The sequence below is a fragment of the Agrobacterium tumefaciens genome (assembly GCF_005221385.1).
GTDB lineage: Bacteria > Pseudomonadota > Alphaproteobacteria > Rhizobiales > Rhizobiaceae > Agrobacterium > Agrobacterium tomkonis.
On the sequence record NZ_CP039904.1, the window covers coordinates 1042501 to 1270246 of the forward strand.

Genomic DNA, 227746 nt, shown 5'->3' on the forward strand with positions numbered 1-227746 from the left:
CTTTCGAATACATAGGGGTAAGAAGCGAACGCAGGGAACTGAAACATCTAAGTACCTGCAGGAAAGGACATCAACCGAGACTCCGCAAGTAGTGGCGAGCGAACGCGGACCAGGCCAGTGGCAATGATGAATAAAGCGGAACGATCTGGAAAGGTCGGCCATAGAGGGTGATAGCCCCTTACGCGTAGAACAGTCATTGTCCTTGAGTAGGGCGGGACACGTGAAATCCTGTCTGAACATGGGGAGACCACTCTCCAAGCCTAAGTACTCGTGCATGACCGATAGCGAACAAGTACCGTGAGGGAAAGGTGAAAAGCACCCCGACGAGGGGAGTGAAATAGAACCTGAAACCGGATGCCTACAAACAGTCGGAGCCCGCAAGGGTGACGGCGTACCTTTTGTATAATGGGTCAACGACTTAGTGTAACTAGCAAGCTTAAGCCGGTAGGTGTAGGCGCAGCGAAAGCGAGTCTGAATAGGGCGATTGAGTTAGTTGCATTAGACCCGAAACCGAGTGATCTAGCCATGAGCAGGCTGAAGGTTGGGTAACACCAACTGGAGGGCCGAACCCGTATCTGTTGCAATAGATTGGGATGACTTGTGGCTAGGGGTGAAAGGCCAATCAAACTCGGAAATAGCTGGTTCTCCGCGAAATCTATTTAGGTAGAGCGTCGACCGAATACCCTCGGGGGTAGAGCACTGGATGGGCTATGGGGACTCACCGTCTTACTGATCCTAACCAAACTCCGAATACCGAGGAGTACTAGTCGGCAGACACACGGCGGGTGCTAACGTCCGTCGTGAAAAGGGCAACAACCCTGACCTCCAGCTAAGGTCCCCAAGTCATGGCTAAGTGGGAAAGGATGTGAGGATCCCAAAACAACCAGGATGTTGGCTTAGAAGCAGCCATCATTTAAAGAAAGCGTAACAGCTCACTGGTCTAAATAAGGGTCTTTGCGCCGAAAATGTAACGGGGCTAAAGCCATGCACCGAAGCTGAGGATATGCCGTAAGGCATGTGGTAGCGGAGCGTTCCGTAAGTCTGTGAAGGCGGACCCGTGAGGGCTGCTGGAGATATCGGAAGTGCGAATGTTGACATGAGTAACGATAAAGGGAGTGAGAGACTCCCTCGCCGAAAGACCAAGGGTTCCTGCTTAAAGTTAATCTGAGCAGGGTTAGCCGGCCCCTAAGACGAGGCGGACACGCGTAGTCGATGGGAACCACGTTAATATTCGTGGGCCTGGTGGTAGTGACGGATCTCGTGTGTTGTACATTCTTATTGGATTGAATGTGCGGCGAAGAGGTTCCAGGAAATAGCTCCACCGTATAGACCGTACCCGAAACCGACACAGGTGGTCAGGTAGAGTATACCAAGGCGCTTGAGAGAACTATGTTGAAGGAACTCGGCAAATTGCACGCGTAACTTCGGAAGAAGCGTGACCCCATTTTAGGCAACTATGATGGGGTGGCACAGACCAGGGGGTAGCGACTGTTTATCAAAAACACAGGGCTCTGCGAAGTAGCAATACGACGTATAGGGTCTGACGCCTGCCCGGTGCTGGAAGGTTAAAGGGAGGGGTGCAAGCTCTGAACTGAAGCCCCAGTAAACGGCGGCCGTAACTATAACGGTCCTAAGGTAGCGAAATTCCTTGTCGGGTAAGTTCCGACCTGCACGAATGGCGTAACGACTTCCCCGCTGTCTCCAACATAGACTCAGTGAAATTGAATTCCCCGTGAAGATGCGGGGTTCCTGCGGTCAGACGGAAAGACCCCGTGCACCTTTACTATAGCTTTACACTGGCATTCGCCAAGGCATGTGTAGGATAGGTGGTAGGCTTTGAAGCAGGGACGCCAGTTCTTGTGGAGCCATCCTTGAAATACCACCCTTATCTTCGTGGATGTCTAACCGCGGTCCGTTATCCGGATCCGGGACAGTGTATGGTGGGTAGTTTGACTGGGGCGGTCGCCTCCGAAAGAGTAACGGAGGCGCGCGATGGTGGGCTCAGACCGGTCGGAAATCGGTCGTCGAGTGCAATGGCATAAGCCCGCCTGACTGCGAGACTGACAAGTCGAGCAGAGACGAAAGTCGGTCATAGTGATCCGGTGGTCCCGTGTGGAAGGGCCATCGCTCAACGGATAAAAGGTACGCCGGGGATAACAGGCTGATGACCCCCAAGAGTCCATATCGACGGGGTTGTTTGGCACCTCGATGTCGACTCATCGCATCCTGGGGCTGGAGCAGGTCCCAAGGGTATGGCTGTTCGCCATTTAAAGCGGTACGTGAGTTGGGTTCAGAACGTCGTGAGACAGTTCGGTCCCTATCTGCCGTGGGTGTAGGAATATTGACAGGATCTGTCCCTAGTACGAGAGGACCGGGATGGACGTATCTCTGGTGGATCTGTTGTCCTGCCAAGGGCATAGCAGAGTAGCTATATACGGAATGGATAACCGCTGAAGGCATCTAAGCGGGAAACCAACCTGAAAACGAGTGTTCCCTATCAGAGCCGTGGAAGACGACCACGTTGATAGGACGGGTGTGGAAGCATGGCAACATGTGAAGCTTACCGTTACTAATAGCTCGATCGACTTCTTCGTTCCCATTGTTCATGTTCATCAAACAAAGTTCGATGACATCATTCTTCTGTCCTGACGCCCGAAGGGCTCCGGACGGGCCGCGCCAAAAGGCGCGACGGACTAGCGTCCTGTATGGCTGCCACGCTCGATCTCGAGCAAGGCAGGCAAACGGACCAGTCACGGAAAGACGTGTAATTAAGATAAAAAGTGGCAATGCCACCCAGCTTCTCGAAACAACACTCATGTGAAAACATGATCAATGTTGCGTTTTGCCGACCTGGTGGTTATCGCGGGGCGGCTGCACCCGTTCCCATTCCGAACACGGCCGTGAAACGCCCCAGCGCCAATGGTACTCCGTCTCAAGACGCGGGAGAGTAGGTCGCTGCCAGGTCTGCAAAACGCAACATCAAATCTTCTCAAATCAAACTTCGGCCCAGCCGATACAAGAGGGCCGCTAATAGCGGCCTTTTGTCGTTCCGGGACTTAAAACATAAGGCAAACGCCTCGTGCGTCCCTTACAGGAGACAAATCGCCTTCGGCAATTTGCTCCGGCAGTAGGCATCACAGCTTCCCTGTGATGCAGTCGCGATAAATCCCATAGGGATTTACACTGGTAACGCGGGGTGGAGCAGCCCGGTAGCTCGTCAGGCTCATAACCTGAAGGCCGCAGGTTCAAATCCTGCCCCCGCAACCAAAATCTTCAAGACTTATCAAACGAATAAGCCCTCCTCATCGGAGGGCTTTTGCGTTCTAAGCCCTCAAATGCCTATGCATCATCTGAGTCGTAATCTGTCTCTCTTTCTGTGGCCGATTCAGCCTTTCGAGATTGCGATAAATCCGGATTTGGCCATGATGCGCAAATCATCCAACGAAGAAGAAAGCCGCCGTGACCGCCGACCCGTTGCAGATACTCAAGACCGTTTACGGCTATGACACGTTCCGCGGACGCCAGGGCGATATCATCCAGCATGTCATGGCGGGAAACAATGCCTTCGTCCTCATGCCGACGGGCCTTCCTTCAGGTCCGATCTTTGCCAGTGGCACCGCGGGGCAGCTCTAGGATATGCCGGATCGAACTCTTTGCCTGACCGCCGTGTTTCTGATGATCGGCTGCTTCGCGTTGATTGCTTCTAAAGCGGTTGCTGCGCCAAAGCGGGACGATCAAGTCCGTACCGATGTCGGTGGATTCAAGCTCAATAGCGTCCTGGTTGAGACTGGTCGGAAGCCAGACTTGCCACCAATCGTCTTTATTCATGGCGCCAGCGCCAGCCTTTACGATCCGATGTTCTCGTTTCGGACAAAGCTACAGGAACGGGCCAAGCTGTTGTTCGTCGATCGCCCGGGTCACGGCAATTCCGACGTCGGTGGTGAGCAGAACATTTTGCCCGACGGTCAAGCCGACTCCATTGCCGCCCTCATGCAGAAGCGAGGCATCAACCGCGCTATTATTGTCGGTCACTCCTTCGGGGGAGCAATTGCCGCGTCCTTCGCCGTTCGCCATCCGGATATGGTCTTAGGCCTCGTCTTCCTGTCTCCGGCGGTCTACCCATGGAATAGCGGGATCGCCTGGTACTACGAGGCCGCCAGCGCCCCGATCACAGGCACTCTCTTCAGCACTCTTATCGTGCCACCTATCGGGCTTATGACGATCAACAATGCCACGAAAGGCGTCTTTGCTCCGAACCCGGTTCCCGCCGACTACATCGACAAGACACGTGCCCTGCAAGCGCTGCGGCCGCTCGCATTTCGGCACAATGCGAGAGAGGTTGCGGCTTTGAGCGACTGGGCCAGAGCGGCTTCGGTGAATTACCACAAAATCAAAGCGCCTACGGTCATCATCACTGGTGATACTGATAGTATCGTCTCCCCTGAGGTCCACTCCCGTCATCTCGCCCGCGATATTCTCGGTGCCCGTCTGATCGTCGTGCACAATCTCGGGCATAAGTCGGATTTCGTCGCCGGCGATCTGGTAATCGCGGCGATCGAGACGGTCGCAGGCCGCAAGTCGAACCTCAACGCCGTGAAAAGGGATGTCGAGCGGAGGATAGCACGTGACGGCAAGGATTGATGTCTGGCAGCGGCGGTGCCAGTGGGGACTATCCAGCCTCTATGGTCTCGCGGGCATTCTGCATATCGTCCTGCCCAAACCCTTCCTCGGTATCACGCCTGCCTGGGTTCCTGAGCCCGAGGCGGTTATTTTCCTGACCGGTCTGTGTGAGATCGCCGGCGCCGTCGGACTTCTGGTGCCACGGCTGCGGAAAGCCGCCGGCATTGGCCTGGCGTTCTATGCAATCTGCGTATTCCCGGCCAATATCAAGCATGCCATCGACAGCCTTGGTGCAGTGACTGTTTCGCCATGGCAATGGTCCTACCATCTCATCCGATTGCCTTTGCAGCCTTGCCTGGTGTGGTTGGCGCTCTTCGCGGGAAATATCGTCGTTTGGCCATTCAGGCGTGGCGAAAAATAGCTTTGATATCGTCTGACGAAATTCGAAAAGTTTCATCGTCGGCGGATGCATCCTGAAGGCTGGGGAAAGCATGGGCAAGATCACGCTCACCGACGAGATGGGTGGTGTTGCGCACATGACGATCGCCGACGTCAAACAATCCAACGGCGTCATCCATGTCATCGACAAGGTTCTTTGCCCAAGATGTAGTCCGGGGCCATTCCGTCATCAGAAAGGCCGGCGACACTTGAGGTCGCCGGCCTTTTCAGTTTTCGTCGTTGAACGTCAGCCGAATTACATGTTCGGCAGAACGGCGATGTCGCGCACTTCGTTGTCGAGCCCCGTGATCGGGCCGACTTCGCTTGCCGCGCCAGTTTCGAGGTTGACCGTGTAGAGCGTCTTGGATGCGGCGAGATACGCCACGTTCTTGCCGTCCGCCATGCCCTGAATATCAAAGGCATAGGCCGCGGGCTTGTCTTTGAGGCCGAGTTTGCCGATTGCTTTCAGCGTGCCGTCATTCGGCTTGGTCTGCTGGATCAGCGCGCCGATCGTGGCATCGATATTATACATGGCAGTCTTTTCAGGCTTGCCGACGGAGTTTGTATAGGCAGCAGCGACGATGTTCGGGGTCTCGCCCTTGTGCATGTCACCCTCCTCGAAGGCAAGCACACCGTCAACCGTCACCGCGCCCGTATCCGGATGGACGCGATGGTTGGTCGTTCCGGTCATGAAGCGCAGGCGATCGGCCATAGGGTTGAAGTCGACCACGACAGGGGCTTGCGTCATGGTCAGCATTTTGTCCATCTTGGCGACGTCGGTGGCGGCGCCTGTTTCGAGATTGATCGAGACGATGCGATGATCCGGGGTGACGCCGATCACCGTCTTGTTGCCGGGGCGGAAGTCGATGCCTGCAAGCTTGTCGACGCCAGTCACGTCCATCTTTTTCGTCACCGCCGGTTTCTCCGTATCGAAGATGACGAGTGTCTTGTCGCCGGTCAGGCCGAGGACGGGGGCCGCGAATGCGGCCGATGCCACTGTGATGGAAGCAGCGGAGGCAATCAGTGCGAAACGAATGATCTTCATGTCTTTCTCCCGTGTTGAACCGTTCGGAAGTCGTGTAGCGCTCGGCTCTCGACGCTTCCTGAACTGAAGACACGCCAGCCATGCCGTTTGGATGCAGCCTGCGAAAAAATAATTTCGGCTTGCATCCATTCGTTGATTCGGCGGGTATAGTTTTCAAAGCCGACAGTCTTCTTCGTCGGTGTTGGGAGAAGATAGATGCTGATGGGCTCTAGGCCGGACGATCTCGATACGGCACTTGCTGCCTGTGCCAAGGGTGATCGCAATGCGCTTCGCTTGATCTTTGATCGGGAGGCGGGACGCCTGATAGCGGTCGCCGAGCGCATTGTCCGGCGTCGCGAGCTTGCCGAAGAGGTGGTGCAGGACGCCTTCATCCGGATATGGACCCATGCGCATCAGTACAAGGCCGATCGCGGCTCCGCCCGAGGCTGGATTTATGCCATTGTCCGCAACCGGGCACTTAATCTCCTGCGGGATGGAAAGCGCGAGCACACAGTCGAGGAAGTGGAGGCCCTGCGCGAAAGCGAGCAGGCGGATGAGGTCATGGCGGCATGGCACAGGCTGGACCGCAGTTCGCGGCTCTACGATTGCCTTGGCGGACTCGACGAGAGTAAGCGGAGCGGCATTCTTATGGCCTATATCGGCGGCTACTCGCATGGCGAGATCGCCGGGAGGCTGCGCATTCCGCTCGGTACGACGAAATCCTGGATCAGGCGTGGCCTTGCAGCTCTCCGGGAGTGCATGGCATGACCTACGATCGTAAGGATATCCCTGCTATTGCCGATGAATATGTCCTGGGCCTGATAGAGGCCGGGGATGTTGACGAGGTTGAGGCTGCCATGGAACGCGATGCTGAACTGCGCGCCGCAATTGCTGCCAGCCGCGAGCGCTTCCTGCCACTCGACATGAGCGTGGCACCCGCTATCGTCACCGAGCAGCTTTGGCAGCGCATCGAAGCGGCCTTGCCGGTCCAGGATCAACCCGGTGTTATGCCTCTGATCTCAAATGCCAATGACAACCGTAGAAGCGGTTGGCGAATGGTCGCGATCTCGGCCGTCGCCGCCACCTTTTTGCTCGCGATAGGGCTTGCCTACAGCCTGACCCGGACGGTGGAACCGCTTGTCGTCGCGGTTCTAATCAATGATGCTGGGGAGGTGCAGGCGGTCGTCGAAGATTTCGGCAACGCGCAGGCGACGATCCGTATGCTGGCCGATTTCAACATCCCCGGGGACAAGACGATCCAGGTTTGGACCCTGCCGTCCAAAGACACAGGGCCCGTATCGCTTGGCCTGATCGACGGTGCGCGCTCGGCGCATCTGGCTGTTCCGGAATTGCCAACACCAAGGGGGGACCAGCTCTACGAGATCACCCTGGAAGACGCTGGCGGATCTCCAACCGGGCGTCCGACCGGACCGATCCTCGCTAAGGGCCTCGCGAAGTTGCTGCGATAACAATCGCGCCAGATATCTCCGTTTCGGTGCTTGTATGGTAGCTCAATATTTTGATGATGTGAGTTATAGAAAGGCTGGCTATAACTCATGTGACGTGTGCACTGGCCTGCTTACCAGGCAACCTCGTAGATACTGGCGGCATCCGATAGCGACATGGTACGCGGGTTATTGACCAGCAGGCGGGTCTGCTCCATCGCACTTTCCGCGAGCAGAGGAATTCCCTCCTTTGGAATTCCGACATGCCTCAGCCTTACGGGAAGATTAAGGCGCACTGGCAGCATCGTTAGTCCGTCGATGAAACCGGAGAGCCGTCCGTTCTGATCGGCAGGCTCAAGGTGAGGAAAGAGACACGGTGCCAGTTCCGCGTAGGCATCACCACACACCGTCGCGTTGAAGCGCAAGACGTGCGGCAGTACCAGACTGTTGGAAAGACCGTGGGGAACGCCGTAGCGGCCTCCGATCGGATAGGCGAGAGCATGAACGGCAGCGACAGGCGAATTGGCAAAGGCCTGCCCCGCCAACATTGCACCCAGCAGCATCGACTGTCTGGCGGCAAGGTCGGTTCCATCCTCGACGGCGATCGCGATATTCGCTCCGAGAAGCCGCAGGGCTTCTTTGGCAAGGGCACGGGAAACGGGATTGTTGTTTGCACTGGCGGACGTGAAGGCCTCGATGGCGTGGACCATTGCGTCAATTCCCGTCGCCGCGGTCACGGCGGGAGGAAGTCCGATGGTCAGGTTCGCGTCGAGAAGCGCCACGTCTGGCAGAAGTACGGGTGATACTACGCCCTTTTTCTGGTGTTCGCCCGTGGTGATGATCGAAATCGGCGTGACTTCCGATCCGGTACCGGCCGTTGTCGGCACGAGCACCAGCGGCAGACGCTCCCCCGTCACCTTGCCAACGCCGTAGATAGTGTCGAGCGCTTCGCCGCTTTTGGCAATGAGCGCCACAAGCTTTGCGACATCGAGCGACGAGCCGCCGCCGATGCCCAGCACACCGGTTGCGCCAAACGTCACCGCCTGTGCCGCAGCCGCATGGATGATGGCTTCCGGTGGATCAGCGACAACACCGGTGAAGATTGATGTTTCGGCGCCGGCTTCTGTAAGACTGGCAAGCGCCGGCTGAACGAGCCCCGCCTTGACGACCCCATCGTCCGAAATCACCAGAACGCGCGGACCGAGCATGCTCCTCAGCTCCGAAAGCTTTGCGATACAGCCCGGTCCCGCAATGATCTGCGGGACGGTTGCGAATGTGAATGTGGACATCCTGCCGACCTTTTACTGATGCCATTTGACGAGAGGCTGATAATGATGCGGCTGACGCATGACAACAAGGTCTTTTCGCCGGACGATGTTCGTTGGATAGGGTGTATCGAGATTGGTGGTGTCGACGGTCGCACCGGCAATCCCTTCCGCGTCCGGTATCACCGATTCCTGACGCGGAAAGGCAAAGGAGTCCGGCCCGAACACGGCACTCTTGCCCAGATATCTCCGTGGCTCATCAAGTACATTGGCGAAGGCGAAATAGACGTTGTTCTCGCCGCAGCGGGGTCTTTTCTCGGGTCTTCTGGATGTGGCGGGTCTGCTGGGCCCGGCATTGGTGCATTCGGCGATAACACTGCCGTCGCACGACGGCTCAGAACCGGCATAGTGCGCCTCAACAGCTCCGCCTGGGATGGGGGCCGCCCCCTTCGGCGGCTACAAGTAGTCGGGCAACGGTCGGGAATATGGCAAGTTCGGTCTGCAGGAGTTCACCGAAATAAAGGGCATCGTCGGCTTCGGAGACTGACCGTTACGACCCATCTCGCATCGTGACGCGTTCATCGGGACTCGCCTCGAAATCGGGAAGCTTCGGATCTTCATCCCCATCGCGCCGTGCCGACGGCGATAACAGGGCCGGTTGCCTGACCAGTCGGCGAGCCGCCGAAAGGTTCGACGCTGATCGCGAAGATGGTGCCTTCGGTGATGCTGTTGCGCATGTCTGCGGGGATTATAAGATCGCCATTCGTGCCGGGCTGGAAGACGCCGAGCGAGCGGGTCTTGCCGCCGTCCAGCACCAGCCACAGTTCCAGCGATTTTTCGTCGGTCTTACCGGTTGCAACAGGCACAATGCGCATCCGTCCGGATTCCGCATCGTAGGAGGCGAGGAGATTAACCTGGCTGTCGGTCGTTGCAAGTTCGGCTACCAGCGGGGTGGCGCCCTGCCACTTTTCGGGGAAGGCGGCGTAAACGATGGCGGCCACGGCGGTTGCGCTGGTAACAACCGAGATCCAGCGCCAGAAGGACGCGGAATTCCAGAGGCTGCCATTGGTACTGGCGGTCCTGCTGCCGAACAGGCGTTCTTCGATACGCGCAAGAACAGCAGCGCTCGGTGCCTGCTCCTGGTAATCGGCATTGAAGTCGGAAAAATCCGCCTCCCAACGCTGCACCAGCTGTGCGAAGGCCTCGTCGTCCTGCAGGCGTCGTTCCAGTTCACGGCGCTTTTCGAGCGGCAGGACGCCCAGGACATATTCACCGGCGAGGATGTCGTCTCGCGAATGCTTGCCACCGCTCTGTTCGCCCGTCGTCATCGCTGCATGCACTCTCTGAGCTTGAGAAGACTGCGTCGCAGCCAGGTTCTGATCGTGTTAAGCGGCACGCGCAATTCTTCGGCGAGTTCGAGATAGCTTAAGCCCTCGACATAGGCCCGGCGCACCGCCTGTGCGTGTACGGTCTCAAGCTCGCGCATGCAGTCTTCGATCCTGCGGCCTTCATCGGCGAGAACGATCTGCTGCTCAGGATCGCGGGCGCTCTCGTCGGCAAGATCGTAGGCTTCCTCAATGTCGTCGGTTATGGGCTTGCGTGCGCGGATCGTGTCTATTGCATGGTTGCGGGCAATGGCGGCAAGCCATGTGGCGGGTTTGCCGGCGCTGGCGGCAAATGTTCGAGCCCGCTGCCATACCTTGATATAGATTTCCTGCAGCGCCTCCTCGGCTTCCGTTCTGTCACGCAGGATTTTCAGGCAGATCGCGAAAAGCTTCGGACTGGTTGCCTGATAAAGCGAGACGAATGCTGAACGATCACCCATGCCGACGCGGTTGATAAGGCCTGCGATCTCTGTGCCCTGCATTCGAACCTTCCTTGCTGCGCCTCCTTTATAGGGTCGTCTTTCGCAGGAAGACAAGAGATGCATGCTCATGCTGCGAACCTGGCAACGACTGGGCCGCAGGGTTATCGGACTTAAGCGGCCGGTAAGAGGGGATGTCGTCATCATAGGCCCGTCGGATTTTCCAGCGGGCCGATAAGCCGCACCGTGATGAGATAGCCGATTGTAGCCGCTGCCGCAGAGACGAAGGTTCCCCATAGGAGATCGGCGACGGTCAGGGTCGTGGACCAGCTTTTCAACGTCGCCTGATTGGTCAGGTCGTAAGTGGCATAGGCCATGAAGCCGACCACTGCGCCATAAAGCAGCGCGGTCGTCCATTCCCCCGTCTGAAAGGCCGGGCGAACCGCAAGAAAGGTCAGGCCGGCGGCATAGATGAGGTAAAAGATGACCGCCGGAGCAAGCCGGAAGTTTTCTGCCAGAAGATCGCCGATGGCCGGGCGGTAAAGACGCGACGCCATCGTGCTCAACCAGATGAAATCAATCACCAGAAAGGCGACGAGGGTAAAAAGGTAGGCTGCGAAATAGGTTTTCATTGGTGTTTTCCTTTGCAGGGCATCGATAAGGAAGCGACGATGGGGGGTCGAAGCAACGTGAAGATGTGGCTAGTCGATCCTTGTCCAGTTTATGCCCTTGCACAGCAGGCCGGCGACGATACAGCCTTTCGTGGTCATGCCGTTGCCGTTTATTGTCACTGTTATCCTGTAGGATTTATCCCGCTGGGGGTCGAAAGCGGTGCCGGAATAACTGCCTGCCTCTGTCTGCTTTATGTCCATGATCAGCCGGTCCCCGGCCTTTTCCTTCGGGGTGCCCGGCTTGATCCAGGTGTTTGTGGCACAGATATTTTCACCGCAGGGCGCGATCAGTACTTTCGCCTGGCCGTCTCCGCGCGCCCAGTTGCCGTCGATATCGGCCGCCGTCGCGCTGGACGCGACCAGCAGTGGCCATAGGACGGAAGCAACCGTCAACCCGTTGATCATCATTGTCTCTCTCCGCAGTTTGGTCCCGCCTTATCTGTGTTCGATCGTGTAGAAGCCGACGTTTATGCTCCCCTCGGCAAAGCCTGCCTCGCAATAGCAAAGGTAATAATCCCAAAGCCGCCGAAAGCGGTCATCGAAGCCGAGCAGGGAAATCGTCTGCCACCGCGCATGAAAACGCTGGCGCCATTCGGCGAGCGTGAGCGCGTAGGACTGGCCGAAAAGTTCCTTGTCGGTGAGCTTCAGGCCGGTTTTGCCGACCGCCTTTTCGAGCGCGGCATCTGAGGGCAGAAAGCCGCCGGGAAAGACGTATTTCTGGATGAAATCCGCCTTACGCCGATATGTATCGAAGCGGCTTTCTTCAATCGAAATGATCTGCAGCACCACGCTGCCGCCCGGTTTCAGGCATCTTTTCAGCGTTTCGAAATAGCTCGGCCAATAGGCCTCGCCGACTGCTTCGAACATTTCGACGGAGACAATCCTGTCGAATTGGCCGTTCAGGTCGCGGTAATCCTGCAGCCTCAGATCGATGCGGTCTGTACTGTCCGCTTTTTCCGCTGCATTTTTTGCCCATTTTAACTGGGAGGGGGAGAGAGTGATGCCGGTGACGTTGGCTTTGGCCTGCGTGGCAAGGTGAATGGCGAGTGCGCCCCAGCCGCAGCCGATCTCCAATATGTTTTCACCGCCGCTCAATCGCAGTTTATCGACGATACGGTCCAGTTTTTTCAGTTGGGCGGCCTCGAGCGTAGACGCCGTGTCATCGAAAATCGCCGACGAATACAGCATCGAGGGATCAAGCCACTGCCGGTAAAACTCGTTGCCGAGATCATAATGCGCTTCGATATTGCGACGGCTGCCGCGTCTGGTATTGGCATTCAACCCGTGCGCAGTGCGGTTGAGAAGGCGCATCGGCAGGCTGCCACGCATTGACCTTGCGAACGCCTCGCGATTTTGGGCCGCAAAGCGGATCAGCGCCGTCAGATCTGGTGTGGTCCAGTCGCCTTCGATGAAACCCTCGGCAAAGCCGATGTCGCCGTTCAGCAGCATCCGCCGGATCGCGCGCCAGCTATGCAGGACAAGGATTGCCTCGCTGCCATTCGTTGCGCCGGATTTTTCAATGAAGCCGCCGCCGGGAAGAGTGATGTGTAATCTTCCCCTGTCGATATTGCTCAACAGCCGGTTGATGAGCCACATGCCTGGGCTGATGCGGTCGTTCAGGCGCGTATTCTTCGCCGATAATTCCGTGAGATTGTCAAACGGGGTCATGAATTTTGGCCTCGATTTGCGACGATGAAGGATGACGGAAGGAGACTGGACTGGCAGGCGGCAGCGGCCGTTTTCTGAGCTGCACGCCTTTCAGCCAAATTTTCAGGGCCTCCCAATGAATGCCCAGAACGACCTTGAGCGTCAGGAGGGGAATGGCGAACAAAGCTTTCAGAAGCGCACCGTCCGTCAATTCGACACGCCGGGCCAGATGCCGGGCGGTCAAGACCAGGCCGTCATTGTCGAAAGTATCGATAACGATTTTCAGCCTGTCGCCGGGCGGGGCGACGCGGAAAACATAGTGGAGATCCATGTCCATGAATGGAGAGACATAAAAGGCCTTGTCGCATCGCTGGACGATCTCGGTCGATTTTCCGGCTTCCACCGGGATCAGGTATGAGTGTCTCTCGCCAAACGTGTTGTCCACCTCCCAGAGGATAGCTTTGAGCGACAAGTCGCGCCCGTAGCAGAAGAAGACACTGAGTGGGTTGAAGGCCCAGCCGAGCACGCGCGGCATGGTGAGCAGACGTATCGGCCCTCCGTCCACTGCCATGCCTGCCGCGGTCATGGCTGCCTCGATCTGCTGGCGCAGCCCGATGGCGCTGCGGTTGCCGCGGTCCCTGGTGTGAAACGAGAACAGGTTGAACCGGTCTACGGAGAAAAATCGCAATTTCCGGTCGAGCACGTTCAACTCGTCAAGGTCGAGGAGCAGCGAATAAATCCGGTAGGCGAGCTTATGGGTTTTCGGCTTGAAGCGCGCATGCGTTACATGGCCGGGAAAAAGCGCCGAGGTGAGGGGAGACGTCATGCCATCGCCTCCATGATTTCCGTGTCTGTCGCAATCGTCGCCAAATCGAGGCGGATAATCCGGCCGTTGTCGTCAGCAACCTTCCACGGACGGGATACGCCGCCAAGATCTTCGGCGACGGCAAGGCCGGCCTGAAGACCATCTTCATGAAAACCGGATCCGAAATAAGCGCCGCAGAACCAGGTGTTTCGCAGACCCTGCAAGGCCCATAGCTCCTGACGCATCTGTTCGGTGCCAGCGTCAAAAACCGGATGGTGATAGGTTTCCTCCGCGATGATTTTTCCTTGATCCGGTTCCCGCGCCGGGTTCAGCGTTACGAAAATGTCCGGGATTTCGCCCAGCGGCTGAAGCCTGTTCATCCAGTAGGTAATGCTCGGCAGGCTTGTTTTAATGCGCGTGTCGGCCACATAGTTCCAGCTTGACCAGGCAGCGCGGCGGCGCGGCATGAAACGGCTGTCGGTGTGAAGCACGGCGCGGTTTTGGGTGTAGGAAAAAGCGCCAAGAATGCGCCGTTCGGCGCGTGTTGCATCCGCGAGCATGTCGAGCGCCTGATCCGCATGGGTTGCTATTACCACGTCATCGAAGCGCATGGCTTTGCCGTCCGCAGTGGTGATTTCGACGCCGCCCGGCAGGCGGTGGATGCGCTTCACCGGCGTCGAGAGGAGAATTCGGTCCGCAAACGGTGCCGTGATGCGTTTCACATATTCGCGCGAGCCACCGACGACTGTGCGCCAGACCGGCCGATTGCGCAGCAACAGCAGGCCGTGATTGCGGCAGAATTTGATGAAATGCGCCGCCGGATAACGGCCGACCTCCATGGCCGGCGTGGACCAGATGGCCGCAGCCATGGGGTAAAGATGATCGTCGCGGAACGCTGAACCATACCTGTTGCGGGAGAGATATTCGTCGAGAGACAGATCGCCCATCAAATGCAGGTCGCGTGGGGCGTTGCGGTAAAAGCGCAAAAGGTCCGCAAGCATCGCCCAGAAACGTGGCCTCAGGATGTTGGACTTCTGGGCCAGCAGGCCAGGGCCGGTTCCGCCGGAATATTCGAAGCCGCCATCATCCAGAGAAACGGCGAAAGACATGTTCGAAGCCGCGGTCGCCACGCCCAGTTGCTGGAAAAGCGCGGTGAGATTGGGATAGGTCTGCTCGTTATAGACAATGAATCCGGTATCGACATGGACTTGTCCATGGTCCGTGCTGAACGTCACCGTATTGGTGTGGCCGCCGATGCGGTCAGCCGCTTCGAAAACAGTTACATCGTGCCGTTGCGACAAAAGCCAGGCCGCCGACAAACCGGAAATTCCCGTTCCGACGACGGCGATGCGGCGGCTTTGTTGTTTTTTCGCTTCCGTGTCGACCATTTTTCCTCGCTATAGCACTGCCAATCCAGTCTTGGGGACTGCGACATGTACGAGGAGGCCGCCCGATCAGTTTCACCGGCGCATCGATTTTTTGAAATTTTGTCCGGCGCCTGAAACTACTTTGCCGGTCCGCTCGTATTTGCCATCACGAAACCCGACCTCAAACCATTCAAAATGGCGAGCGAATTAGTGATGTTTTCTGTAGTCCTGACGCTTGCCATTCTCATGTCGCTTCTGATGGCGGGCGCTTGGGCGTTGCAGAGAGCAACCGGTTCAAGCGGCTGGATCGACACGGTCTGGGCTGGGAGTGTCGGGCTTGGCGGAATTTTCGCTGTTGTTTTCGCCGGCGGAGACGGCTGGCGGCGCGGTGCTACACTTTTCCTGGTCGTTGTCTGGTCCCTGCGGCTTGCCGGCCACATCGGCATGCGCACGAAAAGAGGCGGGGAAGATCCCCGCTATGCAAAGCTTATGAAGCAATGGGGGAGCGCTGCCGCCCTGCGGCTGTTCATCTTCCTGCAGATACAGGCAATCGCTGCTTTCGTGCTTGTTCTTGCGGTCTATCTTGCGGCAAGCAACACCCATGTGTTTCCGCGTGTGGTTGACGTTATCGCCATGGTGGTTGCCCTTGGCGCGCTGGCAGGTGAAGCGCTCTCCGACGCCCAGCTCTGGAAATTCAGCAAGACCGCAGCGGCAAAAAACAGTGTCTGCGAAACCGGGCTGTGGCGTTATTCCCGCCATCCCAACTATTTTTTCGAATGGCTTTTCTGGTGCGGTTTTCCGCTGCTGGCCATTCAGGGGCAGGCCATGTCATGGGTATCGCTCGTCGCACCGGCGATGATGTACTGGCTGCTTGTCCATGTCTCAGGCATTCCGCCGCTTGAAGACCATATGCTGCAATCGCGCGGGGAAAAATTCCGCGCCCTTCAACAACGCGTCAACGCCTTTTTTCCGGGGCCACGCAAGAACGAGGACAAGCCATGAACATGCTCGCACTCGCGATCAACGCCGCCGAGCGCGCGCCGCTCAGCGACAGCGTGACGCTCGCCGGAATAGATATGCTCTGCGCACGGACGAAGCGGCGGCTTGCCGCCATTACAGCGGATGCGGAAGAGGCTTTCGCGGCGGATATGATGAAGTTTCCCGTCGCCAGCCATACCGACGATGCAAACAAACAGCATTATGAAGTGCCAGCGGCATTTTTTGCGCTCGTTCTGGGAGAGCAGCGCAAATATTCCTGCTGTTATTATGACGATGCCACGACGACGCTGGATGAAGCTGAAAATATTGCTTTGGCCAAGACCTCGGCCCATGCCGGCCTTGAGGACGGCATGGATATTCTGGAACTCGGCTGCGGATGGGGTTCGTTATCCCTCCATATGGCCGGCCGTTTCCCAAATGCGCGCATCACGTCAGTCTCGAACTCCGTGTCGCAGCGCGAATATATAATCGCTCGTGCCCGAGAACGGGGTTTTTCAAACCTTTCTGTAGTGACGGCCGATATGAATGATTTCACGACGGGCGATCGATTCGACCGTGTCGTATCGGTGGAAATGTTCGAGCATATGTCGAATTGGCGCGTGTTGTTCGAGCGTGTTCACTCGTGGCTGAAGCCGGACGGCAGGTTTTTCATGCATGTGTTTAACCACCGCGACCGATCCTATCGTTTCGACCACAACAATCCTGCCGACTGGATCGCCCGCCACTTCTTCACCGGCGGCATCATGCCGGCCTTCGACCTTCCCCATCGCTTCAGTCAGCTTTTCGCCGTCGAGCGGGAGTGGCGCTGGTCAGGGTCGCACTATCGCCGGACAGCGCTCGATTGGCTCGAAAATTTCGACAAAAAAATTGACCGTATCCGACCCATTCTGCAGCAAACCTATGGTGCCGACGCCCGGCTGTGGGAAAGGCGTTGGCGATTGTTCTTCCTGGCGACCGCGGGGCTTTTCGGGCATGAGGGCGGTGACGTGTGGGGTGTGGGGCACTACTTTTTTAAGAGGGTTTAGTGTTGGCGCCACACAATCGGCGTAGGTACCTTCTAAAAACCGCGCTCGAAACGTTTGCCAAAACGAATGTTTGCATCCCCGCAATAATGAATAGGCTGGCCGCATCTTTCGTCAGCCGCGCCTGCGACGCGAAGCCTATGGTGATATACTGGCCTATATTAAGGAGCGTCAGGACCAGAAGGCCAAGCCGACGATAAAGAGCAACAGCGACAAGAATGGCTACGTCAAGCATGCCCTACGCCGGGCCGGCTGAAGGACATCATGAGCGATCCAACGGTGATTGCAGAACGAAAGAAGGCGCTGTTGTCACTCGATACTGCCGAATAGCGCATCGATAAATTGTCTCAAAGCGGAAACCGAAGGGGTGTATCTACCACCCGCCCCGATCTGACAAGTCTCCGTGCATTCAGGGCCCCGCAACCAAAGTCCCTCAAATACCACAAAAAAACCCCGCCGCGGACCATTTTACGTTGGTGTCCCTCAATCCTCCGGACTTGGACCATTAGATTCACCGCATCTCGCCTTGCGTGGGGTGTCACCATTTTTGGATCAGCTCAGACGTGGCTTCCGCCACTTGGCGAGTAGATTTTTCATTCTCACGTTTCAGATAAATCAGGATCGCATGGGTCGACGCTCATCACTGATCGTGCCGGCTTAAGCTTTCGGGTGCGAGCCAAAGCATCCGCGAGATCATTTCCCGCTATACCGGAGTGTCCCTTGCACCACTCTATCTCCACGTTCGGATTACGAAGGAGCAAGCTATCCAAACTCCGCCACAGGGCTTCATCCGGTATCTGCCGTTTTCGAACTCGCGAATTGGGGTTGATACGTTTCCAACCATTGGTCCGCCAGATTTTGCGATGGCGGTGGCAACCTTCGACAACATGAACGGAGTCCGTCCAAAGGACGGTTGTCCGGCCAGGAGCGTGAGCATCCAGCCATAAAAGTGCTTTCGTGACTGCCATGACTTCAAAGGAATTATTTGTAAGTCCGATTTCCATCCCACGCGCAGCATGGAGTTGCTGCCCCGTCTCGAAGACGACAAATGCCCAGCTTCCCGATATTCCAACGGGATCGTACGAACCATCCGTGTAGATTGTGAGTGGAGCAGTCATCGAGCTCGTTTTCCCGTGTCAAAACCGCCTGGAAAAATAACAGTGCCTTCGAGTCATTTCTGTAGATGGCGTTTACCACGTCCTCGTCGAATCAAAATCTCCTGTTCTTTGTATCGGGACAGAAAATTCTGGCTTTCGCAGAGTAGGTCGTACCAGATCGGGAGGTCTCGAGCGCGGTAACCTTCACTCTACAGTTCCTAGCCTAACTCTTGCACCTATGAATGGCGGAAAAAGGCAATTCCAGCCTTAATGAGAGACATAGCCTCCGCGCTTCACGTCGCGAAGCGCGACGAACACGGCCGCTGCCAGCACAGCAATCATCGCACCCGTAATAATCAGAACCGATCCATGCGCCTGAGTGAAGGCGCTGCGCGCCGCGGTCCGTATCGCCTCAGCCTCATCTCCACCCAACCGCGCGGCTGCCGTCATCGCTTCACCTATGGATCCACCTGCGTCGGCTGCTGGAGAAAACGAGCGTGAAACTGCGGAGAAATAGATTGAGTTCACGAGCACTCCGAAGAAGGTGATCCCAATGCCGGCGCCAAGTTCGTAGCCGGTGCTTTCCAGAGCACCCGCGGCACCTGCCTTATCCGCTGGCGCGCTTCCCATGATGGCGATGGACGATGCCAAAAGACCAATGCCGAGGCAAAGGCCAAGCATCGCCAGAAGCGCCGCCGTCATCTGCGGCGAAGTGATGAGATCGATGGATGCGAGACCGAACAGCGCCGAGGCGGCTCCCATCATCGAGAGGGTTGCGATCGGCCGAAGACCGAATCTATTCGCAAGGTTGCCACCGAGTGGACCACCCACGGCCGCCGCAATGACGAGTGGCAGCATGAACAGACCGGCATCGAGCGGCGACATGCCGAGCACGTACTGGAGTTCCTGCGCAAGCACCAACTCAAACCCCGCCAATGCGCCGGAGGCGACGAACGCCATCAGCATCCCGGCAGCAATCGCTGGTTTGAGGAAGAGCGACAGGTCGAGCATAGGATTGCGGGACGAGACTTGCAGCCTGCCAAACCAGCCGAGCAGAATTATACCCGCGGACAGTGATGCAGCGACCGTACCGTTGATGCCGCCTTTCATCCCGGTCTTGATGCCGTAAACGGTCAGAACCAGACCCGAGACCAGCAATGCCGCCTGTCCGATATTCCAGGCCCCGAGACCGGTGCCAACCTTCCTCGGAACAAGGAACCAGACAAGGGTGATGACGACAGCCAACACCGGAAGATTGACGAGGAAGACCGACCCCCACCAGAAGTGCTCGAGCAGGATGCCCCCGACAAGCGGACCGATAGCGGCGCCCGCCATGCCGACGACACTCCACAAACCGAGTGCTCGCGCCCGCTCGCCATCATCCTCGAATGTCGTGCGAATGATGGCAAGGACGCAGGGCATGATCATCGAAGCGCCAACGCCAAGGACGGCGCGGGAACCGATCAGCATCGCCGGCGACGTCGAGAATGCGGCCGCAGCCGATGCGCCGCCAAACACGACAAGTCCGGTCAGAAGCATTCGCCGGTAGCCCATGCGGTCTGCAAGCGTTCCCATCGGCACCAGCAGACCGGCCATGACAAGCGCATAGATGTCGATGATCCAGAGCACCTCGGTACCGGAAGCACCAAGAGCGATGGTCAGTGAAGGCACCGCAATATGGAGAATGGTGAGGTCGAGCACGACGGGCAGAAAGGCCATCATGACGGCAGAGAGAATAAGCCAACGATTGGCGGAGGACATGCGAGACACCTGCGACACGAATTTTTTATCAGAACGATCGTTTCACTATTGCATTAATACACGATCGTTCGTAAAACAATCAAGTGACAAATTGGAGAATGACGTGGGTCGTATTCGCAGGATTCAGAAAGATGACATCTTGGATGCCGCCGAGCGCGTGGTGTTGAAGCTCGGCGCCGCCGGGCTTTCAATCGATGCCGTCGCCCAGGAGGCCGGTGTCAGCAAGTCCACCGTCGTTTACGATCACAAGTCGAAGAGCGCATTGCTTGAGGCTCTGATCGACCGCCGTATATCGCAGGAACTGGAGCGGCAGGCAAAATCGGTCGAAGATGCTGCCGATACCCCTCATCCAGAGCTTTTCGGGCGGATCAAGCTCGCCGAACGTGTTGTGGATGATACCGAACGCGCGGTTGCCATGGCGATCAGCGCCTCCGTTTCCTCCGAGGAGAAGCTCCAGCAGCAGATGCGTGACTGGACGTTGGCAGACCTCAAGGCCATGGGCGAGGGTGCCCGTCCCGAAGCGGCCCTGATGGCTTACCTTGCCCTCTCGGGCTTCTATTTCACCGAACTTTTCGGTTTCCACCAGTGGAGCCAGAATGATCAAGCCAGAATTCTCGAAGGTGTGCGAACGATCTACACGTCCTATCCCGAGAAGTAATCATCGCCCATAGGGCCCAATAACAGCCGATCCAAGGAAGAAATATGTACCGCTGCAGCCAACTGCCGCGCCTGAAGGCGTGCCTTATTGCAACCTCGATTCTCATGCTGACGGCGACGACTGCCCTTGCGCAGGAAGGCGGGGAGATGCCGCCCGCCGCCGTCGGTGTCATCGATCTCAAGGCGCATGCGATCCCGGTTATCAGTGAGCTTCCGGGCCGTGTGGCCGCCACCCGGATATCCGAAGTGCGTGCCCGCGTCTCCGGTATCTTGCAGGAGCGCGTTTTCGAACAGGGCGCGCTCGTGAAGGAGGGTGACGTCCTTTATCGGATCGATCCCCGTCTCTTCAAAGTCCGCGTTTCCAGCGCGCAGGCAACTCTTCGCCGCGCAGAAGCCACGCGCGACAACGCCAAGGTCCAGCTGGAACGGCAGAGGATGCTTCGGGAGCGCAATGTTGCCAGCGGTATCGACTATGACACCGCGGCCGTCAATCTTGCTCAGGCAGAGGCCGATGTGGCACTTCAGCAGGCTTCTCTCGAAGAGGCAAAGATCAATCTCGAATATACCGAGGTTCGTGCTCCGATCACAGGCATCATCGGCGGCGCGCTCGTCACCGAAGGCGCGCTTGTTACCGCGGACGGCACATCGAATCTCGCGTTGATTCAGCAGATTAATCCTGTCTATGCCGACTTTACCCAGTCCGCGCAGGATCTTCTGGCGCTACGCCGCGCCGTTACTGACGGCAAGCTGGCAAGCCCCGCTCCCGGACAGGCAAGCGTAGAGCTGGTTTTTGATGGCGGTGATGTCTACGGCGGGAAAGGCAAGCTGCTGTTTTCCAGCGCCAACGTGGATTCAACGACCGGCCAGGTGACATTGCGTGCCGAGTTTCCGAACCCGAATGGCGATCTTTTGCCCGGCATGTACGTGCGCGTGCGCATCGAACAGGCCGTCCGTCAGGGCTCAATCACCATTCCTCAGCGTTCCGTGCTGAGAACCCAGGACGGCAAGGCGCAGGTATACGTTGTCGAGGCTGATGACACTGCGAAGCTCCGGGATGTCCAGCTAGGACAGGCGCTTGGCCAGGAGTGGGTGGTCGAGAGCGGCCTTAAGGAGGGCGAGAAGGTCGTGGTCGATGGTGTGCAGAAGGTTCAGCCGGACACCAAGGTTGCCTCTGAATCCTGGTCGGCGGACGAACACAAGCAATCTGGCGGCGTAATTCCCGCCACCTCGGGAAATTCAAGGTAATATAATGGCACAGTTCTTTATCAGTAGGCCGATCCTTGCCTGGGTCTTCGCCCTGTTCATTTCCATAGCGGGCATCATCGCCTTGCCCTTTCTGCCGATTGCGCAATACCCCAAGGTTGCGCCGCCGCAGCTCACCATTTCCACCTCCTATCCCGGTGCCTCACCGCAGGAAATCTATCAGGGTGTGACGCGGCTGATCGAGGAGGAGCTGAACGGCGTCGCCAACATGATGTATTTCGAATCGACTTCGGACACATCAGGCGCTGTCAGCATCAATGCCACCTTCGAGGCCGGCACCAACATCGATCAGGCATCGGTCAACGTGCAGAACGCTATCCGGCGCGTGGAGTCTCGTCTTCCGTCTGCGGTCACCTCGCAGGGTGTCAACGTTGAAGAAGCAGCATCGGGCTTCCTGATGATGATCACGCTGACCTCCACCGACGGTCGCATGGACGAAGTCGCACTTGGCGATTATCTGAACCGAAACGTTCTTGGTGAAATCCGCCGTCTTGATGGCGTCGGTCGCGCCCAGATGTTCGCGGCTCAGCGCGCCATGCGCGTCTGGATCGACCCGGACAAGATGGTCGGCCTGAATCTGACGGCAGCAGACATCAATGCCGCCATCACCGCCCAGAACGCCCAGGTTGCTGCCGGCCAGATTGGCGCTGCCCCAAACCCGGTATCGCAGGATCTGACCGCCACGGTTCTCGTACAGGGCCAGCTTTCTGACCCCAGGGCGTTCGGCGAAATTATCCTGCGCGCAAACCCCGATGGCAGCGCAGTCCTTCTGAAGGATGTCGCCAGGATCGAACTTGGTGCGGAAAACTACAACTTCACCAGCCGCCTGAACGGGCAACCGAGCGCGGCAGTTGGTATTCAGCTTTCCTCGACGGGGAACGCGGTAGCGACTTCGAACGCCGTAAAGTCGAAGATGGACGAGCTGTCGCAGTTTTTCCCCCAAGGGGTTGAATACGCCACGCCATACGACACCAGCCCATTCGTGTCGGCGTCCATCGAGAAGGTGCTGAGCACGCTGATCGAAGCCGTCGTACTCGTCTTCGTCGTGATGTTCGTGTTCCTGCAGAATTTCCGCTACACCGTCATCCCGACTCTGGTCGTTCCCGTTGCGCTGTTAGGCACATGCGCCATCATGTTCGCGACCGGCTTCTCCATCAACGTGCTGACCATGTTCGCAATGGTTCTCGCCATCGGTATTCTCGTCGATGACGCTATCGTAGTGGTTGAAAACGTTGAACGTATCATGGCTGAGGAAGGCCTCTCACCCAAGGCCGCAACCCGCAAGGCGATGGGGCAGATTACAGGCGCGATCCTCGGGATCACCCTTGTCCTCGCATGTGTGTTCATCCCGATGGCTTTCTTCCCGGGTTCGACCGGCATCATCTATCGCCAGTTTTCGCTGACGATGGTCGTATCGATCGGCTTTTCCGCTTTTCTGGCGCTGTCGCTTACTCCAGCGCTCTGCGCCACTTTCCTCAAGCCAATTGCCAAGGGGCATCACGAGAAAAAGGGGTTGGCAGGCTGGTTCAACCGCAATTTCGACGGCCTGACAAACCGCTACGTCAAGGTGACCAACGGCATGGCAAAGCGCGCCGGCCGGATGATGGTGATCTACCTCGCCCTCGTTGTTGGTCTTGGCTACCTGTTCATCAATCTCCCCTCGGCATTCGTGCCCGCGGAAGACCAGGGAACATTGCTGGTCGACATTCAGGGGCCGCCGGAAGCCAGCGCCAATCGCACGCAGGCGTCGGTCAGGCAGATCGAAGAAATCCTGAAAGCAGAGTCCGGCGTCAAGGATGTCATTGCGATCCAGGGCTTCAGCTTTTCCGGTAGCGGCGCCAACGCCGCGCTGATGTTCGTCACTCTCAAGGACTGGAGTGAACGCGGTGCGGACAACTCGGCGCAAGCCATTGCAGACCGCGTGAACATGTCGCTGTTCGGCCTTAAGGATGCGACCAGCTTTGCGCTTTCCCCTCCGGCTATCGAAGGTTTCGGTGCCACGGGCGGTTTCGCATTCCGCCTTCAGGACCGCAATGGTGTTGGCCAGGCCGCCCTGTCTGCTGCGGGAGCCGAATTGATGCAGAAGGCTGGGCAAAGTCCGGTGCTGACCGGCATGCGTGTGGAAGGCCTTCCGGATGCGGCGCAGGTTCTGCTGGTGATCGATCGCGAAAAGGCGAACACGTTCGGTGTGACCTTCTCCGACATCAACAACACGATCACCGCCAACCTTGGATCGTCCTATATCAACGACTTTCCGAATGCCGGCCGCATGCAGCGTGTCATCGTGCAGGCCAAGGACCAGAGCCGCCTTCAGGTCGAAGATTTGCTCAAGCTGAACGTCCGCAATGCCAGCGGCGGAATGGTTCCGCTGTCGTCCTTTGCAATTGCGCAGTGGCAGAAGGGTTCGCCACAGATCGTTGGTTACAACGGCTATCCGACGATACGCATCTCGGGTGAACCTGCTCCCGGCAACTCATCGGGTGCGGCCATCGCCGAGATGGAACGTCTGGCGGGCGAAATGCCCGAGGGCATCGGCTTCGAGTGGACGGGTCAGTCGCTCGAGGAAATCAAATCCGGTTCACAGGCGCCCTTCCTGTTCGGCATCAGCCTTCTCTTCGTCTTCCTGCTTCTCGCAGGTCTCTACGAAAGCTGGTCGATCCCGTTCTCGGTCATGCTCGTGGTGCCGCTCGGTGTCATCGGTTGCGTGCTTGCGGTCATGCTCGCCGGAATGCCGAATGACATCTATTTCAAGGTGGGCCTGATCGCGATCATCGGCCTGTCGGCAAAGAACGCGATCCTCATCATCGAATTTGCCAAGGACAATTACGCCGAGGGCAAGCCGTTGCTGGAATCAGCGATCGAGGCCGCAAAGCTCCGCTTCCGCCCGATCATCATGACCTCGCTCGCATTCACGCTCGGCGTCGTACCGTTGGCAATCGCCTCCGGTGCCAGTGCCGCCAGCCAGAATGCCATCGGCACGGCCGTTCTGGGCGGCATGATTTCGGCGACAATCCTTGGTGTGTTCTTTGTCCCGGCCTTCTTCGTCTTCGTGCTGAAACTGTTCAGGACGAAGCGGCCGGAGGCGGACGATGCAGCCGCGAGTTCCGAGATTGTGCCAATCACTCACGGTTCGAGCACATAACCTCAATCGCAGTTCGGGGTGTATCTTCCTCTGCACCGCAAGGCTCCACCCCCTTTTCCCAAAGGCGGTGGAGCCACTGTTCCAATCCAGTCCCAGGTGATCGGGCGCGCATCCGGCCCGAGTGATAATCTAGGGTGCTACTTCCGCCGAAAACGCCGATTTGATGAGTGTTTCGGTATATTCAGCGGCTGGCCTGTTGAATATGGCGTCGGTTTCTCCCTCTTCCACAATCGTCCCGTTTCTCATGACGATGACGTAGTCCGAAATGGCCTTGATGACAGAAAGGTCGTGGCTGATGAAGATGTAGGAAAGGCTGTGCGTCTTCTGCAAATCACGTAGCAGGTCGATAACCTGTCCTTGAACGGACCGGTCCAGCGCGGATGTAGGTTCATCGAGAATGACGACATCAGGCTTGAGGATGATCGCACGGGCAATTGCGATACGCTGGCGTTGCCCGCCTGAAAACTCGTGCGGGTAGCGGTTGCGGGTGGCTGGATCGAGACCGACTTCTTTCAGTGCTTCGATTGCCCTTTTGTCCCGCTCCGCGCGGCTCAAGCGTTGCTCATGCACGAACAGACCTTCAGTGATTATCTCTCCGACGGTCTGTCTTGGCGAAAGCGAACCATAGGGATCCTGAAACACAAGCTGCAAATGCCGCCGCAATGGCCGCATTGCCTTTCGGTCAAGGTCACTGATGTCCGTCTCGCCGAAGAAAATGCGGCCCTTGGAATGGGCAAGGCGCAGAAGCGCGCGACCGAGGGTGGACTTGCCTGATCCGGACTCACCGACGATGCCGATGGTTTGTCCCTGGCGAAGGCTTAGATTGACGTCGTCGACAGCCCGAAACTTGCTCGACTTCGACAGGAAGCCACCCGGAATTTTATAATCGACCGTCACGTTCCGCCCGGAGAGAACGACAGGCGCCTCTTTACCGACCGGCAACTTGTGCCCGCTGGGTTCTGCATCGAGAAGCATCCGGGTGTAGTCAGCCTGCGGGCGATCGAAGATATCTTCCGTCGTGCCGGATTCGACGATTTCCCCGCGGCGCATAACCGCGACGCGATCGGCGAAATGGCGGACAACGCCGAGATCATGCGTTATCAGGACGACGGCCATGCCGAAGCGTTTCTGCAATGATTTCAGAAGGTCGAGGATCTGTGCCTGGATCGTCACGTCAAGCGCAGTGGTCGGTTCATCCGCAATCAAAATGTCCGGCTCGTTTGCGAGAGCCATGGCAATCATGGCGCGCTGGCGCTGACCGCCGGAAAGTTCATGCGGGTAGCTGTCTATGCGCCGCTCCGGCTCAGGAATTCCCACGAGCTTCAGGAGTTCGAGAACGCGGGCACGCGCCTCCTTTTTGCTGCCACCCCTATGGTAAATGATCGGTTCGGCGATTTGCGCGCCGATCCTGTAGAGAGGATCGAGCGAGGTCATCGGCTCCTGGAAAATCATGGTGATTTTCGCACCCCGGATATTGTTCAGCTCGCTGACCGGCAGGCCGATCAACTCGCGTCCACGATATTTTGCCGAACCCTCGATAACGCCGTTGGATGCAAGCAGCCCCATGATGCCCATCATGGTCTGGCTTTTGCCGGAACCGGATTCTCCGACAACGGCAAGCGTTTCCCCCTGTTTGACGTCAAGATCGATGCCCTTGACGGCACTCACCGTGCCGTCAGGCGTGGTGAAGTCGACCTTGAGATTGCGGACGGTGAGGATGGTTTCAGATGTCGTATTCATGTCAACGATCCTTGGGATCGAGTGCATCACGCAACCCGTCACCCACGAAATTCAGCGAAAACAGGGTCAGAACGAAGAAGATCGCCGGGAATATCAGGAGCCACGGGGCTGACTGGATATTGTTTGCGCCTTCGGAAATCAGCGCCCCCCAGCTTGTCAGCGGCGCCTGCACGCCAAGGCCGAGGAAAGAAAGGAAGCTTTCCAGAAGAATGACCTTGGGCACGACGACCGTGACGAACACGACGACGGGCCCGATCGTATTGGGAATGATATGGCGGCGGATGATCTGCCAGTCGCTCAAACCCAAAGCCTGTGCGGCGCCCACAAATTCCCGCCGTTTCAAGGCAAGCGTCTGGCCACGGACGATACGCGCCATATCCAGCCATTCCACGGCACCGATGACCAGGAAGATCAGGATGAAGCTGCGGCCGAAAAAGACCACGAGGACGACCACCAGAAAGACGAAGGGCAGCGAATAGAGGATTTCCACGAAACGCATCATCACATTGTCGACACGCCCGCCTATATACCCCGCGGTTGCGCCGTAAAGAACGCCGATGCCGAGCGAAACGAGGCTGGCCAGAACGCCGACGGCGATCGAGATTTGCCCACCCAGCATCACGCGCGCCAGCATGTCGCGACCGTTGGAATCGGTGCCGAAAAAGAAGTATTCGCGATTGACGTCGCCTTCCAGCTTTAGCGTTCGGCCTTCATCTTCGGTGGCGACGACCTTTGTGTTTTCGAATTCGTTGGCGCGGTCGAAATACCGTGTCGTGCGCGGGTCAATCGGACTGGTGGAGGTGACGGTTGCCGTGAAGGTCTGTCCTTCGACTGAAAATTCCTTCAGCTCGACGCGCGCCCGGTTGGCAACGCCTTCCATCACGCCTTGCAGGTTGTTCACATCCGGGCGGGGCTCAAGGCTTGGCGGGACGGAGACATAGGACGAAAACACCTGATCATAGGTGTGTGTGAGGAAATGCGGGCCGATGAATGAGAAAAGCGTGATCAGCAGCAGCATGACGGAACCTGCCATGGCGGCCTTGTTTCGTCTGAAACGCAGGGCTGCCAGCTGGAACAGGCTTCGGCTTTTCACCAATGGTTGAGGGGCAATATTGCCCGGGATATCAGTCATGTCTGACCCTCGGATCGAGCAGGCCGTAGAGAATATCGACCACGAGATTGAACAGGATGACAAAAATGGCGACGAGAACGACGGTTCCCATCACCAGAGTATAGTCACGATTGATCGCGCCAAGAACGAAGTAGCGGCCGACACCCGGAATAGTGAAAATCGTCTCGATGACCGCCGAACCCGTCAACAGCGCTGCGGCGCAGGGAGCCAGATAGGAAACGACCGGAAGCATCGCCGCGCGCATGGCGTGGAATACCACCACGTTGCGCGCTGGAAGGCCATAAGCCTTGGCGGTGCGGATGTGGTCCATCCGCAAAGCCTCGATCATCGCACCGCGTGTCAGGCGCGCGATAACCGCAAGCTGCGGTAAAGCGAGCGCGATCATCGGGAGGATGAGATATCGCAGCGATCCGTCACCCCAGCTGCCGGCGGGTAGAAGCCCGAGTATGACGGCAAAGACAAGCGTGAGAACAGGTGCGACAACGAAGTTCGGCACTGTAACGCCAACCGTCGAAATCGACATGATCGAAAAATCGAAGGCACTATTCTGCCTTAGCGCGGCCAGAGTGCCGGCGAGAACGCCACCCACAAGCGCCAGCAAAAGAGCATAGCTGCCGAGTTCCAGCGAATAAGGCAGACCTTTGCCGATCAATTGCGCGACGGTATTGTCCTTGTAGACGTAGCTCGGACCGAAATCGCCGGTGACGGCATTGCCGAGATAGATGAGATACTGGCGCCACAACGGCTCATCCAGATGATAGGTTCTCATCAGGTTTTCCATCGTCTGCGGCGGCAGGGGACGTTCAAGATTGAACGGTCCGCCCGGTGCGAAACGCATCAGGAAAAACGAAATCGTGACGACGATAAACAAAGTCGGCACCGCACTCGCCAAACGGCGCAGGATAAACGAGATCATGCTTTTTCGGGCTCCGGCATGGCACGGTGGTGTCAGCCACCGTGCCGACGCTGCTTATTCGGAAACGCTCAGGAAGCGGCTGAGGTGTGCGTTAGCAGCATTGTCGACCCAACCCTTGACGCGGTTGGAAACCAGCCAAAGATCGGCCTGCGTCAGAAGCGGAACAACCGGCTGTTCCTTCATGAGGATGGTTTCTGCCTCATGCAGCAGCTTGGAGCGAGCGGCAGGATCCTTCTCGTCATAGGACTTCTGCATCAGCGCGTCATATTCGGCGTTGTTGAACTTGGAATAGTTGAAGGTCTTGTTGGAGGATACCGAAAGCGCCAGGAAGTTTTCGGCATCGGCATAGTCAGCAACCCATCCGGCACGCGCCACGTTGAATTTGCCGCCTTCCTGAAGGTAGCCATAGTGCGAGGCGACGTCGAGGTTCACCAGCGACACCTTTGCGCCGAAGGTGTTCTTCCACATATCAGCGATAGCCGTCGCAACGCGTTCATGGTTCGGGTTGGTATTGTAACGGATTTCGATGGAAAGCGGCTTGCCGCCTTCACCGTAACCAGCCTCCTTCATGAGCTTGAGGGCTTCGTCTTCACGGTCAAGCTGAGACAGCGTGGCAAAGTCGGCCTTTGCCGGCTCTTTGTAGGAATCCATGCCCGGAGGAACCATGGAATAGGCCGGAATCTGAGAACCGCTATAGATTTCCTTGGCGAGGAAATCGCGATCCACTGCCATGGAGAGCGCCTGGCGGACACGGACGTCGTTATAAGGCGCTTCGCGGGTATCGAAGGTGTAGTAATAGGTCGCAAGCGTCGGCGAAACGTGAACCTGTTCGCCATAGGCCTTGCGCAGACGGTCGATCTGATCCGCGGAAAAGTTATAGGCGAGGTCCATTTCCTTTGCTTCGAAACGACGAACGGATGCGGCCTGGTCATCGATCGGGTAGAAGATGACCTTGTCGATCTTGGTGTTGGGCGCATCCCAGAAACTGGTGTTCTTGACGACCGTCAAGCTGTCGTTTGGAACATGCGCTTCGAGCTTGTAAGCACCATTCGAAACCATGACACCGGGCTTTACGAAGTCGGTGCCGTTCTTTTCGTAACTCGCCTTGGAGATTGGCAAAGCCGCCTGGTGAGAAAGGAGTTCAAGGAAGAATGGTGTCGGGCGCTCGAGTGTGATCTCAAGGGTCTTGTCATCCACCGCCTTGACGCCAAGCTGCTCAACCGGAACCTCGCCTTTGTTGATCTTTTCGGCGTTTTTGATCGGGTAAAGAATATTTGCATATTTTGCGGCGGTCTTCGGATCTTCGACGCGCTGGTAGGAGAAAACAAAATCTCCGGCCGTTACCGGGGTGCCATCCGACCACTTCGCATCCGCACGCAGTTTGAACGTGTAGACGGTGCCATCCTCAGACAGCGTCCAGCTTTCCGCCGTACCGGGAACGATCTTGCCGGCGGCATCGTAAATGGTGAGACCTTCATAAAGGTCTTTCAGGATAAAGGCTTCGATGTTGATGGAGGTCTGTGCCTGATCGAGCGTCTGCGGTTCGCCGGCATTGCCACGATGCAGAACTGTTTCTGCAAGCGCGGAACTGGCGCCAATCAGTAATGATCCTACCAGCAGAGTGGTGCGAGCTGTTGTTTTTATCGACATTGTTTTCTTTCCCCGTGAATATTTTGAGTCCACAAACAAGGCCAAATTGCTCCGGAGTGCAACCACAATAAATTGTGAGTTGATGTAGAAACCACAAGTTTCACTTAAGTTGACATGTCCGCGCTAGACCCGACGGTTTCTTATAAAACACTTCGGCTGAAGCCATCCTGCGCCACGTTGTCCCACAGCGAATGGCCTTCTGGCGGCCGAGCGGTTCACGTCGAAATCTGGTCGATGCCCTATCCCTTTATTCCGCTTGCCGCGATACTGGAGATGAACAGCCTCTGCAGGCAGAGATAAAAGATCAGTACCGGTAGGGTGATGATCGTGAGATAGGCCATGACTTCACCCCATGGCGTGTTGAGCTGGAAGAAATATTGCAGCCCCACCATTACGGGTCTGTATGCCTCGGACTGGGTCACGAGAAGCGGCCATAGGTATTGCTGGCTGTACATGACGAGAAACTTCAGGATCGCAGCCGTTGCGATGACCGGGCCGCTGAGCGGCATAACAACCTGGGCATAAATTCGTAGCCAGCTGGCGCCGTCGATGCGCGCCGCCTCCAGCAATTCTTTCGGCAGATCCTTGAAATATTGCACGAAGAGGAAAATCGTCAGCCCGTCTGCGATCCACGGAATGATCTGCACGTGCCAGGAGTTGAGCCACCCCCAGGTAAACCCACCGCTGCCAATCCATGGCAGATTGTTGACTTCCAGCAGCAGCGGCACGGCAATTGTCTCAAAGGGAATGATGAGCGTGGCGAGGATGATCGAAAATAAAACATCCTTCCCGCGCCAGTTTAAAAAGGTGAAGGCGAAGGCGGCAAGCGAGCCAAAAAGCAGGGCGAGAAACACGGTAACGCCCGTGACCAGAACCGAATTGAATATGAAGGTTGCAATCGGCGCCCGGGCGAAAGCTGCCGTGTAGTTTTCAAGCGAGAGATGTCCCACCGGCAGGAAGGCTCTTATCGACGTGGCGTCACTCAGCAATTGGTCGTTTGGTTTCAGCGACGAGAACCCCATGAACAACAGCGGTAAAATGAAGATCGCCGCGAAGGCGAGCATGAGCACATAGTTGCCGATGAGAAAAGCGAGGCTTTTGCGTTGTCCGGCCTGCATCATTGCTTCTCCCTTGTCATGTACCGCTGGGTCAAGGAAATGCACAGAACGAGCAGGAACAGGACGACCGAGATTGCGGAACCTGCTGCGATGTCCTGTTGGCGGTATCCTCGCTCAACCGCCTGGTAGACGATGCTCTGAGTGGAATCGCGAGGTCCGCCTTTAGTCATCACATCGATCTGCGCGAAAAGCGCAAAAGCCTGCATGGTGATGACGATGATAATCAGCACGGCTGTGTTGCGCAGCAGCGGCCAGGTTATCATGCTGAACCTCTGCCAGCGGCTCGCTCCTTCGATGTCAGCTGCCTCGTAGAGATCCGGAGAGATGGTTTGCAGACCGGAGAGCCATATGACCATGTGGAACCCAACGCCCTGCCAGACCGACATCACCAGAATGGCCCATAAGGCGGTATCAGTTCTGCCCAGCCAGTCGACAGGCTGGAAGAGCCCGAAGCTCATGTAACTCAAGAGACTGTTCAGGAGCCCGTTATCGGCCGCATAGATAAATCGCCAGAGCAGCGCCACCACCACCACCGACAGCACGACAGGCATGAAGTAGATTGCGCGGAAAATCGTGACGCCGGGGATTTTCTGGTTCACCAACAGGGCAAGAAACAACGCCAGCGCAGCCTGAACCGGCGCGACGACGACCACGAAGGAAAGCGTGTTCACGAGAGCTGTCAGGAATACGACATCACTTGCCAGAATGACGATCTGGTTCTCGCCCCAGGTGAAGCTCTTATATTCCCGCATTCCTTCCAGGTGGGGATAATCAGGGTTGTTGCGGGTGAAATTGCGAATTCTCGGATAGGAGATGGCGCCATCCACATCCCGGCTGATGCTGCCGTCCGCCTCTTTTTCCGGTTCGAGCGTCAGCACGCCGATACCCAGCAGCCGGGTGTAATTTTCAACGCCGACAAACTCGGTCGGATTGGGAGATGTCAGCCGCTGGTTGGTGAAGGAAAACCCGAGCCCCAGCAGGAAGGGCGTGATCAGGAACAGCCCGATCAGCATCATCGCCGGTGCAGCCATGATCCAGCCCGTGAAGCCGTCTCGGGTGAGTTTCCCCTTTGAAGAAAAGAACGCCATCGGTCACGACCCCTATTTGGGTTGGTAACCGGAATTGCGCTCAATGTTGTTGTTTATCTCATCCGTTGCGTTGTCCAGCGTATCGGCAACATCCGCACCATTGGCAATGTCGGAAAGCGCCTTGGAAAAGACCGGCGAGATGAAGGCGTAAGCCGGAGTGACCGGACGCAACGTTCCCTGGCGCTTGGACAGATCGAAGAAAATTTCGAGCGGGCCGCCCTGCTTGTAATTCTTCGTCATCTGGGCCGCCGAGGAGGTGGCCGGGATGAGGCCGATCGCATCGGAGAACTGCGCGAGATATTTGTCCTGTATGGCGAATTCGATGAAGGCGGATGCGCCTTCCGGATGTTTGCTGGTGGCCGACACACCAAACTGCCAGGATCCGGCGCCGATCTTCGGACCCTGCCCGAAATCAGGCGCCGGCAGAAACAGCAGGTCGTCGCCATATTTCTCAAGCGCCTTCACCGCAACCCAGTTGCCCATCCATTGCAAGGCGTGACGACCTTCCAGAAAGCCGGTTTCATGGTCGGCGGGCGATTGTGACGTTCCGGGCGCCAGCTTCTTTTCGAAAAGAGACTGCCACCATTCTCCGAACTTGACGGCACTGTCTCCGTTGAGGAAGTTCTCGGCGGTTTGATAATTTTTCTTGTCGATCAGGCTGCCGCCGAAGCTCTCCAGAAACGGGCTGAAGGCATAGCTGTACCATTCGGTTTTGTCGGCCATGCCAAGGTCGATCGCATATTCGAACTTGCCGCTGGCCGCGAGCTTCTCAAGCGCCGCATCGAACTCCTCGCCGGTCCATGCCTTTTCCAGTGTTGGAATGCGAATGCCGTTTTCATCGAGAACCGATTTGCGGGCGAATATGGCGACGGCTGCATCCCACAGGCCGACGGAATAGAGCTTGTCTCCCCACTTGCCCACCGCACCTGGCAGGAAATTTGCAAGCTTTGCCTCATCGATCTGCAGTGGCTGCAAATAACCCGACCACGCCCAGTTCGGCATGTTCGGCCCATCGACATCCAGAATGTCGGGCAGCTTGTTGGAAAGTGCTGCGGCGGTGACGGACTCGTTATAGGCACTCTGCGGGAACTCCTGAAGCGAGACCCGCCAGTCTGACTGAGACGAATTGAAATCCTCGATGATGCCGGCCAATATCTTGCGTTCTTCAACATTGCCCGCGCCGTGATACCACATCGTCAGGTCGGTCTGCGCCAGTGCCGCAGTGGAAAAAAACAACGAGAGGGCACTGAATGCGCCCGCAAAAATGGCTTTGGTGGTCATGGATTGTCCTCCTCCTGAAGAAGGGTAACTTCACCATCCAAAGATTGTTCCGAAGAAAATCTGCATTCTGGCGGTGCATCTTTTGTAAGAGCGCGAATAGATGGAACTTCGAGCAGCAATACGAACCCGGCTGAAATGCAGGCGGAAAATGCCCACGCGTCCTTAAGCAAGGGCAGTGAACTTGACTGAGCCCTTGCTAAAGGAATGATATTGCAACTGCCCAGCGGGGTTGCTCGGGCGCGGGGAGGTGCGGTTGAAAATCCTTTTGGTCGAAGATGATGCGGAATTGGCGCAATGGCTGATCAAGGCGCTGTAAAAGCCACGCTGGCAATCTAGCTCGGATCTTGACGATCGGTATTGATGCCAAATCCGGCGTCTATCGTTTTACCTTCGGCTCACCCAATCTAGTCGATGGCGTCCAGTTCGCCATCGTCGTGATTGGGCTTTTTTTGCTATCAGCGAACTCCTGATCATGCCGGAATCCATGCACGGCGGCGGCGCTGTTCTCATCAAGCAGATGGGTGATCGATCTCAACGGCTATGAGGCGCTGGATGCCAGCATCATTGCCAGTCGTTTGCCGAAAACCAACCAGGCGTAGAGCGCCAGCTACATCGCCTGACCGACGAGTTGGCTGATCGGGAAATAGGCTTGTGAGCACGTCGTGAGAGTTTTCGAGACGAAAGCCGTCCGTGCGATTTGCTCGTTTGCGTCGAGCAAATAGCTGACAGAAACGGGCAGTTCATTGAGTGAAACGCAGACGGGCATTCGTCTGCATCCATTTACGAACAAATTCAGCAATTGAGGGCGCCAGTGCGGAGCATCACAGCCGAATTGGTGTGATCAGAGCACTGAGACGGAAAAGAGCACAATCAAATCTCTCGGCAGATTCCGTGGGTGAATTTGGGGCTGCAATGTTGTCACAACGTGCAACCCCCAAACCCTCCTCAACTCAAGAGGAAACACCATATCGCGGGCAGCCAAAGGTGCCACGCTCCCTAGAAACTCTCCAGATGCAGCGATCTTCATAGGAAAAATGGGTGCGCCCCATTGGTGAGTGTTAAGCAACAAGGCGATATAGCATGTAATGTTGTGAAGATACTGTGGAATTATTTTCGCTTCAGTAAAAAAGAAAGAAGGCATTCAATGCGAATTCTCATTATTCTTTGTCTGTTGACTGTAATTGCCGGCTGCGAAACCGTCGAGCAGGAAAATCGTTGCTCGGGGTATGGATTTGTTCGCGGTACCGATGCCTACGCCAATTGCCTGCAGCGGCTCGATATGTCACGTGAATATCGTTTTAGGCGCGGTTATGATTCTCCAATGTATGACTATGACTAGGCGGCGGTCCTTCGAGGCTTTGGCGAACACCGCCATGCCTAGGCTGTCCAAAAGAGGTTCATCGTAGGAACGGAGCCACCTTTCACGATGGGCGTTTCCGATCATCCAAGTCAACCATAGTAAAAAAGTGGTGATCCATGCGTATTCTAATCGTTGAAGATGATCGTGAGCTGGCTTCGTCACTGAAGGCAATGATGGAAGAATCCATTGGAGTTGCAGATACATTTGATACGGTAGCAGATGCGGAAGCCGCACTACTTACATTCAAGTTCGACCTTGTCCTCATAGACCGTAACCTTCCAGACGGTGATGGTCTGTCTCTTTTGCCTACACTGCGACAACTCCGGCCAAGGCCGGCGACACTTATATTGACAGCTTTAGACGATCCGACCGATATCGTATGTGCGCTCGACAGAGGGGCCGATGAGTATGTTGGAAAGCCTTTTGAACCAATCGAGCTTGTTGCACGGGCGCGTGCTGTCCTGCGTCGCTATAATCTGGATGAGACAGGCTGCGCGCAGTTTGGCAATCTGTCATTCGATCTCATAAATCGTTCCGCGATGATTAATGAGAATGTGCTGGCCATCCCAAGACGTGAACTCGCTATCCTCGAAGCACTTATCCGGCGTGCAGGTCGCGTCGTGCAACGCGATAATCTGGAGGCTTCCGTCTACAATATCGGCGACGAGCTGGAATCCAACGCGCTGGATTCCCATGTGTCCCGACTACGCAAGCGACTGCGTGAAGCAAACTGCAACATCACGATCCAGACAATCCGCGGCATCGGCTACATGTTGGCGCACGAACAATGAACCGAACGCGATCGATAGCTTTGCCGGTCGCCGGCGTGCTTATACTCGGCATGGCGCTCATCATGGTGATAAGCACCGTTGTGACGCTCATAGTATTTCTACTGACTGATAACGATAGCCGCCAGCGTATCGCTGTGGATATTGTTGGCAGATTCCTAATCGAGGAAACGAAGGACACCAGAAGCGGCTCACCAAATTCAGCATATGTGCCCGCAAAGACGATTGAATTGGCTAAAGGTCAGCCAGAATTTTGGTACGTCGTCGACGACGGTATCAAGACTGCCAAGCATGGTACGGTTCCGCCTTCAGCCAAGTTGATTCTCGACGCTGCCCCATCTCAAATGCTTACATATGAATTCAGCTACATGGTTGGCGGTAGGGATTATATCGGGGCGAAGAGAGTTGATGAGAGCGATTCAAGTGTAACTGTCTCTGTCGGCGGAGTTTCTCTTTCTGATACTCAAATGCTAATTTGCGCGCTCTGGTTGGTTTGGCCGCAGGGATTGTACCATTTACTTGGTGCCGTTCTCATCACGACAGCTGCTATCGCTTTCATAACGATGCGTCGCACAATCGCTGCCCCAGTAAGAAGGGTCGTTAGCTCCGCAGAAGATATTGACGGCCTTCCCAATGGTCGCAGACTATCTGACCATGACACCCCGAAAGAGTTGAAGCCAATGGTTGCCGCGTTCAACACTGCGCTTTCGCGGATCGATAATGCATTTGAAGCGCAGCGAAACTTCCTCGCCAGTGCGTCTCACGAGCTGAGAACGCCCTTGACCAAATTACGCATCAAACTTGATTTAGTTCAAGATCCTGAAGTGCGGGAGGTGCTGGTTCGCGATGTAACACGCCTGGCATCGATTGTAACGACATCGCTGCAACTAGCCCGTTTATCCGGCCAGTCCCTTACATTTTCGGTCTTGGATCTTACGACTTTGGCGCGCGCTATCGTTGCGGATCATGTTCCGTCCGCCATGAAGCACGGAATGGAAATTGAGTTCAACGCGCCAGAAGAACGGGTCATGATTTCCGGCTCCGAGCCGGCAATACGCGTCGCGCTAGACAATCTGATTATCAACGCCATGCGCCACGCACAAGGAACAGAGATACTCACGGTCGATGTACTCCCCTCGTGTACACTGCGGGTTTCAGACAATGGTCCAGGTATTCCGGCAATGGAGCGTCAGAAAATGCTGCGGCCGTTTGTACGTGGCAATGGTAGTACATGCGAGGGAACGGGTATGGGGCTGGCCATCGTTAGCCAGATCATGGCGGCCCATGGTGGATTTGTTCACCTGGAGGAGGCTGCGGAAGGTGGCTTGATGGCGAGCCTCGCGTTTCCGCGGTCTGAAGCCGGAACTTAAATTGGCGGGGATGCCCGGCCTGTAACTGCTTGCATCGTGATCACTTCCTCCTTTTCGGAAACGCGGCCCGGCGCTCGACTTCAGCGCGTGGGGCAGCGCCGGTATGGGATGAGCAGCGACGCTGGCGTCGATTTCGTTGATCGCGGCATTGGGGCAGGTGATGCATGCGACTGCAAGGGCGTTCCCCGGACTTTCTCCACATCCTTAACGAGCGTTGCAGACAATCGTCTGCGTCTTGCTGATGCATGGGCACGCTTTCGAAAGTTGGCCTGCGAGCCCTGACACATTACGAGTTTCCAGTATCCTGCTAAATTGTGTTTTTTCATTGCACCTAATGTGTACTTTAAGTACACAATTGCTTGACGTCCTGTCTTGTCCGTGCAATCTTCGAGTTATCAACATCAGGAAGCTCGGAGTTACGCGATGGCGAAGACCGTTAAGAGCAGTCTCTATGAGGATCTGAAGCGGCAGATTCTGACGATGGAGCTCGATCCGGACGCGGATCTCGATGAAGTGTCCCTGAGCGAACATTACGGCCTGTCCCGGACGCCCGTGCGTGACATTTTTCGTCGGCTGGCAGGCGAGGGATATATCGATATTCGTGAGAACCGGGGTGCGCGCGTCATCCCGATGAACCACACGACGCTTCGCAACTTCTTCCAGGTCGCGCCGATGATTTATGCGGCGATCGGGCGGTTGGCGGTGCAGAATTTCAAACCGGCTCAACTCCTCGATCTGAAGGAAACGCAGGAGCGGTTCCGCAAAGCCAGCGGCGACGAAGACGCGCTGAGCATGGTTTTGCAGAACAATCGTTTCCACGAGATTTTCGGCGAAATGTCGGCCAATGCCTATCTGCAACCGAGTCTCGGTCGTCTTCTCATCGATCACGCGCGCATTGGCCACACATTCTTTCGGCCGCGTAGTGCAGACATGAAACGACGCCTGCAGTTGGCTGTCGAGCACCATGACAGTTTCATCGAGGCGCTGGGCGCCCATGATGAGGACGCCGTTGTTGATCTCGTCTTCGAACATTGGGAGCTGTCGCGCGAGAACATGGAGATGTTCATCGCGCCGCAGGGCATCAAGGCGGATGCGATGCTCGGCGCTCCGGCCACGCAATCACTGGAGAAGTCATCGTGAAGTTTGAGGGTATCTACACCCCGGCGATAACGCCGCTCGACGAGGGCGGCCAGATCGACCGGAAAGCATTCGCCGCAGTGCTGGAATCGCTGATCGAGGCGGGTGTTCACGGTATCATCGTCGGCGGTTCGACCGGTGAATATTACGCCCAGACCAGCCAGGAACGGTTTGATCTCGCAGCTTATGCCAAGGAGGTCATCGGCACACGGTTGCCGTTGATCATCGGGACCGGTGCGACCCGCACCGAGGATTCGATCGAATACGCGAAGGCCGCCAGGGAAATCGGCGCAGACGCAATCCTGGTCTCGACACCGCCCTATGCGCTGCCGACCGAGCGGGAGAATGCGGTTCACGCGCTTGCCGTCGACCGCGCGGCCAATATGCCGATCATGCTTTACAATTATCCGGCGCGCATGGGCGTGATGATGGGTGAGGAATATTTCTCGCGCGTCGGCAAATCGAAGAATGTCGTCGCCATCAAGGAAAGTTCTGGCGAGATGGCGAACCTTCATCTGCTCGCCCGGAAGTTTCCGCATATTGCCCTGTCCTGCGGCTGGGACGATCAGGCGCTGGAATTCTTCGCCTGGGGCGCCAGAAGCTGGGTCTGCGCCGGCTCGAATTTCCTGCCGAAAGAACATGTCGCGCTCTATGAGGCCTGCGTCATCGAAAAGAATTTCGACAAGGGGCGCGCGATCATGACCGCAATGCTGCCGCTTATGGATTTCCTTGAATGTGGCAAATTCGTTCAGTCGATCAAGCATGGATGCGAGATCATCGGGCTGACGGCCGGACCGGTCCGCGCGCCGCTGCGGCCGATGAATTCCGAAGAAAAGAGAACCCTTGAGACCGTTGTCGCCACGTTGAAGCGGACGGTCGGTCAGATCACGTCGGGAGCCAATCGTCATGCATGAACCGTTGACCGCCGCCGAATATAAGGCGATTGCCGCCGATCTCCAGTTTCCGGCGGGCGCTTTCATCGATGGCGCATTTCGTCCGGCCAGTTCCGGCAAGACATTCAAGACCAAGAACCCGGCAAACGGCGAAACGCTTGCAAGGATTGCCGCATGCGACAGCACGGATGTCGATCTCGCGGTTCTCAAGGCACGCGATGCATTCGATGACGGTCGCTGGCGTCTGCAGCATCCGGGCGAGCGAAAGACCGTGCTTCTCAAGCTCGCAAAGCTGATCGAAGAGAACCGTCACGAACTGGCGGTCATGGAAAGTCTCGATAGCGGCAAGCCGGTGCGCGAGTGCCAGACGGTCGATATTCCCGATACCATTCATACGTTGCGCTGGCACGCTGAGCTGATCGACAAGCTCTATGACAACACCGCTCCTGTCGGTTCCAATGCGCTGACCATGATCTTGCGCGAGCCGATCGGCGTCGTTGGATGTGTATTGCCATGGAACTTCCCGCTGCTGATGCTGGCGTGGAAGATCGGCCCGGCGCTCGCCGCCGGTTGTTCCATCGTCGTCAAGCCGGCGGAAGATACGACACTCACCACGCTTCGGGTTGCGGAACTCGCCCATGAGGCCGGAATTCCAGCGGGTGTTTTCAACGTCGTCACCGGCAACGGCAAGGATGTGGGCGAACCTCTTGGCCTGCATATGGATGTGGATATGGTCGCTTTCACGGGTTCGACGCCGACAGGCCGCCGTTTCCTGCGTTATGCCGCCGATTCCAACCTCAAGAAGGTCGTACTGGAATGCGGAGGCAAGAACCCGGCAGTCGTCCTCGATGATGCCGAGGACCTTGATCTGGTCGCCGAGCAGGTCGTCAACGGCGCCTTCTGGAACATGGGCGAGAATTGCTCGGCCACCTCGCGCCTGATCGTCCATTCGAAGGTCAAGGACGAGCTTCTGAACAGGATCGGCGCTTATCTGCGCGAGTGGAAAACGGGTGATCCGCTTGATCCCGAAAACCGCATCGGCGCGCTGGTCAACAAGGCGCATTTCGACAAGGTGACTTCATTCCTTGAGGACGCCAGGGCGGAGAAACTTTCGGTCGTCCATGGCGGCGGCACACAGAACGGCGCCTTTGTGGAACCGACCGTCGTTGATGGTGTCGCGCCGAAAAGCCGGCTGTTCCAGGAGGAAATCTTCGGGCCGATCCTGTCGGTGACGACGTTCAACACGCTGGCCGAGGCTGTTGCACTGGCCAACGACACCAATTACGGACTGACGGCTTCGGTCTATACCGGCAGCCTGCGCAACGCCATCAAGCTGTCGCGTGAAATCCGTGCCGGCGTCGTCACCGTCAACTGCTTCGGAGAGGGCGACGCCAGCACGCCATTTGGTGGCTACAAGGAATCCGGTTTCGGTGGCCGCGACAAGTCGATCTTCGCTCACGACAATTATTGCGAACTGAAGACGATCTGGATCGACGTTTCCGAGCGCTCCGTGGATGAGACGGTGAGATGACAACAGGAACCGTGAGGCGTCTTCCAGTCGAAAACGGCGCCTCCGGTTGGGAGGCGATCAGCCAGCGCCCTTTCCCGCTTAAAAAGCTTGAGAGTGTCGTATCGGCCGATTGGCTGGTCATCGGCGCGGGTTTTGCCGGCCTTTCGGCCGCCCGACGTCTACACGCTCTCCGTCCCGGTGAAAAAATCGTGCTGGTGGATGCGGGTGAAATCGGCAAGGGCACGTCGGGCCGTAACTCCGGTTTCATGATCGATGTTCCGCACAATCTCTCCGCAAGCGAATATTCCAGCGGCGGAGCCGAAGCGACGCGGGTGGAGATGGCGCAGAACCGCTTTGCTATTGCTTTCGCGAAAGACGCGGCTCAGGACTACGGAATGTCGCGTGAGACCTTCGATCCCGCCGGCAAGACCAATGCGGCCGCCACCGGGCGCGGAATGAAGCTGAATGCGAATTTCGGCCAGTCGCTGAAGGCGGCTGGTGAGAAGCACTTATTTCTCGACGCGCAGGAAATGCGGGAACTCACCGGGTCGAGCTATTATCTCGGCGGGCTCTATACGCCGGGAACAGTACTGATCCAGCCCGCCGATTATGTGCGCCAGTTCGCCGCCGGTCTGTCGGACAAGATCGATATTTTCGAGTGCTCGCCGGTCACATCGCTCACACGAAAGGATGGAAGGTGGATTGCCTCCTCTCCGTCCGGATCGGTCAATGCGACAAAGGTTATTCTCGGCGTCAACGGACATATCGACGATTTCGGCCATTTCGGCGGTCGGCTGATGCACATCTTCGCCTATGCATCCATGACGGCGGGCTTCCCCGCTGGTGAGTTTGGCTCTTCGGTTTCCGGTCGGGATCGCTGGGCGTTGCTTCCCGCAGACGCCATGGGTGCGACCATTCGCAAGATCACCACCAATGGTGTTTCGCGGATCGTCATCCGCACGAAGTACACCTACGAGACGAAGGTTGCCGTCGGTGAGCACCGGATGGCCAGGATGAAAGAGGAGCATCGCCGTTCGCTCGATGCCCGTTTCCCGGAACTGGCGCAAATCGGTTTCGAACATAGCTGGGCCGGGCGTCTCTGTCTCAGCCGCAACCATGCACCCGCCTTCGGCGAGGTGGAGGAGGGGCTCTTCTCCGCCTGCTGCGAGAACGGTCTTGGAACGGTGAAAAGCACTCTGGCGGGCATGATGGCCGCCGATCTTGCGACCGGGACGACGTCGCCGGAACTTAGCCGATACATGGATCACCCGCAGCCTTCGCGAATACCGCCCGAGCCGTTTGCATGGCTGGGCATCAACGGCGTGATCCGATTGCAGGAATTGCGTGCAGGCCGCGAGGGTTGAACCTTCGCCGCGCAATAAGAGGCTCGCGTCCGGCGCGGCTTCAATAAAGATGGGAACAAGAAACCAGGAGTAAGAGCGATGAAGACGATGTGGAAGGCGCTTTGCGCCGCCGCCATGATTGGAATGAGCATGCTTCCCGCCCGTGCGGAAGAGAAGACCATCAACATGGGCACGTTGTCCTGGGAGGATCTGACACCTATTACCGGCATCACCAGGAAGGTCCTCGAAGATTCCGGTTATACCGTCAAGGTCACCGAATTCTCCGAATGGGGCATCGCTTATGCCGCTCTCGCAAAGGGCGACATCCAGGTTCTGGCGTCGCAGACCGACTATGTGGCCCAGGATTACTGGAACAAGAACAAGAACCGCCTCGAGAAGATTTCGCCGGTTTCGCACGGTCTTTATCAGGGCATCGCGGTTCCGAAATACGTGCCGATCGACAGCCTCGAACAGCTCAATGAGAACAGCGACAAATTCAGCGGCAAGATCATAGGTATCGAGCCGGGCTCCGGCCTGATGAAGGACGCGTCGAACGCGGTCAAGGATTACGGCATCAAGTTGCAATTGGTGGAAGGCAGCACCGCGGCGATGACGGCGGCGCTGAAGTCGGCCTATGACCGCAAGGAATGGATCGCGGTGACGGTCTGGGAGCCGTCATGGATGGTCCAGAAATATGAAGTGAAATATCTCAAGGATCCGAAAGGCGTCTTCCCGCCGCCGCAAGGCTATTACTGGATCGGCCAGAAGGGTTTCTCCGCTGATAATCCGCACGCCCGCGAAGTCATGGCCAGCGTCTACGTGCCGATCGCCGATATCACAGCGATCAATGGTGCGGTCAAGGACGGCAAGACCATGGACCAGGCCGTTCAGGACTGGATCGGCGCCCATGCCGACCTGATCAAGCGTTGGGAAAATATCAAGAAGAACTGATCGCGCACTCGCCGCCCGGCACCGGTCGGGCGGCTTTTGTCAAAGCAACCAGAGAAGCCAGCATAATTGGCTCAAGGGAACCGCCATGAAAATCGACGCTGCTCAATCGAGCGAAATCCTGATCGACTGCCAGTCCCTCTGGAAGGTCTTCGGCGACAAGACCGGCGCCGCGATGCGATCGATTGCCGAACGCGGGCTTGGCAAGAAGGAAGTGCTGCAGCAATTCAACTGCGTTGTTGGCGTGAACAATGCCAGCCTGCAGGTTCGGCGCGGCGAAATCTTCTGCATCATGGGGCTTTCTGGCAGCGGAAAGTCGACGCTGATCCGACTGCTGAACAAGCTCATCACGCCCAGCGCCGGCAAAGTGCTTGTCAAGGGACGGGACGTTGCTGCCCTGTCGCCGTCCGATCTGCGTGAAATGCGGGCGAAGAACATCGGCATGGTGTTTCAGAACGTGGCGCTCCTGCCGCATCGGACGGTGCTTGAAAACGCCGCCTTCGGCCTTGAAGTTCAGGGCATACCAAAGACCGAGCGCAACAGCACCGCAAAGCAGGCTCTCGAGAAGGTTGGTCTGGCTGACTGGCTTGAGCGATACCCGGCTGAACTGTCGGGCGGAATGCAGCAGCGTGTCGGTCTTGCGCGCGCTTTGGCTTCCGATCCCGAAATCATTCTCATGGATGAGCCGTTCAGCGCGCTTGACCCGCTGATCAGGCGGCAGCTGCAGGACGAATTCCGCCAGCTGACAAAGCAGCTCGGCAAGTCCGCAGTATTCATCACCCATGATCTCGATGAGGCGATCCGCATCGGAGACCGCATCGCGATCATGAAAGACGGCGCGATCATTCAGACCGGGACTGCCGAAGACATCATTCTCAATCCGGCGGATGATTATGTTGCGGAATTCGTGGCCGGCATTTCCCGCCTGCATCTGATCAAGGCGCATTCGGTCATGCACAGTGTCAGCGACTACAGGAAGGACCAACCGAATTCGGACCTTTCGACGCTGGTGCGCACGACGCCGGACGCCGACATCGATGAGCTGATTTCGCTGACGATGCAGTCGGAACGCGATGCGATCGCCGTGGTCGATAACGAGCAGGTCGTCGGTATCGTCACCCCCCGCAGTCTCCTCATGGGCGTCAAGGGTTCCTCCAACAACGACCGCGCGGCGGCGTGATCTTTACTGGAGCTTCGTGAAATGGACACTTCAGGCTTCACAGACGCCTTCGATGAATGGACGGATGCAACGCTGGAATGGGTGAGCGAGAATGGCGAATCCCTTTTCGATTATGTCCGACTGGTTCTTGAAGGTCTCTATAATGGTATTCTCTGGCTGCTGGAGCTGCCGCCGTTTTATCTGGTGGCGGTCCTCGTGGCGCTGGTGGGCTGGCGGCTTGTCAATCGCTGGTTCGCGGTTCTGAGCGGCCTTGCTCTCATGCTTTGTTACGCCATGGGTCTCTGGCCGGAAACCATGAGCACGCTGGCGCTGGTGCTGACCGCCACCGTGCTGGCGCTGGTCATCGGTATTCCGATTGGTATTGCGGCGGGTTTCTTCACCGCGCTCGACAGGTTCATGGAGCCGGGGCTGGACCTGATCCAGACGTTACCGCCCTATATCTATCTGCTGCCGGCCATTGCGCTCCTTGGATACGGCCCCGCCACGGCGCTGATCGCCACCGTCGTCGTCGCTATTCCGCCTGCGATCCGGTTGACCTCGCTCGGCATCAGAATGACACCCAACGAGTTTCTCGAACTGGGCGAGGCAATCGGCATGACGCCGCGCACGATGTTTTTCAAGATCCGCCTGCCCTTTGCGCTTCCGAGCATCATGGCGGGTGTCAACCAGAGCCTGATGATGGCCTTCGGTATGGTGGTGATCGCAGGCATCGTCGGTTCCGGCGGGCTTGGCGAGACGATCTATGGATCGATCCGCACGCTCGATATCGCCACATCGATCAACGGCGCGATTGCAATCGTCGTCCTGACGATGGTGCTTGATCGCATTACCCAGAGTGCCGCCCGTATCGGGGCAGGGAGGACGTGATGGCTGATACAACGCTGCAGTTTTCACCCGGTGCCATTCTGGCTCCGGCCGTCGACTGGCTCAACACCAACCTGCATCCGCTTTTTGCGGCAATCGGTTATGTGGTGGAGGCCGTCCTTTCCGCCCTTGAGGCGACGCTGCTTTCGGTGCCGCCTTATGCTTTGATCGTGATCGTTTTTATCGCCGCGTTTTTTGCCGTCAGCGTCAGGGCGGCGATCCTTGCCGGCCTTTGTCTCGGCTTTTGCCTGCTTGTCGGCCTGTGGACCGCATCGATGCAGACGGTGGCACTGGTCACCGTTGCCGTGCTGATCTCAGTCACGATCGCATTTCCGATCGGCGTCCTGTGCTCCCGGCACAAGACACTGGAAGCGATTGTTCGCCCGGTTCTCGATGTCATGCAGACGGTGCCGCCCTGGGTCTATCTGATCCCCGCCGTGATGATCTTCAGCCTCGGGCGCGTGCCGGCGATCATCGCGACGATTGTTTATGGCATCCCGCCCATGCTGCGATTGACGACATTGGCTTTCAACCAGGTGCCACGGGAGTTCAAGGAGCTTGGAAGCGCCATCGGTGCGCATCCTCGCTCGGTGCTGTGGAAGATTGAAATTCCGCTCGCCAGACAGACACTTCTCGTCGGACTCAACCAATGCATCCTTCTGTCTCTGGCCATGGTGGTGCTTGCCGGTCTTGTCGGAGCGGGAGGGCTCGGCGCGGAAGTCACACGTGGTCTGACGCGAATGGAGATGGGTCTTGGCCTGCGCGCCGGCCTTGCGATTGTCGCCGTCGCACTTCTTCTCGATCGGTTGAGCCGGGGTCTGCTTGATCGCAACACGGTCGCGAGACCTGCACTGGATTGAGGAAAGCTCCGTGAGACAGTCGTTTTTTTGCATCGATGCCCATACCTGCGGAAATCCGGTCCGCCTTGTCGCAGCCGGTGGGCCGATGCTGCCGCATCTGCCAATGGGCGAGCGGCGGGAAATTTTCATTCGCGAGCATGACTGGGTCCGTCGGGCGCTGATGTTCGAGCCAAGGGGGCACGACATCATGTCTGGTGCCATCATATATCCCGCCCATCGTGAGGATTGCGATTTTGCCGTCCTTTTCATCGAGGTCAGCGGCTGCCTGCCGATGTGCGGCGCCGGAACCATCGGGGTTGTCACCGCGGCCATTGAAGAAGGCCTGGTGAAACCCCGCACGCCGGGTGTCGTTGCAATCGAAACACCCGCAGGCAGGGTAGATGTCACCTACACGATGAAGGATGGTTTCGTTGACGCCGTCCGATTGCATAATGTCGCGAGCTACCTTCATCAAAGCGACATCGAGGTCGATGTCCCCGGTGTCGGACAGCTTGTCGTCGATATCGCCTATGGCGGCAACTTCTACGCCGTGATTGAGCCCCAGAAACACTGGGAAGGTTTCGAGGGAATGACCGCATCGCAAATTATCGAATACAGCCAGAAGCTTCGTCATGCTCTGGAGATGGTTTGCAATCCCCTCCACCCCGATGATGGGCGCATCAGAGGCGTGCATCACGCGATCTGGTGTGACGCGCCCGTCAGCAGCGGTGCCGATGGCCGGTCGGCGGTATTTTATGGCGACAAGGCGATCGACAGGTCTCCGGGCGGCACCGGCACATCCGCGCGCATGGCGCAGCTCCACGGAAAGGGACGTCTGCCGGTCGGTTCAACCTATAGAAACGAGAGCCTCATCGGCACGATCTTTGAGGGGCGTGTCGAAAGCGCGGCAAACATCGGTTCGTTTGAAGGGATAATCCCAAGCATTGGCGCCTGGGCCCGTGTCATCGGACACAACACGATCTATGTCGATGATCGCGACCCGCTCGCCCACGGGTTTCAGATTTCGTGAGTGGGTGAGGCAACGGCGAGGGGAGCGAGGCGATGCGTCCGGAACAGCACAAGGAGGGTGAGGCAACGGACCAGACAAACCGGCTCAAGGTCGGCTTCGTGCTGGCGCGCTCATTCACGCTGTCTGCCTTCGCGATGTTTGTTGATACCCTGCGCCTTGCGAGCGACGAACAGGATCGCTCGGGACGGGTAAAAGCCGACTGGCAGGTGCTGGGCAGCACTCGGCACCTCATCATTTCAAGCTGCGGTGTGCAGGTTGCCCCGACATCGGATTTTGTCGATCCCACCCGGTTCGATTATATCGCCGTCATCGGCGGATTGCTGAACAGGGAGGATCCCGTCGATCATGAGACGATCGCGTTTTTAAAGCTTGCCGATGCGAGGAAGGTTCCCTTGCTCGGCATTTGCACCGGCACGTTCATTCTGGCCGAAGCGGGGTTGATGAAGAACCACGACGTCTGCGTGAGCTGGCTTCATGCCAAGGCGTTCAGGGAGCGGTTTCCCGGACTGTCAGTCCGGCCTGACAGGATATTCAATCTGGATAGACGCCGGGGTTCCTGCGCCGGAGGCAGCAGCGCCGCCGATATGGCGGCGGCTCTCGTACGGCGCCACATCAGCCCCGATGCGGAGCGAAACGCCCTTGAAGTGCTGCAGATCGAGAAGGCGCGCTCCCATCTGGAAATCCAGCCGCGGCGACCGCTCTACGAGGAATACAGGGATTCGCGCCTCAGGGCAGTCATGATCATGATGGAGCAGCATCTTGACGGTGATATGCCGATCGCTCAGCTCGCGGCATTCGTGGGGGTGACGCGCCGGCAGCTGGAGCGGATTTTCGAGAAGGAAGCGGGCATTTCGCCGGCACGGGCCTATGTCCGGGTGCGTCTTGAGCGCGCCAAGGTGCTTCTCACACAGACGAAATTGCCAGTGACCGATATCGCGCTCGATCTCGGCTTTCACACGGCCTCGCAATTTACACGCTCATTCAAGAAAGAGTTTGGGCAGACTCCGTCCCACCTGCGTTCGGCTCTTTTGGGAGCGAATTGACGTCACGCCGGAAGCACTGACGATCGATTTTTCAGTTGTTGCAAGAAGGGGAGACGGCATCTTTGTATGTGATGCCGTTCACCCCTGCCGGCCATTAGCGGTCGATGACAAGATCACTCAGTGGTCGCGAACAGCAAGGCAGAAACATTCCCGCATCGATCTCGCGTTGCCGTATCCCGCCATTGTGGTTCATGTCGACGGTGCCGGATACCAGCTTCGATTTGCATGTGCCGCAAACGCCGTTGGAGCAGGACGAAGGCAGGCGAACCCCGGACTTTTTTGCTGACGACAAAACGGTCTGGTCGCTTCCCACTTCAATGTTCCGGCCCTGCTTCTGAAATTCAACCTGCCATACCCTGCTCGCCAGGGCCTCCTCTGCTGGAAGCCCCGGTTCATCGATCACTGCCGCGTCGAAGCTCTCTTCGATATAGTTTTCAGTTGGTACGCCGAGCGCCGATGAAATCGAGCGGGCTGCCGCCATGAAAGGCGCCGGGCCGCAGCACATGACGGTCCGATCAGCAATATCGGGCACGGCAAGCTTCATGAAATCGGCTGTGATGCGGCCGGTCAGACCCGGCCATGCAGGTTCACCAAGTACTGTCTCGGGAAGAAAATGCAGCCGCAACCCCTTCATTCGGGCGGCAAGACAGTTCAGTTCGTCGCGAAATATCAGATCGAGCGGCGTTCGCGCCGCGTGCATGAAGACGATATCTGCGGGTTCGCAGCGATCCGCGAGATCGCGGAGGATCGACATCACCGGGGTTATTCCCGAACCGCCGGAGAGAAGAAGCAGTTTGGAAGAGAGGGCATAAGGGCGGATGAAGTGCCCAAGCGGGCCTTGCGCGCTTACGGTCATGCCCCTTGCCAGATTGTCGTGAAGCCAGTTCGATATCCGACCGTTCGCCACGCGTTTGACCGTGACGCTGAAAGCATTCGACCGGTGGGGCGAAGACGAGATGCTGTAGCAGCGCGCTTCGGCATCGTTCCCCATCGGAAAATCGAAGAGAAAATACTGGCCGCCTTCGAAATCGAACCGCTTGCCGTGCGGGGATGCAAAGGTGAAACTCTTCACATCATGGGTTTCCTGATGAACGTCGATGCAGACAAGCGTGTCGTCATGCTCCGGATCCCAAACGCCGCAATCTGCAACCGCACCGCTTTTCCTTGTTGCGAGATCAATATCCATTGGCGCGCATCCGGTCGATATACCACGTCGCGAACTTGTCGAGATTGGTTTCGGAAAAACGGGAATAGGGGCCGGGCCGATAGGCGGGATCAAGGGCGCCTGCGTGGGAGCGGGCGACCAGATCCGCATCCTGATCGGTGGTCGCGATCCACACATCGGTCAGCTTGTCGAGATCATAGTCGACGCCTTCAACGGCGTCCTTGTGAACTAGCCACTTCGTTCGCACCAGGGTTTTTCCGGCTGAGAGCGGAATGACGATTGCAACAACCGCATGGTCTCCCATGAAGTGGTTCCAGGAATTGTGTCCCCAGAGGTGTGTGTCGCCCAGATCCTTCCGGCTCATGTGGCCGAGAAGCCTGGCGGAAGCGGCCGTCGCGTCATGGGTCTGGGATTCGCCGGCGCCGGAAATGATCAGACGCTGCGTTCTGAAGTTGGTTGCGCAATCCGTAAGCTGTTCGACGGCCGAGGAGGGAAATCCATCCGTTTCCCATGCCCTGGTTCGCTCTTCATAAAGCCGGAAATGTTCTACCGCCTGCTCCCGGTCTTCGGCGCTCAAGGTCTCCGGGTCGAAACCGAAGTCGAGATCGACGAAAGAAACGCAGAGTTCCGGATGGTTTGCCGAGCAATGATAGCACTCGCGGTTGTTTTCCATCGTCAGCTTCCAGTTGCCATCCTCGATGACGTCGGTCTGATGTGCGATCTTCGCATTTCGGATGTCATAGGGGGCGAGACGCTCCGCCATCGTCCGCTCGAGGAGGTCGATGTCTTCAGGCGGATTGTCGGAAAGACAGACATAGATCAGGCCGCCGATCGATTTGAAATTCACCTGCCTCAGGCCGTGACAGTCCTTGTCGAAGTCCTTGCCCATATGCGGCGCATAGCTGAGCTCGCCGGTCAGTTCATAGGTCCAGGTGTGGTAGGGGCAGACGAGCTTCGAGATGATCGTGCTGCCCGCATCCAGCAGACGCGCACCACGATGGCGACAGACATTGTGCAGCACGCGGATTTCGCCTTCGTCGTCCCGCAGGAGGATGAGGCTGGTCCTGCCGATGTCGACTACTGTGGCGTCACCGGCTTCCGGAACGTCGCAGTCGAGACCCACACAGATCCAGTGCTTGTGAAAAAACACCTCGATATCGGCGTCGAACACGTCGTCGCGCGTATAGAGACCGGCGGGCAGGGAGTGCCCGTTGGTGCGGGCATCGAGCAATGACGAGATGGATGATGCGAGCTTGTTTAGCATGATATCCCCTGATGTTTATTTCTATGGAGATTGCGCTTGCATCCCTTGGTTCTCAACAGCATTAATTCTTACGTTGACATAATGAAATGTAATGCAAAGAGGCTATGATGCAGTTTCGCAGACGCCTGCCGTCGCTTACGGCGCTGATCATGCTTGAGGCGGTTTTGCGTCGGAGAAGCTTCACCGCTGCCGCCGGGGAACTTGGCGTTACCCAGGCGGCGGTCAGCAGACAGATCGCCCTGCTGGAGGGTGAGCTGGGCGTGCCGATGTTTATTCGTAAGCACCGGGCAATCGAGCCCACGGCTGCTTGTGAGGCTCTCGGAGCGTCACTGGCGCAAAGCTTCGTCAACATTGCTGAGACAATCGATGCCATCAAGGGATCGGCGAAAGACATCGTCACCATTGGAGCGACGGTTGCGTTCTCGTCCTTCTGGCTGCTCCCGCGCCTTGCCGATTTCCGCGCGCAGAACCCCGGAATTCAGATCCGGGTCGTTTCACAGGATACGCGCATCAATCTTGATGACGGGGATATCGACATAGCGATCCGGTACGGTGTTCCTCCGTTTAACGACGGAACGGTCATCGCATCGTGCGACGACATGCTTATGCTCGTATGTTCACCCGGTTACCTGGAGAAGCGCGGAAGGGGAGGCTTGGTCGCGTCGGATGATCTGATAGAAACGGATGTTGAGGACAGGTCATGGCTTTCATGGAGCCACTGGTTTTCCAACCTCGATGTCCGGTTCGAAATAAAGCCGACGCTGCGCTTCAATCATTACACCGAAACCATTTTTGCTGCACGCGAAGGGCAGGGCCTGGCGCTTGGCTGGGGGCTTCTTGTGAAGACTTTTCTGGACGACGGGACGCTGGTGCCCTTTGATGACACCCGAATGGCTTCCGGCGCTCGCTATAACGTGGTCCTGCCGATCAAATCGAGAAGGACAATGGCGATCGACCGCGCGGCCGCCTGGCTTACCGCAGCGCTGCATGGGTAAACGGGGCGGCACATCGCTCAGTAATTGACCGTCACAACGACCGTATCGCTGTAAACTCCCGGTGCCGGTGTATTCTGCGCCGGTACACGTCCATAGACGGTCAGTGTCTGTAGGCTACCGGTTCCGGTGCCGGTGGCGATTTGGCCAGCCGCACTTCCCCAGACATTCGTGCGGTTGACGTCGCGATAGAGCCCGTAGGTTATTGATCCGCCCGCCAGTACCATCTGGCGCGAAGCCGGTGGGCTGTTGCTCAGGCCGCCGTTGAGGGCGACGCTGTAATTCAGGTTGCTGGTACAGGTAAGAGCGATGGCCCCGGTCGCATCGACTGCGGTGTTGAGAACGCCGTGACTGCCGAAATTGATGTTTTGCGCCGAGACGATGCAGGTCGGCGATACCGCAGCCGTAACGTTGAATGGCACCTGTGTCGGGTTCTGGGTTACGTCGGAGCAGTTCGGGGCCAATAAAAGGAATGACGTATAGGTAAAACTGGTCTCGGCGCCGGCAAAGCTGGAGAGGTAGGGGCCGCGCGCGGCAGCGGCCTGACCGGCGGTGATCCTGCCATAAACGGTACGGCTCGTGCTGTTAAGGAGGAGGGGCAGCGCCATATCGATAGGCGGAGGTGATCCAAGTGCGGGCTGGGTGACCGATCCCCAAGGCGTTGTGCGTCCGGAGTTCTGATATAGCTGATAATTGAGGATGTTACTGCCTTGCAGCATCCGTCGGATACCGCCCGATTGCCCACCGCTACCGGCGTTGATGTTGGGGCAGATGCGGACGGAAAGCGCCAGTGACAAAGGGTTGGAGCAGGTGACCGACAATGTTGCGGTGGTATCCACGGCGCTGCCGCTTGTAAGGTTGACGAAGCCGAAACTCATGTCCGACATGCTGAAGCTGCAGCTTTGCGCCAGAACCGGTGTCCCGAACAGGAAAGCGGTGATGGCAAGGGCAGCCCGGGTCAGAACCTTCATTGAACGCTCCTGCATATGGCTTCAAGGGTGGCGCGTGTCTTGGCGGCAGGGGACACGGTAATCTGCGCTTCGCACTCTCCCTTCGTGGGTTGCGTGATGGCAAGCCGATGTGTTTCGCCGATATTATCAAGATAGGCCTGTCCGTCATAACCGACGATGAAGTCATGCTCACCGTCTATCTTGCCGGTCGACCCGGTTTCGATAAACTGGCCGCTTTCATCCTTCAGCGTCACCAGCGCCACCTGCCCCTCGGTTTCCACCTTGAAGTTGACGACTGCTCCGGCGCGCTCTGTCGGCGTGACGGTTTGTTTCGTTGTGTCGATGCGGGCATCGACGGGAAGATTGCTGGGGTCCAGCGTAATGTTGTTGACGTCATAGGACCGCAGGTTCGGAAGCAATATCTTTCCGCGTCGGTTCGTCTGGCCGATGGGGCGGTTCTCCAGCAGAATATCGACGCCGGGCGCGCCCGCATCCACGACGGCGAAGGCGTCATCGATCCGGTTTCCAATAAAGACATCGCCGCCGGCCAGCGCTATCGATCCGTCGATCTGGGCATAGGCCTGTGTCGTGCGGTTGAATTGATCGACGCCGGCCGACACACGTGCGACGCTGCCGCGATAACTGCCGGAGGCGGAGGCGATATCGTTGCCGCCCATCGAACCGCGCAGGCGCCAGCCATAACTTCCCTCCGCCTGTTCTTCGGATTTTCCGACTTCGGCCGTCAGAGAATATCCGTCCGCATCGGAGGACATGCCGGCCGAACCGGAGACGCCGCCGCCGAACGACCAGGAGAGACCGGCATAGATGCCGTAGGAATTGCTGTCCTCGAGGTCCTTATAAGCGGTGACGAAGATATTGCCGTTTTCGCCGAAGGGCCGCGTGGCGGAAAGGCCAAGCAGCCGGGATTTTCTTTCATCGAAAGTTTCCAGCTGTGTGTAGGAGAAGTTAAGGCTCGTCTCATCGAAACCAAGTTGCGTGGAAACGGAAATCTGGTCGAGCGCGCGCGGCGGCCGCGCGCTGAGCAGGCCGGCTATCGTGCGGACTTTCGATGTATCGGCGGAAACGGATGCCATATCGTTATAGTCGCCGAATGTCCGTTGCGAGCGTGCGTTCAACCGTATTCCGAGCAATTCGGCTTCGACATTTGCGGAAAGCTGATAACCGCTTTCCGCGTTAAAACGGCTCGATGCGCCCGAAATCGCCGCCCGCCCATGGGCTCCAAGCGTGAAGACGCCGCCGAAACCGATATTGTAGAAATCCTCACCGCCTTCCGCATGGCCCTCCAATGTCAACCCGTCCGACAATCCATAACGCACCGTTGCAGAGCCGAGAGGCCTGTCATCATAATCGAAAGACGAGGCGCCGTAATTGCGCCGGGCAAAGCCAAGCTCGGCCGAAAAATCGATGAGACCCTGCGCGAGCAAATCCGGCGAGGTATAAAAAGGCGTTTCGGACACGGTTTCGCGCCCCAGCGCATCCCGCACCACCAGCCTTGCATTGCCCGCACCGCTGATGACCGGCAGATTGGTGATGGAGAATGGCCCCTCGGGAACCTCCTGCGACAGGCGGCGGATATTGTTGACATAGACATCGACGGTGGAGGGCACCGCTGCGGAGCCTGCAAATTCAGGCATCGGCATGGTGACGATATCCGGCCGCAGATCGAAGTTTCGGCGGATCTGCACGCCGCCCAGCCGCGTCGGACGTGTCCAGCTCAGCCCCCCGGTGATCAGGTCTCCGGCCCGGTATGTCGTCAGGCTGTCCTCATCGGAGTAGCTCCAGGTGGTGTCGAGGCGCTGGGTGTCGAATTGCGACAGGCGGGATGTGCTCAAGACCTGAGACGAAGACAGCACGCCGAGCGGGCCGAACACACGGCTTTCCAAAAGGGCGGAGACACCGTTGAAATCGGTCAGATCCGACCATTTGTTGCCACCGGACGAGCCGTAGATCGTGTAGTTCACCAGACCTCCAAAATCGCTTGTGGCCCTGTCCTGCACGTCCTCGTCTTCCTGCTCATCGCTCCTGCCGGATGCGTCGATGACCTTGCTTGCCCGTGCCGCCGTGGGCAGGGCGAAATGGACCGACTGCGTGCTTTCATCATAACGCGTCACCACATCCGGCAGCCTGGAGACATCGATCCAGCCATCATCGCCTGCAGCGCTTTCAACCGGCGAAATCCCGATGTTCTTCAGCTGCTCCGGTTCGATAAGAAGCGACCCGGCGTCGTTTTGACGAAATGTGGCGATCAGTTCCGTTGAAACATCATTGATATAGACTTCGAGCTGCAATGGCCCGGCTTCTTTTGCGGCAAAAGAAGTGGGCTGCGTTGCAGGGGGCAAATCCTGCGCCACGGATAAACTGCTCGATGAAAAGATCGTCAAACCTGCAATCGTCAAAACGGCAAGGTCAGCCGCCGTTGACGCGCGCCGTCGCATTGACGGGGCCGCCTTCGCTCTCAGCCGAAATCTTCAGTGTGCCACCAGCTTTTTTGCCGCCGGTTGCCGGAACAAGAAAGCTTGCACCGGATTTGCCGAGCACATAACCCACCAGACCCTGCTGCTGGGCAATCGCTTGCCCGTTGCCGCCCAGAACTTTCAGGTTGGCGATCCGTATCCGTTTCTGACCATTGTTGGAAACGGATACCCTGTAACCTTTGCCCTGCCGCGTTATCGACCAGACCGGCTCGGCATCGCCTGTGGAAGCGGGCGAAAAGAAAACAGGTATGGAGTGGCGAACGACCAGATTGACCGTGCCAGACTGGGGTCTTCCCCCAGAGGGCAATTCGTCCACAATGACGCGATAGCTCTCTTCCGCCCTGATGGGTGTTTTGGAAAGCCGGACGATACGGATAAGGTTCTCGGCGCCCGGTTTCAGCTGCGTCATCGGCGGGCTGGCGACGACGTCCTCTGCCGCAGTATAGACGTCTGAGCCGTTTTGCTGGGTCCAGCGAAATATCCTGACCTGAACGTTGATGGGCGTTCTCGCATCATTCCATATGCGCAGGCTGGATGCCGCTGCCGGTGCCCTTAAATCCAGAATGACTGGTGAAACCCGCAGAGATGCGGCGTGTGAAGGTGAGACACTCAAACCGGCAATAAACGCAGCCGCTAAGGTAAAAAGACGCATGCGCGATCCTCCCTATGGCGATCAGTAATTGAGCGTGGCCGTCACCGTATCGGTATAGACGCCGACCGCGGGTGTCGTCTGGGCAGGTACGCGCCCATAGACCGTGAATGTTTGCGGCGCTCCGGTTCCCGTTCCTGTCTGGCGATCCGTCCCCACGGTATTGCCCCAAAGCGTGGTATGTGCCGCAGTCGTATAGAGCGAGTATGCAATGGTGGCACCCGCCGGGGAGGTCATCAGACGGTTGGCGACAGTGGCGCCTGAACCGGCGCCGGCGCTCAGGCCAAGGCTGAAGGGTGTGCTGGAGGTGCATTGAACGACGACCTGACTGGTCGCGTCAATATTGCTGCTGATGACGCCATTGGTGCCGAAGTTCAGATTGCCGGCCGAGTTGATCTGGCATGCCGCCTGAATGGTGATTTGTACCGTGAAGTTTGAAGTGGCGACCTGCGCCATGCCTGATGACGGCGCAAGGGCGAACGCCGCAAGTGATAATAGGTAGCCTGATGTTGCGAACTTCATGCTCTCTCCCCAAGCGGCTGCGCTGCTGATTTCCTCGGTCACAACGCAGGATCACCCCAATAGCGGGTAATTAGAATAATCTAATACTCGCTTCGATTTGGTTAACAAATCCTTAACGGCGGATCCTAGAAAACTACAGGATGAGATACAGTATAAAGTGCAACCGTAAATTCCATGGAATTCGCGGATGCGAAAATAGATAAACTCGCAGAAAATGTTATATAATCAGTAGCTTGTCCATTTCCTCGCAGCGAGGTTCGATGTGATGGTGCACATTTGGATGAAGACGCAGGATCGTGACCCCTTGGCCGATGCCCATATAGGGAGCTCTTATTCCTGACTTTCGAGTCGATAGCGGCTTCCGGGGTATAATAGCCGTACCGATGTTACCGCACGGCTGGAAGACCACGTTCGCCGCCGAACCTGCAGGCAGGGTTCGTGCCGGCCGATCGCCAGCAATTTGCACTCCCATGGTTGGGGCGCTGCGGCTTCTATGAACTGTTCGGTCCGGGAAATCGGCGCCAACGCCGTCAAATAGGCATTCGGGGTCATGGAGCTGAAATCCTGCCGCAGATAGTCTGGAGCGACTGCGGCATTCACGAAACGATCTTCCAGCTGGATCGGAACGTCGTCTTCGTGATGAACGATGATCGAATGGAAGATTTTCGCACCAACGTCGATCTCCAGCGCCGAGGCAAGATCGGGACCACATACTTCGGTCTGCGCCAGGATCAGGCTGGCCTGGTGGGAAGAGCCCCTTTCCTTGATCTCGTCGGCGATGTTTCGCACACCCATCATGCCGGCGCTTCTTTTTTTCGATGCGACGAATGAACCGCGTCCCTGAACGCGCACGATAACACCTTCGGTCGCAAGCTCCCGCAGGGCACGGTTTGCCGTCATTCGGCTGACGCCCAGCATCTCCACCATTTCGTTTTCGGAAGGGACCCGGTGGTGGAGGGGCCATTCGCCGCTCGCGATCTTTGCCTTGATTTGCGTTTTCACACGCTCATAGAGCGGCAGAGACGGATACTCGCTGGATGTTGCGAGGTCGCTTTCGATCACGGACGGCATTTAAACTCCCTGAAAATCGGCAGATTGCCTAAAATATAACCAGCATTTCGGACGCATGCAAAATATCATCTTTGCACTTGCTTGTCTCCTAAAACCATGCAAAGTTACATATACAACTTGTGAAGCGTCGATGGGGAGTTGAAAAGTCGATCTTTTGCGGGCGCATTTTTCTCGTAAGTGGCTGAGGTGAGGATGTTTGCATGCCGACCCGCTCCGAAAGGAAAATGCAGGCTGGCTCGCCGATATTGGGAGAAAGGGCTGTGAATGCGTGGCTGTGAACCGTTTACGGCTCTGATGCCTTGCAGGCGAACACATAGGTTTCGGCGCAAGAAGGCTGGATTGGCAGCGTTCAGGATTCGGACAACGTCGGTTTTTCAGTTGCTCTTCCAGTGCCTTTCCGGCTTGCCGCCATTCTTTAGCATTAAAGCTGTTTCAGCAAAGTTGTATAGTGAACTTAAGGGGAGTTACTTTCGTTGTGGCATAAAACTCCGATGCTGCGGGCAGGGAATAGGTGTGTTGTTCGGACCTGCTCCAAACCGTCCCGCTGACCCGGCGAAAGGTCGATATTCCTTCATCATATTTTCAGGGAGATCCTGCGCCGGCACCGCATGAATTTGTGCCGACAACATGCCAACCATCAATCAAAAAGGGGAATAAGATGTTGAATGCTAAATTTAAATTCGCGCTTGCCGCCACGGCCCTGTTTGCGGCGCTGCCCTTGGGCTCGGCCCATGCAGCCAGCTATTGCGGCGAGGGAAAGACTGTCACTTTTGCCGGCATCGATTGGGAAAGCGGCGCCTTCGTTACCGAAGTCATGAAGGCCATTCTGTCGAAGGGATATGATTGCAAGGTCGATTCCATTCCCGGCAATTCGGTGACGCTGGAACAGGCCACAGCCAATAACGACGTTCAGATTTTCGCCGAGGAATGGATCGGCCGGTCCGACGTCTGGAACAAGGCCGCTGCCGCAGGACAGGTTACCTCGGTCGGCAAGACCTTCGTCGGCGCTTCCGAAGGCTGGTTCGTTCCTGAATACCTGATCAAGGGCGACGCGACAAAGGGCATAGAGGCAAAGGCCCCCGACCTGAAGAGTGTCGAGCAGCTTTCCGATCCGAAGATCGCTGCCCTTTTTCAGGATCCCGAAGAGCCGTCCAAGGGACGTTTTCTCAATTGCCCTTCGGGCTGGACCTGTGAGGGTGTCAATACCGCCAAGCTCCAGGCTTACAAGCTCGACTCGACCTACGTGAACTTCCGCCCGGGTACGGGCACGGCGCTGGATGCGGGGATCAGCGCCGCCTATCTTCAGGGCGAGCCGCTGCTGTTCTACTACTGGAGCCCGACCGCAATCATGGGCAAGTACAAGCTCGTGCAGCTTTCCGAGCCGGCCTACACCGAAGCCTGCTGGAAGGACCTGACAAGCGCCGATGGCAAGCGGGAGGCGGGATGCGCTTTCCCGGCGGTTGAGGTTGCTTATGGCGTCAACAGCGACTTCGCCAAGGCTGCGCCGGATATCATCGAAATCCTCGGCAAGGCGACCTTCCCGCTTGAGGAGGTCAATTCCAGCCTCGCTTATATGGTTGACGAAAAGGCCGATGCCGTGGCCGCAGCGACGCGCTTCCTGAAGACCAAAGGTGACATCTGGGGCGCATGGGTGTCGCCGGAGGCCAAGACCCGTATCGAAGCCGCGATCAAGTAGCAATCACGGGGCCGCATGCTGGATTGGCATGCGGCTTTTCTTTTCCCGTCAGAGCCGTGACCGTCGGGGACGGAAGACGGCAAGTGCGAGGACGCCACCCGATGTTTCCTGAGTCTCTTCATATTTCCATTCGTGGCCCGATCAACGACTTCGTCCAGTCGCTGGTCGTCAATTACGGCTTCGTCTTCAAGGCAATTTCTCAAACCATTCTGCAGGTCATCCTGTTCATGGAATGGATATTGCGCGGCCTGCCATGGTGGCTGGTCCTGCTTGCCTTTCTGGCGCTCGCATGGTTTGCCGCGCGCAAGATTTCGCTTGTTCTCATGGTCGGGGTCATGCTGCTCATCGTCGGCGCTCTCGGCTTGTGGGACCTGACAATGCAGACGCTGGCGCTGATGCTCATCGCCAGCCTGATTTCCATCATCATCGGTGTCCCGGTCGGCATCTGGCTCGCCAAGAGCCAGATCATGCGGCGTATCACGCTGCCTGTCCTCGACGTCATGCAGACGATGCCGAGTTTCGTTTATCTGATCCCGGCAATCATGCTTTTCGGCCTTGGCAAGGTGCCTGCGGTACTCGCGACCATCATCTATGCCGTACCACCGCTGATCCGCCTGACCGATCTGGGCATCCGCCAGGTGGATCGTGAAGTGGTGGAGGCGGCAACCGCTTTTGGCAGCAGCCCGTCGCAGATCCTGTTCGGGGTCGAACTGCCGCTGGCCACACCCACAATCATGGCTGGCCTGAACCAGACGATCATGATGGCTCTTTCCATGGTGGTGGTCGCCTCGATGATCGGTGCGCGTGGTCTGGGCGAACAGGTCCTGAACGGGATTCAGACACTGGATGTCGGAAAGGGCCTCGAGGCGGGTCTGGGCATCGTCATTCTCGCCATCGTCCTCGACCGTATTACGCAGGGCTTCGGCCAATCCAGCCGGAAGGAGCGCGGCGATGACTGATATCGCAATCCGTAACGTTTCCAAGATTTTCGGCGGCAACTGGAAAGCCGCGCTCGCCATGACGAAGGACGGCGCCGACAAGGCTGAAATATTGGCCAAGACCGGTTGCAGCGTCGGTCTCGACGATGTCAGCCTCGACATTGCCGGCAGCCGCATCTTTGTCATCATGGGCCTTTCCGGCTCCGGAAAATCGACGCTTGTGCGCCATATCAACCGCCTGATCGAACCGACGAGCGGTGAAATCCTGGTTGGCGGCAGCAATGTGCTTGATCTGAGGGCCAAGGATCTGCGCGACTTCCGCAATCGTCGGGTCAGCATGGTGTTTCAGAATTTCGGCCTCATGCCACACCGCACGGTTATGCAGAATGTCGTTTATGGCCAGCGTGTACGCGGCCTTTCAAAGGCGGAAGCAAATCCGATCGGCATGCAATGGATCGAGACCGTCGGGCTCGCCGGCTATGAAAACAAGATGCCCCACCAGCTTTCCGGCGGCATGAAGCAGCGTGTCGGCCTTGCGCGGGCTCTCGCTGCCGATACCGACGTTATCCTGATGGATGAGGCATTTTCCGCTCTCGATCCGCTGATCCGCGCCGATATGCAGGATCAGCTTCTGCAGCTGGAGAAGAACCTCTCGAAAACCATCGTCTTCATCACGCATGATCTTGATGAGGCGTTGCGGATCGGTGCGCAGATCGCGATTTTGAAGGACGGGAAACTGGTGCAGGTCGGAACGCCGGACGATATTCTCAATCGCCCCGCCAATGATTATGTCGCCCGCTTCGTGCAGCGCCGCACGGGTGCGGCGGTCGCCCATCATGATTGACACCGTTATCATCGATCAGGGCATCTCATGGCGGGATGTCGCCATGGTGGCAAAAGGTGCACGAGTGCAGCTTGCCGATGCCGCGTGGAAGCGTATCGCCGCGGCGCGTGACATTGTCGAGGCGCTGGTGTCGAAAGGCGTGCGCGGCTACGGCATCAATACCGGTGTCGGTGCCCTGTGCGACGTGATCGTGGACAGGGATCGACAACAGGCCCTGTCGCGAAACATCCTGCTCAGCCATTCCTGCGGGGTTGGAGAGCCGCTGGGGCGGGAGCAGACACGTGCCATCATGGCCGCACAGATCGTCAATTTCGCCCATGGTTTTTCCGGCATCCGCGTGGAAACCGTCGAGGCGATGCTGGCTCTTTTGAATGCGGATGTTTTACCCGTCATTCCCTCACGCGGTTCGGTCGGATATCTCACCCATGCCGCAGCGATCGGGCTGGTATTGATCGGCGAAGGCGAGGCGGTGCGTGATGGCGAAAGGCTGTCCGGAGGGCAGGCGCTGGCAGCTGTCGGTCTCTTGCCACTTGTGCCTCTGGCCAAGGAGGGGCTGAGTCTCGTCAACGGAACGCCCTGCGCCACCGGACTTGCCTGTCTGGCGCTGTCACAAATGGAAAATCTGCTGGACTGGGCGGATGCGGCCGCAGCGATGAGTTATGAAAATCTGGGCGCGCAGTCCGATCCATTCTCGGCAGCGCCCCTTGCTCTGCGCACATCCCCGGGGCTTCAGACCGTTGGAAATAATCTCCGCCATCTGTTGGCGGATAGTCCCCTCTTGGCGCGCTCGGCGGGATCGCGCACGCAAGATCCGCTCAGCCTTCGCGCCGTTCCGCAAATCCACGGCGCCATTCGCGACAGCGTCATGCAGATCGGCGAAGTGGTGAATCGCGAACTGGCAAGTGTTACGGACAATCCGGTCGTTACCGGTTCGCCGGATATGCCGCAGGTGCATTCACAGGCCCATGCCGTTGGCGCGGCATTGGGGCTTGCCATGGATGGTCTGGCCGTCGCGGCTGCAGAACTGGCAAGCATTGCGGAGCGCCGGATCGACCGCCTTGTCAATCCGCTGGTCAGCGGCCTGCCAGCTTTTCTGGCGGAAGGCAGCGGTGTCTGCTCCGGTTTCATGATCATTCAGTATACGGCCGTGGCGCTGGTTGCCGAAAACCGGCGGCTGGCTGCGCCCGCCAGTCTGGATGGTGGCATTACCTCTGCCTTGCAGGAGGATATTCTCACTCACGCCACGCCGGCTGCCGACAAGGCACTTTCCATCATCGCCAATCTCGAAACCATTCTTTCGATCGAGATCATGTGTGCGGCGCAGGCCTATGACATGCAGCCTGGAGAAGCCGGCATGGCACCCGCCACCCACGCCCTCTACCGGCGTATTCGCGCAGACGTTCCCTTTTACCGCGATGACCGGCCGCTCAATTCTCTGCTTGCCATGGTGGAGAAGCTGTTGCGTAACACGAGCGCCGGGATTGGGCACCTGTCATAAGCATCAGGGATGCGCCGCCGGTGATGAATTTATGCACCGGCGTCATATTTAATCCAGCATCACCATATGTGCGGGCAGTTGGTCCTCGAAAAACTTCGAGAAAGTCGCGATGCGGGGCGGGAGCTTCTGGTAGGGCGGATAATAAAGCGTCAGCCAGAGTTCCGGCGGCGACCAGCCGCGCAGAACATGTATCAGTCGGCCGCTGCGGATATGGTCGGCGATATGAAACCCCGGCAACATGGCCACCCCGGCACCATCCGCCGCCAAATCTGCCAGAACCTCGCCATTATTGGCGCTGAATCTGCGACCGGCCGAAATCGTGATGCTCGATCCGCCATCCGACAGGACCCAGTTTTCCCGCCGGCTTTCACCGCTATAGGCAAGGCAATCGTCGGGCGTCAGCTCGCCCGGATGTTCCATCTGCGTGAACCGGCTGCCCGGTGCCGCCACCAATATTCTCGGCACGGCCCTGATCTTGCGCCAGATGGTGAATTTGTCTGATGGGGCTGACGAAATGCGGATCGCGAGATCGTAGTCGTCATCGACGATGTTGACCAAGCCGTCGGACAGCGAAATCTCGAAGCACATTTTCGGGTACAGTTCCCGGAAACCAGAGAGAATCGGCGGCAGTACGGTTTTCCCGAGCCATGTCGGCGCGCTGATCCTCAGCCTTCCCTGATCGGCCTTGTGAGCATTCCTGACGTCGCGCCGGGCATTTTCGAGCGCTTCTATTGCCGGCTGAATCTGCGCGGCAAAAACGGCTCCATCGGTCGTCAGCGATACCTGACGGGTCGTGCGGACAAACAATTGCACGCCGAGATCACATTCAAGCGCGGCAATGGCGCGGGTGACGGCTGCTGCCGTCATGCCCAGTTCACGGGCCACCTGCGCGAAGTTGCGCTTTTCGGCCGCCATCAGAAAGGTTTTGAGAGCTTTGTGGTCGTTCATCTCTATTATTTCAAAAATCGCAATTCAGTAGCAAGAAATATTGCAATTCCTTGATGCAATCAAGCGACGTATATCTTTGTCATCGAAACGGACACACAAACGAAGAGAGGCGCCGACGATGATCAAGGATATCAAGGGCCTGCACCACGTTACCTCCATGGCGTCGGATGCGCTGCAGAACAACAGTTTTTTCACCGAAACGCTCGGCCTGCGCCGGGTGAAGAAGACGGTCAACTTTGATGAGCCCAGCGTCTATCACCTTTATTACGGTGATGAAACGGGATCGCCCGGCACGGTCATGACCTATTTTCCCTTCGCCCAGATGATGGCCGGTCGTCCCGGTGTCGGCGAAGTGGGCGAGACCCAGTTCTCCATTCCCAAGGGTGCGCTCGGCTTCTGGAAAGATCGTCTCATTGCCAAAGGCGCTACCGGAATTGAGGCCGACACGGTCTTCGGCGACAATCGCCTGCGCTTCACCGGTCCAGATGGCGACGGTCTCGCGCTGATCGAAACGGGCGATGATGCACGTGCTGGCTGGCTGGCCGAGGGCATAACCGAAGATAATGCCATACGCGGTTTCACCGGTGCGCGTTTCAATCTTCATGATACGGCTGCAACCGAGGAACTTCTGCGTTTCATGGGTTATGAGCGGGCCGATGTTGAAGGAAACGTCACACGTTTCATTATTCCCGGTGGCAATGGAGCGGATACGATCGATCTTGCAGCGCTGCCGAAGACACCCTTTGCCCGCCCGGGAGCCGGTTCGGTGCACCACATCGCCTTTGCGGTTGAAAACCGTGAAAAGCAGCTCGAAGTGCGCAAGGCGCTGATGGATACCGGCTATCAGGTGACCCCCGTCATCGACCGCGATTACTTCTGGGCGATCTATTTCCGCACCCCGGGCGGGATCCTGTTCGAGATCGCTACCAATGAACCCGGTTTCGACCGGGACGAGGATACAGCCCATCTTGGTGAGGCGCTCAAGCTGCCAAACCGGTATGAGCCGTTCCGCAACAAGATCGAGGCGAGCCTGGTTCCGCTCGCTGCTTAAGACGGACCGCTGATCCGAACCGACTGACAGATATACATCCACGCCCTTCAAAGACGGCTGCCCGCGCCGGGCAGCCCACCGGCGAAGCCTTGTCAATTTCCACCGCCGTAGATCGGCAATCACCACCTGAACGGAGAACGAAAATGTCCAAGCTCGAAGTCCTTACCCCCGCCAACAGCCAGTTGATCTTCATCGACCAGCAGCCGCAGATGGCTTTCGGCGTGCAATCGATCGATCGTCAGACCCTGAAGAACAATGTTGTCGGCCTCGCCAAGGCCGCCCGGATATTCAATATCCCGACGACCATCACGACGGTCGAAACGGAAAGCTTCTCCGGCAACACCTTCCCGGAATTGCTCGCGGTTTTTCCGGAGAACGATATCCTCGAGCGCACCTCGATGAATTCCTGGGATGACCAGAATGTCCGTGACGCCCTGGCTAAGAACGCCGCCGGCGGCCGAAGGAAGATCGTCGTTTCTGGTCTCTGGACGGAAGTCTGCAACACCACCTTCGCGCTCTCGGCGCTTCACGATGTTGCGGATTACGAGATCTACATGGTGGCGGATGCCTCCGGTGGCACCTCTGTCGATGCGCATAAATATGCGATGGATCGCATGGTGCAGGCTGGCATCATCCCGGTCACCTGGCAGCAGGTGCTGCTTGAATGGCAACGCGACTGGGCACGCAAGGAAACCTATGACGCCGTCACCTCGCTGGTGAAGGAACATTCCGGCGCCTACGGCATGGGCATCGACTATGCCGTCACCCATGTCCATGGCGGTGCAGAGCGCGTCAAACACGGCAAGCGCATCGGCCCGAACCCAGCCCAAAAATAAGCTTTCAACCGCGCCGCACCGGAAGGATCGATGTCCCGTCCGGTGCGGCTTTCATCCATCTAGGAGGTTCCCATGAAAGTCTATCTTCTGTCGCTTGGCGCCGGCCTGCTGGTCGGCATTGTTTACAGCCTGCTCAATGTGCGTTCACCTGCACCGCCCATCATCGCGCTTGTCGGCCTGCTTGGCATATTGCTCGGCGAACAGGTCATTCCTTTTGCAAGGTCGATCATCGGCAAGGAGCCGGCCGCCGTTTCGTGGATCAACCAGATCAAGCCGCATATGTTCGGCCATATGCCAAAGGGCAGCGGAGAGACCGTGGATCTCGCCAGGGCGAAACAGCCTGCGGATGGGGAGAGAAGCTGATGCCAACGCGACGCACTTTTCTTGGCGCGGCATCGAGCCTTGCCTTTCCGCATCTCTTTTCACCGGCCAATGCCGCTGATCCCATTCAGACCGGAGCCTATTCCATGTATCCCGACACCATTCTTCACAATGGCCGCCTGACGACGCTTGATCGCGGCAATCCAAATGCAACGGCAGTTGCCATCAAGGATGGTCTGTTCGTGGACGTGGGAACCGATGCCGATGTCATGGCACTCGCCGGGCCGGGGACGAAAATCATCGATCTGAAGGGCAAACGCGTGCTGCCCGGCCTCATCGACAATCACACCCACGTCGTTCGCGGCGGTTTGAACTTCAACATGGAACTGCGCTGGGATGGCGTGCGCTCGCTGGCGGACGCCATGGACATGCTCAAACGGCAGGTGGCGATCACGCCCGCCCCGCAATGGGTGCGCGTCGTTGGCGGCTTCACCGAGCATCAATTCGTCGAAAAGCGCCTGCCGACCATTGAGGAAATCAATGCGGTGGCGCCCGACACGCCGGTCTTCCTGCTGCATCTCTATGATCGGGCGCTGCTGAATGGCGCAGCCCTTCGCGCCGTTGGTTATACGCGGGATACACCGAACCCGCCCGGCGGCGAGATCACCCGCGATGCGAACGGCAATCCCACGGGCATGCTGCTTGCCAAACCAAATGCCGGTATCCTCTATTCGACGCTCGCCAAGGGACCGAAGCTGCCGTTCGATTATCAGGTCAACTCCACCCGCCACTTCATGCGTGAGTTGAACCGGCTGGGTGTGACCGGCGTGATCGATGCGGGTGGTGGCTTCCAGAATTACCCTGATGATTATGAGGTCATCCAGAAGCTCTCCGATGAAGGCCAGATGACCGTGCGTCTCGCCTACAACCTCTTCACGCAGAAGCCCAAGCACGAAAAGGAGGATTTCCTCAACTGGACCTCTTCGGTCAAATACAAGCAGGGCAATGACTATTTCCGGCACAATGGCGCAGGTGAGATGCTGGTTTTTTCCGCTGCCGATTTCGAGGATTTCCGCCAGCCGCGACCGGACATGCCGCCGGAAATGGAGGGCGAACTCGAAGAGGTCGTGCGGGTTCTCGCGGAAAACCGCTGGCCCTGGCGTCTGCATGCCACCTATGACGAGACAATCTCGCGGGCGCTTGATGTCTTCGAAAAGGTCAACCGGGACATTCCGCTTGAAGGTCTGAACTGGTTCTTCGATCATGCTGAGACCATTTCTGATCGTTCGATCGACCGTATTGCAGCGCTTGGCGGCGGCATCGCCACCCAGCACCGCATGGCCTATCAGGGCGAATACTTCGTCGAACGTTATGGACAGGGAGTTGCCGAGGCGACGCCGCCGATCAGGAAAATGCTCGACAATGGCGTCAATGTCTCTGCCGGTACCGATGCCACCCGTGTCGCCTCTTACAATCCATGGGTGTCCCTTTCGTGGATGGTAACCGGCAAGACGGTGGGCGGCATGCAGCTTTATCCACGCGCCAATTGCCTTGACCGCGAAACGGCGCTGCGCATGTGGACCGAAAAAGTCACCTGGTTCTCGAACGAAGAGGGCAAAAAGGGCCGCATCGAAAAAGGCCAGTTCGCCGATCTGGTGGTGCCGGACAAGGATTATTTTTCCTGCGCCGAAGACGAAATCTCCTTCCTCACCTCCGAGCTGACCATGGTCGGCGGCAAGATCGTCTATGGTGCCGGCGACTTCAAGGCGCTTGATGAGAACGACGTGCCCCCGGCCATGCCGGACTGGTCGCCGGTTCGCGCTTTCGGCGGTTATGCCGCCTGGGGTGAGCCGCAAGGGGCTGGAAAGAACTCGTTGCGACGCGCGGCAATCACGTCCTGCGGCTGCGCCAGCGATTGCGGCGTTCATGGACATGACCATGCCGGAGCATGGACATCGAAGCTGCCAATCGCCGATCTGAAGGGCTTCTTCGGAGCGCTCGGCTGCTCATGCTGGGCGGTTTAAGCCCGACCGTGTGAATGTCAGGCCGACCAAGCGGGCAGCGTATTGCCGCTGCCCGCATCCAACGCGAAGGAAGTCCTCTCAGGCGGGCTAATGTTGCGAATTATGCAATTATATCGAAACTATTGATGCAATTGTTGGCGATAATTGTTTCAGCCAATATCGCTCCATCAGATGAACGCAACGCCGCTCGAAGCGAGCGGCCAGGCCGCAGGAGCAGACAATGACCAAACCATCTTCAACACTTCGCCTTCACGGGTTGCTTGCAGATATCGTTGCCGCGCCCGTCACACGAACCCTTGCGCTTCTGGCGCTTTGCTCGGCGTATATTCAGGGGCCGCTGACCAAGATCTTCGACTTTCCCGGTGCGATTGCCGAGATGAACCATTTCGGCCTTCATCCGGCTGCGGTTTTTGCCGTTGTCGTCATCGTGTTCGAGCTTGCCGCCTCGGCCATGGTGGTTTCCGGCTTTCTGCGCTGGGCAGGCGCTCTGGCGCTTGCGGGCTTCACGCTTCTGGCCACCTTCATTGCTCTTCGGTTCTGGGAAATGGCGCCCGGCATGGATCGCATGATGGCCACCAACGCCTTCTTCGAACATCTCGGTCTGGCTGGCGCCTTTGTTATCGTTGCCGCAATCGATCTCACGAAAGGAACAGGCAAATGAGTGCCGCAAAATCCTCCACGAGCAGCTTTGCTCCTCTTGCACAGCCGGTTTTTGCCGTCCTCTGGGCCGCAACCGTGCTTGGCAATACCGGCAGTTTCATGCGCGATGTCGCCAGTTCGTGGCTGATGACCGATCTTTCGGCCTCGCCGGCGGCAGTCGCCATGGTTCAGGCGGCGGGAACCCTGCCGATCTTTCTGCTGGCGATCCCGGCCGGCGTGCTGACGGATATTCTCGACCGTCGTAAATTTTTGATTGCGGTCCAGCTGCTGCTGGCCTCTGTCAGTCTCACCCTCATGGTCCTCGCCCATACCGGATTATTGTCCGTCAGTGCCCTGATCGGCCTCACTTTCCTCGGCGGCATCGGTGCGGCGCTGATGGGGCCGACCTGGCAGGCCATCGTGCCGGAACTGGTGAAACGCGAGGACATCAAGAGCGCCGTCGCGCTCAATTCGCTGGGCATCAATATCGCCCGTTCCATTGGTCCTGCGGTTGGCGGCATATTGCTTGCTGCCTTTGGTGCGGCCGTTACCTACGGTGCAGATGTCGCAAGTTACTTTGTTGTCATCGCGGCGCTCTTGTGGTGGCCACGGGCGAAGAACGCCAATGATGCGTTGGCGGAAGGTTTCTCTGGTGCATTCCGGGCTGGTCTTCGTTACACGCGCGCCAGCCGTCCCCTGCATGTCGTCCTGCTGCGGGCTGCGATCTTCTTTGCATTCGCCAGTGCCGTCTGGGCGCTGTTGCCACTGGTCGCACGGCAATTGCTCGGCGGAGATGCCAGCTTTTATGGCATTCTGCTCGGTGCGGTCGGTGCGGGCGCGATTGGCGGCGCGTTGATCATGCCGAAACTGCGCGCCCGCTTTGATGCCGATGCTCTGCTTCTGGGGGCTGCTGTCATTACCGCGCTCGTCATGGCCGGCCTGTCGTTTGCTCCGCCCAAGTGGCTGGCCATCGTCATCCTGCTGTTTCTCGGTGGCGCATGGATCACGGCGCTGACGACGTTGAATGGCGCGGCCCAGGCCATTCTGCCGAACTGGGTGCGTGGCCGTGGGCTGGCGGTCTATCTTACCGTCTTCAACGGGGCGATGACGGCGGGCAGCATCGGTTGGGGTGCCGTTGGCGAAGCGGCAGGCGTGCCCGGAACGCTGCTGATCGGCGCTGCTGGTCTGTTTATCGCCGGTCTTGTCATGCACCGCCTGAAATTGCCTGCCGGCGACGCGGATATGGTGCCGTCCAACCATTGGCCGGAGCCGCTCGTTGCCGAGCCTGTGGCCCATGACCGTGGCCCGGTCCTGATCCTGATCGAATACAACGTCGAAAAGCATCACCGCAGCGCGTTCCTGCACGCATTGGATGAGCTTTCACAGGAGCGCCGGCGCGATGGTGCCTACGGCTGGGGTGTCACCGAGGACTCCGCCGATCCGCAGAAGATCGTTGAATGGTTCATGGTGGAATCCTGGGCGGAGCATCTGCGCCAGCATAAACGGGTCTCCAATGCCGACGCGGACTTGCAGGGCAAGGTACTTGCCTATCACTCGGGAATGGCAAGACCGGTCGTGCGGCACTTCCTCACGATCAATCGTCCGGGGAAAGCATAAAGCGAAAAAGGGGCCGATTGGCCCCTTTTTCATTGCTGCGGTAACCAACCGCGGGCTATTTTGTGATCCGCTCAAGAACACGGCTCAACGCTCCTTTCAGCGCATTGGAGCCGCCATTACGGTCAAAATCCTGCAAAACCTGTTCGTTGAGCCCGCCTTTGGTGGCAAATTCACCGCTGAGATCAAGGAAACTGGTGTCTCTGTCAGTGAGCTGGGCCACTTCGGAAAGACCAGCGAAGAGCGGGGCGAGATAGGCGCGACCCTTTTCTTCCGGCAAGCCATTTTCAGCCAGCCATTCGGTCGTATGCTGCATGATGCCGAAATAGGTGGCCATCAGGGCACTCGCGGCAGCGAGAAGATCGTATTCCGCCTTCGTCTCGCATTCGACCGCATTGCCAAGGCTATTAAAAATTGCCGATGTATCGGCATCCGGCGGATAGACGGCTGTGACACCCCTGCGCCGTGCGACAAAAGGCAGGGGAATCGCCTGCGTAAGGCTGACATCCGCGCCGATCCAGTCGAAAAGCGCTTCGCGGCTGGTTGCGGCAACGACGCTGATGACCTTCTGTCCGTTCCGGAAACGCAATGGGCGGATGACGTCTTCGGCAATCTGCGGCCGAATTGCCAAGACGACGGTATGGCACCCGTCGATGATCGCCTGATTGTCGCCGGTAACGATCACCTGCAGGAAATCGGCGGCGAGCCTGGCCGAAATATCCGCGTTGCGCGCTGAAACCATGACATGCGGCACGGCCGCCGGCTTCAGGAGCAGGCCCCGCACCATCGCGTCGGTGATCGCTCCGGTTCCGATAAAACCGATTTTCTGGGGAAGGGGCATGATGACTCCACGTCGGCAGGGGGCCAGATCGGCCGTGTTTTACGCAGGATGGTGATGATTGTTCCAGACTGGTGATGAGACATTGGGCCAGAAAACTGGTCTGTCGGCAATGTTAATTTTTTTTCCGCATCCGCCGGCAGGACGTAAACGTGCTCCGCATCAGACGCTTAGCAGCAATCTGATTTTCCTTCTATTTTAGCATCTTATCCCGATCAGTTTTGCACTTTGAAGCAAGATTTTCGTGAGCACCCGGTGCCGATTGGCCAAAATATTTCACTTGATATTTACATTCGGAATGTATGTATATGGCACCGAAAGATCGGACGTTTGTGATGTGTCCGGCAGCTCGTTTGCATCAAAAGGTGAAAAATGGTCGAGAAAAGTCAGTGGCGGCGCGGGCGAACGGTGGCCCTTGCGTTGATCCTATCCTGCGTCCTCTATCCCGGACGAGTGCTCTCGCAGCAGCAACCCACCCCGTCGGTCACGGTCGAAACCGCCAAGGCGGCGGATTTCACGCTGACTGCGCGTTTGCCCGGACGTATCAAGCCATCGACGATTTCAGAGGTGCGGCCGCAGGTCTCAGGCATCATCCGGGAACGGTTGTTTGAGGAGGGCGCCCGTGTCGAGGCCGGGCAGGTTCTCTACAAGATCGAGGATGAAACCTATGTCGCGGCGGTGGAGTCGGCTAAAGCCAATGTCGCCCAGGCGCAGGCAAGTTACGATTTCGCCCTTGTCGATGCACGCCGTGCTGAGGAGACATTTGCCAACAATGTCAGCTCGGCAGCGAACCGCGATAACAAGATCGCCGAAAGAAACAAGACGCAGGCCGCACTTCAGGTGGCGCGGGCACAGCTGACGACAGCGGAGATCGACCTTGAGAGAACGACGATCCGCGCACCGATCTCCGGTATCATAGGGTTTTCGGAAACGACGGCCGGCGCGCTTGTTGCTGCGCAGCAGACGACCGCTTTGACCACGATCCGCGCGCTCGACACGATTTACGTTGATGTGACGCAGTCCGTAAACGATCTGTTGCGGTGGAATGCCGACAAAAGGGTCGGGAGCAGCCAGTCCCTGTCCGTTGCAACGATGATCCTTCCGAACGGCCAGACTTACCCGGTAAAGGGTGATCTTAAGGCGGCCGAACCGAGGGTCGAGCCGACGACGGGCATGGTCACGCTTCGAATTTCGTTTTCCAACCCCGATAACCGGCTCCTGCCGGGCCTCTATGTGGAAGTTGAGCTGCCGCAGGCCGTCACCAAGGACGCGATCCTTGTTCCGCAAAGTGCTGTGATGCGCAACGCCAAAGGCGAGGCATCCGTCTGGATCGTGGAAGGCGGCAAGATTGTTCCCCGTCCGGTGAATATCGTCACTGGCGCTGGCAACCGCTGGGTCACCAGCAGCGGCCTGAAGCCGGGGGACCAGATCGTCATGTCCGGTTTCCAGAAGGTGGCGCCGGGCGCCACGGTGGAAATAGAACAACAGCCGGTGGGCCAGCAGGCCGCCCGGGCCGGGAGCAACTGATCCATGGCACGGTTTTTCATAGACAGACCCATTTTTGCCTGGGTCATCGCAATCATCATCATGGGCCTCGGCGTCCTGTCGATCATGAGACTGCCGATCTCGCAATATCCCTCGATAGCCGGTCCATCCGTGGTTATCGGCGCGACCTATCCCGGTGCATCCGCCGAGACGGTTGCGGATACGGTGGTGCAGATCATCGAGAAGGAAATGACGGGCCTTGACGGGCTGCGTTACATCGACTCGTCGACGACATCGACGGGCCGCGCCACCGTGACGCTCACCTTCAATCTGGGCACTGATCCCGATATCGCCCAGGTGCAGGTCCAGAACAAGCTGAGCCAGGCCGAAGCGAGCCTGCCTTCGGAAGTGACACGCCAGGGCGTGACGGTCGAGAAATCGACAACCGGCTTCCTGATGGTGATCGCGCTGATCTCCGACGACGGGGCCCGAAGCGCCATCGATCTGGCCGACTACCTGAACTCCTACATGGTTGAACCGATCTCGAGGCTGAAGGGCGTCGGCAAGGTCGAGGTGTTCGGATCGGAATATGCGATGCGGATCTGGCTCGATCCGCAGAAGCTGAAATATTACGGCCTCTCTCCCACCACCGTCATCAATGCCATCAGCGCCCAGAATGCGCAGATATCGGCCGGTGCCTTCGGCGCAATGCCGGCACCGGAAGGCCAGCAGCTCAATGCCACCGTCACCGCGCAGTCGCTCCTGAAGACGCCGCAGGATTTCGAACGCATTGTCTTGCGTGCCGATACCGATGGCGGGCTGGTGTTGCTGCGTGATGTCGCGCGGGCGGAACTCGGAACCGAAAACTACGAAATCTCCAGTTTCTATAACGGCAAACCGTCGTCAGGCATGGCAATCCAGCTGGCATCCGGCGCCAATGCGCTTGAAACGGCGGAACTGGTGAAGGCGAAGATGGCCGATCTCGGCGCATTTCTTCCCGCCGGGGTAAGCTATGTCATTCCCTATGACACGACGCCGTTCGTCTCGCTTTCCATCGAGGCAGTTATTCACACGCTCATCGAAGCGATCGTGCTGGTCGTGTTCGTGATGCTGATCTTCCTGCATAATTTCCGCGCGACGCTGATCCCGACGCTGGCCGTGCCGGTGGTTCTGCTCGGAACCTTCGGCATCATGGCGGCGCTTGGATTCTCGATCAACACGCTCACCATGCTTGCCATGGTTCTGGCGATCGGCCTGCTGGTCGATGATGCGATCGTGGTGGTGGAAAATGTCGAGCGCATCATGCGAGACGAACATCTCGATCCCGTCGCGGCGACGAAAAAATCGATGGGAGAAATCCAGGGCGCGCTTGTGGGCATCGCCATGGTGGTTTCCGCCGTCTTCGTGCCCATGGCGTTTTTTGGCGGCGCGACAGGGGAAATGTACAAGCAGTTCTCGGTGACGATCGTCGCGGCCATGGCGCTCTCGGTGCTGGTGGCCCTGATCTTCACACCGGCGCTCTGCGCGACGATGCTGAAGGCCCATGACCATAATGCAAAGCCGGGCCTTGCCAGCCGTTTCAGCAACTGGTTCGAGCGCAATTTCTCATGGCTGACGACAAGATACGGCAATATCGTCAGGGCTTCGGCAAAAAGGCCGGTCCGGATGTTCCTCGTCTACCTGCTTCTGGTGGTCGCCATGGTCTTCCTTTACCAGAAGACGCCCACCTCGTTCCTTCCCGATGAGGATCAGGGAACCCTGCTCACCATCATCCAGACGCCGCCCGGTTCCACCGCGCAAAATACCGAGGCGGTTCTGGGCAAGGTGGAAAACTACTACATGAATGCCGAAGCGCAGAACGTCGAGGCTGTCTTCTCGGTTCGTGGTTTCTCCTTCGCCGGTCAGGGCCAGAACATGGGCATGATGTTCGTCAAGCTGAAGGACTGGGAAGAACGCAAGGGTAAGGACGACTCTGCCCAGGCCATCGCCGCGCGTGCTTTCGGGCCTTTGATGGGCGGCATCAAGGAGGCGATCGTGGTTCCGCTGGTGCCGCCGGCGGTCACGGAACTCGGCAACTCCAACGGCTTTACCGCCTTCCTGCAGGCGCGTTCCGGCCAGAGCCATGAGCAGCTTCTGGAAGCGCGCAACATGCTGCTGGGGCTGGCGGCGCAAAGCCCCAAGCTCATGGCCGTCCGGCCGAACGGTGTGGAAGATGCTTCCCAGTTCGAACTCAACATCGACTGGGGCAAGGCCGGCGCCGTTGGCCTCAGCGCAGCGGATGTCGGGTCGTTCCTGACCACCGTCTGGTCGAGTTCCTATGTGAACGACTTCCTCTACGAGGGACGCATGAAGCGCGTTTATGTGCAGGGCGAGCCCCTGGCGCGCACCGGGCCGGAAGACCTTGCTCTCTGGCGGGTACCGAATGCGAATGGCGATTTCGTCGATCTTTCGACAATTGCCAGCCAGAACTGGGTCTTCGGGCCTCAGCAAGTCAGCCGTTATGACGCTCTTCCTGCCATGTCGATCGAAGGGTCGGCCGCTCCGGGTTTTTCCTCGGGTGAGGCGCTGGCGGAAATGGAGGCGCTTGCCGCGAAACTGCCGCCTGGCTTCAGCCTGCAGTGGACGGGAATGTCACTTGAGGAAAAGGATGCCGGTGCCGGTGCCCTTCCCCTCTATGGGCTGGCATTGGCGACCATGTTCCTCTGCCTTGCGGCGCTCTATGAAAGCTGGACCATTCCCGTTGCGGTTCTGCTCGCCATGCCGGTCGGTATCCTCGGTGCACTTCTGGGCGCATGGATCGGTGGACAGTCGAACGGCGTCTATTTCCAGGTGGGTCTTCTGACGGTGGTCGGCCTGACGGGCAAGAACGGCATCATGATTGTCGAATTTGCGCGGGAGCGAATGGCGCAGCTTGGCGAAAGCGCATTCGAGGCGGTCTGCCAGGCGGCGAAACTTCGCTTTCGGCCGATCCTGATGACGTCGCTTGCCTTTGGTCTCGGGGTCATCCCGCTCGTCATATCGACGGGTGCCGGTGCCGGCGCGCGCCAGGCTATCGGCTTTGCCACCTTCTTCGGAACGGTGACGGGGACTTTGCTGGCGATTGTTTTCGTGCCGGTTTTCTTCGTGCTGATATCGGGGATATTTAGCCGCAGGAGCGTAAAGGCGGCTGAGCCGAAAACCGTCTGAGGTCGATGCATTCCCGCCCCGCCGTGACGAGTTACGGCGGGACGGCGGTTTGCTTTTGCCGGGCTGGTCCATGTAGAAAGCAACGGCGAAATTCAGTCATGGGAGTTTAGAGACGTGAGGAGAACCAAGGAGCAGGCGGCGGAGACGGGCCGCCAGATCTTGCAGGCGGCAGAGACCCTGTTTCTGGACAAGGGCTACGACAATGTCAGCCTGGAGGAAATCGCTGCTCTTTCCGGTGTGACCCGGGGTGCGATTCACTGGCATTTCAAGAACAAGCACGGGCTTCTGCTTGCTCTCAGAAACGAGGCGCAGGAACCGTTTCGGCGATTTGCCGACGAACTTTCCGAAGGCCGCAGCTCCGCTTCCATCGAAAAACTCGGTGATATCATAGCCGATACCTTCAGGATGCTGGAGCAGGATCCCCGTCAGCGCGGTCTGCTGCGGGTGATGATGAGGCTTGATATCGTTCTGGCGGAAAAGGATGAGGCCGCACAAAACACGTTTCCCGAGGAAATGCATGAATTGTTCGTGCGCATATTCAGGGCAGTCGAGCGAAATCCCGGAATGGTGAAGCCGTGGACGCCGGAAAAGGCGGCCTCCATGCTTTATGCGGCTATGGGCGGTCTCATTACGGAATGGGCGTTAAGGAAGAGCGTCTTTACGCTCTCCGAAGACGGGAGCCTTCTGGTTACGACTTTGCTGGCCGGAGTTCAGCAAAAACACCAAGGCCTCAACTGAACCGATCCTGACAAAATCACGGCAGGCAAACCACGTCTGACATGCGCTGGTGAAGGAAGATGACTAGGTTCGAATTTACAAACGTTTTGTATGTATATATAAAGGCATGGCTACTGTTGCCCCGGCAAGCAGGGCTGGTTGACCGTTACGATCTCGAAAGCGAACCGGTTACCCAATGGAGGAGGCGGTTCCGAAAATGATGCAGGATCGGGAAAATGTTTCGCGCCAGTCTCTTCCCATTCGCGGTAGTCTGGCTGTTTGCACAGGTTACGGAGATTTCGCGCCTGCTCCGTCTTCGATAAACATGGCTCTGACGTATCGTCCCCCGCAGTCAGGGCCAGTGATGTCCGCAACGCTCATTGCCGGACATCGGACGGGGCACGTTTTTCCCCACCAACGTGCCCCGTCGTTTCTCCCGCGGCTTCGCCGTCTCATCTGCAGTGGACGGGAGGTCGGTCAAAACCGTTTCAGGAAACCGTCCGACTGGCTGAGAGTGGTCGCGCTTGGCATCATTCTGGTCGATTTCGCCGTGTTGTCCCTCGCCAACAGGTTTCTTGACCGGAACTTCGAAGGTTATTTGCCGGGCCTCGGACCAATGCTAGGCGGATTGCTCTTTGCAATCATCATCATGCGGCTTGCGCGTCCCGCATTTTATCCGGACTGGATCGCGATCGGCGCCCTTCAGGCAGCGATGGGATGTATCGTCTGCGTCGATGAGGGCCTTCGATCGTCCGTGGCCTTTCTGCTTTTCTGCTGTCTGTTTCTTGGTCTTTCGTTATTGCGGCTCTGGACTGGAGAAACGATCCGCCCCCACCGGGGGGCTGCATCCCTGCTGGCAGGCGGCTTCACCACCCTCTTCTTTGTCGCATGGCTGGTCGCGGATCGCTCCTTGGGACTTGGAGCGGGGCCGGACATCATTCTGGCGGCGGATCTTCTGGTGGCGGGTTTCACGATGGTGGCGTTCGGACTTTCGCTGCGATCTGGCAAGGGCAAGCATTAAGGCAATGCAAGAGCTTGATGCGTGGACGCACAAGCGAACCCTGTCGATCCGATAAAAATCGCGATCCATTTCCTGCGGTGTTCATGCCGAGGCTGAGTTGATTGTCGGCTCACACCCGCCTGCCGCTCCTGTGCCCAGCTAATATCCCGCACCTAACCGGTGCGGCCTTGCGATCAGGCAGGGGGCTGCGCGCATTCAAAATCTTCTCCAGCGGTATATTTACTTTTATAATTATATAATGCAGATTTGCCCTATTGCTCGGAGGGAGCACGAAGTCTGTTGGAGGAACACATGCAAAAATTTATCGGATTTGGCTTTGCCGCCGCGCTCGCGGTTGTCGGCTTCGCCGTAACGCCCGTGAAGGCGCAGCAACTGGAATTGACGATCACCGCGCCGGCAGGGGCAGGTGGTGGCTGGGATGCGGCATCGCGTTCGCTTCAGGAGGTCATGATGACGACAGGCGCGGCCAAGAGCGTGCAGGTCGTCAACGTGCCCGGTGCCGGCGGCACGGTTGGGCTGGCGCAATTTGTCGGTCAGGCCAAGGGCAACCCTAACCAGCTGCTGGTTGCCGGCATCACGCTGGTCGGCGCCAGCATTTCCAACAACTCACCTGTCGATCTGACGCAGGTCACACCCCTTGCCCGCCTCACCGGCGATCCGCTCGTGATCGTCGTGCCGAAGGATTCGCCGATCAAGACGATGGCCGATCTGCAGGCAACCATTGAGAAAGATGTGGCCAAGACCATCTGGGTCGGAGGCTCGGCCGGCGGTGCGGATCATATTCTGGCGGCTCTGGTGACCAAGGCATCCGGGCAGGACCCGGCCAAGATCAATTACGTTGCCTATTCCGGCGGCGGTGAGTCGCTCGCAGCCATGCTTGGCGGGCAGGCGACGGCAGGTGTCTCGGGCTACGGCGAATGGGAAGGCCAGATCAAGTCCGGCGATCTACGAGCGCTTGCAATATCCTATCCCGAGCCTATCCCGGGCATCGAGACGAAACCTCTGAAGGCCCAGGGCTTCGATATCGAACTCGTGAACTGGCGTGGCGTCTTTGCCGGTCAGGGTGTCGAGGGCAAAGAGCTTGAGGCATTGCAGGCGGCCATTGAAAAGACCGTCAAATCGAACGAGTGGCAAACCGTTTTGAAAGCGCGGGGATGGACCGACTATTACGCGCCCTCTGACGAATTCAAGGCCTTCATCGGCTCTGAAACCGAACGGGTCCACGCGATCCTGACATCCATCGGTCTTGCCAACTGATCTGGCCAGCGCGGGAGGCGGAGAGACCGTTTCCCGCCCGTGAGGAATATCATGACATCCAAAACATCTTCGCTGCGCAATCCGCCTGCGGTGGTCGTTGCCGTCATTCTGTTTGCCATAGCGGTCATCACCTATTGGGATGCAAGCGGCATGACGGCGCGGGCGACCTATGGCATGAGCGCGAATGCCGCTTCCTATTTTGTCGCCCTGCTGTTTTTCCTCCTGTCACTCGGGCATCTGTTCAGCGCTTTCAGGCCGAGTGAACTGGAGGATGAGGCAACCGACTGGAAGGCTGTGGGCTGGATCGCCATTGCCTTGTCAGGCCTGATCGGTGCGATCTGGTTCGGCGGTGGTTTCATTCTGGGGTCGACGCTGCTTTTCGCTTTCACTGCCAAAGCATTCGGGCGCAGGGCGTTGGCCGTGGACCTCTGTCTCGGGGCGATCATCGCCGTCGTGATCTTCCTCATGTTCAACAAGCTTTTGACCCTCGCGCTGCCCCAGGGGCCGCTTGAGCGTCTGTTCTGAGGTGATCATGGATTCGCTTTTCGCCCTGTTCCAGGGGTTCTCTACCGCAATCGAACCCGCAAATCTCATCTTTGCGGCCGTGGGGGTCATCATCGGTACGGCTGTCGGCGTGCTTCCCGGCATTGGCCCGGCACTGACGGTCGCCCTTCTCCTGCCGGTGACGTTCAAGCTTGATCCCGGCGGCTCGATCATCATGTTTGCCGGTATCTATTATGGTGGCATGTATGGCGGGTCGACTACAGCGATCCTGCTCAACACGCCGGGAGAAAGCGCCTCTGTCGTGACCGCACTTGAGGGCAACAAGATGGCGCGGGCGGGTCGCGGCGGCCCGGCGCTTGCGACGGCTGCGATCGGCTCGTTCGTGGCTGCGCTGGTAGCCACTTTTGGCCTGGCATTCCTTGCGCCCATTCTTGTCAAGGTCGCCGTCCAGTTCGGTCCGTGGGATTATTTCGGGCTGATGCTGATTGCTTTCGTTACCGTTTCCGCGACATTTGGGTCGTCGCCGCTCAGGGGGCTGACGAGCCTTGCTTTCGGTCTGTGGCTCGGCCTGATGGGCATCGATCAATTGACCGGGCAGGCGCGCCTGACCTTCGGTGTGCCGGAGCTTCTGGACGGTGTGGAAGTCACGACGCTGGCCGTCGGCCTGTTTGCGATAGGCGAGGCAGTGCTTGTCGCGTCCCGTCACCTCCACAAGCCGGAAAAACCGATCCCCGTCAAAGGATCGATCTGGATGACGCTTGAGGACTGGAAACGTTCATGGAAGCCGTGGCTGCGCGGAACGATAATCGGGTTTCCAATCGGTGCACTGCCTGCAGGCGGAGCGGAGATTCCGACCTTCCTCAGTTACAACATCGAGCGGAAGCTTTCGAAAAAACCAGAAGAATTTGGCAACGGTGCGATCGAGGGCGTAGCCGGTCCTGAGGCCGCCAATAATGCTTCGGCTGCCGGTACGCTCGTTCCACTGCTCACGCTTGGGCTGCCCACCTCCGCCACGGCCGCCGTCATGCTGGCGGGATTCCAGCAGTATAATATCCAGCCGGGTCCGCTGCTCTTTACGCAGCATGCGGATCTCGTCTGGGGATTGGTTGCCAGCCTGTTCATTGCCAATGTCATGTTGCTGGTGCTCAACCTTCCGCTGGTTGGATTGTGGGTGCGCCTTCTCGCCATTCCGCTGCCATGGCTTTACGCGGGCATCCTCGTCTTCGCCTCGATGGGAACAATCGCGGCCAATCCTTCCGTTGTCGAATTGCTGCTGCTGACCGGATTTGGCGTTGTCGGCTTTTTCATGCGGAAATTCGATTATCCCGTCGCGCCGGCCGTCGTCGGTCTCATCCTCGGGCCATTGGCAGATAGCGCCCTCAGGCGCTCGTTGCAGATGAGCCTTGGTGATCCCATGATCCTGCTGCAACATCCGAGTTCGGCGACGATGATCGCCTTTGCGGTGATTGCGCTCGTTGCACCCTTCCTTTTCAAGGGGCTTTCCCGCTTCCGGCAGGATGAGGATTGAACAGTGAGGCGGCGGCCCGTTCGGGCGGCCGCCTGTTGCTTTGAGGCCGGGGATCATACAAGACTGGGCAAAATTACAGAGCGAGCCCCATGGTACGGAAAAGTCTTACGCCGCAGATCGTCGGAAACGTGATTGAATTCATTCAGACGAATGGGATCGGCAAGGGCGAGCATCTTCCTCTTCAAATGCTGGCTGACGCCTTCCGTGTCTCGCGTGCTCCCATCATGAGCGCTCTCAAGCAACTGGAAACCCAGGGCGTCGTGCGGGCAGAGCCCAATCGCGGTTATTTCCTGGCGGTAGACCCCGGCGGTCTTCAGGATATGAAATCCGCAGGTGTTGAAGACGGCGAGGGCGACGAGGCGATCTATTTCCGCATCGCCGAGGATCGCCTCGCCGGCAAGCTTGACGAGCGCATGAGCGAAAACGAACTCATGCGGTTTTACGATCTTCCGCGTACCAAGCTGCTGAGGGTCCTTCGGCGTATTGCGGAAGAAGGCTGGATCGAGCGCCTGCCCGGCAATGGCTGGGCGTTCACGCAGGCGCTGACGTCGAAGAAGAGCTATGAGGACGGTTACGCCTTTCGCGCCGTGATCGAGCAGCAGGCCATGTTGCTTCCGAGTTTCGAGCCCAATCCCGAAGGTCTAAAGCGGGCGCGGGAGGTTCAGACGCGGCTGCGTGACGGCGGATATGAAACATGGTCGCGCGCCGAAATCTTCAAGGCCAATAACGAGTTTCACGAGATGCTCGTCGCCTGCTCGCAGAACGAATTTTTCCTGGATGCGATCAGACGTATCAACCGCCTGCGCCGGCTTCTCGAATATCACATCACCATCGACCGCAGCCGCCTGCCCCGGCAGACGGAGGAACATCTGCAAATTCTCGACCTGATCGAACATGGTCGCCGGAACGAGGCCGCTGCTTTTCTCTACACCCACATCATGGGTGCCAGCCGCATTAAGTCACCCAAGGTCTAGATCCCTAACGTCTCGTCACGTTGCGCTGGGATTGCTCGCCTGTTTCGTGTCCTTCACCGCGTGAAAAGACAATCTGTTTATCATCGATCTAATTGCATTTTGTGATTATATTATGTATGTAAATCGCGACTTGCAAAGCAAGCAATGATAACGCCTGCGGGGGATGGCCGTGACGCTCGACCACAACAATATGCGAACGAAATTCGAGATAAACGGCGTCAGCTACGATATCATCGATCTTCCCGCAGAGGCGGGCGACTGTCTGGCGCGCATGCCTTATGTTCATCGGATATTGCTGGAGAATGTGCTTCGCACCGGAGAAGACGACGCTGCACGGGCGAAAGCGGCGATGATCGACTGGCTTGAAACCGGTGGCAGCGAGGTTGAAATTCCGTTTCTGCCGAACCGGGTGCTGATGCACGATACGACCTGCGGCCCGGCTTTGGTCGACATTGCCGGAATGCGCTCTGCGCTTGCAGAAGCCGGGGGCGACCCCGCCCTGCTCAATCCGGTTGTTCCAGTGGATGTCTCGACCGACCATTCCGTTGCCGTGGATGTGTTTGCGACCTCATCGGCGCTCACTCGCAATATGGAGCGCGAATATGAGCGGAATGCGGAGCGCTATAGCTTCATGAAATGGGCGACGAATACGCTTGCCGATTTTCGGACACACCCCCCCGGCACGGGCATCATGCACACGCTCAATCTCGAGCGCCTGGCAACCGTTGTGACCTCGCAGCGGCGCAATGGGATATTGTGGGCCATGCCGGACACACTGATCGGTACGGACAGCCATACGCCGATGATCAATGGCATCGGGGTGCTTGGCTGGGGTGTCGGCGGGCTGGAGGCAGAAAGCGTGTTTTTCGGCATGCCGGTCGCCCTTCGCGTGCCTGACGTCGTTGGTATCCGGCTGACAGGAGCGCTTAAAGAGGGCGTGCTTGCCACGGATCTTGCGCTGGTCATCACGCATCTGCTGCGCCAGATCGACCTGCAGGATAAATATGTCGAGTTTTACGGTCCGGGCGTCTCCGGTCTGACGGCTGGTGACCGGGCGGTCATCGCCAATATGACGCCGGAATTCGGAGCAAATAGCGGTTATTTCCCGATAGATCGTCAGTCTGTCGACTATCTGCTCAAGACCGGGCGCACGCCGGATCACGCTGCCTTCGTTGAGGCTTATGCCAGACGTGTCGGAATCTGGTTCGATCCCGATACCAATCCCCGCTACACCGCAACCCTTGATCTCGACCTTTCGAGCGTCGAGCCAAGCCTTGCCGGACCGTGCCGCCCTCAGGACAGGATTCCGGTCAGCGCAACGCGCCATGCGATCTCCGCCATGAAGAAGGCCGGCACGATTTCCCTGGAAGGTGAGCCGAATGACGGCGCCGTCGCAATCGCGGCGATTACCAGCTGCACCAACACGTCCGACCCCCGGCTCCTGATCGCCGCAGGGCTCCTGGCCCGCAAAGCCAATGTTTACGGTCTGCGCCCACCGCATTGGGTCAAAACCTCGACTGCTCCGGGTTCGCCGACGGCGGAGCGCTACCTCCAGCGTGCGGGACTGATGACCGATCTGGAGGCCGTTGGTTTTGGCATTGTCGGTTATGGTTGCACCACCTGTATCGGCAATTCCGGTTCACTCACCAGTCCGGTTGCAATGGCAATGGCGGAGCGGGACATTCTTCCTGTCGCGGTTCTTTCCGGCAACCGTAATTTCCCCGGTCGGGTTCATCCGCAGCTGGAAGCCGGTTTTCTGGCCTCGCCACCCATGGTCGTGGCTTTCGCTCTGGCCGGCACGGTTGAGCTCGATATCATGAACGATCCCCTGGGCATTTCGGCCGGTGGCACTCCCGTCACGCTGTCGATGATCTGGCCGACCGGTGCCGAGATCGATGCGGCCATGGAGATGGCGTCCAGGGTCGAGGATTTCGCGCCGGCCTATGACGCGGCCGAGGCAAGCAAGGCGTGGAGGGAGCTTCCCGCGCCCACAACGATGCTTTTCCCCTGGGATGAGAAATCGACCTATATCCGCCGGCCGCCTTTTTCCGGCTTCGGCAAGGGAACGAGGCTTGGCGCCTATGAAGCCCATCCTATGCTCGTGCTCGGCGACGACATCACGACCGACCATATCTCGCCCGCGGGTGCCATTCCCGCGACGGGCGACGCGGGACGGCATCTCATTGATCGCGGCGAGAATCCGCTTGATCTCAATGTCTTTTCTTCACGGCGCGGCAACTGGGAAGTCATGATCCGTGGTCTCTTCACCAACAAGACCGTGCGCAATCTTCTGGCGGCCGACATTCCCGCGGGTTCTACCATCCATGCGGGAACGGGGGAAATTCTTCCGCTCTGGGATGCTGCCCAGCGATACGAAGCCGAAGGCAAATCCGTTGTCGTTATGGCGGGTGAGCGTTACGGAATGGGATCTTCCCGCGACTGGGCCGCAAAAGGCGTTGCGCTCCTGGGTGTTCGGGCGGTTCTGGCGACAAGTTTCGAGCGCATTCACCGCTGGAACCTGATCGGCATGGGTGTCCTGCCGTTGCGGCTTCCGGAAGGGCTGAAGCCCGCGCAGCTTGAAATGACCGCCCGCGACACAATCACCGTGGATGCCGATGTCCTGTCGATCGCACCCCGCTGCGCGATACCCGTGACAATCACGCGGCCCAACGGGGTTTCCATCTCTTTCGAGGCGTCTGCGGCGATCGAAACCCGGGCGGAAATCGCCATTTTGCGTGCCGGCGGGGTTCTGCCCCTGATCCTTGAACGCCTGCACCGGCCTTCCGGGGAACGTCAGCGCGCCTGACGTCCCTTTTTGCGGCCCCTTGCGGACAAGGGACGCTCGGCATGCCGCCGATACTCTAATGTCCCGGATGCAGCGCGTCGTTGAGATACATACAGGTGAGCATGGTGAATACATAGGCCTGAATGCCGGCCATCAGGAACTCCAGAGCCGTGATGGCGACCGTCATGAAGAGTGGCGCGATGGCGCCGATTACCCCCAGCGCATTGACGCTGGCGAGGGAGACGACAAAACCTGCGAAGACCTTCAGGGTGATATGACCCGCAAGCATGACCGCAAACAGGCGGACGGAATGGCTGACAGGGCGCGAAATATAGGAGATTATCTCAATCGGCACGATGATCGGCGCCAGGATTGCCGGGATTCCAGCGGGTTTGAACAGGCCGAAAAAACCAATGCCGTGTTTGAACAGGCCATAGAGCGTGACGGTGCCGAACACCATCATGGCGAGGCCGAAGGTGACGATGATCTGGCTCGTTACGGTAAAGGCATAAGGAAACATGCCGATCATGTTTGCGAACAGGATGAACATGAAAAGCGAGAACACGAAGGGAAAGAACCGCATTCCCTGTTCGCCGGCATTGTCACGCAAGGTCTTGGCAACGAACTGGTAAAGCAGCTCCGCGCTCGATTGCCAGCGGCCGGGCACGAGGCGGGCCTTGCCGGTTGCCAGAAGCAGGAATGAACTCGCCAGTGTGACAGTGAGAAACATGTATGCCGAAGCATTTGTGAAGCTGAGGTCGATATCCCCGACTGTAATTTCAACGAGAGGTTTGACTTCGAATTGGTCGATGGGGCCGGCCATGACAGGTCCTTCAGTAAATTGCGACAATGACGGGAATGCGCGGGTGTTCGAGGTCACGGCTGTGCCGGACGCAGGAAGACCGTGCGTGTGGTGGAAAGTCAGAAATAGGGAGGGTGTTCGGTATATCGGCCATTCTGATCCCAAGATTGAGAGTCAGGGCCGTCCCCGGAACGTTTCGAGGCACGGGTCGTCCCGCGCCAGGGCTTTCTAGCCAAATCGGTGGCAGGTGACAATCGTTTTCCAGCAAACGCATCGGCGCGGGAAAACCGGACCAGATGGTTGGCGACAAGAACGAAGATCAAGGCCGCTGAAATTCGCGTCACCCAGCCTGGAGAGCGTTGATTTGCACTTTGTGCGACCGTTTCTGAAATGTCCCGATAGAGCATCCGGGGCGCGTTCCACATCATCAATCCCGTGATCATGGGGCCGTCCCCGTTCGGTTTGAAGCGCGCGGGCCGTCCCGCGTGCCGTTTTCTCAGGCCGTAAACAACAGGAGACCAAAGATGGCGAACAGCATCAGATGCAACAATCCCTGCGCTGCCGAGGTTCGCCTGCCCAGATAGGTCAGGGTTGTCAGTGCAACCGTCAGGGTAAACAGGATGGTTTCGGTGGGCGAAATTCCGAAAATCACCGTTTTGCCGGTGACGAGGCCGACCGTCAGGACCGCCGGGACCGTGAGCCCGACAGTTGAAACAAATGCGCCGAGGCACAGATTGATTGCCCGTTGTGTCTCGTTGTTCAATGCGGCCTTCACGGCCGTGATCGATTCGGGCGTAAAGACGATGATCGCAATAAGAACGCCGCCAACGGCCACCGGGGCGCCGGCTTGTGCAACGCCGTAGTCAATGACGATGGCAAGGTCGTGTGCGAGCAGTACGATCGGCAGCATCAATCCGATCAGAACCATCGAATGAACGATGTTCTTTTTGCGGGCATGACCGTCCGTCGGATGGTCTGGAGCCTGACGCGTGACGGGTTCTGTCAGCCTGATTGACATCCGGCCCGGTGCGGGCTGCATGAAGTGGCTGCGGTAGCGGCCCATCTGGAGGGCGAGGAAACTGCCGTAGACAATCACGGTCAGGAGGGAGATGACGATGGCCTGGAGAGCGGTAAACGTGCCATTGCCTGCGGGGAGCGTGTTCGGCACCAGAAGCGCGACGCCGGCCAGAACGACCGTCATCGCAATGAAGGAAACGGCGCCGGGTGCATTATATTCCTGCTCGCCATAACGCATTGCGCCCGCCAAAAGGCAGATACCTGTCACGAGATTGAGGATGATCATCATCACCGCGAATATGGAATCTCTTCCGATTGTTGGCGCCTCGTTCGGCCCCAGCATCACCGCCGCAATCAGGATAACTTCGATCGCAACGATCGATAGTGTGAGAATGAGCGTTCCGTATGGTTCACCCAGTTGATGGGCCAGTTCATCGGCCTCCTTCACGACTCCGAAAGCCGCCATCAGGATTGTGGCGAAGAGCACGAGAAAGCACGAGATGGCAACGGTTGGCGTCATGTCCGCCGAAAGCCATGACTGGCCGGACAGTTGGAAAACGGCGACAACCAGCCAGGCCACGACGAGTTTCGGCCAGGGAGTGCGGAGAAGGGGTGGAGATTTGTCAGACATTGCAGGCGACCTCTATCTGGGGTCGTCCCCGGTAATCTGTCGCATTCGGGTCGTCCCGAACGAAGCCCTTCAAGCTGTTGATGTCAGCGATAGCATGGCAGGGCTCCTGAAAGCAATGCCGCAGTCGGGCCATCGCCTTGATGATAGGCGCAATTGGCGTTGCACTCATCATCAGCTTATACCCGGCTTGGAAGATTAATGCGCAGCATTTCCGGCGCGTATGACGGGTCTCGCTGAGTGTTTATAGAACAGAAAAAAGCGCGGCCATCTTAGATTGACCGCGCTTGATGTTCTTGCCGAGAGGAGTGCTCTGCGGAAGGACTGCCGAGACCTTCTTATGTCTCCTTGCGTGGCTGCTTTTCCGACGTTGGCCGATCCGTGCCATTCGTGATCGAGGCTGCGAGGAGGGCCTGTGTCGGGTCTGCTCCCTTGAAACCGGCCTGTGCGAGGATTTCATCGAGAACCGGCTTCTGCGCGGTGAAGCTCAGCAGCTGGCTTGAAAGATCACCCAGGCCATTGCCGTTTTGTCCGTCGCTGCCGCCACCGAGCGCGCCGGCCAGGTTTCCGGCGCTGAAGATGCGGATGTCGGAAATCTTCTCGATCGGCTTCATCGCTTCGGCCAGCGCCTCGGGGATGATGGCGATCCGCGCGCGGGCAAGTTCGAATTCGATGATGTCGCCGGAAAGCGCATTGCGTGCATCGTTTTTCGCCCGCTCCGCCTGCGCCTCGGCATCACCGAGCGCGATGACGCCTTCGGCGCGGATTTTGGCGGCCTGCGCCTCGGCCTCGGCACCGATCTTGGCGGCGGCGGCAAGGTTTTCCGCAGCTTCACGTTCGGCTTCCGCCTTCACGGTGATCGCCGTCGCTTCCTGTTCGGCCGCCTTGCGGGCGTCGATCACGGCGATACGCTTGGCGCGTTCGGCGATTTCCACTTCGCGGGCGGTTGCCACCTGTTCTTCGGCGGTGATGGCCGCTGCCTTTGCCTCATCAGCCTTGGCGCGCGCAGCCTGTTCCTGCTCCACCTTCTGGGCAACGGCGATTGCGGCTTCGATCCGGGCGGTTTCGGTGATCTTGCGGGCTTCCGCCTCGCGCTCGGCGATGCCGCGCTCGGCCTCGATGCGGGCGGTCTCGCGCGCCTGACGGGCTTCCGCATCCCGCTCGGCAATGCCGCGTTCGGTATCGAGCTTGGCGGTTTCCTCGTTCAGGCGTGCCGCCTGTTCGGCGCGTGCCGCCTCCGCCCTGGTTTCTGCGGTCTTGTTGGCGATATCGCGTTCCTGCGTCAGTTCGGCATCGCGCTGTTCGCGTTCGATGGTCAGGCGACGCAGCACGGCTTCGCGGTCCTTCGTGGCGATTTCGACCTCGTTGTCGCGGACGATCTGGTTGCGCTCGCGTTTGCGCTCCTCGGTGATCCGTGTCAGCGCCGTCAGGCCTTCCGCATCGAAGGTGTTGTTGGGGTTGAAATGCTTGATATCGGTCTGGTCGAGCCGCGTCAGCGATACCGATTCCAGTTCCAGACCGTTGGACTGCAGGTCATGCGCAACGGCTGCCTGCACGGATTTGACGAATTCGGCGCGCTGTTCCTGCAGGTCGCGCAGCGACATGGTTGCCGCAACCGAGCGCAGGCCGTCGACAAATTTCGCCTCGACCAGGGATTTCAGCGCATCGGCATCATTTGTCCGGTCGCCGAGTGTCTGGGCGGCCAGCGCGATATTTTCGGCGTCGGGCTTCACACGCACGTAAAATTCGGCGGTGATATCGGCGCGCATGCGATCCTTGGTGATCAGCGATTCATGTTCGGATCTCTTCACTTCCAGCCGCAACGTGCTGAGCGAGACCCAGGAATAGGAGTGGAAGATCGGCAGAATGATTGCGCCGCCGTCGAGTACGACTTTTTTGCCGCCAAGGCCGGTTCTGACATAGGCCTTGTCGCGCGTCGAGCGCGTGTAAAGCGATGTCATGATGATACCGATGACGACGATCGCCGTGACGATGGCACCGGCAATCAGGCTCAAAGAAAAGAAGTCCATGGTGAATTAACCCCTGTTGTGCCCGCTATTATGAATTTTTCAGATCCGGCGGTGCGGGGATGGCCTGGAAAAGCCCATCCGCCCCATCGACGATCAATACCTGCGCACCCGTATCGATCGTGTGACCGGATGCGGCCTGTGCGCGCAGGAAGTGAATATTGTCATGCCGGTCCTTGACCCGCACGGTGCCGGGCTTGCCCTGGTCAAGCGGCCCGATGGTGACGACGCCTGTGAGACCCAGAAAGTCGGCCTGCTCGAGCGCGTTGGTCTCATCGCGTGGAATGACCTTAGCAACAGCAAGGCTGAGCGACCGCGTGGCCGGAATGGCTGCGGCAATCGCGCCGGTCATGGCCAAAGGGAGCGGCAAGGGCCCGAGAAATATTGTGGAAGCGACCCCCTGAATGAAGAAACCGGTAACGGCAAAAACCGAAAGCAGAATGACCGCGAGAACAAGCAGCGGCACGCCGCCGGCGTTGAGCCAGGACATCCAGCTTCCCAGCAGCCCCGCTTCGGTATCGCCCGGCGCATGGTAGCTGAAACTGTCGTCCAGCAGACCGGAGGCTGACACGCCGAGCAGGACCGAGACGAGTTCGACAATGCCGAGGCCGGCGACCGTCAAGAGGGCGATCCAGAAGGGGGCAGTGCCGGGCTGGACAATGCCCTCCATCAACGTTCGCCCTCCCGGAAAGCCTTGAGCCGCGCCTCAATGGCGCTCTGGCGCTGCATGCGGCCTAACTCTTCCACCTCGGCTGCGCCGGTATTGGGTTTTGCCGGTGTGCCGGTCACCCTTTCGATCGCTTCCAGCGCCTCGGCCAGACGGCGGTCATTGCGCTGGGACGGGGTGGCGTCGACACTGGCAGGTGCTGCGCGTTCGGCACGCTTGGCATCTTCGAGCCGCTTTTGCGCATCCGCCTTTGCAGAGGCGATGCTGCGCAAGGTGGTTTCCGCCTCGGCAATTTCGGCGGCATTCTCGAGGATCGCCTTGTTCAGCGCTTCGCGCTGTGCCTCCAGATCGATCTGCAACCCGGTTGCGGCGCGGGCCAGATCCTCGCGGCCGTTTTCCAGCCCGATCCTGATCTTGTCGTCGAGGTCGCTGATCTCTTCATCAAGATCGCCGGCCTTCGATTTGAGGCGATGGCCGGCGGCAACCGCTACGCCGAGCGCCGCTCGCGCTTCCTCGGCGATTTTGGCAATTTCCCGCACGGCCTGCTGTGCGACTGCGACGGGATTGGACGCTTCCGCCGCATCGACGGCGTTGTTCATGACACCGGCGATGACACGCCCGAGTCGCCCAAGAATACCTTCATTGTTCATCGAAGCCTCCCTGTTCGGTTGGAAGCCGGTTTTTATGCCGGCATGGATGCTGATGGTTTCGCCCTCGAAAACGAGGCGCGCTTCTGAAAAGTCATTCCAGCCGTCGTGATAGCCAAGAACCGTGTAGGGCACGACGACCCGGCCCGAGAGGGTGGCGATGCTAAGGCTGTCAGGCCCTTTGACCGAAAACAGCTTGCTGTCGAGCGGGATGTCGCGCACCGGCTCCTGCGGATCACGTTGGCTGTGGTCGCGCAAAGCCAGCGTCACCATGCGGGATGGGAGACCTGTCTTGACCCTGATTTCTTCGTAAGCTGCGGCATGCAGCGCCACGAGGTTGGCGCCTTCTGTCTGATCGAGGATTGCCATCGCGCGTCGATAGGCAAGAAGCGTTTCTTCGAGGGAAGATCGATCTTCCCTTGAAAGATTGAGTGCCAGAACGACGTTGGACAGAAGTTTCGTGCTCATGTGAAATATATAAAGCACTTCATTGGTGCTTTCAAGGGGCGGTGGCAGTTTTTTCAACCCTGCATAAGCTGATTTCCCGCTTCAGATGTAGTTTATGCCGTACCGAACCACCGGCTAGCGGCTTCCGTGAGTTCCTCCTTGTCAGGAGTTGACCCCGTGGCCCAGGCGACAATGCCATCGGGACGCACCAGCGCGGCGCTTAATCCGAGCAGGTCGACGGCATTGGCCGCCACATAAGCGATCCGTCCGGTCCAACGACCTGCAAGCGCTTCAAGTGATGCACCCACGCCAAAGTTCAAAAGCAGCGCTCTTCCTTCTCTCAGAAGTTCGCCGATCTTCCTTCCATCGGTCAGTACGAAATCCGGAACGCTGCGGCCGACAAGCGGATGTTGGCCGCCAAGCTCATAGCGCAGGGAAATACCCCAGACACGCTCGGCGAAATATGTCGCGCCATCGCGGGTCTCGATAAGGTCGCGGATGATGGTTTCCAGCGCCCTTGTGCTCGGGCTTGGACGCATGAGAGCGACCTGCGCGCGCGACCAGTCGAGGATCTGTGCTCCCACCGGGTGTCGCTCGCTGGTATAGGTGTCCAGCAATTCGGCCGGGGCATCCCCGCGGATTGCCGCTGCAAGTTTCCAGCCAAGATTGAGCGCATCACCCAGCCCGAGATTAAGCCCCTGGCCGCCAAGCGGGGAGTGGATATGTGCGGCATCGCCCGCCAGCAATATTCGGCCGTTGCGATAGGTCGTGGCCTGATAGGCGCGATCCGTCCATGTCGTTGCAAGTCTGAGGCCTGTGACCGTGACGTCGGTGCCAGAGACATGCCGCAGGACAGTCTGCACATGCTCCGGTGTCATCGCCTTGGTCCGGTGAAACCGGCCGCCGTCGAAATCGACCATCGCGATGGTTCCGGGCTCTTGGTAGGTATACATGCCGGTTGGTGTGTAGTGACGGCCCGGGGCGAGTTTTTCCGGGTCCGCCATTTCGACCTCGACGGAATAGCCGGTAAATTCGGGATCGGTGCCGACGAAATCGAAGCCGCCCGCCTTGCGCACTGTGCTGCGGCCGCCATCGCAGCCAACGAGCCACCTTCCGTGAAATATCTGCCCACCGGCGTAAACGGTCGCACCCGTATCCGACTGCTGGACGCTCTCAACCCCAGCGCCGCGTCTGATCTCGGCCCCCATCGCGGTTGCACGTCTTTCCAGAACGGCTTCGATCTCTTCCATGCTGGAGGCCATGGTCACCGGCGTCGAATCCGGCAAGCGATAGGTCCATTTCGACGCATCGATATTGTCGTTGAAGAACTGGATACCGGCGAAATGGCCGCCCGGGCGGCGGCGCTGCTGCATCCAGTGTGTGGTCAAGCCGTGGCTGTCGTTTGGCTGTTCTCTTGTCGGCAGATTTTTGGTTATGTCCTCGAGCAGGCCCCGGCGGTGGAAACTTTCGATGGTGGGCACGGAAAGACCGCGCATGCCGAAGGGGAGTTTCTTAAGCGGCGACGAAGGATCGTGGGCCCGCTCCAGCACCAGTACCGAAACCTTCGCAAGGCGCAGCTCACAGGCGAGAAACAGGCCCACAGGACCAGCGCCAGCAATCACGACATCGTAAATCAGAGGGGTATTTGACATGAAATGCTCCTTTGGTCGTTCGACCGGAGCAGTTCATCGTTTTGAGAACCACACGGACGAACAATTTGACGCCTTGACAGCGTCGTTGTTCGTCGTGGGACTCATGCGCGGGGCATGGACAGAGCTTTCGTTTCCGAAAGGACTTGGGCTAGACCACACCAAGTCGTGCCTTTTTCGACATTTCTTCCATAACGCCGGAGCGGCCGGTCGGCAAGGCAAATCCAGCGCTTCGTCCATCCGGCAGCCTCATTCCTCAGGACCCGGGCCGATGTTCCCGGAATGCGGCGGCAAGTGTGCGCAACGCCTCGCGGGATCTGCTGTCGGTGAGGGTGGAGAACATCACGACCTCGGTGGAGGGCAGCGACGGCAGGCCGAAGCGCTGGCTAACCTCGACCGTGCCGGGCGGTGCAAGACGGCAGGAAAAGGCGGAAATGGCAAGGCCGGCGGAGACCGCGGCCGTAACCATCGACGAGGTGCCGCCAAGAAACACCTCCGTCCAGGCAATGGCGGCCGAATCCAGCGCGCGGGCGGCAATGTTGCGCACACCGCAGGCGGGTGAAAGCGCGGCCAGCCGCAGGGGTTCGCCCTGACGGTGTTCGAATTGCGGAGCGGCGTACCAGCCGAAATGCTCCGGCCCCAGCACCTCGCCGTCGCGTCGGTCGTCTTCGCGCCGGATAATTGCGGCGTCGATTTCGCCACGGTCGAAGGCGTCCAGCAGCACACGGGAATTGTCCATGCGCACTTCGATCGTCAGTCCCGGATCATGGGCATTGAGCCGCGCCAGAAGGTTTGGCACCTCCGGCCCCGCAACATGGGCGGCAATGCCAAGGCCAAAACGGCGGCGCTGGAATGAAAGGCCGGCGAGGGCACGATCATGCGCGGCAAGGAATTCGCGGGCGGGCGCCAGAAACACCGCACCTTGCGCCGACAGCCGCACGGACCGGGGCGTACGCTCAAGCAGCCGTTGGCCCAGCCGGTCTTCCAGCCGCTTCAGCTTGACGCTGATGGCACCCTGCGTGGTTCCCAGAGCTTCGGCAGCGCGGGTGAAGCTTTGCAGATCGGCAATGGTGACAAAAGCCTCGACGGCATCCACATCCAGTGTGCGCATATCAATAATTCCAATTTGTTGTCTCTGAAATAGCCAATCATCCAATTCAGTTATGGTCAAGCTTTGGTTAGTTTGCGTCCGGTTCCGCAGACCGGATTTCGCTGTTGCGATCCGCTCCATGAAAGGCTGAAGAATGACCCTTGCCGTTACCGCACCCGCCGGCAGCAGAAGCGCCATGGCGCTCGCTGCCGTTTGTCTCTCCGCCCTGATGTTCGGACTGGAGATTTCCAGCGTTCCGGCGATCCTGCCGACACTCGAACAGATGCTGCATGCGGATTTCCGGCAGCTTCAATGGATCATGAATGCTTACACGATCGGCGTGACGGTGGTGTTGATGGCGACAGGTGCGCTGGCAGACCGCTTTGGCCGCAAGCGCGTCTTCATTGCCAGCATTGTCGCTTTTGCACTTTCGTCCCTTGCCTGCGGAGTGACGGAAAATGTGATGGTGCTGATTGCGGCGCGTTTCCTTCAGGGACTGAGCGGCGGTGCGATGCTGGTGTGCCAGATTGCCATCCTGTCATACCAGTTCCGCACGGCCAGTGAGCGTGGCATGGCGTTCGGCTGGTGGGGCATCATTTCCGGCGTAGGGCTGGGGTTTGGCCCGATTATCGGCGGGGCCATCGTCGCGCTGTGGAGCTGGGAATGGGTGTTCCTCGTTCACGTGGCGCTCAGCGCGGGCACCTTGCTGCTCGCAGTGGGCGGCGTGAGAGAATCGCTTGATCCGGAAGCGACACGTCTTGATCTTGCCGGTATCGCCACGCTGTCGCTGGCCGTGTTTCTCCTTGCCTTTTTCATCACACAAGGCCCTGAACTCGGCTTTGCCAGCCAGGCGGCGCTATTGATCCTTGCGGGGTCCGTCGCGAGCTTCATCGCTTTTCTCATCGTGGAAAAGCTCACACCAAGGCCGATGTTCGATTTTTCCGTGTTCCGAATCCGGCCGTTTTCCGGAGCCATCATCGGCTCGGCGGCGATGAACATCAGTTTCTGGCCCTTCATGATCTATCTGCCGATCTGGTTTCAGGCGGGTCTCGGTTATGACAGCGTCGCCGCCGGTCTTGGCCTGCTTGCCTACACGCTGCCGGCGTTGGTGATGCCGCCGCTGGCGGAGCGTCTGTCCCTGCGTTATCAGCCTCGCATTGTCATACCGGCCGGGCTGTTCACCATCGGTCTCGGTTTCATGCTGATGAAATTGGGCAGCGGCATCGAAAATGCGAACTGGCTTACCATGCTGCCCGGCTGCATTCTTTCGGGCATCGGGCTTGGCTTGACCAACACGCCGGTCACCAACACGACCACGGGTGCGGTGCCGCCGGCGCGTTCCGGCATGGCGTCGGGCATCGATATGAGTGCGCGCATGATCTCGCTCGCCATCAATATTCCGATCATGGGCTTCATTCTGGTTGAGGGCGTGCGCTCTTCGCTTCAGGCAAACCTGACGCTCGATATGGATGTGAACACATTGCAATTGCTCGCTGAAAAGGTTGCGGCGGGAACTGCCGGATTCTCGGCGCAGGACGTTCCCGAAGTGCTCGTCCATCAGGCGCTGGCGGATGGCTTCGGTCTGGTCATGCTTTATGCCGGTATCAGTGTCTGGCTGCTTGCCGCCATCAGCTTCCTGGTCTTCGGCCCGGTGCGAAAACCCGCCTCCGATTAGGGCGCCGCAGGCGAATGAGGCGCACCCCCACCGGTTTGCCGATAGGGGTGCGCGCTGGTCCTTGCAGGTTCTGCCGCTGTTATTTCAGCTGTGTCACGGTCAATTTGCCATTCACCCGCTCGGCGACGAATTGCACTTTCGCGCCTTCCTGCAATTTCGCCAGCATGGCTTCGTCCTTGACCTCGAAGACCATGGTCATTGCCGGCATGTCCAGGTTTTTCAGTTCCTCATGGATAAGCGTGACCTTTTTGGCCTTGGTATCGAGTTTCTTCACCGTGCCGGCGGTGAATTCCTGCGCGAAGGCGCCGGCGGCAGAGGCGAGAAAGAGGGCTGCGGCGAGTGTGGTGTTGATGATTGTTTTCATGGGTCGGTTTCCTTGTTTGCTTATTTCTTGGCAACGGTGACATCGCCGTGCATGCCGGCGTCGTAGTGTCCGGGTACAAGGCAGGCGACCTTGAAGACGCCGTCATTGGTGAACCTCCAGACAATTTCTCCCGTCTTGCCGGGCGCCAGACGGATGGCGTTTGGATCGGCATGTTCCATCTCGGGGAATTTTTCCATCAGCCCCTTGTGTTCCATGACCTTTGCTTCTTCATCGAGAACGAATTCATGATCGAGCTCGCCTTCGTTCTTGACGGTGAAGCGGATGGTCTGGTCCTTGCGGACCTTGAAGTTGTTAGGCGTGAAGATCATCTTGCCATCCGCCGTTTCTTTCATGCTGACGCGGATGGTCTGGGTGACTTTCGTGGCATCGCCGGGCTCGCCGACTGCCATGGCCTCGCTGTGTCCGCCGGCATGGCTACCGGCCGCCAGAGCGGGGGTCGCAAGTGCTGCCAGCACAAGGCCAAGAATTGCAGTGTTCATGATGTTTTCCTCTATTGTTTGGGAATGTTGACGATCAGCCATGGTTCGAATGGGCCGATGGGGGCTGCGTGCTTGCATCTTTGGCTTTGGGTGCGTCGGGCAGGTTACCCGTCCACTCAAAGGCCTGTGTACCGGGCGGATTTTGATACCAGCCCGGATCGGCGTAATCGCCCGCGGAGATACCTTCGCGGACCTTCACCACCGAAAACATGCCGCCCATTTCGATGGGGCCGTGGGGACCCCAGCCGGTCATCATGGGCACGGTGTTTTCGGGTATCTCCATCGACATCTCGGCCATGTCAGCCATGCCGGCGGTGCCCATCGGCATGTATTCGGGGCGGATCTGCCGGATTTTCTTGGCGACTTCCTTCTTGTCGACACCGATGAATGTCGGGATTTCGTGACCCATGGCATTCATGGTGTGGTGTGACTTGTGGCAATGGATCGCCCAGTCGCCCTCATATTTGGCGTCGAACTCGTAAGCGCGCATTGCGCCGACGGGAATGTCGATGCTGACTTCCGGCCATCGGGCCTCGGGCCGCACCCAGCCGCCGTCGGTGCAGGTGACCTCGAAGTCGTAACCATGCATATGGATCGGATGGTTGGTCATGGTCAGGTTGCCGACCCGCACCCGCACCCTGTCGTTTTTCGACACGACCAGCGGATCGATGCCCGGAAAGACCCGGCTGTTCCAGGTCCACAGGTTGAAATCGGTCATCTCCATGACGCGGGGCACGTAAGTTCCCGGGTCGATGTCGAAGGCGCTGAGCAGGAACACGAAGTCCCGATCCACCGGCATGAACGCCGGGTCCTTGGGATGGACGACAAAGAAGCCCATCATCCCCATGGCCATCTGCACCATCTCGTCGGAATGCGGGTGGTACATGAAGGTGCCGGATTTCACGAGATCGAACTCGTAAACGAAGGTTTTGCCGACCGGAATATGCGGTTGCGACAGGCCGCCGACACCGTCCATGCCTGAAGGCAGGATCATGCCGTGCCAGTGAACCGTCGTATGTTCGGGCAATTTATTGGTGACGAAGATACGTACCCGGTCACCCTCCACAGCCTCGATGGTCGGGCCGGGGGACTGGCCGTTGTAACCCCACAGATAGGCGGTCATGCCCTCGGCCATCTCGCGTTCCACCGGTTCGGCGACGAGGTGGAATTCCTTGACGCCGTTGTTCATCCGGAAGGGCAGGGTCCATCCGTTGAGGGTGACGACCGGGTTGTAATCCGGGCCGGTTGAGGGGCGGGTGGGTGTCTGGGTCGCAGCGCCTTCCATGCTGGCTGCTTCCGGCAGGCTCATATTGGACGTCTGCGCCCAGGTTTTGGAGGATACGAGCGCCGCGCCGGCGGCCCCTGCTCCAAGCAATTGTCTTCTGCTGAACATTCCCGTTTCCTTTCTCAATGACCGCCGCCTGCCGGCGCTTCGGCCGACGCGACTTCGGTTTCGGTCGCGGCATTGCCTGTGCTTCCGCCATAGATGACGGGGGCAAGGTTGGCTTCGGCCAACCAGAAGTCGCGCTTGGCGTTGACTGCGAGGATGGTGGATTCGATTTTTTCGCGGGTATCGGCGATCAGTTCGAAGGTGCTGGTAATCATGCCGTTATAGGACAGCAGCGATTGCTCCTCGATCGCGCTGCGCAGGGGCAGGACATTGTTGCGGTAGTGGCGCGCAATGTCGTAATTCGACCTGTAGGCCAGATGGGCGGAACGGGCCTGCGAACGGATGTCGACGGCCAGTCCGGCCAGCTGGTTGGCCGCCCGCATATAGGCGAGTTCGCCCTTGCGCAGACGCGCCTGCCCGGAATCGAAGATCGGGATCGTGAAGGACAGCGAACCGGTTCTTGCAATGTCCGAACGGGTGGCACCGTCCTCGCGTTCGCGTTCCTTCTCCCAGCTTCCTGCCAGCTCGATATCGGTGACGATGCGGGTGGCGTCTTCCAGGCGATAGGATTGCGCGGTTGCCTGCAATTCGAGGCGGGCGACCTGCAAATCCATGCGTTTGTGAATTGCTTCCGCCTCGATGTCGTTGCGCGCTATCAGGGTCTTCGGCAAGGAAGGAAGCCGGTTCGGTATCTGGAACTCGGCATCCGTGCCGGAAAGCCCCATCAACCGGATCAGCTCTTCCTTGGCGAGTTTCGCTGCCAGTCGTGCCTTTGCCGTTTCTCCCGTCAGTTCCGCATAGAACACATGTTCGCGGGCCTGATTGGCCTTGGGCATCGAGCCCGCTTCACCGATCTTTTTCGCAAGTTCCGAAGAGGCGTCGGCTGCGACCTTCGCCTGGTTGAGGTAGGCGACGTTTTCCCAGGCGGCCACGGCGTTGATCCATGCCCTTCGGGTTTCCGCAGCAAGCGACACGGTGGCGATTGCCGCATTGACCTGCGCCTGACGGAAGCGCGTATTCGCCAGGCTGATATTCTTGTCATAGGTCGCCAAGGCGAGAATATTGGCGGTGACGGCCCCTTCAAGGACACGATACATGGCAAGCCCGGGCGTTCCGATGCCGTTCAGGCTGACGGAAAAGGTCGGAAAGACGGAGAGTTGCGTCTGCCAGGCGTCGGCGGCGCTGTCTCCGAGATCCGCATAGGACGCCTGCAGCCCCTTATTGTTCAGCAATGCAACCTGAACAGCGGTTTCGACGTCGATGGTCTTTTTGGCCATCAGCGCCTTGACGCGGTCGCGCACCACCTGCGCCTGCTGCTGGTTCTGAACCCAGACAGTCTGTTTGCCGGTTGCCTCACTGGTTTTCAGCGTTGCATCGGCAAAGCCCGCATCCTTGGCGGCATAATCAGTCGTAACGCAGCCTGCCGCGATGAGGGGAAACAGGAGGGAGGATATCAGTCTGATAGGACGTGGGATCATCACGCGCCTCCCTTCGCTGGCGACTGCGCATCGTTCAGGCCACGCCAGGGTTTCGGATCGACGGGAACGCGGTGCGTGTAAGCTCCGATCGGATTTTGATAGGGAATGGGCCTGACGCTGGACATAGTGTCGGGGCTGTCGGTCGATATGACGACTTCAGGTAAGGTGGCTGCGCATCCGCCCGCAAAAAGCGGCAGGGCAACCACCAGGAACAAACGTTTCATGGTGAAAATCCGGCAATAAGATCATGATTGCTCCAGCACGCTCACGCATGCAGGTGCAGGAAAGCCCGCAAAGCGGTTCCGGATATTCAGATATTAGGGGGGCGCTGAAGCTTAGGTGCCAGACCGGCAGCATGCGTATCGTCGATGAACGCACGCAGGGAAATGACGGTCGGATGGTTCAGGGATGAGGAGGGGCACGGAATGGCCGCGACACCACAATAATCCTGGCAGCAGGAATTCTTCGATTTTTCCTTGCTGGCGTGGTCATGTTGATCGGCGTGGTCGCCGTGATCCTGAACGGCGGCGTCGTGGTAACCCCGGCCTGACGAATGGTCGTTTTCGATCTGTGAGATCGGGACGTCGTTTTCGGCATGCATTGCGGCATTGACGGTGGAAACGCTGTAGCCCGCCAGTGACACTACCATCACCAGCCTGAACAACAGGGCCATCAATTTCGATGCTCGCAACATCCCATTCATGCGCTGTAGCAGAGCCTCAGTCCTGAGATTTGTCAATGGGTATCGCCCATAACCATCAAAAAATGCGTTGGACTCTACCGATCCAGCACGTTTGAGATTGCCGCTTGGGTTGGAATATCCTGATCGCCCTTGCCGGGTTCGCCTTCCAGAAAGCGCTTGCCGATATCAAAGAAAGACAGCTTCATCCGGCTGCGTTTGTCAGCACCCTCAAGACTGGAGACCGGTACCTTGAAACCGAATGTTTCGTCCGGCTCCGCAGAACGTTCGCACCAGAAAGCGTCGATATCCGCAATCATCATTTTTTGCCGCCGGGCGCGGCGATAATGGATCGGGTGTCTGGCGCGGGCGACGGCGAAATAGGCACATGCGCTTTGGGGCATCAGGCCCTGCAGAACCATCAGGACCGCCTCCTTGGGGCGAAGCCCGCAAAGATCGCGCGTGACTGACACCATCTCATCTTTTGCGGCGCGGGGCCCCTGCATACCTCCAACGACAAGCGTATGGTGGTCTCGCCCGTATTGCCCCAGAAAAATGAACTTTGCGGTCCACAGAACGGCCTCGTCGCGGTTGCGCACCAAGCGGACTGCAAAAGCGCCCTCGTGCCGGCCGCCGCAACAATCCGCGAGAGCAAGGGTGCACCGGTAGTCATCCTTTCGGCCATGAACGATGCCCATCTCCAGGGTCTTTCCTGCCCAGAGCCCACTCATGACGGCCTTCGTAAAATGACGGTCCGCGACTATGAAGTTCTCCACGAGAAAAAGCAGTCGTCTCTGCTGGGAAATTTCGCCGACAAGAAACTTCGACAGCGGTTTCTGCAGCAATTCATCATGGGGCGGCGGCAGTTTCCGCTTTGCCGAAAAGGCGGCCAGAAACTGCCACCACCGAAAGGTGACGACGGGATTGGCGGCAAAGCGCATCCAGAAAAGGACCGCCCGCTTCCAGTGCGCGCGCCCGACGAAGGTCATGATGGGCCAGAACAAGGTGAATTCGGTTGTGCCCGATGCCTTCTGCAGATCGTCCGTTGCCGGAAATTTTTCTGCCTGAATGGCGGCATCGTTGGTGTGCGGCATAGGTTTGGCTTCCGGCGAGCATGGATGTTGCAGCCGTTGCATGCGCCGGATTTGTGAAGATTGTGTCGAGAAACAGTGGAGCTTGCGCTAAGCCCGGATCGCCCCCTGTATAGGGAGAAAAGACGATAAGCGCCAGCTTTTCAGGAGGTTGTCTTGAAGAGGATTGTCACGATCGTTCCGCCATCCTGCCCGGCCGCGATCTGCATGTCGCTATTGTGCGCCTGCGCAATGGCGCGGGCGATTGATAAGCCGAGCCCCGTACCTCCGGTGGTGCGGGCGCGTGATGGTTCCGTGCGCCAGAAGAGTTCGATGCCGTGCGCCTCGACGCCGGGTGGAAAACCCGGTCCCCTGTCTTCGATGGCGATGAAGGGACGCCCTTCCCGAATGCCGGTTGAACAGCGCAGACTTTTTCCGCCTGCCGCATAACGGCGTACATTGTCTATCAGGACGAGAAGCAGCTGCCGAAGACGTTGACGATCGCCCTGAACGGGAGCCGGATCCAGTGACAGGTTGAGACAGATACCGGCCTCGTCCAGGAGAGGCCGCGCTGCCTCCGCCACCGCCGCGCATTCGGTTGCGAGATCAAGTGGCTCGATGTCTTTCACGAGACTGTTGGTTTCCGCCAGAGAAAGTGTACGCAGATCATCCACCAGACGCGCCAGCCCTTCCACCTGAGCGATGAGGTGACGAATGGCCTGCTTGTCGAGGGGAAAGATATCATCCGCAATGCCATGTAGGCGGCCTTGCAGGATGGTGAGTGGGGTGCGTAGTTCATGGGCAACCGCCATCGTATTGAATTTCAGGCGGCGCTCCATCATCTGCAGCTCCTGTTTCAGGCTGTCGAAACTGTCGACGAGGAAGACGATCTCGACGATACGGTTTGCCTTGACCTTTTCGCCGCTGCTGAAGTCGCCAGCCGCCATGCGCTGGGCCGCCACGGTCAGTTCCTGCAATGGCGCGGCAATGCGCCGGGAAATGATATAGCCGAGCAGACTGCACAGCAGCACGCCGGCCAGCCCGAAGACGAACACCGATGCGACGAGCTCGTCATCGCCTGCGCTCTGCACATGGGGCAAAACGTCGAGAAGCGCCTGGAACTGCTGCAGGTCCGGCATCACGCCGCGATCTATGTCCGAGAAGGCTTTGGCGGCGTCCGGCGACAGCCCGGCAATCGCGCGTTCCTGAATGTTGTCCGCATACCAGGACACGCCGTAATAGATCATTGCAACGGCGAAGACGAGCATCGTGGTGATCGTGATCGCCGTCATCGTGCTGAGACTGAGGCGCCGGAACCTCATGGTTTCTGCTCCCCGGCAAGCCGATAGCCAATGCTGCGTACCGAGACCAGATAGCCGCAAGCACCATGATCCGTCAGTTTCTTGCGCAGATTGGCGATGTGCGTGTCAATCGTGCGCGCCAGCGCGTCGCTTTCCGGCAAACAGGCGTCGAGAATATCTGCGCGCTGAAACGCATGGGTGGGACGCCGCGTCATATGGGCAAGTATCCGGAATTCGCTGAGCGTCAGCGGCAGGATGGTTCTACCCGCCTCGCCGTAAACCGCCGCTATATAGGATTCTGTATCGATTTCGATGGCGCCGAAACGCAGGATGCTGGCACCAACGGGCTGTCGCGTGCGCTTCAAGACGGCATTCACCCGCGCGATTATTTCCTGCGGATTGAAAGGCTTGATGATGTAGTCGTCGGCGCCGAGACGCAGGCCGGTCAGCTTGTCCATATCTTCCGCAAGCGCGGTCACCATGATGACCGGTGTATCCCTCTCGCGCCGGATGCGTGTCAATACGTCGATGCCGTCGAGCTTGGGCAAACGAATGTCGAGAAGAATGAGATCCGGTCTCAGCATGGAGAAATGCGTGATCGCCGTTTCTCCATCGCCCGCCCTGACGGTTCTGTATCCATCGCGAATGAGGTAGGCGTCCAGAATCTGCATGATGTCGGGATCGTCTTCGACGATGAGAATGAGCCCTCTGTCCATACTGAACCTGCAATTTTACGTATATAAGCCGCGTTAATACCGGGACGCTAAGCCGGCGTGACGCATCGGGCAAGGGGTTCCCGTGTGAGATATCGGCCGTGGGAGCTGTTTTCCTCACGCTCTTGGGTGTTTCTCCGCAAAGGCTTGACATTTCTGCGGAAGAGAACCGGTCATGCACCAGTATCTCCTCCGTAAAACCAATCAAAATGCGCCGAATTGGCCCAAGAGGTCGAAACTTCGCTCGAACCCCATCCACGGCGCGTGCCAGGCTTTTGCACGTGCTGTCCGCAAGCCATCTCTTCTGGCTCTTGCGGTTGCGCTCGCGATGATGCTTTTCTTCACCGCCTGGCCGGATATCGATCTTGATGTCAGCCGTGGGTTCTGGACCGATGGCTTCCGTCACGGTGAGGATGCGTTCCTGCTTTCTGTCCGAGATCTGAACCGCGCGCTCCCAGCTCTTCTGTTATCCGGGCTTGTTTCCATACTTCTCGTCCGCCCATTCTCTGCCGGCTTGCAGCGCAATTTTCGCCCTCACCAATTGCTGCTTATTCTCACTTTTTATGTACTCGGGCCAGGCGCGACCGTCGATGTCGTGAAAAACCTGTTCGGTCGGGCCAGACCGCGCCACCTAGGCGATTTCGGGGGAGAGCTGTTTTTTACGCCCGTTCTCTCGCTTGAAGGCACCTGTCTCCGCAATTGCTCATTTCCATCAGGCGAAAGTGCTTCCGCCATCGCCCTGCTGGCTTTCATCATCCTCCTGCCGAAAAAATTCCGCCTCGTCGGTGCCGCGGTCCTGATGCCGTTCATCATGATTTTTTCCCTGAACAGGGTTGCGATGGGCGCTCACTTCCTCTCCGATGTCCTGATCGCCTGGCCATTGATGCTTGCAGTGTTTCTGTTGCTGCATCGGCCGTTCACGAAATATCGCGAGACGATTGACGCTGCCTTCTCGCGCAAAGCCAACAGAAACCGGCACATTGCAGAACAATAAAGCCGGTTCGGGGCTTTGGTTGCCACCGCAATCACAGGGCGAGGGGCTCTAGAAAATCTCCATGAAGGCACCGTCGAGAATGAGCAGCTTGCGTGCCTGTGTGCGGGCGTATTCCTCGTAAAAACCCTGTGAGATCCAGAGGGCGGAACGGCCTCGGCGCCCGCTCCAGCCGATGCCACCGATCATTTCGGCCGCCGCAAGTTTGCGGCTGACATGGGTTCGCGACAGCGAAAGCGATTGCGCCAGTTGTGAGGCCGTCTTCACATCCGTCAGGTGCCTGCCATGTTCAAGAGGGTTTTCCCAGTCGATACCGGCAATCAGCCGGTCCATCAGCAAGCCGCCGGCATCGAACCAGTTGAAGATGATGGAAAGCGGGCCGGGGCAGCGCACCTCCGGATTGGATAGCAGCGCCTGTGCCACGCGAGGATGGATATGGGCAAGCATGGTTTCGGAGCGTGCGATGAAGCGTGAGGCCCTCAACCCCTCGTCGATAAGGTCCAGCGCCTGAAAATGGACGTCGTACCAATGGGCGAGCATCGCCAGCGTCAATGGTGAGGGCGCTATGCCATCGACCCCGTCGCTGTCGGATTGGGTCACCGGTCTCGTCAGCCCGCGTTTCAGCGCCTCTTTGAAGAAGGTATAGGCGATCTCGTGGCTGGCGAGGCCGTTCTTCAGCGCCAGTTGCGCAAAATCATCGCGGGTCAGGAAGGGCTCGCCCGTTTCAGCCTCACAGATGCTGCGCTTCTGGAAATAAAGCGCCACCAGCGCGTGGCACAGAAGCCGGCTCTGGCGTGTCGCGAAAAGCGCGGTCATCTCGGGGGAGCCTTCATAAAGGCTTATGAAGCCCCCGGCCAACAGGCGCAACGCGGCTGTGAAAGAAGCGGTTTGAACCAGCGCGTCGATTTCGTTCAGTGGTGGCCTGCTGCCTATCACTGCGGCATCCGGCAGCCGGAAAATCGCAAAATCGAAAAAATTGGTCATGGCGCGCGCTCCTCGAATCGCCGGCGTCACCTCTCTTTGGAGGCGTCTGGATTGAACGATCCATGGGCCTTACAGGGGCGGGGATGAGGCGTCTTCTCATTGCGCGCAGAGGCGAAATTTTAAACCGCAGGCAGGCCCATGACGCGGGTGTCGCCCGGCGCCATGCCGTAGGCGGCGGCAAACACCCGGTAGAAGGTGGCGAGGCTGTCGAAGCCGCAGCCATGCGCAATCTGCGTGATCGGCAAGGCGGGAAATTCCAGCAGCAGCCGTTTTGCCTCCTCGATCCGCATGGACGACAGGGTGCGGGAAAATGACAGTTCCGCGCCCTCGAACACGACGTGCAATTGCCGGAGCGAAATTCCCAGTTCCTTCGCCACTGCGGCGGGCGTCAGGTTTTGGCGGGATTTTTTCCGCATCATGATGTCCTGGGCCGCATAACAAAGCCCGGTGCGAAGGGCGGCGCGCACCTCCGGCATGGCGGGAGAAAGCCGTCCGCGCGCCGTCATCGCAAGCCGGGTGATGTGGGTCACATCGCGGGCGGGGTCGATGAGCCGGTCATGATCGGCATTCAGCGCGTTGAAGAGGGCCCGGAACGGCCGCGAGAAGGCGGCATTATCCGTATAACGGGCCGCAAACAGATCATAGGCTGTCTGGCCGAGCATAACCTCGTAATCGACAGGGATTTTGAGCATCCGGAAATGAAAATGATCTTCGCCACCCGGTATGCCGGCATAAGGCAGATCCGAGTGGTTGATGGTGATATCACCGCCGCCGACGGCATGAACCCGGTCCCTGCCCGTATATAGCAATCCGGAACCCCTGACCTGCAGGCCGATACAGAGGCTGTCGCCGGCAATGCGGGCAATGTCGGCTTCCGTACGATCCACCCGATAGGAGGAGGCGTGCATCTCGCTCACGACGGCGTTGGCGATGGCGCGCGCCTGAAATGACCCCTGAAAGCTCTGGCGGCGATCCCGCGCAAGCTCGATCGTGACGCCAAACAGGCTTTTGCCGCGCACCTCGCGCCATTGGTCGAAGCGGTGCTCGGGCTGGAAATCGTCGGTTGCGAAACGGATGATGGTATTCGTGGCCTGATCCTCCCCGACGATCCCGGCAGCCTATTTTTCTGTTGCGCGAAATCGAAGATGAACGAGCGGGTAGGGCCGCCCCTGTCCGTCAAGATCGGAGCGCCCTGTCGGCTCGAACCCCAGCTTACAGTAAAAGCCCATGGCCTCGATGTTCTGTTCATTGACATCGGTGGTCAGCCCGGGATGCGTGGCGATGGCCGCCTGCACCAGCGCCTTGCCGATGCCTTTGCCGTGATGATCCGGATCGATGAAAAGCGCCTCCATGTGCCCTTCATGCAGAAACATGAAGCCGAGTGGGTCATCCGAAACATCGACCGCAAGCATCAGGGGCATTTGCGGGAGAAAGGCTTCGACTTCCTCACCGATCGCGGCGCGATCCGTCGGAAGAAGGAAGCCGTGGGTGGCGTCGACGGCCCGGCTCCATATGTCGAGGATGCGGATTGTGTCGCGGTTGGTGGAGGGGCGAAGTGTGATCATGTCCCACCCTTAGCAATTGCGGCCTTTTCACGCCATGGGGACCGCCTGGATCTTTTTCGCGCACCTTTGCAGTTGATGATTTCCGCAGCGAAAGCAGGCGATTTCAGCTCCGCCGTCCAGCCAGATTTACGGCGTTGAGAACTTTCCCAAAAAAAGCACTTGCAAAAACGGAGATAAAAAAAATAGATAAAAATAAGTTCTATCTATTTATTTCGAAGGAGAGGCTGTCAAATGGATCAGATAATTGCGCAAACCGCTCGAAATCAGGCTGCACTTCCCGTGATCGAGGCAAGTTCAGCACTCGAAGAAGCGAAAATTATCTATAATTTACCGTTTAACGATCTGCTTTTTCAAGCCCAACAGGTGCATCGCCGCCATTTCGATGCCAATGCCATCCAGATGAGCAGGTTGTTGTCCATCAAGACGGGTGGATGCCCTGAGGATTGCAGCTATTGCAGCCAGTCGGCCCGCAACCCGACGGGTCTGAAGGCCTCCAAGCTCATGGAAGTGGAGCGGGTGCTGGCGGAGGCGCGCAAGGCGAAGGAAGGTGGGGCGACGCGTTATTGCATGGGCGCGGCCTGGCGCAACCCCAAGGAGCGCGACATGGAGGCCGTGGTGGCCATGGTTGAGGGCGTCAAGGCGCTGGGTATGGAGACCTGCATGACACTCGGCATGCTGACGCCGGAGCAATCCGAACGGCTGGCCGATGCCGGGCTCGATTATTACAATCACAATGTCGATACGTCCGAGCGCTTTTATTCGCAGATCATCACCACCCGCACTTTCGAGGATCGGCTGGAAACGCTCGCCAATGTCCGCGATGCGGGTATCAAGGTCTGTGCCGGTGGTATTCTCGGCATGGGGGAAACGGTCGAGGATCGTATTTCGATGCTGGTGACCCTTGCCGGCCTGCCGGTGCCGCCGGAGAGCGTGCCGATCAACATGCTCATCCCGATCCCCGGCTCGAAGCTCGCCAATGCCGATCCTGTCGATCCGATCGATTTCGTCCGCACCATTGCGCTGGCGCGAATCCTGATGCCGCGTTCGCATGTGCGGCTTTCGGCCGGGCGCACCGAGATGAGCGACGAAACCCAGGCACTCTGTTTTCTGGCCGGGGCCAATTCCATTTTCGTCGGTGAAACGTTGCTGACGGCCGATAATCCGGGTGAGGATCATGATACGGCACTGTTCCGGCGTCTGGGTCTGAAGCCGATGGAGTTGCAGCCTGCGCAGTCAGGAGAGGGCCGGTGAACACATCGGCGCTCTCCGCTTACGAGGTGAAACTTGCCGGCCTGCACCGCAAATCGCGGCTACGGGCGCTCGTTCCCCAACAGGGGATCGATTTTACCTCCAACGACTATCTCGGACTTGCCGATGCGCCCCGGCTGAAGGCAGCGATTACCGAAGCAATCGAGAGGGGTGTACCGGTCGGCGCGGGCGGCTCACGGTTGCTGCGCGGCAACCACTCGGAACATGAGGCGTTGGAGGTGGAGGCGGCAGCGTTTTTCGGGGCGGAAAAAACGATCTATTTCGCCAGCGGTTTCGCCGCCAACGTTGCGCTTTTTTCCACCTTGCCATTACGGGACGATCTTGTGCTCTACGATGCGCTGATCCATGCCAGCGCGCATGATGGTATTGCGGCCGGCAAGGCACAGGCGCTCGCCGTGTCACATAACAAGGTCGAGGCGTTCGAACGGGAAATAAACCGCTGGCGACACGCTGGTGGTCGTGGACGGCCGTGGATCGCGGTTGAGAGCCTTTATTCCATGGATGGCGACCGGGCGCCGCTTGCGGCGCTTGCGGACCTTGCCGAACGGCATGGCGGTTTTCTTGTGGTCGATGAGGCGCATGCCACCGGCGTTTTCGGGCCTGGCGGCCGTGGTCTTGCCGCGGAGCTGGAAGGGCGGGGCAATGTGGTGGCGTTGCACACCTGCGGCAAGGCGCTGGGCCTTTCCGGCGCAGTCCTGAGCCTGCCGGCGGTTCTCGCCGAATACCTCATCAACCGCGCCCGGGGCTTCATTTATTCCACGGCACCTTCGCCGCTGATGGCGGCGGCGGTACGGGAAGCCTTGCGGATCGTCGCTGATGAAGCCTGGCGGCGGTCGCGGCTGGCGGCGCTGGTAAATTTTGCCGGCGAAGAGCTACGCTCACGGCTCGGGGTCATGCCGAGCGGTTCGCAGATCATGCCGGTCATGATCGGCGACAATGCCCGTTCGCTCGGCATAGCTGCGCGCCTGCGCGAAGGTGGTTTTGACGTGCGGGCGATCCGTCCGCCGACGGTGCCGGAAGGAACGGCGCGCCTGCGTCTTTCCATCACGCTGAATGTGGATGAGAGCCAGATTGCCGATATGGTCGGGCTGCTTGCCTTCGCATTGAAGGAGGAGCGGGCATGAACCTTCGTTTCGTCATTTCAGGCACCGATACCGGCATCGGCAAGACGGTTTTTGCCGCGGCGTTGACCCACGCCTTGCAGGCTTCCTATTGGAAGCCGGTCCAATCCGGGCTGGAGGAGGAGACCGACAGCGAGACGGTGGAACGGCTGGGTGGTGTGCCGCGCGCCCGTATCCTGCCGGAAGCCTATCGCCTCAAAATACCGGCCTCGCCGCATCTTTCAGCCCGTCTCGACAATGTGACGATCGATCCCACCCTCCTGCAACCGCCGGAAACGAAGGGGCCGCTGGTAATTGAAGGGGCGGGCGGGCTTCTGGTGCCGCTGACCGACAGATTTCTGTTCGCCGATATATTCGCCCACTGGCAAATCCCGCTGATCCTGTGCGCCAGAACTGCGCTTGGCACCATCAACCACACGCTGCTGTCGCTTGAAGCGCTGCGGTTACGGAGCATTCCGGTGCATGGTTTGGTTTTCATCGGTGACGAGAGTGCGGAAAATGAGCGCATCATCACCGATATCGGCGGGGTTCGCGCACTCGGCCGTCTGCCGCGTCTGCCTGAGATGACCGCCGGAGCGCTGCATCAGGCTTTCGCTCAACAATTCAATCCTGCCGATTTTCTGGAGGTTACGGCATGAGCCGTTCGCCCATCTGGCATCCCTTCACCCAGCACGGGCTGGAGCCGCCGATGAAACGCATCGTGTCCACGCAAGGTGCCTATCTGGTCGATGAGGATGGCACTCGGCTGTTCGATGCGATTTCATCCTGGTGGGTCATCACCCATGGTCACCGGCATCCGGCGATCATGGCCGCCATCCGCGCCGCGACGGAGGCCTTCGATCAGGTGATTTTTGCCGAATTTTCCCACGAGCCTGCCGAAGAGCTGGCAAAAGGGCTGGTCGACATTGCGCCCGCCGGGCTGGAACACGTGTTTTACTCCGATAGCGGCTCAACTGCGGTGGAAGTGGCGCTGAAAATGGCCCTCGGTTATTTCCATAACCGCGGAGAAAAGCGCGATCGCATCGTAGTGATGGAGCATGGCTATCATGGCGATACGATCGGCACCATGTCCACCGGTGAACGTGGCGTGTTCAATGCCGCTTACCAGCCGCTGCTCTTCGGTGTCGATCGGCTGGCTTTTCCAGAAGCGGGCAGCGGGCAGGCCACCCTCGACATGTTTGAACATTTCTGCCGCTCAGGCCACGTCGCCGCCCTGTTGATCGAGCCGCTGGTGCTCGGCGCCGGCGGCATGAAGATATATAGCGCGGATGTTCTTGCCGGGCTGAAGCAGATCGCCGAACGTCATGGCTGCCTGTTCATTGCCGATGAGGTGATGACTGGCTGGGGCCGGACGGGAAGCCTTTTCGCATGTGAGCAGGCCGGAATTTCTCCGGATATCCTGTGCACGTCGAAGGGCCTTACCGGCGGCTCCCTGCCGTTGGCGGCCACGCTGTGCAGCGGCGCTCTCTTCGATGCGCATTTTTCGACCGACCGCCGTAAGACATTTTTCCATTCGAGTTCCTACACTGCCAATCCGATCGCATGCGCCGCCGCCGTCGCCAATCTTCAGGTCTGGCGGGATGAGCCGGTGGCGCAGCGTATCGGGCAACTGGAACAGATGCTGGGAGACCATCTGCGGCGCTTTGCGGATGACGGACGTTTCACCAATGTCCGGCAGGCGGGAACCATAGCCGCGCTCGATCTCGTGGTGCCTTCCGGTGGTTATCTCGCCGAAGTCGGGCCGCGTATGCGGCGCCTGTTTCGGGAGCGGGGATTTGTCATCCGCCCGCTCGGCAACGTTATTTATCTGATGCCCCCCTATTGTGCGACACCAGACGATCTGGGCCATGCCTTCGACGCCATCGATGAAGTGGCCTCGATCGTCACCGAAACCGCTCGCATAAAAACATCTGTGCCCGGGATCGTGTGACACCGGATATCCGCAGCCTCCTGAATACTCTTGAAAGACCAGACAATGCAGACACTTTCTTCGCGCATGGCCGGCTTTGGACATGCCGTTCCGGGGCGGTGCGTCGGCAATGACGAGATAGAGGTGCGCCTGGGGCTGGAGACCGGCTGGATCGAGCGGCGAACCGGCATTCTCAAGCGCTATTGGGCGGAAGAGGGCGATACCCTGAGCGGGCTTGCCACCGAAGCTGGCCGCATGGCGCTGGAAGATGCGGAAATCGCCCCTGACGATGTCGCGCTGACATTGCTGGCGACCTCCACACCGGACCATCTTCTGCCGCCTTCCGCTCCGCTGCTTGCCCATCGATTGGGCCTGACGCAATCGGGCGGCATCGATCTCGCCGGCGCCTGTTCCGGCTTTCTTTATGCGCTCACCCTTGCCGATGGATTTGTCCGCACCCATGGTCGCGCCGTGCTTGTCGTCGCGGCCAATATTCTGAGCCGCCGCATCAATCTTCAGGAAAGGGCAAGCGCTGTCCTTTTTGCAGACGCTGCCGGCGCAGTCGTGCTTAGACCGTGCCACGAGGCGCAACGTGGCCTTCTGTCGGCCGACCTGCGATCTGATGGCGGCGGTTACGATCTGATCCAGATAGCCGCAGGCGGCAGCAGCCAGCCGTTCTCTGCGGATACGCCCACCGAGGATACGCTGATGACGATGCGCGACGGCCGCGAGGTTTTCTCCCGCGCCGTGGCGCTGATGACCCGAACCTCACAGCGTGTGCTGCAACAGGCGGAGCTGTCGGCCACGAATATCGACCGTTTCGTGCCCCATCAGGCCAATGCCCGCATGTTCGATGCCGTCTGCGGCAATCTCGGCATCGACCGGCAGAAAACCGTCCGCACGGTGGAGAGCTTCGGCAATTCTTCCGCCGCGACCATTCCGCTGTCGCTCTCCGTCGCCAATGCGGAAAGGCGTATCGCAAAGGGCGAGACGTTATTGCTCACCGCCGCAGGAGCCGGTTTGACCGGGGGGGCAATTGTTTATCGGGACTAGCCCGGTGGCAGTGCGCAGAACGAAAAGCCGGCGCGTATATATTTGATTTTATTTGAAGAAATTGGCTGGGGAACCTGGATTCGAACCAAGATCGACGGAGTCAGAGTCCGCTGTTCTACCATTGAACTATTCCCCAAAAGCGTGAAGCGCGTGGCGCGTTCGCTTTGGTGGGTCGTCATATAGATGATTTATGCCGGGGCGCAAGTCGAAAAAATCGAAAAATGCGTTTTCACCCCTCTTTTGCGTTTTGTCCCGGGATCAGAGCCTTGCGCGGGTGGAGCGCGGGGTGGAAAGCAGCAGGCTGGTCTCGCTGCCAGTGATGCCGGGCACCAGGCGGATGCGGCGCAGCACGGCGTCGAAATCGCTGAGTGTGGCGGCGTTGAGCTCTACGATCAGGTCCCAGCGGCCGTTGGTGGTGTGGATTTCGGATATTTCCGGGAAGCCGCCAAGGGTGCGGATGACGCGGTCCGTCACATGGCCTTCAATCTCGATCATCATAATGCCGCGGATCGCCGCCTCCACCGCATCGGCCCGCAGAATGACGGTGTAGCCGATGATGGAGCCGTCATTTTCCATTCTTTCCATGCGGGAGCGAACCGTCGCCCGCGAGGTTTCCGTCTCCACAGCCAGATCGGAAATGCTGCGTCTGCCGTTGTGACGCAAAAGGGTGACGAGCCGTTCGTCGAGATTATCCATGATTGCCATTTTGATAAAGTGATTTTGCCAGATTGATAATTCATTTCGACAATCTTGCCAATATTTGATGTTCAGTCCGCCATGTCTCTATGGTTTAGTGATGTTGTTGGTTGGGAAAGCGAGGACGGGAATGGATATCAGGCTTATTGGTGCACCTCTGCAAATCGGAGCGGGGCAATTGGGATGCGAAATGGGACCGAGCGCCTATCGCATCGCCGGTCTCGTGCGCGCGCTGGAGGATCTGGGGCACCGGGTGGTCGATACCGGCAATGTGGCGCCGGCGCCGCTTAAGGAATTTCGTCACCCCAATCCGGCCGTGCATCATCTGGAGGAAACCGTGGCCTGGACAGAGGCGCTGACGGAGGCGGCCTATCGCGAAAGTGCGGATGCCGTACCGATCTTTCTTGGCGGCGACCATGCGATTTCGGCAGGAACGGTGGCTGGCATGGCGCGGCGGGTGGCCGAGACGGGCCGGCCGTTTTTCGTGCTCTGGCTCGATGCCCATACCGATTATCACACGCTGGAGACGACACGCAGCGGTAATCTGCATGGCACACCCGTTGCCTATTTCAGCGGTCGTGAGGGGTTTGCCGGTTATTTTCCGCCGCTGTCCCACGCCGTGCCGGAAGAAAATATCGGCATGATCGGTATCCGAAGCGTCGATCCCGCTGAAAGGGCGGCGCTGGAAAAGAGCGGCATCACCGTTCATGACATGCGCTCGATAGACGAGCACGGCGTTGCGGTTCTGCTGCGCGAATTTCTCGCCCGCGTTCAGGCGGCAAACGGCCTGCTGCATGTCAGTCTTGATGTCGATTTTCTCGAGCCATCCATTGCGCCTGCCGTCGGCACTACCGTTCCGGGCGGCGCGACGTTCCGTGAAGCGCATCTGGTGATGGAAATGCTGCATGATAGCGGGCTGGTCTGCAGTCTCGATCTGGTGGAACTCAACCCGTTTCTCGATGAGCGCGGCAGGACGGCGACGCTGATGGTCGATCTCGCCGCAAGCCTGTTGGGCAAGCGGGTCATGGACCGCCCGACACGCGCTGGCTGAAAGGGGTGATGCGATGACCGTGATACCGAATCTCAATATCGTTCCCTTCGTCAGCGTCGACCATATGATGAAGCTCGTGCTGCGGGTGGGAATCGACACCTTCCTGCGTGAGCTTGCCGATGTGGTGGAGGAGGATTTCCGCCGCTGGAAGAGCTTCGACAAGACGCCGCGTATCGCCTCACATTCGAAGGAGGGCGTTATCGAGCTGATGCCGACCAGCGACGGCACGCTGTACGGCTTCAAATATGTCAACGGCCATCCGAAGAACATGAAGGAAGGCCGTCAGACGGTAACGGCCTTCGGCGTGCTTTCCGATGTCGGCAATGGTTATCCGTTGCTTCTGACTGAAATGACGATCCTGACGGCGCTGCGCACTGCCGCCACCTCGGCCGTTGCCGCGAAATACCTTGCCCGCCCCAATTCCCGTTCCATGGCCATCATCGGTAACGGTGCTCAGAGCGAATTTCAGGCGCGGGCTTTCAAGGCTATTCTCGGCATTGATACGCTGCGGCTTTTTGATATCGACCGGTCCGCCAGCGAAAAATGCGCCCGCAATCTTGGCGGACAGGGATTCGCCATCGAAATCTGCGATAGCGCTGAGGAGGCGGTGGAAGGGGCAGATATCATCACGACAGTCACCGCTGACAAGCAATATGCGACGATCCTGACCGACAACATGGTCGGCCCCGGCATTCACATCAACGCTGTCGGCGGCGATTGCCCGGGCAAGACGGAACTGCACCGGGATATTCTGCTTCGCTCCGATATTTTCGTCGAATATCCGCCGCAGACACGCATTGAAGGTGAAATCCAGCAATTGCCGGAGGATTATCCCGTGACCGAGTTATGGCAGGTCATTGCCGGCGAAAAACAGGGCCGGGCGGGCAATAGGCAGATCACCCTGTTCGACAGCGTCGGCTTTGCGACTGAGGATTTCTCCGCGCTGCGTTACGTGCGCTCAAAACTGCCGGGCACAGGTCTTTATGCGGAGCTGGATCTCCTGGCTGATCCGGATGAGCCGCGCGATCTGTTCGGCATGTTGCTGCGTTGTGAGGCGGCTCTCGCCTGAAGAGGGCGCAGGCTCTCAGCCGGCTCCCCCGCTTCTCTTCCGGCCGACCACATGTTCCCGCCAGATTGTGAAGAGGCCGGCGGCAATGACGATTGCTGCGCCCAGTACCATATTTGATGTCACGATCTCACCATAGATGGTGACACCAATGATAGAGACGAGCACGAGCTGGTAATAGGAGAAAGGCTGCACGGAAGCTGCATCCGCCAGTTCGAACGCTTTTATCAGGCAATAATGACCGCTCATGCCGGTAATGCAGAGCGCCAGCATCCATCCCCAGTCATAGGGTTCGAGGCTGACCCAATAAAACGGACCTACCAGCGTCAGTGCCGCTGCACCGGCAACGCCGGTATAAAAAAAGCTCGTCATCGCGGTATCGCTCCTGCTGCCGAGGCGGGTGAGCACGCCGTAAAGCGCCAGCATGAAGGCGGCGATGAAAGTGATGATCAGGCTGTTGTCGAAACCTTCGCCATCGGGTTTCAGGATGACGAGAACACCGATGAAGCCGACAAAAATGGCGCACCAGCGCCGCCAGCCGACCTTTTCCCCAAGCAAGGGTACGGAAAGCGCGGCGACGATGAGCGGCGCCGAAGCGATGATGGAGTGGCTGTGCGCCAGCCCGACAATGGCAAAGGAGAAGATCGAAAAAACGATCTGTACCGCCAGCAGAACACCGCGACCGATCTGCAGCCAGGGACGGTTGGCCATGACGGCACCCCGGATGCCGCCCGATGACCTTGCGGCCATCAACAGAACGAAGACGGCAAAGGCCCAGTATCGCAGCATGGCGATGAAGACGGGCGGATAGGCGCTGCCCAGATGTTTCGAGATGCCATCCTGCGCCGCAAAGATCGTGAAGGCGACAAGCGCATAAAGAAAACCGGTCTTGGGTGATGGCATGAAAAAATCGCTGTCCGGCTGCTTGCCAGCAAAAGAGGATTCGGCGTGAATGAGATGGGTAGCAGCCATATGTTACGGCCGCACCTTGTCAGACAACCTTATTTTCCGAATAGCAGCTATGCAAGTCCAGCGACTGCCTTTTTGATAGGCAACCAGCGTTCGGACGGGTGCGGAATAATCGGCTTTTCTCAAAAAAACAGCCGGAACACTCACCCCCGGGTCAAACCCGAGGGTGAAGATGAGATCGGCTTCAGCCGATTGTCACGGCCGTCTTGGAGGTCGCGGATTTCAGCGCGGCGTCGGCCAGCTTCAGCGCAATCAGCCCGTCCTTGATGGAAGGCGAGGGTGCGACATTGTTTTCGATGCTGTCGATGAAAGCGGTGATTTCCGCCGCATAGGCCGCCGTGTAACGCGTCATGAAGAAATCATGCAGCGGCGGGCGGGTATAACCGTCGGCATTGGCGATCTCGATGGAGACCGGACGCTGGTTTTCGGCCGCTGCCGAACCAAGAGAACCATGCACTTCAATACGCTGGTCGTAACCATAGGTCGCGCGGCGCGAATTCGAAATCACCGCCTGCCTGCCACTTTTCGTCGTCAGAATGATGCTGGCGCTGTCGAAATCACCGAGCGCGCCGATCTCCGGATTGACGAGAACCGAACCGGTGGCGGACACGCTGTCCACTTCTTCGCCCAGCAGGAAGCGGGCCATGTCGAAATCATGAATGGTCATGTCGCGGAAGATGCCGCCGGATACCTTGATATATTCTGCCGGTGGCGGGCCGGGATCGCGGCTGGTGATGGTGACCATTTCCACCTTGCCGATGCGGCCATCCTCGATTGCCTTATGTACGGCCTGAAAATGCGGGTCGAAACGGCGGTTGAAACCGAGCATCACCTTTGCACCGGTTTCTTCCACCACCTTGGCACAGGCTTCCGCGCGGGCAACATCGAGATCAACGGGCTTTTCGCAGAAGATGGCCTTGCCGGCGCGGGCGAAACGCTCAATCAGATCGGCATGGGTGTTGGTTGGTGTGCAGATGATGACGGCGTCGATCGTCTTGTCGGCCAGAACCTCGTCGATCGTGCTGACCTTGCACTGCGCTTCGCGGGCAATTGCCTCCGCAGCGCCGGCCATGGCGTCCACAACAGCCACCAGCTTCGCACGGCTGTCGGTGGTGATCGCCTTGGCGTGGACCTTGCCGATCCGTCCAGCGCCGAGCAGTGCCAATTTCGTAACCATCTTTCCTCCGGTTCCTCACACTCGTACCTCACTCCCGGAGGGACAGAATATGAATACAAACAATGTTTCGATATGGAATATATGTTCCATTTTGCTAGATCGACATCGGGGGCGTGTCAAGCGATTTGACAGCGGCAGGCAAGGCCGAAATCATTCGTCCTTGGAGGTCACGCGATGTGGTTGCTGATCATGACAAATGGCGCGCTGAGCCAAGGCCCAAACGCCGCCGGGCGTCAGCTGGTGGAGGGCATCTGCACGGCATTCTGGGGAAGCGCATAGACCTCGACCGGGGTTTCAAGGCCGCGAAGCAGCCATGGACCCAGATTTTCCAGCCTGTCCCCATTTCCCGCCATACGGACGAATTCCTCGGAAAACAGCACGTTGCGGCCGGTTTCCTTGGTCAGCGTTTCCAGCCGCGAGGCGATGTTGACGGCGGGGCCGATGACGGTGAAATCGAGGCGGGTTTTGGAGCCGATATTGCCATACATGACATCGCCAACATGCACGCCGATGCCGTAACCTAGGGGATCGTGGCCTTTCTGGCAATTGATTTCATTGAGGGCGACGAGACCCTTTTGCGCGCTGGCGATGGCTTTCAGCAGGTTTTCGCAGGCCTGCGGATCGCTCAGCGGAAAAATCGCCAGCAGCCCATCACCCATGAATTTCAGGATCTCGCCACCGAATTCCTCGATGGGGTCGCACATGGCGTCGAAATAGCCGTTCAGGAGCTCGATCACGTCATCGCGCGGCCAAAGGTCGGAGATATGGGTGAAATTGCGCAGGTCACAGATCAGGATCGCCGCGCCCACCGTTATGCCGCTACCGCGTGTCGTGGCGCCGTTGAGAATTTTTTCGCCAGCATGCGGACCCACGTAAGTTTCCAAAAGGGTGCGTGTCATGCGGTTTTTGAGGCGTATTTCGCTGACCAGCGCCAAAGCCGGCAGCAGGTTTTTCAGGGCGGCGATTTCGCTGTCGGAAAAACCGCCTGGCTGGTCGCTTGAGAATGTCGCGACATGGCGCTTTCCAAAAGTGTGTTCGATCGGCCAGGCGCAATAATCCGTCAGCCCTTCGGCCCGCAGCTCTTCATAGATCGTATAACCGGGTTCATCGATGTCATCGCCGTTCAGCCGGTGGCGGACTTCGGTCGCACCCTGATGGATGTCGTTGATGGGACTGTTGAGATATTCGGGCGTACTCTCCGAGCCGTAACCATAGGTGGCGATTTCGGCGGTGGGCATACCGGCTTTCCACAGTATCCGAGCGCCAAGCCATTGCGGGTGGCGGATGCGAAAAGCGAGAACGCCCCTTGCGATGGAGATTCCGCTCTCCCGCAGTCTGCTGCAAAGCTCCACGAATATCTCGTCGATAAAACGCTCGTCCTTGGTGCCGGTGACGAGCCAGTCGAGAATTTCGGTCTTCTCTGCCGGCCACAATTCATCCAATGCTGAAGAAACCCGTTCTTCGGTGTTAAGGCTGAGTGTCATGGCAGGATTCCGGAGGTTGTTGCTGCTCTCGCACGGGCAGGGCACATGTCGAACTTCATCGACCATGGTCGCTCGTGAACCCCATGTGGTGCCGGATAACGAAAATGTTAAGAGAGGGCTTCGGAAAATCTTCCGGAAGATATTAACGGCCTCAGGCCACGCGCGCCGCCCGGATGTTCTCTTGAACATCGTCCCCGGCGGCGCTGAGATTTTTCGTGATCGCTACGGGCGATCAGATAACGGTTTCGACAGGAATATGCAGGGCGGCGGCAACGCGTCTGATACGCGATGGATCGCTGTCGGTGCCGTCTTCCAGTGCGTGGATTTCGGTGGTGGTGAGGCCGCAGGTGACGGCAAGCTGTTCGACAGTATAGCCGGCGAGTGTGCGCGCGGTCAGGACCTTTTTGGCAAAAGGAGCATCGGTTTCGTGATCGGAATTAAGTTCTGAGACTGAAATTGTCATTATTGCATCTCCCTGATGATGGACACTTAAATGCGGGCGGCAAAGAAAAGTTGCCGGGGCCGAATGCGACCGCGTTGCCGGAGAAGAAATCGTGCTGCAACGCAGCGAGGAACATAGACGCTTCGCCCACCTACGCAATAGTTAAATTTTGTTAAGATTCGTGATCGCCGCATTGCTGCGGCATTTTTAGTGGTGGAAACAGCCGGACGACAGGCAATTTTCCAGTTTCGGGCAGGCCGCATTTCAGAATGCCACGCTTAAAGCATGCCCCAGGCGCGAAAACGGCCGCGACCCGTAACTTCACGCAATTCCAGCTGATTGGCGAGCCCGATTGCGCCCTGGGGCGTGGTGCCGAGTTCCTTGACGATCATCGCCGCCGAAACCACCGGCCGGGAAACCACCAGCTCCACCAGTTCCGGCAAACGTGAGGATGAGCGCCGGCCGGTCAGCTTGCGCATCATGCGATCCCGCGCGTGGGTCAGCCGGTCATGTTCTTTCAAACTGGTCTGCGCCGCCTCGTAAAAACTGTCCAGAAGGGCGAGCAGCCGCTGTGTCTGGTTTCTGGCGTGTCGGCGCTCGCGCGGAACGGCGCGAAGGCCAGTGCTCAGTGCCGGCAGGTGATCGGGCGTCACGGCCCCCTCACGCAGAAAGGCGGCGGCCAGAAGCCGGCCGAGCCAGGGGCTGCGCTGCAACACCTCGATCATGTTCCAGGCGTCGAGCAGAATGGCGGTGCGAAGGATGGCCGGCAGTTCCGCCGTCCTTGCGTGCAGTTCCAGCCATTCTTTCAGTCGTTCGTCCTCGTCCCAGTCAGGCTCATTGATGATCGGATGGCCTTCCTGCCGCTGGTTCATGGGCGTGGGCATGTTACCGGCGGTAATCGCCTCAAGTGTCGCGGAGCTTCGCGCCAGCAGCGCATCCAGTTCGGAAAAAGCCCCGTCCAGCAGCGCTTCCCCAGCCGTCTCGCTCTCGTCGCTGCGGGCATGATCCCCGGTTTCCCTGGGAAGTGACACCTCGTCGGCTGCAAGTGTGGCTCTGCCCCGCAATCTGGAAAGGCCAGGGGCGGTGAGGGCCCAGCCGGCGGCATTGGAAAAGATCAGCCGCCTTGACCGCAAGATTCGGTGCGCCGCCGTCATTTCGTGGGTAGGCGCGCGCACGTCCATATGAGCGTCATGCAGGACCAGATCTTCCATATGGACGAGTTCGCCGTCGACCCACATGGAGGAAATCGCATCGGTGAAATCCTGCCTTTCGATGAAGCCGTGTTTCATCGGTGAGCGGCTGATCCTTTCATCCAGCCGCGCAAGCGCTTCGCCCGCACGGGCGGCGGCGATGAGAAGCTTTTCGATCTGGATGTCCGATATATCATAAATCATTGATATTTTTTAGTTTGAGCGCGCGCGGCTTACAAGACGGATTGCAATGGCCCGGTTCCACTTTTGCCGGTATCATCACCGAAGATCCTACTGCGCGGACCGGTATGGAGGGCCGGGATTCCCAGCGATGCAGGTCACTTGTGACGCTTCTACCGCATTGTTGCGATGCAGCATAAGCTTGCGCATTGCAACATGACGGGTATATACCCCCGCCAAGAGCGACAAATTATCACACCTTCCGTTCGCCCTTCCATCTCCAGACGAAGATGAATTGGAGTCAACCCGTGAATATTATGGCAAATGGTCCCGCCACCGCGCCGGATCAGAAAACCCGTTTGAAATCCATTATCGGCGGATCGGCGGGCAATCTCGTTGAATGGTACGACTGGTATGTGTATTCGGCCTTCACCCTTTATTTCGCACCGGTGTTCTTCCCTTCCGGAAACCAGACCGCCGAACTCTTGAGCGCAGCCGCCGTTTTTGCCGTCGGATTTCTGATGCGGCCGATCGGGGCCTGGTTTATGGGCACCTATGCCGACCGCAAGGGCCGCAAGGCCGGCCTGACCTTGTCCGTTACGCTGATGTGTCTCGGTTCTCTGCTGATCGCGATTACGCCTGGCCATGAGACGATCGGCATCGCCGCACCTGCCATTCTGGTTTTCGCCCGCCTTCTGCAGGGCATCAGCGTTGGCGGTGAATATGGCGCCAGCGCTACCTATCTCAGTGAAATGGCCGGCAAGAGCCGTCGCGGCTTCTTCTCGAGCTTCCAGTATGTAACGCTGATCTCCGGTCAGCTTCTGGCGCTGGCGGTGCTTCTGGTGCTGCAGCGGGTGCTGACGCCGGCACAGCTTGGCGACTGGGGTTGGCGTATTCCCTTCTTCATCGGCGGCATTCTGGCGATTGCGGTGTTTTATATCCGTCGTGGCCTTGCCGAAACGCAGTCCTTCGAAAATGCCAAGGCCGGTGGTGATGCCGACAAGCCGAAATCCAGCGGATGGGCGCTGTTCAAGCACTATCCGCGGGAAGCGCTGATGGTCATGGCGCTGACATCAGGCGGCACGCTCGCCTTTTACGCTTACACGACCTATCTGCAGAAATTCCTCGTCAACACCTCGGGTTTCAGCAAGGAAAGTGCGACCGAAATTACCACGGCGGCGCTTTTCGTCTTCATGCTGTGCCAGCCGCTTGCCGGTGCGCTGTCCGACAAGGTCGGCCGCAAACCGCTGATGGTGGGCTTTGGCATTCTCGGCACGCTGTTTACCTACATCATCTTCACCACGCTGGCGACGACGACCGATCCGATCATGGCTTTCGCCCTCGTTCTGGTCGGCCTGCTGATCGTTACCGGCTACACCTCCATCAATGCGGTGGTGAAGGCGGAAATGTTCCCGGCCCATATCCGCGCGCTCGGCGTGGCGCTGCCCTATGCGCTGGCGAACACCATTTTTGGTGGAACGGCAGAGTTCGTGGCTTTGAAGTTCAAGCAGATCGGCCATGAAAACTGGTTCTTCTGGTATGTGACGATCATGATTGCACTGTCGCTGGTGGTCTATGTGAAGATGCGCGATACGCGCGATCACAGCCATATCCACGAGGATTGAGCGATACATCCAGACGACAAAAGCCCCGTCCTTCTGACGGGGCTTTTGCTTTCAGTACCTTCAGGCAATTTCGACGGGAAGAACCACACGGGCCTCGAAGCCGTCTTGCCGGCCGGGTGCCGGTGAAGAAAGCACCAATTCGCCGCCGGTCTGCTCCACCAGGCTTTTGACGATCGCAAGGCCAAGTCCGGTGCCATCCGCCTTGGTCGGGCCTCGGGCAAAACGGGTCGTCAGTTTGGGCAACAGCGCCCTGTCGATTGCCGGTCCGGAATTGATGATGCGGACCGTGCCGTCCTGTTCGGCGAAAACCTGCACCGGGCTTCCCGCCGGGCTGTGGATCAGGGCGTTTTCGAGAAGGTTTCGAACGATGATGCCGAAGGCGTCCGCGCCTATCCTGCAGGGCAGGCCGTCCTCACAGTGATTGGTGAAGCGGATGCGGGATTTGCCTATCGCCGTTCTCACCATGTCATCGATGACGAGTTCGAGAATGGGGATGACGTCATTCGCCGTATCGGTCACGCCGATCCTTGCTTCGGCCCGCGACATCTGCAGCAGCTTTTCGGCGAGATGGCCAAGGTGTTGCAGGGATTTTTCGATATTCTCGACGCGCGGCGCAAGTTCCGGCGGAATATCGGCATGCAGCCGCTGCGCCTGCGCCAGCGCGCCGGCAATTGGCGTGCGCAATTCGTGGGCGCTGTTGGCGGTGAATTCCCGCTCCGCCTCGATTGCCGATCGCAGCCGCCCAAGCAGCAGATTGACCGAACGGGCGATGGGATGCAGTTCACCGGGAAAAGGCTGTGTTTCGAGCGGCGCAAGATTGCCGCCATCCTTTTTGCCGATCTCGTCGCGCAGGGTCTGTATCGGTTGCAGGGTCCTGCGCACCACCACGATGACGGCGAAGATGCTGGCGGGAATGAGGATGAGTACGGGCAAAAGCAGCGCGCTGCCCGCTTCCTCGATCGCCTCGCGCCGGTTGGCGAAGGCATCGGCGACCTGCAGGAAATAATTACCGTCCGGCGTTACAGCCGTGTAGATGCGCTGCGTCGCTGTTTCAGAAAAACCGGGGTCGAGTGAGACTTCGAAAGGCTCCGTCGAACTGTCATGCGAATGCAGAACGACCTGTCCTTCGCGGTCGCGCACCTGATAGGTCAGATATTCCGCGCCTTCCGCCGAAGGGTTGAGCTTGCGGGAGGCGGGGGCCGTGTTGTTTTCCCTGAGATCGTCGGCCAGAAGCGGCAGCAGCCTTTCGGCGGTCTCCTGCACGCCGGCATCGAAAATCTCGGCAAATTCGTCCTGCATCACCATGACGCCCAGCCCGCAGGCGAGGAGCCAGGATATGGCGACGACGCTGGTCAACGCCGTCACGAGCTTGCGGGTCATGCTGGTCGGTCTGGCCATTTCTGCCTGCTTGTTGTTTGCTTGCTTGCCGTCTGGCCTTTCTGCCGTCTGGCTCACTTGATCGTGTAGCCGACGCCGCGCACGGTCTCGACGCGGTCATGGCCGATTTTCTTGCGCAGCCGGCTGATATAGACCTCGACCGTGTTGCTTTCTATTTCCGCACCGAATTCGTAAAGCGTATCGTGCAGCTGGGCTTTCGAGACCACGGCGCCGGGATGTTCGACCAGCTTTTCCAGCACGGCCCATTCGCGGGCGCTGAGCGTCTGCGCCGTTCCATCGACCGTGATATTGCGCGCCACCTGGTTGATCTCGATGCCGGGCAGGCGGATGACGGGCGCCGAGCGACCCTCGTAACGGCGCGAGACCGCCAGCATGCGCGCCGAAAGCTCATCGAGGTCGAAAGGCTTGACCAGATAGTCGTCCGCCCCGGCATTCAGCCCGGCAATCCGGTCGGAAACCTGATCATGTGCCGTCAGGATGATCACCGGTGTAGCGTCATCGCGCTTGCGCAGCGCTTGCAGAAGGGTGATGCCTTCGCCATCCGGCAGGCGCATGTCGAGCAGGATCAGGCCATAAGCCATGGTCAGCGTTGCCGCCATGGCGTCGCCCAACGTCTTGAACCAGTCAACAGCATGGCCGGCCGCTGCGACATGGTCCCGCAACGCTTCTCCAAGCACATGATCGTCTTCAACAAGCAGAACCCGCAAGACAGCTCCCTTTATCGCGTCGTCCTGCGTATCGCTTTCACGGGATAAGCGTCAAGCACTGTCTGTTCAGCTGTTCTGGCGCTGGGTGCAGCCGCCAAACACATCCAGCGAGGGATCGTAGACGGAAGTGGAGACATTCATCATGCCAAGAATGCTGTGGAAATAATTGTCGTGGGAGCGTCCACCCTCTGCGGCACTTTTTGCAAGGCAGGCCCGGTTGAGCCCCATGGATTTGGCGAAGTCATCGTCGAACCAGACGAGAAACGGCACATGGGTCTGCTGGTCGGGGGCGAGCAGATAGGGTGCGCCATGCAGGTAGACGCCGTTCTCGCCAAGCGATTCGCCGTGGTCCGACGCATAGATCATGCCGGTTGCCAGCTTGTCGGAGCGTGCTTTCAGTTTGTCGATCACTGTCGAGAGGAAATGGTCGGTGTAGAGAAGCGTGTTGTCATAGGAATTGACGATCTCGGCATCGCTGCAATTGCCGAGCTCGGCGGTGCGGCAATCCGGGGTGAATTTGCGGAATTCGTCGGTATAGCGCAGATAATAGGTCGGTCCGTGGCTACCCATCTGGTGCAGCACGATGACGCTATCCTTCGTGACGTTGTTGAGCCAGGCGTCGAGCTTGTCGAAGAAGATATCGTCGCGGCATTCTCCGCCGGTGCAGAAGCGGCTGTCATTCGTGGAGGGCAGGTCGAAATAGGGGATACGGTCGGCGACATTCTTGCTGCCGGTGTTGTTGTCCAGCCATGTCGCACTGACACCGGCGTGGACGAGGACGTCCATGACGTTTTCATTCGCGAGTGCCTTGCTATGGCTATATTGCGAACGGGGGAATTTCGAGAACATGCAGGGAATGGACATCGCCGTCGCGGTGCCGCAGCTGGTCGTGTTGGGGAAATAGATCACGTCGCGCTTGGCCAGTTCCGGATTGGTGTCGCGCCCATAGCCGTTCAGGGAAAAATTCGCGGCGCGAGCGGTCTCACCCGCAACGATGACGGTGATGCGCGGCTTATGGACACCTCCAGCTGCGGGAAGAACCTTAGCGTCCTTACCGATTGGGCTGACCTGTATTTCGGCTTCCTGGCCGGCCTGCGTGAAATAATGGACGGCGGACATCATCGGCGACAAGGGGTTGACGCTTTTGACGATATCCTTGTGCTGACGGATGGCTGTGGTGAATGTCTTTGAATTCGCAAAACTGATGATGCCGACGATGCCGAGGCACACCAGGATGCTGATGGTGTTCCACAAAAGCTTGTCGAGGATAGGCCGATGCCGAACGCGGATGGCGGCGATGACGATGGACGGTACCAGTCCGTAAATCGCCATGTGCCAGACAAAGCCGGGGGTGATCAGATTGCCCGCTTCCGCCTGCGTGGTTTCCATGGCGTTGCGGATCATGTCGCTGTCGATGACGACGCCGTAACGGTCCATGAACCAGGAGGCGGCGGCGGCCGCAAATATGACGAAGACCAGAAACGGCTTGATGAGATATTTGGCGGAAAAAATGGTGATGAGGGCGCCGAAAAGCGCCGCCATGGCGACATAAAGCGCAACGATGGCAACCGGATAAGCGGAAAGATAGGTGTGAACCTTCGACCAGAATGTCTGGTTCATGAAAAACAGCAGATAGGCCGCCGTCAGCAGGCTGAGCGGCACGCTGCCGATTTCCGGACGATACGATTCAAATCCTGTCGCTTTCGCGGTAAAAAGAGCCAATGCTAGGTCCACCAGTTTTTAAATATGCCGGCGGTGGCGGAAAACGAGCAAAACGTCCCGTTCACGCTGCCGCATGGGCCGATTGATGGCGGATGCGTTATTTAGCTGACATCAACCTGAAAGCTTTGTCATGAAATTGTCATATGAAGGCTCTCACGGCCGGAGAAGCTACACCTTCGCGGAGAATACGGCGCTTGAAGGCTTCGGGATCGGCGGCGGCGTCCGTTATGTCGGAAAGCGCTATGGCGATGCCGCCAATACCTTCGAGATGAAGGGTCTCGCCCTGTTTGATCTCTGTGTGCATGACGAGAAGAACGGCTATCGCGCCTCGCTTATGGTACAAAACTTGACTGATAAAGAATATATTTCTAGTTGCTCCACTTTCGGATGCTATTACGGTGACGGAAGAACGGTCATGGGCAAGCTGACCTATCGTTGGTGACGCCATTATCAAGTGAAGCAGCAGGGGCATGACGCGCAAGGATCGATGGATGTCACCCCTTTGGGGGCGGCGGGAATTTTTAGGCCTGCTCGCCGCGTCTGCCTTTGCCGGCAAGGCGGTGGCCGCAACCCCGCGCATCGCCGCAATCGACTGGGCCATGCTCGAAACCTCCGTGGCGCTCGGCGTCATGCCGGTGGCGGCAACCGAGCTAATCCAGTTCAGGGCCGGTGCGGTTGAGCCGGAAATCCCTGAAAGCGTCGTTGATCTCGGTCTGCGCGGCGCGCCGAATTTCGAGCTTCTGCAATTGACCCGGCCGGATCTCATCCTGATTTCGCCTTTCTACACGCGCTACACCGGCAGGCTGGAAGCGATTGCGCCGGTCTTCTCGCTGCCCTTCTACGTGAAGGGCGAGCCGCCTTTCGCAAAGGCGCTGGCGGCGGTCTCCGCCCTTGGCGAGAAGCTCGGCAGGGCCGATGAGGCGCGCAGGGTTCTGGGCGAAACGGAAGCGGCGCTGCAAGCCATGCGGACCCGCCTTGCCGGTTTTTCCGCGCGGCCGACCTATGTGATCAACATCGGCGACGCCCGGCATTTTCGCGCTTTTGGTGCCGATAGCATGTTCGGGGATGTGCTTGGCCGGCTGGGGCTCGCCAATGCCTGGGTGGATCGCTCGCAATTCACCTTCGCGGCGCCGGTGCCGCTCGAAAATCTCGCCGCTTCGCCCGATGCGAGCATCGTCATCGTCTCCGATATTCCGGTGGAGGCCCGTGAGAGCCTGCGCAACAGCGCCATCTGGCGGGCCCTTCCGGCCGTGCGGGAAAACCGGGTGGTCATGCTCGGCAATGTCGGTCCCTATGGCGGCATGACCGCCGGTATGCGTTTTGCACGGCTTCTGACCGAGGCGCTGGCGGCGCAGGGAGAAGCTCTGTGACCGCGCGGCCTCTCCAGCTTTTCTTCGGGCTTCTGTTCGTTCTGGCCTGCGGGCTTTCTCTGCATGCCGGCTTGCAGCGGCTGCCTTTCGGCGCATGGCCCGGCCTGCCGTTCGATGCCGCCAACCTGTCGATGGATCAGGTGATTTTCGCCTTCAGCCTGATGCCGCGCGCAGCTGTCGCCATTCTGGCGGGCGCGATGCTCGGCCTGTCGGGTGCGCTTTTCCAGCAATTGTTGCGCAATCCGATTGCCGACCCCTCGACGCTCGGCATTTCCGCTGGCGCGCAGCTGGCTATCGTCATCGCCACCCTGTTCTTTCCCTCGGTGCTGGATGGTAACCGCGCCTTCGTGGCCCTCACTGGCGCTGCCGCCGCCGCCGGCATTGTTTTTCTTCTCGGCTGGCGACGGTCCTTCGAGCCGGTGACCATGGTGGTATCAGGACTTCTCGTCGGCATAACCGCCGCCTCCGTTTCTGCGGCGCTGACGCTGGCGCAAGGCGAATATCTGATGTCGCTCGTTGTCTGGAACGGCGGCTCGCTCAGCCAGCAGGATTGGTCGAATGCCTTTTCACTCGCCTTCCAGCTCCTCGTGGGCCTTGTCCTCACCGGCTTGCTGATAAGGCCATTGACGGTTCTCGGTCTCGGTGATGCCGGCGCGCGATCGCTCGGCGTATCGCTGTTTTCGATCAGGCTGGCGGTTGCGGCCGTTGCGGTCGCGCTGGCCGCCTTCGTTGCTGCAGCGGTCGGCCTCGTCAGCTTCATCGGCCTTGCCGCACCGGCGCTCACCCGGGCGCTCGGCGTGCGGCGGTCTTCCTCCGTGCTCCTGGTTTCCCCACTGCTGGGCGGGCTGCTGCTCTGGTTCTGTGATGGTCTCGTTCAGCTTCTGGCAAGCACGACGGCCGAAGTTTTCCCAACAGGCGCGGTGACGGCGCTGATCGGTGGGCCGCTGCTTCTGTGGCTGTTGCCGAAAATCCGGCCGACGGACGTCCATCGCAGCCAGGGCGGCGATGTTGCGGCAAGACGCCGGCTTGCTGCGCTGCTGCCAGTGCTTGTGATCATGGCCGTGTTGATCTTTGCAGCGCTTGCCATCGGCAAAGGCCCAGATGGCTGGACACTGCTGGGTGCCGGTGATCTGCAAAGCCTTCTACCCTTCCGCTGGCCGCGGCTGGTGGCGGCCATGGCCGCCGGCGGTCTTCTGGCCATGGCGGGCGCGCTTCTCCAGCGGCTGACCGGCAATCCCATGGCAAGCCCGGAGGTGATCGGCGTCAGCGGCGGCGCAGGCCTCGGTTTTGCCGCTGCCATCACGATTTTTCCGGCGGCTGGCCTCTTTGAACTGTTCGCGGGCGCTGGCATCGGCTCGGCGGCGGTCATGACCCTCGTGCTGATCTTTGCGGTGCGCCGGTATCTGGCGCCTGAAAAAATACTGCTTGCGGGCATTGCCGTCAGTTCTCTCTGCTCGGCCGTGCTTTCGGCCCTGCTTGCCATTGGCGACCAGCGTGCCTGGCAGATTCTTGCCTGGCTCAGCGGTTCCGGTTCGACTGCAACACCGGCTTCGGCGATATTTCTTGCGGTGCTTTCCGTCGTTCTTCTTTCAGCTGCGCTGTCGGTGACGCGCTGGCTGACGATCCTGCCGCTTGGCCGGGATGTGCCGATTTCCCTCGGGCTGCCGCTCAGTCTCGCGCGCATTGCTGTCATTGCGGTGGCCGGCATCGCCACTGGTGCTGCATCGCTGCTTGTCGGTCCCCTGAGCTTCGTCGGGTTGATGGCGCCGCATATCGCGCTTCGCGCCGGCTTCACCACGCCGCGCGACCATCTGTTCGCTTCTTTCCTTTTCGGAGCCGTACTGATGGCGCTTTCCGATCTCGGGGCGCGAACGGTCACCTTTCCCTATGAATTGCCGCTCGGGCTTTTTGCGGCTCTGGCCGGTGCGCCCTACCTGATCTGGCTGTCAGGCAGGCGCGAATGATGTGTCTGAGCATTTACGGAGATGAAAACCATGGGTGAGGCAGCGCTTGCCGCCGGCTACGACGATACCCCGCTTTTTTCATTGGATGGGGTGACGATGGAGGTACCCGGCCGAACATTGCTGCAGCCGCTGACGGCAAGTTTTGCGACCGGCAAGACCATCGGCCTGATCGGTCACAATGGTTCGGGAAAATCGACGCTGCTCAAGATTCTCGCGCGGATTCAGGAGCCGACAGCGGGTAGTGTGTCGTTTGAGGGAAAGGCGTTGGGTGCCTGGGGTAACCGGGAATTTGCGCGAAAGCTCGCCTATCTGCCGCAATATACGCCAGCCGCCTCCGGCATGCTCGCCAAGGAGCTGGTGGCGCTCGGTCGTTATCCCTGGCATGGCGCGCTCGGCCAGTTCACCAAGGCGGATCAGGAGAAGGTGGACGAGGCCATCGAGCTGACCGACACCGTGGCATTCCGCGACCGGCTGGTGGACACGCTTTCCGGTGGCGAGCGCCAGCGCGTATGGCTGGCCATGCTGGTTGCCCAGAATGCCGAAAGCCTGCTGCTGGACGAACCGATATCGGCGCTTGATCTCGCACATCAGATCGAAGTGTTGTCGCTGGTGCAGAGATTGTCACGTGAAAAGGGTCTCGGTGTCATCGTGGTGCTGCACGATGTCAACATGGCGGCACGCTTCTGCGACGAGATCGTCGCCCTGCATTCCGGTAATCTGATTGAAAGAGGAACCCCGCAGGAGATCATGACGCCAGAGGCGCTGGAGCGGATCTATGGGGTGCGCATGGATGTCATGACGCATGCTGCCACCGGCTTGCCCGTCGCGCTGCCGCTTTGAGTTTGTTGCAGCAAAACAACGCCTGAAAGCGCTTGTTGTTGACAGTAATTTTCAACGCATTTTCCGCCCTAACAATGTCTTAATGGCACCCTACCGCCATTAGACATTGTTAACCGCTTTGCTTTCCTTGCATCCAATTAAGTTGTTTTGGATCGATTTCAGGGAACAAACGTTAACAGTGCGGAATTCAATATCCGGAGAGGGCAAGAAGGGCTGCTGCGGGTAGGACTAAAACAGGAGAAAATAAGATGAAAAAGGCTGTTGCCGTAACTTTTGCCGCATTGACGATGGGCCTCGGTGGGGCTGCATCCGCACTGGCTGCCGACCTTGCGAGATACGAATCCGCTCCGCAGGAGCAGGACGACCGCAACGGCGTCAAGATCGGTTATCTGAGCTGCGATATCGGCGGTGGTGTCGGTTATGTTCTCGGTTCCGCCAAGGAACTGGACTGCACCTTCCAGTCCACGATGGGCGCACGCCGCACCGACCATTACACCGGCGCCATCCGCAAGATGGGCGTTGACCTCGGCTTCACCACGCAGGGCCGTCTGGTCTGGGCCGTTTTCGCTCCGACCGCCGGTTACCACCGTGGTTCGCTCGGCGGCCTTTATCAGGGCGCAACGGCTGAAGTCACCGTTGGTCTCGGCGTTGGCACCAACATCCTCGTTGGCGGCACCTCCGGTTCCATCCAGCTGCAGACGGTCAGCGTGACGGGTCAGGTTGGTCTCAACCTTGCTGCCACCGGCACCTCGGTTACGCTGACGGCCATGAACTGATCGGCGAAGCGCCCGGTGCTTTGACCGGGCATTCTGTCGCATGTCAAAAAACGCCCTCTTCGTTGTCAGACGGGGAGGGCGTTGTATTATCCGGGGCATGATTTCCATATTCAGACATATTGCGGCAGCGACCGTATTTTCCCTCGTCGCGGTGAGCGCCTTTGCCGAAGGCGATGCGGCTCATGGGGAAAAAGTTTTCAGCCGCTGTTCCACCTGTCACAGTGCCGATACGCCGCGCACCCGCATGGGTCCGCATCTGATGGGTGTGGTCGGCAGGCCGATGGCTTCCGTGGCCGATTACGGCCATTATTCGCAGGCGCTAAAGGATGCCGGCGCGGCTGGCCGGGTCTGGACGGAAGACGAACTGCAGAAATTCATTGCCAGCCCGAAGAAGGCGATCCCGGGAAATGCGATGCGTTTTTTCGGGCTGTGGAGCGAAACAGATATAACGGACCTGATCGCCTATCTGAAAACGCATCCCCTGCCACAATAATCGTCAGAGCGGCGCTTCCGCGACGATCTCTTCCGCCTCTTCAAAGCTCATCGCCATGACCTTCGCGCCGATCTCGAAGCCGAAGCCATTGCGGGCGAAGGCGGAAAACTCCTTGCCCTTGCGCTTCTCGTCGAGTTCGACACGGCGAAACGGCCCGAAGGCGCGCTTGCGCGCGAAGATGACGGCGGCGACCAGATCGTTGGTCTCCTGCAACGCGGCCGTTGCCGTTTCCCGTGCTATGCCCTTGATCTGAAGTTTCTGCGCCAGCCCACGTTTCGATTTGCCGCTGCGCTGGCCGCTCCGCACAGCAATTTCCGCATAGGCCGTATCATCAAGCGCCTTGATGCCATAAGCGAATGTCACGGCAAATTCGCCGAGCGCCTTCACCTGCGCCGGGCTGATCTCCTCGAATTTTTCCCGCGCTTTGCGCATGATGGCGTCGCGCAGCTGCTTTTCCGTCATCATCCGCTGTTCCAGCCGGTAAAGGGCGGAATTGCGCGCCCAGGACAGCATGCGGCTGGTGGGTTCAACGGCCGGCGCTTCGCCGTCGAACTCCATGTCATCAGTCAGGAAGGGGCTGGAATCGTCACTCATGCCGCATTTATAACGCGGCAAAGCCGTCTTGCCAGTTCCTTCGCGGTCTGAATTTTACGGTTTCAGCGTCTCAGGGTGTCTGCGCACCGGTTGCGGCCACATATACCGAATAGAGTGATTTCGTTGCGGTGATGAACAGCCGGTTCTTTTTCGGGCCGCCAAAGGTGAGGTTTGCAACCGTCTGCGGCACCTTGATCTTGCCGATGAGCGTGCCATCAGGCGCAAAGCAGTGAACGCCATCACCGGCGCTGGTCCACAGATTGCCGGACGTATCCAGGCGGAAGCCGTCCGGAAGGCCATTGTCGAGGTTGCAGAATTCCCGGCCGTTGGCGAGCTTCGCGCCGTCCACCACGTCGAAGACGCGGATATGACGCGGGCGGGTGACATCATGGCTGTAGGAACTGTCGGCAACGTAGAGCTTCGTTTCATCGGGCGAAAAAGCAAGACCGTTCGGCTGCATGAAGTCGTCGATAGCGACCGTTACCTCTCCTGTTGCGGGATCGAGCCGGTAGACATTGCGCGTCTTCTGTTCCGGCTCGGCCTTGTATCCCTCATAGTCGGAGAGGATGCCGTAAGTGGGGTCGGTGAACCAGATGCTGCCATCGGATTTCACCACCACATCGTTGGGTGAATTGAGCCGCCTTCCGCCAAAGCTGTCAGCGAGAACGGTGATCGAGCCGTCGACCTCGGTACGGGTAACGCGGCGGCCGCCATGTTCGCAGGAAACCAGTCGTCCCTGCCGGTCGCGCGTGTTGCCATTGGTGAAGTTGGAGGGATGGCGGAACACCGAGACACCGCCATCCGGCACCCAGCGCAGCATGCGCTGATTGGGAATGTCGCTAAACAGCAGGCAGTTCAAATCGGCAAACCATACCGGCCCTTCGGCCCAGCGGCAGCCGGAATAAAGCTCTTCCAGCTCGGCATTACCGACGATCAGATGGCGGAAGCGGTCATCGTGGATTTCGTAAGGGGATGTGTTGTCTGTGGTCATGAGCGTGGTCCGCTTGTGGGCTTGTTGTTTGGGGTCAGCGCGTGGCCTTGGGGCCGCTTGCCAGAAGAATGACTGATATGATGATGAGGCCGGTGAGGATGAGGCGGATGCCGGCGCCGAAACCATAGGTGTTCAGCATCGAAACCACCAGGAACATGAAGAGCGAGGCGCCCCAGATGCCGGGAACGTTGGAGTCACCACCCGCCACCGCCGTGCCGCCGATGACGACGACGGCAATCGACATCAGCAGATATTCGGATCCCATGTTGAGCGCCGCCCCGCCGGAAAAACTGGCGAGAAGATAACCGGCAATCGCTGCCAGCACCGCGCAGAGCACATAGGTGACGAAACGGGTGCCATCCACCGGAATGCCGGTCATGCGGGCGGCAAAGGTGCTTTGGCCGATAGCGGAAATCCAGCGGCCGTAAAACGAACGGTCGAGCAGCAGCCATGCGATAACCGAGAGGAGAAGCGCCACGAGTGCGACGTTTGGAATGCCGAAAGAGCTGGAGATGGCGAAAGTCGCCAATGTTTCCGGCGGCTTGATGCGAAGGCCGCGATTTGACCAGATGGCGATGGATTGCACGATGAAGCTCATCGACAGCGTCGCGATGATCGGCGGGATGCGCAGGAGCTTGATCAGCGCATAATTGCCGATGCCAATGGCGATGCCAATCAGGATGGCGATCAGCAGTCCCGGCAGGATGAGACCGTCGGACACATCCATGAATTTCAGCGCCAGCGTGCCTGATAGCGTCATTGTTGCGGGAACGCAGAGGTCGATATTGCCCGGCCCGAGCGTGATGACGAACATCTGGCCAATGCCGACGATGACGGAAAAGGCCGCGAAGGTGAGCGCCGCATGCGACAGCCCGAAGGAACTTGCGCCGCCGGTGAAGAGCACGGTGACGATCCACACGGCAGCCGTTGCGGCGAACGACCAGATCCATGGTTTTTTCGAGAGGGACGACAGTCCGTTCATTGGTTTTTCTCCCGCTTTTCAAGACGGTTGAGCAGGATGCGCAGCGCCAGCACGATGATCAGGATCGCGCCTTGCGCGCCGATCTGCCAGTCCGGCGAAATGCGCATGAAGGACAGGAAAGAGCCGGCAAGCGTCAGCGTCAGCGCGCCGATGACAGCGCCGACGGGTGAAACCCTTCCGCCGACGAATTCGCCGCCGCCCAGAATGACACCGGCAATCGACAGCAGCGTGTAACGCAGGGCGATATTGGCGTCGGCCGCGGTCGTCAGTCCGACAAGGGCGATGCCCGACAGCACCGCGAAGAAACCGGCGAGCGCAAAGGTGGCAGCGCGGATGCCGACCACCGACCAGCCGGAACGCTCGACGGAGCGGAAATTGCCGCCGACACCGCGCATCAGCACACCGAAAGAGGAGCGCATGACGATGTAATGGGCAACGACCGCGATCAGGATGCTGGCGACGATGGCGATCGGCACCAGCGGCGGTTTGGCTGTCATCAGCGCCCGGATGAAGGCGGGCGCCTGGCCGCCGGGCGAGGGCAGGATGAGCACGGCCAAACCGCCCCAGACGAAACTCATGCCGAGTGTGACGACGATTGAGGGCAGGGCGCGGATATGGATGATGGCCCCGAGTGCGGCATAAACCGCAATCGCGCCGGCAAAGATCGCAATGCCGAGAAGCGGCGTCGTCTGCAGGAAGGTGGCGGTGACACAGGCGCAGAAACTGACGAAAGTGCCCATCGACAGGTCGAGATCGTTGACCGACATGATCAGCATCTGGGCAATGGTGGCAAGTGCGATAGGCACTGCCAGATTGAACAGCAGGTTCATGCCGTTATAGCTCATGGCGCGCGGTTGCATGTAGAAGACGGCGGCGAGCAGGAAGGCAAGCGAGGCGGCGGGAATGATGAGGCGAAGGGCGCTGGCGGAGAGTTTCATGCGTGGTCTTCTCCGGCAAAGGAAGCGGCCAGCACATTCTGCTCGGTGATGTCATCGCCGACGAGTTCCGCCTGAATGGCGCCGTCGCGGAAGACATAGACCCGGTCACAAAGGCGGATTTCGTCCATTTCGGTGGAGTACCAGATGAAGGTGCGGCCATGAGAGGCTTCGGTTCTCAAGATGTCGTAGACCTCCTGTTTGGTGCCGATATCGACGCCGCGCATCGGGTCGTCCATCAAAACGGTGCTGGCGGTGGTGGCAAGCGCGCGGGCGAAAAGCACTTTCTGCTGGTTGCCGCCGGAGAGGGATAGGATCTTGTTGCCCATATCAGGCGTGCGGATTTCGATGCGCTGTTTCCACTGCGCGCCAAGTTCCATTTCCCTTGTCCGGTCCACCATGCCTGCCGATGAAATATCCCTGAGCGAGGCGATGGAAAGGTTCTTCAGGATGCTCCAGAGCGGGAAGGTGCCGTTCAGACTGCGGTCGCCCGCCACGAAGGCGATATCGGTCTTTCGCGAAGGCAGCCAGCTGCTGTTCTGCGCGAGATAAAGATCGAGCAATGCTTCGGTCTGGCCATGGCCGCCGAGGCCGGCAAGGCCGATGATCTCGCCGCGAAAGGCCTCGAAGGCGAGGCCTTCACCGCGCCGCGCCGGCATGGAGAGCACCTTTTCGCCTGCCTTGCGGCCTTCTCCCTGCCGCCTGTCCTGTTCCTTGACGACGCTGCCCATGGCTTCGACCAGCGAGCGGGTGGTAAATTCCGCAGCCTTCCGGTCGGCCACCACCCGACCGTCCTTCATCACCACGATACGGGTGGCGGTGGAGAGAATTTCGCCGAGAATATGCGAGATCAGCAGCACCGAGCCGCCCTCGCGCACGAAACGGCGGACATACTCCATCAGCTGCTCTGCAAGGCCGGCATCTAGCGAAGACGTCGGTTCATCGAGGATCACCAGTCTCGGCGCCTGCGGAATGCGGCAGAAATTGATGGCGATTTCCACCATCTGCCGTTCGGCGATGGATAGTTCGGAAATCGTCAGTTCACAATCGATGCCATGGCCGGGGAAAATTTCGTCCAGGGTCTGCCGGATCGTCGTCAGTGCCCGGCTGCGCCAGTTCCGGCCGCCGATTGCAGCATGCATGATGCGGACATTTTCGCTGATCGTGAGGTTCGGGCAGAGCGACAGCTCCTGAAACACACAGCGCACGCCATTGGCACGGGCGGCCGCGATACCGTGGCGGTTCTGGTCGCCCCGATAGGAAATGGAACCCTCATGCGGTGTCAGCCCGCCATTGATAACGTTGACGATGGTGGATTTTCCCGCGCCGTTATGGCCGACGAGCCCGAGGCATTCCCCGGCACAGATGATGAGATCGGCCCCGTCCAGCGCCTTGACCGCGCCGAACACGACCTTCACGCCGCGCGCGGCGACGACCTCTTCCGCCTCGATGATGTCATTCATGAGCAATTACGCCAGTGATCTGAAAATCGGATAATAGTGTTGGCTGCTGCGGCGTCCGTTTCCGGAGCGCCGCAGATATCGGTTGTGAACCGGCCCGCTTATTTGGCGGCGATGGCCTTCTGCGCATCCGCCTGCGAATATTCCACATTCGCCACGCCACCCTTCTGGGTCGTCTTCAGGTTTTCCTCAAGATTACCCTGATCGATACGCAGGAAGGGAACGGTCAGATCCTTCTTCACATCCTTGCCGTCGAGGATCTGCTGCGCCACCCAGAAAGCCAGCGTCGAGACGCCGGGGGCGATGGAGACGGACATGGTCTCGTAACCGCCCGCATCCTTCTGCTGTTTCCACCATTGCAGCTCGTCTTCGCGGTTGCCCATCACGATGGTCGGCGTCGGGCGCTTGGCGGCGGCGAAAGCCTGTGCGGCACCGTAACCGTCACCGCCCTGCGTCACCACGGCGGCAACTTCGGGAAGGCTTGGCAGGATGCCGGCAACGGCGCGCTGTGCCACATCCTGCGCCCAGTCGCCATTGACCGAACCGACAATCTTGAACTGCGGGTTCTTGGCGACACCGGCGGCAATGCCGGCATGGATTTCATCATCCACCGAAACGCCTGCAAGACCGCGGATTTCGAGCAGATTGCCGCCCTTCGGCATGGCCTTGGCCAGATAGTCGATCTGGCTTTCACCCATCGCCTTGAAATCCACCGCGATACGCCATGCGCAGGGTTCGGTGACGATGCCGTCGAAGGAAACGACGGTGATGCCGGCGTCGCAGGCTTCCTTCACAGCGCCGTTAAGGGCGGTGGGGGAGGCGGCGTTGATGACGATGGCGTCATAACCCTGCAGAATGAGATTCTGGATTTGCGCCGCCTGTTCGGTCGCCTGGTTTTCGGCGGTTGTGAAGGCGTCGGCGCTCGCGACCTGCTTGTCGGCGACCGCCTGCTTGGTGATCTTGTCCCAGCTGGTCAGCATTGCCTGACGCCAGGAATTGCCTGCGTAATTGTTCGAAAGCGCGATTTTTTTTGCCGACGTATCGGCATGAGCGGTGATCGGCAAGGCTGCGCACGCGACAGCGGCCGACGCCAGAAGCATCTTCCTGAAAGCCATTGATTTTCCTCCCTGGTGGCTTGCCCTTTCGGGTCCGGAACCCTCACCCGCCGCAAATCTCCTCGGCAGCAGACGAAATCCCGTTGCACTGGAGCTCCGTTCCCCAGTACAAGCGAGAATGACCAAGAAGATTTGGCTTGTATAGGCGGATCACGGCAATCTTCCTGCGGGTTTCCGCAGAAAGCATGCGGGAACCCGCAGGACGAACCGGCCTTGCCCGGCGCAGAATGGATGATGCGGCATTCCGAAGGGTCATCTCAGCCGCAATGGTCGAAGGCAGGCGCTTGGGAGGGTGCCCGCACATGTTGGATACGCCGAAAAGCGCTCTGTTTCACCACTATATGGGCATTTCGCGGCTGCTCGCCGGGCAGCTGGAATTCAATGCCATCATTCAGGCGGTTGCCACCGAGATCAGCCATATCATCCCGCATGACCATATGGATGTCTGCATCAAGCAGCTGGATGACAAGTACCATATTGCCTATGAGAGCGGTCTGGTCAGTGCGTGGAGCCGGCAGCCGCCCGCCCTTCTGACCGGTAGCCCGATCCGGTCCCTGCTATCAGGTGCGGTCGAATATCTTTTGAGCGGCGATGCCTGCGCCGATCCGCGCTTTCACTTCGAAGGTTCGTTTTCGAGCCCGATCATCGAACTTGGCCTGCACAGCCGCCTGCATGTGCCGATGAAGGTGCATGGCGATATCATCGGCGCGCTCAGCTGTTCGTCACACCAGTCGGACGCCTATGGGGTGGAGGATGTCGCCAATGCCCGCGCGGTTGCGGATTTGCTGGCGCCCTATTTCTACGCCATCCGTGCCGCCGAACAGGCCAAGCGTTCCGCCATCGAGGAGGCGCGCGCCAATGCTCGCGAAGAGGGCCTGCGGCTGGGTGCCCTGCAATTGACCGAGGCGCTGGAGGCCGAACGGCAGCGCATCGGCATGGATCTTCATGACCAGACGCTGGCGGATCTCACACGGCTGGCGCGGCGCATCGAGCGCATGAGCCATGCTTCCGATGTTTCGGGCGAGATGCTGGAGCCGGTGGTGCGCAGCCTGCAGCATTGCATGCAGGACCTGCGTGAAATCATCGAGGAGGCAAAACCCTCCATCCTGCAATTGTTCGGCGTCGTGCAGGCGATCGAGACCTATGTGGACCGCTCCGTCCGTGACAGCGGATATGCGATTGAATGGTCGGTAACCGATGAGACCGACGGGCTGGTGGAAACGCTCGACAAGACGGTGGCCATCTCGCTGTTCCGCATCGTGCAGGAGGCGGTCAACAATGCCATTCGCCACGCCCAACCGGAAACCATTGCCGTGACGCTTTCGTCCGTCGATGGCGGGTTGCGGGTGACGGTGAGCGATGACGGCAGCGGCGGCGGTGAAGGCGGAGCCTCCGGCGGTCTCGGCATCGGCAACATGAAGACGCGGGCGCGGCTGATTTCGGCGCGGTTCGATATTGGCGGTAACGGTGCGGGAGCCGGAACCCGCATTACTGTAACGCTGCCGGAAAGCGCTTTCGACCGGCGGGAGGATGTGTGACATGGACGTGCTGATCGTCGAGGACGATGCGCTGCACCGCGCCTATCTGAACGAGGCCGTGCGTGCCGCCCTGCCGGAATGCGACAAGGTGCTGGAAGCGGCCAACGGCAGAACCGGTGAAAAGCTCGCGCGGGAAAACCGGGCCGCCCATATTGTCATGGATTTGCAGATGAACGAGCGCAACGGCATTGAGGCGGCGCGCACCATCTGGAAGGAAAGGCCGGATACACGCATCCTGTTCTGGTCCAACTATTCCGACGAGGCCTATGTGCGCGGCGTCTCCCGCATCGTGCCGGAAGGGGCTGCCTATGGCTACGTGCTGAAATCGGCCTCCGACGATCGGTTACGGCTGGCGCTGCGCAGCATCTTCATCGAGGCGCAATGCGTGATCGACCGGGAAGTGCGCGGCCTGCAGGAAAAGAGCCTCGGCAAGGCGCACGGTTTTACCGATTCCGAATATGAAATCCTTGTCGATGTCGCACTCGGCCTCACCGACAAGGCGATTGCGCGCCGTCGCAACTTGTCGCTGCGCAGCGTGCAGAACCGGCTGCAAAGCCTCTATGAAAAGTTGAACGTGCATCAGGCTCCTGGTGATGATGATGCGGAAGGCCGGTATAATCTTCGAACCCGCGCCGTCACGGTGGCCTTCCTGCGCAAGCTTTTGAATTACAGTGCGCTGGAAAGGGCCGAGCGGGAACTGGCGGAATGGGCGGGGAGCCGCTGAGCCCTACGGCAGGAAGGCAAGCAGCCGTCTTTCATCCGCCCTGAGGCCGTAAACGGGCTTTGCCCCAACTTTCAAAATGCGGCCAAGCTTTTTCTGCGCCCTTTCCTCCGTCGCAATCTCGAGAACGGCAGGGTGCACATAACTCTTGCGGCAGATGGCGGGTGTATTGGAAAGCTCCGTCGCTGCCGCCTGACACATGCCCTTTATGCTTGGTTTTTCACCTGACGCCACATGCTCCATCGCATCGCAGAAGGCCGCCAATGTTCCGCCCCAGGTACGGAACGTCTTGGCGGAAATTCCGGCGCCGCCGGTGCGGGAGAGGTAAGCGTTGAGATCGCTGGAATCGACTGAATGCACCCGGTTTTCGCTATCCTGCCAGACGAAGAGTTCCTTGCCGGGCAGATCGGCGATTTCCTCAAGTATCTTCTGAAGCCGGGGGTGGCGCAACTGGCGCTTCACCTTCTGTCCGCCCTTGGCGGCAAAGCGCAATTCGATGGTCTCACCAAAGGAGACGTGGCGTTTGAGCAACGTCGTCGCGCCATAGGTGCCGTTGGTTTCGAGATAGGAACGGTTGCCGACGCGCAGATAGGCGGCATCGAGCAGCAGCGTGAGCGCGGCCAGCGTCATCTCCGGCCCGTGATCCTGTTTCTCGATATCGGCAATGGCCCGGCGACGAATGGCGGGCAGCGCCTTGCCGAAGCTTTTGAGCTGGAAGAATTTCGTCTCACCCCGCAGGGCGTGCCAGTCAGGATGATAGCGATATTGTTTTCGCCCACGGGCATCGAAGCCGGTTGCCTGTAGATGCCCGGTGGGATCAATGCATATCCATACGTCCCGGTAGGCTGGTGGCACGCCGAGCGCCTTGATGCGCTTCAGTTCTACGCTGTCGGACAGTAATTCTCCGCCCGGCAGACGGTAACAGAAACCGCGTCCGCGTTTCTCGCGGGCAATGCCCGGCTCCTGATCGTTGACATAGGCAAGTCCGATTTTGGCAAGAAGGCGGGTGGGCGGTTGTGGCATGGTTTCTTCCGGCAGGTTTCACGCTGCGGCAAACGAAAAACAGGCCGCCTTCGTTCCGGCGGCCTGTCGTTCCAGTCGTGAGTTTTCTCAACCGGCCTTGGCAATCCGCAGAATCTGCGATTCGCCGCCGCCGCGCTCTTCGGTCACGGCATAGATCGCGCCATCCGGACCGACCTTCACGTCGCGGATGCGCGCTTCCAGCGGTAGCCGGCTTTCGGTCGCGACCCTGTCTCCATCGATATGCAGGATGACGAGACCCTGGCTCACCAGACCACCGACAATGAAGGCGCCCTTCCATTCGGGAATCTGGTCGCCGTCATAATAGGTCATGCCGGAAGGGCCGATAACGGGGTCCCAATAATAGACCGGCTGTTCCATGCCTTCCTTGGCGGTAACGCCTTCGCCAACCGACCGGCCGCTATATTCGACGCCATAGGTAATCACCGGCCAGCCGTAATTCAGGCCCGCTTTCGGCATGTTGAGCTCATCGCCGCCCTTCGGGCCGTGTTCCACGGTCCAGAGCCTGCCCTCTCCATCCAGCGCTGCGGCCTGCAGGTTGCGGTGACCATAGCTCCAGATTTCCGGCAGGGCATTCTGCTGACCGGCGAAGGGGTTACCCTCAAAAGCCTTGCCTTCGGCATCAATGCGGAAGACCTTGCCAAGACCACTCGACAGATCCTGGGCCTGCACGCGTGGTGTTGCATCCGAACGTTCGCCGACGGTGACGTAAAGCTCTTTGTCAGGTCCGAAGACGAGGCGGGAGCCGAAATGCTTGTCGCCGTCATAGGTGGGCATCTGGCGGAAAATCACCGAGACATCTTCCAGTTTTGCCGCACCGCCATCTTCGGCCAGCTTGGCCGAAGCGACGGAGGTGCCGTTGCCGCCATCACGTGGTTCGGAGAAGGAAAAGAAGATTTTACGCGATGTCTCGAAATCGGGAGCCAGCGCGATGTCGAGAAGACCACCCTGTCCGGCGGATGCCACCTCGGGCACACCCGCGATCGCCGGGCCGGCCTTGCCATCAGCGACGATATGCATGGCGCCTTCCTTGGCGGCGACGATCATGCGGCCGTCGGGAAGGAATTCCATCGACCAAAGATGCGGAAGACCCTCGGCGACGACGGTTTTTTCAATGTTCGGCTGGGCAGCTGCCTGCGGCGCGCGCGTCTGGCCCTCGAAAGCCGGCTTCTGATCCGGCGCATTTGGCCGTTTCGTTTCGGCAGCCGGAGCGGTCTGTGCATGGGCGGCGCCGGCGAACGGCACGGCAAGCAGCGCACATAAGATCGTCGAACTCAGAAATCGGTTGTTGTGGAACATGGGTCTCCCTTCCTTCGTTTACGTCAGGCAGAGAACCATTTGGGGAGGATTTCGTTTCCTGCGAGAGTTTCAAGAAAACTTGATGAGGTCGTGTACTGTCGCACGCCCCTTTTCTCATCCATGTGAATTCGTAAGGAACCGCAAGCGCGCCATCACGTTTTCCCTCTGGTTAAAGGAGGGTGCCATGCAGATCATTGATAACAGGACCATAGACGGGAACAGACCGAAGCCGATCCTGAATGTTGCGGAATTCTGCCGCCGTTACCGGCTGGATAAGGCCGAAGAGACCCGGCTGAGAAAACTCTTCGGCGAGTTCGCTTCGCGGCACGAGCTGCTGATGAATGCGCAGCGTAAGCCGAGTTTCCGCTGATCATTCCTCCGGGTCGGTCGATTTCCCGAAGATCATGAAGACATCATAACGGGTATTCTTGCCCATTATCTGATGGGAGGGCTTGCGAATGCCTGGCATCGGCTCAGCCCGCAGCGGCCATTTCAGAACCACCCGCTTCGTTGCATGTTCGAGCGCCACCTCCATCAGCTCTACCTGATCGGGATCAGAACCCACCAGTTCTCTCAGCACCCGCATTTCTTTTTTCACCAGCGCCGTGTTGTGGCGCGGCGGATGCATGGGGTCGACGATGACCACTTCGGGTGAAAGTTCTTGCAACAACTCGCGTGAATCGCCTTGCAGCAGCGTCATGCGCGCTGCCGCCTCGGCATAGGCGCCGCCTGCCTCCAATGCGCGGCGAATACCGTCGGCGAGATGGGCGTGCATGCCCGGTGAGCGTTCAATGAGGGTAACGTCTGCTCCGAGCGACGCAAGCAGGAACGCATCTCGCCCCAGCCCCGCCGTGGCATCGACGATTTTTGGCGTGCGGCCCTTCGTAAAACCGGCGGCTTTGGGCAGGGCCTGTCCGCGCCCCTCGCCGGAGCGGAAACGGTGCCCGACCGCACCGCCGACAAAATCCACCACGAAGCTTTCGTCTTGTTCTTTCATCGCAGGCCTCAGAACGGGCAGGGTACGGTATAAGTGACGTCGCGGCCATCGGGATGGCGAAAGCCCACTTCTTGCGCATGCAGCATCAGGCGCGGGGCGGCCGCGAGCGCCTCGCCATCGGCATAAAATTCATCACCGAGAATCGGATGGCCGAGCGCCTTCATATGCACCCGCAATTGGTGGGTGCGGCCGGTGAGGGGCGTGAGTTCCAGCCGCGTTGCCGGAAGCGGCAATCGCTCCAACACCCGCCATAGGCTTTGCGACGGCTTGCCATTTTCATGGTCCACGCGATTGCGTGGCTTGTTGTCAGGATCGATCGCCAGCGGCAGGTCCACCTCGCCCGCTTCATCCGCGACCGTGCCCCAGACGACGGCCACATAGGATTTACGCGTCTCACGGTTCTCGAACTGGGCGGCGATGGCGGCATGGGCCTTGCGGTTCAACGACATCAGCACGATGCCTGATGTGTCCTTGTCCAGCCGGTTAATCATCAGCGCTTTCGGAAACTGTTTCTGCACCCGCGTCATCAGGCTGTCGGAGAGCGCCGGGTCGCGCCCGGGCACGGATAGAAGCCCGCTCGGTTTGTCCAAAACCAGCAGATCGTCATCCCGGTGCACGATGGTGAGCCAAGGGTCGAGCGGCGGATTGTAGACGGGGTTGGAAAGTTCAGATGACATGGCGCTTCCTTAGCACGAATCTCACATTCGGACAGGCGTGCTTAGTCGGGAATGTGGAGATTGACGCGCCCGCTGGTCAGGTCGCTTAAAAGCCGGGTGAGCCGTTCGGCCTCCCCGGCCGGAACGGAAAGCATCATATCCGCACCGGTGCCGGTAAAATCCTCCCTCTCCAACCGCAGGTTCTGCGTGGCGGAAAGGCGGGATTTTACCAGCGCCAGATCGGAGAAGGGGCAGCTCAGCGTGGCGCTGACATAGGCGATGACGGGCGAGGTTTCACCAAGGCGAAGGCAGGCTGCCGCCGTGCCGCCATAAGCGCGCATCAGGCCGCCGCTGCCGAGCAGGATGCCGCCAAACCAGCGGATGACGAGAACGGCGATATTATCCAGCTGTTGGCCGTCAATGGCCTGAAGGATCGGTTTGCCGGCCGTACCCGAGGGTTCGCCGTCATCGCTGAAACGATAGGTCTGACCGCAGCGCCACGCCCAGCAATTGTGGTTGGCATCGAGATCCGAATGCGTCACGAGGAAGCTTTTTGCGTCCTCCTCGCCGGTTATCGGCGCGGCAAAGGCGATAAAGCGGCTTTTCTTGATATCCTGCGAAAAGGTAACGGCGCGGTCGAGCGTGAACATGGGCGTTCAATATCGCATATATTCGCATCCGGAAATCGGTATAAGGCTCTCAAAGGCGAAGATGGTGATGGAGAGGGTTTTGGCAAAGGCGAGGCAGGTCGCGATTGTCGGCGGTGGACCGGCGGGATTGATGGCGGCCGAAATGCTCTCGGTCGCAGGCAATACTGTGATGGTGTTCGAGGCGATGCCAACCGTGGCGCGCAAATTGCTGATGGCTGGAAAATCCGGACTCAACATCACCCATGCCGAAGACTACGACAGTTTCCGCCATCGTTTTGGCGATGCCGAACCGCGGCTGCGCGCCGCCCTCGACGATTTCACGCCTGACATGCTGCGCGACTGGGCGCATGGGCTGGGGCAGGAGACCTTTGTCGGCACATCGGGCCGGGTGTTCCCCAAGGCCATGAAAGCCTCGCCGCTGCTGCGCGCCTGGCTCGCCCGATTGGAAGCACAAGGTGTTTCCATCAGGACACGGCATCGCTGGACAGGCTTTTCCGACGATCAACTGGTTTTTGAGACGCCGGCAGGCGCGGTTGAAGTTAAGGCCGATGCCGTGCTTCTGGCACTGGGTGGCGCAAGCTGGCCGCGTCTGGGGTCCGATGCCGCATGGGTTCCGGCGCTTACGGCCAAAGGCGTGGAGTTTTCTCCGTTCCGTCCCGCCAATTGCGGTTTCGACGCCGAATGGAGTGATGTCTTTCGCGGGCGTTTCGCCGGTGAAGCGGTGAAATCCACCATCACCATTTCGCCGGCCGGAGCCTTTCAGGGCGAATTCGTGGTCACGAAACATGGTATTGAGGGCAGTGTGGTTTATGCCCATTCCGCTGCGTTGCGCGACCGGCTGGAACTTACGGGCAAGGCCTCGCTCACCGTTGATCTTGCCCCGGGACGCACGGTGGAACGCCTCAGCCGCGATCTGGCGAAGCTTGGACGGAAGGAGAGTTTTGCGAACCGCATGCGCAAGGCTGCTGGTCTCTCCGCCGTGAAGGTCGGACTGCTGCGGGAAATCTTCCCCGACATAGCGGCCATGCCGGATGATTTCGTCGCAGCGAGGATGAAACATGCGGAAATACCGCTTCTCAGGCCGAGGCCGATCGCCGAGGCAATTTCATCGGCAGGTGGTATCGCGTGGAGCGGTCTCGATGAAAACTACATGCTGAAAAAACTCCCCGGCATATTCGCTGCCGGGGAAATGCTGGACTGGGAAGCGCCGACCGGCGGTTATCTGCTGACTGCCTGTTTCGCCACCGGTAAGGCGGCGGCGAACGGAATGGCCAAATGGCTTGAAGGCTAACCTAACAGGCGTTCAGCGGCCCCAGCTTCCTCACTATGCGCGGTCCTGACGAGGCAGCGCATGATGGCATCCGTGGTAACTGAGCCAAGCACCTTGCCGTTTTCCCCCACGACCACAGCGTTGCCGACATTTTCCCGCACGAGTGCGCGCAGGCCTTCTTCAACGGTCATATCCGCATCGAGTTGAAGCCGCGACTGGCCGGAAAATTCTGGCTGGACAATGGCGCCGAGACGGATGACCCTGCCGCGATTGACCTCTTCCACGAAGGCTTCGATATAGCTGTCGGCCGGCGACATGACGATCTCGGCCGCCGTACCCTGCTGAATGATCTCGCCGTCGCGTAAGATGGCGATCTTGTCGCCCAGCCGCAGCGCTTCATCCAGATCGTGGGTGATGAAGACCACGGTCTTTTTCAACTCCTTCTGCAACTCCAAAAGCACCGTCTGCATATCGACACGGATGAGCGGATCGAGCGCCGAATAGGCTTCGTCCATCAACAGGATTTCGGCATTGTTGGTCAGTGCCCGGGCGAGACCCACACGCTGCTGCATGCCGCCGGAAAGCTGGTTCGGATAGTGGCTGGAGAAGCCCTCCAGCCCTACGCGCCGGATCCAGACTTCGGCCCTTTCCTCCCGCTCGCGCTTGTCGATGCCCTGCACCTCAAGGCCGTAGACGACATTTTGCAGCACGTTGCGATGTGGCAGCAGCCCGAATTTCTGGAACACCATCGCCGTCTTGTGGCGGCGGAATTCCAGAAGGTCGGCTTCGCTGAGGCGACAGACATCGGTGCCGCCATAGAGGATTTCGCCGGCGGTCGGGTCGATCAGCCGGTTGACGTGGCGGATCAGCGTCGATTTTCCGGAACCGGAAAGGCCCATGATGACGGTGATCTGCCCGCCCGGCATGGTGATGTTGATATCCCGCAGCCCGAGCACATGGCCATGTTTGGCGTTGAGTTCCGTCTTGGACATGCCGGCTTTGACGGGTTCGACAAAATCTGCCGCCTTGGGGCCGAAAATCTTGTAGAGGCTGCGAATTTCGATCGATTGACTAGCCATGCGCCACTTCCCGGTGTTTTTGCAGGCGAAGGCCATAGGCCTGGCTGATGCGGTCGAAGATGATGGCGATGCCGACAATGGCAAGCCCGTTGAACACGCCGAGCGTGAAATACTGGTTGGCGATGGCCTTCAGCACCGGCTGGCCAAGGCCTTGCACGCCGATCATGGAGGCGATGACGACCATGGCAAGCGCCATCATGATGGTCTGGTTGATGCCGGCCATGATGGTGGGCAGCGCCAGCGGCAGCTGCACCTTGAAGAGCTTCTGGCGCTTCGAAGAACCGAAGGCATCGGCAGCTTCCAGCACGTCACGGTCGACCATGCGGATGCCGAGATTGGTGAGCCGGATCATCGGCGGAATGGCGTAGATGACGACGGCGATGACGCCGGGCACGCGGCCGATGCCGAGCAGCATGACGACGGGAATGAGATAGACGAAACTCGGCATCGTCTGCATCACGTCGAGAACGGGATTGACCACGCTCTGCAGGCGGTTGGAGCGCGCCATGGCGATGCCGATCGGCAGGCCGATGACGATGGACAGCACGGCGCAGACGAAGATCATCGAAATCGTCTTCATCGTATCCTCCCACATGCCGAACCAGCCGATGGCGAAGAGAATGCCGCAACAGAGGGCAACAATGGTGGCGCTGCGGCTGGCGAGCCAGGCGAGCACGGCGACAATAAGAATAACGACCGGCCAGGGCGCGCCGATCAAAAGCCTTTCCGCCCAGATGAGAAAGCTCTGGAGGGGTGTGAACAGCCCCTCTATTGCGCTGCCATAGGTTCGGGTAAATGCCCGGAACCCTTCATCGATGACTTTCTTCAGCGCACGCAGGGCATCGTCATTCATGGCCGGAAATTTGAAAAGCCATTCCATATCCTGTTCTCCATGACGAACCGGAGGCGGGGATCGATATCCGCTGCGCTCCGGGAGTAAAATCGCCAGAGCGCCGCCGCGTCTTCGGTGACGCCAGGCGGGACGCTCTATTCCTGTTGAACCGGCGCATCGTGCTTTTTTGAGAACCGGCTGGTTTTCGGGCATCGATGCGGCTCGGCGCCGCCTCTGGCGGACGCCGCTTGCCGGGCAGATATGCCGGGCCGACCTTAAAGGGCGGCCTTGACCTTTTGTGCGACTTCAGGAGACACCCAGCCCGTCCAGAGCGCTTCGTTTTCCTTCAGGAATTGTTTGGCACCATCTTCGCCGGTCGCCTGATTGTCTGTCATCCAGGCAATCAGCTTGTTGACGGTGTCGTTGGTCCAGGCGCGCTTGTTCAGATAGTCCATGGCCGGGCCGGCACGGTCGGCAAAGGTCTTGCTCACCAGCGTCTGCACGTCGTCGATCGGCCACGCGTTCGGCTTCGGATCGGCGCAATCGGCAACCGATGTACAGCGCTTCCATTCAGCCGCATCATATTCGGTGCCGAAGCCGAGCTTTACCATCTCATATTTGCCGAGCAGCGAGGTGGGCGCCCAGTAATAACCGACCCACGGCTGCTTTGCCTCGTAAGCCTTGGCGACGGAGCCGTCGAGACCCGCTGCAGAACCGGTATCGACGAGGGTGAAGCCGGCTTTTTCACCACCGAACGCCTTGAACAATTGCGCGGTGACGACCGTGCCACCCCAGCCCTGCGGGCCGTTAAAGACGGCGCCCTTCGCCTTGTCCTCAGGGGAGGGGAAGAGTTCGGGGTGCTTGAAGAGGTCGGGAATGGTCTTGAGATCGGGATTTGCGTCGGCGACATATTTCGGAATCCACCAGCCCTGAACGGCGCCATCCGACAGGATCTTGGCGGCCGTGACGACTTTGCCGCCTTCCAGCCCCTGTTTGACGATTTCCGGCTGCAGGCTGACCCAGGCTTCGGGAGCGATGTCCGGCTGGCCCTTTTCGGCCATGGAGGTCAATGTCGGTACGGTGTCGCCGGTGACGATTTCGGCGGAACATCCATAGCCGTTTTCAAGAATGAATTTGTCGAGATTGGCGGCGACTTCGGCGGATTGCCAATTCATGCTGGCAATGGTCACGTTTCCGCAGTCGGCGGCGAAGGCTGTGCCGCCTGAAAAGGCGAAGCCGGCGGACAAGATTGTGGCACCCAAAAGTATTTTCATTGTTGTTCCCTCTGGTCGCGGTGTGGCGAAGACCCGGGTGCGGACGGCACCGCGACCGTCAGCGCCCGTATTGAGCGTTAATAATTCCCTTGTTGCCATTCCGTTTGCGGCAATTTCTGGCGTATTGAGGATGGCAATTGTCAATCAATTGTCCGGCAATTGCCCACCAGTACGGGTGAGGGTGCACAATTTGCGACATTGGGGCGGCGCTGTTCTTAACCTTGCCGGATGCCCCTGCGGACGTCCTGCAAAAAAATGGAACTTTTCCGAAATTGCGAAAAGCCGGGAACAATAAACGGAAGCATCTGTTTTCTTGGACTTTTATCCGGTTCTGTATTACGGGAAATTTCGTCTCTGTTTTTGTGGTGATATTGAATGACCAATCTTCGTGCTGCCCCGGTATGGCCGATCGGTGGCGGTGAAACGGGTGAGCTCGTGCGCGTTTTCGACTGGTCGAAGACGTCGCTCGGTTCGATTAACGAATGGCCGCAAAACCTGAGGCAGAAGGCCAATTCCGTCGTTAATTCTCCCATTCCGCAGGTGCTGATGTGGGGCGCGGATCACGTGATGATCTATAATGACGGTTATGCGGAGATAGCCGGCAATTATCATCCCCGGGCGCTGGGCGGCACGGTGCCCGGTATCTGGCCGGAAATCTGGGACTGGAACAGCCGCATTCTGGAGGCGGGTTTTCGCGGCGAGGTCATGGCCTATCGCGACCAGCCGATGACGCTGATGCGCAATGGCCTGCCGGAAGAGGTCATCTTCGACCTGTTCTACACGCCGATCTACAATGATGGCGGCACCGTGGATGGTGTCTTGTGCACCGTCCTTGAAAACACCGACAAGGTGAAGGCGGTGGAGGCGCTGGAGCAGAGCCGTAAGGAACTGAGCCGGCTTACCAACGCCCTGCCGATCCTGGTGGGATATGTCGATCGCGACTACGTTTATAAGTTTGCTAATGACGGTTATCTGGAATGGTTCGGTCGCAGCGCCAACGAGGTGATCGGCCGCAGTGTTCCCGAGATTGTCGGCGAGACGTTTTTCGAGGCCCGGCGGGCCTATCTCGACCGCGCACTCGGCGGTGAAAAGATCGTTTCCGATACCGTGATCCAGAGACCGGACGGGACCACTCGCGCCGCTGAAATCCGTTATGTTCCGCGCTACATCGCCGATGGCTCCATCGACGGCATTTATGTGCTGATCATCGATATCGAGGATAGAAAACGATCCGAGCAGGAAATACTGCTCAGCAACAATCGGTTCCGTGCGGCGGTGGATGCCGTGCATGGCGTGCTGTGGACCAACAGCGCCGATGGCAGGATGCTGGGAGAGCAACCCGCCTGGGGGGCGCTGACCGGCCAGAGCTTTGAGGAATATCAGGGGGCCGGTTGGGTTGAGGCGGTTCATCCTGACGACCGTGAACATTCGCTCGAAAGCTGGAAAAAGGCGGTTTCCGCCAGGGCGACCTATGTGTGGGAACATCGCGTGCGCCGTCATGACGGTGTCTACCGCACCTTTGCGATCCGTGGCGTACCGATTTTCGACAAGGCCGGCGTCATTGCGGAATGGGTCGGTGTCCATACGGACGTCACCGAACAGCGCCGGGCGGAAAACACCCTCAAGGACCATGCGAGCAATCTCGAGCGCGAGATTCGTCACCGTATCCGGGCGGAAGAGCAGCTTCGCCAGTTGAACGAAGGCCTTGAAGCCCGCGTCGAGACGGAAATGGCTGAACGCCGCCAGACCGAAAGAGCCTTGCAGCAGGCGCAGAAAATGGAATCCATCGGTCAGCTGACCGGCGGCGTGGCGCATGATTTCAATAATCTCCTCCAGGTGATTGCGGGTAATCTGCAATTGCTGTCGAAGGATGTGATCGGCAATGAGCGGGCCGAGCGGCGGCTGGAAAACGCGCTTGCCGGCGTCCATCGCGGCGCAAAGCTCGCCAGCCAGCTTCTGGCCTTCGGGCGGCGTCAGGCGCTGGAGCCGCGTGTCATCAACATCGCCCGTTTTGTCACCGGCATGGATGATCTGCTGCGCCGTTCACTCGGCGAGGCGATCGAGGTGGAGGTCATCACCTCCGGCGGACTGTGGAACACTTATGCCGACCCCAACCAGGTGGAAAATGCGCTGCTCAATCTGGCGATCAATGCGCGCGATGCCATGGAAGGACACGGCAAGCTGACGATCGAGGTCGGCAATGCGGTTCTCGACCGTGATTATGCCCGCAAACATTCCGAGGTTTCGGCGGGGCAATATGTCATGCTCGCCGTTACCGACACCGGCTCCGGCATGTCGCCGGAAATTCTGGAAAAGGTCTTCGAGCCGTTCTTTTCGACCAAACCGGAGGGCAAGGGCACTGGCCTTGGCCTTTCTATGGTTTATGGTTTCGCGAAACAGTCCAGTGGCCACGTCAATATCTACAGTGAGCCAGGGCAGGGCACGACGGTCAAGATGTATCTGCCGCGCTCGGCTGCCGACGAAGATCGTGAAGTGGTGGTGCATACCGGCCCCGTTGAGGGCGGAACGGAAACCATACTTGTCGTTGAAGACGACGAAGAGGTGCGCAGCACCGTTGTCGAGACGCTGAGCGATCTCGGTTACCGCGTACTCACCGCCCGCGATGCGCAGGCGGGTCTGACGGTGGTGGAAAGCGGCGTCCCGATCGATGTCGTCTTCACCGATGTGGTGATGCCGGGGCCTTTGAAAAGCCGGGAAATGGCGCGCCGCGCACAGGAACGCCTGCCCAATCTCGCCGTCCTCTTCACCTCGGGTTATACGGAAAATTCCATCGTGCATGGCGGCAAGCTGGATGCCGGGGTGGAACTTCTCTCCAAGCCCTATACGCGGGAAGCGCTGGCGCGGCGCATTCGCCACGTCATCGCCAACCGCAAGCAGGTTTCGTTGTCGAAGGCACGGCCGGCATCGGTATCGGGTCATTCAAAGCCAGCGGAAGCCGCGCGGCCCTCGGAAAACGAAAACAACACGATACGCGTCCTTCTGGTGGAGGATGACGAATTGATCCGGATGAATTCGACGGAGATGCTGTCCGATTGCGGCTTTATTGTCGTAGAAGCCGGAAATGCGGCACAGGCGCTGAAGGTGGTCGAGGCGGAACATATCGATGTTCTCGTGACCGATATCGGCCTGCCTGACATGAAGGGCGGTGAACTGGCAGTGGAGGCCCTGCGCCGAAAGCCGGGCATGGCCGTCGTCTTTGCGACTGGTGATAGCCATCTGCCCGAAGGTGCGCCAGAAAATGCGGTACTGTTGACCAAGCCCTATGACGAACAGCAGATCATCTCCGCTGTCGAATTGGCCCATGCAGGCGGAACGGTGGCGGCCGAATAGGCCGCCTGCCATTTTTGCAGGGTCAGTAACCGCGCGCCATATCGACCGTTTCCGGGAGCGTACCTGTTTCGCGCCATGTGTAAACATTGCCGGCGACAATGCGGGCTGAGCTTTCGCGGCTTGTCGGTGCGGAAATATGCGGCAGGACGGTGACCTTCGGGTGCTGCCAGAAGGCGGAAGAGACGGGCAATGGCTCCTGCTCGAAGACATCGAGAACGGCATGCGAAAGCCTCCCGGAATCGAGTGCCGCAATCAGATCCTCGGCAATGATGACCGCGCCACGGGCGAAGTTGATGAGTGCTGCGCCGTTTTTCATCGCGGCGAGACGGCCGGCATCGAGAAGACCGCGTGTCGCATCGGTGAGCGGCACGAGACAGACGAGAATGTCGCTCTTTTCCAGCAATGTTTGCAGCCCGTCATCCCCGGTCAGAGTTTCCACTCCGTCGATCGCCTTGGCGGAGCGGCTCCAGCCGGCAACGTTGAAGCCGGCGTGGCGCAAGCGTTCGGCCGCGGCCGTGCCAAGTGCGCCGAGGCCAAGGAGGCCGATGGTCATCTCGCGCGGATGGCGGTAATCGAACTCCTGCCAGAGTGTCTTCTGCTGGTTGTCGCGATAGGCTGGCATGTCGCGTTGCAGATAATAAGTCCAGGCCAGCACGGCTTCGGCCATGACGCGTGAAAGCTCCGGATCCTTCAGCCGGACGATGGGCGGAGCCTTGTCGCCCAGTTCCAGCACCAGCCGCTCGACGCCCGCCCAGAGACTGTGAATCCACGTCAGGCCCGGCAATGCGGCAATATCGGCCGGATCGGGATTGGCGACGATGGCGAAATTCACGGCCCGTCTCTGCTCGTTGGTCAATTCGGAAAAGGAGAGGATTTCTTCCTGCGGCATGGCGGCACGAAGCGCGTGCTTCCAGACGGCTTCCGTTTCCGCATTCATCCGCGAAACAAAGGCGATGGGTGATGACATGAAAACAGGTCCTGCTTGATTATGACGGTGCCGCCATCAATGCGCAGTTTTGTGGGGTAATGCCATAGGCCTGTCGGTTTAAACTTCAATAGAATGAAAACGGCCCGGTTTCCCGGGCCGTTCTGTTATCAGGCATTTTCCTTCACCGGCGGCTTGGCATCGCCGTAGTAGGCCGAGAAGCTCTCGTGATAATGCTCCGAACCACCCGGGCCGGCATAACGCTGCAATTCCGTCATGTCGGTCTTGTTGAGCACGATGCCCAGCGTCTTGTTGGCGATCTGCGGTTCGTTAGCCATCAGGTTCTGCACCATCTGGATCGGCGTCTTGCCCCATTCGGTGACGAAAACGAAGCCGTCCACCTGCGGCGCAAAGGCCTTGGCGTCGATGACGGGGACCACCGGTGCAAGGTCGACGATGATGTAATCGCAGGCCTCGCGTGCCTGATCGATGAATTTGCGCATGCCGGAGGAAGCCAGCAATTCGCTGGAATGGGCGAACTGGTTGCTGGTGGAAACCGGCAGAATGCCCATCTTTGTGCGCGTATCGACCTTCACCGCCTGGGTCCATGGAATTTCGTCGAGAACGACTTCTACCAGACCGGCGGATTGCCGTGTGGTCAGCATGCGGCTGAGGCCGGGATTGCGGATATCGGCATCCACCACCAGCGTGCGTTTGCCGGTGGAGGCGATCAGCCCGGCCAGATTGAGCGCCACGACCGACTTGCCCTCGTTCGGCAGGCAGGAAATGACGCCAATGACCCGGCACTGGCGCTCCTGAATGACGACATCCGCCGTCAGTTTCACGTTGCGCAGCGTCTCCGCAAAGCTGGAGCGCGGGCTGTCGACCGCAAGACGCAGCATCTTCTGGAACGAGACCTGACCGCTTTCATCAAGCGTGGCATTCTCGCCGCCGGGGGTGGCGGCGCTGGTGCCCGGTTTTGCTGTTTCCACGCCCCTTTCGCCGATAAACGGCAGGTAGCCCAGAAAGCGCATGCGCAGATTGTCGCGCACATCGTTGCCGGTGTGGAAAAACCGGTCGCGGAACTCGAGAAGTGCAGCAATACCGCCGCCCAGCATCAGGCCGAGAATGACCGAAAGCGCCATGGTCATGGTCTTTTTCGGGCTGGAAGGGGCTGTCGGCAGACCGGCTTCAGAGATGATGCGGGCCTTGGCGATCGGCAGCGACTGTTTCTGCGAGGCCTCCTCGAAACGACCGAGATAGGACTGGTAGAGGGTTCGCAGCGCGGTTGCCCGTTGCTCGAGCTCGCGCAATTGCACCATGGTGATATTGGCCTGCGAATTGCGGCCGGCAACGCCTTCAATATTGTCGCGCAACGACTGCACGCGGGAATTGGCGACGTCGAATTCGTTCTTCAGACTGCCGGTTAGCTGTTGCAGTTCCTGATAGATCTGCCGCGAAACCTCTTTCTTTTCGGCATCCAGTGCGATCGCCTGCGGGTGATCGGCGCCGAATTGCTGGACGATGCCCTGCTGCCGGTCGGAAATGGTGATGTAGCGTTTGCGCAGATCCTGAATGACCGAATTGTCGGTGTCGCGTGCCGAAACGACGGCGTTATCAACAGCCACGTCAGGTCCGCGGTCGATGATCGACTTATACTGGTTATAGCGGGCAGAGGCCGTTGCGGCATCCGCCTGAGCCGCAATCAACTGGCCGTTGAGATCGGCAAGCTGGCCTTCCGACATCAACTCGCCGCGCGAGGAGACGATATTATTGTCCGACTTGAATTTCTGCACCGCAAGCTCAGCCGCCTGGGCGCGCTGGTTGAGGTCGGTCATGCGCTCCTGCAACCAAACCGAGGCGCGTTCGCTGGCGTCGAAATTGGCGTTCAGCTGTTCGGTGAGGTAGGCCTGCGCATAGGTCTTGGCGATCTGCGCGGCCAGCTGCCGGTCGGTCGAGCGGGTGGAGATGGCGATGACGGAACTGCGGCCGACACGCTCTACCGTCAGCGACTGCTGCAGAATTGCGGCCGCCTTTTCACGACGTCCAGCGCGGATTGCGGCTTCGGAGGCGGGTGGATCGCCGGGCAGGACAAGATCGAGGACGCCGCGCACGGAGGATTTGACGAGCTCGACGGGCGACATCGGCGGATTGACGATGATGTCGTTCTCATCGAGCTTGGCCTTGTCCACCACGGTCAATGCCATTTCCTTGGATTTCAGAATTTCCACGGCGCTGGCAATGCGGTTGTCGACGATCTGCGCGGCGGGCACCGGTGATTCCTCTTCCGCATAACGGGAAAGGCTTTCATCCAGCAGCACCTGCGTCATCGCGGTGTAAACGGGGGTCGCAAGCACCAGATAAAGGCCGGCCAGAACCACGGCGGCAATGACCGAAGCGGCAATGACATTGGCACGGCGAACCACGGCGGCCCACAGGCGGTCGAGGTCGATAAACGTGTCGGAATCCTTGCCGGAATCCGGAAAGCCGATGTTGGATTTAAAGGTCTTGTGGTGCATGGACCTACCTTGTGAATTAAAAATGGTACGCGGGAAGCCGAGCCTTGGCTCGCCTTCCCGCCCCCCGTTATTGGTGCGCCAGCCGCCTCCCCGGCGGCGCGATTAAAGTCAGGCCGCCCGAACGCGGCTTTCGTGGTTTGCCACCAGCTCCTTCACGGAAGCGAGAACCTGCGCCTCCATGTCGGCGCGCATCAGCGAAAAGGCAACATTGGCGGCGATGAAGCCCTGCTTGCTGCCGCAGTCGAAAGTGCGCCCGCTGTATTTCTGCGCATGGAAACCCTGCTTTTCAGCAAGCCGCTTCATGCCGTCGGTCAACTGGATTTCATTGCCCGCGCCGCGCTCCTGTCTGGCGAGAATATCGAAGATTTCCGGCTGCAGGATGTAACGGCCATTCAGGTAATAATTCGAAGGCGCCTTGGATGGTTCCGGCTTTTCGACCATTTCGGTGACGGAAAAGCCGTGATTGACCTTCTGGCCGACGCCGACGACGCCATAGGACGACACTTCTTCGGGCAGGCATTCTTCGACGCCGAGAATATTGCCGCCGACTTCGTCGTAAAGCTCCATCAGCCCGGCAATGCAGCCGCGCGCGCCGTAAGACACCATGTCAGGCAGAAGCAGGGCAAAAGGCTCCTTGCCAACCAGTTCACGCGCACACCAGACGGCGTGGCCGAGACCGAGCGGCACCTGCTGGCGCGTATAGCTGACGGTGCCGGCAACCGGCAGCATCTTTTCCAGCTGCAGCACCTGCACGGTCTTACCGGAGCGGGTGAGCGTGTTGATGAGCTCAGGCGCGCTGTCGAAATAGTCTTCGATGGCGGTCTTGTTGCGGCTCGTTACGAAAATAATATGTTCGATGCCGGCCTGCATGGCTTCGTCAACGGCATATTGCACGACTGGACGATCGACGATCGTCAGCATTTCCTTCGGCATCGCCTTGGTGGCGGGCAAAAACCGTGTGCCGTTGCCAGCTACGGGAATGACGGCTTTTCTGACAGTTTTGTTCAGGTCCATCGCGTTCTCCTTCATCAAGGTTTGATCTGTCCCCAGTCCCCGCGCAGATTTCGTCCACGCGTCAATTTCACGAAATCTGTCTTTTCACCCCTGTATTCGCCGCGGGCGCAAACATGGCGTCCCGCAGCCTCCTCAGCCGCACCGCAATGGGCATTCTTAAGTGCCCCAGCACGGCGGGATCCCTGATCGTGGTCTTCAAGGCGCCGAGTACCGAGCGGCTCTTGATGTTTTCCACCAATGTCAAAAAATTATGCGCCAGCCGCAGGCTGCGGGCTCTCGCCTGCTGCGCATCCATGGCGGCGGGCAGCAAAGTGTAATGGCTGAGGAATTCCTGATCCGCCCGCATCATCGCTTCGACGTGATGAAGTTCGAGCACGCGCGAAATCGAGCCTTCGCGGATATTGTAGACATAACCCGGCTTCGGTTCGATGACGCAAAGACCGCCGGCGGCGAGCGCCGAGGCGAGCAGGATATAATCCTCGCCGATGCGGATATCCTCGCGGAAGCGCAGTCCCTCGACATTGAGGAAATCGCGCCGGAACATCGGCTTCATGTAGCCGAAGTTGAAGGTGGCGCGGAAAAGAATGTTGGAGGAGATGAAGTCCTCGAGCGTGAGAACCGGCCGTTCCTCCAGAAATTCTTCCGGAAACATCGTCTCCATGGGCCTGCCGTCAGTATAGACGACATCGAGATTATCGACCGCAATTGCCGCATTGGCGGCTTCCGCCCGGCACATCATGCAGGCGGAGCGCTCCGGGCGGATGACATCGTCGGAATCGAGCACCGCGATCCAGCGTCCGGTTGCGGCTTCGATACCGGCATTGCGTGCACCGCCCGGACCGAGGTTTTCTGCGAGAGCAAGCAGACGGACACGCGGATCGATGATGGCGATACCTTCTACGAGCGCAATGGTGTCATCGGCGGAACGGTCATCCACGACGACGACTTCCAGCGTCACACCCTGCTGGTCGAGCGCGCTTTGAACGGCGGCTTCAATCGTATCGGCGGCATTATAGGCGGCGATGACGAAGGTGATATCGGGCGGCGAGGAAAGGTTTCCCATCAGGTCGCCTCCACCGCGCCGTACTGGCGGATTTCACGCACGCCGAAGGCGCCGCTCATCGAACCCATATGCAATGCGGCACGCAGTGCATAGCGGTTACGGCGCACGGCGTTGAAGCCGCTCAAGGCTGCAAATACGCCGCAATACAGCACTTTCGAGCCAGCCTTCAGCACCTGCACCACGCGGCGTGCGCCGGGCTTCTTTTCGGCCAGCACACGGCCATGGGTCTGGCCGGAGCGGAAGCGGCGCTTGGCAAGCCACATGAAGCTTGCGCGATTTTCCGGAACCGGCTCCGACAAGACGGCGTCTTCCGCAAAAACGATACGCCCGCCCGCGGTGTGAAGATGTGAGAAGAAATGAGTATCCTCGCCGCCGCTTTGGCCGAGCGCCAGCGCGAAGCGCCGGCCCTTCACCGAGGGCGCATCCATCTTGAGCAGCGTATTGCAGGTATAGCCGGTGATGATCTCGCCATTGACCCAGACGGGGACTGTCGAGTGAAAGTCGCCGCGTTTCATCCAGCCCGGCGCATTGTCCCGGTAAACCGCCGTTACGGGGCCGAGAACGGTTTCCGCGCCGGTTTCATCGGCCTTTTCCAGAAGGGCGGCGAGCCAATGCGGCGGGGCGGTCTCGTCATCATCGATGAAGGCGAGATAATCCGCCCGGCATTCCGACAGGCAGGCGTTGCGGGCAATCGAAATATTTGATTTCGGGCAATGCACATAGGTGATCTCGAAGGGCGCATTTTCGCGCAGGCGGTCGACACTCGCCTTGGCGCTCGGCTCCTCGTCATTATCGGCGACAATCAGCCGAACCGTCACGCCTTCCGGCACCTCCAGCTCGAAGAGTGACAGAAGTGTGGCGACGAGCGCCGGGCGTCTGTAGGTGCAGATGCCGATATCGACGGTTTTCGAATCATGCGGGCGGGTGACGGTGTTGTCGGTCATGAGACAGCCTTTCTTCCCCGGAATTTCAGGAGTTCCAACCAGAAGCCGGTGGACCAGGCCAGGTGCATCACCATCGCCGAAAAGGCGGCGAGCGGGCCGTATGGGTTTTTCTGACCTATTGCCATCCACAAGCCATACCCCACACATGCGGCGATCCAGAGGCCGAGCGGAATAAGTGCCACCCAATGCACAAGCGACAGCAGCGCGAGGATGAAAACCGGCAGCACGGCGAGCGGGATCATCTGGCGGATTTTCGGGATCGAGCGATGTTTCAAAAGGTTCTTCGCCCGGCCGCGGCCATAGGCGAGGTATTGCCGGAACAGCGGCATGACACTCGCGCGTGGATAATATGTCATGCGGGTCTTGTCGGTCATCCAGATGCGGAAGCCGGATTTGCGCAGGCGGAAGTCCAGCTCGGCATCCTCATTGTGGCTGAAGCTCTCGTCATAACCGCCCACGGCATCGAAAGCGGCAATCCGCATCAGCGCGTGGTGGCCGTGGTCGATCCAGTGGCCTTTGGCACCTTCGCGGTGCTTGGAGCCGCCATTGCCGAGCTTGGAATTCTGGGCGATGGCCGTCGCCTTCTGAAACAGGCCGTGGCCGACCGTATCCATGGCGACGACGACGGAATCCGCGCCGGTGCGTTCCGCATCCTCGATCAGCCGTTGGCAATAATCATCCGGATAATCGCCATGAGCGTCGATGCGGATCATATAGTCGAATTCTTGGCCGAACGTGGCAACGGCAAGGTTGATGCCGGCGCTCTGGATGCGCTTGGGATTGGCGAGAAGCGTGACGCGATCATCCTTCGCCGCGAAGGCGGTCACGATATCGCGGGTTCCGTCCGTGCTGCCGCCATCGGCAACCACGATGCGGAAAAGACGCCCCTGCATCGCGCCGGTGAATTTGACAAGCAGTCCCTCGATCGTCTTCGCCTCATTGAGGCAGGGTATGACGATCAGCGTTCTGATGCCGGAATGACCAAGACCTTCCATGATTTGCCCCCTACGCACTACACGGGTGAAAACTGCGCTTCACGGGCATGGCCGGAAGCGGATTTGGCAAGAGAGGACAATTGCTGCACCAGCAGACGGCAATCGTCGCGGTCGGTCAGCCATTGTTTCCCGTCTGTCGCCGAGAGGGTGTTGAAGGCGTTCGTATAGGTTTGCGGGTCCATCTGGCCGAACAGGGTAGCCAGATCGTCCGGTTGCGCTTTGTTCAGAACGATGCCGATATCGCGCTTTTCAATGAAACGGGCGGTTTCCGTGCCGGCAAGCGCAATTGGCAAGGTGCCGTAAAGGCAGCCCTCATAAAGCCGGTTGGGCAGCAGCCAGCTGGAATTCTGGCCTTCCTCGAAAAAGTCGATCGCCCAGGTGAACTGCACCTCGTTATAGATGGCGGCAAGGTCTTCGGGGTTCTTGTAAGGCCCATGGAAATGCACGTGCGGGGCAGCGGCAACGAAGCCGTCGAAATCGGCAAATTCCGAATAGGCTGGCCGGCCGCGCAGGATGATTTCGACCTTGCCCTCCATTTGGCGGGCAAATTCAGCGAGGATTTCGAGCGATTTGCGGCAGCGAAGCGCACCGAACCAGCCGATTTTCCATGGTTCGCCGGGCGCGGGAGCGCGTGGTTGCGGTGTGGCGGCAACGGTGGCGTCAAGCGCCAGAACCTTGTTTTCCTGAAGCAGTACCGGAAGGTTGAGGCCCGAGACCGGTTTGAAATAATGCTCCACGAAGGCCGGGGAACTCGTCACCAGCAGCTTGGCATCGCGTGCGAAATAACGCTGGGCAGCATTCAGCAGCTGTCCGGGCTTGCCCTTGTTGAGAAGCAGGCGGTGAATGTCGAGACATTCATAAACCAGCGCCGGTTGCCCGGCATAGATCGACATGGCCCGCTTTGCCAGCGCCAGCATTTCCAGGTTTCTGGCAAGAATGACATCGGGAACCGGAATGCCGCCCAAGGTCTTGCCAAGCGAGAGGCTGGCTTTCGCCACCGCCGCCATGCGCTGCAGAAACTGCCCGTCGGCGGTTTCCCCAAGCACGACGGGCATGAGGCCGTCGATACCCGCAAGCCGGTTATTTCCGCGCCGGAAGCCGGCCAGCGTCACCCGCGCCCCACCCGCAAGCAAGGTCAGCACCCGCCGGCGAATGGCGGGGTCCGACAGATCATGCGCGAGATAAAGGACATGGGTCATGCAGGGGTTCCGGTTGCTTTCATGCGTCGAAGACGCTGCGGCCTACGTTTCGGTTCAAAAAATAGTCAGTTGAGGGCGCAGGCGATGGATTCCGGGAACTGGCATTTGTCGCCGAGCGCCGTGAAGGCAAACCGGTCAACGATCATTTGCGTTGCGCCGGAATAGGAAAAGGCGCCCATCCAGTCCTTCAGCGTGTCGGTGCCCCACAGGCTGAAGAAAATCTTCTGGGCACTTTGCGGGATTTTCGTCTCGTCCGTCACTTCATGGACGAGCTTGCCGTTGACGTAATAACGCAGGCGCTGAGGCTCCCAGACGAAGGCGTAATCGTTAAAGCCGGCATCGGCTCCGCCTTCCACCGGTACCAGTTTTTCGTTACCGCCCTTGGCAGAGATATACTGGTTGAGCTGCACCTTGCCCGTATTCTTGCCCAGCACCTCGAAATCGATTTCATCGTGCGGTTTCTTGTCGGTCGGGCCGATATAGGTGAAGAAGGCCGAGTTCAGACCCGAGCCGGTGGCGGCCTTCATGCGTGCCTCATAGGTGCCGTAGCGATACCGCCCCTTGGTCTGGATTTCACCGCAGGCGAAGTTGCGCTCGCCCGCCTTGGCTTCTTCAAAACCGAGTGTCAGCTGGCCGTTTTCCACCGTCGCCAGTTTCTTCGACCAGGTGCAGTTCTGATGCGCGCCATTGTTCCAGCCGTCGGAAACGTACCAGAAGGACCTGTCCATGGAATCGAAGTTCTCGATGAAGGACGTGCCGTTGCCTTCCTGCGCATGGATCGGCGCTGCAAAGGCTGTGGCCGAAAGAGCTGCGGCAAGAAAGATGCGTGTCTGAACGCGGGTGACAAATGTTGTCATTGGTTCACCTCTGTCGTTGCGAATAAAGTGTTTCGGATGTGGGCGGGCCGATGATGGCGCCCCGTTTTGACGTAAAATCGGCTTTCGGTTTTGATTTGCCGCTGCGGCTTCCAGTCAGTACGCCATAGACGGCCGGCAGGTATTTGCGGGTCTGGGCATTGCTAATCACCAGAATGACGAAGGCTGAAAGCGTCGCGCTGATATAAAAAGCGGGGTAGAAATCCGGTCCGCCCTTGTTCCACACCATCCACATGATGACGAGCAGGGGGTAATGGGCGCAGAAAATCCAGAAGCTCAGGCTGCCGGTTTCGGCAAGCCGCTGGCCAAGCCGGCTGCGGATCAGGATAGCGGAGGAAACCCAGAAGCCGAGCGCGCCGAAGACGGCCAAAAGATTGCGTGACATGTTGAGCCAGAAGGTGAATTCCGGGCCGGTGAAATAAAGGCCGGTGGCCAGCATGGCCGAAGCCGCAAAGGTCAGCGCCATGATCGGCACGGCATAGGGATCGAGAGCCTTGACATTGACACGGTGCAGCGCAAGCGCAATGCCGAGCGAAAAACTGAAAAGGATGGATTTCTTCTGGACGATGAAGATCGTCAGGTCCGGCATGGCGGTGATGAAGAGCAGGATCGCGAGCGTCGGCAGCGCGAACCGGCGCATCAGAAAGGCGAGCACCGGCGACAGCAGGATGCAGACGAAAAGGTCACGCAGGAAATACAGCGGTACATTCACCGGCAGCTCTTCGAGCGCCGTACCGTGGCTGATGATTTCACGCGGGCTGGCATTCCACAGATCAGGGAAATACCCCACGCCCAGATCGAAGAGCTGGATGAGCAACACGGCGGCAAACAGCGCACCATTCCACAGAAGGAAGGGCAGTAGCACGGTTTTAGACTTGGAACGGATCGTCGCCGGATAATCGAAACCACTCATGCCGCGGCGAAACAGCAGGTAACCGGAAATGGCGCTGAGACAGGGCACGCCGATGCGAAACAGCGCATCGCCCAGAAAAACCCGCAGCCAGTCGAAGAAGCCATAAAGGCCAAGAAATGGGCTGGTTTCGGCATCGTGCGGCACATGGACGAACACGATTCCTGAAATCAACAATATGCGCATCAAATTGATACGGGAGGATAGGTTCTGATCGACAGTCACATCAGTCACCCCTATTGGCGGCGTCTCCCCACGCCGCGTTGCAACCAGAGCGAACTTAAGCCCGCACTGGAAAGTCTGGTTTCGACTTTGGGATAAAATGTGGCGACGCGGGAAAAACACAAGATTAGATTTTGCGGGTGATTGTCTGGCGTCAGCGCCATTTCCGCGATCTTAAAAAATCAAATAACTGAAATTAATAGATTTTTTCTAAAATCACGCATCGTTAAAAATCGCTGAAGCGTGTGAATTTGTCATTTGTCGTGATGCTGCGCCGCAAAAAGAGAGGGGGTGCTGCCTTGTCGCAGTGAATGAAATCACCGCGGCAAGGTCGCTTAACGGCGGAAATGAGGCGCGTTTTTCCGCGAATTTTCTAACCTTGGGTTGCGGCGTCCCGCATGCGCCGCGATTTCACCATTCCGAAGATTTTCCCCAGCAGCGCGCGTTCCGTCAACAGGATCAGCACCGCATAGATGACGCCGCCGACGGCAGCACCGACGAGAACCTGAAGGGTGGCGCTTGGCACACGGTCTGCAAGCATATGAAGCAGATAACGCACCGAAACAGCCATGATCAACGCTGCGATCATTGGCCTGCTGCTGACATAAAGGCCGCGGAGAAACGGCGTGTCGCTCGCCTTGAACACCGCCCAGGAATAGGCGACCAGCGTTACCGCATTGACGATGCAGAGCCACACCATGGCATCGATCAACGTACCATAAATCGCGGCGAGCCAGACCGCGACGGTAGTGACGATGGCGCGGATCGTCGCCGACCAGAACAGCACACGGCCGTACCCCGCGCCCTTCAAATAGGGGATGAAGGTGCTGCACGGCGTCAGAATGGCTTTCGACAGAGCCAGAAGCCCGAGAACCGGCCAGGCATAGGCCCAGTTCTGCCCGAAGATGACCAGCATGGCCGGTTCGGCCACGGCCCAGAGGCCGAACATCATCGGCGCCAGCAGCACGGTCAGCACCTGCGTGCTGAACATCAACGCATCGCGACGACGTTGCGGATCGTCCATCATGCGGCTGAAGGCGGGAAACAACACGCCCATGACCGCCGAGAGCACCACCTGGTTGGGAATGCTGGCAAAGCGGTTGGAGGCGGAATAGGCGCCGGCATCGGCAAGGCCAAGATGCCGGGCGATGACCACCATCGGTGACTGGAAGGTGACGAAATTGGCGATTTCCGAGCCCATCAGCCCGGAGCTGAAGCCGAGAAGCGGCACCAGACGGCGCGGTTTCATGACGAAGCGCGGGCAATAGCGCGAAACGGCATAAAGCCCGACAAGCCGGATGAGGGCCGCCGCAAAAAGCTGGATGATGAGCGCCCAGACCCCGAAGCCGAGAAGCGCCAGAGCCACGGCGACCACCGCCGCAATGCTTTCTGACGCCATGCTCCAGAGCGCGTCCTTGCTGAAGTTCATGCGTCGGGCCAAGAGCGAATAGGCGACATCGCCCGCGAGCTGCAGCGGAATGAGGAAGGCCATGATGCGCAGCAGGTAAGCGCTCTCCACCGCGCCCAGCAGACCGCCGAAAAATTCCGCGAAGATGTAGAGAACGGCGGCCATGGTGCAGGAAATCGCCAGATTGGCCCAGAAGACGGTATGGATCGTATCCATATCCTCTTCCTTTTCGACGATCAGCGCAGAGGTTAGCCCCGCGCCGGCAATCATGGTCAGAAACTGTACAACCGTAAGTCCTACCGCAACCACGCCGAATTCTTCCGGGGAAAGCAGTCTTGCAAGAATGGGGACCGTGACAAACTTAAGCCCGAATGTCCCTGTTTTTGACAGGACGCTCCACCCCACATTGGTGGTGATGGTCTTTACATTTGGAGCTGGGGGCATACAAGCATCCTGTTTCTGGAGGCCGGCGGGGAGGATCGCCGGTTGGGAGTTGCCGATACCATCGGGGCCGCTTTTAGGATCGGGCCCGACACTTCTTGATCAACGCAAGGGGCGAAACAATGGCAAGATTTACTGTCGTCATTCCCTATTACCAAAAGCAGCACGGAATTCTTGGACGTGCACTCGCATCGGTTTTTGCGCAGACTTACCAGGATTTCGATCTTGTCATCGTCGATGACGAATCGCCATATCCGATCGAAAGCGAACTTGCGGAACTTTCGCAGGGTGAGAAAGACCGGATTCTTGTCATTAAGCAGGCCAATGGCGGGCCTGGCGGCGCGCGCAATACCGGTCTCGACAATGTGCCTGATGGTAGCGATTACGTAGCTTTTCTCGATTCGGACGATATCTGGACACCCGATCATCTGCGCAATGCCGCCTTCGCGCTAGAGACCTATGGCGGCGAGTGCTATTGGGCGTCGATGCAGGCAAGTGACGAATTTTATTACCATTTCGCCATTTCAGAATTGGAAAAGAACGAAGGTGCGGCAAGGCTTTCCGAGAAGCCGCTGGTGATCGAACTCCCGGATCTCGCAAGCGTCATGCTGCGGAACTGGAGTTTCCTGCACCTCTCCTGCATGGTGATTGGCCGTTCGCTTTTTGAAAAGATACGCTTCGATCCGGCGCTGAGATTGGCTGCGGAAGATGTACTGTTTTTCTGCGATTCCATCCTTGCATCGAAGCGGACGCTGCTCTGTGACGATGCCGGTGCGATGCGCGGCATGGGGGTCAATATCTTCCACAGCATCGATAACGCCTCGCCGGAATTCCTGCGTCAGCAGTTCAATACCTGGGTGGCGCTCGACACTCTGGAGGGACGTTTTTCCCGCCGGCCGGCCGATGTGGCGTCGATCGCTTCCTATAAAAACACGGCCCGCAAACAGGCGCTGTGGAGCCAGGCGGGCAATCTGAAACGGCGTAAAATTCCCGAATTCGGGCTGCTCTTGAAATGGGCAATGCGCGATCCCGCACTGCTGCGCGCCGCTTTTGAGCTCGGCGCAGGAAAAATCGTTCGTACAAGATGAGCGAATTCTTGCCCGCAAGAATTTATATGTTTTTCACCCAGGAGTGACCTCATGAAACCTTACCACTGGGAATCGCATCACGGCAATTTCGGTGACGATCTCAATCTGTGGCTGTGGGATTTTCTGCTTCCAGGCCTGCGCGACGTGCATGACGACGTCATGCTTGTCGGCGTCGGCACCGTGCTGAACGACACCCTGCTGCCGGCAAAACAGCGCAAGCTGGTCATCGGCAGCGGTTATGGCTATGGCGCGGTGCCGGATACGGGCACCGGGTTCTGGGATATTCGCTGCGTGCGCGGCGAAAAAACCGCCGCCAAGCTCGGGCTTGCGCCGGAAATGGGCATCGTCGATCCCGCCGTCATGGTCACCGAGATGCCGGACTTCAAAGGCCTGCCGAAACTCCACAAGAAGACCTTCGTTCCCCATTGGGAGTCGGCGGAATTTGGCATGTGGGAAACGGTCTGTGAACCGGCGGGGCTGACCTATCTAGACCCGCGCGGCGAGGCGAAATCGGTCATCCGTGCCATTGCCCAATCGGAATTCATCGTCGCCGAATCCATGCATGGCGCAATCCTTGCCGATGCGTTCCGCGTGCCATGGGTCGCAGTCAGCACATCCCCCTCGATCAACAGCTTCAAATGGAGTGATTGGGCAGGCACCGTCGGCGTGGAATATCAGCCGCGTTACGTGCCTGTTTCCACCCGTGCCGAGGCGGCAAAAAAGGGCTCGCGCTTCTGGGGCATGAATTTTCCGCCGCCGCCAGCCCCCGTCATTGCCGAGACCGGCTCCGTTTCGGCGCATGGGGGCCCGGCGCATGAAGGCGATGTGCTGGTCAGGCCGCAGGAAAGCCAGTCAACGTCGTTGCGCAAGCTGGCCAAGCAGGTTCTGGCTGCCCCTTCCACGCTCGCGCTCTGGCAGGCAAGCCGGGCGGAACCACGTCTCAGCCCGGATGGCAGGCTGGAAGAGCGCAAGGAGCGTTTTTCCGTCGTTCTGGAAACGATCAAGCGCGATTATCTTTGAGGGTGAAGAGCGGATGCGGCAGAGAATTTTCTGCCGCATTTGCTTGAGGATGCCATCCTCTAACGTCTCCATCGTCATGCTCGGGCCTGTCCCCGAGCATCTGTAACCGAGCGACTATACGATACGTGCGTAGATCCTCGGGACAAGCCCGAGGATGACGGCGGAGAATTGGCCGAGGTTGTCGTTCCCCTTACGAAACCGGCGTCCCCTCCAGAAGATATCGCACATCCCGTACGGGCTGCGACGGCTTGCGGAAACGCGCGGTCTTGTCGGTCAGGATACCGCGCGTGATGGCGGGCAGGGCGGGCAGGCGTGCAAGAGCGTGGGTTAGCGCGCCGCCCATGCCTTTCTGCTTTTTCGCATCGAGAAAATGGCGAAGCTCGAATTTGGCGCGGATATGTTTTTCATGTTCTCGAAGGATCGCCGCCTCGTTGGCGGACAGCCTGCAGCCAGCGAGGATGGACCTGTCCGCCTCGTATAAGCGGCGAAGGTCCTCGGTGCTGTGACGCCCGCTCAGCGAATTGCCGCGCACGATTGCGCCGTAACCGCAATGGCGGATGACCTTGTAGCGGGCGCCGGCGGCAAGCGCGCGAACGTAAAGCTCATAATCTTCGCCCAGCCGCAGGGCCTCGTCGTAGCGCAGCGCATGTTTGTCGAGAAAGTTGCGGCGTATCACCGGTTTCAGGAAACCTGTCTCTCCGCGCTCCACGCCGGGCCTGGAAATATTGCCTTCCACGAATTCCGCAAGCGACAGGAACCGGGCCTCAGGTTCGAAGCGGGCCGGCTGCATGGAGGATGCGCCCGGAACCGATTGCTGGATGAAGGCGATATTGTCGGCGACCAGATCCCAGTCATCATCGGCCAGCATGGCGGTGAAACGGCCCCTGAAAAAAAAGTCGTCCGCATCGAGGATGCTGATAAGCGGCGCAGATGAAATTGAGATCGCATGGTTGCGGGCAGCGGAAGGTCCGCGGTTGACGTCGAATCGCACCACCCGCAAGCGACCGCTACCGTCATCTGCCGCATGCGCGACATCGCTTGTCGTATCGGTGGAACCATCGTCGATCACCACCACTTCGCCGACCTCCGGTTCCACAAGCGCGGAGCGGATGGCGATATCGATCGTTTCGGATGCATTTTTCGCAGCGATGATGACGCAAATGGGCTGTGAACCACTCACCATGGGATGTCCTTTTGCTTTGACGACCGTCAGGATTTGGCCAGCAGAAAGTGTCAGGGATGTGGATGCAAGCGATTTTTTTGCGACGCAATAAAAGCCGATGCTTGAAAGCTTACATATCGGTGAGTTTCGCGCCATGCGGCGGGGCGCTTTTGGCTGTTTCGGCCGTCATGGTTTCAGCGCTGCGATCATGCGCGAATGTCTCACGCAACCGGCGCTTTTCGCGGGCGACCAGAACCAGAATTGCAATAAAATAACCGACTTGCAGAAGGACGGCGCAGATGAGGGTCTGGATGAACGCCGTATAGAACGACCCGTGAATGAAATATGTAGCAACCGCAAAGGTAAGCAACGCACCGATCATGCTGAAAAAAACACGAGGTGCATACATGGTGCTCTCCTCCCGAGAACGATTTCTCCGTTTTTGGCTGCGCTGCGGCATTTTTTTTCTTTGCAAGAAATATACGATGAGACTGGTGTTGTTTCAACACACATATACTTCTTCTATCTGGCGCAGCATGAAATTTCGGTAATCTTGATTGGTAAATTCCTTGGTAATCGATGATTTCCCTCTGTCGGGTCTGTTTTGAAACCCGGTTTCTGGCTTCGGACAGGCATAGAATCGCTCTTTGATAGGCTATTGCGGGTTGTCTGCGCCGCCCTGCAGACTTCGTTAACCATCTCGCCTTTAAAAAGTCGGTATTGATTCCTCGAAGAGCAGGGTGCCCGCGTGACGACGAGTTCAGAAGTAATCGCCTTTCCGGCAAAGAACCGCATTGCCGACGTAAAACGGTGTGCAACCATGCTTGACCGTCTGCATGGTGTGGAGGCGAATGATTTCTGGCGCAGGGAGTGCCGTGAACTGGCCGCCTATCTGACGGGATTGGGTTATGAAGACGCTGCCATGCGGCACGAGGTCATGGAATTTCAAAACGCGGTGCAGGCCGAATTGTGGTCCGGCGATGCTGCCCCCGAGGCTCGTCGCGACAGCCATTGAGGTTTTAAGTTTTCTCATAAAAAAGCCGGCGGATGCTTTGCACCGCCGGCTTTTTTGTTGGCGTCCGCCTGGCTTCAGGAGGCGCTGGCGCCGCGTGTGCGGGCAACACCATCGAGCGCCGGCTTGTATTTCGGATCGAGCCGCGCCGCGTGGGAATAGGACTTGGCGGCCTTGGCCATCTCGCCGCGCCGCTCATAGACCAACGCCTGGTTGGCCCAGGATTCGGCGACATTGCCATCAAGCGAAATAGCGTGATTGAAATCCGCGAAGGCGTTTTCGTCGTCGTTCAAGGCGACATAGGAGAGGCCACGCCCGTTATAGGGTTCCGGCGAGGTGGAAGACAGGGAAATCGCCTTGGAGAAGTCCTCGATGGCCTGGGCGTGCTGGTTGCGCAGCTGGTAGATCAAGCCGCGATTGTGCCATGCGCGTCCATCCGTGGTTTCAAGCTGGATGGCGCGGGAGAAATCGTCGAACGCTTCGTTGACCCGTCCCGACTGGCGGTAAAGATTGCCACGGCCGATCAGCGCCACATCATAGCTCGCATTGATCTGCAGGGCGGCGTTATAGTCCTGCAGGGCCTGCTGCTGCTGACCGGAGTTGCGATAAACCAGCGCGCGGTTGGCGTAAGCCTGGTAGAAGCGCGGGTTCAGCTGCAATGCCTTGTTGAAGTCTTCGATGGCGCGGCGGGAATCACCCGCGCGGCCGTAAGCCGAGCCACGGACATTGTAGCCTTCCGGATCCTGCGGATTGGCGTTGATGACCGAGGTGAGCGAGGCGATGTTTTCCTGCGAGCCCTGGGCGCGGTCGATCCTGAACACGTCTTCCGTCTGGTTGGATGTCGCGCAACCGGAAAGACCGGCGAGCACGGTGCAGACGACCAGAGAAGCACGAAACCCTCTGTTGTTTTTCAATGGCACCCGCCGCGTGGAGGCGTCGGAGTTTTTCACAACACAGGCATCGACAGCGATCATTCGGTGTGGGTTCCCTCGCAGGCCGGTCTCATAATCGTTGTCCCACGATTTGTCTCCGACCACAAACACAAAGAGCGGCGGCGAATTGATCGCCCCCGCCCAACAAGCATTCAAAAACGTCCAAAAGACGGCCTATTAACGGCTCGCGCGCGGGGCCGCAATCAGACCTTCGCGCTGTGCGCGCTTGCGTGCCAGCTTGCGAACGCGGCGAACGGCTTCAGCCTTTTCGCGGGCGCGCTTCTGGGAGGGCTTTTCGTAATAATCGCGCATTTTCATTTCACGGAAAATGCCTTCGCGCTGCATCTTTTTCTTGAGGGCGCGAAGCGCCTGATCAACGTTATTGTCGCGGACTAGTACCTGCACGTTAAACCCGTTCCTTTAGTTTGGTTATCTTGCTGTGCGAATAAAGGCATTCGCACGCAAACACAAAATCGTTCGCTTGGCCTTTTTAGCCGTGCGATTGGTGTCGTGCATTATCAGATCATTTACGCCAAGTCCAGCCGATAACCCGCAAACAACAGCTAAAATGCGACCCCTCCGCCATTCTCGCGGTCATGTCGAAACAAAAGCATTGCGGCGTCGCAAAATGGATATTGCCTCCCATCCCGATTTGCCATGTGTATGATACGGGCCGGAACTATGCTTCCGGTTTCTGGCCGGTTCTTGAGGAGCAGATTGCGAATGCGCAAATATTCCGTTTTTGCCGTGGCGCGTGAGGCGCTCAGGGGTCATAAAGGCTGGGATGCGCAATGGGCATCACCCGAGCCGCGCAAGGATTATGACGTCATCATCATCGGCGGCGGCGGCCACGGTCTGGGGGCGGCCTATTATCTTGCCAAGGAACACGGCATCACCAATGTCGCGGTGCTGGAAAAGGGCTGGCTTGGCGGCGGCAATACCGGCCGCAACACCACCATCATCCGTTCCAACTATCTCTATGAAGAGAGCATGGATATTTACGAGCATTCCCTCAAGCTTTGGGAAGGCCTGAGCCAGGATCTCAATTATAACGTCATGTATTCAGCGCGTGGCGTGATGATGCTGTCGCACAATATTCACGACCGGCAGTCCTTCAGCCGGCACATCAATGCCAACCGTCTCTATGGTATCGACAATGAGTGGCTGACGCCCGAACAGGCCAAAGCCTATTGTCCGCCGCTCGATATTTCCGGCAATGCGCGTTATCCGATCAATGGCGCAGCACTCCAGCGCCGTGGCGGCACGGCGCGCCACGATGCGGTGGCCTGGGGTTATGCCCGCGCCGCCTCCGACCGCGGTGTGCACATCATCCAGAATTGCGAGGTCACGGCCATCAGGCGCGGGCCGGACGGGGCAGTGACGGGTGTCGAAACCAATCGCGGTTTCATCGGCGCCAAGAAGATCGGCGTTTCCGCCGCCGGCCACTCCTCGGTTCTCATGAAGATGGCGGATGTGCGGGTGCCCCTGCATTCCAACCCGCTGCAGGCGCTGGTGTCAGAGCCGCTGAAACCGATCTTCCCCTGCGTCGTGATGTCCAACACGGTGCACGCCTATATTTCGCAGTCCGACAAGGGGGAACTGGTCATCGGCGCTGGCACGGACCAGTATAATTCCTATTCCCAGACCGGCGGCCTGCAGATCATCACCCATACGCTCGATGCCATCTGCGAGCTGTTCCCGATCTTCCGTCGTGTCAAGATGATGCGCCAATGGGGCGGCATTACCGACAACACGCCCGACCGTTCGGCCATCCAGAGCGTGACGCCGGTGCCGAACCTCTTTGTCAATTGCGGCTGGGGTACGGGTGGTTTCAAGGCGACACCGGGTTCGGCCAATCTCTTTGCCCATCTCATCGCCCGCGGTGAGCCACATCGCCTTGCCGCCGGGCTGACACTCGACCGGTTCCGCACCGGCCGGCTCATAGATGAGGCCGCCGCTGCCGCGGTGGCGCATTGATGCTGGCGGCGGCTGTGCTTGCGATCAATATATCTGGCGCGGTCGCGGTCGTGCCCGTCGGCAGCATCATTCCCGAGGCCGAGGATTTTCGCAGTCAAAAAATTGCGAAGATGCAGGGTGAGAAAGACTGGCCTTTCGTGGCGGAAAAAGGCCTGCTGCTGTGTGCTCCAAGTCTCGCGGACAAGATGGTCTATTTCGTCGGCGAGAAGGAGGATGGCGAGCAGGACTATCCCTTCGCAATCGATACCGACATGATGGCGGTTGCCATCGTCAATATGGGCCGGGCCTCGGCGCTACGCCCCTTCGATAATTTCGCGCAGCTTCTGACGCGGCTTTCCCCCTTTGTTGCGATGGGAAAGCGGCTATGTGACCAACCCGCCGGAAGCGTCCTTCCGGAAAATTCTCTCTAGGTGGAGCGACGATGCTTCTGATCCATTGCCCCTATTGCGGGGAAGACCGTTCCGAACTGGAATTCCGCTGGGCGGGCGAGGCCCATATCGCTCGGCCGGAAAACATCGCCGATATTTCTGACGAAGCTTTCGCGGAGTATTTCTTCATTCGCGACAATGACAAGGGTCTCGTTTTTGAGCGCTGGCGGCATATCCATGGCTGCGGCCGGTTTTTCAACGCCGCCCGCCACTCCGTCAGCGATAAATTCCTGATGACCTACAGGGCCGGCGAGCCGAAGCCGGATGTCGAGACTGTCCTGTCTGGAGAAAAGGGAGCCGGGCAATGAGCGGCGATTACCGTATAAAGGGCGCTGGCCGCCTGACGCCGGCCAGAACGGCGCGTTTCACCTTCGACGGCAAGATTTATTCCGCGCTGGAAGGCGACACGGTTGCCTCAGCGCTTCTCGCAAACGGCGTGCATTTGATCGGCCGCTCGTTTAAATATCACCGGCCGCGTGGTTTCCTGTCTGCAGGGCCGGAAGAGCCGAATGCGCTGATCGACGTCTCACGCGATAGCATGCGCAAGCAGCCGAATGTGCGCGCAACGGTGCAGGATGTGTTCGACGGTGCAATCATCGCCTCGCAGAACCGCTTTCCGTCGCTGTCCTTCGATATCAGCGCGATCAACGACGTCCTTTCGCCGATGTTTGCGGCTGGCTTCTACTACAAGACTTTCATGTGGCCGAAGGCCGCCTGGCACAAGATCTATGAACCGATCATCCGCCGCGCTGCCGGTCTCGGCAAGGCGCCGAGCGAGCCCGATGCGGATCATTATTCAGGCCGTTATGCCCATTGTGACCTGCTGGTGGCCGGTGGTGGCGTTGCCGGTCTGACGGCAGCGCTGGCTGCGGCGAATACCGGCGCCAGCGTCATTCTGGTGGATGAGAATGCCGAAATCGGCGGCGCGCTGCGCTTCGACACGGGAGCGGTTATCGATGGGCTGCCCGGTTATGAGTGGGCGCAGAAGGTTCTCGCCGAATTGAAGTCCCTGCCTAACGTCCGGGTTCTGACCCGCACGACAGCCTTCGGTTATTACAACCACAATTTCGTGGCGCTGGCAGAGCGCGTGACCGATCACCTCGCCACGCCCGCCAGACACCAGCCGCGCGAGCGGCTGTGGCAGGTGCGCGCCAAAAAAGTCGTTCTGGCGGCGGGTGCGATCGAGCGCCACATGGTCTTCGCCAATAATGACCGTCCGGGCATCATGCTGGCATCGGCGGCACGCACATATCTCAATCACTACGGGGTGGCTGTCGGCCACAATGTCGGTGTCTACACCGCCCATGATTCAGCCTATGAAACGGCTTTCGACCTGAAGAAGGCCGGCGTGAAGATCGCCGCCATCGTCGATTGCCGCGAGAACCCGGATCGGCGGTTGCTGGATGAGGCGCGGGCGCTGAACATCGAAGTGTTGGCGGGCCACAGCGTTTACAATACGGCCGGGCGTCTGCGCGTGTCGTCCATGACCGTTGGCCGCAATGGTGGCTCCAACAAACGCAAGATCGCCATTGATGCGCTCGTCGTTTCCGCCGGCTGGACGCCGTCGGTACATCTGTTTTCGCAATCACGCGGCAAGCTGAAGTTTGACGCGGCTAACCAGCGCTTCCTGCCCGATATCCATGTGCAGGACTGTGTTTCCGTCGGCACCTGCAACGGCACGGACGATCTTGCGGCGGTGATTGCCGAAGCGGCGGCTGCTGGCGGTTCCGCTGTGGAGTTTTCCGGCGAGAATGCCCGTGGCTGGACCGGCGGTATGATCGGCGCTGCCGAAGGTGCGGGTGAGGGCACCGGCGTCAAGGCCTTCATCGATTTCCAGCATGATGTCTGCGCCAAGGATATCCGCCTTGCCGTGCGTGAGGGCATGCACTCCGTCGAGCACATCAAACGCTTCACCACCAATGGCATGGCGTCGGATCAGGGCAAGATGTCCAATATGCACGGGCTCGCCATTGCATCCGAAGCGCTGGGTCGGGATTTGCCTAAGGTCGGCCTCACCACTTTCCGTCAGCCCTATACGCCGGTCACCTTCGGTACGCTCATCAATCATTCGCGCGGCGCATTGTTCGATCCGGCCCGCAAGACGCCGATGCACGACGAAGAGGCGGCGGCAGGTGCGGTGTTCGAGGATGTCGGAAACTGGAAGCGCGCGTGGTTCTTCCCGCGTGCGGGCGAGGACATGCACGAAGCAATCAACCGCGAGTGCAAGATGGTGAGAGACAGCGTTGGCGTCTTCGATGCCTCGACGCTCGGCAAGATCGAGGTGGTCGGCCCTGACGCGGCGAAGTTCCTCAACCTCATCTACACCAATGCCTGGGATACGCTGAAACCCGGCCGCTGCCGTTATGGCATCATGACCCGCGAAGACGGCTTCGTTTACGATGACGGCGTCGTCGGGCGTCTTGCCGAGGACCGCTTCCATGTGACGACGACCACGGGCGGCGCGCCGCGTGTTCTGCAGCACATGGAGGATTATCTCCAGACCGAATTCCCCGATCTCAATGTCTGGCTGACCTCGGCCACCGAACAATGGGCTGTCATTGCCGTGCAGGGGCCGAAGGCGCGGGAGGTAATCGCTCCCTTCGTCGAGGGTATCGACCTTTCCCCGGAAGCCTTCCCGCATATGGCGGTGGCCGAGGGCAAGTTCTGCGGCGTGCCGACGCGGCTTTTTCGCGTCTCTTTCACCGGCGAGCTTGGTTTCGAAATCAACGTTCCGGCCGATTACGGCGCAGCCGTCTGGTCTGCCATCCGGGAAAGGGCCGAAGCCGTTGGCGGTTGCCTTTATGGCACCGAAACCATGCATATCCTGCGTGCCGAAAAGGGCTATATCATCGTCGGGCAGGATACCGACGGCACGGTGACGCCTGACGATGCGGGGCTCAGCTGGGCGGTTTCCAAGAAGAAGACGGATTTCGTCGGTATTCGCGGTCTTAAGCGCCCTGATCTCACGCGCTCCGGCCGCAAGCAGCTGGTGGGTCTGAAGACGAAGGACAGGCTGACCGTTCCGGAAGAGGGCGGCCAGATCGTTGTCGATCCGAACCAGCCGAAACCCATGACCATGCTCGGCCATGTGACATCCGCCTACTGGTCGGCAAATCTCGGCCATTCCATCGCCTTTGCGCTGGTGGCGGATGGCAGGGCGCGTTTGGGCGAAACGCTCTATATCCCGCTCGCCGATAAAACCATTGCCGTCGAAGTGACCGACATGGTCTTTCTCGACAAGGAAGGGGCCCGTCTCAATGGCTGATATGCTTCACGCAAAACGCAAATCCGTGCTTGAGGATTTCCATGGCGGCTCGCCCTTCGTCTCGCTGAAACCTGCCGCTTCCGCATCACGGCTGTCGCTGCGCGCGCGGGAAAGCGCTGTGCCGGCCCTTTCGGAAGCGCTTGGTCTTTCCTTGCCCACCAGCCCGAAAAGCGCCGTCACCTCGGGTCTGCGGTCTGCTCTCTGGCTCGGCCCGGATGAATGGCTGGTGATCGATCAGAGCGAAAGCGACCTGATGGCAGTGCTCTCCGGCGTCTCCGGCCTGTTTTCGGCAACCGACATTTCTCACCGTAATACGGCCATCATCGTCTCCGGCCCGGGTGCGGAGGCCGCACTCAATGCCGGTTGTCCGCAGGATCTGTCTCTGACACGATTCCCGGTCGGCGCCTGCTCGCGCACGGTTTTCGGCAAGGCGGAAGTGGTTCTGCTACGCGTGACCGACGATACGTTCCGGATGGAATGCTGGCGTTCCTTCGCCGACTATGTCGGCGGGCTGCTGCAGGAGGCGGCTGAGGACGTGGCGGTTTGAACTTTTCAATCCCCAGTCAGAAAAGATTTCTCGGCTTAGAGGGTCTTAACATAATCTACGCCGGCTTCGAGTGCGTCCTTGAACATTAGGCGTCGATGGTAACTCGCAAGAAAACCGGCTTTTACGGCATTACCGCGCTCGTCCGGTGTACCGTGATGGCCGGGATGATCAACCGCGTGATCTCCTACGCTGAACTGTGCCTGGGCGATAACCGCCGCCGGAAAATTCGCGTTGTCGAGCTTGCGGCGACCTGCGAAATATCCTGCCAAATAGTCCGCGTGCAACTCTATTCTTTTAACCGTTGGCTGCCCACCCAGGCGGTCGTCTATTCCATATTTATATTGTGCGATGTGCCCAAATTCATGCGCGCATACCGCTGCGATGTAAGCGGCGGGATAGGCTGGCTGATTCAAAAACTCCTGAAGAAAACGCAAGCCGAAAAGAACCGTGCCGTCTGAGCGGCCCATGTAGTTGGCCGGACTTGCATAGGCATTTTTCCCTTTCGCATCGTCAAGATAGGTAAAGCCGGGGAGAACATCGAAAAGATTACTGAGATAGTTCAGGGTCTGCGCCAGTGCATAGTCGAAGTCTTTGTCTCCAGATGTGGCGACGGGTGCCTGACCGTCAACGTAGGAAAACTCCATTGTTTTTTTGTTATTCGTTTCCGTCGCAATCTCCGAGGCGGTTAGCGTGCAACCATAATAAGTCTGGCACCGGCATATTCCGGGCAATGCGAAGCTTGCACCGCATCCGACAATAAGGCCGCGTCTCGTAATCATGGCTCTCACCTCAGGGGCAAAGTTCGGGGAATTTTTGGCAGGCTTGGTTATCTGAAGGCGGTTTTGGTACCGGATTGGGCGTAGGATTCGGGTTCGGATTTGGTGTCGGATTGGGAGTGGGATTTGGGTTGGGGTTTCCGCCAGGTACCGAATTAAACTGAAAATTCTCAAACCTTTGCGTCATTTGAGAAAATGCAAGCTGCCAATCCGCATATCCATTCTGGTGGACGGTCCGGCAAGTCAAAAAGCTACCCAGTGGAAGTACATTTTCTCCACCTATCATAACATTATGAACAGGCCCCAGTTGAACCAAAGGAGGATAACGCCCTGTTCCGCCAGTCTGTTGAAAGATTGCAAATAATGCCTGTTGGCCAAACGCGGACTGTAGTTGTGGTCCGCCAATTTGCAGCAAGGTGGCGATGTTTGCGCAGGCATTCATCGCGGCTTGGGATCCCATTTGCTGCTGTGCGATGGCCGGCGGCGCAAGTAAACTGCACACTAAAAGAATGGCTGAGCTTTTCGGGGTTTTGATAAGCAATTAAATTCCCCTCTAGATAATATCGATAGAAGAGGAGCACGGTTGTATTGCTTTTACAAGCAGCAGTTGGATTCTCGGCGTATATATTTGTTAAATTTGTTTAGTTCGCTTTCCAGCCGCGCCATTCCACCCAACGCCCGTGAAAATCGGCGCGGCCGATTTCCTGTTTCTCGCCAGTCGGCCAGATTTGCAGGGTAATCGCGGCGCTGCCCGGCGTCTGGTCCGCTTCCATCTGCAGGCGGGCAAGCGGAGCCTCCGGCGTGGCGCGGGCGCCTGCCTCGGCAATCAAGGCTTCTCCGGTCTGCTTTAAGGCATCCGGCAGATATTGCCAGGCGACGGAATGGTAGATGACATGGGTGGCGCCCGAATGCGGTGTGGCAAGGCGTCGTTTCAGCCAGTCGATCGCATCGGCCTTTTCGACGTGTAAGCCGTTCTCCACGGCAATCTGTAGAGCCGCTGCTGTTCGCTCCAGCCTGTCGGTCTGGTCAGCCCAGACATAGGACATCAAGCGCAGGCGATCCTCGGCGGATGACGGATCGAGCGGGTTGAGATCGCAGCCGGCGCGCTCGATGACCTCAATCCGACGATCGGGCGGCGATGCGTTTCCGCGCCATTCCGGCGAAAGAAAGACATCCGACTTCTCACCCCATGCGAGGTCGCCCAGTCGATACTGGTAACGGTCAAATTGCAGGTTCAGCCCGGCGCTGGCGCCAACTTCCGAAAGCGCCAGCGGCTTGCCGACAAGCGCCGCAATCGTCAGAAACCCCGGCAGCAGCACTGCGGAACGGCGGACTTCGTTGGTCTGCGGTGGTGATTTCAACCTCTCGAGGATAAAGGCTGCATGAAAGCGCAACGCATCTTCGCAGGCCTGCCACAGCTTATCGTCGTTTTCGGGTGCGATATCGACAAGCGGCGTGATCTTGTCCTCAATGGCAAGCGCATGCAGGGCGCCCGCCAGCCGCAAGGGAACGGAATCGCCGGAGGGGCCGACATCGCCCGGCCAGGACAGGATTTTTTGGCCCACTTCCGTCTGGCGGTCCAGCCGCGCCGAGACTGCGCGGCAAAGCCTTGCGGTAAAGGGCGAGCCGAGGCTGTCGCAAGCCCTCGCCTGAACGAGAAACGCATTTCTTACGGCTTCATCATGCATGCGGTCTCTCCCTTGGTCCGTGGGTCAGATATCGTCCGGCCTGTCCTCCGGATTGAACTGGGTGATCGTCGTCCAGCGGGCGGTGAGCGCCGGCTTTCTTTCGTTTTCAATCTCCACTGTCACGTCATAGGTCGTCATCAGCATGGCGGCGCCGCGAAAGCGGGCTTCCGCCAGGATGAACCGGCCGCGCACCCGCGCACCACTTTTAACCGGCGCGACGAAACGCACGGCGTCGAAGCCGTAATTGAGGCCCATGATCTGCTCGCGAATAGGGGGCACGGCGTCGTAATACAGCGCCGAAAGCAAAGACAGCGTCAGGAACCCATGCGCGATAGTACCGCCGAAGGGGCTTTCCGCTTTGGCGCGCTCCGGGTCCGTGTGGATGAACTGTTCGTCCAAAGTTGCTTTTGCGAAGGCGTCAATCATCGTCTGATCGACGATGATCCAGTCGGAAACGCCCATTTCCGTGCCGACGAGACTTTTAATCTCCGCCAGCCCTATGTCCTTTGCCATAATGTCTCTTTCCGGTTGCGTCGCACGCCATATAAAGGTGCCGGTGCCAGGCGATCAACCGCGCAGATAAAACACCACCGAACGGGCAGGCAGGAAAGCGGGATTACCGAAATCCGTGCCGATAGCTCTCCAGCCATTGCCGGGCAAGGTAAAGGGCACAATCTCGCGGCTGCGGTTGATGAGCACCGCGAGTTCGACCTCGTTTCCCCTCTCGTGATCGGAGGTGGAAAGTACCATGGCGAAGGCCGGTCCGTCCGGTCTTTCCCAGTCCGAAACCGTCATGGGTTCGCCGCCGGGAGCAAGCCACGCCACATCGTCCTTGCCGGAGAAAAATGCGGTTTGCGAAAAGACGCTGAAGCGTTTGCGCAGTGCGGAAAGAAACGCGGTGTGATCGATCAGTTCCGGGGAAAGCGATGACCAGTCGACCCAGTTGATCTCATTGTCCTGACAATAGGCGTTGTTGTTGCCCTGCTGGCTGCGGCCACCCTCATCGCCAGCGGTGAGCATCAATGCGCCGCGGCTGACGAAAAGCGTGGAAAGCAGCGCCTTCACATCAGCAAGGCGCGCAGCGACAATGGCGGGATCATCGCTTGGGCCTTCTACGCCATTGTTCCAGGAATGGTTTTCATTGTGGCCGTCGCGATTGTTCTCGCCGTTTTTTTCATTGTGCTTGTGTTCGTGGCTGACGAGATCGAACAGCGTGAAGCCGTCATGGGCGGCAAGGAAATTGACGCTGCGGCTTCTTGAGCGGCCATGGCGTGAAAAGATCGGCGACGAACCGGATAGTGCATCGGCGAGCGCCCCGGTGGTTCCCGCATCACCGCGCCAGAACCGGCGCATATCGTCACGGGCACGGTCGTTCCATTCCAGAAAGCTTTCGGGGAAATTGCCGAGCTGGTAACCGCCGGGGCCGATATCCCATGGTTCGGCGATCAGCACACGGTCGTGAAGCACTGCGTCCGAATGCATGGCATCAAGCGTTTCGCTGGCCATATCGAAGCCATTGGCCGTTCGACCGAGCACGGGTGCCAGATCGAAACGGAAGCCGTCCACACCAGCATTCACGACAAAATGCCTGAGCGCATCGATGATGAGCTGGCGCACATAGGGATGATCGCACGCGACCGTATTGCCGGTGCCGGTATCATTAATGAGCACGCCCGGTTCTCCGGGCGGGTGTCGGAAGGCGGTGAGATTGTCGAGGCCACGCAACGACAAAACCGACCCTTCAATGTCGCTCTCACCGGTATGGTTGAAGACCAGATCGAGAATGACGCCTATACCTTCCGCATGCAGCGCGGCTACCGTATCGCGTAATTCCCGCACGCCGCCGGGGCAGAGGCGCGGATCGAGCGCCATGAAGCCGACCGGGTTGTAGCCCCAGGCATTGGAAAGGCCGAGCGGCGGCAGGTGCCGCTCGTCGATCCAGGCAGTGATCGGCATCAGTTCCACGGCATCCACGCCGATTTTTTTCAGGTGCGCGATGATGGCGGGATGAGCCAGCGCCGCGACGGTGCCCCTTATGTTTTCCGGCACCTCGGGATGCAATGTGCTGAAGGATTTGACCGCAAGTTCGTAAATCAGCCCGCCTTCGGCAAAAAGCGGCGCTTGGCGTTTGGGCGGTTGGTATTGTGAAAGGATCGCCTTGGGCATGATGCCGCCCGTGTCTTCGCCAAAAGCGTATAGCGCCGGATCGTGCCGGAAGGGGCGGTCGATCTCCGTGGCATAGGGGTCGAGCAGTAGTTTTGATGGATCGAACCACAGGCCGTGTTCGGGGGCGTAAATTCCGTGGGCGCGGTAACCGTATCGCGTGCCGGAACCGGTGTCCGTCACCGTCAAACGGTGAATATCATCCTCTCCGCGCTTCATTGGCAGACGGGCGGTCTCCTTTTCACCGGCTGCATCGAAAAGGCAAAGATCGATCTGGGAAGCGTGCCGGGAATAGACCGTGAATTCCGTTCCGTTTTCCGTCTGGATTGCGCCTTTGGGGAAAACGGGTGGGTTCTGCATGGATCGCCTCCGATGGGGATGATGTTTTTTCTCAAAGGCATCGGCTGGATTGGAGGAGGCTTATGCTCTCACCCCCAAACTCCAAAAGGGCTGAAACCTCTCTTCCGTCATCCTCGGGCTTGACCCGAGGATCCACAACCCCGCCCCACCATGGATCCTCGGGTCAAACCCGAGGATGACGCCGAATGTGGCGAAGGGTGTGTCACCCCGATAAGCTGCCTTGCCAGATGCCTATTGCGCGGCGCGCTCTCCCGGAAGAGACGCGCGCCGCGGCAATTTCACGTAATAACGCTCGGTTCGTTGCGGCCGGTATGGGCCTTGATACCGGCGATCGTATCGGCAACGGCAATCAGGTCGGCCAGCGCCTCCTGGGTTTCTATGCCGTGGCGGGCCGCATCCGCCTCGTAACGCTCAACGTAAAGCCTCAGCGTCGCGCCTGCCGTGCCGGTGCCGGAAAGGCGCAGCACGATGCGCGAACCGCCCTCGAACAGGATGCGGATGCCCTGATTTTTGCTCACCGACTGATCGACAGGATCGTGATAGGCAAAATCATCCGCAGCCGCGACCTTCAGATTGCCGTAGCTGGTGCCGGGAAGTGTGGCGAGTTTTTCGCGCAGCGTGGCGACCAGCGTGTTAGCGGCGTCTGAATCAACTTCTTCATAGTCATGGCGGGAATAATAGTTGCGGCCATATTCGGCCCAGTGCCTGGTGACGATGTCTTTTACGCTTTCCTTGCGGGCGGCGACGATGTTCAGCCAGAACAGCACGGCCCAGAGGCCATCCTTTTCACGCACATGGTTGGAGCCGGTGCCAAAACTTTCCTCGCCACAGATCGTTACCTTACCGGCGTCCATGAGGTTGCCGAAGAATTTCCAGCCGGTCGGCGTCTCATACATGCCAAGCCCGAGCTTTTCGGCGACACGGTCCGCTGCGGCACTGGTCGGCATGGAGCGGGCAATGCCGGAAATGCCGGCGGCATAACCGGGCGCCAGTTTGGCATTGGCCGCGATGATGGCGAGGCTGTCGGAGGGGGTGACGAACATGCCCTTGCCGACAACCATGTTGCGGTCGCCATCGCCATCGGAAGCCGCACCGAAATCCGGTCCCTGCGGGCTCATGACATCGTCATAAAGCTCCTTGGCGTGGACAAGGTTGGGGTCTGGATGGTGGCCGCCGAAATCCGGCAGCGGCGTTGCGTTGCGGACAGAGCCTTTTGGCGCGCCGAGGCGCTTTTCGATGATGTCCACGGCATAAGGGCCGGTAACGGCGCTCATGGAATCGACCACGACCTTGAAGCCGCCGGCAATCAGCGCACGGATCGCATCGAAATCGAAGAGCTCTTCCATCAGGGCGGCGTAATCGGTGACCGGATCGATCACCTCCACCGTCAGCTCATCGACTTTGAAGCTGCCCACCTTGTCGAGATCGATATCGGCGGCATCGGAAATCTTGTAGCTATCGATGACCTTGGAACGGGCATAGATCGCGTTGGTGATCTTTTCCGGTGCCGGGCCGCCATTGCCGATATTGTATTTGATGCCGAAATCTTCGTTCGGGCCGCCGGGATTGTGGCTGGCGGAAAGAACGATGCCGCCAAAGGCCTTGTATTTGCGGATAATGTTGGAGGCGGCCGGCGTGGAAAGAATGCCGCCCTGGCCGACTAGAACCTTGCCGAAACCGGCAGCGGCGGCCATCTTGATCGCCTTCTGGATAACTTCCCGGTTGTAATAACGGCCGTCGCCGCCGATCACCAGCGTCTGGCCCTGAAAACCTTCAAGCGCGTCGAAGATCGACTGGATGAAATTCTCGGCGTAATTTTCCTGGGCGAAGACTGGCACCTTCTTGCGCAGGCCGGAAGTGCCCGGCTTCTGGTCCTGATAGGGCTTGGTCTTGATAGTCTTGATCATTGTTTTAATGGCCTTTCGAAATAAGCTGGCTGTAAAGCGCGGCGTAAAGACCGGCGCTTTTTTCCCAGGAAACATCGGATTTCATTCCGAGTTTCTGCATTTGTGTCCATAGTTTCGGGTCGTGGTAATAACGCACGGTCCGGCGGATCGCCTGTTTGAGACCATCGAGCGTGACGGGGGAAAATTGCACGCCGGTCGCTGCCTTGCTGGCAAGGGCGGCGTGATTGGCGTCGATCACGGTGTCGGCAAGGCCGCCGGTGCGGGCAACCACCGGAATACAGCCGTAACGCAGTGCGTAAAGCTGCGTGAGGCCGCAGGGTTCGAAGCGCGAGGGAATGATGATTGCATCGCAGCCCGCCTGCATCAGATGCGACAGGGGTTCGTTATAACCGATGGCAACGCCGACACGGCCGTGGTGGCGGGATGCGGCCGCCAGAAGCGCGCCTTCCAGCGCCACTTCGCCCGCGCCGAGCACGACGAGACGACCGCCGAGGGCAACGATCTCGTCCACGGCTTCCGCCATGAGGTCGATGCCCTTCTGCCAGGTGAGGCGGGAAATGATGCAGAAAAGCGGGCTGTCGTCATCATCGATGCGGAAATGCTCAGCGACCGCCTTCTTGTTCAGCGCGCGGTTCTTGAGGTTGGCGGCGGAATAATTGTCGTGGATCAGATGGTCGGTGGCCGGGTTCCAGACATCGGCGTCGATGCCGTTGACGATGCCGTGCAGCACATGGGCGCGGCTGCTGATCACTCCCTCCAGCCCCATGCCGAATTGCGGGGTCAGGATTTCCTCGGCGTAAGAGGGGCTGACGGTGCTGAGCGCCGTCGCCGTCTGCAGGCCGCCCTTGAGGAAACTGACATCATTATAATATTCGATGCCCTCCATGCCGAAGGCATGGGCAGGTAGTGCCAGGCGGCTGAAGATGTTGGCGCCGAACTGGCCCTGGAAGGCGATGTTGTGGATGGTGAGAAGGCTCGGAATCTCAGGCGTTTCGGCATAACGCATATAGACCGGCGTCATGGCGGCCTGCCAGTCATGGGCGTGCACCATATCCGGCCGCCAGCCGGGAAGCACACCGGCGGCAATACGGGCCGCCGCCAGCGACAACGCCGCAAAACGTTTCCAATTATCAGGATAATCCTTGCCGGCCTGATTGAGATAAGGGCCGCCGGACCGTTCGTAATAAGCGGGTGCATCGAGAATGAGGAGATCCAACCCCTCGTGCCGCACCTCGAGCACCTCGGCTTTTTCACCGAGCAGATCGGAAAATTCGAAACACTTGACGGGGTCCGTCACGGCGGCTTTCACCGCCGGATAGCCGGGTATCAATGTTCGCGTTCTGACGCCATGGGCTTCGAGCGCGATGGGCAGCGCGCCGACAACGTCGGCGAGCCCTCCGGTCTTGATCAGGGGATAGATTTCGGATGAAACCGAAAGGACATTCATGGGCTCTACAGGTCCAGCTTGTCGATCATCGATTGGGTGATAAGGCAAATGCCATTTTCAGTGCGGCGGAAACGTTTGGCATCCAGTTCTGGGTCTTCTCCTACAATCAGTCCTTCCGGAATGACCACGCCATGGTCGATGACGACATTGCTGAGCTGGGCATGACGCCCGATCTTCACACTCGGCAGTACTACGGCATTCTCAAGGCGGGAGTATGAATTGGCGCGCACGCCTGTGAACAGAAGGCTGCGCGTGAGGGCCGCACCGGAAATAATGCAATCGCCCGAGACGACCGACGACACGGCCGAACCGCGACGATCCTCGTCATCATGCACGAATTTCGCCGGCGGGGTGATTTCCGCGTAAGTCCAGATCGGCCAGGATTTGTCGTAGATATCGAGGTCGGGCACCACATCCGTCAGGTCGATATTGGCCTGCCAATAGGCATCGATGGTGCCGACATCGCGCCAGTACGGCCCGTGTTCGAAATCCGAGCGCACGCAGGAATCCGCGAAGCGATGGGCGACGGCTTTGCCGTGCTTGACGATATAGGGAATGATGTCCTTGCCGAAATCGCGGCTGGAGGTCGGGTCGGCGGCATCGCGGCGCAGCGCTTCCATCAGGAATTTGGTGTGGAAGACATAAATGCCCATCGAGGCGAGCGCGAAGCCCTCATTACCGGGAATGCCGGGCGGATCGGCCGGTTTTTCGATGAAGTCGATGATCTCGTCTTTTTCGTTCACATGCATGACACCGAAGCCGGTCGCTTCCATGCGCGGTACTTCAAGGCAGCCGATCGTCACATCCGCACCGGAATCGACATGCTGCTGCAGCATGTATTCGTAATCCATCTTGTAAATGTGATCGCCGGCGAGAATGACCATATATTCCGGCGCATAGGGCTCGATGATGTCGATGTTCTGGTAGACGGCGTCGGCGGTGCCTTCATACCATTGCGTTTCGGACACGCGCTGCGAGGCCGGCAGAATGTCGAAGCTTTCATTACGTTCGGGGCGGAAAAAGTCCCAGCCGCGCTGCAGGTGGCGGATGAGCGAATGCGCCTTGTATTGCGTGGCGACGCCGATGCGGCGAATGCCGGAATTGAGCGCGTTGGAGAGCGCAAAATCGATGATGCGCGCCTTGCCGCCGAAATAAACGGCGGGTTTTGCCCGGCGGTCCGTCAGCTCCTTCAGGCGGCTTCCTCTGCCGCCTGCGAGGACATAGGCCATTGCATCACGCGCCAGTGGCTGAACTCTTTTTTCCGACATGGTGTCCTCCCTCTCTGTCTGTCAGTTTTCCGGCTCAAGCATGATCGTCGCGAGCGGCGGCAGGACGAGCATCGCCCCGATTTCTCCGCCGGCATCGACCGCCTGAACGCGTCCGCCATTTCCCTTGCCGCTGCCGCCATAGATTTCGGCGTCGGTGTTGAGAATCTCCCGCCACCGCCCCGCCTGGGGCAGCGGCACATAATAACTTTCCCGGTAGACCGGGGTGAGATTGCAGATGACTGCCACCGGTTTTTCACCAGGCGCCATGCGCAACCAGGCAAAGACGGAATTGTCGTGGTCCTCGACCACCAGCCAGCGGAAACCTTCCGGCTCGCAGTCGCGGGCGTGCAAAGCGGGTTTTGAACGATAGGTGAGGTTAAGATCGCGCACGAGGCGGCGCATGCCCTCATGCATCGGATATTGGCGCAGGTTCCAGTCGAGAGCGCCCTTTTCGCTCCATTCGCTCCATTGGGCGAACTCCTGGCCCATGAACAGAAGCTTCTTGCCGGGATAACCCCACATGAAACCGTAATAGGATCGCAAGTTGGCGAATTTCTGCCAGTCGTCGCCGGACATCTTGGCGATCAGCGATCCCTTGCCGTGCACCACTTCGTCATGAGAAAGCGGCAACACGAAATTCTCGGTGAAGGCGTAAAGCAGACCGAAGGTCAGTTCCTGATGGTGGAACTTGCGATGCACCGGCTCACGCGAGAAATAGCTCAGCGTGTCGTGCATGAAGCCCATGTTCCATTTGAAGCCGAAACCGAGACCGCCTTCATGAACGGGCTGGGAAACTTTCGGCCAGGAGGTGGACTCCTCCGCAATGGTCATGACGCCGGGATGGGTGCCATAAACGAGAGAATTCATCTTCTGCAGGAAGCGGACGGATTCGAGATTTTCGCGTCCGCCATATTCGTTGGGGATCCACTCGCCTTCCTTGCGGGAATAATCGAGATAAAGCATCGAGGCGACCGCATCGACGCGCAGGCCGTCGAGATGGAATTTCTCGGCCCAGTAAAGCGCATTGTTGATGAGGTAGGACATCACCTCAACACGGCCGAAATTATAGATTGCCGTGTTCCAGTCGGGATGAAAACCCTGACGTGGATCGGCATGTTCGTAAAGCGCGGTGCCGTCGAACCAGCGCAGGCCGTGCTCGTCGGTTGGAAAATGCGCCGGAACCCAGTCGAGGATCACCCCGATGCCGACCTTGTGAGCGCCGTTGACGAAACGCGCAAAGCCTTCCGGATCGCCGAAGCGGGCGGTCGGGGCATAAAGACCGGTCGTCTGGTAACCCCATGAGGGGTCATAGGGATGTTCGGTAATCGGCAGGAACTCGATATGGGTGAAGCCCATATCCGTGCAGTAAGGAATGAGCTGGGCGGCCAGTTCATCCCAGCTGAGGAACGTGCCGTCCTCGCGGCGCTGCCAGGAGCCGGCGTGCACCTCGTAAATGCTGATCGGCTGGCGGCGCTGGTCCACCTGCGCCCAATGTTCGCGGTGAGCCTGGTCTTCCCATTTCTGAGCCAGTTCCGGCGCGGTGACGGAGGCGTTTTTCGGCCGCAACTCGCCGCGTCGCGCATAGGGATCGGCCTTCAGCGGCAGAAGCTCGCCATTGGCGCCGAGGATTTCGAATTTATAGGCGCAGCCGGCATAGACGTCAGGCGCGAAGATTTCCCAGATGCCGGTATCCTTGCGGAAACGCATGACATGCCGGCGTCCATCCCAATTGTTGAAATCGCCGACCACAGAAACGCGCCGTGCATTGGGTGCCCAGACGGCAAAGTGGAAACCCTCGACGCCCTCAAGCTTCAGAGGATGTGCGCCCATCCTGTCGAAGAGCCGCAGATGCGACCCCTCGCGGACGAAATAATCGTCCATCGGTCCAAGAACCGGGCCGAAGCTGTAAGGGTCGGTCACCGCCCATTCTGCATCGTCGCGGCCGGCGCGGTAACGCACCGGCTGGCGCGATGCAAGCTCGACCGGACCTTCGAAAAAGCCTTCCGGATCGAGCCGCTTTAGTTCGCCGATGAAATTTCCGTCCAATGTCAGGACGGACACTTCTTCGGCGCCCGGGATGAAACAGCGGGCGGAAAACCCTTCCGGCGCTTCATGAACGCCGAGAAGGGCAAAGGGGTTGGAGTGCAAACCGCTCTTGATCGCCTCGATTTCAGCCTTCGTGATTTCGCCAGTCTTTTTCTCTTCGGCCGAATTGAGCGGTTTTTTCATCAGGCTCTCCAGATCTCGGTGGCATATTGCCGGATCGTCCTGTCGGACGAGAACCAGCCCATACGCGCCGTGTTGCGCACTGTCTTGGTGTTCCAGCTATCCTGATCGCTCCAGATCGCATCCACCTTGCGCTGCGCGTCGGCATAGGCGTCGAAATCGGCGGCGACCATGAACCAGTCGCTATTGTATATACCGTCGATGAGGCCGGCAAAACGCGAGCGGTCATCGGGCGAGAACACGCCTGACGCAATGGACGACAGCGCCTGCGACAATTCCGTGGATTGTTCGATGATCGCACGGGGATTGTGACCTTCGGCACGCGCGTTTGCGACTTCTTCCGCCGTCATGCCGAAGATGACGATGTTGTCACTGCCGACATGTTCGAGCATTTCGACATTTGCGCCATCGAGCGTTCCGATGGTGAGCGCGCCGTTCAGCGCGAATTTCATGTTGCCCGTGCCCGACGCTTCCATGCCGGCGGTCGAGATCTGTTCCGAGAGATCGGCGGCGGGAACCATGATTTCCGCAAGCGAGACGTTATAGTTTGGAATAAACACCACTTTCAGAAGCCCGCGCACGGCCGGATCGTTGTTGATGACCCTGGCAATATCATTGGCAAGCTTGATGATCAGCTTCGCGTTGTGATAACTCGGCGCCGCCTTGCCTGCGAAGAACTTAACGCGCGGTACCCATTCCAGTTCCGGGTGGGAACGGATCTGGTCGTAAAGCGCCACCGTTTCGATAAGGTTCAGAAGCTGACGCTTATATTCGTGGATGCGCTTGATCTGGATGTCGAACATGGCCGAAGGATCGACGCGGATGCCCATGCGCTGCGCCACCGTATTGGCAAGCCGCACCTTGTTCAGACGCTTCACTTCGGCGAATTTTTCGCGGAAACCGGCATCGTCGGCAAAGCGGTCAAGCGCGGTGAGTTTTTCCGCATCGTCGAGGAAGTCGTCGCCGATCGCTTCGCGCACCAGCCCCGTCAAGCCCGGATTGCATTGCATCAGCCAGCGGCGTGGCGTGATGCCGTTGGTCTTGTTGTTGATACGCTCAGGGTAAAGGCCGTGCAGGTCGGCAAAGACCGTTTCCTTCATCAGTTCGGTATGAAGGGCGGAAACGCCGTTGATCGAATGCGAGCCGATGAAGGCGAGGTTGCCCATGCGCACGCGGCGTTCGCCGCCTTCATCAATGAGAGAGATCGAACGGATCTGCTGATCCGCCATCTTCTTTTCCTTGCGGGCATAGACCAGCGTATTGGCGTTGATCGCATAGACGATCTGCATATGTCTTGGCAGAAGACGCTCGAGCAGCGGCACCGGCCAGCTTTCCAGTGCTTCCGGCAGAAGCGTGTGGTTGGTGTAGGAGAAAGTCCCCTGTGTGATCTTCCAGGCCTCGTCGAATTCAAGGCCATGCACATCGCAGAGCAGGCGCATCATTTCGCAGATGGAAATGGCCGGATGCGTATCGTTGAGCTGGATCGAAACCTTGTCCGGCAGCGAAGTGAAATCAGGATATTGCTGCAGATGACGGCGCAGAATGTCCTGCAACGAGGCGGAGGAGAAGAAGAACTCCTGCCGCAGGCGCAGTTCCTGGCCCGCCGGCGTTGCATCCGCAGGGTAGAGAACGCGTGTCAGGCTTTCCGCCTTGTTGCTCTCGCGCAATGCGCCGATATGGTCGCCAGCATTGAAAGCGGCGAGCAGAATGGGGTCGATCGGCTGTGCCGACCACAGGCGCAGCGTGTTGACGCGGGTGCCGCGCCAGCCGACGACCGGCGTGTCATAAGCCATGGCGATGACGCGTTCGGCCGGCTTCCAGACGAAACGCTGCGGGTCTTCATAGCCGCCGATGGTTTCCACCGATCCGCCGAAGCCGACCTCATAGGAGCTTTCGCGGCGTTCGAATTCCCAGGGGTTGCCGTGCGCCAGCCAGGTCTCCGGCAGTTCCACCTGCCAGCCATCCGCCATCTGCTGGCGAAAGAGGCCGTGCACGTAACGAATGCCGTAGCCATAGGCGGGAATATCGACAGTCGCCATGGATTCCATGAAGCAGGCGGCGAGACGGCCAAGGCCGCCATTGCCGAGCGCGGCATCCGGCTCCAGCCCGGCAATGACGTCGAGGTCGACACCGAGCGAGGACAGCGCATCGCGGATTTCGTGCATGAGGCCGATATTGGAAATGGCGTCGCGCATGAGGCGGCCAATCAGGAACTCCAGCGACAGATAATAAACGCGCTTGGAATTGTTGGCATAGGCCTTGCGGGTGGATTCCATCCATTTGTCGATGATGCGGTCGCGAACGACGAGAATGGTTGCGGTCAGCCAGTCATGCGGCTTGGCTACCTTGACGTCCTTGCCGATACGGTAAGTCAGTCGCTCGATGATTTCCGCCGCCATGATTTCCGGATTGGAACTGCGCGGGGCGGGGCGGGGAAGATCGGCGGCGTTGAGATTATTGATCATTGGTCGGTCAGCACCTTGGTGGGAGGAGAGGGTCTGATGAGGTCGATCCGGTTTGCCTTTACTGACGCCAGTTTATGCATCGATATGGAGGCGTGGCAACAGCAATTTTCGCGGAAAGTTGGAGGGCTTAATATTATGAAAAATAAGACTTTTCCTTCAGCGTCCCGAGGATCGCCAAAGGCATTGCGCGCTCTTTATGCGCCGTTCTTGAACGGGTTTGCGTGGTCGTTGCGATGCCGGGCATCGTTCAAAAAAGGGAGAGAGGCTGCAATATTTTCTGAAGTGGTTCACCGGCCCTGAAATCTGTTTCGGTCTATCGGATCACACACTAGCCTTCGCGGCCTGGAAAATTCAATGAAAATAAACGAGACGGCGTCGTGACGGCGCACGCTCTGGGTGGCGAGCGCGGAAAAAGGCCCTGATCGTCGCAAAAACCGGTATTTATGACAGGAAAAAAGGTTCCGTCGTCATCTCGCCGGCGCGGATCGTCACTCTCGTATTCGGCGGAACGGCGCACCACGGGGTGCAATCGAAGGAAAACGGTTCCGAACTCAGTGCAATTCCCTCATCCAGCCCGCGCCAGTAAAGCGTCGGCGGCTTGTCATCGCTGGACCAGCGGAAAGCATGCAGACAATCGCCATCCATCAGCACGGCGCTGAACCGCAGCGCTGAGGAAACGCCCGCAGCGATCATCTTTTCCTGACAGAGGCGCAGCGCGGTTGAAATGGCGCGGATGGGGTCGGTGACAAGGCCGTGGCCGGCGGCGATCAGGAAGATTGCTTCGCTGTCGCCGGTGCCGCGTCGCGACGCATAGATATCGTCGGGTATGAGGGAATCGATGTCGCGTCTTATCTGCTCGTAACCGCCGATCTGGCCGTTATGCATGAACAGATATTGCCCATGTGCGAAGGGGTGGCAATTGGCGCGGGAAACCTCGCCTGACGTGGCGGAGCGAACATGCGCCATGAACATGCCCGAGCGCAGCTGGTGGCAAAGCGCCGCGAGATTGGCGTCGGACCAGGCGGGTCTGGTGTCGCGAAAAACGCCGGGCGTTCCGCGTTCACCATACCATCCAAGACCGCAACCATCGCCGTTGACGACGGTTTTTGCTTCCCGTGCGGCCATGGACTGGCTGACCAGCGATGCTTCCGGTTCGATCAGCAGGCTGTCGAGCCAGACCGGTTTACCGGAATAGGCAAAGAGGCGACACATTCATGCGGCTCTGTTGAAGGCCTTGTTTCCGAGCGCGAAACCGACGGCGGCCTTCGCGTGAATGGCGGTCGAATCGTAACCCGGTAGCGGCAGGGCATCGGGATCGATCAGCAGCGAAATCTCGGTGCAGCCGAGAATGACGGAATCGACGCCAAGTGCGCGGGCCTTCTCGATGACCGCGAGATAGCGCTCGCGCGAGCAGGACTTGATCTCGCCCTGGCAGAGTTCTCCGAAAATAATGTCATGGATCGCGGCCCGGTCTTCCGCATCGGGCACGACCACATCAACACCGTGGCGGCGCATGCGGTCGGTGTAGAAGCCATGTTCCATCGTGTAGCGGGTGGCGAGAAGCAGCGGCTTGCGGCGTCCATCCGCCTTCAAGGCTGCGGCGGTTTCGTCGATGATGTCGATGAGGGCGACGCCCGACATCTTCTCGACCGTTTCTGCGACGAGGTGCATGGTGTTGGTGCAGATGAGCACACAATCGGCACCGGCATTGGCAAGGCGTGCGCCGGCGGCGCCCAGAAGTGCACCGGCCTCATCCCAGCGATCGGCCTTTTGAAGGGCGACGACTTCGGAAAAATCAAGCGAATGCATGACGATATCGGCAGAGACCAGCCCACCGCGGCTGTCGCGCACGGCTTCATTGATCATGCGGTAATAGGTTGCGGTGGATTCCCAGCTCATGCCGCCGATCAGACCGATGCGTTTCATAAGAGTTCCCTTATCAAGTTTGATTGAAGACAAGAATGCCATCGCAAGGACGAAAATGGCATGCGTTTTTTCAGGGATTTAGATGTGCTTATGCAAATATCAGGCGCTATATAGGTCAGATGTGCAAATTTCTTGCGTCATTGCGTTAACCAGTGCATTGTTTGGCGATGATTGATGACCGTGACCGCCGAATCCTTGCGATTCTCCAGGAGAATGCCGAAACGCCGCTCTCCGATATAGCTGAGGAGGTTTCGTTGTCGCTATCCGCCTGCTCGCGGCGCATTACGCGCCTGCGTGCGGAAGGTTATGTGACGGGCACGATGGCGCTGCTTGACCGGCGAAAGATCAACCTGCCGACCACGGTTTTCCTGCTGGTGAGAACCGGCCTGCATGCGGAAGACTGGCTGGACCAGTTCCATGCCGCCGTCAGCACCATACCTGAAATCGTCGAGGTTCACCGGCTCACCGGCAATTTCGATTATATTCTGAAGCTGGTGCTGCCGAATGTCGAATATTACGACACGGTCTACAAACAGATCCTGCGCCGCGTCCAGCTTTATGACATGTCCGCCTATATCTCCATGGAGACGGTGAAGCTGTCGTCTTCCCTGCCGACAACGCATATTTGAGGGATCATTGGGCCCTTCTCAGCGCGCCGCCTCGAAATGGACGCCGAAACGGAAGCTTCGTGTCTCGCCCGGTTGAAGTGTCACTGCTGCCGTCAGTTCCGGCTGGTTGAAGGCATTGGTGGGCATCTCTACCGGTTCTAGCGCGATTGATTTTCGCCTGTCACGGGCCAGCGTGTCGCCGGTGAAGACATGCATGTGGCCCCGCTCCTGCCAAACCGTAAGGCTCGAACCATCGTGCCGGTTTTCGAGCCGGGTCTCGAAAAGCCCGTTTTCGGACAGGATGAGGTCGGTGAAGCAAAGATCCAGCACATGGTCGGCGATTGGCGTTGCGACTAGAAAGCGGCTGTCGTCGCGTTTGATAATTTCTGCCTGCCCGTCATGCAGGGGGATTAGATGATCGTCGGTCACGATGGCCGTTCGCGATGGTAGCGTCAGATGGAGATCGTCAATGGATGACGGGCCTGGCAGGCGGAAATAGGGATGCCAGCCGGCTGCGAAGGGCAAAGGCTGGTCGCCGTGATTGACGCCGCGTATGTCGATGCTGACCGCCTGGCCGTCAAAGCGATATTCTACCTCGATGATGAGCCGATAGGGATAGCCCGTGAAATCGGACGGCGATATTTCGCTGCGAAAAATGAGCACATGCGCGCCGTTTTCCTCGAAAGATTGTTCGAGAGCAAAGGGCAGGGCTCTGGCAAATCCGTGGAAGACGAGGGCCTCGTGGGCAAGAACCGGCTTGATGTGGTGCATCTCCCCGCCGAAGTCATATTGGCCGTTGGGAATGCGGTTGGTGAAGGGCGCAAGAATCCCGTTTCTCACGCCGTTCTGTGAGTGTAGCTCCGCCGGCGTCAAGTAGCCGTCGACAAGGTTTTCGCCTTCGCAGCCATCCGCAAGCCGCGGTCGCCAGCTCAAAAGCGTAGCGCCCTCATAAGCGATCTCGGCGCTGAAGCTCTCGCCGGAAACCGTAACAGCGGCAATCCCCGTGCCTGTCGCGGAGGTGGTCATCGGGAAATTGTCCTTTGATGCATATGTTTGCGATCATCGGGACGACTGCCCCGATTCGCAGATCATCTTCGCTGTGCCAATATTTCGCAATGGCTGGAAGAGGTCGCAGCAAGCGCGACTTCCGTTATTTCGAGGCTTGGCCGCCCCTGTGATGGAACTCAGTCCGGAAAGGTCCGTTTCGCGCCGCTGAAAAATTCCATCAGGGCGGCCTGATCCTCGCCGCCCAGTCCCGCTGCCGTCAGCATTCGGTGCACCTCGGCGCAGACCGCCGTCAGCGGCATGGCCGTGTTGGTGCGCCGCGCAAGATCCTGCGCGCCGTTCAGGTCTTTCACCATATTGTCGATACGACCGGTACGACGGTAGTCCTTGGCCACATAACGCGGCATATATTCCTGCAGGATGGCACTGTCCGCCCGGCCGCCCTTCAGCGCCTGCGGTATCTTGGCGGCATCGACGCCGGCATCGAGCGCAAGCTGCGTTGCTTCCGCCACCGCCAGGAAGTTCAGGCCGCAGAGAACCTGATTGATGAGCTTGGTTGTCTGGCCTGCGCCGCAGGGTCCCATATGGGTAAAATTGCTGGCCACATGTTGAAGCACGCGATGGGCGTCGGCCACGTCTTTTTCGCTGCCGCCTGCCATCAGCGTCAACTGCCCGATGAGCGCCTTGGGCGCGCCGCCGGAGAGCGGGCTATCTACCCAGCGCAGCCCCTTTTCTGCGGCTTCGGCCGCCAGTTCCTTTGTCGCCTCCGGATCGATGGAGGACATGTCGATGATCAGCGCGCCGGGCTTTGCACCCGCCGCCACGCCATCCTTGCCGAAAACGGCGATCCGGACGATCTTCGGCGAATTGAGGCTGAGGATCACGACATCGGAGGCGGATGCCGCTTCCGCCGCGGTGCCGGCGCTTCGCGCGCCGAGGCCGGTCAGCGCCGCCACTTTTTCCGCATCCAGATCGAAAACCGTCAGTTGATTGCCGGTTTCGATCAGCCGCGTGCCGATTGCCCCACCCATCGCGCCTGCGCCGATGAGGGCGACTTTGTTTTTCTCGGTCATGGTGTTCACGGCCTCCTCCCAAAGTGTCGTGGTGTCATCGGTCCGATTCCGGATGGCGGCCGCAGCCTGCCATCCGGAATGATGTTTTTCAAAGCGAGGCGGTGATGCCGCCGTCAACGTAGAGAATATGGCCGTTCACGAATGACGAGGCGTCGGACGACAGGAAAATGCAGGCGCCGACAAGCTCTTCGACCTTGCCCCAGCGACCGGCGGGCGTGCGCTTTTCAAGCCATGCGGAGAAGGTCTCGTCGGCCACCAGCGCCGCATTGAGAGGTGTGTCGAAATAGCCCGGCGCAATGGCATTGCATTGCAGGCCGTATTTCGCCCAGTCCGTCGCCATGCCTTTCGTCAGATTGCCGACAGCGCCCTTGGTGGCGGTGTAGGGCGCGATGCCGGGGCGGGCAAGAGCGGTCTGAACGCTGGCGATATTGATGATCTTGCCGCGTCCACGGGAAATCATGTGGCGTGCTGCCGCCTGTCCGGCGTGAAACACCGAGGCAATGTTGGTCTGCAAAAGACGCTCGAAGGCATCGGCTGGAAAATCCTCGAGCGGCGTGCGGTGCTGCATGCCGGCATTGTTGACCAGAATATCGATAGGGCCGACTTCAGCCTCGAAACCGTCGATAGCCTTGCGCACTGCTTCATGATCGGTGGCGTCGAAGGCAAGCGTTTTCGCACCCTTGATGCCGGCGGCGGCGGCTTTCAGCTTCGCTTCGTCGCGCCCGTTCAGCACCACTTCCGCTCCCGCTTCCGCCAGCCCTTGCGCCAGCGCGAAGCCGATGCCCTGGGACGAACCCGTGATCAGGGCGCGGCGGCCGGAAAGATCGAACAAATTAAGGCCCACTGTGTTCCTCCAGTCTCTCGACATTGTATCTGTGCAGGTTTATGTTATCGATAACATTCAGCCCTTTCAGGCGTGGATGTCAAGGCTTAAACGCCCGGTTTCGGTACGGATCCGGCGCGGGAGGAGGCTGCAGGCCGGTAAATATGGTCTTGCGGCCGCGATCTGGATGCGGAAATTTTTGCGCGCCGCAGTGGCGCGCGGTTGAACGGAGTTATTGATGAGAGCGATTGTCGCCCACGGGGCAAAGGATGTGCGCATTGAGGAGCGGCCGGAGGAAGCGCCGGGGCCGGGAGAAGTGCGGCTTCGTCTGGTTCGGGGCGGGATTTGCGGCAGCGATCTGCACTATTACAACCATGGTGGTTTCGGCGCGGTACGCCTCCGTGAACCGATGGTGCTGGGGCACGAGGTGTCGGCCATTGTCGAGGAACTGGGTGAAGGTGTGGAAGGCCTGAAGCTTGGCGGTCTGGTCGCGGTTTCGCCTTCCCGCCCATGCCGAACCTGCCGGTTTTGCCAGGAAGGCCTGCACAACCAGTGCCTCAATATGCGCTTCTATGGCAGCGCTATGCCTTTCCCGCATATTCAGGGCGCTTTCCGGGAGGTTCTGGTTGCGGATGCCCTGCAATGCGTGCCGGCTGACGGTCTGAGCGCTGGCGAGGCGGCCATGGCGGAGCCGCTGGCGGTGACGCTGCATGCCACCCGTCGCGCCGGTGATTTGCTGGGAAAACGCGTATTGGTGACGGGTTGCGGCCCCATCGGCATTCTCTCCATCCTCGCTGCGCGCCGGGCGGGTGCGGCCGAAATCGTTGCGACCGACCTTTCGGATTTCACGCTCTCCAAGGCGCGCGAAGCGGGTGCGGATCGTGTCATCAACAGTAAGGATGAGCCCGACGCGCTTGCCGCTTATGGCGCGAACAAGGGGACTTTCGACGTTCTCTATGAATGCTCTGGCGCTGCCGTAGCTCTTGCCGGCGGCATCGCTGCGCTCCGGCCGCGCGGCATCATCGTCCAGCTCGGGCTGGGTGGTGATATGAGCCTGCCGATGATGGCGATTACCGCCAAGGAACTCGATCTGCGCGGCTCCTTCCGCTTCCACGAGGAATTCGCCACCGGCGTCGAGCTGATGCGCAAGGGCCTGATCGACGTCAAGCCATTCATCACCCAGACCGTCGATCTCGATGACGCCATATCGGCCTTTGAATTCGCCTCCGACCGCAGTCGGGCCATGAAAGTCCAGATCGCTTTTTCGTAAGCCCTTTTCCGCCTATTTTCGCGCGGGCGCTTTAACCGGCGGTGGATGGTTCCACCGCCGGTTTTTCATCGAGAGATTTCAGCCTTAGCAGACCATCATTGATGTTATCGGTATCATCAATTGCCTGCGAGAGGTTTTCTGTTCATCCCCGGCTGTCCGGCTCTGCATCTGCTGACTTATCCCCCGTCGAACTGCACATTTTGACGCAGGTCAAAAAGGTGATTTGCCGCCTGCCATTTTTTGCGTTATCGAAATTTCAGAAATTACTGAAAATTCAGGAAACAAAGAAATGCCGACCAGCCTGTCACCGCTCGTTCAGTCCTTCGTGCTGCATTTTGGTGAGATGGGCAGCCGCTGGGGCATCAACCGCACGGTCGGCCAAGTCTATGCTTTGCTTTACATATCGCCGCAGCCGCTCTGCGCGGACGACATTGTTGAGGCGCTTGGCATTTCCCGTTCCAACGTCTCGATGAGCTTGAAAGAGCTTCAGGCGTGGAACCTTGCAATTCTCAAGCATTTCCCGGGCGACCGGCGCGATTTTTTCACGACGCCGGAGGATGTCTGGCAAATTCTCCGCACGCTTGCCGAAGAGCGCAAGAAGCGCGAAATTGATCCTACCCTGAGCGTATTGCGCGAAATTCTGATGGAGACGCCGGAGAACGAAGATGAGCGGCATGCGCAAAAGCGCATAGACGAGATGAAGACGCTGATCGAGCAGCTCACCGGCTGGTATGACGATGTGAAGTGGCTGGAGACGGAGAGGTTGGCTTCACTTCTGGCGCTCGGCTCAAAAGTCACGAAGCTGCTGGAGGCGAAGGACAAGATCGTTTCTCTCGCCAGACCCCGCGGCGCGAAGAAGGACAGGTGAGGAGATCGGTCGTGAACATGTCCGCACAAATCCGCCAGTCGGCCGATAGCAATGGCGCAGACTGTCCTGTGCCGGTTGCGGTCTCACCTGAAACACCGAGGCGGCGCTTCTTCGGCACCGCCAGCCGCAAGTCCTCCCGCGACAAGACCGCAGTGAAAACGACGCGCGCACCGGCGGTAGGTAGATCCGTTGCCCTGTTGCATGTTCTGGCGGCCCTTATCTGGTTGCCGCAGGCAGGCCTCCTTGCCTTTTCAGTCGGAAAAATCGCCGATGGCGAGCCGATGACAGCGATTGTGCCAGTTGCCGTTGCGGTTCTCATTCTGGGTTTCCTGAAGGCGTGGCTGGAGAGAATTGCCGCGAGACTATCGTTTCGTGCTGCGCGTGCGGCATTGTCACAACGGCGGCTGGAAGCGCTTCAGGCAGTGGCGAAGGTTTCGCCGCTCGATCTGTCGCGCACGGCTTCCGGCGAGGCGGCAAGTGTCGTGGCCGAGGCGGCGGAATCGCTGGTGCCCTATCTTTCCCGTTTCCAGCCCGCCCGGATGAAGGCCACCATCATTCCCCTGGTTTTTGTGCTGGCGATCCTGCCCTTTACCTGGATTGCGGCGCTGGTGCTGTTGCTTTCCATGCCGACCATCCCGCTTTTCATGGCGCTGATCGGCTGGCAGGCCAAGGCGGCCAGCGAAAAGCAGCTGGCGGAGACCGGCAATATGAATGCGTTCCTGCTGGATCGTCTGCGCGGGCTGGAAACGATCCGCGCGCTGGAAGCCGTCGATCTGACTGCCGGGCGTCTCAGCGCCGATGCGCAGAACCTCAAGACGCGGACGATGGTGGTTCTGAGGATCGCCTTTCTGTCTTCGGCGGTGCTGGAGCTTTTCGCCGCGCTTGGCGTTGCCATGACTGCCGTTTACATCGGTTTCCATCTGCTCGGTTTTCTTGATTTCGGCGCGTGGGGACAGAAGCTGACACTTGCCGAAGGTCTGTTCATCCTGCTTCTGGCCCCGGCCTTTTTCGAGCCGCTGCGGGAATTATCCGCGGTCTGGCACGACCGGGCGGCGGGGGAAGCCGCGCTTGATGCGCTCGACAAGTTGACGCAGGGCGGTGCGGCCATTGCGGGTGAGGGCAGGGATGCGGCGTTGGGTGCATTGCCCAACCCCGGTGCGGTAGAGGTGGATGATTTGTCTTTTGCCTATCCTGCCTCGCCCCCCGTGCTCCGCGATTTCAATCTCAGCATTCGAGCGGGCGAAACGGTCGCGCTTCTCGGGCCATCGGGTTGCGGCAAATCCACGGTCCTGTCGCTGATCGCCGGGCTGGCTTCTGCCGGAAGCGGTGCGATAAAAATCGGCGGCGTCGCCCTTGATGACAAGACGGCTGATACCCTGCGAACATCCATTGGCTGGATCGGCCAGAAGCCGTTCTTTTTTGCCGGTTCGCTTGCGGCAAATATCCGTTTCGGCCGCCCCGGCATCACGCAGGATATGGTCGAGACAGCGCTGGAGCAGACGGGTCTCGAAAGACTGTCGTCCGCCCGGCAACATCTGCTCGTCGGTGATGGCGGCCATGGCATTTCCGGTGGTGAAGCGGTGCGGCTGGCCATTGCGCGCGCTTTCGCCGATCCCGCGACACGCCTTATTCTGGCTGACGAGCCGACGGCGCATCTGGACCGGGAAACCGCCGCTCTCATCACGGAGAATCTGTTGCATCTGGCAAAAGGCAGGACTTTGATCGTCGCAACCCATGATCCGGTGCTGGCCGCGCGCATGGACAGGGTCGTGGATATGGCGGCGATCCATTCGGGGGATCGGTCATGATTGCGCGTTTTGCCATATTGAGACCGGTTATCGCACTTTTCTGGTCGGCGCGTCGCGGCATGCTGCTTGCCGGTGCGGTTCTGGCGGCCACCACGGTGCTGGCTGGCATCGGCCTTCTGGGTGTGTCCGGCTGGTTTATCACCGCCACCGCCATTGCCGGTCTGCTTCCGGCAACGGCCTATGCGTTTGATGTTTTTGCGCCCTCGGCGGCCATTCGTCTTCTGGCGTTGTCGCGTACCGCCGCCCGTTATGGCGAGCGCATGACCACCCATGAAGCCACGCTCTCCGTGCTTGCGGCGTTGCGCGAAAAGCTGTTTCGCGGGTTTGCAGCGCCGCAGGCGGCGCAAAATCTGGAAGCGAGGCCCGCCCGCCTGCTGAACCGGTTGACCGCGGATATTGACGCGCTGGATTCGCTGTATCTGCGCGTGCTGGTGCCTGCCGCCGTCGCGGTCCTTGCGGCTGTCGCAACCGGCATCGGGCTTGCATTCCTCAATCCGCTTGCGGGCATTCTGGCGGCGCTCTTTCTCATTGCGGCAGGGCTCGGCATTTCGGTGCGCTCCGCCCTGCGGGCAGAGAAATTCTCGCGCCGGCGGGCAGTCGGGCTTGAAGCGCTGCGCGCCCGCACGGCAGATCTCGTCAACGGGCAGACGGAATTGCTCACGGCAGGTCGCCTTTCCGCCCAGCTCTTAGCGGCGAAGCGCGCCGATGACTACCTGCTTTCCTGCGACGAGGCCTTGAACCGCATCGAAACGAATGCCGGTTTTTCCTTCGGGTTTGCAACGGCCGTCCTTCTGAGCGCGGCTCTGCTCGGCATGGCCTGGCTGGCGGAACAGGGAACGGTGAGCGCACCGGCCGCCGCGCTCGGGTTGCTCGTCTGTTTTGCCGCGCTGGAGCCTTTCACCGCGCTGCGGCGCGGTGCGATGGAACTTGGCCGTACGCTGTTTTCCGCAAGGCGCATCGCGCCGCGCCTTTCAGCGGCGACCGAGGCCCGCTGTCCGGCTTTGCCCGCCAGCGGCGTGGCTGCCGGGCTTGAAGGCGTGCGTCTGGAGCGGCACGGCAACGACCAGCCGGTCCTGACCAAGATCAATCTTGCCATTGCCGCTGGCGAAAAGGTCGCAATCATCGGTCCGAGCGGTGCGGGCAAGACCAGCCTCATCCAGCTTCTGGCGGGTGAATTGCAGCCATCGGCAGGTACAGTGCGCGCCTTGCCCTCTTCGCTCATGACACAACGGAGCCAGCTTTTCCGCGATAGCATTGCCGATAATCTGAGGCTGGCGAAACCCGCTGCGACCGAGCGTGAATTGTGGGACGTCCTTGACGCCGCAGGCCTTGCCGAACACGTCAAAACCCTGCCCGCCGGGCTGGAGACGAGGCTTGGCGAAGCGGGGCAGGGTCTCTCCGGTGGCCAGTCACGCCGGCTGGCGCTTGCCCGTTTCCTGCTCATCGACAAGCCGCTCTGGCTTCTGGATGAGGTGACGGAGGGGCTGGACGGCGAGACGGCTCGCGACGTGCTCAGCCGGCTGTTTGCGAGGGCCGAAGGCAAGACTGTCGTGATGATCACCCATAATCGCCGTGAGGCGGAATTTGCCGATCGCATCATCGTGCTTAAAGACGGGCGTCAATTTGACGAATGTCAAAGCGGGACGGCGGAATACGACGTAGTGCTGCAAACATTACGTCGGGACTGAGTATTTTTGAGAGCCGGGCTTGCCTTAAAAACGGGCGGCTGGCCTTCTGGAAAAGGTGGGTAAGACTATGGAACTCGACATAGTGGCGCTGTCGCGCCTGCAATTTGCAGTGACGGCTTTATATCACTTTCTGTTCGTTCCCCTGACGATCGGGCTGTCGGTGGTCATCGCCATCATGGAAACGGTCTATGTCATGACCGGCCGGGTGATCTGGCGGCAGATGACGAAATTCTGGGGCATGCTGTTCGGCATCAACTTCGTGCTGGGTGTTTCGACAGGCATCGTCATGGAATTCCAGTTCGGCATGAACTGGAGTTATTACAGCCACTATGTCGGCGATATTTTCGGCGCACCGCTGGCGATCGAGGGCATGATGGCCTTCTTTCTGGAAGCCACCTTCGTCGGTCTGTTCTTTTTCGGCTGGGACAAGCTGTCGAAACTCGGTCATCTCGTTGCGACATGGTGCGTGGCGATCGGCTCGAACTTCTCGGCGCTGTGGATATTGATCGCCAATGGCTGGATGCAGAATCCGACGGGCTCGGCTTTCAACCCGCAGACCATGCGCATGGAAGTGACGGATTTCGCCGCGGTCCTGTTCAACCCGGTCGCGCAGGCGAAATTCGTTCACACGGTTTCCGCAGGTTATGTCACGGCCTCCATCTTCGTGCTCGGCGTTTCCGCCTGGTATGTGCTGAAAGGCCGCCATGTGGATCTCGCCAAACGGTCGATGACGGTAGCCGCCTCTTTCGGTCTCGCGTCAGCCCTTTCGGTCGTCGTGCTGGGGGACGAAAGCGGTTACCTCTCCACGGAACACCAGAAGATGAAGCTCGCCTCCATCGAGGCCATGTGGGAAACGGAGCCGGCGCCGGCGCCCTTCACGGCAATAGGTTTTCCCGATCAGGAAGCGCGCGAGACGCATTTCGCGGTGAAGATTCCGTGGGTAATGGGACTTATCGGCACCCGTTCGCTCGATACGGAAATTCCCGGCATCAACGATCTGGTGGAACAGGCAAAGACCCGTATCCGCGACGGTATCAAGGCCTATGATGCGCTGATGCAGATACGCGCCAGCGGCAAGGGCGCGCAGCTGCCCGAAGAGGTGAACGGCACCTTTGCCGAACTCGGCCACGAGCTTGGTTACGCCCTGTTGCTGAAACGTTATGTCGACGATCCGCGTCAGGCGACAGAAGAGCAGATCGCCAAGGCGGCGGCCGATACGATCCCGCATGTGCCGACCCTGTTCTGGGCCTTCCGTATCATGGTTGGTCTCGGCATGTTCTTCATCCTTCTGACGGCGACCTTCTTTTATCTTTCGGCCCGCCGGCGGCTGGACCGTTATCCGCTGTTGCTGAAGGTGGCCGTCTTCGCCATTCCGCTGCCGTGGATTGCCGCCGAAATGGGCTGGGTGGTGGCCGAATTCGGGCGTCAGCCGTGGATCATCGAGGGTGTGCTGCCAACGGCGGCGGCCGTTTCGAGCCTCAGCGCCTCGACGGTTCTGATTACGCTTCTGTGTTTCATCGCCATCTACACGGTGCTGTTCATCGTCGAGATGGGGCTGATGCTGAAGGCAATCCGCAAGGGGCCTGATCCGGACCATGATCCGGAAGCGCCGCTCGTTCCTGAAAAACTCGTCGCTGCGGAGTAAACGATCATGATCCTGCACCAACTCATCGACTATGAAATCCTTCGCATCATCTGGTGGCTGCTGCTCGGCGTATTGCTTATCGGCTTTGCCGTAACGGGTGGTTTCGATCTCGGCACGGGCGCGCTGCTGCCCTTCGTCGCGAAAACGGATATTGAGCGGCGTGTCGTCATCAACTCCATCGGCCCGGTCTGGGAAGGCAATCAGGTCTGGCTCATCCTCGGCGCCGGTGCGATCTTCGCCGCCTGGCCGCCGCTCTATGCGGTGTCGTTTTCAGGGTTCTACCTTGCGATGGCCGCCATCATGTTTGCATTGATCCTGCGGCCCGTCGGTTTCAAATACCGCTCCAAGCGCGAGAGCACGGCATGGCGCAGCGGCTGGGACTGGGCCTTGTTCGTTGGCGGCTTTGTGCCGGCGCTGATCTTCGGCGTGGCCATCGGCAATGTGCTGCAGGGCGTCCCGTTCTATTTTAATGACGACCTCAGGATTTTTTACGACGGCACGACGCTGTTTGAGCTTCTGAACCCCTACGCTATTCTCTGCGGCCTCGTTTCCGTCGCCATGCTGGTGATGCACGGGGCGGCCTGGCTGGTGCTGAAAACCGAAGGTCCGGTTGCCACCCGCGCCCGCAATTTCGGCAGCATCGCGGCACTCGCCACCACCGTTCTTTTCGCACTCGGCGGCATTCTGCTGTGGTTTGGTGTCGATGGTTATCGTTTCACCTCGGAAGTCGTGACCGACGGGCCGTCCAATCCTTTGGCAAAGACGGTAGAGGTCGCAACCGGCGTCTGGTTCTCCAATTACGCGGCGCATCCATGGACGATGCTGGCGCCGGCGCTCGGTCTGGCCTTCCCGCTTGTCGCCTTCATATTGCTGAGACTGCGCAGGGAAGTGATGGCGCTGCTTGCCAGCTCGCTTGCCATTTTCGGCATCATCGCCACCGTCGGGCTTTCGATGTTTCCCTTCATCCTGCCGTCCTCGGTCGATCCGAAGTCGAGCCTGACGGTGTGGGATGCTTCGTCCAGCCATATGACGCTGTTCAACATGCTGGTCGTCACCCTCATCTTCGTTCCGATCATCGTCGCCTACACCTCATGGGTCTATCGCGTCTTGTGGGGCAAGGTGGATGAAAAGGCGATCCGCGACGACAGCGGCCATGCTTATTGATATTCAAAAAAGGAGATCGAACATGTGGTATTTCGCCTGGCTGCTCGGCCTGCCTCTCGCTGCCATCTTCGCCGTCATGAATGCCATGTGGTATGAGCTGATGGAAGAAAATGCCAAAAAGGCTGAGGCGAACCTGGAAAAATAACGCTTCTGCATGAGACATAAAAGGGCGGCATCCGGTCTGGATGCCGCCCTCTCGTAAAACAGCCGCGCCTGCCGCGCAGCTTTAGTGGATCGCGATGCCGCGTTTGTCCGCTTCTTCCTTGATGATGTCTTCGACGATTGCTCTCTTGAGATTTGGATTTCCCAGGAGATAGTCGTCGGCGATTTCGAAAATCGACTTCGGGTTGTCGCTCCCATGCAGGGTGTCGAGGTCCTGGCCGATCTGCTCTCGCAGGCTGGAATAGTCGTCCATTGCGGCTCTCCCGTTTACCGGTTCAATCCAAAAGGTCGGCCGGCACCTTGCCGCCGTTTTCGGAGAGTTTCTTGATGACGGCCTTGTGCAGCCAGATATTCATCGTTGCAGAATCCGAGGTGTCGCCGGTGTAACCCAGTTCACCCGCCAGTTCTTTTCTGGCGCTGAGGCTGCTATCCAGATCAAGGGCTTTCAGCAGATCGACGATCGAGTGTTTCCAGTCGAGCTTCTGTCCGTTCTTTTTCACTGCCGCATCCAGAATGGAGGCGACGTCGACACTGCCGGTGGATGCTGGAGCGCTGGCTGTGGGTGCCGGCGAAGCAGGCTGGGCGGGTGCTGCCGGGCTTGCGGCAGTCGTTGGCGTGCCGGCCGGGGCCGAAGTCTGCGGTGCGGCCTCGGCCTTGCCGAAAATCGCATTTTTGATCTTGTCGAAAAAGCTCATGCTTGTGCTCCCTTATCGGCGAAATGCACGCCCGACGGCGATGAGAATGCAGGCGCCGATGAAACCGGCGATGAGATAGCCAATCCAGCCTCCGAGCGAGACGCCAATGAGCCCCAGAAGGAAATTGGCGACGATGGCGCCGACAATGCCGAGAATAATGTTCATGAAAACACCCATATTGCTTTTCATGAACTGTTCGGCGAGCCACCCGGCTACGCCGCCGATGATGATTGCTGCAATCCAGCCAACTTGTGCGTCTTCCATAATAAGCCTTTCCTTTGTAAGAGAGGTCCGCAGGCATATGGACAGGCTTTTGCGCGCACTGATCCCCCCGCCTTGAATGACCCCAGGCGGGGTAACAACGCAGATGCGGACATTTGGTTCCGTGCGGCGCGCCCCGTTGGCCCTATTCTTTAGCCCCGGCTTTGAAAATCCAGTCCGATATCCAGAACCGGTGCGCTGTGGGTCAGCCAGCCGACGGAGATGAGATCGATGCCGCTCGCAGCAATGGTTGCCGCCGTCTGCGGGTTGATACGGCCGGAGGCTTCGGTGATGGCGCGCCCGGCGACGATCGCGACGGCCTCGCGCAATTGTTCCGGCGTCATGTTGTCGAGAAGAACCACATCGACACCTTCGTCCATCACTTCGCGCAATTGAGCGAGCGTATCGACCTCCACCTCGATCTTGACGAGATGGCCCACACCCTGTTTGGCACTCCGGATGGCGGCACGCACGCCGCCCGCCACGGCAATGTGGTTGTCCTTGATGAGGACGGCATCATAAAGCGCGAAACGGTGATTCATGCCGCCGCCGGCGCGCACGGCGTATTTTTCCAGCGCCCTGAGGCCGGGCGTCGTCTTGCGGGTGCAGGCGACCGAGGCCTTGGTACCGGAGATAGCCGCGGCGATTTTTGCGGTAACGGAGGCGATGCCGGACAGGTGGCCGAGAAAATTCAGCGCCGTGCGCTCCGCCGTCAGAAGCCCGCGGGAAGGGCCTTCGATCGTCGCGATGATATTGCCGGGCACCACGGTCGCTCCATCCTCAACGTGCCGTGTCATTATGATCGCCGGGTCCACAAGCTGGAAGGCAAGCTCCGCCGCATCGAGACCGGCGATGACGCCCGGTTCGCGTGCCGCCATGACGACGACTGAGCGATGATCGACGGGAATGACGGCGGCGGAGGTTATGTCGCCTGCAAGCCCCAGATCTTCCAGGAGGGCATTGCGCACGAGCGGTTCGATGATGAGACGAGGCAGGGGGGCAAGGGTCATGTCAGGCGCTCCGCGCAATGCTGGAAGAGGAAAAGCTGGATGAAGAGAGGTCGTGGCCAGTGGCGATCACTTCGGCCAGGCTCAGCCTGCGCCTTGTGGCTACCGCGTCCTTTCCGGGAAAATCGTCGCGGAAATGCGCGCCCCGCGATTCCGTGCGCAGGGCCGCGAAGACGGCGATGGCGAGGCCGACGAGGGAAGGATCGGATGCCGGGCCTTCCTGTTCGGCAAGTGGCAACAAATCCCGGATCGCTTCGAGCAGGCCTGCCGCATGTCTCACAATGCCGAGATGGCGGGAAACGATGGGCCGGACGGCAGCGAGATCGGCGGCCACACAGTCGGGAGCTGTGCGTGGCGCAACAGCTGCCGGCCCTGCCGTACGTGCCTGTCGACCGGCAATATCCTGTGCTGCGCGCATGCCCATGGCGGCTGCTTCCAGCAGGGAATTGCTGGCGAGCCGGTTGGCGCCATGCAGGCCCGTGCAGGCGGTTTCACCCGCAACCCACAGGCCCGGCACCGAGCTTTGGCCTCTGCCATCCGTGGCGACGCCGCCCATATGGTAATGCACGGCGGGACGCACGGGCACAAGCTCGCGGGCGGGGTCTATGCCGGCCTCGCGGCAGAGCAGGTCAATCGAGGGAAAACGGGCGGAGAAGCCGGAACCGAGCGCCTTGCGGGCATCGAGAAAGACCGTGCCGCCGCGCAGGATTTCCCGATCGATGGCGCGGGCGACGATATCGCGTGACGCAAGCTCGGCACCCGGCACTGCCGCCATGAAACGCTCGCCGTTTTCATTGAGCAGAAGCGCGCCTTCGCCCCGCACCGCCTCGCTGACCAGCGCCAGCGGTCGTCTGGGCGAGGAAAGCGCCGTTGGGTGGAACTGGACGAATTCCATATCGGCAAGGATGGCGCCGGCGCGCGCGGCGAGCATGACGCCTTGTCCGAAATTGCCGGAGGGATTGGTCGTTGCCTCGTAAAGCCCCCCAAGGCCACCGGTCGCAAGAATGACCTGCGTGGCCGGCAGAGTGAAACTGCCTTTCGGGCCGATGCAGGCAAGACCGGCAATGACGCCCTCTGCCGTCAACAGGCGGCGCACTTCCGTGCCTTCCAGAACCGTGATTGATGGTGTGCGAAGGACTGCGGTTGCGAGCGCCCTGACAATGGCCGCGCCCGAACCGTCGCCTTCCGCATGCAGGATGCGCCGTCGGCCATGGGCAGCCTCCAGCCCGAAGACGAGCCTTCCCTCAGCATCGCGGTCGAAGCGCACGCCGGCCCGTTCCAGCGCCTCGATGACGGCGGGTGCGGCGGAAACGATCTCCTCGGTCATAGCCGCGTCGCAGAGCCCGTCGCCTGCGGCGAGCGTGTCGGCAAGATGCAGTGCGGCGCTATCGTTCGGGCCGAGACTTGCGGCAATACCGCCCTGTGCCCAGGCGCTGGAGGTTTCTCCGCCGAGCACACCGCGTGTCAGAAGCAGCACGGGCTGCGGCGCAAGCGTCAGAGCCGCCATCAAGCCCGCAATGCCGCTGCCGACAATGACTGTCCAGTCCTGCTGCGACGGAAGGCGTTCGCTCATACCTCCAGCATCCTCTCCACGGCGCGGCGGGCGGCAACCGCGATAGCCGGGTCGACTGTCACCTCATGGCGGTTTTCCTCCAGTGCCGTGCGAATATTGCCAAGCGTGATGCGCTTCATATGTGGGCAAAGATTGCAGGGGCGGATGAATTCGACATCGGGGTGATGCACGGCGACATTGTCGCTCATCGAGCATTCCGTCAGAAGCACCACTTGGGCAGGCCGCTCCCGGCCGACATAATCCGACATGACGGCAGTGGAGCCCGAAAAATCCGCTGCTTCCACGACGTCCGGCGGACATTCCGGATGTGCCAGAACGGTGACGCCGGGATGGCTTTCTCTCAATTCCCTGATGTCATCGGCGGTGAAAAGCTCGTGCACCTCACAATGGCCACGCCAGGCGATCAGCTCGACATTGGTTTCCCGCGCCACGTTCTTCGCCAGATATTCATCCGGCAACATCAGCACACGTGGCACGCCGAGCGATTCCACCACCTGGCGGGCATTGCCGGAGGTGCAGCAAATGTCGGACGCCGCCTTCACCGCCGCGGATGTGTTTACATAGGTTACGACCGGAACACCCGGATAAGCCTTGCGCAAAAGCGCAATATCCTCGGGCGTGATGGAGTCTGCCAGCGAGCAGCCGGCGGCCATATCCGGAATAAGCACGGTTTTTCCCGGATTGAGCAGCTTTGCGGTCTCGGCCATGAAATGCACGCCGGCAAGAACGATCACATCCGCTTCCACCTCCATCGCCTTGCGCGCAAGGGCGAGGCTGTCGCCGACGATATCGGCGACGCCGTGGAAGATTTCCGGTGTCTGGTAGTTATGGGCGAGGATGACGGCGTTGCGTTTGCGCTTCAGCTCAAGGATCGCATCCACATCGTCCTGAAAGCCCATCCATTCCGCCTTGGGAATGACGCGGCTGACCCGATCATAAAGGCTTGCGGCAGAAATCTGTTCGTTCACGGCGCTCTCCCATTTATACTCTTTTTGAGTATATCTATGGCAAAGAGATATTCTCATTGTGAGCATATGTCAATTGCGGGAGAGTGGCAGTTTCGTTCCGGAAAGGGCGCGTTCGTCGAGAACGGTTTGGCGGAAACGGAAAAGCTTTGCCGGGCGGCCACCGGTTTCGCTTGTCATGTCGCCGGTCTCTTCCACCAGTTGCTGCTGTTCGATCAGCCGACGGAAATTCTGCTTGTGCAGGGTCAGCCCTGCCAGCGCCTCTATCGCGCGCTGCAATTGCAGCAGGGTGAAGGCATCGGCCATCAGCTCGAAAACCACGGGGCGATATTTGATCTTGGCCCTCAGGCGAGCGATGCCGGTGGCGAGAATGCGGCGGTGATCGGCGAACATCGGCCTGCCGAAATTGATCCGGGGCTCGCTCTGAGCTTCCTCGACAAGGCCTGCCTCATACAGCAACTCGTAGCGCTGCAAGGTCAGTTCCTCGTTCCAGCCGCCGCCATCGAGCCCGAAGGTGAAATCGGCCCGCAAATGACGCTGGCTTTTGCAGGCAAGATCGGAATCCGCCCAGGCCCGCAACCTGTCGATGATGGTATCCAGAACTGCGGGGCGACCCTGCCGATGGTCCTCCCAAGGGAAATATTCATACCAGCCGTGCCAGAGCGCACGTCCGTTGCCGGATGATTCCTGCTCGCGAACCAGCCCCAGATAACCGATGGAGATGGTTCTTCCGCCGGGAATATCGTTGTTACGGTCGCGATCCGCGAAGGTGTAAAGCTGCTCGAGATAACCGACCGGATGATGGGTCTGCTCGTGGATCCACTCCCGCAGCCCGCTTTGCAGCGTCCTGTGCCCAAATTCGAATGGGCCTGAGGGAAGTGCCGCGCCCGCCCGGACGGTCATCACCCGCGGTTCGTCCGCCGTAATGGCGGTGACGACGGCAATGAGTTCAGCATGGGCAAGCCCGATGGTCACGGCGACTCCTGTCTTGGTTTGCGGTATCAACCTTCTTTGGCACAGGAAGGCTGGTTCGCCAACAAGGGGCAGACGGCAAAGTGCTTTCTATATCTGCATTAAGTCTAAAGTAGCATATAATCAAACAAATGGATAAAATCTTGTGATTAGTCATGCATTTTTTGTTATGTTATAAAAAAGTTATAAGCATCTATATAGTGTAGAAAGCCGATGTTAGAAGATATATCTCTGGAAGAGACGCTGATTGGTTATTATACGTGGAACATAGGCCAGAATCTGGTTTATCTGGATGCGGTGGCTTCGCGTCTGCGCGATTTCTCCTTTGAAGAGGCTTCTCACGGCATCCCGGTGGAAGCGTTCATTGCGCAGGTGGAGGGTAGTTCCCGCGCCCGTGTGGCAAGGGCGGTCCATAATTCGCTGACAAGCGGTGACTTTTATGATCAGGAGTATCGGATCGGGCTAAAGGACGGCGGCTTTCGCTGGCTGAGAACGACGGGCAGGGTGATCCACGACCGCGAGGGTGTTCCAATCATGGCAATGGGCACGGTTCGCGACGTTACCGCGCGCAAGGTCCTGTTGATGTAATGCTGCGTCTCTCCTACTCTGGAGCGGGATAGGGTCATATTTTATCGCTTTTGATGTTTTGGTGACATGGTTCGGCAGATCGCAATTTTGCTGTTTCAGATCATGCTGGTGATAGGGTTCGGCGTTGCCGGCATGCGCATCGCCTCGTTCCTCAATGGCGAAGATGGATATGAGATTGCCGGCCTTGCGGCGAACACGGAGATGCTGTGGACGACCTCCCCGGTGAAGGTCGATACCCGTCACCAGAATTACGAACGCATCCCCACTCCGTCCGATCCCTATCCGTTGAAAATACATGCGGACCAGCGTCTGCGCGTGGTCGCCAGCAATCGCTTCACTTTCAAGGGTCAGGAATTCCGCCTTGCCGGTGTAGAGAACGTCGACCGTAACCGCGTCTGTGCCGGTGCTGACGGCCGCCGCTATGCCTGCGGCCTGAACGCCTTCAAGGCATTGGAGAACCGGCTGCGCGGCAAATATCTCGAATGCCGGGTAGCGGAAGAGGGTGGGGCTATCCTGATCGTTGAATGCAGGATCAAAGGGCAGGATGTCCGGGCGCTATTGCAGGAGACGCTGGCAACTGGCCGATAAGATCGGAAATGCCCGTCAGCGCGTGATTTATCGTGTCTGGGAAGATTTGGTGGAGCTAAGCGGGATCGAACCGCTGACCTCTTGCATGCCATGCAAGCGCTCTCCCAGCTGAGCTATAGCCCCATAAGGGTTCCGGCATTTCGTCCGGTTCCGGGAACCGAAGCGGCTGTTGTTCCGTTCGGTGGCGGCTTACTACTTCGGCTAATCGAAGAGTGCAAGCACAAAAAACAGCCCGGCTTCATTTTTTTGTCGCCGGGCTGGTTTATCCAATAAGATCAAGCTTCTTCGTCGTCGCCCGTAACGCCGATAATGCCGGACATGTCGTCATCGTCGTCGTCTTCGTCGGCTTCAAGGAAGGTGTCGTCGTCGTCGCCGATTTCCACGTCGTCTTCGTCGTCGCCCATATCCGGAATCTCGTCGCCGCTGTTGTCGCCATCGGCATCTTCCAGCGATACGAGTTCGACTTCCGTGTTTTCGGTATCGACTTCCGCTACTTCCTCTTCCTCAGCCTGCTCGAGCTTTGCCTGTGCCGTGCTTTCCTCGAAGAAGGAGAGCGGCCATGACTTGCCGGTATAGGGAGAAACGACCGGATTGCGGTTCAGATCGTAGAACTTCTTGCCGGTATCGGGGTCTGTGCGCTTGGTACCAAGGTCCGCTTTTGCCACTGTCTAAGCCTCAAATTGTCGAATGAGTTTCGGTGTGTACGCCGTAAAACCGGCATAGACTGTAAAATTTCTAGCCGGTCCCCTTAATCGTTGCGGTCTTTCGTGTCAAAGACAAACTTCGGGCGTTGCCCTTGCAACGCACCTTATATGCCGGGCTGCTGATGAAGATTGGAAGCTGCCGCACGCTATATTATATGAATGACGCACACACAGGCAGAGAGCTTCATGACATTCACGATCGCCATAGACGGGCCGGCTGCGGCCGGCAAAGGAACTTTGTCGCGCAGGATCGCGGAAATCTATGGGTTCCATCATCTCGATACCGGCTTGACCTATAGGGCCACCGCCAAGGCCCTTCTCGATGCGGGCCTGCCGCTCGATGATGAGGCCGTGGCTGAAAAGGTGGCGCTGGAGCTCGACCTTGCCGGCCTCGATCGCTCGGTGCTTTCCCGGCACGATATCGGCGAAGCGGCGTCGAAAATTGCGGTGATGACGCGGGTGAGGCGCGCACTCGTCAAGGCGCAGCAGCGTTTTGCGGCAAGGGAGCCGGGCACGGTGCTGGATGGCCGAGACATCGGAACGGTTGTCTGCCCGGACGCGCCGGTGAAGCTTTACGTTACCGCGTCGGCGGATGTGCGGGCGCGACGCCGCTATGACGAAATTCTGGCCAATGGCGGAGAGGCCGATTACGACGCCATCTTCGCCGAGGTGAGGCAACGCGACGAGCGCGACATGGGCCGCGCCGACAGCCCGTTGAAACCGGCTGAAGACGCGCACTTGCTAGATACGTCGGAAATGAGTATAGAGGCGGCGTTTCAGGCCGCGCGGGCGATCATCGACGCCGCCCTGAGGAAATAGGTTTTTCGCGGAACCGCTTCATTTCGGTCCGCGTTTAGTCCGGAATTGCCTGAAGACATGTCCTTGCGCCGGAAAGCCTTTTAAAAAGGCGGGCATGGGTTCGGGTATCAACAACACTAGCCCACCGGCGCTTTTGTATTCGCCCTTGCGCGGATGCAACCAGGAGATTTCATGTCAGTATCTACCCCCACGCGCGAAGATTTCGCAGCGCTTCTCGAAGAATCCTTTGCCTCCAACGATCTTGCCGAAGGCTATGTTGCCAAGGGTATCGTCACGGCAATCGAGAAGGACGTTGCCATCGTCGACGTCGGCCTCAAGGTTGAAGGCCGCGTACCGTTGAAGGAATTCGGCGCGAAGTCCAAGGACGGCACGCTGAAGGTCGGCGACGAAGTCGAAGTTTACGTCGAGCGCATCGAAAACGCCCTCGGCGAAGCCGTTCTGTCGCGCGAGAAGGCTCGCCGCGAAGAAAGCTGGGTCAAGCTCGAAGCCAAGTTCGAAGCTGGCGAGCGCGTCGAAGGCGTTATCTTCAACCAGGTCAAAGGTGGTTTCACCGTCGATCTGGACGGCGCTGTTGCCTTCCTTCCGCGTTCGCAGGTCGACATCCGTCCGATCCGCGACGTTACCCCGCTGATGCACAACCCGCAGCCCTTCGAAATCCTCAAGATGGACAAGCGTCGCGGCAACATCGTTGTTTCGCGCCGTACGGTTCTCGAAGAGTCGCGTGCCGAGCAGCGTTCTGAAATCGTTCAGAACCTCGAAGAAGGCCAGGTTGTTGACGGCGTCGTCAAGAACATCACCGATTACGGTGCGTTCGTTGACCTCGGCGGCATCGACGGCCTGCTGCACGTCACCGACATGGCATGGCGCCGCGTCAACCATCCTTCGGAAATCCTCAACATTGGCCAGCAGGTCAAGGTTCAGATCATCCGCATCAACCAGGAAACCCACCGTATCTCGCTCGGCATGAAGCAGCTCGAGTCCGATCCGTGGGATGGCATCTCCGCCAAGTACCCGGTTGGCAAGAAGATCTCCGGTACGGTCACGAACATCACCGACTATGGTGCATTCGTCGAGCTGGAGCCTGGCATCGAAGGCCTGATCCACATTTCCGAAATGTCCTGGACCAAGAAGAACGTACATCCCGGCAAGATCCTGTCCACGAGCCAGGAAGTCGACGTTGTCGTTCTCGAAGTCGATCCGTCCAAGCGCCGTATCTCGCTCGGCCTCAAGCAGACGCTGGAAAACCCGTGGCAGGCATTTGCCTACAGCCATCCGGCCGGCACTGAAGTTGAGGGCGAAGTCAAGAACAAGACTGAATTCGGTCTGTTCATCGGCCTCGAAGGCGATGTCGACGGCATGGTTCACCTGTCGGATCTCGACTGGAACCGTCCGGGCGAACAGGTCATCGAAGAGTTCAACAAGGGTGACGTCGTGAAGGCTGTCGTTCTTGACGTTGACGTCGAGAAGGAACGCATCTCGCTCGGCATCAAGCAGCTTGGCAAGGATGCTGTCGGCGAAGCCGCATCGTCCGGCGACCTGCGCAAGAACGCAGTCGTTTCGTGCGAAGTCATCGCCGTCAACGACGGTGGCGTGGAAGTGAAGCTCGTCAACCACGAAGACCTCACCTCCTTCATCCGCCGCAACGACCTCGCACGCGATCGCGACGATCAGCGTCCGGAGCGTTTCTCGGTTGGCCAGGTTTTCGACGCCCGCGTCGTCAACTTCTCCAAGAAGGATCGCAAGGTCATGCTTTCGATCAAGGCTCTGGAAATTGCTGAAGAGAAGGAAGCCGTCGCACAGTTCGGTTCTTCCGACTCGGGCGCTTCGCTCGGCGACATCCTCGGCGCGGCTCTGAAGAACCGCGGCGAATAATCGCTCTGATCTTTTGAAATAAAGAACCCGCCGGAATTTTCCGGCGGGTTTTTTGTTGGCGCAGATTCCGCGTCATCGGAGACGGGCGGGTAACTTGAAATTCAGAGCACGCCGCTCATTCTGAGATAATAATTTTCGGCGCTGTCGTCGTAAGCTGCTTCCGGTGGGCTTTCCTGTTCGCCGGTCTCGTCATTGGCGGCCACCCGTTCTTCCGTCTCGTCCGGGGCTTCGGCGTTTTCGCCCTCAGCCTCGCCTTCCGCTTCATCTTCAGAAAACGGGCCGCCACCGCGTGGCGGTGTTTCCGATTCATAATCCTCTTCCGCCGGCGGATAGGCGACCAGCGGCAGCGGTGTGCCGTCTTTTGCGAGGGCCGCGGCGATCAGCGATTGTGAGGCCGATTGTTCGAGCATCGCCATCCTCGTTTCCGGATCGAGTGCTGCGCGCGGGAGGGGCTGGGCCTCCGGACGGTTGGCAATCGTCTCCGCCTCCTCGCCGGAGGGATGGGCGAGTGGGGTTGGCATCGCGGTCTTTTCGGCCGGCTGATTCTCAAGCTGCTGCGGCGCGGTGCCGGGTGGTAGGGCAGGCGGTTGCGCGCCGGGCGCGGCTCTGGCAGGGAGTTTTCCGGCAAGGGCAGCGAGCAGCAGGTTTTCCATGGTCTTGGCATCGCCCGCAGGCTGGCCTGAAGACGGGGCCAGGGGCGTGCGCATTTCCTTCTGCTCTGCCCTCACCATATCCCGATGCGGCAGTACCGGGCGCATCTCGCCATTTTCAGCCCGCGGCGAACGCGCCGGGCGTGCTTCTGCCGTTGTTTCCGTGGTCACGTTGCCTGCGGGTGATTGAAGCGGACGTCCCGCCCCTTCCGCTTTTCCCTCCGGTTTTGAGGCTGCCGGCGCAGATTCGGGCATGTCTGTTGCCGGTACGGGAAGGCTCGTCCGCAGATCCGGTTGCCCTATCTGCGCCGCGATGGTGTTTTTTACCGCTGCGCCACCAAGGGCGGGCGGACTGATGGGCAAAGGCAGAAGTCGGGCAGCCGTTGCCGCGTTGGCCGGTTGCGCTGCCGCCGCCGCATTCTGGTGGTTTCCGGAATTCGGGCTTTGAGGGTTCTGTGGTCTTGGCTGTGTGGGTGCCGAACTGGCGGGATTATTCTGCTGATAAGAGGAAACCACCGCTTTCGCCGCCAGATCCATTCCCTTGTAACGGGAAAGCTCGATCAGCAGGGCGAGACGGGCCGCTTCCGGGCCGGTGGGCTGTTTCAGAATTTCGGCCAGCATTGAAAGGCTCAAGCCCTGCAGGGCCTTGCTGACCTGCTGTTCCAGCGCCAGGCGCTGCGCGGGGGGCATGGCGCGCAGCGCATCCGTCAGGCGCACCACATAAGTCTCGATGGCTTCACCGTCGCGCCGTGGCAGGTTCATCAATTTACCGAGCGTTTCCGCCAGTACGGCGGTGCTGCGGGAAAGTTGAAATTCACTGGTCAGCGAGGCGACCGCTGCTTTGGCAAAAATACTGCTGCCATTGTCGGGAGCAGGATTGGTCACCTGCGGGATCACGGCTTCTTTCGGCTGCCCGCGGGTCGCCGGCGGAACTGTCGTTCCATAGGCGGCATCGGCTGCCGAAATTTTCGGTACAGGCGGTAACATGGGTGCGCTCCGTTCCTATCGATTACCGCCGCTGGCTTGCGAAAGGGCCAATCCCCACTGGCTCTCTGGTTCGCATCTGGCCCGTCTGTTGAAAGATTGCCGCGCCGGTGATGTACAGGTGTCATCTCGCCCGCTCATGCGGGAGCGCCCGTATATGCCGCTGGCGCGAATGCCAGCTCTCTTCGGCACACACAGAATCATCAAGTCGAAGCTTGCCGCGCAGATATTAATATTTGGCTAACCATAAATTGTGCCGGACGGCCTCGTTCAGGGCGAAACGCCGATGAACATGCGGTAAAGCCCGTTATCGTCGGAATTGACCGAGGAAATGTGGTCGGGTTCGCTGACGGGCACTTCCATGGCCTCCGGCGGCATGGCATCGAGCCAGCTCGCCTTGGGAAAACTTCTCTCGGGTCGAATTTCCACGGGATCGATGGTGTCATCATCCTCGCCGGGCGCGAGGAAGTTTGCGTTGTCAGGGGCGAGTGGCGGCGCAGCTATCGAGAGCAATGCCTGGGCGGTATTCGGTTCGGCATCGAGACCGGCGCTGCCGGATAGGCCGGAAATATCGGACATGTCTGAACTCACATCATGTTTCGCTCAAATACGGTCGCAAGCGGCAATCATGCCGCCTTTTTCTTCAGCAGTTCATAAAGGCCATTGTCGTCGATCGAGATCGGCAAAATGGTGTTGCGGGCGTCATCGACAATCGCCATCGCATCCAGCAATGCTTCCGCATCGGCCGGTGTAGTGGTCGCGTCTGTTTTGGCCTTGTCCGCCTCGGCAGGCGCGTTATCGTTTTCAGCCGGGGCAGCTTCTTCGTCCGGCGTGGCCGCAAGCACCGAAATCAGGGCGATTTCCGATGAAATATCGACCGGACCTTGCTCCTCCGTGCCATCCGTTTTTTCACCGGCGGCAGCGTCGGTGTGTTCCTTCACGACGTCCTGAAGTTCCTGAACATCCTCCAGTTTGCCCTGTGCATCACGGCTCTGGATATCCTGTTCCCGCTCGGCCTTCACTTCGGCATCGTTGACTTCGCCGATGCGATCTTCGCCGCGCTCGGCCTGTAATTCTTCCTTGGTTTTCGGGTCGGCGATATCTTCCAGGCGCTGGATGACCTTCAGGGTCTCGCGTGTCATGAAGCGTGTGCCCTGCGCCTGCTCGTTCAGGGCATCCTTCACGGCGCGCGCCGCGTCGCCGAAGGGATTGGCGATGGCGGCGATCATCTGCTGCGCTGAAACGCCGAGTTCCTTCAAACCGGTGGATTCTTCCAGATCATCGACACTTTTCGGCAAGGTCGCGCGCATCGCCATGATGGCATCCGACATCTGCACACCGAAATCTTCTTCCTTGCCCGTCAGGCCAGCGGTTTGTGCAATGCGGGCGGCAAGGGCCGCCATGGGGTCGGTCTTGGCGTTGGCGCCGTTGTTCAGCACGTCCACGACCTGCGCTTCAGAAACGCCAAAGGATTTCAGGGAAATTGTCGTGGCTTTTCCCTGCGCATCGGCCTTCTCGAAGCTGCCTGTCAGGGTCAGCGCGTCCTGAAGCCTTCGCGCAAACGAGAAGCTCGATTCGTCATTTTCCTGGGTGACGCCAAGGGCTGAGGAGAAGCGGGAGACGAGCGACGCAAAGGCATCCGGGTCCGGTTTCATGATGCCGAACAGATAGGCGCTTATCTTTTCATTGGCGACACGCTGGCTTTGGTCCGGCTGCGGCTGGGTCTTGACCGCCTCATCCTTTTTGGTGCCGTTCGCCTTTTCCTGCTCTTCGCGCTGGCGTTCCTCGATAGTCTCGACCATCGACCGCATGAGGTCGCTGACGGCTATGCTGGCTGTCTGCTGCAGCGGAGTAATCATCTGAAAAATCCCGGCCACCCAAAGTTGCGGCCGAGAATAGGTAAATTCGGTAAATCAGTGCTTAACCAGGCGTAAAAACGCTCAGCTATGGGCGAAAATATCCGTTTCTTCCCAGCCGAGAAGGTCGAGCTTGGCGCGGGTCGGCAGAAACGCGAAACAGGCGTCGGCATGATCAAGGCGGCCATCGCGCACAAGGCGGTGAGTCAGCTTGTCGCGCAGCGCATGCAGGTGCAGCACATCGGAGGCGGCATATTCGAGCTGGGCGGGCGATAGCGTCTCTGCGGCCCAGTCTGAGGATTGCTGCGCCTTGGAAATATCGACTTCCAGCATTTCCTTCAGATTGTCCTTCAGGCCGTGCCGGTCTGTATAGGTGCGGGTGAGGCGGGAGGCGATCTTGGTGCAGAAAACCGGTGTCGTCGTCACGCCAAAGGTGTGGAACAGGACGGCAATATCGAAACGGCCGTAATGGAAGATCTTCTGGTGGGCGGGATCTTCGAGCATGCGCACGAGGTTGGGGGCCTGTTTCTGTCCGGCGGCGATGCGGATGACATCCGCGGTGCCGTCGCCCGGCGAAAGCTGAACGACGCAGAGACGGTCGCGGCGCGGCACCAGCCCGAGTGTTTCCGTATCGATTGCGATGGCCCCGGTATAACGCGCAGTATCTTCGGCGGAAATATCGCCTTCGTGATAGCGAATGGTTGCGGCCATGTCTTGCTCCAGAAATTGCAGTCGGTTGCTCCGGCTATAACGGAAAGAATGGCCCGACGATACCGTTTTATGGGTCGGTTCGGTGCGGCTTCGCGCTTGCCTTTGCGAAAGTCCCCGGGTTAGGTTCGGGAAATCCTTTTCTTACAAAATGCATGAATTCCCGATGACAAAGAAAATCTATCTCGCCGGACCGGAAGTCTTCCTCCCGAACGCGCGTGAAATGCTCGATCTCAAGGCCTCGCTGGCGCGGGATGCCGGTTTTACGCCGCTTTCACCGGGTGATCTGCAGATTCCACCGGCGGATACCCGGATCGGCCATGGCTGCAACATCAATGCCGTCGACGAGCGGATGATGCTGGAAGCGGATGCGGTGATTGCCAATCTCACACCGTTTCGCGGTGTCGCCGCCGATACGGGAACGAGCTTTGAGCTGGGTTTCATGTGCGCGCTGGGCAAGCCGGTTTTCGCCTATACCAATGTCGCGGCCAATCATTTCACCCGCATCAAGGCGCATTACGGCGGTGTTGCCACCATCGATGAAACGGGCCGGTATCGCGGGCCGGACGGGCTGTCGATCGAGAATTTCGACATGGTCGACAATCTCATGCTGCATGGTGGAATTCTGCGGCGTGGCGGTGTCATCATCGTCGGCAATGCACCTGAAGAGGCGCTCTATACGGACCTCGACGCCTATAAACGCTGCCTCGCGGCGGCGGCGGAGAAATTACTGGGACAGGCTGATCCTGACAGAACGAAATTAGCGGAGACATCATCATGAGCGGTACCATTCTTATCACCGGCGCCACATCCGGTTTCGGCCAGGCTACGGCGCGGCGTTTCATCGCGGAAGGCTGGAAGGTTATCGGCACAGGCCGGCGGGCGGAACGGCTGGAGGCGATGGCGGCTGAACTCGGCTCGGCCTTCCATGGTGCCGCTTTCGACATTACCGATGAGGATGCGACGGCAAAGGCGTTAGCCGCTTTGCCGGAGGGTTTCCGGGACATCGATATTCTCGTCAACAATGCCGGCCTTGCGCTTGGCACCGCGCCGGCGCCGCAGGTACCGCTGAAAGACTGGCAGACCATGGTGAACACCAATATCACTGGTCTGTTGAACGTCACCCACCTTGTCTTGCCCACGCTGATCGAGCGCAAGGGCATTGTCGTCAACCTCTCCTCGGTTGCCGCGCACTGGCCCTATGCCGGCGGCAACGTCTATGCCGGCACGAAAGCTTTCCTGCGGCAATTCTCGCTTGGCCTTCGTTCGGACCTGCACGGCAAGGGGGTGCGCGTCACGTCCATCGAACCCGGCATGTGCGAAACCGAATTCACGCTGGTGCGCACGGGCGGCAACCAGGATGCGTCGGACAATCTTTATAAGGGCGTCAATCCGATCACGGCCGACGATATCGCCAATACGATCTATTGGGTCGCCTCGCAGCCCAAACACATCAATATCAACAGTCTCGAACTCATGCCGGTCAACCAGTCCTTTGCCGGTTTTCAGGTCCATCGCGAAAGTTGATTTCGACGGCTTCCAGGGAGTGCTGAAAAACCGGGCAGGTATTTCTAAGCTATGCAAAAATGCAATGCTGCATTGCGAGACTTGCTCTGTTAAAAATCGCAGATGTCGCTATATTTCAATCATCGAAGCGACGCACTCCTCCTCCCAGCGTCGCTCGATGTGGATCGGTGGCACTCCTCCTCCCAGTCGCCGATCAAGTTTGAAGCCTGCCGCACCTCCTCCCGCGGCAGGCTTTTTCCTTTTTAGGGCTATTTTTCCGGAGCGGTTTGTCGGCGAGTTCTGCCTGACGCCCTGGCCGCTGGCGGTCTGCCCGCGTTTCCCCTTGGATTTCCGGGGGGATTTCAGATTTCTGCGTCAAGGCGACGAGCGCAGGAATCGGACACGTGTCGATCACGTTTTCGTTATGTCTAGATGAATATGCACAGTTTTGTGGCGGTACCCCGTGCTGGCCCATTGCTTAGCCCTCGGCCTGTGTTTAAGCATGGGCAAAAGAACGCTTGGGAGGTGGCCGACACGCTTGTGTCTGTGCGCCCGAAAGCGGCGGGGAGAGAATGGCAGACTTTCAAGAGGCGCTGAAGCGGTTTCAGCCGATCGCGGTTTCATCGATCGCTGAAGACGAGCTCAGGTTGCGGCTACGCGGCCTTCAAGCGCGGATGATCCAGGACAATATCAAGGCGGTCTGGCTCGATGCATCATCGTCGCTGACCTATTATACCGGTCTGTCACTTGGCCTTTCGGAGCGAATTCATGGCGCTCTGGTGCCAGCTGAGGGCGCACCGATCTATATCAGCCCGACATTCGAAGAGCCGAAACTTCAGACCCTCATTCGCATCAAGGGCGAAGTCGCTGTTTGGGAAGAGGATGAAAATCCCTTCGACCTGATGGCAGGACGCGTCGCGGCACTTTCCTGTCCCGGCCATCTTGTCGCCATCGACCCCGCTACACCGTTTGTTTTCGCATCCGCCCTGATGCAGCGTCTGGAAGGACGGATCATGTCCGCCCAGCCGATGATCGTCGCGCAGCGACAGGTCAAGTCCGCGGCCGAGATCGCCATCATCCAGACTGCGATGGATGCGAGTTACGGGGTGCAGAAGGCCGTATTCGAAGGGCTTCGTCCCGGCATTTCCACCACCGAAGTGGCTGATTTCGTTAACGCCGCGCATATTGCCCTTGGCATGAAACCGCTTTTTGTGGCGGTACAGTTTGGCGAGGCGACGGCCTATCCGCATGGCGTTCCCTATGCGCAGACGCTTGACGACGGCGATATGGTGCTGGTCGATCTGGGCGCCATTCTTCATGGTTATCGGTCCGACATCACCCGCACCTATGTCTTCGGAAACCCGACCGAGCGGCAGCGTTTCCTCTGGAACGCCGAACGCGATGCCCAAGCTGCGGCCTTCGCTGCGGCCCACGTCGGTGCTGCGTGTTCCGATGTCGACAAGGCCGCGCGCGACAGCCTGAAGGCGGCCGGTTTCGGCCCGGATTATCAGCTTCCGGGTCTGCCGCATCGCACCGGCCACGGGCTTGGGCTGGATATTCACGAAGAACCCTATATCGTTGCAGGAAATGCGACGGCTCTTGAGCCGGGAATGTGCTTTTCCATCGAGCCCATGCTGTGCGTTTATGGGGAATGCGGCGTCCGTCTTGAGGACATTGTTTATATGACGGAGGCGGGACCGCGCTGGTTCTGCCCGCCGGAAAAGAACCTCGACCGGCTGTTTCAGCCGGTCGCCGGGTAATTGGTCGGGAGGCAAAGGACCGAACGGCGACACGGGTTTCGTGCCGCTGCCGACCAGGAGAGGTAGGCCCCCGAACGGGGCCGCAGGAACTCAGAAAAAGAGGGAAAGGACCACCAGATGAAAACGCTGACCCGCAGTTTGCTTATCGCCTCTGCGATTGCGATCACTTCCGCCGTGCCTGCCATGGCGAAGACCTTCGTTTATTGCTCCGAGGCATCGCCGGAAGGCTTTGATCCGTCGCCTTACACCGCTGGCGGCACCTTCGATGCCTCCGCGCACCCGGTCTACAACCGTCTGGCCGAGTTCAAGAAGGGCACGACCGAAGTCGAGCCGGGCCTTGCGGAAAAATGGGATGTTTCGAGCGATGGCCTCGAATACACGTTCCACCTGCGCAAGGGCGTAAAGTGGCACTCCAACGAGAAGTTCACGCCGAGCCGCGATTTCAACGCCGATGACGTGATCTTCAGCTACAACCGCCAGGGTGATGCGAAGAACCCGTGGAACCAGTATATCGCAGGCATCACCTACGAATATTACAACTCCATGGAAATGCCGTCGCTGATCAAGGAAATCGTCAAGGTTGACGATTACACCGTCAAGTTCGTGCTGACGCGCCCGGAAGCTCCGTTCCTCGCCAACATCGCCATGCCTTTCGCTTCGATCGTGTCGAAGGAATATGCCGATACGCTTGATAAGGCCGGCACCAAGGAAGACTTCAACAACCTGCCGATCGGCACCGGTCCGTTCAAGTTCGTCGCCTATCAGAAGGACGCGGTCATCCGCTACCAGAAGAATGCCGACTACTGGGGTGACGCGCCGAAGATCGACGATCTGATCTTCGCGATCACGCCTGATGCCGCCGTGCGTCTGCAGAAGCTGAAGGCCGGCGAATGCCACCTGATGCCTTACCCGGCCCCGGCCGATCTTGCCACCATCCGCGCCGACAAGAACCTCAAGCTCGATGAGCAGCCGGGTCTGAACGTCGCTTATTTCGCCTACAACACCACCGTTGCGCCTTTCGACAAGCCGGAAGTCCGCAAGGCGCTGAACATGGCGATGAACAAGCAGGCGATCATCGACGCCGTGTTCCAGGGCGCCGGCCAGGTTGCCAAGAACCCGATCCCGCCGACAATGTGGTCCTATAACGACAGCATCAAGGATGATGCCTACGATCCGGAAGCGGCCAAGAAGGCTCTCGAAGCCGCTGGTGTCAAGGACCTGTCGATGAAGATCTGGGCGATGCCGGTTCAGCGTCCCTACATGCCGAACGCACGCCGCACGGCCGAGCTGATCCAGTCGGATTTTGCGAAGGTTGGCGTCAAGGCCGAGATCGTCTCCTTCGAGTGGGGCGAATATCTCAAGAAGTCGACCGAAGTGAACCGCGACGGTGCCGTCATCCTCGGCTGGACCGGCGATAACGGTGACCCGGATAACTTCATGGGCGTTCTGCTCTCCTGCGCCGCAACCGGCGAAGGTGGTGCAAACCGCGCGCAGTGGTGCAACAAGGAGTTCTCCGAGCTGCTTTCCAAGGCAAAGCAGACCACTGATGTTGCCGAGCGCACCAAGCTTTATGAGCAGGCGCAGGTGATCTTCAAGGAACAGGCTCCGTGGGCGACGCTTGCGCACTCCACGCAGTTCGTTCCGATGTCCGCTAAGGTTTCCGGCTTCACCATGAGCCCGCTTGGCGATTTCACCTTCGAATCCGTCGATATCGCGGAGTAATCCCAAACAACAAGACGCGCGGAAGAACCCTGTTCTTCCGCGCGTCTTTTCAGGAAAAAACCATGATCCGGTTCATTCTCGGCAAACTTCTCTATCTCGTTCCGACCTTCCTCGGGATCACCATCGTCGCCTTCGCCTTCGTGCGCGTTCTGCCGGGCGATCCCGTGCTGCTGATGGCCGGCGAACGCGGCATATCGCCCGAACGGCATGCGCAGCTTGCCGAACAGCTCGGCTTCGCGCAGCCCATCTGGCAGCAATATCTTCATTTCCTCGGACGGCTGCTTCAGGGCGATCTCGGCAATTCGCTGGTCACCAAGAAACCTGTTCTGACCGAGTTCCTGTCGCTCTTCCCCGCGACGGTCGAGCTTGGCCTCGTTGCCATCATCATCGCCACCGTCATCGGCGTGCCGGTCGGCGTCATCGCCGCCATTCGCCGTGGCTCGTGGTTCGACCAGATTTCCATGACGACCGCGCTCGTCGGCTTCTCCATGCCGATCTTCTGGTGGGGTCTGCTGCTGATCATCATGTTCTCGGGCATCCTGCAATGGACACCGGTGTCGGGCCGCATCTCGCTGATGTATTTCTTCCCCTCCGTCACCGGTTTCATGCTGATTGACAGCCTGATTTCCGGGCAGAAGGGCGCCTTCGCCTCGGCCTTGTCGCATCTCATCCTGCCTTCGGTGGTGCTTGCCACCATTCCGCTGGCGGTCATTGCGCGCCAGACGCGCTCGGCCATGCTGGAAGTGTTGGGTGAGGATTATGTCCGCACGGCCCGTGCAAAAGGTATGTCGGCCTCCCGCGTCGTCGGCGTGCATGCGCTGCGCAACGCCATGATCCCGGTCATCACCACCATCGGCCTGCAGATTGGCGTGCTGATGGCGGGTGCCATCCTGACCGAAACAATCTTTTCCTGGCCGGGCATCGGCAAGTGGATGATCGATTCCATCTCGCGCCGCGACTATCCGGTCGTGCAGAGCGGCCTGCTGCTGATTGCGGGCCTGGTAATGGTCGTCAACCTGCTTGTCGATCTGACCTATGGCCTCATCAATCCAAGGATCCGTCACAAATGAGCGATGTGACCACCACGCCCGGCGTCCGCCTTTCGGACGCCGCCATTCGCCGCCGGATGATCGCCGATTTCTGGTTCTATTTCCGTCAGAACCGTGGCGCCGTCATCGGCCTTGCCGTCTTTACTCTGTTGGTGCTGGTGGCGGTTTTCGCGCCGCTGATCGCGCCGCATGATCCGACGCAGCAATATCGTGATGCGCTTCTTGTCCCGCCCGTCTGGCAGGAAGGCGGCCGCGCCGGCTTCTTCTTCGGCACCGATGCGGTCGGTCGCGACATGCTGTCCCGGCTGATCTATGGCGCGCAATATTCGCTGTTCATCGGCGTCGTCGTCGTTTCCATCGCCCTCGTCGGCGGCATCGTCATCGGTCTCGTCGCCGGCTTTTTCGGCGGCTGGGTGGATACCGTCATCATGCGCGTCATGGATGTCATCCTGGCGTTTCCGTCGCTGCTGCTGGCGCTGGTGCTGGTCGCCATTCTTGGGCCGGGCCTTACCAACGCCATGATCGCCATCGCCATCGTCTATCAGCCGCATTTCGCGCGTTTGACGCGCGCGGCCGTCATGAGCGAACTCAGACGCGAATATGTCACCGCCGCCCGTGTGGCGGGTGCCGGCAATTTCCGGCTGATGTTCAAGACAATCCTGCCGAATTGCCTTGCGCCGCTGATCGTGCAGGCGACGCTGTCCTTCTCGTCTGCGGTCCTCGATGCGGCCGCCCTCGGCTTCCTCGGTATGGGCGCCCAGCCGCCCGCTTCCGAATGGGGCACGATGCTGGCCGAAGCGCGCGAGTTCATTCTGCGCGCCTGGTGGGTCGTGACGCTTCCCGGCCTGACGATCCTGATCTCGGTGCTTGCCATCAACCTGATGGGCGACGGTCTGCGCGATGCGCTCGATCCCAAACTGAAGCGGAGCTGAGCGATGAGCCTGCTGAAAATCAAGAACCTCACCGTCAAATTTGCCACCGCCACCGGCGCCTTTACCGCCGTCAACGGCATCGACGTATCTGTCGACAAGCATGAAGTCTTGGCCATCGTCGGTGAATCCGGTTCCGGCAAGTCGGTATCGATGCTCGCGGTCATGGGGCTTCTGCCCGATACCGCGACGATTACCGCGGATGAAATGACCTTCGACGGCAAGAACCTGCTGACCATGTCGCCGCAGGAGCGCCGCAGGGTGATCGGCCGCGAGATCACCATGATCTTCCAGGAGCCGGTCGCTTCGCTCAACCCGTCCTTTACGGTCGGGTTCCAGATCGAGGAAGTGCTGCGCCTCAATCTCGGCATGGGCCGTTCCGCCGCCCGCGCCCGGGCGCTGGAACTGTTCCGCGCGGTCGGCATTCCCGAGCCGGAAACCAAGCTCAATGCCTATCCGCACCAGATGTCCGGCGGCCAGTGCCAGCGTGTGATGATCGCGATCGCAATCGCCTCCAAACCGCGCCTGCTGATCGCCGACGAGCCGACGACTGCGCTTGACGTGACGATCCAGAAGCAGATTCTCGATCTGCTGATGAACCTGCAGGAAGAATACGGCATGGCGCTGATCCTCATCACCCATGACATGGGCGTGGTGGCGGAAACCGCGGACCGCGTCGTGGTGCAATATAAGGGCCGCAAGATGGAGGAGGCGGATGTCTTGAGCCTGTTCGAGGCCCCGCAGCATCCCTATACCAAGGCATTGCTTTCGGCCCTGCCGGAAAATGCCACCGGCGACCGCCTGCCCACGGTTTCCGATTTCTTCGGCAAGGAGGGCGTTCAATGAGCATTGTTGTCGAAGGCAAGGGCATTACCCGCGATTATCACGTTCCGGGCGGCCTGTTCGGCGCGGCCAAGACGGTTCAGGCCCTTAAGGGAGTCGATTTTGCCGTCGAGCGTGGCAAGACGCTCGCCATCGTCGGTGAATCCGGTTCGGGCAAGTCGACACTTGCGCGTATCATCGCGTTGATCGATCCGGCATCCGGCGGCGAACTCAAGATCGAAGGCAAGCCGGTCGATATCGCCAGGCGCCGCCCCGATACGGAAATGCGCTCCAAGGTGCAGATGGTGTTCCAGAACCCCTATGGCAGCCTCAATCCGCGCCAGAAGGTGGGTGACGTGCTGATGGAACCGCTCATCATCAACACGAAAATACCGGCTTCCGAGCGTCGCGAGCGGGCCGAAGCCATGCTGGTGAAGGTCGGTCTCGGTCCTGAGCATTTCAACCGTTATCCGCACATGTTCTCCGGCGGCCAGCGCCAGCGCATTGCCATCGCCCGCGCGCTTATGCTCAACCCGGCACTGCTGGTGCTGGATGAGCCGGTCTCGGCGCTCGATCTTTCGGTACAGGCGCAGGTGCTGAACCTGCTTGCGGATTTGCAGGAAGAGTTTCAGCTGACCTATGTCTTCGTCAGCCACGATCTTTCCGTGGTGCGTTATATCGCCGACGATGTGATGGTCATCTCCAAGGGCGTGGCGGTGGAGCAGGGGACGCGCGAGGAACTCTTCGCCGATCCGAAGCATCCCTATACGCGCCAGCTCTTCGCCGCGACACCGATCACGGATGTCGATGCCATCCGCGCCCGCGTGGAACGCCGCAAGGCGGCGCGGCAGGCCGCAACGGCCTGAGCGTAGAAGCATCAAGTTAGAAAACAGGCCGGGTTTCCGGCCTGTTGCTTTTTCAGGACTTTAAAAACATGCCGATAGCGGCAAGTGCGCCTTGCTCGCGGATGTCACGATAGGCGGCTTTCAGGGAGGACACGAAATTTTCGTTGCCCGGCAGGTCGTCGCCGAATGTGCGCGTGAAGGTGAGGAAGCGGTCAACGACAGCATCCGGTGCCATTGCCAGCTGGTCCGGCGCATCCCACTCCTTGAAAGCGGGGTCGAGAATGGTGATCGGCTGATCCTTTTCATCCCTGTCTGCGCAGGATCTGATCCACAAAGCGACGGCAAAAATAACGGCCCGACTGTCGGCCTGTTCTTCCAGCAATTCGCGCAATGGACCAAGAATACGCAGTGGCACTTTCTGCGAGGCGTCGGAGGCGATCTGCATGGTCTTGTGCTGCAGAGAGGGGTTGGCGAAACGCTCCCTGAGGCCGGCTGCGAATTCTGCTCCATCGACCGCAGGGTCCAACGTCCGGCCGACTTCGCGCCAATAGGCGTCGATGAAATCGCGCACGGTTTTTTCACCCCATGCATCGGCAACCGTTTTAAGGCCCGCGATCTGGCCTATGGCGGCGATGGCGCTGTGGGAGCCGTTCAGCATTCTGAGTTTCATATGTTCGTAGGGCTCGACGTCGCTGACGAACTCCACACCCGATCTTTCGAGCGCCGGCCTTCCATGCGGAAAACGGTCTTCGATGACGAAGCGGAAATAGGGCTCTGCCACCACCGGCCAAGCGTCGCGCACCCCAAGTGCCGTTGATATCGCATCCCGGTCCGCCTCGGTGGTGGCGGGAACGATCCGGTCCACCATGGAGCAGGGGCAGGCGATATTGGTTTCGATGAACGGGGCCAGTTCAGGGTCGGCAAGTGCGACGAATTCCAGCAGCAGCTTTTGCAACACATGTCCGTTGGCGGGCAGGTTATCGCAGGAAAGAAGCGTCAGCGGCAGCGAGCCTTCTTTGCGCCTGCGTTGCGTAGCAGCGAGAATGAAACCGAAGATGGAGCGTGGCCGGTCCGGGTTTTCAAGGTCGTGGAGAATATCGGGATGGTCACGCAGCAGGCTGCGGGAAGCGAGATTGGTGAGATAACCCTTTTCCGTCACGGTCAGGGTGACGATGAGCACGCGCGGATCGGATAGCCGCTCCACCAGCCTTTCGGGGTCTTCCGGCGCCACGATGGTCTCCATGATGGAGCCGATGATGCGCAGGTGCTCGCTTTGGCCGTCGCGTAAGCAGAATGTGTAGAGATTGTCCTGCGGTTCTATGGCATCGCGCGTGTCCGGGCTGCGCAGCGACGCGGCTATGATGCCCCATTGTGTTTCACCGCGATTGAGGCAGTCATCAATGAAAACCGCCTGATGCGCCCGGTGAAACGCCCCGACCCCGAGATGCACGATGCCGGGTGTGACCGTTTGGCGATCATAGGTGGGCGTTGCCACGGATTGCGGCAGGCGGGGAAGGGTGGCGGCGGAAAGCCTGTCTGTCATCA

The 227746-nt window shown here is 59.0% G+C and carries 203 protein-coding genes, 3 tRNA genes, 2 rRNA genes and 5 pseudogenes (1 of these 213 cut by a window edge); 98 read left to right on the top strand and 115 right to left on the bottom strand.

Annotated features, from left to right (window positions below):
* The 7 genes and pseudogenes from CFBP6623_RS19985 to CFBP6623_RS20010 all read left to right on the top strand — a co-directional run.
* A 23S ribosomal RNA gene (locus CFBP6623_RS19985) occupies positions 1-2594 on the top strand; it begins 292 nt to the left of the window's first position.
* Positions 2595-2849: 255 nt separating this feature from the next.
* A 5S ribosomal RNA gene (gene rrf, locus CFBP6623_RS19990) occupies positions 2850-2964 on the top strand.
* A gap of 226 nt (positions 2965-3190) precedes the next feature.
* Positions 3191-3267: transfer RNA gene (locus tag CFBP6623_RS19995), tRNA-Met, on the top strand.
* Between the two features lie 192 nt (positions 3268-3459).
* The gene (locus CFBP6623_RS26915; RefSeq protein ID WP_167379176.1) at positions 3460-3633 is read left to right on the top strand and encodes a hypothetical protein; all 174 of its coding nucleotides are present in this window, start codon (positions 3460-3462) and stop codon (positions 3631-3633) included.
* Positions 3634-3636: 3 nt separating this feature from the next.
* Positions 3637-4641 (top strand): alpha/beta fold hydrolase, encoded by a 1005-nt coding sequence (locus CFBP6623_RS20000; RefSeq protein WP_080842871.1) that lies wholly within the window; start codon positions 3637-3639, stop codon positions 4639-4641.
* Positions 4625-5041, top strand: coding sequence for a DoxX family protein (locus CFBP6623_RS20005; protein ID WP_046801924.1), 417 nt, complete (start codon positions 4625-4627; stop codon positions 5039-5041). Before CFBP6623_RS20000 ends, CFBP6623_RS20005 begins: the two co-directional genes overlap by 17 nt.
* 37 nt (positions 5042-5078) lie before the next feature.
* Positions 5079-5225 (top strand): annotated as a pseudogene (locus tag CFBP6623_RS20010) (fasciclin domain-containing protein); the annotation flags it as partial.
* Between the two features lie 89 nt (positions 5226-5314).
* On the opposite strand, the gene CFBP6623_RS20015 reads toward CFBP6623_RS20010, so the two are convergent.
* On the bottom strand, positions 5315-6103 hold the full coding sequence (locus CFBP6623_RS20015) for a DUF4394 domain-containing protein (RefSeq protein ID WP_046801926.1): 789 nt from the start codon (positions 6101-6103) through the stop codon (positions 5315-5317).
* 201 nt (positions 6104-6304) lie between these two features.
* Between CFBP6623_RS20015 and CFBP6623_RS20020 the strand changes: the two genes are divergently transcribed.
* On the top strand, positions 6305-6850 hold the full coding sequence (locus CFBP6623_RS20020; protein WP_046801995.1) for a sigma-70 family RNA polymerase sigma factor: 546 nt from the start codon (positions 6305-6307) through the stop codon (positions 6848-6850).
* On the top strand, positions 6847-7551 hold the full coding sequence (locus tag CFBP6623_RS20025; protein WP_046801927.1) for an anti-sigma factor: 705 nt from the start codon (positions 6847-6849) through the stop codon (positions 7549-7551). The genes CFBP6623_RS20020 and CFBP6623_RS20025 overlap by 4 nt, the downstream gene beginning before the upstream one ends.
* 110 nt (positions 7552-7661) lie before the next feature.
* Here CFBP6623_RS20025 and CFBP6623_RS20030 read toward each other — a convergent pair whose 3' ends face one another.
* Both CFBP6623_RS20030 and CFBP6623_RS20035 read right to left on the bottom strand, forming a co-directional pair.
* Positions 7662-8816 carry an iron-containing alcohol dehydrogenase gene (locus tag CFBP6623_RS20030; RefSeq protein WP_080842872.1) on the bottom strand — a complete coding sequence of 385 codons (1155 nt, stop codon included), beginning with the start codon at positions 8814-8816 and terminating at the stop codon, positions 7662-7664.
* A 12-nt stretch (positions 8817-8828) separates the two neighbouring features.
* A pseudogene (locus tag CFBP6623_RS20035) lies at positions 8829-9104 on the bottom strand (nitrilase-related carbon-nitrogen hydrolase); the annotation flags it as partial.
* A gap of 66 nt (positions 9105-9170) precedes the next feature.
* Here CFBP6623_RS20035 and CFBP6623_RS27100 point away from each other — a divergent pair.
* A pseudogene (locus CFBP6623_RS27100) lies at positions 9171-9339 on the top strand (aldehyde dehydrogenase family protein); the annotation flags it as partial.
* Between the two features lie 70 nt (positions 9340-9409).
* On the opposite strand, the gene CFBP6623_RS20045 reads toward CFBP6623_RS27100, so the two are convergent.
* The 7 genes from CFBP6623_RS20045 to CFBP6623_RS20075 all read right to left on the bottom strand — a co-directional run bounded on the left by CFBP6623_RS20045 (position 9410) and on the right by CFBP6623_RS20075 (position 15107).
* Complete coding sequence (locus CFBP6623_RS20045; RefSeq protein ID WP_046801930.1) at positions 9410-10120, bottom strand: anti-sigma factor; 711 nt, start codon at positions 10118-10120, stop codon at positions 9410-9412.
* Complete coding sequence (locus CFBP6623_RS20050; RefSeq protein WP_046801931.1) at positions 10117-10659, bottom strand: sigma-70 family RNA polymerase sigma factor; 543 nt, start codon at positions 10657-10659, stop codon at positions 10117-10119. The genes CFBP6623_RS20045 and CFBP6623_RS20050 overlap by 4 nt, the downstream gene beginning before the upstream one ends.
* A 140-nt stretch (positions 10660-10799) precedes the next feature.
* Positions 10800-11228: a DUF2177 family protein gene (locus tag CFBP6623_RS20055; RefSeq protein ID WP_046801932.1), complete on the bottom strand. Its 429-nt coding sequence runs from the start codon at positions 11226-11228 to the stop codon at positions 10800-10802.
* 69 nt (positions 11229-11297) lie between these two features.
* Complete coding sequence (locus CFBP6623_RS20060) at positions 11298-11675, bottom strand: DUF2147 domain-containing protein (RefSeq protein WP_046801933.1); 378 nt, start codon at positions 11673-11675, stop codon at positions 11298-11300.
* A 27-nt stretch (positions 11676-11702) separates the two neighbouring features.
* On the bottom strand, positions 11703-12935 hold the full coding sequence (locus CFBP6623_RS20065; RefSeq protein WP_046801934.1) for an SAM-dependent methyltransferase: 1233 nt from the start codon (positions 12933-12935) through the stop codon (positions 11703-11705).
* Positions 12922-13740: a DUF1365 domain-containing protein gene (locus CFBP6623_RS20070; RefSeq protein ID WP_080842873.1), complete on the bottom strand. Its 819-nt coding sequence runs from the start codon at positions 13738-13740 to the stop codon at positions 12922-12924. The genes CFBP6623_RS20065 and CFBP6623_RS20070 overlap by 14 nt, the downstream gene beginning before the upstream one ends.
* Positions 13737-15107 (bottom strand): NAD(P)/FAD-dependent oxidoreductase, encoded by a 1371-nt coding sequence (locus CFBP6623_RS20075; protein ID WP_046801936.1) that lies wholly within the window; start codon positions 15105-15107, stop codon positions 13737-13739. Before CFBP6623_RS20075 ends, CFBP6623_RS20070 begins: the two co-directional genes overlap by 4 nt.
* 192 nt (positions 15108-15299) lie before the next feature.
* On the opposite strand from CFBP6623_RS20075, the gene CFBP6623_RS20080 reads away from it, so the two are divergent.
* The 3 genes and pseudogenes from CFBP6623_RS20080 to CFBP6623_RS27105 all read left to right on the top strand — a co-directional run.
* Positions 15300-16088 (top strand): DUF1295 domain-containing protein, encoded by a 789-nt coding sequence (locus CFBP6623_RS20080; protein ID WP_046801937.1) that lies wholly within the window; start codon positions 15300-15302, stop codon positions 16086-16088.
* Positions 16085-17110, top strand: coding sequence for an SAM-dependent methyltransferase (locus CFBP6623_RS20085; RefSeq protein ID WP_046801938.1), 1026 nt, complete (start codon positions 16085-16087; stop codon positions 17108-17110). The genes CFBP6623_RS20080 and CFBP6623_RS20085 overlap by 4 nt, the downstream gene beginning before the upstream one ends.
* Positions 17111-17249: 139 nt before the next feature.
* A pseudogene (locus CFBP6623_RS27105) lies at positions 17250-17437 on the top strand (ISNCY family transposase); the annotation flags it as partial.
* A 269-nt stretch (positions 17438-17706) separates the two neighbouring features.
* Here the strand turns inward: CFBP6623_RS27105 and CFBP6623_RS20090 are convergent.
* Both CFBP6623_RS20090 and CFBP6623_RS20095 read right to left on the bottom strand, forming a co-directional pair.
* The gene (locus tag CFBP6623_RS20090) at positions 17707-18225 is read right to left on the bottom strand and encodes a ribonuclease H family protein (protein WP_080842874.1); all 519 of its coding nucleotides are present in this window, start codon (positions 18223-18225) and stop codon (positions 17707-17709) included.
* A gap of 246 nt (positions 18226-18471) precedes the next feature.
* Positions 18472-19965 (bottom strand): MFS transporter, encoded by a 1494-nt coding sequence (locus tag CFBP6623_RS20095; protein WP_046801940.1) that lies wholly within the window; start codon positions 19963-19965, stop codon positions 18472-18474.
* 103 nt (positions 19966-20068) lie between these two features.
* On the opposite strand from CFBP6623_RS20095, the gene CFBP6623_RS20100 reads away from it, so the two are divergent.
* The 3 genes from CFBP6623_RS20100 to CFBP6623_RS20110 all read left to right on the top strand — a co-directional run bounded on the left by CFBP6623_RS20100 (position 20069) and on the right by CFBP6623_RS20110 (position 25027).
* On the top strand, positions 20069-20623 hold the full coding sequence (locus tag CFBP6623_RS20100) for a TetR/AcrR family transcriptional regulator (protein ID WP_046801941.1): 555 nt from the start codon (positions 20069-20071) through the stop codon (positions 20621-20623).
* A 104-nt stretch (positions 20624-20727) separates the two neighbouring features.
* On the top strand, positions 20728-21867 hold the full coding sequence (locus tag CFBP6623_RS20105) for an efflux RND transporter periplasmic adaptor subunit (protein WP_046801996.1): 1140 nt from the start codon (positions 20728-20730) through the stop codon (positions 21865-21867).
* 4 nt (positions 21868-21871) lie between these two features.
* A complete protein-coding gene (locus CFBP6623_RS20110; RefSeq protein ID WP_046801942.1) occupies positions 21872-25027 on the top strand; it encodes an efflux RND transporter permease subunit in 3156 nt (1051 codons plus the stop codon).
* 129 nt (positions 25028-25156) lie between these two features.
* On the opposite strand, the gene CFBP6623_RS20115 is transcribed toward CFBP6623_RS20110, so the two are convergent.
* The 7 genes from CFBP6623_RS20115 to CFBP6623_RS20145 all read right to left on the bottom strand — a co-directional run bounded on the left by CFBP6623_RS20115 (position 25157) and on the right by CFBP6623_RS20145 (position 33952).
* Entirely contained in the window at positions 25157-26767 is a 1611-nt protein-coding gene (locus tag CFBP6623_RS20115) for an ABC transporter ATP-binding protein (RefSeq protein ID WP_046801943.1), read from the bottom strand.
* Position 26768: 1 nt separating this feature from the next.
* Complete coding sequence (locus CFBP6623_RS20120; RefSeq protein WP_046801944.1) at positions 26769-27899, bottom strand: ABC transporter permease; 1131 nt, start codon at positions 27897-27899, stop codon at positions 26769-26771.
* On the bottom strand, positions 27892-28815 hold the full coding sequence (gene oppB, locus CFBP6623_RS20125) for an oligopeptide ABC transporter permease OppB (RefSeq protein WP_035265000.1): 924 nt from the start codon (positions 28813-28815) through the stop codon (positions 27892-27894). The genes CFBP6623_RS20120 and oppB overlap by 8 nt, the downstream gene beginning before the upstream one ends.
* A gap of 54 nt (positions 28816-28869) precedes the next feature.
* A complete protein-coding gene (locus CFBP6623_RS20130) occupies positions 28870-30465 on the bottom strand; it encodes a peptide ABC transporter substrate-binding protein (protein WP_046801945.1) in 1596 nt (531 codons plus the stop codon).
* A gap of 239 nt (positions 30466-30704) precedes the next feature.
* Positions 30705-31583 carry a carbohydrate ABC transporter permease gene (locus CFBP6623_RS20135; protein ID WP_046801997.1) on the bottom strand — a complete coding sequence of 293 codons (879 nt, stop codon included), beginning with the start codon at positions 31581-31583 and terminating at the stop codon, positions 30705-30707.
* Positions 31583-32671: a carbohydrate ABC transporter permease gene (locus CFBP6623_RS20140; protein ID WP_046801946.1), complete on the bottom strand. Its 1089-nt coding sequence runs from the start codon at positions 32669-32671 to the stop codon at positions 31583-31585. The genes CFBP6623_RS20135 and CFBP6623_RS20140 overlap by 1 nt, the downstream gene beginning before the upstream one ends.
* Before the next feature lie 12 nt (positions 32672-32683).
* On the bottom strand, positions 32684-33952 hold the full coding sequence (locus tag CFBP6623_RS20145) for a sugar ABC transporter substrate-binding protein (protein ID WP_046801947.1): 1269 nt from the start codon (positions 33950-33952) through the stop codon (positions 32684-32686).
* 344 nt (positions 33953-34296) lie between these two features.
* Between CFBP6623_RS20145 and CFBP6623_RS27030 the strand changes: the two genes are divergently transcribed.
* The 13 genes from CFBP6623_RS27030 to CFBP6623_RS20210 all read left to right on the top strand — a co-directional run bounded on the left by CFBP6623_RS27030 (position 34297) and on the right by CFBP6623_RS20210 (position 48257).
* Positions 34297-34422 (top strand): tripartite tricarboxylate transporter permease, encoded by a 126-nt coding sequence (locus CFBP6623_RS27030; protein WP_232370449.1) that lies wholly within the window; start codon positions 34297-34299, stop codon positions 34420-34422.
* A 1006-nt stretch (positions 34423-35428) separates the two neighbouring features.
* Entirely contained in the window at positions 35429-36103 is a 675-nt protein-coding gene (locus tag CFBP6623_RS20155) for a response regulator (protein ID WP_046801949.1), read from the top strand.
* 50 nt (positions 36104-36153) lie between these two features.
* A complete protein-coding gene (locus CFBP6623_RS20160; RefSeq protein ID WP_170979864.1) occupies positions 36154-37470 on the top strand; it encodes a sensor histidine kinase in 1317 nt (438 codons plus the stop codon).
* Between the two features lie 423 nt (positions 37471-37893).
* The gene (locus CFBP6623_RS20165) at positions 37894-38610 is read left to right on the top strand and encodes a GntR family transcriptional regulator (protein WP_046801950.1); all 717 of its coding nucleotides are present in this window, start codon (positions 37894-37896) and stop codon (positions 38608-38610) included.
* Positions 38607-39521 carry a dihydrodipicolinate synthase family protein gene (locus CFBP6623_RS20170; RefSeq protein ID WP_046801951.1) on the top strand — a complete coding sequence of 305 codons (915 nt, stop codon included), beginning with the start codon at positions 38607-38609 and terminating at the stop codon, positions 39519-39521. The genes CFBP6623_RS20165 and CFBP6623_RS20170 overlap by 4 nt, the downstream gene beginning before the upstream one ends.
* Positions 39514-41031 carry an aldehyde dehydrogenase gene (locus CFBP6623_RS20175; protein WP_046801952.1) on the top strand — a complete coding sequence of 506 codons (1518 nt, stop codon included), beginning with the start codon at positions 39514-39516 and terminating at the stop codon, positions 41029-41031. The genes CFBP6623_RS20170 and CFBP6623_RS20175 overlap by 8 nt, the downstream gene beginning before the upstream one ends.
* Entirely contained in the window at positions 41028-42374 is a 1347-nt protein-coding gene (locus CFBP6623_RS20180; protein WP_046801953.1) for an NAD(P)/FAD-dependent oxidoreductase, read from the top strand. Before CFBP6623_RS20175 ends, CFBP6623_RS20180 begins: the two co-directional genes overlap by 4 nt.
* Positions 42375-42452: 78 nt before the next feature.
* Positions 42453-43304: a glycine betaine ABC transporter substrate-binding protein gene (locus CFBP6623_RS20185; protein WP_046801954.1), complete on the top strand. Its 852-nt coding sequence runs from the start codon at positions 42453-42455 to the stop codon at positions 43302-43304.
* A gap of 85 nt (positions 43305-43389) precedes the next feature.
* Positions 43390-44481, top strand: a complete 1092-nt coding sequence (locus tag CFBP6623_RS20190) for a quaternary amine ABC transporter ATP-binding protein (protein ID WP_046801955.1) — start codon at positions 43390-43392, stop codon at positions 44479-44481.
* Between the two features lie 21 nt (positions 44482-44502).
* Complete coding sequence (locus tag CFBP6623_RS20195) at positions 44503-45348, top strand: ABC transporter permease (RefSeq protein ID WP_062654435.1); 846 nt, start codon at positions 44503-44505, stop codon at positions 45346-45348.
* Entirely contained in the window at positions 45348-46205 is an 858-nt protein-coding gene (locus CFBP6623_RS20200) for an ABC transporter permease (RefSeq protein ID WP_046801957.1), read from the top strand. Before CFBP6623_RS20195 ends, CFBP6623_RS20200 begins: the two co-directional genes overlap by 1 nt.
* A gap of 10 nt (positions 46206-46215) precedes the next feature.
* Positions 46216-47214, top strand: coding sequence for a 4-hydroxyproline epimerase (locus CFBP6623_RS20205; protein WP_046801958.1), 999 nt, complete (start codon positions 46216-46218; stop codon positions 47212-47214).
* Positions 47215-47246: 32 nt separating this feature from the next.
* The gene (locus CFBP6623_RS20210) at positions 47247-48257 is read left to right on the top strand and encodes a GlxA family transcriptional regulator (RefSeq protein WP_046801959.1); all 1011 of its coding nucleotides are present in this window, start codon (positions 47247-47249) and stop codon (positions 48255-48257) included.
* A gap of 94 nt (positions 48258-48351) precedes the next feature.
* Here CFBP6623_RS20210 and CFBP6623_RS20215 read toward each other — a convergent pair whose 3' ends face one another.
* Positions 48352-49443: an FAD-binding oxidoreductase gene (locus CFBP6623_RS20215; RefSeq protein WP_046801960.1), complete on the bottom strand. Its 1092-nt coding sequence runs from the start codon at positions 49441-49443 to the stop codon at positions 48352-48354.
* Positions 49433-50686 (bottom strand): aromatic ring-hydroxylating oxygenase subunit alpha, encoded by a 1254-nt coding sequence (locus CFBP6623_RS20220; protein ID WP_046801961.1) that lies wholly within the window; start codon positions 50684-50686, stop codon positions 49433-49435. The genes CFBP6623_RS20215 and CFBP6623_RS20220 overlap by 11 nt, the downstream gene beginning before the upstream one ends.
* A 107-nt stretch (positions 50687-50793) precedes the next feature.
* Here CFBP6623_RS20220 and CFBP6623_RS20225 point away from each other — a divergent pair, with 107 nt between their 5' ends.
* Positions 50794-51681 (top strand): LysR substrate-binding domain-containing protein, encoded by an 888-nt coding sequence (locus CFBP6623_RS20225; RefSeq protein WP_046801999.1) that lies wholly within the window; start codon positions 50794-50796, stop codon positions 51679-51681.
* A 17-nt stretch (positions 51682-51698) separates the two neighbouring features.
* On the opposite strand, the gene CFBP6623_RS20230 is transcribed toward CFBP6623_RS20225, so the two are convergent.
* The 5 genes from CFBP6623_RS20230 to hutC all read right to left on the bottom strand — a co-directional run bounded on the left by CFBP6623_RS20230 (position 51699) and on the right by hutC (position 57365).
* Entirely contained in the window at positions 51699-52649 is a 951-nt protein-coding gene (locus CFBP6623_RS20230; RefSeq protein WP_046801962.1) for a Csu type fimbrial protein, read from the bottom strand.
* Complete coding sequence (locus tag CFBP6623_RS20235) at positions 52646-55084, bottom strand: fimbria/pilus outer membrane usher protein (protein ID WP_046801963.1); 2439 nt, start codon at positions 55082-55084, stop codon at positions 52646-52648. The genes CFBP6623_RS20230 and CFBP6623_RS20235 overlap by 4 nt, the downstream gene beginning before the upstream one ends.
* A complete protein-coding gene (locus CFBP6623_RS20240; RefSeq protein ID WP_046801964.1) occupies positions 55056-55775 on the bottom strand; it encodes a fimbrial biogenesis chaperone in 720 nt (239 codons plus the stop codon). Before CFBP6623_RS20240 ends, CFBP6623_RS20235 begins: the two co-directional genes overlap by 29 nt.
* Positions 55776-55796: 21 nt before the next feature.
* Positions 55797-56294: a Csu type fimbrial protein gene (locus CFBP6623_RS20245; RefSeq protein WP_046801965.1), complete on the bottom strand. Its 498-nt coding sequence runs from the start codon at positions 56292-56294 to the stop codon at positions 55797-55799.
* Positions 56295-56624: 330 nt separating this feature from the next.
* Positions 56625-57365 (bottom strand): histidine utilization repressor, encoded by a 741-nt coding sequence (gene hutC, locus CFBP6623_RS20250; RefSeq protein ID WP_046801966.1) that lies wholly within the window; start codon positions 57363-57365, stop codon positions 56625-56627.
* Positions 57366-58023: 658 nt separating this feature from the next.
* On the opposite strand from hutC, the gene CFBP6623_RS20255 reads away from it, so the two are divergent.
* The 4 genes from CFBP6623_RS20255 (at position 58024) to CFBP6623_RS20270 (ending at position 62341) form a co-directional block, all read left to right on the top strand.
* Positions 58024-59061, top strand: coding sequence for an ABC transporter substrate-binding protein (locus tag CFBP6623_RS20255; protein ID WP_046801967.1), 1038 nt, complete (start codon positions 58024-58026; stop codon positions 59059-59061).
* Between the two features lie 101 nt (positions 59062-59162).
* Positions 59163-60020: an ABC transporter permease gene (locus CFBP6623_RS20260; protein ID WP_046801968.1), complete on the top strand. Its 858-nt coding sequence runs from the start codon at positions 59163-59165 to the stop codon at positions 60018-60020.
* Positions 60013-60843, top strand: a complete 831-nt coding sequence (locus tag CFBP6623_RS20265; protein ID WP_052760272.1) for a quaternary amine ABC transporter ATP-binding protein — start codon at positions 60013-60015, stop codon at positions 60841-60843. Before CFBP6623_RS20260 ends, CFBP6623_RS20265 begins: the two co-directional genes overlap by 8 nt.
* On the top strand, positions 60836-62341 hold the full coding sequence (locus tag CFBP6623_RS20270) for an HAL/PAL/TAL family ammonia-lyase (RefSeq protein WP_080842877.1): 1506 nt from the start codon (positions 60836-60838) through the stop codon (positions 62339-62341). Before CFBP6623_RS20265 ends, CFBP6623_RS20270 begins: the two co-directional genes overlap by 8 nt.
* 48 nt (positions 62342-62389) lie before the next feature.
* On the opposite strand, the gene CFBP6623_RS20275 is transcribed toward CFBP6623_RS20270, so the two are convergent.
* On the bottom strand, positions 62390-63289 hold the full coding sequence (locus CFBP6623_RS20275; RefSeq protein WP_046801970.1) for a LysR family transcriptional regulator: 900 nt from the start codon (positions 63287-63289) through the stop codon (positions 62390-62392).
* A gap of 118 nt (positions 63290-63407) precedes the next feature.
* On the opposite strand from CFBP6623_RS20275, the gene CFBP6623_RS20280 reads away from it, so the two are divergent.
* From CFBP6623_RS20280 to CFBP6623_RS20305, 6 genes are all read left to right on the top strand, one after another.
* Positions 63408-64340, top strand: coding sequence for a VOC family protein (locus CFBP6623_RS20280; protein WP_046801971.1), 933 nt, complete (start codon positions 63408-63410; stop codon positions 64338-64340).
* A 143-nt stretch (positions 64341-64483) separates the two neighbouring features.
* On the top strand, positions 64484-65176 hold the full coding sequence (locus CFBP6623_RS20285; RefSeq protein ID WP_046801972.1) for a hydrolase: 693 nt from the start codon (positions 64484-64486) through the stop codon (positions 65174-65176).
* A gap of 72 nt (positions 65177-65248) precedes the next feature.
* Entirely contained in the window at positions 65249-65539 is a 291-nt protein-coding gene (locus CFBP6623_RS20290) for a XapX domain-containing protein (RefSeq protein ID WP_046801973.1), read from the top strand.
* Positions 65539-67521, top strand: a complete 1983-nt coding sequence (locus CFBP6623_RS20295; protein ID WP_046801974.1) for an amidohydrolase — start codon at positions 65539-65541, stop codon at positions 67519-67521. Before CFBP6623_RS20290 ends, CFBP6623_RS20295 begins: the two co-directional genes overlap by 1 nt.
* Positions 67522-67741: 220 nt before the next feature.
* Positions 67742-68182 carry a DoxX family protein gene (locus CFBP6623_RS20300; protein WP_046801975.1) on the top strand — a complete coding sequence of 147 codons (441 nt, stop codon included), beginning with the start codon at positions 67742-67744 and terminating at the stop codon, positions 68180-68182.
* Complete coding sequence (locus tag CFBP6623_RS20305; RefSeq protein WP_046801976.1) at positions 68179-69777, top strand: MFS transporter; 1599 nt, start codon at positions 68179-68181, stop codon at positions 69775-69777. Before CFBP6623_RS20300 ends, CFBP6623_RS20305 begins: the two co-directional genes overlap by 4 nt.
* A gap of 55 nt (positions 69778-69832) precedes the next feature.
* On the opposite strand, the gene CFBP6623_RS20310 is transcribed toward CFBP6623_RS20305, so the two are convergent.
* Entirely contained in the window at positions 69833-70615 is a 783-nt protein-coding gene (locus CFBP6623_RS20310; protein ID WP_046801977.1) for a pyrroline-5-carboxylate reductase, read from the bottom strand.
* Positions 70616-70984: 369 nt separating this feature from the next.
* Here CFBP6623_RS20310 and CFBP6623_RS20315 point away from each other — a divergent pair, with 369 nt between their 5' ends.
* From CFBP6623_RS20315 to acnA, 9 genes are all read left to right on the top strand, one after another.
* Positions 70985-72139 (top strand): efflux RND transporter periplasmic adaptor subunit, encoded by a 1155-nt coding sequence (locus tag CFBP6623_RS20315; RefSeq protein ID WP_046801978.1) that lies wholly within the window; start codon positions 70985-70987, stop codon positions 72137-72139.
* Between the two features lie 3 nt (positions 72140-72142).
* Positions 72143-75283, top strand: a complete 3141-nt coding sequence (locus tag CFBP6623_RS20320; protein WP_046801979.1) for an efflux RND transporter permease subunit — start codon at positions 72143-72145, stop codon at positions 75281-75283.
* A 114-nt stretch (positions 75284-75397) separates the two neighbouring features.
* Positions 75398-76021 (top strand): TetR/AcrR family transcriptional regulator, encoded by a 624-nt coding sequence (locus CFBP6623_RS20325; RefSeq protein WP_046801980.1) that lies wholly within the window; start codon positions 75398-75400, stop codon positions 76019-76021.
* Positions 76022-76220: 199 nt separating this feature from the next.
* Positions 76221-77021, top strand: a complete 801-nt coding sequence (locus CFBP6623_RS27035; RefSeq protein ID WP_210238632.1) for a hypothetical protein — start codon at positions 76221-76223, stop codon at positions 77019-77021.
* 291 nt (positions 77022-77312) lie between these two features.
* Positions 77313-78278 (top strand): Bug family tripartite tricarboxylate transporter substrate binding protein, encoded by a 966-nt coding sequence (locus tag CFBP6623_RS20335; RefSeq protein WP_046801982.1) that lies wholly within the window; start codon positions 77313-77315, stop codon positions 78276-78278.
* Positions 78279-78329: 51 nt separating this feature from the next.
* Positions 78330-78803: a tripartite tricarboxylate transporter TctB family protein gene (locus CFBP6623_RS20340; protein ID WP_046801983.1), complete on the top strand. Its 474-nt coding sequence runs from the start codon at positions 78330-78332 to the stop codon at positions 78801-78803.
* Positions 78804-78810: 7 nt separating this feature from the next.
* Complete coding sequence (locus CFBP6623_RS20345) at positions 78811-80310, top strand: tripartite tricarboxylate transporter permease (protein WP_046801984.1); 1500 nt, start codon at positions 78811-78813, stop codon at positions 80308-80310.
* Positions 80311-80399: 89 nt separating this feature from the next.
* A complete protein-coding gene (locus CFBP6623_RS20350) occupies positions 80400-81284 on the top strand; it encodes a GntR family transcriptional regulator (RefSeq protein ID WP_046801985.1) in 885 nt (294 codons plus the stop codon).
* A 190-nt stretch (positions 81285-81474) separates the two neighbouring features.
* The gene (gene acnA, locus CFBP6623_RS20355; RefSeq protein ID WP_046802001.1) at positions 81475-84090 is read left to right on the top strand and encodes an aconitate hydratase AcnA; all 2616 of its coding nucleotides are present in this window, start codon (positions 81475-81477) and stop codon (positions 84088-84090) included.
* Positions 84091-84145: 55 nt separating this feature from the next.
* Here the strand turns inward: acnA and CFBP6623_RS20360 are convergent, their stop codons facing one another.
* The 8 genes from CFBP6623_RS20360 to CFBP6623_RS20395 form a co-directional block, all read right to left on the bottom strand.
* A complete protein-coding gene (locus CFBP6623_RS20360; RefSeq protein WP_046801986.1) occupies positions 84146-84892 on the bottom strand; it encodes a F0F1 ATP synthase subunit A in 747 nt (248 codons plus the stop codon).
* Between the two features lie 98 nt (positions 84893-84990).
* Complete coding sequence (locus tag CFBP6623_RS20365; protein ID WP_137002566.1) at positions 84991-85314, bottom strand: hypothetical protein; 324 nt, start codon at positions 85312-85314, stop codon at positions 84991-84993.
* A 53-nt stretch (positions 85315-85367) separates the two neighbouring features.
* Positions 85368-86519 (bottom strand): calcium:proton antiporter, encoded by a 1152-nt coding sequence (locus CFBP6623_RS20370; RefSeq protein WP_046801987.1) that lies wholly within the window; start codon positions 86517-86519, stop codon positions 85368-85370.
* A gap of 335 nt (positions 86520-86854) precedes the next feature.
* Positions 86855-88546 carry a flotillin family protein gene (locus CFBP6623_RS20375; RefSeq protein WP_046801988.1) on the bottom strand — a complete coding sequence of 564 codons (1692 nt, stop codon included), beginning with the start codon at positions 88544-88546 and terminating at the stop codon, positions 86855-86857.
* A gap of 28 nt (positions 88547-88574) precedes the next feature.
* A complete protein-coding gene (locus tag CFBP6623_RS20380; protein ID WP_046801989.1) occupies positions 88575-89213 on the bottom strand; it encodes an OB-fold-containig protein in 639 nt (212 codons plus the stop codon).
* The gene (locus tag CFBP6623_RS20385; RefSeq protein ID WP_046802002.1) at positions 89213-90325 is read right to left on the bottom strand and encodes a PspA/IM30 family protein; all 1113 of its coding nucleotides are present in this window, start codon (positions 90323-90325) and stop codon (positions 89213-89215) included. The genes CFBP6623_RS20380 and CFBP6623_RS20385 overlap by 1 nt, the downstream gene beginning before the upstream one ends.
* 92 nt (positions 90326-90417) lie before the next feature.
* Positions 90418-91956, bottom strand: a complete 1539-nt coding sequence (locus CFBP6623_RS20390) for an FAD-dependent monooxygenase (protein ID WP_080842878.1) — start codon at positions 91954-91956, stop codon at positions 90418-90420.
* A gap of 253 nt (positions 91957-92209) precedes the next feature.
* Positions 92210-93064, bottom strand: a complete 855-nt coding sequence (locus CFBP6623_RS20395) for a LysR family transcriptional regulator (protein ID WP_046801991.1) — start codon at positions 93062-93064, stop codon at positions 92210-92212.
* 133 nt (positions 93065-93197) lie between these two features.
* Here CFBP6623_RS20395 and CFBP6623_RS20400 point away from each other — a divergent pair, with 133 nt between their 5' ends.
* Positions 93198-94718: an MFS transporter gene (locus tag CFBP6623_RS20400; protein ID WP_046801992.1), complete on the top strand. Its 1521-nt coding sequence runs from the start codon at positions 93198-93200 to the stop codon at positions 94716-94718.
* 79 nt (positions 94719-94797) lie between these two features.
* On the opposite strand, the gene CFBP6623_RS20405 is transcribed toward CFBP6623_RS20400, so the two are convergent.
* The 9 genes from CFBP6623_RS20405 to CFBP6623_RS20445 form a co-directional block, all read right to left on the bottom strand.
* Positions 94798-95082, bottom strand: a complete 285-nt coding sequence (locus CFBP6623_RS20405) for a copper-binding protein (protein WP_046801993.1) — start codon at positions 95080-95082, stop codon at positions 94798-94800.
* 20 nt (positions 95083-95102) lie between these two features.
* Positions 95103-95582 (bottom strand): cupredoxin domain-containing protein, encoded by a 480-nt coding sequence (locus CFBP6623_RS20410; RefSeq protein WP_046801994.1) that lies wholly within the window; start codon positions 95580-95582, stop codon positions 95103-95105.
* 34 nt (positions 95583-95616) lie between these two features.
* A complete protein-coding gene (locus CFBP6623_RS20415; protein ID WP_062654438.1) occupies positions 95617-96975 on the bottom strand; it encodes a multicopper oxidase family protein in 1359 nt (452 codons plus the stop codon).
* Between the two features lie 14 nt (positions 96976-96989).
* Complete coding sequence (locus tag CFBP6623_RS20420; protein WP_046801619.1) at positions 96990-98450, bottom strand: TolC family protein; 1461 nt, start codon at positions 98448-98450, stop codon at positions 96990-96992.
* A complete protein-coding gene (locus CFBP6623_RS20425; protein ID WP_046801620.1) occupies positions 98450-98674 on the bottom strand; it encodes a hypothetical protein in 225 nt (74 codons plus the stop codon). Before CFBP6623_RS20425 ends, CFBP6623_RS20420 begins: the two co-directional genes overlap by 1 nt.
* 86 nt (positions 98675-98760) lie before the next feature.
* Positions 98761-99123, bottom strand: coding sequence for a hypothetical protein (locus CFBP6623_RS20430; RefSeq protein ID WP_052760264.1), 363 nt, complete (start codon positions 99121-99123; stop codon positions 98761-98763).
* A gap of 104 nt (positions 99124-99227) precedes the next feature.
* A complete protein-coding gene (locus CFBP6623_RS20435; protein ID WP_046801622.1) occupies positions 99228-100223 on the bottom strand; it encodes a DUF535 family protein in 996 nt (331 codons plus the stop codon).
* A 140-nt stretch (positions 100224-100363) separates the two neighbouring features.
* Entirely contained in the window at positions 100364-101521 is a 1158-nt protein-coding gene (locus CFBP6623_RS20440; protein ID WP_046801623.1) for an ATP-binding protein, read from the bottom strand.
* On the bottom strand, positions 101518-102216 hold the full coding sequence (locus tag CFBP6623_RS20445) for a response regulator (RefSeq protein WP_046801624.1): 699 nt from the start codon (positions 102214-102216) through the stop codon (positions 101518-101520). Before CFBP6623_RS20445 ends, CFBP6623_RS20440 begins: the two co-directional genes overlap by 4 nt.
* Positions 102217-102388: 172 nt before the next feature.
* Between CFBP6623_RS20445 and CFBP6623_RS20450 the strand changes: the two genes are divergently transcribed.
* A complete protein-coding gene (locus CFBP6623_RS20450; RefSeq protein WP_046801625.1) occupies positions 102389-103207 on the top strand; it encodes a phosphatase PAP2 family protein in 819 nt (272 codons plus the stop codon).
* A 48-nt stretch (positions 103208-103255) separates the two neighbouring features.
* Here CFBP6623_RS20450 and CFBP6623_RS20455 read toward each other — a convergent pair whose 3' ends face one another.
* The 3 genes from CFBP6623_RS20455 to CFBP6623_RS20465 form a co-directional block, all read right to left on the bottom strand.
* Positions 103256-104188, bottom strand: coding sequence for a hypothetical protein (locus CFBP6623_RS20455; RefSeq protein WP_080842880.1), 933 nt, complete (start codon positions 104186-104188; stop codon positions 103256-103258).
* Positions 104189-104307: 119 nt separating this feature from the next.
* The gene (locus CFBP6623_RS20460) at positions 104308-105207 is read right to left on the bottom strand and encodes an AraC family transcriptional regulator (protein WP_167379187.1); all 900 of its coding nucleotides are present in this window, start codon (positions 105205-105207) and stop codon (positions 104308-104310) included.
* Positions 105208-105306: 99 nt separating this feature from the next.
* Positions 105307-105753, bottom strand: coding sequence for an acetyltransferase (locus CFBP6623_RS20465; RefSeq protein WP_046801628.1), 447 nt, complete (start codon positions 105751-105753; stop codon positions 105307-105309).
* A 231-nt stretch (positions 105754-105984) separates the two neighbouring features.
* On the opposite strand from CFBP6623_RS20465, the gene bioB reads away from it, so the two are divergent.
* The 5 genes from bioB to CFBP6623_RS20490 are packed head-to-tail and all read left to right on the top strand — an operon-like array spanning position 105985 to position 111105.
* Complete coding sequence (bioB, locus tag CFBP6623_RS20470) at positions 105985-107004, top strand: biotin synthase BioB (RefSeq protein ID WP_046801629.1); 1020 nt, start codon at positions 105985-105987, stop codon at positions 107002-107004.
* The gene (locus CFBP6623_RS20475) at positions 107001-108146 is read left to right on the top strand and encodes an 8-amino-7-oxononanoate synthase (RefSeq protein ID WP_046801630.1); all 1146 of its coding nucleotides are present in this window, start codon (positions 107001-107003) and stop codon (positions 108144-108146) included. Before bioB ends, CFBP6623_RS20475 begins: the two co-directional genes overlap by 4 nt.
* Complete coding sequence (gene bioD / locus CFBP6623_RS20480; RefSeq protein WP_046801631.1) at positions 108143-108781, top strand: dethiobiotin synthase; 639 nt, start codon at positions 108143-108145, stop codon at positions 108779-108781. The genes CFBP6623_RS20475 and bioD overlap by 4 nt, the downstream gene beginning before the upstream one ends.
* Positions 108778-110073: an adenosylmethionine--8-amino-7-oxononanoate transaminase gene (locus CFBP6623_RS20485; protein ID WP_046801632.1), complete on the top strand. Its 1296-nt coding sequence runs from the start codon at positions 108778-108780 to the stop codon at positions 110071-110073. Before bioD ends, CFBP6623_RS20485 begins: the two co-directional genes overlap by 4 nt.
* Before the next feature lie 45 nt (positions 110074-110118).
* Entirely contained in the window at positions 110119-111105 is a 987-nt protein-coding gene (locus tag CFBP6623_RS20490; RefSeq protein WP_046801633.1) for a beta-ketoacyl-ACP synthase III, read from the top strand.
* Between the two features lie 62 nt (positions 111106-111167).
* On the opposite strand, the gene CFBP6623_RS20495 is transcribed toward CFBP6623_RS20490, so the two are convergent.
* A tRNA-Gln gene (locus CFBP6623_RS20495) sits at positions 111168-111241 on the bottom strand.
* A gap of 122 nt (positions 111242-111363) precedes the next feature.
* A complete protein-coding gene (locus CFBP6623_RS20500) occupies positions 111364-111801 on the bottom strand; it encodes an Lrp/AsnC family transcriptional regulator (RefSeq protein ID WP_046801728.1) in 438 nt (145 codons plus the stop codon).
* 130 nt (positions 111802-111931) lie between these two features.
* Between CFBP6623_RS20500 and rocF the strand changes: the two genes are divergently transcribed.
* Both rocF and CFBP6623_RS20510 read left to right on the top strand, forming a co-directional pair.
* On the top strand, positions 111932-112852 hold the full coding sequence (gene rocF, locus CFBP6623_RS20505; protein ID WP_046801634.1) for an arginase: 921 nt from the start codon (positions 111932-111934) through the stop codon (positions 112850-112852).
* A 13-nt stretch (positions 112853-112865) separates the two neighbouring features.
* Positions 112866-113921: an ornithine cyclodeaminase gene (locus CFBP6623_RS20510; RefSeq protein WP_046801635.1), complete on the top strand. Its 1056-nt coding sequence runs from the start codon at positions 112866-112868 to the stop codon at positions 113919-113921.
* Between the two features lie 15 nt (positions 113922-113936).
* On the opposite strand, the gene CFBP6623_RS20515 is transcribed toward CFBP6623_RS20510, so the two are convergent.
* The 5 genes from CFBP6623_RS20515 to CFBP6623_RS20540 all read right to left on the bottom strand — a co-directional run bounded on the left by CFBP6623_RS20515 (position 113937) and on the right by CFBP6623_RS20540 (position 119384).
* Positions 113937-114821, bottom strand: coding sequence for a DMT family transporter (locus CFBP6623_RS20515; RefSeq protein ID WP_046801729.1), 885 nt, complete (start codon positions 114819-114821; stop codon positions 113937-113939).
* Positions 114822-115071: 250 nt separating this feature from the next.
* Positions 115072-116064: an inositol 2-dehydrogenase gene (iolG, locus tag CFBP6623_RS20520; RefSeq protein ID WP_080842881.1), complete on the bottom strand. Its 993-nt coding sequence runs from the start codon at positions 116062-116064 to the stop codon at positions 115072-115074.
* A 233-nt stretch (positions 116065-116297) separates the two neighbouring features.
* Positions 116298-117548: an adenylate/guanylate cyclase domain-containing protein gene (locus CFBP6623_RS20530; RefSeq protein WP_046801637.1), complete on the bottom strand. Its 1251-nt coding sequence runs from the start codon at positions 117546-117548 to the stop codon at positions 116298-116300.
* Positions 117549-117780: 232 nt separating this feature from the next.
* Entirely contained in the window at positions 117781-118011 is a 231-nt protein-coding gene (locus tag CFBP6623_RS20535) for a helix-turn-helix domain-containing protein (RefSeq protein ID WP_046801638.1), read from the bottom strand.
* A gap of 257 nt (positions 118012-118268) precedes the next feature.
* On the bottom strand, positions 118269-119384 hold the full coding sequence (locus CFBP6623_RS20540; protein ID WP_046801639.1) for an RHE_PE00001 family protein: 1116 nt from the start codon (positions 119382-119384) through the stop codon (positions 118269-118271).
* Positions 119385-119677: 293 nt separating this feature from the next.
* Between CFBP6623_RS20540 and CFBP6623_RS20545 the strand changes: the two genes are divergently transcribed.
* Positions 119678-120985: an MFS transporter gene (locus CFBP6623_RS20545; RefSeq protein WP_046801640.1), complete on the top strand. Its 1308-nt coding sequence runs from the start codon at positions 119678-119680 to the stop codon at positions 120983-120985.
* Between the two features lie 60 nt (positions 120986-121045).
* Here the strand turns inward: CFBP6623_RS20545 and CFBP6623_RS20550 are convergent, their stop codons facing one another.
* The 3 genes from CFBP6623_RS20550 to CFBP6623_RS20560 form a co-directional block, all read right to left on the bottom strand.
* Positions 121046-122383 carry a sensor histidine kinase gene (locus CFBP6623_RS20550; protein WP_046801730.1) on the bottom strand — a complete coding sequence of 446 codons (1338 nt, stop codon included), beginning with the start codon at positions 122381-122383 and terminating at the stop codon, positions 121046-121048.
* A gap of 53 nt (positions 122384-122436) precedes the next feature.
* Positions 122437-123090, bottom strand: a complete 654-nt coding sequence (locus CFBP6623_RS20555; protein ID WP_046801641.1) for a response regulator transcription factor — start codon at positions 123088-123090, stop codon at positions 122437-122439.
* Between the two features lie 66 nt (positions 123091-123156).
* Positions 123157-124824: a phosphoethanolamine transferase gene (locus CFBP6623_RS20560; protein ID WP_046801642.1), complete on the bottom strand. Its 1668-nt coding sequence runs from the start codon at positions 124822-124824 to the stop codon at positions 123157-123159.
* A 157-nt stretch (positions 124825-124981) separates the two neighbouring features.
* Between CFBP6623_RS20560 and CFBP6623_RS20565 the strand changes: the two are divergent.
* The 6 genes and pseudogenes from CFBP6623_RS20565 to CFBP6623_RS20590 all read left to right on the top strand — a co-directional run.
* Positions 124982-125254, top strand: a pseudogene (locus tag CFBP6623_RS20565) (TonB-dependent siderophore receptor); the annotation flags it as partial.
* A gap of 28 nt (positions 125255-125282) precedes the next feature.
* A complete protein-coding gene (locus CFBP6623_RS20570) occupies positions 125283-126182 on the top strand; it encodes an iron-siderophore ABC transporter substrate-binding protein (protein ID WP_046801644.1) in 900 nt (299 codons plus the stop codon).
* Positions 126179-128146, top strand: a complete 1968-nt coding sequence (fhuB, locus tag CFBP6623_RS20575) for a Fe(3+)-hydroxamate ABC transporter permease FhuB (RefSeq protein ID WP_080842884.1) — start codon at positions 126179-126181, stop codon at positions 128144-128146. Before CFBP6623_RS20570 ends, fhuB begins: the two co-directional genes overlap by 4 nt.
* Before the next feature lie 30 nt (positions 128147-128176).
* Positions 128177-128986, top strand: coding sequence for an ATP-binding cassette domain-containing protein (locus CFBP6623_RS20580; RefSeq protein WP_046801731.1), 810 nt, complete (start codon positions 128177-128179; stop codon positions 128984-128986).
* A 248-nt stretch (positions 128987-129234) separates the two neighbouring features.
* Positions 129235-129762, top strand: a complete 528-nt coding sequence (locus tag CFBP6623_RS20585; protein ID WP_046801646.1) for a DUF992 domain-containing protein — start codon at positions 129235-129237, stop codon at positions 129760-129762.
* A gap of 97 nt (positions 129763-129859) precedes the next feature.
* Complete coding sequence (locus tag CFBP6623_RS20590) at positions 129860-130255, top strand: c-type cytochrome (RefSeq protein ID WP_046801647.1); 396 nt, start codon at positions 129860-129862, stop codon at positions 130253-130255.
* A gap of 3 nt (positions 130256-130258) precedes the next feature.
* Here CFBP6623_RS20590 and recX read toward each other — a convergent pair whose 3' ends face one another.
* From recX to CFBP6623_RS20620, 6 genes are all read right to left on the bottom strand, one after another.
* Entirely contained in the window at positions 130259-130849 is a 591-nt protein-coding gene (gene recX, locus CFBP6623_RS20595) for a recombination regulator RecX (protein ID WP_046801648.1), read from the bottom strand.
* A gap of 70 nt (positions 130850-130919) precedes the next feature.
* Positions 130920-131840 (bottom strand): SMP-30/gluconolactonase/LRE family protein, encoded by a 921-nt coding sequence (locus tag CFBP6623_RS20600; RefSeq protein ID WP_046801649.1) that lies wholly within the window; start codon positions 131838-131840, stop codon positions 130920-130922.
* A gap of 34 nt (positions 131841-131874) precedes the next feature.
* Positions 131875-132822: an ABC transporter permease gene (locus CFBP6623_RS20605; protein WP_046801650.1), complete on the bottom strand. Its 948-nt coding sequence runs from the start codon at positions 132820-132822 to the stop codon at positions 131875-131877.
* A complete protein-coding gene (locus tag CFBP6623_RS20610; RefSeq protein WP_046801651.1) occupies positions 132819-133760 on the bottom strand; it encodes an ABC transporter permease in 942 nt (313 codons plus the stop codon). The genes CFBP6623_RS20605 and CFBP6623_RS20610 overlap by 4 nt, the downstream gene beginning before the upstream one ends.
* Positions 133757-135220 (bottom strand): ATP-binding cassette domain-containing protein, encoded by a 1464-nt coding sequence (locus CFBP6623_RS20615; RefSeq protein ID WP_046801652.1) that lies wholly within the window; start codon positions 135218-135220, stop codon positions 133757-133759. Before CFBP6623_RS20615 ends, CFBP6623_RS20610 begins: the two co-directional genes overlap by 4 nt.
* A gap of 98 nt (positions 135221-135318) precedes the next feature.
* A complete protein-coding gene (locus CFBP6623_RS20620; RefSeq protein ID WP_046801653.1) occupies positions 135319-136332 on the bottom strand; it encodes an ABC transporter substrate-binding protein in 1014 nt (337 codons plus the stop codon).
* A gap of 302 nt (positions 136333-136634) precedes the next feature.
* Here CFBP6623_RS20620 and CFBP6623_RS20630 point away from each other — a divergent pair, with 302 nt between their 5' ends.
* Both CFBP6623_RS20630 and CFBP6623_RS20635 read left to right on the top strand, forming a co-directional pair.
* Positions 136635-137870: a GAF domain-containing sensor histidine kinase gene (locus tag CFBP6623_RS20630; protein WP_080842885.1), complete on the top strand. Its 1236-nt coding sequence runs from the start codon at positions 136635-136637 to the stop codon at positions 137868-137870.
* A 1-nt stretch (position 137871) separates the two neighbouring features.
* Entirely contained in the window at positions 137872-138594 is a 723-nt protein-coding gene (locus tag CFBP6623_RS20635; RefSeq protein ID WP_010973515.1) for a response regulator transcription factor, read from the top strand.
* Positions 138595-138597: 3 nt separating this feature from the next.
* Here the strand turns inward: CFBP6623_RS20635 and CFBP6623_RS20640 are convergent, their stop codons facing one another.
* On the bottom strand, positions 138598-139614 hold the full coding sequence (locus CFBP6623_RS20640; protein ID WP_046801655.1) for a DNA topoisomerase IB: 1017 nt from the start codon (positions 139612-139614) through the stop codon (positions 138598-138600).
* A gap of 87 nt (positions 139615-139701) precedes the next feature.
* On the bottom strand, positions 139702-140931 hold the full coding sequence (locus CFBP6623_RS20645) for a PQQ-dependent sugar dehydrogenase (protein WP_046801656.1): 1230 nt from the start codon (positions 140929-140931) through the stop codon (positions 139702-139704).
* A 184-nt stretch (positions 140932-141115) separates the two neighbouring features.
* On the opposite strand from CFBP6623_RS20645, the gene CFBP6623_RS26920 reads away from it, so the two are divergent.
* A complete protein-coding gene (locus CFBP6623_RS26920; RefSeq protein WP_046801657.1) occupies positions 141116-141301 on the top strand; it encodes a hypothetical protein in 186 nt (61 codons plus the stop codon).
* On the opposite strand, the gene CFBP6623_RS20655 is transcribed toward CFBP6623_RS26920, so the two are convergent.
* The 3 genes from CFBP6623_RS20655 to CFBP6623_RS20665 are packed head-to-tail and all read right to left on the bottom strand — an operon-like array spanning position 141302 to position 143234.
* On the bottom strand, positions 141302-141928 hold the full coding sequence (locus CFBP6623_RS20655; protein WP_046801658.1) for a class I SAM-dependent methyltransferase: 627 nt from the start codon (positions 141926-141928) through the stop codon (positions 141302-141304).
* Between the two features lie 8 nt (positions 141929-141936).
* Positions 141937-142605 carry an RluA family pseudouridine synthase gene (locus CFBP6623_RS20660; protein WP_046801659.1) on the bottom strand — a complete coding sequence of 223 codons (669 nt, stop codon included), beginning with the start codon at positions 142603-142605 and terminating at the stop codon, positions 141937-141939.
* A 41-nt stretch (positions 142606-142646) separates the two neighbouring features.
* On the bottom strand, positions 142647-143234 hold the full coding sequence (locus tag CFBP6623_RS20665; protein ID WP_046801660.1) for an IMPACT family protein: 588 nt from the start codon (positions 143232-143234) through the stop codon (positions 142647-142649).
* A gap of 67 nt (positions 143235-143301) precedes the next feature.
* Between CFBP6623_RS20665 and CFBP6623_RS20670 the strand changes: the two genes are divergently transcribed.
* Positions 143302-144525 (top strand): TIGR03862 family flavoprotein, encoded by a 1224-nt coding sequence (locus CFBP6623_RS20670; protein WP_046801732.1) that lies wholly within the window; start codon positions 143302-143304, stop codon positions 144523-144525.
* On the opposite strand, the gene CFBP6623_RS20675 is transcribed toward CFBP6623_RS20670, so the two are convergent.
* From CFBP6623_RS20675 to CFBP6623_RS20685, 3 genes are all read right to left on the bottom strand, one after another.
* A complete protein-coding gene (locus CFBP6623_RS20675) occupies positions 144522-145583 on the bottom strand; it encodes a quaternary amine ABC transporter ATP-binding protein (RefSeq protein WP_080842886.1) in 1062 nt (353 codons plus the stop codon). The two genes, CFBP6623_RS20670 and CFBP6623_RS20675, sit on opposite strands and share 4 nt — an antisense overlap.
* A complete protein-coding gene (locus tag CFBP6623_RS20680) occupies positions 145576-146463 on the bottom strand; it encodes an ABC transporter permease (protein WP_046801662.1) in 888 nt (295 codons plus the stop codon). Before CFBP6623_RS20680 ends, CFBP6623_RS20675 begins: the two co-directional genes overlap by 8 nt.
* Before the next feature lie 227 nt (positions 146464-146690).
* Positions 146691-147689: an ABC transporter substrate-binding protein gene (locus CFBP6623_RS20685; protein ID WP_046801663.1), complete on the bottom strand. Its 999-nt coding sequence runs from the start codon at positions 147687-147689 to the stop codon at positions 146691-146693.
* A 375-nt stretch (positions 147690-148064) separates the two neighbouring features.
* Here CFBP6623_RS20685 and CFBP6623_RS20690 point away from each other — a divergent pair, with 375 nt between their 5' ends.
* Entirely contained in the window at positions 148065-151040 is a 2976-nt protein-coding gene (locus CFBP6623_RS20690; protein ID WP_046801664.1) for a PAS domain S-box protein, read from the top strand.
* A gap of 22 nt (positions 151041-151062) precedes the next feature.
* On the opposite strand, the gene CFBP6623_RS20695 is transcribed toward CFBP6623_RS20690, so the two are convergent.
* The 10 genes from CFBP6623_RS20695 to CFBP6623_RS20740 all read right to left on the bottom strand — a co-directional run bounded on the left by CFBP6623_RS20695 (position 151063) and on the right by CFBP6623_RS20740 (position 163558).
* Positions 151063-152007 (bottom strand): 2-hydroxyacid dehydrogenase, encoded by a 945-nt coding sequence (locus CFBP6623_RS20695; RefSeq protein ID WP_046801665.1) that lies wholly within the window; start codon positions 152005-152007, stop codon positions 151063-151065.
* Between the two features lie 128 nt (positions 152008-152135).
* On the bottom strand, positions 152136-154484 hold the full coding sequence (locus tag CFBP6623_RS20700) for a polysaccharide biosynthesis tyrosine autokinase (RefSeq protein ID WP_046801666.1): 2349 nt from the start codon (positions 154482-154484) through the stop codon (positions 152136-152138).
* Positions 154485-154592: 108 nt separating this feature from the next.
* Positions 154593-155498: a UTP--glucose-1-phosphate uridylyltransferase gene (locus CFBP6623_RS20705; RefSeq protein ID WP_046801667.1), complete on the bottom strand. Its 906-nt coding sequence runs from the start codon at positions 155496-155498 to the stop codon at positions 154593-154595.
* 67 nt (positions 155499-155565) lie between these two features.
* Positions 155566-156561, bottom strand: coding sequence for a glycosyltransferase family 2 protein (locus CFBP6623_RS20710; RefSeq protein ID WP_046801668.1), 996 nt, complete (start codon positions 156559-156561; stop codon positions 155566-155568).
* A complete protein-coding gene (locus CFBP6623_RS20715; protein WP_046801669.1) occupies positions 156561-157505 on the bottom strand; it encodes a glycosyltransferase in 945 nt (314 codons plus the stop codon). The genes CFBP6623_RS20710 and CFBP6623_RS20715 overlap by 1 nt, the downstream gene beginning before the upstream one ends.
* Positions 157502-158500, bottom strand: a complete 999-nt coding sequence (locus CFBP6623_RS20720) for a glycosyltransferase family 2 protein (protein ID WP_046801670.1) — start codon at positions 158498-158500, stop codon at positions 157502-157504. The genes CFBP6623_RS20715 and CFBP6623_RS20720 overlap by 4 nt, the downstream gene beginning before the upstream one ends.
* 17 nt (positions 158501-158517) lie before the next feature.
* The gene (locus tag CFBP6623_RS20725; protein WP_046801671.1) at positions 158518-159699 is read right to left on the bottom strand and encodes a glycosyl transferase family 1; all 1182 of its coding nucleotides are present in this window, start codon (positions 159697-159699) and stop codon (positions 158518-158520) included.
* 65 nt (positions 159700-159764) lie between these two features.
* On the bottom strand, positions 159765-160556 hold the full coding sequence (locus CFBP6623_RS20730; RefSeq protein ID WP_046801672.1) for a glycoside hydrolase family 16 protein: 792 nt from the start codon (positions 160554-160556) through the stop codon (positions 159765-159767).
* 4 nt (positions 160557-160560) lie between these two features.
* A complete protein-coding gene (locus tag CFBP6623_RS20735) occupies positions 160561-161709 on the bottom strand; it encodes an acyltransferase family protein (protein ID WP_046801733.1) in 1149 nt (382 codons plus the stop codon).
* A gap of 370 nt (positions 161710-162079) precedes the next feature.
* On the bottom strand, positions 162080-163558 hold the full coding sequence (locus tag CFBP6623_RS20740; RefSeq protein WP_046801673.1) for a lipopolysaccharide biosynthesis protein: 1479 nt from the start codon (positions 163556-163558) through the stop codon (positions 162080-162082).
* Between the two features lie 119 nt (positions 163559-163677).
* On the opposite strand from CFBP6623_RS20740, the gene CFBP6623_RS20745 reads away from it, so the two are divergent.
* Both CFBP6623_RS20745 and CFBP6623_RS20750 read left to right on the top strand, forming a co-directional pair.
* Positions 163678-164643 (top strand): glycosyltransferase family 2 protein, encoded by a 966-nt coding sequence (locus tag CFBP6623_RS20745; protein ID WP_046801674.1) that lies wholly within the window; start codon positions 163678-163680, stop codon positions 164641-164643.
* A 51-nt stretch (positions 164644-164694) separates the two neighbouring features.
* Entirely contained in the window at positions 164695-165663 is a 969-nt protein-coding gene (locus CFBP6623_RS20750) for a polysaccharide pyruvyl transferase family protein (protein ID WP_046801675.1), read from the top strand.
* A 190-nt stretch (positions 165664-165853) separates the two neighbouring features.
* Here the strand turns inward: CFBP6623_RS20750 and CFBP6623_RS20755 are convergent, their stop codons facing one another.
* Positions 165854-166846: a glycosyltransferase family 2 protein gene (locus tag CFBP6623_RS20755; RefSeq protein WP_046801676.1), complete on the bottom strand. Its 993-nt coding sequence runs from the start codon at positions 166844-166846 to the stop codon at positions 165854-165856.
* A gap of 109 nt (positions 166847-166955) precedes the next feature.
* Entirely contained in the window at positions 166956-167234 is a 279-nt protein-coding gene (locus CFBP6623_RS20760) for an exopolysaccharide production repressor protein (protein ID WP_046801677.1), read from the bottom strand.
* A gap of 339 nt (positions 167235-167573) precedes the next feature.
* On the opposite strand from CFBP6623_RS20760, the gene CFBP6623_RS20765 reads away from it, so the two are divergent.
* Positions 167574-167840: a DUF6074 family protein gene (locus CFBP6623_RS20765; protein ID WP_046801678.1), complete on the top strand. Its 267-nt coding sequence runs from the start codon at positions 167574-167576 to the stop codon at positions 167838-167840.
* 74 nt (positions 167841-167914) lie between these two features.
* On the opposite strand, the gene CFBP6623_RS20770 is transcribed toward CFBP6623_RS20765, so the two are convergent.
* On the bottom strand, positions 167915-168811 hold the full coding sequence (locus CFBP6623_RS20770) for a tetratricopeptide repeat protein (protein ID WP_046801679.1): 897 nt from the start codon (positions 168809-168811) through the stop codon (positions 167915-167917).
* 135 nt (positions 168812-168946) lie between these two features.
* Complete coding sequence (rpsU, locus tag CFBP6623_RS20775; protein ID WP_006313768.1) at positions 168947-169174, bottom strand: 30S ribosomal protein S21; 228 nt, start codon at positions 169172-169174, stop codon at positions 168947-168949.
* A 318-nt stretch (positions 169175-169492) separates the two neighbouring features.
* Between rpsU and CFBP6623_RS20785 the strand changes: the two genes are divergently transcribed.
* The 5 genes from CFBP6623_RS20785 to CFBP6623_RS20805 are packed head-to-tail and all read left to right on the top strand — an operon-like array spanning position 169493 to position 174986.
* Positions 169493-170746 (top strand): sarcosine oxidase subunit beta family protein, encoded by a 1254-nt coding sequence (locus CFBP6623_RS20785; protein ID WP_046801680.1) that lies wholly within the window; start codon positions 169493-169495, stop codon positions 170744-170746.
* Positions 170746-171156, top strand: a complete 411-nt coding sequence (locus tag CFBP6623_RS20790; protein WP_046801681.1) for a hypothetical protein — start codon at positions 170746-170748, stop codon at positions 171154-171156. Before CFBP6623_RS20785 ends, CFBP6623_RS20790 begins: the two co-directional genes overlap by 1 nt.
* 11 nt (positions 171157-171167) lie before the next feature.
* The gene (locus CFBP6623_RS20795) at positions 171168-171482 is read left to right on the top strand and encodes a sarcosine oxidase subunit delta (RefSeq protein WP_046801682.1); all 315 of its coding nucleotides are present in this window, start codon (positions 171168-171170) and stop codon (positions 171480-171482) included.
* The gene (locus CFBP6623_RS20800) at positions 171479-174439 is read left to right on the top strand and encodes a sarcosine oxidase subunit alpha (protein ID WP_062654441.1); all 2961 of its coding nucleotides are present in this window, start codon (positions 171479-171481) and stop codon (positions 174437-174439) included. The genes CFBP6623_RS20795 and CFBP6623_RS20800 overlap by 4 nt, the downstream gene beginning before the upstream one ends.
* A complete protein-coding gene (locus CFBP6623_RS20805) occupies positions 174432-174986 on the top strand; it encodes a sarcosine oxidase subunit gamma (RefSeq protein WP_046801684.1) in 555 nt (184 codons plus the stop codon). Before CFBP6623_RS20800 ends, CFBP6623_RS20805 begins: the two co-directional genes overlap by 8 nt.
* A 35-nt stretch (positions 174987-175021) precedes the next feature.
* Here the strand turns inward: CFBP6623_RS20805 and CFBP6623_RS20810 are convergent, their stop codons facing one another.
* The 12 genes from CFBP6623_RS20810 to CFBP6623_RS20870 all read right to left on the bottom strand — a co-directional run bounded on the left by CFBP6623_RS20810 (position 175022) and on the right by CFBP6623_RS20870 (position 191212).
* Positions 175022-175765 carry a metalloprotease gene (locus CFBP6623_RS20810; protein ID WP_225244725.1) on the bottom strand — a complete coding sequence of 248 codons (744 nt, stop codon included), beginning with the start codon at positions 175763-175765 and terminating at the stop codon, positions 175022-175024.
* A gap of 10 nt (positions 175766-175775) precedes the next feature.
* On the bottom strand, positions 175776-176303 hold the full coding sequence (locus CFBP6623_RS26930) for a hypothetical protein (protein WP_082129039.1): 528 nt from the start codon (positions 176301-176303) through the stop codon (positions 175776-175778).
* A 100-nt stretch (positions 176304-176403) separates the two neighbouring features.
* Positions 176404-177450, bottom strand: coding sequence for a DUF2332 domain-containing protein (locus CFBP6623_RS20820; protein ID WP_046801686.1), 1047 nt, complete (start codon positions 177448-177450; stop codon positions 176404-176406).
* Positions 177451-177474: 24 nt separating this feature from the next.
* A complete protein-coding gene (locus CFBP6623_RS20825; protein WP_046801687.1) occupies positions 177475-177963 on the bottom strand; it encodes a MaoC family dehydratase in 489 nt (162 codons plus the stop codon).
* Between the two features lie 54 nt (positions 177964-178017).
* Positions 178018-179973, bottom strand: a complete 1956-nt coding sequence (gene glgX, locus CFBP6623_RS20830) for a glycogen debranching protein GlgX (protein ID WP_046801688.1) — start codon at positions 179971-179973, stop codon at positions 178018-178020.
* A 278-nt stretch (positions 179974-180251) separates the two neighbouring features.
* Positions 180252-181880, bottom strand: a complete 1629-nt coding sequence (locus CFBP6623_RS20835) for an alpha-D-glucose phosphate-specific phosphoglucomutase (protein WP_046801689.1) — start codon at positions 181878-181880, stop codon at positions 180252-180254.
* A 4-nt stretch (positions 181881-181884) separates the two neighbouring features.
* Positions 181885-183327, bottom strand: coding sequence for a glycogen synthase GlgA (gene glgA / locus CFBP6623_RS20840; protein ID WP_046801690.1), 1443 nt, complete (start codon positions 183325-183327; stop codon positions 181885-181887).
* 5 nt (positions 183328-183332) lie between these two features.
* The gene (gene glgC, locus CFBP6623_RS20845) at positions 183333-184595 is read right to left on the bottom strand and encodes a glucose-1-phosphate adenylyltransferase (RefSeq protein ID WP_046801691.1); all 1263 of its coding nucleotides are present in this window, start codon (positions 184593-184595) and stop codon (positions 183333-183335) included.
* A gap of 21 nt (positions 184596-184616) precedes the next feature.
* Positions 184617-186824: a 1,4-alpha-glucan branching protein GlgB gene (gene glgB / locus CFBP6623_RS20850; RefSeq protein ID WP_046801692.1), complete on the bottom strand. Its 2208-nt coding sequence runs from the start codon at positions 186822-186824 to the stop codon at positions 184617-184619.
* Positions 186824-189286 carry a glycogen/starch/alpha-glucan phosphorylase gene (locus CFBP6623_RS20855; protein WP_080842888.1) on the bottom strand — a complete coding sequence of 821 codons (2463 nt, stop codon included), beginning with the start codon at positions 189284-189286 and terminating at the stop codon, positions 186824-186826. Before CFBP6623_RS20855 ends, glgB begins: the two co-directional genes overlap by 1 nt.
* A gap of 441 nt (positions 189287-189727) precedes the next feature.
* Positions 189728-190498, bottom strand: coding sequence for a class II glutamine amidotransferase (locus CFBP6623_RS20865; protein WP_046801693.1), 771 nt, complete (start codon positions 190496-190498; stop codon positions 189728-189730).
* Positions 190499-191212 carry an aspartate/glutamate racemase family protein gene (locus CFBP6623_RS20870; RefSeq protein WP_046801694.1) on the bottom strand — a complete coding sequence of 238 codons (714 nt, stop codon included), beginning with the start codon at positions 191210-191212 and terminating at the stop codon, positions 190499-190501.
* 167 nt (positions 191213-191379) lie between these two features.
* Here CFBP6623_RS20870 and CFBP6623_RS20875 point away from each other — a divergent pair, with 167 nt between their 5' ends.
* The gene (locus CFBP6623_RS20875; RefSeq protein WP_046801735.1) at positions 191380-191841 is read left to right on the top strand and encodes an Lrp/AsnC family transcriptional regulator; all 462 of its coding nucleotides are present in this window, start codon (positions 191380-191382) and stop codon (positions 191839-191841) included.
* An 18-nt stretch (positions 191842-191859) separates the two neighbouring features.
* Here the strand turns inward: CFBP6623_RS20875 and CFBP6623_RS20880 are convergent, their stop codons facing one another.
* From CFBP6623_RS20880 to CFBP6623_RS20890, 3 genes are all read right to left on the bottom strand, one after another.
* The gene (locus tag CFBP6623_RS20880; RefSeq protein ID WP_046801695.1) at positions 191860-192846 is read right to left on the bottom strand and encodes an aldose 1-epimerase; all 987 of its coding nucleotides are present in this window, start codon (positions 192844-192846) and stop codon (positions 191860-191862) included.
* A gap of 158 nt (positions 192847-193004) precedes the next feature.
* Positions 193005-193898 (bottom strand): NAD(P)-dependent oxidoreductase, encoded by an 894-nt coding sequence (locus tag CFBP6623_RS20885; RefSeq protein ID WP_046801736.1) that lies wholly within the window; start codon positions 193896-193898, stop codon positions 193005-193007.
* A gap of 88 nt (positions 193899-193986) precedes the next feature.
* Positions 193987-194742, bottom strand: coding sequence for an SDR family oxidoreductase (locus CFBP6623_RS20890; protein WP_046801696.1), 756 nt, complete (start codon positions 194740-194742; stop codon positions 193987-193989).
* 217 nt (positions 194743-194959) lie between these two features.
* Here CFBP6623_RS20890 and CFBP6623_RS20895 point away from each other — a divergent pair, with 217 nt between their 5' ends.
* From CFBP6623_RS20895 to cydX, 7 genes are all read left to right on the top strand, one after another.
* Positions 194960-195991 (top strand): L-idonate 5-dehydrogenase, encoded by a 1032-nt coding sequence (locus tag CFBP6623_RS20895; protein ID WP_046801698.1) that lies wholly within the window; start codon positions 194960-194962, stop codon positions 195989-195991.
* A gap of 289 nt (positions 195992-196280) precedes the next feature.
* Positions 196281-196859, top strand: coding sequence for a GbsR/MarR family transcriptional regulator (locus CFBP6623_RS20900; protein ID WP_080842889.1), 579 nt, complete (start codon positions 196281-196283; stop codon positions 196857-196859).
* Between the two features lie 17 nt (positions 196860-196876).
* Positions 196877-198667 carry a thiol reductant ABC exporter subunit CydD gene (cydD, locus tag CFBP6623_RS20905; RefSeq protein WP_046801700.1) on the top strand — a complete coding sequence of 597 codons (1791 nt, stop codon included), beginning with the start codon at positions 196877-196879 and terminating at the stop codon, positions 198665-198667.
* The gene (gene cydC, locus CFBP6623_RS20910) at positions 198664-200355 is read left to right on the top strand and encodes a thiol reductant ABC exporter subunit CydC (protein ID WP_046801701.1); all 1692 of its coding nucleotides are present in this window, start codon (positions 198664-198666) and stop codon (positions 200353-200355) included. Before cydD ends, cydC begins: the two co-directional genes overlap by 4 nt.
* A 67-nt stretch (positions 200356-200422) precedes the next feature.
* Positions 200423-202000: a cytochrome ubiquinol oxidase subunit I gene (locus CFBP6623_RS20915; RefSeq protein ID WP_046801702.1), complete on the top strand. Its 1578-nt coding sequence runs from the start codon at positions 200423-200425 to the stop codon at positions 201998-202000.
* A gap of 6 nt (positions 202001-202006) precedes the next feature.
* Positions 202007-203164: a cytochrome d ubiquinol oxidase subunit II gene (cydB, locus tag CFBP6623_RS20920; protein ID WP_046801703.1), complete on the top strand. Its 1158-nt coding sequence runs from the start codon at positions 202007-202009 to the stop codon at positions 203162-203164.
* Between the two features lie 22 nt (positions 203165-203186).
* Positions 203187-203309: a cytochrome bd-I oxidase subunit CydX gene (gene cydX, locus CFBP6623_RS20925; RefSeq protein WP_046801704.1), complete on the top strand. Its 123-nt coding sequence runs from the start codon at positions 203187-203189 to the stop codon at positions 203307-203309.
* Between the two features lie 81 nt (positions 203310-203390).
* Here cydX and CFBP6623_RS20930 read toward each other — a convergent pair whose 3' ends face one another.
* From CFBP6623_RS20930 to CFBP6623_RS20960, 7 genes are all read right to left on the bottom strand, one after another.
* Positions 203391-203579 carry a hypothetical protein gene (locus CFBP6623_RS20930; RefSeq protein ID WP_046801705.1) on the bottom strand — a complete coding sequence of 63 codons (189 nt, stop codon included), beginning with the start codon at positions 203577-203579 and terminating at the stop codon, positions 203391-203393.
* A 22-nt stretch (positions 203580-203601) separates the two neighbouring features.
* Positions 203602-204021 carry a DUF3597 domain-containing protein gene (locus tag CFBP6623_RS20935; protein ID WP_046801706.1) on the bottom strand — a complete coding sequence of 140 codons (420 nt, stop codon included), beginning with the start codon at positions 204019-204021 and terminating at the stop codon, positions 203602-203604.
* 12 nt (positions 204022-204033) lie between these two features.
* The gene (locus CFBP6623_RS20940) at positions 204034-204285 is read right to left on the bottom strand and encodes a GlsB/YeaQ/YmgE family stress response membrane protein (RefSeq protein ID WP_046801707.1); all 252 of its coding nucleotides are present in this window, start codon (positions 204283-204285) and stop codon (positions 204034-204036) included.
* A gap of 149 nt (positions 204286-204434) precedes the next feature.
* Positions 204435-205292 carry a carboxylating nicotinate-nucleotide diphosphorylase gene (gene nadC, locus CFBP6623_RS20945; RefSeq protein ID WP_046801708.1) on the bottom strand — a complete coding sequence of 286 codons (858 nt, stop codon included), beginning with the start codon at positions 205290-205292 and terminating at the stop codon, positions 204435-204437.
* Position 205293: 1 nt separating this feature from the next.
* Complete coding sequence (locus tag CFBP6623_RS20950) at positions 205294-206862, bottom strand: L-aspartate oxidase (protein WP_046801709.1); 1569 nt, start codon at positions 206860-206862, stop codon at positions 205294-205296.
* On the bottom strand, positions 206859-207830 hold the full coding sequence (gene nadA, locus CFBP6623_RS20955) for a quinolinate synthase NadA (RefSeq protein ID WP_062654442.1): 972 nt from the start codon (positions 207828-207830) through the stop codon (positions 206859-206861). The genes CFBP6623_RS20950 and nadA overlap by 4 nt, the downstream gene beginning before the upstream one ends.
* Positions 207831-207899: 69 nt before the next feature.
* Positions 207900-208802 carry an NUDIX hydrolase gene (locus CFBP6623_RS20960; RefSeq protein ID WP_046801737.1) on the bottom strand — a complete coding sequence of 301 codons (903 nt, stop codon included), beginning with the start codon at positions 208800-208802 and terminating at the stop codon, positions 207900-207902.
* Between the two features lie 210 nt (positions 208803-209012).
* On the opposite strand from CFBP6623_RS20960, the gene CFBP6623_RS20965 reads away from it, so the two are divergent.
* Together CFBP6623_RS20965 and CFBP6623_RS20970 are read left to right on the top strand one after the other, a co-directional pair.
* The gene (locus CFBP6623_RS20965; protein WP_080842890.1) at positions 209013-209387 is read left to right on the top strand and encodes a PAS domain-containing protein; all 375 of its coding nucleotides are present in this window, start codon (positions 209013-209015) and stop codon (positions 209385-209387) included.
* Between the two features lie 66 nt (positions 209388-209453).
* On the top strand, positions 209454-209975 hold the full coding sequence (locus CFBP6623_RS20970) for a hypothetical protein (protein WP_046801712.1): 522 nt from the start codon (positions 209454-209456) through the stop codon (positions 209973-209975).
* Between the two features lie 47 nt (positions 209976-210022).
* Here CFBP6623_RS20970 and CFBP6623_RS20975 read toward each other — a convergent pair.
* Together CFBP6623_RS20975 and CFBP6623_RS20980 are read right to left on the bottom strand one after the other, a co-directional pair.
* Positions 210023-210098, bottom strand: a tRNA-Ala gene (locus CFBP6623_RS20975).
* 152 nt (positions 210099-210250) lie between these two features.
* Positions 210251-210640 carry a TIGR02300 family protein gene (locus CFBP6623_RS20980; protein ID WP_046801713.1) on the bottom strand — a complete coding sequence of 130 codons (390 nt, stop codon included), beginning with the start codon at positions 210638-210640 and terminating at the stop codon, positions 210251-210253.
* A gap of 198 nt (positions 210641-210838) precedes the next feature.
* Between CFBP6623_RS20980 and cmk the strand changes: the two genes are divergently transcribed.
* On the top strand, positions 210839-211498 hold the full coding sequence (gene cmk / locus CFBP6623_RS20985) for a (d)CMP kinase (RefSeq protein WP_167379188.1): 660 nt from the start codon (positions 210839-210841) through the stop codon (positions 211496-211498).
* 171 nt (positions 211499-211669) lie between these two features.
* The gene (gene rpsA, locus CFBP6623_RS20990) at positions 211670-213370 is read left to right on the top strand and encodes a 30S ribosomal protein S1 (protein WP_046801715.1); all 1701 of its coding nucleotides are present in this window, start codon (positions 211670-211672) and stop codon (positions 213368-213370) included.
* A gap of 101 nt (positions 213371-213471) precedes the next feature.
* On the opposite strand, the gene CFBP6623_RS20995 is transcribed toward rpsA, so the two are convergent.
* The 4 genes from CFBP6623_RS20995 to CFBP6623_RS21010 all read right to left on the bottom strand — a co-directional run bounded on the left by CFBP6623_RS20995 (position 213472) and on the right by CFBP6623_RS21010 (position 217571).
* Entirely contained in the window at positions 213472-215007 is a 1536-nt protein-coding gene (locus tag CFBP6623_RS20995) for a hypothetical protein (RefSeq protein ID WP_062654443.1), read from the bottom strand.
* A gap of 267 nt (positions 215008-215274) precedes the next feature.
* Positions 215275-215583, bottom strand: coding sequence for a hypothetical protein (locus CFBP6623_RS21000; RefSeq protein WP_046801717.1), 309 nt, complete (start codon positions 215581-215583; stop codon positions 215275-215277).
* 47 nt (positions 215584-215630) lie between these two features.
* On the bottom strand, positions 215631-216863 hold the full coding sequence (locus tag CFBP6623_RS21005) for a hypothetical protein (RefSeq protein WP_046801738.1): 1233 nt from the start codon (positions 216861-216863) through the stop codon (positions 215631-215633).
* A gap of 81 nt (positions 216864-216944) precedes the next feature.
* Positions 216945-217571 (bottom strand): ribonuclease D, encoded by a 627-nt coding sequence (locus CFBP6623_RS21010; RefSeq protein ID WP_046801718.1) that lies wholly within the window; start codon positions 217569-217571, stop codon positions 216945-216947.
* 163 nt (positions 217572-217734) lie between these two features.
* On the opposite strand from CFBP6623_RS21010, the gene CFBP6623_RS21015 reads away from it, so the two are divergent.
* From CFBP6623_RS21015 to CFBP6623_RS21055, 8 genes are all read left to right on the top strand, one after another.
* The gene (locus tag CFBP6623_RS21015; protein ID WP_046801739.1) at positions 217735-218349 is read left to right on the top strand and encodes a nucleoside 2-deoxyribosyltransferase; all 615 of its coding nucleotides are present in this window, start codon (positions 217735-217737) and stop codon (positions 218347-218349) included.
* Positions 218346-219095 (top strand): SDR family oxidoreductase, encoded by a 750-nt coding sequence (locus CFBP6623_RS21020; RefSeq protein WP_046801719.1) that lies wholly within the window; start codon positions 218346-218348, stop codon positions 219093-219095. Before CFBP6623_RS21015 ends, CFBP6623_RS21020 begins: the two co-directional genes overlap by 4 nt.
* Positions 219096-219646: 551 nt before the next feature.
* Positions 219647-220834, top strand: coding sequence for a M24 family metallopeptidase (locus CFBP6623_RS21030; RefSeq protein WP_046801720.1), 1188 nt, complete (start codon positions 219647-219649; stop codon positions 220832-220834).
* A 117-nt stretch (positions 220835-220951) separates the two neighbouring features.
* The gene (locus CFBP6623_RS21035; RefSeq protein WP_046801721.1) at positions 220952-222556 is read left to right on the top strand and encodes an ABC transporter substrate-binding protein; all 1605 of its coding nucleotides are present in this window, start codon (positions 220952-220954) and stop codon (positions 222554-222556) included.
* A 62-nt stretch (positions 222557-222618) separates the two neighbouring features.
* Positions 222619-223626, top strand: a complete 1008-nt coding sequence (locus tag CFBP6623_RS21040) for an ABC transporter permease subunit (protein WP_046801722.1) — start codon at positions 222619-222621, stop codon at positions 223624-223626.
* Positions 223623-224537: an ABC transporter permease subunit gene (locus CFBP6623_RS21045; protein ID WP_046801723.1), complete on the top strand. Its 915-nt coding sequence runs from the start codon at positions 223623-223625 to the stop codon at positions 224535-224537. Before CFBP6623_RS21040 ends, CFBP6623_RS21045 begins: the two co-directional genes overlap by 4 nt.
* Before the next feature lie 3 nt (positions 224538-224540).
* Positions 224541-225380 (top strand): ABC transporter ATP-binding protein, encoded by an 840-nt coding sequence (locus tag CFBP6623_RS21050; RefSeq protein ID WP_052760265.1) that lies wholly within the window; start codon positions 224541-224543, stop codon positions 225378-225380.
* Positions 225377-226222 (top strand): ATP-binding cassette domain-containing protein, encoded by an 846-nt coding sequence (locus tag CFBP6623_RS21055; RefSeq protein ID WP_046801724.1) that lies wholly within the window; start codon positions 225377-225379, stop codon positions 226220-226222. Before CFBP6623_RS21050 ends, CFBP6623_RS21055 begins: the two co-directional genes overlap by 4 nt.
* A gap of 52 nt (positions 226223-226274) precedes the next feature.
* On the opposite strand, the gene CFBP6623_RS21060 is transcribed toward CFBP6623_RS21055, so the two are convergent.
* A complete protein-coding gene (locus tag CFBP6623_RS21060; protein ID WP_046801725.1) occupies positions 226275-227744 on the bottom strand; it encodes a mannitol dehydrogenase family protein in 1470 nt (489 codons plus the stop codon).
* Positions 227745-227746: the final 2 nt, after the last annotated feature.

Excerpts from the sequence above, each read along its gene's own strand:
- bioB (WP_046801629.1), top strand. The coding sequence starts at position 105,985 with ATGGATCAGATAATTGCGCAAACCGCTCGAAATCAGGCTGCACTTCCC.
- CFBP6623_RS20485 (WP_046801632.1), top strand. The coding sequence starts at position 108,778 with ATGAGCCGTTCGCCCATCTGGCATCCCTTCACCCAGCACGGGCTGGAG.
- CFBP6623_RS20240 (WP_046801964.1), bottom strand. The coding sequence starts at position 55,775 with ATGCGTCTTTTTACCTTAGCGGCTGCGTTTATTGCCGGTTTGAGTGTC.
- CFBP6623_RS20695 (WP_046801665.1), bottom strand. The coding sequence starts at position 152,007 with ATGTCATCACCCATCGCCTTTGTTTCGCGGATGAATGCGGAAACGGAA.
- CFBP6623_RS20540 (WP_046801639.1), bottom strand. The coding sequence starts at position 119,384 with ATGATTTATGATATATCGGACATCCAGATCGAAAAGCTTCTCATCGCC.
- CFBP6623_RS20130 (WP_046801945.1), bottom strand. The coding sequence starts at position 30,465 with ATGTCGATAAAAACAACAGCTCGCACCACTCTGCTGGTAGGATCATTA.
- CFBP6623_RS21050 (WP_052760265.1), top strand. The coding sequence starts at position 224,541 with ATGAGCCTGCTGAAAATCAAGAACCTCACCGTCAAATTTGCCACCGCC.
- CFBP6623_RS20600 (WP_046801649.1), bottom strand. The coding sequence starts at position 131,840 with ATGACCACAGACAACACATCCCCTTACGAAATCCACGATGACCGCTTC.
- CFBP6623_RS20500 (WP_046801728.1), bottom strand. The coding sequence starts at position 111,801 with ATGGATAATCTCGACGAACGGCTCGTCACCCTTTTGCGTCACAACGGC.
- CFBP6623_RS20345 (WP_046801984.1), top strand. The coding sequence starts at position 78,811 with ATGGATTCGCTTTTCGCCCTGTTCCAGGGGTTCTCTACCGCAATCGAA.
- CFBP6623_RS20420 (WP_046801619.1), bottom strand. The coding sequence starts at position 98,450 with ATGATCCCACGTCCTATCAGACTGATATCCTCCCTCCTGTTTCCCCTC.
- CFBP6623_RS20640 (WP_046801655.1), bottom strand. The coding sequence starts at position 139,614 with ATGCCACAACCGCCCACCCGCCTTCTTGCCAAAATCGGACTTGCCTAT.
- CFBP6623_RS20385 (WP_046802002.1), bottom strand. The coding sequence starts at position 90,325 with ATGAGCACGAAACTTCTGTCCAACGTCGTTCTGGCACTCAATCTTTCA.
- CFBP6623_RS20335 (WP_046801982.1), top strand. The coding sequence starts at position 77,313 with ATGCAAAAATTTATCGGATTTGGCTTTGCCGCCGCGCTCGCGGTTGTC.
- CFBP6623_RS20380 (WP_046801989.1), bottom strand. The coding sequence starts at position 89,213 with ATGGAGGGCATTGTCCAGCCCGGCACTGCCCCCTTCTGGATCGCCCTC.
- CFBP6623_RS20885 (WP_046801736.1), bottom strand. The coding sequence starts at position 193,898 with ATGACCGAGAAAAACAAAGTCGCCCTCATCGGCGCAGGCGCGATGGGT.
- CFBP6623_RS20590 (WP_046801647.1), top strand. The coding sequence starts at position 129,860 with ATGATTTCCATATTCAGACATATTGCGGCAGCGACCGTATTTTCCCTC.
- CFBP6623_RS20680 (WP_046801662.1), bottom strand. The coding sequence starts at position 146,463 with ATGGAATGGCTTTTCAAATTTCCGGCCATGAATGACGATGCCCTGCGT.
- CFBP6623_RS20690 (WP_046801664.1), top strand. The coding sequence starts at position 148,065 with ATGACCAATCTTCGTGCTGCCCCGGTATGGCCGATCGGTGGCGGTGAA.
- CFBP6623_RS20260 (WP_046801968.1), top strand. The coding sequence starts at position 59,163 with ATGTTTCCTGAGTCTCTTCATATTTCCATTCGTGGCCCGATCAACGAC.
- CFBP6623_RS20805 (WP_046801684.1), top strand. The coding sequence starts at position 174,432 with ATGGCTGATATGCTTCACGCAAAACGCAAATCCGTGCTTGAGGATTTC.
- CFBP6623_RS20605 (WP_046801650.1), bottom strand. The coding sequence starts at position 132,822 with ATGAACGGACTGTCGTCCCTCTCGAAAAAACCATGGATCTGGTCGTTC.
- CFBP6623_RS20175 (WP_046801952.1), top strand. The coding sequence starts at position 39,514 with ATGCATGAACCGTTGACCGCCGCCGAATATAAGGCGATTGCCGCCGAT.
- CFBP6623_RS20705 (WP_046801667.1), bottom strand. The coding sequence starts at position 155,498 with ATGGACCTGAACAAAACTGTCAGAAAAGCCGTCATTCCCGTAGCTGGC.
- CFBP6623_RS20135 (WP_046801997.1), bottom strand. The coding sequence starts at position 31,583 with ATGCAGGCCGGACAACGCAAAAGCCTCGCTTTTCTCATCGGCAACTAT.
- CFBP6623_RS20875 (WP_046801735.1), top strand. The coding sequence starts at position 191,380 with ATGATTGATGACCGTGACCGCCGAATCCTTGCGATTCTCCAGGAGAAT.
- CFBP6623_RS20300 (WP_046801975.1), top strand. The coding sequence starts at position 67,742 with ATGACCAAACCATCTTCAACACTTCGCCTTCACGGGTTGCTTGCAGAT.
- CFBP6623_RS20940 (WP_046801707.1), bottom strand. The coding sequence starts at position 204,285 with ATGGAAGACGCACAAGTTGGCTGGATTGCAGCAATCATCATCGGCGGC.
- CFBP6623_RS20020 (WP_046801995.1), top strand. The coding sequence starts at position 6,305 with ATGGGCTCTAGGCCGGACGATCTCGATACGGCACTTGCTGCCTGTGCC.
- cydD (WP_046801700.1), top strand. The coding sequence starts at position 196,877 with ATGTCCGCACAAATCCGCCAGTCGGCCGATAGCAATGGCGCAGACTGT.
- CFBP6623_RS20160 (WP_170979864.1), top strand. The coding sequence starts at position 36,154 with ATGGCGCTCATCATGGTGATAAGCACCGTTGTGACGCTCATAGTATTT.
- CFBP6623_RS21045 (WP_046801723.1), top strand. The coding sequence starts at position 223,623 with ATGAGCGATGTGACCACCACGCCCGGCGTCCGCCTTTCGGACGCCGCC.
- CFBP6623_RS20015 (WP_046801926.1), bottom strand. The coding sequence starts at position 6,103 with ATGAAGATCATTCGTTTCGCACTGATTGCCTCCGCTGCTTCCATCACA.
- CFBP6623_RS20105 (WP_046801996.1), top strand. The coding sequence starts at position 20,728 with ATGCTGACGGCGACGACTGCCCTTGCGCAGGAAGGCGGGGAGATGCCG.
- CFBP6623_RS21060 (WP_046801725.1), bottom strand. The coding sequence starts at position 227,744 with ATGACAGACAGGCTTTCCGCCGCCACCCTTCCCCGCCTGCCGCAATCC.
- CFBP6623_RS20315 (WP_046801978.1), top strand. The coding sequence starts at position 70,985 with ATGGTCGAGAAAAGTCAGTGGCGGCGCGGGCGAACGGTGGCCCTTGCG.
- CFBP6623_RS20865 (WP_046801693.1), bottom strand. The coding sequence starts at position 190,498 with ATGTGTCGCCTCTTTGCCTATTCCGGTAAACCGGTCTGGCTCGACAGC.
- CFBP6623_RS20255 (WP_046801967.1), top strand. The coding sequence starts at position 58,024 with ATGTTGAATGCTAAATTTAAATTCGCGCTTGCCGCCACGGCCCTGTTT.
- CFBP6623_RS20515 (WP_046801729.1), bottom strand. The coding sequence starts at position 114,821 with ATGCCATCACCCAAGACCGGTTTTCTTTATGCGCTTGTCGCCTTCACG.
- nadC (WP_046801708.1), bottom strand. The coding sequence starts at position 205,292 with ATGACCCTTGCCCCCCTGCCTCGTCTCATCATCGAACCGCTCGTGCGC.
- CFBP6623_RS20635 (WP_010973515.1), top strand. The coding sequence starts at position 137,872 with ATGGACGTGCTGATCGTCGAGGACGATGCGCTGCACCGCGCCTATCTG.
- CFBP6623_RS20390 (WP_080842878.1), bottom strand. The coding sequence starts at position 91,956 with ATGTCAAATACCCCTCTGATTTACGATGTCGTGATTGCTGGCGCTGGT.
- CFBP6623_RS20185 (WP_046801954.1), top strand. The coding sequence starts at position 42,453 with ATGAAGACGATGTGGAAGGCGCTTTGCGCCGCCGCCATGATTGGAATG.
- CFBP6623_RS20065 (WP_046801934.1), bottom strand. The coding sequence starts at position 12,935 with ATGACCCCGTTTGACAATCTCACGGAATTATCGGCGAAGAATACGCGC.
- CFBP6623_RS21055 (WP_046801724.1), top strand. The coding sequence starts at position 225,377 with ATGAGCATTGTTGTCGAAGGCAAGGGCATTACCCGCGATTATCACGTT.
- CFBP6623_RS20950 (WP_046801709.1), bottom strand. The coding sequence starts at position 206,862 with ATGAGCGAACGCCTTCCGTCGCAGCAGGACTGGACAGTCATTGTCGGC.
- CFBP6623_RS20265 (WP_052760272.1), top strand. The coding sequence starts at position 60,013 with ATGACTGATATCGCAATCCGTAACGTTTCCAAGATTTTCGGCGGCAAC.
- CFBP6623_RS20550 (WP_046801730.1), bottom strand. The coding sequence starts at position 122,383 with ATGGCCAGACCGACCAGCATGACCCGCAAGCTCGTGACGGCGTTGACC.
- CFBP6623_RS21040 (WP_046801722.1), top strand. The coding sequence starts at position 222,619 with ATGATCCGGTTCATTCTCGGCAAACTTCTCTATCTCGTTCCGACCTTC.
- CFBP6623_RS20360 (WP_046801986.1), bottom strand. The coding sequence starts at position 84,892 with ATGGCCGGCCCCATCGACCAATTCGAAGTCAAACCTCTCGTTGAAATT.
- CFBP6623_RS20405 (WP_046801993.1), bottom strand. The coding sequence starts at position 95,082 with ATGAAAACAATCATCAACACCACACTCGCCGCAGCCCTCTTTCTCGCC.
- hutC (WP_046801966.1), bottom strand. The coding sequence starts at position 57,365 with ATGCCGTCCGTGATCGAAAGCGACCTCGCAACATCCAGCGAGTATCCG.
- CFBP6623_RS20395 (WP_046801991.1), bottom strand. The coding sequence starts at position 93,064 with ATGCGCACACTGGATGTGGATGCCGTCGAGGCTTTTGTCACCATTGCC.
- CFBP6623_RS20350 (WP_046801985.1), top strand. The coding sequence starts at position 80,400 with ATGGTACGGAAAAGTCTTACGCCGCAGATCGTCGGAAACGTGATTGAA.
- CFBP6623_RS20220 (WP_046801961.1), bottom strand. The coding sequence starts at position 50,686 with ATGCTAAACAAGCTCGCATCATCCATCTCGTCATTGCTCGATGCCCGC.
- CFBP6623_RS20445 (WP_046801624.1), bottom strand. The coding sequence starts at position 102,216 with ATGGACAGAGGGCTCATTCTCATCGTCGAAGACGATCCCGACATCATG.
- CFBP6623_RS20435 (WP_046801622.1), bottom strand. The coding sequence starts at position 100,223 with ATGCCGCACACCAACGATGCCGCCATTCAGGCAGAAAAATTTCCGGCA.
- CFBP6623_RS20440 (WP_046801623.1), bottom strand. The coding sequence starts at position 101,521 with ATGAGGTTCCGGCGCCTCAGTCTCAGCACGATGACGGCGATCACGATC.
- CFBP6623_RS20760 (WP_046801677.1), bottom strand. The coding sequence starts at position 167,234 with ATGTATGCACCTCGTGTTTTTTTCAGCATGATCGGTGCGTTGCTTACC.
- CFBP6623_RS20055 (WP_046801932.1), bottom strand. The coding sequence starts at position 11,228 with ATGAAAACCTATTTCGCAGCCTACCTTTTTACCCTCGTCGCCTTTCTG.
- CFBP6623_RS20210 (WP_046801959.1), top strand. The coding sequence starts at position 47,247 with ATGCGTCCGGAACAGCACAAGGAGGGTGAGGCAACGGACCAGACAAAC.
- CFBP6623_RS20810 (WP_225244725.1), bottom strand. The coding sequence starts at position 175,765 with ATGATTACGAGACGCGGCCTTATTGTCGGATGCGGTGCAAGCTTCGCA.
- CFBP6623_RS20370 (WP_046801987.1), bottom strand. The coding sequence starts at position 86,519 with ATGTCTGACAAATCTCCACCCCTTCTCCGCACTCCCTGGCCGAAACTC.
- CFBP6623_RS20835 (WP_046801689.1), bottom strand. The coding sequence starts at position 181,880 with ATGATCAAGACTATCAAGACCAAGCCCTATCAGGACCAGAAGCCGGGC.
- CFBP6623_RS20060 (WP_046801933.1), bottom strand. The coding sequence starts at position 11,675 with ATGATGATCAACGGGTTGACGGTTGCTTCCGTCCTATGGCCACTGCTG.
- CFBP6623_RS20935 (WP_046801706.1), bottom strand. The coding sequence starts at position 204,021 with ATGAGCTTTTTCGACAAGATCAAAAATGCGATTTTCGGCAAGGCCGAG.
- CFBP6623_RS20200 (WP_046801957.1), top strand. The coding sequence starts at position 45,348 with ATGGCTGATACAACGCTGCAGTTTTCACCCGGTGCCATTCTGGCTCCG.
- CFBP6623_RS20045 (WP_046801930.1), bottom strand. The coding sequence starts at position 10,120 with ATGACGACGGGCGAACAGAGCGGTGGCAAGCATTCGCGAGACGACATC.
- CFBP6623_RS20430 (WP_052760264.1), bottom strand. The coding sequence starts at position 99,123 with ATGGCCCTGTTGTTCAGGCTGGTGATGGTAGTGTCACTGGCGGGCTAC.
- CFBP6623_RS20610 (WP_046801651.1), bottom strand. The coding sequence starts at position 133,760 with ATGAAACTCTCCGCCAGCGCCCTTCGCCTCATCATTCCCGCCGCCTCG.
- CFBP6623_RS20415 (WP_062654438.1), bottom strand. The coding sequence starts at position 96,975 with ATGTTCAGCAGAAGACAATTGCTTGGAGCAGGGGCCGCCGGCGCGGCG.
- CFBP6623_RS20025 (WP_046801927.1), top strand. The coding sequence starts at position 6,847 with ATGACCTACGATCGTAAGGATATCCCTGCTATTGCCGATGAATATGTC.
- CFBP6623_RS20825 (WP_046801687.1), bottom strand. The coding sequence starts at position 177,963 with ATGGCAAAGGACATAGGGCTGGCGGAGATTAAAAGTCTCGTCGGCACG.
- CFBP6623_RS20120 (WP_046801944.1), bottom strand. The coding sequence starts at position 27,899 with ATGACTGATATCCCGGGCAATATTGCCCCTCAACCATTGGTGAAAAGC.
- CFBP6623_RS20725 (WP_046801671.1), bottom strand. The coding sequence starts at position 159,699 with ATGACCCATGTCCTTTATCTCGCGCATGATCTGTCGGACCCCGCCATT.
- CFBP6623_RS20870 (WP_046801694.1), bottom strand. The coding sequence starts at position 191,212 with ATGAAACGCATCGGTCTGATCGGCGGCATGAGCTGGGAATCCACCGCA.
- CFBP6623_RS20915 (WP_046801702.1), top strand. The coding sequence starts at position 200,423 with ATGGAACTCGACATAGTGGCGCTGTCGCGCCTGCAATTTGCAGTGACG.
- cydC (WP_046801701.1), top strand. The coding sequence starts at position 198,664 with ATGATTGCGCGTTTTGCCATATTGAGACCGGTTATCGCACTTTTCTGG.
- cydB (WP_046801703.1), top strand. The coding sequence starts at position 202,007 with ATGATCCTGCACCAACTCATCGACTATGAAATCCTTCGCATCATCTGG.
- CFBP6623_RS21010 (WP_046801718.1), bottom strand. The coding sequence starts at position 217,571 with ATGGCCGCAACCATTCGCTATCACGAAGGCGATATTTCCGCCGAAGAT.
- CFBP6623_RS20965 (WP_080842890.1), top strand. The coding sequence starts at position 209,013 with ATGTTAGAAGATATATCTCTGGAAGAGACGCTGATTGGTTATTATACG.
- CFBP6623_RS21005 (WP_046801738.1), bottom strand. The coding sequence starts at position 216,863 with ATGATTACTCCGCTGCAGCAGACAGCCAGCATAGCCGTCAGCGACCTC.
- CFBP6623_RS20615 (WP_046801652.1), bottom strand. The coding sequence starts at position 135,220 with ATGAATGACATCATCGAGGCGGAAGAGGTCGTCGCCGCGCGCGGCGTG.
- CFBP6623_RS20215 (WP_046801960.1), bottom strand. The coding sequence starts at position 49,443 with ATGGATATTGATCTCGCAACAAGGAAAAGCGGTGCGGTTGCAGATTGC.
- CFBP6623_RS20095 (WP_046801940.1), bottom strand. The coding sequence starts at position 19,965 with ATGTCCTCCGCCAATCGTTGGCTTATTCTCTCTGCCGTCATGATGGCC.
- CFBP6623_RS20110 (WP_046801942.1), top strand. The coding sequence starts at position 21,872 with ATGGCACAGTTCTTTATCAGTAGGCCGATCCTTGCCTGGGTCTTCGCC.
- glgX (WP_046801688.1), bottom strand. The coding sequence starts at position 179,973 with ATGCAGAACCCACCCGTTTTCCCCAAAGGCGCAATCCAGACGGAAAAC.
- acnA (WP_046802001.1), top strand. The coding sequence starts at position 81,475 with ATGCGAACGAAATTCGAGATAAACGGCGTCAGCTACGATATCATCGAT.
- CFBP6623_RS20305 (WP_046801976.1), top strand. The coding sequence starts at position 68,179 with ATGAGTGCCGCAAAATCCTCCACGAGCAGCTTTGCTCCTCTTGCACAG.
- CFBP6623_RS20900 (WP_080842889.1), top strand. The coding sequence starts at position 196,281 with ATGCCGACCAGCCTGTCACCGCTCGTTCAGTCCTTCGTGCTGCATTTT.
- CFBP6623_RS20715 (WP_046801669.1), bottom strand. The coding sequence starts at position 157,505 with ATGACCGACAACACCGTCACCCGCCCGCATGATTCGAAAACCGTCGAT.
- CFBP6623_RS20190 (WP_046801955.1), top strand. The coding sequence starts at position 43,390 with ATGAAAATCGACGCTGCTCAATCGAGCGAAATCCTGATCGACTGCCAG.
- CFBP6623_RS21015 (WP_046801739.1), top strand. The coding sequence starts at position 217,735 with ATGACAAAGAAAATCTATCTCGCCGGACCGGAAGTCTTCCTCCCGAAC.
- CFBP6623_RS20545 (WP_046801640.1), top strand. The coding sequence starts at position 119,678 with ATGGCAAATGGTCCCGCCACCGCGCCGGATCAGAAAACCCGTTTGAAA.
- CFBP6623_RS27035 (WP_210238632.1), top strand. The coding sequence starts at position 76,221 with ATGCAGGATCGGGAAAATGTTTCGCGCCAGTCTCTTCCCATTCGCGGT.
- CFBP6623_RS20050 (WP_046801931.1), bottom strand. The coding sequence starts at position 10,659 with ATGCAGGGCACAGAGATCGCAGGCCTTATCAACCGCGTCGGCATGGGT.
- CFBP6623_RS20340 (WP_046801983.1), top strand. The coding sequence starts at position 78,330 with ATGACATCCAAAACATCTTCGCTGCGCAATCCGCCTGCGGTGGTCGTT.
- CFBP6623_RS20295 (WP_046801974.1), top strand. The coding sequence starts at position 65,539 with ATGCCAACGCGACGCACTTTTCTTGGCGCGGCATCGAGCCTTGCCTTT.
- rpsA (WP_046801715.1), top strand. The coding sequence starts at position 211,670 with ATGTCAGTATCTACCCCCACGCGCGAAGATTTCGCAGCGCTTCTCGAA.
- CFBP6623_RS20740 (WP_046801673.1), bottom strand. The coding sequence starts at position 163,558 with ATGCCCCCAGCTCCAAATGTAAAGACCATCACCACCAATGTGGGGTGG.
- CFBP6623_RS20180 (WP_046801953.1), top strand. The coding sequence starts at position 41,028 with ATGACAACAGGAACCGTGAGGCGTCTTCCAGTCGAAAACGGCGCCTCC.
- CFBP6623_RS20275 (WP_046801970.1), bottom strand. The coding sequence starts at position 63,289 with ATGAACGACCACAAAGCTCTCAAAACCTTTCTGATGGCGGCCGAAAAG.
- CFBP6623_RS20090 (WP_080842874.1), bottom strand. The coding sequence starts at position 18,225 with ATGACTGCTCCACTCACAATCTACACGGATGGTTCGTACGATCCCGTT.
- CFBP6623_RS20290 (WP_046801973.1), top strand. The coding sequence starts at position 65,249 with ATGAAAGTCTATCTTCTGTCGCTTGGCGCCGGCCTGCTGGTCGGCATT.
- CFBP6623_RS21000 (WP_046801717.1), bottom strand. The coding sequence starts at position 215,583 with ATGTCCGATATTTCCGGCCTATCCGGCAGCGCCGGTCTCGATGCCGAA.
- CFBP6623_RS20645 (WP_046801656.1), bottom strand. The coding sequence starts at position 140,931 with ATGTTCCACAACAACCGATTTCTGAGTTCGACGATCTTATGTGCGCTG.
- bioD (WP_046801631.1), top strand. The coding sequence starts at position 108,143 with ATGAACCTTCGTTTCGTCATTTCAGGCACCGATACCGGCATCGGCAAG.
- CFBP6623_RS20140 (WP_046801946.1), bottom strand. The coding sequence starts at position 32,671 with ATGGCGTTCTTTTCTTCAAAGGGGAAACTCACCCGAGACGGCTTCACG.
- CFBP6623_RS20455 (WP_080842880.1), bottom strand. The coding sequence starts at position 104,188 with ATGACCAATTTTTTCGATTTTGCGATTTTCCGGCTGCCGGATGCCGCA.
- CFBP6623_RS20880 (WP_046801695.1), bottom strand. The coding sequence starts at position 192,846 with ATGACCACCTCCGCGACAGGCACGGGGATTGCCGCTGTTACGGTTTCC.
- CFBP6623_RS20230 (WP_046801962.1), bottom strand. The coding sequence starts at position 52,649 with ATGAAGGTTCTGACCCGGGCTGCCCTTGCCATCACCGCTTTCCTGTTC.
- CFBP6623_RS20450 (WP_046801625.1), top strand. The coding sequence starts at position 102,389 with ATGCACCAGTATCTCCTCCGTAAAACCAATCAAAATGCGCCGAATTGG.
- CFBP6623_RS20570 (WP_046801644.1), top strand. The coding sequence starts at position 125,283 with ATGACGCGCAAGGATCGATGGATGTCACCCCTTTGGGGGCGGCGGGAA.
- CFBP6623_RS20115 (WP_046801943.1), bottom strand. The coding sequence starts at position 26,767 with ATGAATACGACATCTGAAACCATCCTCACCGTCCGCAATCTCAAGGTC.
- CFBP6623_RS20465 (WP_046801628.1), bottom strand. The coding sequence starts at position 105,753 with ATGATCACACTTCGCCCCTCCACCAACCGCGACACAATCCGCATCCTC.
- CFBP6623_RS20755 (WP_046801676.1), bottom strand. The coding sequence starts at position 166,846 with ATGGTGAGTGGTTCACAGCCCATTTGCGTCATCATCGCTGCGAAAAAT.
- CFBP6623_RS20685 (WP_046801663.1), bottom strand. The coding sequence starts at position 147,689 with ATGAAAATACTTTTGGGTGCCACAATCTTGTCCGCCGGCTTCGCCTTT.
- CFBP6623_RS20075 (WP_046801936.1), bottom strand. The coding sequence starts at position 15,107 with ATGGTCGACACGGAAGCGAAAAAACAACAAAGCCGCCGCATCGCCGTC.
- CFBP6623_RS20995 (WP_062654443.1), bottom strand. The coding sequence starts at position 215,007 with ATGTTACCGCCTGTACCGAAAATTTCGGCAGCCGATGCCGCCTATGGA.
- CFBP6623_RS20080 (WP_046801937.1), top strand. The coding sequence starts at position 15,300 with ATGTTTTCTGTAGTCCTGACGCTTGCCATTCTCATGTCGCTTCTGATG.
- CFBP6623_RS20800 (WP_062654441.1), top strand. The coding sequence starts at position 171,479 with ATGAGCGGCGATTACCGTATAAAGGGCGCTGGCCGCCTGACGCCGGCC.
- CFBP6623_RS20665 (WP_046801660.1), bottom strand. The coding sequence starts at position 143,234 with ATGTTCACGCTCGACCGCGCCGTTACCTTTTCGCAGGATATCAAGAAA.
- CFBP6623_RS20535 (WP_046801638.1), bottom strand. The coding sequence starts at position 118,011 with ATGACAATTTCAGTCTCAGAACTTAATTCCGATCACGAAACCGATGCT.
- CFBP6623_RS21020 (WP_046801719.1), top strand. The coding sequence starts at position 218,346 with ATGAGCGGTACCATTCTTATCACCGGCGCCACATCCGGTTTCGGCCAG.
- glgA (WP_046801690.1), bottom strand. The coding sequence starts at position 183,327 with ATGAATGTCCTTTCGGTTTCATCCGAAATCTATCCCCTGATCAAGACC.
- CFBP6623_RS26920 (WP_046801657.1), top strand. The coding sequence starts at position 141,116 with ATGCAGATCATTGATAACAGGACCATAGACGGGAACAGACCGAAGCCG.
- CFBP6623_RS20580 (WP_046801731.1), top strand. The coding sequence starts at position 128,177 with ATGGGTGAGGCAGCGCTTGCCGCCGGCTACGACGATACCCCGCTTTTT.
- CFBP6623_RS20425 (WP_046801620.1), bottom strand. The coding sequence starts at position 98,674 with ATGAAACGTTTGTTCCTGGTGGTTGCCCTGCCGCTTTTTGCGGGCGGA.
- CFBP6623_RS20510 (WP_046801635.1), top strand. The coding sequence starts at position 112,866 with ATGACCGTGATACCGAATCTCAATATCGTTCCCTTCGTCAGCGTCGAC.
- CFBP6623_RS20855 (WP_080842888.1), bottom strand. The coding sequence starts at position 189,286 with ATGATCAATAATCTCAACGCCGCCGATCTTCCCCGCCCCGCCCCGCGC.
- CFBP6623_RS20245 (WP_046801965.1), bottom strand. The coding sequence starts at position 56,294 with ATGAAGTTCGCAACATCAGGCTACCTATTATCACTTGCGGCGTTCGCC.
- CFBP6623_RS20235 (WP_046801963.1), bottom strand. The coding sequence starts at position 55,084 with ATGCGACGGCGCGCGTCAACGGCGGCTGACCTTGCCGTTTTGACGATT.
- oppB (WP_035265000.1), bottom strand. The coding sequence starts at position 28,815 with ATGATCTCGTTTATCCTGCGCCGTTTGGCGAGTGCGGTGCCGACTTTG.
- CFBP6623_RS20225 (WP_046801999.1), top strand. The coding sequence starts at position 50,794 with ATGCAGTTTCGCAGACGCCTGCCGTCGCTTACGGCGCTGATCATGCTT.
- CFBP6623_RS20270 (WP_080842877.1), top strand. The coding sequence starts at position 60,836 with ATGATTGACACCGTTATCATCGATCAGGGCATCTCATGGCGGGATGTC.
- CFBP6623_RS20750 (WP_046801675.1), top strand. The coding sequence starts at position 164,695 with ATGAAACCTTACCACTGGGAATCGCATCACGGCAATTTCGGTGACGAT.
- CFBP6623_RS20195 (WP_062654435.1), top strand. The coding sequence starts at position 44,503 with ATGGACACTTCAGGCTTCACAGACGCCTTCGATGAATGGACGGATGCA.
- CFBP6623_RS20670 (WP_046801732.1), top strand. The coding sequence starts at position 143,302 with ATGGAGAGGGTTTTGGCAAAGGCGAGGCAGGTCGCGATTGTCGGCGGT.
- CFBP6623_RS20655 (WP_046801658.1), bottom strand. The coding sequence starts at position 141,928 with ATGAAAGAACAAGACGAAAGCTTCGTGGTGGATTTTGTCGGCGGTGCG.
- CFBP6623_RS20165 (WP_046801950.1), top strand. The coding sequence starts at position 37,894 with ATGGCGAAGACCGTTAAGAGCAGTCTCTATGAGGATCTGAAGCGGCAG.
- CFBP6623_RS20970 (WP_046801712.1), top strand. The coding sequence starts at position 209,454 with ATGGTTCGGCAGATCGCAATTTTGCTGTTTCAGATCATGCTGGTGATA.
- CFBP6623_RS20795 (WP_046801682.1), top strand. The coding sequence starts at position 171,168 with ATGCTTCTGATCCATTGCCCCTATTGCGGGGAAGACCGTTCCGAACTG.
- CFBP6623_RS20285 (WP_046801972.1), top strand. The coding sequence starts at position 64,484 with ATGTCCAAGCTCGAAGTCCTTACCCCCGCCAACAGCCAGTTGATCTTC.
- CFBP6623_RS20930 (WP_046801705.1), bottom strand. The coding sequence starts at position 203,579 with ATGGACGACTATTCCAGCCTGCGAGAGCAGATCGGCCAGGACCTCGAC.
- CFBP6623_RS20895 (WP_046801698.1), top strand. The coding sequence starts at position 194,960 with ATGAGAGCGATTGTCGCCCACGGGGCAAAGGATGTGCGCATTGAGGAG.
- CFBP6623_RS20730 (WP_046801672.1), bottom strand. The coding sequence starts at position 160,556 with ATGACAACATTTGTCACCCGCGTTCAGACACGCATCTTTCTTGCCGCA.
- CFBP6623_RS20700 (WP_046801666.1), bottom strand. The coding sequence starts at position 154,484 with ATGCACCACAAGACCTTTAAATCCAACATCGGCTTTCCGGATTCCGGC.
- CFBP6623_RS20790 (WP_046801681.1), top strand. The coding sequence starts at position 170,746 with ATGCTGGCGGCGGCTGTGCTTGCGATCAATATATCTGGCGCGGTCGCG.
- CFBP6623_RS20030 (WP_080842872.1), bottom strand. The coding sequence starts at position 8,816 with ATGTCCACATTCACATTCGCAACCGTCCCGCAGATCATTGCGGGACCG.
- CFBP6623_RS20410 (WP_046801994.1), bottom strand. The coding sequence starts at position 95,582 with ATGAACACTGCAATTCTTGGCCTTGTGCTGGCAGCACTTGCGACCCCC.
- CFBP6623_RS20820 (WP_046801686.1), bottom strand. The coding sequence starts at position 177,450 with ATGCATGATGAAGCCGTAAGAAATGCGTTTCTCGTTCAGGCGAGGGCT.
- CFBP6623_RS20400 (WP_046801992.1), top strand. The coding sequence starts at position 93,198 with ATGACCCTTGCCGTTACCGCACCCGCCGGCAGCAGAAGCGCCATGGCG.
- CFBP6623_RS20490 (WP_046801633.1), top strand. The coding sequence starts at position 110,119 with ATGCAGACACTTTCTTCGCGCATGGCCGGCTTTGGACATGCCGTTCCG.
- CFBP6623_RS20710 (WP_046801668.1), bottom strand. The coding sequence starts at position 156,561 with ATGGGAAACCTTTCCTCGCCGCCCGATATCACCTTCGTCATCGCCGCC.
- CFBP6623_RS20320 (WP_046801979.1), top strand. The coding sequence starts at position 72,143 with ATGGCACGGTTTTTCATAGACAGACCCATTTTTGCCTGGGTCATCGCA.
- CFBP6623_RS20145 (WP_046801947.1), bottom strand. The coding sequence starts at position 33,952 with ATGACCACCAAAGCCATTTTTGCGGGCGCATTCAGTGCCCTCTCGTTG.
- CFBP6623_RS20630 (WP_080842885.1), top strand. The coding sequence starts at position 136,635 with ATGTTGGATACGCCGAAAAGCGCTCTGTTTCACCACTATATGGGCATT.
- cydX (WP_046801704.1), top strand. The coding sequence starts at position 203,187 with ATGTGGTATTTCGCCTGGCTGCTCGGCCTGCCTCTCGCTGCCATCTTC.
- CFBP6623_RS20375 (WP_046801988.1), bottom strand. The coding sequence starts at position 88,546 with ATGGACTTCTTTTCTTTGAGCCTGATTGCCGGTGCCATCGTCACGGCG.
- CFBP6623_RS20155 (WP_046801949.1), top strand. The coding sequence starts at position 35,429 with ATGCGTATTCTAATCGTTGAAGATGATCGTGAGCTGGCTTCGTCACTG.
- CFBP6623_RS20675 (WP_080842886.1), bottom strand. The coding sequence starts at position 145,583 with ATGGCTAGTCAATCGATCGAAATTCGCAGCCTCTACAAGATTTTCGGC.
- rocF (WP_046801634.1), top strand. The coding sequence starts at position 111,932 with ATGGATATCAGGCTTATTGGTGCACCTCTGCAAATCGGAGCGGGGCAA.
- CFBP6623_RS20745 (WP_046801674.1), top strand. The coding sequence starts at position 163,678 with ATGGCAAGATTTACTGTCGTCATTCCCTATTACCAAAAGCAGCACGGA.
- CFBP6623_RS20310 (WP_046801977.1), bottom strand. The coding sequence starts at position 70,615 with ATGCCCCTTCCCCAGAAAATCGGTTTTATCGGAACCGGAGCGATCACC.
- recX (WP_046801648.1), bottom strand. The coding sequence starts at position 130,849 with ATGAGTGACGATTCCAGCCCCTTCCTGACTGATGACATGGAGTTCGAC.
- iolG (WP_080842881.1), bottom strand. The coding sequence starts at position 116,064 with ATGGTTACGAAATTGGCACTGCTCGGCGCTGGACGGATCGGCAAGGTC.
- glgB (WP_046801692.1), bottom strand. The coding sequence starts at position 186,824 with ATGAAAAAACCGCTCAATTCGGCCGAAGAGAAAAAGACTGGCGAAATC.
- CFBP6623_RS21035 (WP_046801721.1), top strand. The coding sequence starts at position 220,952 with ATGAAAACGCTGACCCGCAGTTTGCTTATCGCCTCTGCGATTGCGATC.
- CFBP6623_RS20000 (WP_080842871.1), top strand. The coding sequence starts at position 3,637 with ATGCCGGATCGAACTCTTTGCCTGACCGCCGTGTTTCTGATGATCGGC.
- CFBP6623_RS20660 (WP_046801659.1), bottom strand. The coding sequence starts at position 142,605 with ATGTCATCTGAACTTTCCAACCCCGTCTACAATCCGCCGCTCGACCCT.
- CFBP6623_RS20070 (WP_080842873.1), bottom strand. The coding sequence starts at position 13,740 with ATGACGTCTCCCCTCACCTCGGCGCTTTTTCCCGGCCATGTAACGCAT.
- CFBP6623_RS20720 (WP_046801670.1), bottom strand. The coding sequence starts at position 158,500 with ATGGAAGGTCTTGGTCATTCCGGCATCAGAACGCTGATCGTCATACCC.
- CFBP6623_RS20365 (WP_137002566.1), bottom strand. The coding sequence starts at position 85,314 with ATGATCACGGGATTGATGATGTGGAACGCGCCCCGGATGCTCTATCGG.
- cmk (WP_167379188.1), top strand. The coding sequence starts at position 210,839 with ATGACGCACACACAGGCAGAGAGCTTCATGACATTCACGATCGCCATA.
- CFBP6623_RS20620 (WP_046801653.1), bottom strand. The coding sequence starts at position 136,332 with ATGGCTTTCAGGAAGATGCTTCTGGCGTCGGCCGCTGTCGCGTGCGCA.
- glgC (WP_046801691.1), bottom strand. The coding sequence starts at position 184,595 with ATGTCGGAAAAAAGAGTTCAGCCACTGGCGCGTGATGCAATGGCCTAT.
- CFBP6623_RS20770 (WP_046801679.1), bottom strand. The coding sequence starts at position 168,811 with ATGATCGCTGTCGATGCCTGTGTTGTGAAAAACTCCGACGCCTCCACG.
- CFBP6623_RS20530 (WP_046801637.1), bottom strand. The coding sequence starts at position 117,548 with ATGACACTCAGCCTTAACACCGAAGAACGGGTTTCTTCAGCATTGGAT.
- CFBP6623_RS21030 (WP_046801720.1), top strand. The coding sequence starts at position 219,647 with ATGGCAGACTTTCAAGAGGCGCTGAAGCGGTTTCAGCCGATCGCGGTT.
- CFBP6623_RS20280 (WP_046801971.1), top strand. The coding sequence starts at position 63,408 with ATGATCAAGGATATCAAGGGCCTGCACCACGTTACCTCCATGGCGTCG.
- CFBP6623_RS20085 (WP_046801938.1), top strand. The coding sequence starts at position 16,085 with ATGAACATGCTCGCACTCGCGATCAACGCCGCCGAGCGCGCGCCGCTC.
- CFBP6623_RS20585 (WP_046801646.1), top strand. The coding sequence starts at position 129,235 with ATGAAAAAGGCTGTTGCCGTAACTTTTGCCGCATTGACGATGGGCCTC.
- CFBP6623_RS20785 (WP_046801680.1), top strand. The coding sequence starts at position 169,493 with ATGCGCAAATATTCCGTTTTTGCCGTGGCGCGTGAGGCGCTCAGGGGT.